Below are 172,306 nucleotides of genomic sequence, written 5' to 3' on the forward strand. Positions count from 1 at the left end.
TAAATTCTCCTACATATTCAGATGAGGATTTTCAGAAACAGGCAGCAGGTTTTGCTTACGCATGGAAAAAGATAAATGCATTAGAAGGCATAGACGGAATACAATGGCATAATTGGTTCGATCATCCAGGTGATGGGGCTTGCTTGGGGTTGCGTAAGTATCTGGATGAAACTTATAATGGAGAGGCAAAGCCAGTCTGGTATGTCTATCAAAAAGCAAACACAGAGGAAGAGGATGAATATTTTGAACAGTTTCTATCCGTAATTGTGATTTCTGATTGGAATATTATTGAAAAATTTTAAATTATCTGCATTATTAACTAAAACTGAAATTATGAAAATGTTAAGATTTTCTTGTGTTAAAAGGCTGGAATACGTTGTGAGGCGTTGTATTATGCCGTTTTTAATACCATTTTTAATTGTGAATGTGATTTCTTGTGGTGATGATTTTGTGGAAGACACTGGAGGAGGTTCTATACCTCCTGAAGAGATCATAATTCCTCCTGTTTATATGCTATTAGATGGTCCATATAAATCAGGGGTAGTTTTAACTCGAAATGAGGATGATAGTTATATTATAGAAACTATTGATGGAGATCCGTGGGTTACGGGTGGCCGATTTAAAGAAGACATTCCAGAGGAATGTAATGTGCTTGAGTTTGAATACCAGACAATGCTGGGTATAAGTAATCTAGAACTCTTTTTCGCAGATGCTAAAACTAATATTGATGCTTCTCATAGCATGAGTGCAGGGGAAGTTCCGAGTGCTGAAACATGGAAATCTTTTAGCGTGCGTTTAAAACAATATCGTAAAGATTTTGATTGGGGGGAAATGGGTGATTATTTGCGGATAGATTTGGGTAATGTTCCTGATAATACGATACAAATACGTAATATATGTCTGCGTGTAATGAATGAGGAGGAAAGGAAGGAAGAGGAGGAAGAAAATAATGAAGTTCTCAATAAGGAAAAATATGAGCAAAATATAAAAGATTATCTAAATAAGGATTATAATTGCCATGTGACCGATATCGCCGTCGGAAAGGAGACAATTAGTGTCCGAGGAAACTATCAGGGGGATGGAGTTTTCTTTTTAGGGGAAATACCACCTTTTGTTGATATGTTTAAAGCAGAAAAGATAGAGTCTATATATAAAACTGTTTTGTCACAGAATTCTTTTGAAATTCATTTGGATCGTTATGTGGCTATTGGTGGTTATCAGTATGACCGTTTGTTATCTAAGTGGGCGATATTTAAGGGAGGAGTAGAAAAAGATGAGCAAGTATCTCATGCTCGTTATGTGGGGGCAGATGGAGTTTATGTAAAACAAAAAGTTGGAGCTATTTCATTAAAATCTAAAAAAGGATTGGGGGGGCTTATAAATCATGAGTTTCTTGCATCAGATTTAGATGGATTAGGAATCAGCAGTGCAACAATAAATATTCCTATTACCAATTTTATGCACCTTTCTCAACAGTCGGGAGATATTCCATATGTGTATGGGGGAGTAACTTATTATTTTAATGAGGAGTATCTTAGAAGTGCATTTGATGTGGTATTGGAACAAACTAGCCAGCGCAATATTTCTGTTGCTGGTATTTTGTTGGTTTCTCCTGAAGGAGATGCCGGAGAACTTCTGAAACATCCGGATTTTAATGGCATAGCTCCTTATACTATGCCTAATATGACTACTATAGAGTCTACACAATGTTATGCTGCTGCACTTGATTTTCTGGCACAAAGATATAGCAAACCTGGTATGCGTATTGCGCATTGGATTATTCATAATGAGGTAGATGGAGGTAGCCATTGGACGAATATGGGGGATAAACCAATTGCTACATTTATGGATACGTATCTTCGTTCAATGCGTATGTGTTATAATATTGTACATCAATATGACCAGAATTCAGAGGTCTTTATTTCTTTCTCTCATGGATGGAATATTGCTGCTGGGGGCGGTTGGTATAAGGTAAGAGATATGCTTGATTTTATGAATCTGTTTAGTAAAGCAGAAGGAGACTTCTTTTGGTCATTAGCATGCCATAGTTACCCGGCTCAATTGGGGAATCCTTGTACTTGGGATGATGCTCAAGCTACTTTTTCTATGGATACAGAATATGTGACATTGAAGAACCTTGAAGTATTGGATAAATGGGTTAGTATCCCACAAAACCAATATAAGGGAGGCATCAGGCGTTCTGTGTGGCTTTCAGAGGCTGGAACATGTTCTCTAAGTTATGCGGATAAGGATTTGCAGAATCAAGCTGCAGGGTTTGCTTTTGGGTGGAAGAAGATCAATGCCTTGGAAGGTATTAATGGAATCCAATGGCATAGTTGGTTCGATCATCTGGGTGATGGTGCTCGTTTAGGATTACGTAAATACAATGATGAGGAATATCAGGGGGAAGCTAAACCGATATGGATGACTTATCAAAAAGCTGGTACTGATACAGAAAATGAGTACTTTGAGCAATATTTGCAGCGGATTGGTATTGATAGTTGGGAAGGTATCATTCAGAAGATTCCATAATGTTTATTATTGGGGACTATATTGCTAGATATTGTAGTGTAAGTAGTTGGCTATTTCTGTTCTTATTTTTTTATATCTCTGATGTTCTCTTATAAATTATGAGGTTTATATGGGAGCAAGGATATGATAGATATAGAGATATTGCTGAATGAAACCTGCAGCTTTTCTAAAAAATGCTAGTTTTATTCGGCAATTTACTCTATATTTGTCTGTATAACCCCAAAACAAGAAATGATGGATACACTTTATAGGTCATACCGGATGTTGCTTAGCAACATATCTACTGATTTTATCCGTTATCTCCATGATGAGATAGAGTGGAGTAGTAGGCTTATTGCTATTTTAGGTTCACGTGGTGTTGGCAAAACAACTATGCTCTTGCAACATATCAAGTTGTATGATAATATTGACGAGACCCTGTTTGTGACGGCTGATGATTTATATTTTGCAGAACATAAACTGTTTGATCTGGCGATGGACTTCTATCAGCATGGAGGAAAAAAACTCTATATTGACGAAATACATAAGTATGCTGGTTGGGCTCGGGAGATAAAGAATATATATGATCTGATTCCCAAACTGCAAGTCGTGTATACTGGTTCCTCTATATTGGATTTGGAAGTCGGAGAGGCTGATTTGAGTCGTAGAAAGCTGGAATATCGTATGGTGGGGTTGTCTTTCCGTGAATACCTTGCCATTTCGTATGGTTATCATTTACCAGTTTATTCTTTAGAAGATATACTGAAACATAAAGTAGATTTTCCTTATGTCGAGGCGCGTCCTATTTTGTTGTTTAAGGAGTATCTACAACATGGCTATTACCCTTTCTTTCAGGAAAAGGGATATTTGCTTCGTTTACAAAGTATCATTAAGCAGACTTTGGAAAATGATATACCGACTTTTGCGAATATGAATATAGCAACAGCATTGAAATTGAAAAGACTGTTGTATATCATAGCGAAAAGTGTTCCGTTTAAACCTAATTTTACCAAGTTGGCGACTTTGCTTGATATGAATAGAAATACGGTTTCTGATTTGATGTGTTATCTGGAAAAGGCTGGAATAATTAATCAGCTTCGGGCAGAGACGGAAGGTGTCAGACTTTTAGGCAAAGTGGACAAGGTGTATCTGAATAATACGAATTTGGCTTATGCGCTTTCTGACAATACACCGGATATTGGTAACGTGCGTGAAACATTTTTCTTTTCTACTTTGCGAGTTGTTTGTCCGGTAACCACATCAGAAGTTGCTGATTTTACGGTGGGTGGTTATACCTTTGAAGTAGGTGGAAAGAATAAGTCGCAGAAGCAGGTGCATGATGTGGAGAATGCGTATGTTGTGAAAGATGATATTGAGTACGGAATGCGTAATGTGGTTCCTCTCTGGGCATTTGGTTTTTTATATTGAGATAATATGTATATTTGTACGATGTGAACTTAAACAGATTGAAATATGAGTGGCAAGATTTACCCTATCGGTATACAGAATTTTGAAAAAATTCGTAAAGGTGGCTATTTTTATATAGATAAAACAGCATTGGTTTATCAACTGGTGAAAACCGGAAGCTACTATTTTTTGAGTCGTCCGCGCCGTTTTGGCAAAAGTCTGCTTATTTCTACGCTTGAAGCTTACTTTCAAGGAAAGCGGGAACTCTTTGAAGGACTGGCTATGGAGAAGCTGGAAAAAGATTGGGTAAAATATCCTGTATTACATCTTGATCTTAATACGGAAAAATACGATACTCCGGAAAGTTTGGAGAATAAACTGAATGGGGCGTTGGTGGAATGGGAGAAGATATATGGCGAAGAGCCCTCGGAGAAATCTTTAGCGATGCGTTTTGAGGGGATTATTAAGCGTGCCTGTCAGCAAGAGGGGCAAAGTGTGGTGATCCTAGTGGATGAGTATGATAAGCCGATGCTGCAGGCTATTGGTGATGATGTTTTGCAAAAGAGTTTCCGCAATACATTGAAAGCCTTCTACGGCGCATTGAAAAGTCAGGACGGCTGTATCAAGTTTGCTTTGTTGACGGGAGTTACCAAGTTTGGTAAAGTCAGTGTATTCAGTGATTTGAATAACCTGAATGACATTTCAATGTGGAATAAGTATATAGACATTTGTGGTGTGAGCGAACAGGAACTATACGATAATCTGGATGCCGAACTTCATGAATTTGCCAATGTGCAGGGAGTGACGTATGAAGAGATATGTGTCCGGTTGAAAGAAATGTATGATGGTTATCATTTCACGCACAATTCCAAAGGAATGTACAATCCCTTCAGTCTGCTTTTGGCTTTTGATAGGAATGAGTTTAAAAGCTACTGGTTTGAAACAGGTACTCCCACTTATTTGGTGGAATTGCTGAAGAAACACCATTACGACCTTCATCGGATGGCTCATGAAGAAACCGATGAACAGGTACTGAACAGTATAGATTCTGAATCTACCAATCCTATTCCGGTAATCTATCAGAGCGGGTACCTTACCATTAAAGGGTATGATGAGCGTTTTGGAATATATCGTTTAGGTTTTCCTAATCGTGAAGTGGAAGAAGGGTTTGTCCGTTTTCTGCTTCCTTATTATGCGAACGTAGATAAAGTGGAATCTCCCTTTGAAATTCAGAAATTTGTTCGTGAAGTGGAGGCTGGTGATTACGAATCTTTTTTCCGTCGTCTGCAAAGTTTCTTTTCTGATATTCCATACGAGCTTGCCCGCGAACTGGAGTTACATTATCAGAATGTACTTTATATTGTATGTAAACTGGTCGGTTTTTATGTAAAAGCGGAATATCATACGAGTGAAGGCCGTGTGGATATGGTATTGCAAACTGATAAGTTCATTTACATCATGGAATTTAAACTGAATGGAACGGCAGAAGAAGCTTTGCAGCAGATAGAGGATAAACATTATGCCCGACCATTTGAAACGGATTCACGAAAACTTTTTAAGATTGGTGTGAATTTCAGTGCTCAAACAAGAAATATAGAGAAGTGGTTGGTCGAAAATTGAACTGCCTGCGCCGGAAATAAGATATTCATTTCTCATATTCTCATAGATTTGATTTAAATAGCAGATAATTAATAAAGTAAGCTATGAGAAATACTTTTAAAATTGGTATTTCTCATAGTTTTATTCGCAAATAGACCTTGATTTGGCTTATTTCTCATACCTGTTGAACTCATTTCTCATAATGTCCCGGTGTTGGTATATAAATAGGCTGTGTGGGCTTACCTATATTCTGTAAGTTGCCTTTTGCTTTTAGACGACGGATTTGCCTACTGGCCATACTTTGAGTGAAACTGCAGAGCGACTGCATATTACTACGGGTTAATACAGGATGAGTTGCAAAATAGGCAGTAAGTTTCTTGTCGATCTCTTCTTCTGAAAGAGAAGCCGAATGTGGCTTGTATTTTGAACGTCGTAGATGAGTGCTCATGCACAAACCTTTTAAATCTCTATCAGCTTGGAAGTTAATGGACTTAAGTTTCACTTTGTCAGCACGAGTGGTAAGCGAGTGCACGGGCTCGGTAGCTTGCAATGTAATCTGGAAATAGCCGATTCCATCCAGATGTACTCGTTCTCCCTCGCACAGATGGTTGCCCATGCATCTGCTCAATTCCATTAACATGGCTTCTACCTCTGCTTTCCCGAAAGTAGTTGCCATGTGGATTTCTCTTGCCAGCTTTTGAGTGGTCACATGTTGAAAATTAACCACCCGTGGGTGGTAACTAGGTTCTTCCCCTTCTTTTTCCGGTTGGGGATTCTTATAAAACTCGAATTGTATTGCCATCTTTGTTTTAATTTAATGGTTATTTATATGTTATGTACTGATGCTCTTAGTGTATCTTGCTTTTATTCTTTTATTATTCAACCGCCATCCTGATTGTTCCACTACAGTGAACGGTTCTTTTCACTCTAGTAGACAGAACTTTTTACTGTAGTGAACAGGCCTGTGCACTCCAGTGGAACGATTGGGATGCTCTTTCAAAGATACGACATTATTAGGTGAAAAACAAGTAATTAACTAGTTGTTTTCATGAAAGAAATAGCTAGCTGTTTTCTAAGATAAGCTTGGCGGATAAACAGGAGAATAGTTGTGTCTGACTATGAGAAATACCCTGATAGAGTATGAGAAATAGCGGCTTTTTGAAGAAAATCGATGAGGATAGTATGAGAAACACCTGTTTTAAAAACGTTTCTCATAATGTACTTCTTTGATTATATGTGCTTTATCTGAAATCTATGAGAACATGAGAAATAGAATTGAAAAATCTTTGGTTCTTAATCAAATTCCGTGCTACTTATTTATGTTCAATAACCTTATTCATGGCTATTCCGGGGTACTTTAAGATGCATATAGCTTGGATAATTTATTTGCTATTTCTAATATGCCGATATCCCTTTATCCATCAACCTTTCAATGAGCTTTACTAGCACGGAATTTGAAGAAGAACCAAATCTTTTCTAGTAGAAAGATGAAATAAGTATTCTCTGAAAAGTTGTTTGTGTGGAATATTTACAGTATATTTGTGTCGTAATAATCGCCCTACAAAACACATGCAGGACAAATAAATAAAGTAATGAGAATAACACTGGTAAGAGACGATGGCAAGGTGAACACTATGCGTACGTTGAGAATTGAACAGCTCGTGGAGCAAATGAAAGTGGAAACTAAAACACAGCCTGTCTCAAAAATGAGAGAAGTCCTGCCTTTTATGCTTCCGGGTGATAAAAATGACTATGTACAGAAAGTGCCGAAGCTGATACCTGCAGCCGCCTTTTTTCGCAAAGGCGGCATAACGACGATGAGTGAATACAACGGAATTGTGATGATTCAGGTCAACAACTTGTCCGGACGTATGGAAGCGGATGAAGTGAAAGAACGGGTAAAGGAGCTTCCGCAGACTTACTTAGCTTTCACCGGTTCTTCCGGAAAGTCTGTGAAAGTATGGGTACGCTTTACTTATCCCAATGATCGTTTGCCGACAACTAGTGAAGAAGCGGAGCTTTTTCATGCGCATGCCTATCGGTTGGCAGTGAAATTTTATCAGCCACAACTTCCTTATGATATCGAGCTGAAAGTACCTTCGTTGGAGCAATATTGTCGTTTAACTTTTGACCCGCACTTGTATTTTAATCCCGAAGCAATGCCTATTTATATGAAGCAGCCTGCCGCTATGCCGGGTGAGGTGACTTATCGCGAACGGGTGCAAACGGAAACTTCACCGTTGCAACGGCTTGCACCGGGATATGAAAAGTGTAATGCGCTTTCTGTCCTTTTCGAAGCTGCTTTTGCACGTGCGTTGGATGAAGAGACTGATTATCAACCGGAAGGAGACAAACAATCGCTGTTGATTAACCTCGCAGGACATTGTTTCCGTGCCGGTATTCCTGAGGAAGATACAGTACGCTGGTCTCGTGCCCATTATCGTTTGCCAAAGGACGATACATTGGTTCGGGGAACCGTACGAAATGTATACCGCACTTGTGAGGGATTTGCGAGTAAGAGTAGCCTGTTGCCGGAACAATTATTTGTCATGCAGATGGATGAGTTTATGAAACGGCGTTATGATTTTCGTTTCAACCAGTTGACATCACAAGTGGAATGTCGCGAACGGAACAGTTTTAATTTTTATTTTCATCCGGTGGATAAACGGTTGATGGCAAGTATTGCAATGAATGCACATTATGAAGGGCTTAAGCTGTGGGATAAAGACGTGGTACGTTACCTGAATTCGGATCATGTGCCGGTTTATCAGCCTATCGAGGAATTCCTTTATGACCTTCCTCATTGGGATGGTAAGGATCATATTGGCGATCTTGCCAAACGAGTTCCTTGTGATCATCCTCATTGGGCGCAATTGTTTCGTCGTTGGTTTCTTAGTATGATAGCGCATTGGCGTGGAATGGGAAAGAATCATGCAAATAGCACTTCTCCTATATTGATAGGCCCACAGGCTTATCGTAAGTCTACATTTTGCCGGTTGATTTTGCCTCCATGCTTGCAGGCTTATTATACGGATAGCATTGATTTCAGTAGGAAACGGGATGCTGAGCTATATTTGAATCGTTTTTTACTGATTAATATGGATGAGTTCGATCAGATTGGCATCAATCAGCAGTCTTTCCTCAAGCATATTCTGCAAAAGCCTGTTGTCAACACACGACGTCCGAATGCTTCGGCTGTGGAGGAACTCCGTCGGTATGCCTCTTTTATAGGAACGAGTAATCATAAAGATTTGCTGACAGATACTTCCGGCAGTCGCCGTTTTATCGGTGTTGAGGTGACTGGAGTGATTGATGTGGTCCGCCCTATTGATTATGAGCAATTGTATGCGCAGGCAATGGCACTGCTGCGTAGTAATGAACGCTACTGGTTTGATGAGAAGGAAGAGGCTATTATGACGGAGGCGAACCGGGAGTTTGAGCAGTCGCCGGCAATCGAGCAGTTGTTCCAGGTGTATTACCGGGTAGCGGAAGAGGAAGAAGAGGGAGAATGGTTACTTGCTGCAGATATACTTCAGCGGATACAAAAGGCAAGTAAAATGAAGATTTCTTCCGGACAGGTTAATTATTTCGGGCGTATTTTGCAGAAGCTGGGAGTAAAGTCATTCAGGAAAACACGCGGAGTTTATTATCATGTGGTGGCTGTTGGGCAAGGGTGATGATGAAATAATGCACGAGATGTGCATTTTATTATTTTATAATAATTATCTTTGCGTAATAACGTGAGATATACGAAGACTATGATAAGAAATCCTTTTATAACAAGTGGATATGTGTCTGCTGATTATTTTTGTGACCGTCAGCAAGAAAGCGAACAGTTGGTACGCGAAGTGATGAATGGGAATAATCTGGCTCTTGTCTCTACCCGACGAATGGGAAAGACGGGGCTGATCCGTCATTGTTTTCAGTTTCCTGAAATTAAGCAGGGCTATTACACCTTCTTTATTGATATATATGATAGCCGGTCATTGCGCGACTTGGTATTTGCACTTAGTAAAGAGATTTTGGAAGTACTGAAACCTGTGGGGAAGAAAGCTTTGCATGGTTTTTGGGAATGTGTGAAATCTTTGCAGGCCAGTATCTCTTTTGATGTGAATGGTATGCCTTCTTTGAATTTGGGATTAGGAGATATACAAGCTCCGGCTACTACGCTCGATGAAATCTTCCGGTATTTAGAGCAAGCGGATAAGCCTTGTTTGATTGCCATTGATGAATTTCAGCAGATTACCGGGTATGCAGAGAAAAATGTAGAGGCTACTCTCCGGACTTATGTGCAGCATTGTAATAATGCGCGTTTCATTTTTGCCGGGAGCCAGCGACATGTGATGGGGAATATGTTTTTGACGCCTTCCAGACCTTTTTATCAAAGTGTGTCAATGATGCATTTGGAACGTATTCCTTTAGAAGAATACGTTCGTTTTGCATGTATGCATTTCAAACGTGCAGGCAAAGAAATGGAAGAAAGTGCTGTTACCACAGTTTATCAACAGTTTGAAGGAATCACATGGTATATACAAAAAGTATTGAATACACTTTATGATATGACCCCGGAGCACGGAGTCTGTAAAGTGGAAATGGTGTCAGAGGCTATTCGGCAGATTATTGATTCATTTAGATATACTTATTCGGAAATTCTTTTTCGTTTGCCGGAGAAACAAAAGGAACTGCTAATTGCTATCACTAAAGAAGGAAGGGCTAAAGCTCTCACTTCCGGCACTTTTATTAAAAAATACAAACTGGCTTCTGCTAGTTCAGTTCAGGCAGCACTAAAAGGGTTGCTGGAAAAGGATTTTGTGACTCAGGAAATGGGTATTTGTCAAATATATGATCGTTTCTTGGGTATTTGGCTGAAAGAGAATTATTAAGTCATATTTCATTTATTGAAGAGGGCTTTTCGATAAATCGCGTTAATAATTAATAGAAACTGCTGCCTGTTAATCTGTTTTATTGTATCTTTGCGGTCTTAACTTTTTTAATGGTAAATAATGAAGGAATTTCTACAACTAATGCGACGTTTTGTGTCGCCTTATAAGAAGTATATCGGCTGGGCTATTTTGCTGAATATTTTGTCTGCTGTATTCAATGTGTTCTCATTTACTTTTTTGATTCCTATCTTGAGTATTCTGTTTAAAACAGAAGGAGCAGATAAGGTGTACCATTTTATGGAATGGGGTAGTGGCGATTTAGCAGATGTTGCCAAGAATAACTTCTATTATTACATCTCTCAGATGATTGTGGATAATGGTCCCACTGTAGCTCTTATTTTCTTGGGACTATTCCTGATGGTGATGACATTGTTTAAAACCGGTTGTTACTTTGCTTCTTCAGCCGTGATGATTCCATTACGTACAGGAGTGGTACGTGATATTCGTATTATGGTGTATGCTAAGGTAATGCGTCTGCCGATGTCTTTCTTTTCGGAAGAAAGAAAGGGAGATATTATAGCTCGTATGAGTGGTGATGTGGGGGAAGTGGAAAATTCCATTACCAGTTCATTGGATATGTTGATGAAAAGCCCGATTCTGATTATTATATATTTTGTGACATTGGTTACGGTTAGTTGGCAGTTGACTCTTTTTACTATCATTGTATTACCGGGAATGGGTTGGTTGATGGGAGTCGTCGGAAGAAAACTGAAACGTCAATCACTGGAAGCACAGGCTAAGTGGAGTGATACGATGTCACAATTAGAAGAAACACTGGGAGGCTTGCGCATCATCAAGGCTTTTATTGCGGAAGATAAAATGATTAACCGCTTCACCAAATGTAGCAACGAGCTCCGGGATGCGACAAACAAGGTTGCTATACGTCAGGCTATGGCTCATCCGATGAGTGAGTTCTTAGGAACGATTCTGATTGTAGCTGTATTGTGGTTTGGGGGTACATTGATTTTGGGGAAGAATGCAACTATCGATGCTCCCACATTCATCTTCTATATGGTTATCTTATATAGTGTAATCAATCCATTGAAAGACTTTGCTAAAGCGGGATACAACATTCCGAAAGGGTTGGCTTCCATGGAACGTGTGGACAAAATCCTGAAGGCAGAGAATAAGATTAAGGAAATTCCGAATCCGAAACCGTTGAAAGGTTTGAATGATAGAATCGAATTTAAAGATATCTCTTTCAGCTATGATGGTAAAAGAGAGGTGTTGAAGCATGTAAACCTGACAGTTCCCAAAGGAAAAACAATTGCACTGGTTGGGCAATCGGGATCCGGTAAATCTACATTAGTCGATTTGTTGCCGCGTTATCACGATGTACAGGAAGGTGATATTACCATTGACGGAACGAGTATTCGTGATGTACGTATTGCGGATTTGCGCAGTTTGATTGGTAATGTAAACCAGGAGGCTATTCTGTTTAATGATACATTCTTCAATAACATTGCTTTTGGCGTGGAGAATGCGACAATGGAACAAGTTATAGAGGCGGCGAAGATTGCCAATGCGCATGATTTCATTATGGAGAAACCGGAAGGATATAATATGAATATCGGCGACCGTGGTGGAAAATTGTCCGGTGGCCAGCGCCAGCGTATCAGTATCGCGCGTGCTATTCTGAAAAATCCTCCGATTCTGATTCTTGATGAGGCTACTTCTGCTTTGGATACCGAATCAGAACGTCTTGTGCAGGAAGCATTGGAACGTTTGATGAAAACACGTACGACGATAGCTATTGCCCACCGTCTTTCTACGATTAAGAATGCAGATGAAATCTGTGTACTGTATGAGGGTGAGATTGTGGAACGTGGTAAGCATGAAGAACTCATAGAGTTAAACGGTTACTATAAACGTCTGCATGATATGCAGCAGTTGTAATTCTTGATATTGTAATGATATTATTAAGTTTTGATACAGAAGAATTTGATGTACCTCGTGAGCATGGTGTAGACTTTCCGTTGGATGAAGCAATGAAAGTGTCAGTCTATGGTACAAATCGGATACTGGACTGCCTGAAAAACAACGGGGTGAAAGCTACTTTCTTTTGTACAAGCAATTTTGCAGAAAATGCGCCGGAAGTGATGCGGCGCATTATGGACGAAGGACATGAAGTTGCTGCGCATGGATGTGACCATTGGCAGCCACAGGCTTCGGATGTCAGTCGTTCAAAAGAAATTCTGGAACGTCTTACCGGCAGGACGATACAAGGTTATCGCCAGCCGCGTATGTTCCCCGTATCAGATACGGAACTTGAACGGATGGGGTATGTATATAACTCCTCATTGAATCCCGCATTTATCCCCGGAAGATATATGCATTTGTCGGAGCCCCGTACCTGCTTTATGACGGGTAAGTTACTTCAAATCCCGGCTTCTGTAACTCCGTGGATTCGCTTCCCGCTATTCTGGTTGTCTTGTCATAATCTGCCGATGTGGCTGTATCAACTCCTGGTAAACCGGGTATTGAAGCATGACGGATATTTTGTGACTTATTTCCACCCGTGGGAATTCTACCCGTTGGGTGAACATCCTGAATTTAAGATGCCTTTTATTATCCGCAATCATTCCGGTAAAGGAATGGAGGAACGTTTGGATGTGCTTATCCGCAAACTGAAAGAAAAAGGATATGCTTTTATGACTTACTCGGAATTTGCACAGATAAAACTGGCTGAACTAAATAAACCGGACGAAAAATGATAAAATTGGCTATTGTATCCCCCTGCTATAATGAGGAGGAAGTGTTGGAAGATTCGGCCGCCCGTTTGACAGCCTTGTTTGATGAGTTGGTGGCGAAAGAAAAGATCAGTGCCGACAGCTTTGTGCTCTTTGTGAATGATGGCAGCAAAGATCGTACATGGAGCATCATTAAGAAACTGCACGGGACGAATCCTTATATAAAAGGAATGAATCTGGCACGGAACGTGGGACATCAGTATGCGATCATGGCCGGTATGATGACCGCTAAAGACTGGAGTGATGCCGTTATTACCATTGATGCCGATTTGCAGGATGATCTGAATGCGATTGAGGAGATGATCGATGCTTATACGCAAGGATATGATGTTGTATATGGAGTGAAAGTATCTCGTCAGGCAGACCCCGTATTGAAACGTCTTTCTGCAACAGCCTTTTATAAATTACAGCACCGGATGGGAGTGGAGACTATCTACAATCATGCGGATTTTCGTTTTCTAAGCCGGAGAGTGCTGGAACAGTTGTCTCATTATCAGGAACGCAATGTCTATCTGCGTGGTATTATCCCGTTGCTGGGTTTCCCTTCTACTACGGTAGATGATGTGATTCGGGAACGGACAGCCGGAACTTCCAAATATACAGTGAGAAAGATGTTCAGTCTGGCTTTGGACGGGATAACCTCTTTCTCGGTAAAGCCCATTTACGGAATTGTTTATCTGGGAGGTATCTTTGTTTTTATCAGTATTTTGATTGGAATCTATGTTCTTTACGCATTGATTTCGGGTACTGCGGAACATGGCTGGGCCTCTTTGATGTTGTCTATCTGGTTTGTTGGCGGGGTTGTTTTATTATCCATAGGAGCTGTCGGACTGTATATTGGCAAGATTTATAAAGAGGTAAAACGTCGTCCGCTCTATAATGTGGAAGAAGTGTTGTACGATGATCAGAATAAGTAAGGCTATACTTGAGAAGCACCCGGATTGGCGGGATAAGTTCTGGCAGTTTGTTCGTTTTGGAGTTGTCGGCACTATATCTTCAGCCATTCACTACGGCGTATATTGCCTGGTCTTGTTGGTTGCGAATGCCAATATCTCCTTTACGGCCGGCTATGCTGTAGGATTTGTCTGCAACTACTTCCTGACTACTTTCTTCACCTTTCGTTCCAAACCATCCTCGCATAATGCGATCGGCTTTGGTTTTAGTCATCTGATTAATTACCTGCTTGAGATCGGCTTACTGAATCTCTTCCTCTGGATAGGGGCGGGTGAACTGCTTGCACCGATACTGGTAATGATTATCGTGGTGCCTATCAATTTCCTGATTCTTCATTTCGTTTATATCTATAAAGGGAGGAAATAACACTATTCAATCCCTTTCATTTAATTCATAAAAAGAAAAGGCTATTATGAAACGTTTTCTAAATCTTGTTGTATATATTCTTACCATACATGTTTCGGCTTTACTGATCGCAGGACTGTTTCGCCTGGTGCTTTTTATCTCATCTTATCATCAGTTGACCTCTGAAGCCTTGTCGGATAAGACACTTCCGATGCTTGCTTTTGTGCATGGTGTCTGGTTTGACAATGTGATAGGCTGTTACATCCTTCTGTTGCCTCTGGTGGTTGCGGTAGTGTGTGGAGTTTGCAACTATTATGGGAAAGCGTTGTTTCGTTTCTTTACGATCTTTTTCAGTGTCTTTTATGGATTGGTTTATTTAATCAGTGCGTCGGACATTCCTTATTTTGCCTATTTCTTTAAACATATCAACTCTTCCATATTCGAATGGTTCGGTTATGCGGGAACTACCGCCGGAATGATATTGGGGGAAAGTGCCTATTATCTGTCCATCGGATTATTCCTTCTCTTTCTGGCCGGATTCGTAGTTTGGCTTATCTATCTGGCACGTTATTTCCATCATCGTAGCCTTACCATTTCCGCTCCGTTTCCTTATTGGAAGCGAGGAGGGGCGGTTCTGATCGGTGCTTGCTTAATCGGACTCTGCATCTTTGGAATCCGGGGGCGTACAGGCTATAACCCGATCAAAGTAAGTGCGGCATATTTCTGTCAGGATGCTTTTCTCAATCAACTGGGAGTAAGTCCTACTTTTAACCTGCTGACGAGTGTGATGGATGATATGAGGCCTGAAAATAAATACTTGCATCTGATGGATGAACAGGAAGCCATCACCAAGGCGCAAGCTCTGCTCAACCGTCCGGGAGATGCGAATGTTTCCCCGTTGGCTGTTTACAGGCGTGCTGCAAAAGCGGATAGCGTGCAACAACGCCGTCCTAATGTCGTCTTGATTATGATGGAGTCTATGTCCGCCAAGTTTATGAAGCATTTCGGGCAATCGGAGACTTTGACTCCTTTCCTGGATAGCCTGTATACCCGTTCTATCAGTTTCCGCAATTTCTATTCGGCAGGAATCCATACGAACCATGGTTTGTATGCCACCTTGTATTCTTTTCCGGCTATGATGAAACGGAACCTGATGAAAGGCTCTGTCATTCCCCGCTATTCGGGACTGCCTACCGTACTGAAAGAAAACGGCTATTACAACCTTTTCTTTATGACGCATGAAGGGCAGTATGATAATATGAACGCTTTCTTCCGGACGAACGGCTATGATGAAGTGTTTTCACAAGAAGACTATCCGGCTGATAAGGTTGTGAATAGCTTTGGAGTGCAGGATGATTTCTTGTATGACTATGCAATTCCGGTATTGAATCAGCGGGCTGCCACCGGACAACCGTTTTTTGCTACTTTACTGTCCATCAGTAATCATCCGCCGTATGTGATACCTCCTTTCTTCCATCCGAAAACAAGTGAACCGGAGATGCAGATCGTTGAGTATGCGGATTGGGCTTTGCGTCAGTTCTTTGAAGAGGCGCGTAAACAACCCTGGTTTGATAATACGATATTCGTATTGGAAGGAGATCATGGCAAACTGGTGGGAGACGCCGAATGTGAACTACCGGAATCTTATAATCATATTCCACTGATGATTTACTCCAGCCGTATTCAGCCGGAAGAGAAAACAGCATTTGGCGGTCAGGTAGATATACAGCCAACGATATTAGGGTTGTTGAATATTGATTATTTACAGAATAATTTTGGAGTGGACTTGCTGAAGGAAGAACGTCCCTGTATGTTCTATACTGCTGACAATATGGTGGCGGGACGCAATGATACGTTACTCTATCTTTATAATTACGAGACTCAGCAGGAACTTACTTATCATATCGGTAACGGCAAATTGAATGCTGTTCCGATGGATGATAGCTTTTTGCCTTTGAAAGAATATAGTTTTTCCATGCTCCAATCGGCGGAGTTCCTTGTGAAGCATGGAAAAACGCTTAATTCTATACCTTTTACTCAACAATAGGAGTCGTTTCGGTATTTTCAGGCTGTTGGTTTTTAACGAACTTGTATATCTTGGCTATTTGCCGGAGTACTCGTTTAGGGGATTCATATACCTCCTCAAACTGATACCCTTCTTTCTCGAATTCGGGAAGATATTTCTCTGCATCATTCGTGCCGATTAACAAGAAACCTTCCGAAGGACGTTTCTCATAGAAGTTGTCGAGACGATTGTGCAGATAGAAATTGAGTTCGAAATAATGTACGGGGTCACCTGCTGCATGCAGACTTTCTTCAATGAATTCGTACATCGTTCCTTCGCTTTCCGGCGCAACCTTTTCTATTTCTGTAGCGATGAATTTGACCGACTTCGAATTTAATGCTGCCGGCTGATAAGCACCGTCCAATGCAAGGTATAATCCCATTGTAAGCACAACGAGAGCGTATAGGAAACGGTTGTTCAATGCATTTTTCCGTTGATAGAACCACCAGTAGATACCGAGAATGGTAGGAATGGCAATCAGGAATAAGGCCCCTGCTCCGCTGATATTCTGTATTGCACGCATGAAATTAATATTGTCCTGCGCGTGACGACCCTGGAAAATAGTTTCAGGGATGAGTCCGCATTTTAATACGATGAAGCAGGTGAACAGTAGCAGGCTGATTACTGCAAGAATACTTCCGTATACCTTGATGACTTTAGATTGCTTCTTGACCAGATAGAATAGATATTTGGCAAGGAAATAAGCAATGAAAGGATAGATCGGCATCAGATATACACTACGTTTGCTCTGCGGAATACAGTAGAAGACGAAGATTACAACGATACTGGTGAAAGAGAATAAATCCACCGGGTCCATATTCTTTATCCACGTGGTGAAGCGTTTCCACCAGGCTGCCGGTTGGATGCTGAATTTATGGTAAGTCAGGCTGAACAGGGAGAGCACGACTAACAGTGTCCAGGGAACGTATCCGGCAAATAGGGTCACAAAATTATAATGCCAGGGGTTCACGCATGAATTGTAACTCATGGTATTAGTCATACGACCGAAGTTTTCTTCCATAACTAATGCCAGGAACTCTTCTCCACCTTGTTGGTAAGCAGCGACATACCAGCAGAAAGGCAGGATGAGTGAAAGAATGGCCCAGGCGGAAAGTAACAAGAATGCTTTGAAGAAGTTGACACCCCGGAGTAACAAGAAGATGCCTACCACTAAACATGGAATGATAGTACCTACCGGTCCTTTAGTCAGTGTGCCGCAGCTCATCAGGAGAATGGCCAGCCAGGGAATACCTTTGAGTCCCTTCTCATACCATTTGTAGAGACAATACAGAGCGCCAACGGTGAGCGCTGTCAATACCATATCCACCCGGCAGTTTGCTCCGGCCCGGTGCAGTTCAAAATTAGTCAGGGTAATAAAGGCGGCTAACAGCGCCAATTCCACTCCTTTTCTTTTGGCAAAGAACAGAAAACCGCAGAGAGTCATGGCGATCAGGGCGATGGCAGACGGCAAGCGGGAGGTCATTTCTGTGACTTGCCCTCCGTTTACTGCTGCCGAAACAGCGGCTATGCTCCAGTGGAAGAAAGGCGGTTTGTAAGCCATTTCTCCTCCGTTGTTTCTGGGTAAAATCCAGTTTCCGCTATCCAGCATGGAGTAGGAGACAATAGATTCGCGAGGCTCCCCTTTGGTGTGGTACTCCGATAAACCGAGGAAAGGCAGGATAGTAACTACGCAAATGACTAGTAACAGCCAGAAAGCTTTGCTTGAAGTCAATGTTTTCATCTTTTTCTTATATTGAAATTTATGTTCTTTTATTTTCTGCCGAAGTCGGCCGGAATTTCTCCCCATTCTTTGGTTTCCCATTTCAGGATACGGGTGGTATAGGTGTTTCCCTGCAACCATTTTTCTGCCCGTTCAATCAACAGGAAGAGTTCTTCTGTTTCCGGGGTTCGGGGGAGTTTGGTCTTGCACTTCTTCTGTCGCACCCAGCTGATGGCATTCGCGCTGTCACTGTAAATGGGCATATCGAAACCTTTCTTTTTCAGCAACGCCAACCCGTGTACGATGGCTAGAAACTCGCCGATATTATTCGTGCCTTTCATCGGGCCGAAATGAAAAATCTCCTGACGGCTGGCAATGTGTACGCCGCGATATTCCATCGGTCCCGGATTACCGCTACAGGCTGCATCGACAGCCAGGCTATTGTCGATCACACAAGAAGGTAAAGTATCCGAAGAAGGTTTAGGACCTCCTGATTTAGCCTTTGCATTCTTGCCGATATAAGCATAGGGAGACATTGTCAACGCGCGTTCCGCTTCTTCGCGCGTATCAAATGATTTGTATTTGGCAGCTTCATATCCTTTGATTTGAAGTTGGCAGTCTGTCCAGGAAGTATAAACTCCGGGGGTGACACCTTCCCATACTACATAAAATTTCTGTTTAGCCATTTTTTCTGACGATAATTTTAGATAGTCAATGAATTGACGCTGCGAAGGTACAAATATATTCTCTAACTGAACAAGTTAGGGGGCTACTTGTTATAAAAAAAAGAGAGTTTTAAGAATATAAAATAAGAAAGGAACTATTATGGAAAGATCTTTTAGTGAAGCTTTGAAACAACGTCGAACTTACTATTCAATTACTAATCAGTCACCTATATCCGATCAGGAGATCGAATGTATCGTTAATATGACCGTGCGCCACGTACCGTCGGCATTCAATTCGCAATCTACCCGTGTGGTACTTCTATTGGGAGAATCGCATAAGAAATTGTGGCAGATTGTGAAGGACGCATTAAAGAAGATTGTACCGGCTGAAGCGTTTGTCAAGACAGAGGAGAAGATAGATCATTCGTTTGCCTGTGGGTATGGCACTGTATTGTTTTTTGAGGATCAGAAGGTTGTGAAAGGGCTTCAGGAGGCTTTCCCGGCTTATCAGGAGAATTTCCCGGGATGGTCATTGCAGACTTCTGCCATGCACCAGTTAGCTATCTGGGTAATGCTCGAAGATGTAGGTTTCGGAGCATCGCTGCAACACTATAACCCGTTGATTGATGAAGAAGTGCGCCGTGCATGGGATTTGCCGGAACATTGGCATTTGATTGCGGAAATGCCGTTCGGACTTCCTCTCGGCAAACCGGGTGAAAAAGAATTCCAGCCGCTTGAAGAACGGGTGAGAATCTTTAAATAAATCGGGAATGAAGAATGAATAATGAAGAATTGGATGGCATAATGGCTAAAATTCTTTATTCTTCATTCTTCATTCTTCATTAAATGATTAATTTTGCTCACAAAATTAATCATTTATGGTTCGTATCTTCCTTACCGGCTATATGGGTGCCGGAAAAACGACGTTGGGTAAGGCTTTTGCCCGGCAAATGAATATACCGTTCATCGATCTGGACTGGTATATTGAAGAGCGTTTTCACAAAACCGTTGGAGAATTATTCATTGAACGAGGCGAAACAGGATTCAGGGAGCTGGAGAGAAATATGCTCCATGAAGTAGCTGAGTTTGAGAATGTGGTAATTTCGACGGGGGGTGGAGCGCCTTGTTTTTATGATAATATGGATTTTATGAACCGGACCGGAAAGACTGTTTTTCTGGAGGTGCATCCGGATGTGTTGTTCAGGCGCTTGCGTGTGGCTAAACAACAACGTCCTATTCTTCAGGGTAAAGAGGATGAAGAACTGAAAGCGTTCATTGTTCAGGCACTCGAGAAGCGTGCTCCTTTTTATCATCAGGCACAATATATCTTTAATGCAGACGAATTGGAAGATCGTTGGCAGATTGAAACATCGGTGCAATGTTTGCGACAACTTTTGGGATTGTAGAAGTAACAGTCGTTATATTTTGTGTAATCGTCATTTGGAAAGCTGTGGAATGTGTGTAATTTGTGCCTGATAATGAATGATTATTGGGAGGAATTTTACTGTATTCAGAAATCAGGTAGTTGTAATGTTCTCTTTTTGTTGGAACTTCGTTTTTTTTGAGACTCTTGTTTGTGCATTCGGTCAATATTTGTACCTTGCACTCGTTATGAGATTTTTTATTGACTAGTAACACAAAATTAAGGTAAAGTTCTATATCATGAAAACTTTAAAAGAGAAATTTGGGGAGTTATCCGCTAAAATTAAAGCATCCGGACAGCCTGCAAGGGTATGGTTTCCGCAGTATACACCGGCTTCATTGTTAAGTGCGGAAAACTGGTGGGAAGCATTGGCTGTATGTGAATATGCTTTGGACACAAAAGAAGACGAGAAATTAACAGAAGATTTTTTTGAACTGATATTCAGTGCTTTTGACTGTAACGTAGAGGTGGAACTCAACGCGGAAGAATATGAATTCTGGTGGGAAAAGGTGATGCAGGTATGCGACCGTGTGGCAGAGTTTAGCGGTGCGGGATGGGCGCAGAAGGGGGCACAATATTCCGAAGCCCGTTATGGAAAGCGGGACATGAGTTATTTGTTTCCATACTACGAGAAGGCCGCCGATATGGGTTGGGCTGAAGCGGAAGCAACTGTTGCCTATTGGCGATACATGGGATTCTATTGCGAACAAGATAAAGAAGAGGGTGAACGGCGTTTTGCAGCTCTCACTTCTCCCGAAGCTATTTTATGGGGAAAGCATTATCGTGCTTTTGCCGAAGAATTTGCAGGGGATAAAGCAAAGGCATTACAGATACGGAATGAACTGCTTGCCGAACTGCCTGAAGGTGAACGTTTGCGTGCTCATGTATATGCAGCGTTGGGGGATGCGCTCGACAGGGCGGAAGGTAACGTGGCAGAGGAAGCTGCTTATTACGAAAAAGCCCTGGAAATAGTTCCCAATCTTTATAGTCTTAAAAATCTGGCTACGCTTTATTTCCGTTACCCGGAACTGAATAAACCGAAAGAACTGAGCTTTGAACTTTGGGAAAAGGCTTGGTATGCCGGTGTGTGGTCTGCCGCCAATTTCCTGGGATATAACTATCAGGAGGAGGAATGGCTGGATATGCCTAAGGCGATTGAATGGCTGGAAAAGGGCATGCTTTATTGTGAACCCTACAGTGCGTATGAACTGGCATTGATCTACCTGTATAATGATGAATATAAGAACGTGGAACGTGGACTGATGTGTCTGAACCGTTGCGTGGAGGATGATTATATACAAGGTATCGAAGGACTGGCCAATATTTATTTCAACGGTGATTTGGTGCCGGAAGACATGAATCGCGCGAAAGAGTTGTTGGAGAAAGCCATTGAATTGGGTTCGGGAAGTGCAGCTTATCGTTTGGGCTGGATGTATGAACGTGGCTTCTTGTCTGAAGAACCGGATTATGTGAAGGCTTTAGAGTTTTATGAAAAAGCGGCTTCACTGAATAATGCCGATGGGTATTGCCGTGTGGCTCTTTATCTGGCTAATGGATATAGCGGTGTGAAGGACCCTGTAAAATCAAGGGAATATTATGAAAAAGCGGCCGAACTGGGTGCTTGCTTTGCCCTTGTGGAACTGGCATTCTTATATGAGAATGGCGATGGAGTGGAGAAGAATTATGAAAAGTCATTTGAACTGATTAGCAAGGCTGCCGAACAGGGTTATCCTTATGCAATGTTCCGTGTAGGTCTTTATATGGAAAAGGGTGTTCTTGGTGAAGTGAAACCGGAAGAGGCCTTTGCCTGGTATACAAAGGCAGCTGAAGCGGACGATAATGATGCGATCTTTGCTTTGGGACGTTGCTATAGAGAAGGTATCGGAACGGAAGAAAACTGGGATAGGGCACTCGAATGGTTTAGTAAAGGGGCGGAAAAGAATGAAGCCCGTTGTCTGACGGAACTGGGGATGGCTTATGAGAATGGTAATGGCGTGGAAGAGAATCCACAGAAGGCAGTGGAATATATGATGAAGGCTGCTGAACAGGATTATGGCTATGCTCAGTTTAAGATGGGAGATTATTATTTCTTCGGTTGCGGTCCCTGTCTGGAAGATAATAAAACGGCAGTGGAATGGTATGAAAAGGCAGTGGCTAATGAGATTCCGATGGCTATGCTGCGTGTGGGTGAATATTATCTGTATGACTATGATAGCCTGAATGAGTCGGAAAAGGCTTTTGCTTATTTCAAGAAAGCTGCCGAATATGAATGGTATAGTGAAGGACTGGGTATCTGTTATGAAATGGGTATCGGAGTGGAAGAGAATGAAACGGAAGCCTTTAAATATTATACACTGGCTGCGGATAATGGAAATACGACAAGTATGTATCGTACCGGACTTTGCTATTATAACGGAGTAGGTGTGAAACAGAATTATGCCGAGGCCTATCGCTGGTTCACGGATGCGGCGGGGAATGAGAATGTCGCTGCAATTTATTATCTGGGCAAGATGATGATGTATGGCGAAGGTTGTAACCCTGATCCGGAAGCTGCAGTGCAATGGTTGCTGAAAGCTGCCGAGAAAAATAACGATAAAGCACAATTTGAACTTGGAAATGCCTATCTGACAGGAAATGGCGTGGAAGAAAACGATGAAATTGCAATGGAGTGGTTCGAAAAGGCCGCAGAGAATGGCAATGAGAAAGCTCTTAAAATCACCGGAAGGAGGAGGAAGTAAAAGAGGAATATGGAAAAAGAAGGGAATAATCTGTTTCAGGTCAATCTTAAAGGTATGATTGCCCTGTTATCAGAGCACATTTATAGTAACCCGAATACTTTTGTTCGCGAACTGTTGCAGAATTGCGTAGATGCCATCACGGCACTACGCAATATTGACGAGAATTATAAAGGTCGCATCGATGTCTTTCTGAATGAGGACAAGACAGTGGTATTTCGGGATAATGGTATCGGACTGAAAGAGGAGGAAGTTTATCGCTTTCTGACTGTTATCGGGGAGAGCTCAAAGCGGGATACTCCCGATGCGGACGATTTTATCGGAAGGTTCGGTATCGGATTGTTATCTTGTTTTGTGGTGACCAATGAAATCACTGTAGAGAGTCGTTCTGCAATGGGCGGACAGCCTGTTTGCTGGTGTGGAAAAGTGGATGGGACGTATCAGCTGACTTTATCAGACGAAGAACGGCCCATCGGCTCACAAGTGGTATTGCACCCGAAAGGAGACTGGATGCATCTTTTTGAATATGAAACATTTAAGAAGATACTGGTCGGTTACGGAGAAGTGCTGCCGTATCCTATCTATCTGCATTATCAGGGGGAAGAGGAGTTGGTAAATACGCCTTCGCCTGTATGGCTTGACCCGAAGGCGACTCGTAAGGAGTTGCTGGATTATGGGGCGAAAGTGTTTCAGTCGTCTGCTCTCGATGCTTTCCGGATCTATACTGAAAGCGGCAAGGTGGAAGGGGTGCTTTATGTCCTGCCTTTCCGTACACAATTTTCAGTGCGCAACTCTCATAAGGTCTATCTCAAACGTATGCTGTTGAGTGAGGATGATTGCAATCTGTTGCCGTCGTGGGCTTTCTTTATCCGTTGTCTGGTGAATGCGGACGGGTTGCTGTCTACCGCTTCCCGGGAGTCTTTGGTGAGTAATGACCAACTGAAAGATGCCCGGAAAGAGATCGGGGTGGCTATCAAGGATTATCTGCGGGGATTGGTGCAGAATGACCGTGCCATGTTCAATCGGATTCTGGATGTTCATCACTTTCATATCAAGGCGATTGCTTCGGAGGATAATGAATTGCTTCGTTTGTTTATGGATTATCTTCCTTTTGAAACCAATAAGGGTTTGCGTAGCTTTGGAAGTATTCGTTCGACAAGCAATGTGATATGTTATACCAAGAATCTGGAGGATTTCCGGCAAGTGCGGCGTATAGCCGGAGCACAGGGTTGGCTGGTCGTGAATGCTGCTTATACGTTTGATGAAACGTTGTTGAAAAAGTATGTCCGCCTGAATCCGGAACTTACTTTGGATGAAATATCTCCTTCACGGTTGCTGGAGCAGTTTGGTGAAGTGGAGGCGAACCAGGAGTTTCAGGCTTTTGAGGTGAAAGCGAACGAGTTGTTGAAGCGGTTTGGCTGTATCTGTCGTCTGAAGCATTTTACTCCGGTGGATATTCCGGTTATTTTTGTGGCGGAGGAAAAGGAGAATGCCGCTAAAAGTGCTAATAATCCGTTGGCGGCTGTACTGGGAGCTGTGAATACTACAAAGCAGATTCCGCCGACACTCACTTTCAATGCGGATAATGAAATGGTGCAGACCTTATTGCAAATACAAGGAGACAATAAACTGTTTCAGCATGTGGTGCATATATTGTATGTACAATCGCTTCTGCAAGGTAAATATCCGGTAAACAGCGAAGAAATGGAGCTTTTCAACCATTCGCTAAGTGAACTGATGACTTCGAAAATGAATGATTTTATAAATTTCCTGAATTAAAAAAGAGTATGAGATACACACTTGAAATACAAAAATTGCTGTTGCAGACACAGAATAACAACCTGCATCCCCGCGAAAAAGCCAATCTATTGAAAGAAGCTATCCGCATCGCCGATGAGAACGAAGATGTGGAATGGGCTACGGAGTTGAGACTGGATCTTATTTATGAACTGAATCTTCTTTCGGCGGATGCTGAAGAGATTACCGTGTTCTCTAAAATTCTGGATGATTACGAGAACCACAAGGATGTGATTAAGGAAGATGACTTGTTGTGGAAATATAAGTGGATATGGGCTTGTACGTTCGATCTTCCGGAGATCCCGATGGAGCAGGTACAGGCAATTGGGGAGGATTATAAAACCCGTATCCTCCGGAACGGATATTCTTTGCGGAGTTATTATCACCGCTGGTCTGTGGAATGTGTCTGGATGTGGCAGTATGACAAGGCGAAAGAATACATTGATAAAATGTTGAATGAGAAGATAGACGATCAGTCGTGTGAGGCTTGTGAATTGAACTTTATGCTGGATTATTATCTGGAAACGGGACAGTTTGATGAGGCTTACAGCCGCGCGCAACCGTTGATTAATAAGCAGATCACTTGTTATGAAGCCAATTTGCGGGCCTATTTGAAGCTTGCTTATTATGCGCAGAAAGCAGGTAAACCGGAGATTGCCGCCGATATGTGTGCACGTGCCGAAGAAGCATTGGTGGGAAGAGAGAAGGATGAATATCTTTTGCTCTATCTGGGATTGTTTATTGCCTATAATATGATGACGAAGCCGGAAAGAGCTTGGGAATATGCTGAACGCTGTATTGGTTGGAGTTTGCGTACTAATACGCTGAAGAGTTATCGTTTCTCCTGTGATATGGTAGAGGCTCTGAAATATGAAACCCGTCCGGAAGTCTCGTTGTCTTTGCCGGAAGAGTTCCCGCTTTATCGTCCGGATGGAATTTATCAGGTAAACGAACTTCGCAATTATTTCTATCAACAGGCAGAAGAGCTGGCACGTCGCTATGACGCCCGTAACGGAAATAGTGGTTATATGGACCGTTTGAAAGATTTAATGTCTAATTAATTGCCAACATGTAGATTAATCCGTATTTTTGCCGTCCAATTATTTACTAAAAACACTGAATAACAGAAAATGAGAAAGTGGCGTATTGAAGATTCTGAGGAACTCTACAACATCACAGGTTGGGGTACCTCGTACTTTGGTATTAATGACAAAGGTCATGTAGTTGTTACACCTCGTAGAGACGGAGTGACTGTCGATCTGAAAGAACTGGTCGATGAGTTGCAATTGCGTGATGTGGCTTCTCCCATGTTGATACGTTTTCCGGATATTTTGGACAACCGTATTGAAAAAATGTCTTCCTGCTTTAAACAAGCGGCCGAAGAGTATGGTTATAAAGCCGAGAACTTTATAATTTATCCGATTAAGGTCAACCAAATGCGCCCGGTGGTGGAAGAGATTATCAGCCACGGAAAGAAGTTCAATCTCGGACTGGAAGCCGGTTCCAAACCGGAACTCCATGCAGTGATTGCGGTCAATACGGATTCTGACTCATTGATTGTCTGTAACGGATATAAAGACGAAAGTTACATCGAACTGGCTTTGCTTGCCCAGAAAATGGGTAAACGTATCTTCCTCGTTGTAGAGAAGATGAACGAACTGAAGCTGATTGCAAAGATGGCAAAACAGCTGAATGTGCAGCCTAACATCGGTATACGTATCAAACTCGCTTCTTCCGGTAGCGGAAAGTGGGAAGAGTCTGGAGGTGATGCCAGCAAATTCGGCTTGACTTCCAGTGAACTTCTCGAAGCGCTCGACTTCCTGGAGAGCAAAGGGATGAAGGATTGTTTGAAATTGATTCATTTCCATATCGGCAGTCAGGTGACAAAGATACGTCGTATCAAAACGGCTTTGCGTGAGGCTTCACAGTTCTACGTGCAGTTGCACTCGATGGGATTCAATGTGGAATTTGTAGATATTGGCGGTGGACTCGGAGTGGATTATGACGGAACCCGTTCGTCCAATAGCGAAGGCAGCGTGAATTATTCCATCCAGGAATATGTAAACGACTCTATTTCTACTTTGGTGGACGTGAGCGATAAAAATGGTATCCCACACCCGAATATCATAACGGAGAGTGGACGCGCATTGACGGCACATCATTCTGTTCTTATCTTTGAGGTACTTGAAACCGCTACATTGCCCGAATGGGATGATGAGGAAGAGATAGCTCCGGATGCGCACGAATTGGTGCAGGAGTTATATGGAATCTGGGATTCGCTGAATCAGAACAAGATGTTGGAGGCGTGGCATGATGCGCAGCAGATCAGGGAGGAAGCGCTGGACTTGTTCAGTCATGGAATCGTAGATCTGAAAACCCGTGCACAAATCGAGCGTCTGTATTGGTCTATTACACGTGAGATTAATCAGATTGCCGGCGGTTTGAAGCATGCGCCTGATGAATTCCGCGGACTGTCTAAGTTGCTTGCCGATAAATATTTCTGTAATTTCTCGCTCTTCCAGTCGCTTCCCGACTCTTGGGCGATTGACCAGATATTCCCGATCATGCCTATCCAGCGATTGGATGAGAAACCGGAACGTTCGGCTACTTTGCAGGATATTACTTGTGACTCGGACGGTAAGATTGCTAATTTTATTTCTACCCGTAACGTGGCTCATTATCTGCCTGTGCATACACTGAAGAAAACGGAACCTTACTATGTGGCTGTGTTCCTGGTCGGTGCTTATCAGGAGATTCTGGGAGATATGCATAATTTGTTCGGTGATACGAATGCCGTGCATGTTTCGGTGAACGAGAAAGGATATAATATCGAACAGATTATTGATGGAGAAACGGTAGCGGAGGTGTTGGACTATGTACAGTACAATCCGAAGAAGCTGGTACGTACACTCGAAACCTGGGTGACGAAGTCGGTGAAAGAAGGAAAGATCTCTTTGGAAGAAGGAAAAGAATTTCTTTCCAACTATCGTTCAGGGCTTTACGGATATACTTATTTGGAATAACCGGCAAGGTGCCGGAGCCGGATTCTCCATTCGGTGAACTTATTAGAAATCAAGAAATGAGAGAAAAACTAACAGTAATTAAGGTGGGTGGCAAAATCGTAGAAGAGGAAGCCACCCTTCGTCAGTTGTTAAATGACTTTGCCGCTATCGCCGGACATAAAGTTTTGGTTCACGGCGGCGGCCGTTCGGCTACAAAGATTGCCGCACAACTGGGTATTGAAAGCAAAATGGTAAATGGTCGTCGGATTACCGATGCTGAAACTTTGAAGGTCGTAACGATGGTATACGGCGGATTAGTGAATAAAAATATTGTGGCAGGTCTGCAGGCACGCGGAGTCAATGCACTCGGATTAACCGGGGCGGATATGAACGTGATTCGTTCGGTGAAACGCCCGGTGAAAGAGGTAGACTACGGTTTTGTAGGTGACGTGGAAAAGGTGGACGCTACTTTGTTATCCGATTTGATACATAAGGGAGTGGTTCCGGTAATGGCTCCATTGACGCATGACGGACACGGCAATATGCTGAACACGAATGCAGATACCATTGCCGGAGAAACGGCGAAAGCGTTGTCGGCCCTGTTTGATGTGACATTGGTATATTGTTTTGAGAAGAAAGGCGTGTTGCGTGACGAGAATGATGACGACAGTGTGATTCCCCAAATCACCCGTGCCGAATTTGAACAATATGTAGCTGATGGCGTTATTCAGGGAGGTATGATTCCCAAGTTGGAGAATTCTTTTGAAGCAATAAATGCAGGAGTATCTGAAGTGGTAATCGCCTTAGCATCAGCGATTAATAACTCTGGTGGAACAAGAATAAAAAAATAATTCAAAAAAAAGTAGTGGGCGACTGTAACTTTTCATATCCTAGCCCGTCATTATTATAGAGATGCAAGAAATCAGCTTCCGAAACGATATTTTGCCGTTGAAGGATAAACTCTTTCGATTGGCTCTCAGAATCACTCTGGATAGGGCCGAAGCCGAGGATGTCGTTCAGGACACCATGATAAGAGTGTGGAATAAGCGTGATGAGTGGTCTCAATTTGAATCGGTCGAAGCCTATTGCCTGACAGTGGCAAAGAATCTGGCGATAGATAGAAGTCAAAAGAAAGAAGCTCAAAACGTGGAACTCACCCCCGAGATGGAGGAAGAACCTGATGCAAACAGTCCGTATGACCAGATGATTCATGATGAAAGAATGAACATTATTAATAGACTGGTAAACGAACTTCCCGAAAAACAGCGGCTTATCATGCAACTGAGGGACATTGAAGGTGAAAGCTATAAGAAAATTGCAGGGTTGCTGAATCTGACAGAGGAACAAGTTAAAGTGAACCTCTTCAGAGCCAGACAAAAAGTAAAACAAAGGTATTTAGAAATTGACGAATATGGATTATAAGGATATAGAACAGCTCCTGGAGCGATACTGGCAATGCGAAACTTCCGTTGAGGAGGAAGCAACATTGCGCGACTTCTTCGCAAAGGAGGAAGTTCCTGCTCATTTGCTTCGCTATAAAAACCTGTTTGTTTATCAACAGGTTCAGCAGGAAGTAGGACTGGGCGAAGACTTTGATACACGTATTCTGGCAGAGGTGGAGCCTACGGTCGTAAAAGCGAAACGCTTGACACTGACCGGTCGTTTTATTCCTCTGTTCAAAGCCGCTGCCGTGATTGCAATCATCCTTTCTTTGGGGAATGTGGCACAACATTCTTTCTCCGGAGATGACGGAAGTGTATTGGCAACGGATACCATTGGTAAACAAGTAACAGCACCATCGGTCGCTATCTCAAATGATGTGAAAGCGGAACAGGTTCTGGCCGATAGTTTGGCGAGGGTTAACCACAAGGTGCAAGTTATAAACGAATAGACATTTTCATTTGCTTTAAACATATAATATAGTTAGTGTGCTTAATTAAAACAACAACGAAGGCGAAACTGTGAAGTTTTCAATTCTCTCAAATTTTTAGATTAAAACTAACTAAATAAATGGGCTACCGCGCGATGCAGTAGCCCTTTTATGCTTTTAGACTGTATTTGTTCAAATTGTCTTTATTTGATCTGCCGTATGTTTTTCCGTGGAGCATCCACTTCTTGTGGATTGCCTTTATAGGCAATATCGCCACTTCCTTTCACGCGGGCAACCAGTTTTTGACTTGCATAACAACTGATGTTTCCGGATCCACTGATACTTGCATCCGTATTCTCTGCTTCTAAATCTGCAGCCTGAATGTTTCCCGATCCGGCAATAGCATATTTTGCTTGAATGGCTTTACCTTTAAGATTAATATTACCCGAACCTGAAATTCCTGCCTGACATTCCTGGCTCTCTATTTGTTGCAGTCTAACATCTCCCGATCCGTTAATTGAAACAGCCATTCTTCGGCAATTAAGCCCTTCTCCCTGAATGTTCCCCGAACCATTTATATGGAACTCGATATCTTTAGAGGTTTGTATTCCATTGATTAATTTTATATTTCCCGATCCGTTGATTGACAGCTTATTCAGTTCCGGAGCAAAAACTTTTATTTCCAGTTTTCCTTTCCATATACTGACATTCTTCTTGAATTTTATCATTAATGTATTACCGTCTACATACGTTTCTACAAGTGGTATAATGTTGTCGGAACCATGTATCTCCACGTGACTGCGTGTGTCTTGGTGATAACTGATATTGGCACTTCCCAATAGTTTGATTTCATTGAAATGATCGGCTTTTACTTCTTGGGAGATGTAGTTTTTGCTGCCTACTACGTGTTTTCCCTGCAAGCAAGAGCCGGCAGTAAGTACTAGAGACAATCCGGTGACTAATACGAGCAATAAACTTGTTTTCATAATTATGTTTTTCTATGATTGATATGACAGTTAGACGGAAGAAACTGATATAAAGTTGCATCTTCCGCGAAGTTTTTCATTGGAATCTTCTTTTTTATTACTTTTGTGGCTGTTGATAGGAGGATTATAATGGATAAGATCGTAGAAGATGACGAATTAGGACGTCTGATAGTGCGTGTCAATTCACGTGCGAGGAGTCTTGTGTTTCGTACAAAGAGTGATGCTGTTTATGTTTCAGTTCCTCCCGGCACTACATTGAAAGAAGTGAAGCAGGCAATCGAGAATCTGCGTGGTAAACTTCTGGCCTCCCGTCAAAAATTAGCCCGGCCATTGATTGATTTGGGCTATAAAATTGATGCGGAACACTTTAAGTTGTCCTTGGTGTCCGGTGAAAAGGATCAGTTTTTGGCTAATTCCCGGTTGGGGGTTATGGAAATTGTTTGTCCGCCTCATGCGGATTTTACGGACGAGAAACTGCAAAGCTGGTTGCATAAGGTGATTGAAGAATCGTTGAGGCGGAATGCGAAAAGTATCCTTCCTTCACGTTTGGCTTCCTTGTCCAAGCAATGCGGACTTCCTTATTCGAGTGTGAAAATAAACTCCAGTCAGGGCAGATGGGGCAGTTGCTCGGCTCGAAAGGATATTAATTTGTCCTATTACCTGGTTCTGTTACCTTCTCATTTGATAGACTACGTGTTGCTGCACGAATTATGTCATACTCGCGAGATGAATCATAGCGAACGATTTTGGGTATTGCTCAATCAATTTACAGAAGGAAAAGCATTGGCTTTGCGGGGGGAATTGAGAAAGTATCGTACGGAGATTTAGAATACTTTATTGCCAGGATAGTGCTATCGTGTTGGCACACTTGTGTCAACACGCTGGCACAGTCGTGACAATGCGATGGCATGGTTGTGCCAATATGGTGGCACAGACTTAGTTAATACTTTTATTACTTGGCTAATTGTTTAATCCCGTCTGATTCTTTTTCGAACTGATAAGTTCCTCCTTTTTCACTAAGATCAAACGTAGACACTAATTCTGTGTTATTATCTACAATCAACAAGGCGCTCTGTTCGGCAAAACGTCCTATTTCTACAGTGTAAGGTTCTTCCGACATGGTTTTGTTGGAGATCAGACTGTCGTTGACAAATAAAGAGATAGAATCTCCGGCAAAACCTTTTACCAGACTGATCGTATAGCTTTCGATGAAATGACGTTCTTCCTGCTTTTCCCGTTGTAGCCGCATGCTCATATAGACAAAAATAACCACGACAAAAATGACGGCAAAAGCAAGAATTCCGTTACCTACCATAAACTGTTTATTTGTGTTGAGACGATGTGCCATAGTCGTTATTTTTTGAATTACGGCGTAAAGATACGAATATAGCACTGTTAATTCATACTTTTTTTCTTTAATGTTTTGTAGTCGAACAGATTATTTATATCTTTGCAACCGAAAACGGATGAAAGGTGGAGGGGCAATTAAGCTCCTTTTTTTGTTCTTATATAGCTAATAAATGATAGAAAAGAAAACTGTTTGTCAGATTGTAGAAGAGTGGCTGGAAGGAAAAGACTACTTTTTAGTAGAGGTAACCGTGAGCCCGGATGACAAGATTGTGGTTGAAATAGACCATGCAGAAGGTGTTTGGATTGAAGATTGCGTGGAGCTTAGCCGCTTCATAGAGTCGAAACTGAACCGCGAAGAGGAAGATTATGAACTGGAAGTAGGGTCGGCTGGGATCGGACAACCCTTTAAAGTTCTGCAACAGTATTATATCCACATCGGACAAGAGGTGGAAGTGCTGACCGGAGACGGACGGAAGCTGGCCGGTATACTGAAAGATGCCGATGAAGAGAAGTTTACGGTAGGCGTACAAAAGAAAGTAAAAACCGAAGGATCAAAGCGCCCGAAATTGGTAGAAGAGGACGAAACCTTCACTTATGAGCAAATAAAATATACTAAATACTTAATTAGCTTTAAATAGTTATGGCCAAAAAAGAAGAAACAATCAGCTTGATTGATACATTTTCGGAATTTAAGGAACTGAAGAATATCGATAGAACGACGATGGTTAGCGTACTCGAAGAGTCGTTCCGTAGCGTAATCGCGAAAATGTTTGGCACCGATGAAAATTACGACGTAATCGTGAACCCGGACAAGGGTGACTTCGAGATATGGCGTAACCGTGAAGTTGTGGCCGATGAAGATTTGACTAACCCGAATATGCAGATTTCGTTGAGCGAAGCACAGAAAATTGATGCTTCTTACGAAGAAGGTGAAGAGGTGACTGACGAGGTTATCTTTGCCAAGTTCGGACGTCGTGCGATCCTGAATCTTCGCCAGACACTGGCTTCCAAGATTCTGGAACTCGAAAAAGACAGTATTTATAATAAATATATAGATAAGGTAGGTACTATCATCAATGCAGAAGTATATCAGATCTGGAAAAAAGAGATGTTGCTTTTAGACGATGAAGGAAACGAATTGCTGTTACCTAAGACCGAACAAATCCCGAGCGACTTTTATCGTAAAGGTGAAACGGCTCGTGCAGTAGTTGCCCGCGTGGATAACAAGAATAATAATCCTAAGATTATCTTGTCACGTACTTCTCCCGTTTTCCTGCAACGCCTGTTCGAGATGGAAGTACCCGAAATTAATGATGGTTTGATTACCATCAAGAAGATTGCCCGTATCCCCGGCGAACGTGCCAAGATCGCGGTGGAATCTTACGATGACAGAATCGACCCTGTAGGAGCCTGTGTAGGTGTAAAGGGAAGTCGTATTCATGGCATTGTTCGTGAACTTCGCAATGAGAACATCGACGTAATCAATTATACATCGAACATCTCATTGTTTATACAGCGCGCTTTAAGCCCGGCTAAGATTTCTTCTATTCGTCTGAACGAGGAAGAGAAGAAAGCAGAGGTATTCCTCAAACCGGAAGAAGTTTCGCTGGCTATCGGTAAAGGCGGTTTGAATATCAAACTGGCCAGTATGTTAACTGAGTACACTATCGACGTGTTCCGTGAGTTGGATGAGAATGTAGCTGACGAAGATATCTATCTCGACGAGTTTAGAGACGAAATTGACGGATGGGTGATCGACGCTATCAAAGCTATCGGCATCGATACAGCGAAGGCTGTGTTGAATGCTCCTCGTGAGATGTTGATTGAAAAGACGGACTTGGAAGAAGAGACAGTGGACGAGGTAATACGCATTTTGAAATCGGAGTTTGAAGAAGAAGATCCTTCAATTGAAAATAAAGATGAAATTAAAGATTAAAAGTTGCGATACAATATAATGCAGCAGACTTTTATTTCTTAATTCTCAATTTTCAATTAAACAAGCTCCATTTATTCATTAATTTTAAAATATGACGATAAGGTTAAACAAAGTTACAAGAGATTTGAACGTAGGAATCGCGACGGTAGTTGAGTTCCTGCAAAAGAAAGGGCATACCGTTGAGGCTAATCCTAATACTAAAATTAGCGAGGAGCAATACGCTATACTCGTAAAGGAGTTTAGTACAGATAAGAACCTTAGACTTGAATCGGAGCGTTTCATACAGGAACGTCAGAATAAGGAACGTAATAAGGCGTCGGTATCGATTGAGGGCTTCGAAAAGCAGCCCGAAAAACCGAAGTCGGAAGATGTGATTAAGACAGTCGTACCTGAGGATGCACGTCCGAAGTTTAAACCTGTCGGAAAAATAGATTTGGATAAATTGAACGGTCGTAAACCTGAAAAGGTAGAGAAAGAACCGGAACAGAAACAGGAAGAACCGGTTGTGGAACGGCCTGTCGTTAAACCCGAAGTGAAAAAGGAGCCCGAGAAGAGAGAACCCGAGGTGAAGGAGGAAGAGGTGGTGACACCTCCTGTTTCTGTAGTAGAGCCTACTCCAGTGGTGGTTGAACCCGTAGTAGTGCCGGAACCTGTAGTGGAGACGAAGCCGGTAGAAGTTGAAAAAGTAGTAGAAGAAGTGAAAAAAGAAGAGCCGAAGGTAGTAGTAGCTGCACCTGTGAAGGCGGAAGAACATAAAGAAGAAGAAAAGGTGGAAACTGCACAGGCTGAAGTAACCCCGGTAGCGGAAAAGGCTCCGGAGGATGATGGTGTTTTCAAAATCCGTCAACCGGAATTAGGCGCAAAGATTAATGTGATCGGTCAGATCGACTTGGCTGCATTGAATCAGTCTACTCGTCCCAAGAAGAAATCGAAGGAAGAGAAACGTCGCGAACGTGAAGAAAAGGAAAAAATCCGTCAGGATCAGAAGAAGTTGATGAAGGAAGCTATCATCAAGGAAATCCGTAAGGATGATTCTAAATTGGCGAAGAGCGGACCTAAGGACAGTGCGGAAGCGGCTGCTAACAAGAAGAAACGTAACCGTATCAATAAAGAGAAGGTGGACGTTAACAATGTTGCAACTTCCAACTTTGCTGCTCCAAGACCTAATGTACAGGGTAAAGGCGGCAATAGTAACGGTCAGGGTGGCCAGGCCAACGGACAGGGAAATAACAACAGAAGAAATAACAACAATAAAGATCGCTTCAAGAAACCGGTTATCAAACAGGAAGTGAGCGAGGAAGACGTAGCAAAACAGGTAAAAGAAACCCTTGCACGTCTGACAACCAAAGGTAAGAATAAAACGTCCAAATACCGTAAAGAGAAACGTGAAATGGCTTCCAACCGTATGCAGGAACTGGAAGATCAGGAAATGGCAGACAGCAAGGTATTGAAGTTGACCGAGTTCGTTACGGCTAACGAATTGGCAACGATGATGGATGTTTCTGTTAACCAGGTTATCGCTACTTGTATGAGTATTGGTATCATGGTTTCCATCAACCAGCGTTTGGATGCTGAAACCATCAATCTGGTGGCTGAAGAATTCGGATTCAAGACTGAATATGTAAGTGCGGAAGTGGCACAAGCTATCGTTGAAGAAGAAGATGCTCCGGAAGATTTGCAACCGCGCGCTCCGATTGTAACGGTGATGGGACACGTTGACCACGGTAAGACTTCTTTGCTTGACTATATCCGTAAGGCGAATGTAATTGCCGGTGAGGCCGGAGGTATTACCCAGCATATCGGTGCTTATAACGTGCAATTGGAAGACGGTCGTCGTATTACATTCCTCGATACTCCGGGTCACGAAGCGTTTACCGCTATGCGTGCACGTGGTGCCAAAGTAACGGATATTGCTATCATTATTGTGGCTGCCGATGATAACGTGATGCCACAGACGAAAGAAGCGATCAATCACGCGATGGCTGCCGGTGTACCTATTGTATTTGCAATCAATAAGGTAGATAAACCGACTGCAAATCCGGATAAGATTAAAGAAGAACTGGCTGCAATGAATTACCTTGTTGAAGAATGGGGTGGTAAATATCAGTCACAAGATATCTCTGCCAAGAAAGGTATGGGTGTGGAAGACTTGCTGGAAAAAGTATTGCTCGAAGCGGAAATGCTCGACCTGAAGGCAAATCCGAACCGTAATGCTACGGGTTCCATCATCGAATCTTCACTGGATAAGGGACGCGGATATGTAGCTACTGTATTGGTATCTAACGGTACTTTGAAAGTAGGAGACATCGTATTGGCGGGAACCAGCTACGGACGTGTGAAGGCTATGTTCAACGAACGTAACCAACGCGTCAAGGAAGCAGGACCTTCCGAACCGGCATTGATTCTGGGATTGAATGGTGCTCCTGCCGCAGGTGACACATTCCATGTAGTCGAAAGCGATCAGGAAGCTCGTGAGATCACTAATAAACGTGAGCAGCTGGCTCGTGAACAAGGTTTGCGTACGCAGAAGATCCTTACATTGGATGAATTGGGTCGTCGTATTGCTTTGGGTAACTTCCAGGAATTGAACATCATCGTTAAGGGTGACGTGGATGGTTCTGTGGAAGCGTTGAGCGATTCGTTGATTAAGTTGTCTACGGAACAAATTCAGGTAAATGTTATCCATAAGGGTGTGGGAGCAATTTCTGAATCTGATGTTTCTCTGGCTGCTGCTTCGGATGCGATTATTGTCGGATTCCAGGTACGTCCTTCGGGTGCTGCCGGTAAGATGGCCGACCAAGAGGGTGTTGACATCCGTAAGTATTCTGTCATCTACGATGCAATCGAAGAGGTAAAGGCTGCTATGGAAGGTATGTTGGCTCCGGAAGTAAAGGAACAGATTACTGCAACCATCGAAATCCGCGAAGTATTCAATATTACGAAAGTCGGTCTTGTAGCCGGAGCAATGGTGAAGACCGGAAAGGTGAAACGCAGCGACAAGGCTCGTTTGATCCGCGATGGTATCGTAATCTTTACCGGAAACATCAACGCATTGAAACGCTTCAAGGACGATGTGAAGGAAGTAGGTACAAACTTCGAGTGTGGTATCAGTCTGGTGAACTGCAACGACATGAAGGTAGGCGATATGATCGAGACATTCGAAGAAATAGAAGTGAAACAGACGCTGTAAATATATATAGTAAGGTTATAAGTGTATTATAATGTTATAATATAGCAGAGGTCATGATTGATAAAGAGGTGGTAATGTGGTACTGTTTGCAGAACACCACCTTACCACCTTATTTTTTATCATTCGGCACCTTCTCATTATAATCAGCTTATATACGACTTATTGGTTTATAGCTTATAACATAATAAATGTGGCAACGATTGATATAATTATCCTTATTGTAATAGGCGCCGGAGCGATTGTAGGTTTTGTAAAAGGCTTCATTCGTCAGTTGGCTTCTATTTTGGGGTTAATAGTCGGTCTGTTGGCAGCGAAAGCTCTGTATGCTTCTTTGGCGGAAAAGCTTTGCCCGACAGTGACGGATTCAATGACAGTTGCGCAAGTGTTGGCTTTTATCATGATCTGGATTGCCGTACCATTGATCTTTGTATTGATTGCCTCGCTATTGACAAAAGCAATGCAGGCTATTTCGTTGAACTGGTTGAATCGCTGGTTAGGAAGTGGGCTGGGAGCACTTAAGTTTCTGTTGTTAACGAGTGTAGTGATTGGTGCGATAGAGTTTGTGGACAGCGATAATAAGTTAATTAGTGCAACAAAAAAGGAAGAGTCTTTGTTATATTATCCGATGGAAACGTTTGCGGGGATCTTTTTCCCTGCTGCGAAGAATATGACGCAACAATATATATTAGAGAATAAAGATAAAGATGCAACAAGAACCCAATAAAATGAAACCCAATCAGAAAGACGAACTTGAAAAGAAGACTGATAATGAGTTTGTCCGGAAATTTGCGGAGGAGAAATATAAATACGGTTTCACCACAGAGGTGCATACGGACATCATTGAGCGTGGACTTAATGAAGATGTCATTCGTCTGATTTCATCGAAAAAGGACGAACCGGAGTGGTTGCTGGAGTTTCGACTGAAAGCGTATCGCCATTGGCTGACGCTGGAAATGCCTACCTGGGCACATCTCCGTATCCCTGAAATTGATTATCAGGCGATTTCTTATTATGCCGATCCGACAAAGAAGAAAGAAGGACCGAAGAGCATAGAGGAAGTCGATCCTGAACTGATAAAGACGTTTAATAAACTGGGAATTCCTTTGGAAGAGCAAATGGCTCTTAGTGGAATGGCAGTGGATGCCGTTATGGACTCTGTTTCCGTAAAGACTACCTTCAAGGAAACGCTGATGGAGAAAGGAATTATATTCTGCTCGTTCAGTGAAGCCGTGCGGGAGCATCCGGATTTGGTGAAGAAATATATGGGCTCGGTAGTAGGTTATCGGGACAATTTCTTTGCAGCGTTGAATTCCGCAGTGTTCTCTGACGGCTCTTTCGTGTATATTCCGAAAGGAGTACGTTGCCCGATGGAGCTTTCCACTTATTTCCGTATCAATGCCCGTAATACGGGACAGTTTGAGCGTACGCTGATTGTAGCGGATGATGATTCGTATGTTTCTTATCTGGAAGGATGTACGGCTCCGATGCGGGATGAAAATCAGCTGCATGCCGCTATCGTTGAGATCATTGTGCACGACCGTGCAGAAGTAAAATACAGTACCGTTCAGAACTGGTATCCGGGAGATGCAGAAGGCAAGGGCGGTGTATACAACTTTGTGACTAAACGCGGTAACTGTAAAGGAGTGGACAGTAAATTATCCTGGACACAAGTGGAAACCGGTTCGGCAATCACCTGGAAATATCCTTCCTGTATCCTGACGGGCGATAACTCGACCGCTGAATTCTATTCCGTAGCTGTAACGAACAACTATCAGCAGGCAGATACCGGAACGAAGATGATTCATCTGGGTAAGAACACTCGTAGTACGATTGTAAGTAAAGGCATTTCTGCCGGACATAGTGAGAACTCCTATCGTGGGTTGGTACGCGTGGCCGAGAAAGCGGATAATGCCCGTAATTATAGCCAGTGTGACTCTCTGTTGCTGGGAGATAAGTGTGGTGCACATACCTTCCCGTATATGGATATTCACAATGAGACGGCAGTGGTAGAACATGAAGCTACGACAAGCAAGATTAGTGAAGACCAGATATTTTATTGCAACCAGCGCGGTATTCCGACAGAAGATGCTATCGGACTTATTGTGAACGGATATGCAAAGGAAGTGTTGAATAAACTTCCGATGGAGTTTGCGGTAGAAGCACAGAAGCTGCTTACCATCTCATTGGAAGGAAGCGTGGGGTGATGTTGACTTTTTAATAGTAAATCGTAAAATCGTAAATATATCATGTTAGAAATAAAAGACCTGCATGCCAGCATTAATGGCAAAGAGATATTGAAAGGTATTAACCTGACGGTGAATCCCGGTGAGGTGCACGCTATTATGGGACCGAATGGTTCCGGTAAAAGTACGCTTTCCTCCGTATTGGTGGGTAATCCGGCTTTTGAGGTAACAAAAGGTTCGGTCACTTTTTATGGAAAGGATCTGTTGGAGTTGAGCCCCGAAGATCGTAGCCATGAAGGAATCTTCCTTAGTTTCCAGTATCCGGTGGAAATCCCGGGTGTGAGCATGGTGAACTTTATGCGTGCTGCTGTGAATGAGCAACGTAAATATAAAGGTCTGCCTGCACTGACCGCCAGTGAGTTTCTGAAGCTGATGCGTGAGAAACGTGCGGTGGTAGAGTTGGATAATAAACTGGCTAACCGTTCGGTGAATGAAGGCTTTTCCGGTGGTGAGAAGAAACGGAACGAGATTTTCCAGATGGCTATGCTGGAACCGCGTTTGAGCATCCTCGACGAGACAGACTCCGGTTTGGATATTGATGCGCTCCGTATTGTTGCGGAAGGAGTGAACAAGCTGAAAACTCCTGAAACAAGTACAATCGTTATTACCCACTACCAACGTTTGCTCGATTATATCAAGCCTGATATTGTGCATGTCCTTTATAAAGGTCGTATCGTAAAAACTGCCGGACCGGAACTTGCTCTGGAACTGGAAGAAAAAGGATACGATTGGATCAAGAAAGAAGTAGGAGAATGACAAATATAAAACGATGATGGTTGAACAACAATATATAGAACTTTTCTCACAGACGGAAGCGATGATCTGTAAGCATAGTGCCGAAGTGCTGAATGCGCCTCGTGCGTCAGCATTTGCCGATTTTGAGCGACTCGGATTTCCGACCCGTAAGATGGAGAAGTACAAATATACGGATGTGAGCAAGTACTTTGAACCGGATTTCGGTTTGAACTTGAATCGTTTGGCTATTCCGGTCAATCCGTATGAAGTGTTTAAGTGTGATGTGCCGAATATGAGTACCTCCTTGTATTTTGTGGTAAATGACACATTTTATAATAGAGCGCTTCCCACAGGAAATCTGCCGGAAGGTGTGATTTTCGGTAGTCTGAAAGAAGTGGCCGAGCAACACCCGGAATTGGTGAAGGAATATTACGGTCAACTGGCAGATACCTCCAAAGATGGTGTGACTGCTTTTAATACCGCTTTTGCACAAGATGGCGTTGTCTTTTATGTGCCGAAGAATGTGGTGGTGGAAAAAACAATCCAGTTGGTAAATATCCTGCGTGCAGATGTTAACTTTATGGTGAACCGTCGCGTACTGATTATCCTGGAGGATGGCGCGCAAGCCCGTTTGCTGATTTGTGACCATGCAATGGATAATGTGAACTTCCTGGCGACACAAGTTATTGAAGTATTTGCCGGTGAGAATGCGGTATTCGATATGTATGAGCTGGAAGAAACACATACAAGCACAGTTCGTATCAGTAACCTGTATGTAAAGCAAGAGGCCAACAGTAATGTATTGCTCAACGGAATGACTTTGCATAATGGTACTACCCGCAACACAACCGAAGTGTTGCTGGCAGGAGAAGGAGCCGAAATAAACCTTTGTGGTATGGCGATTGCCGATAAAAACCAGCATGTAGACAATCATACAAGTATTGACCATGCCGTACCGAACTGTACCAGCAATGAGCTGTTCAAGTATGTGCTCGACGACCAGTCGGTAGGTGCGTTTGCCGGATTGGTACTCGTGCGCCCCGATGCACAACATACGAATTCCCAACAGACTAACCGGAATCTTTGTGCTACGCGTGATGCAAGAATGTATACACAACCTCAATTGGAGATTTATGCGGATGATGTGAAATGTTCGCATGGAGCAACAGTAGGCCAGTTGGATGAAGGCGCATTATTCTACATGCGTTCGCGCGGTATTGCAGAGAAAGAAGCCCGTCTGCTGTTGATGTTCGCATTTGTCAACGAAGTGATCGATACCATTCGTTTGGAAGCGCTGAAAGATCGTTTGCATCTATTGGTAGAGAAACGTTTCCGTGGCGAGTTGAATAGATGTCAGGGTTGTGCCATTTGTAAGTAACCACTAAAAAATAATGAACGTGGATATTCAAAAGATACGTGAAGATTTTCCGATATTGAGCCGTACGGTTTACGGTAAACCTTTGGTTTATTTCGACAACGGTGCGACAACACAGAAACCCCGTCTGGTGGTTGATGCGTTGGTGGATGAATATTATTCCGTCAATGCCAATGTGCATCGCGGCGTACATTATCTTTCCCAGCAAGCTACGGAACTGCATGAAGCTTCCCGTGAAACGGTACGTGAGTTTATCAATGCCCATAGCACGAATGAAGTTGTCTTTACACGCGGAACAACAGAAAGTATCAACCTGCTTGTTTCCAGCTTCGGCGACGAGTTTATGGAAGAAGGGGATGAAGTGATTGTTTCCGTGATGGAACATCATAGCAACATCGTTCCCTGGCAACTGTTGGCTGCCCGTAAAGGAATTGCCATAAAAGTCATCCCGATGAATGATAAAGGCGAACTTCTGCTGGATGAATATGAAAAACTATTTTCCGAACGCACGAAGATAGTCAGCGTAGTTCATGTATCGAACGTACTGGGTACAGTGAATCCGGTGAAGGAGATGATCGCAACAGCTCATGCGCATGGTGTACCTTGCCTGATAGATGCTGCACAGTCTATTCCTCACATGAAAGTGGATGTACAGGAGTTGGATGCCGATTTTCTGGTATTCTCCGCCCATAAGATATATGGTCCGACAGGTGTCGGAGTACTTTATGGAAAAGAAGAATGGTTAGATCGCCTTCCACCTTATCAGGGAGGAGGAGAGATGATTCAGCATGTCTCTTTCGAGAAGACCACTTTTAATGAACTTCCTTTCAAGTTTGAAGCCGGTACGCCCGACTATATCGGAACTACCGGACTGGCAAAAGCCCTTGATTATGTGAACGGACATGGCATTGAACAGATAGCCGCCCATGAGCATGAACTGACAACTTACGCTTTGCAACGTCTGAAAGAAATCCCCCATATACGTATATTCGGTGAAGCAGCCGAACGGGGAGCGGTCATTTCTTTCCTGGTGGGAGATATCCATCATTTCGACCTCGGCACGTTGCTGGATCGTCTAGGTATTGCCGTGAGAACAGGGCATCATTGTGCACAACCTCTCATGCAACGTCTTGGCATAGAAGGAACTGTACGTGCTTCGTTTGCCATGTACAATACCAAATCGGAAATAGACACTTTGGTGGCAGGAATTGAACGTGTCAGCAAGATGTTTTAAAGATATGAGCTGCTATTCCTGTGGAGTAGCGGCTTTTTTTATTCTTTAACTAAAAAAAGAGGGCCTCGAGTGCAGTGATTTGAGCTTTCGTGCGTCTAATAGGTAAAGAAACAAAATGTTCATTGAATATCAGGAGGGTCGTGAGACCATGCTTATATTATATAAATTCTCTCTCTTTAACATTAATGCAGCTATATCGTAAAAAGTTACGGTGTAGCTGCAACTTTTTTAGAGACTTCCTCCGTCTAATAGAATAGTTGTAACCATTGAAACAGCTGTTGCGATTGAAGATGAATTGAATATTATTGTATGTAAAAAGAAAGGGGAAACGCTGATAACAGCGAATCCCCCTTTTTTATCGATTATTTCCTTCCTTTTTATTCAGCAGTCAGCTCAATTACGCGGCTGAAAGCCTGATTTGTTGTGAAAGCATTGATTCCCACTTTCATCAGATAATCTCCTGAATAAGTTTTCTCATTGGCAGCCAGATTCGATTTGGAATTCGGCATCAGGTTGATTTCTTTCACCTTATACATTTTCTTCGCATCCAGTCCCTGAAGTTTTACCGGGAGCAGTTTCTCACCGAAACGTGGGTGGATATCGTAGGTATAAAGCACAGCTTTGTTCTTATCCGGTGAGGCATACATGAGAGACATGTGATTGCCATCGTAGGGAGAAACCAATCTGTATTGATCGCCGTCCAGAATCACTTTTTTCAGACGCGTCCAGTTGGCAACTGCATTCTGGCAGTAAGTCTGTTCGTCTGCATTCAGTTCCTTCAGTCCAAGGTCAAAGCCCAGTTTGCACATACTTGCCACATCCGTACGGAACTTCACGCTTGTGTTCTTGTTCCAGCTGGTTACGTGTGCACACATGGCTTTTGCCGGGAAGATTTGTGAGAATCCCCACTGGATAAACAGACGTTCTATCGGGTCTGTGTTGTCGCTGCACCAGAATTCTGTGTAATATTTCAGAGCTTCGTAGTCGCAACGGGCGCCACCGCCGGAGCAGAGCATCATTGGCACGTTTGGATATTTGTCTTTGATACGTTTCAATACATTGTATATACCACGTACATGGTCGATATAAAGCTGTCCCTGTTTATTTTTTAAATATGGAGAATAAACATTTGTAATTGGAGAGTTACAGTCCCATTTAAAGAAAGCCACTTCCGGATTCTCTGTCAGGATCTTATCCACTACACCATATACAAAGTCCTGTACTTTCGGATTGCTAAGATCGAGTACCAGCTGATTACGGTAATAATATGTTTCGCGGTTAGGCAGTTGGATAGCCCAGTCGGGATGTTTTTCGAACAACTCACTTTTAGGGTTAACCATTTCCGGTTCAATCCAGATACCAAATTTCACTCCGGCTTCTTTGGCAGACTGTACAAGGGCAGGAATACCGCCCGGCAGTTTGGATCTCATCACTTCCCAGTCACCCAGTCCGGCATTGTCACTGTTGCGTGGGTGCTTGTTGCCAAACCAGCCGTCATCCAGCAGGAACATATCTACACCAAGATGTTTAGCTTCCTTCATCAGTTCGGCAAGCAGTTCCTCATTGAATTTGAAGTAAGTATTTTCCCAGTTGTTTAATAAAGTCATACGGTCGCCTTGTCCGTCTTTCAGCTGATAGTTGCGTGCCCATGCGTGAAGGTTGCGGCTGGCTTCGCCCGTACCGTTGTTGCTGAAAGTAAAGATGAATTCAGGAGTTGTAAACACTTCATTCGGCTTCAGTTCATAATCAGATGCATAAGGATTGATGGCGGGGATTACACGGAGGTTACCTACGTTGTCCACTTCGAAAGTGAACTGGAAGTTTCCTGTCCATCCGATAGTACCTAGCATGGCACGTCCCTGCGCTTCCTGTGCCGGTTGTTCAAAACCAAGCTCAAAGAACGGGTGGGTGTGCATGGCAGCACGGCTTCCCAGTTTGGTGTCGATCACCTTTTTACCGAACAACAGAGGTTGTGTGCTCATTTGTGCTTCTTTTGCCCAATCGCTACTGAATTCTGTCAGGTAATATTCGTTTCCGGAGAAATAAAGCATGGTGGAAGCATAACGCCATAAGGTCACAGGCTTCTTTTCAGCATGTTTGATTTCGCTCCACGTCTTGATGACGTTTTCTTTCGGATAAGCGATGTAATGCAGTGTGACTTCTACCGGATACTGATTATCTTTTAGTTGAATAATCGTTTCCGTTCCGCCCGCTACTGCCTTCTGCTCGGAGGATATATAGCGGAGAATCGTACTCGGGTTCCCGTCATTGTGCGTGATAGCTACAGCCGGTTCAAAATAATCTTCGGCGCCGGAGCCCGGATATACTTCCCATCCGCGGGTGGATACGCTACCGTCACTTCCTCCTTTTACGTAAGGAGAAAAGTTGTTGATGTCTTTCTCGTTCAGTAACTTATCGCCCAGATAAGCCTGATAGAGTCGTCCGTTAGGAGCTACTTGGAGAATTAAGTCTGTGTTGTCCGTTGCGATGCGGATAACGTTCTTTTCCTGGGCGTCCACTTGCGCCAGGGTAAACAATGCCATAAGTAATACGAAAAGTTTCTTCATGGTTTTTTAATAATTAATTAGGTATTAGTTAGTTTGTGGGCATAGAATGCCGCAAAGATAATTATAATTCGTCAGGAATGAACTAGAATTTAATGCTTGCGCTAAATTCTACGGTAAATGGGCGTAAATAATTTCCACTCATATAGTTGCCTGCATACTGGGCAGCTTCTTCTTTGGTAATCAGTTCCGAACCGTTGATGGTTCCGCTGGCCCCCTTCTGATTCAGGAAGTTGATGACTGTTGCCCCTAAAGAAAGATGCTTGTTTACATTCCAGTTGATCCCCCCGAAAGTTTCCCAGCGACCGTTGAAATAGAGGGCTTCCTGGAGATTGGCGTAAGTCTTGCCGAAATAGCGGAAACTAAGCCAAAGGCGTAAGTCCTTCGTGATATTATAGCTTGGGTCGAGTTCGACAAGAATCTGCGGAATCTCTTTTACAATCATCCCATTGGCGTTGACAGACATTTCCGAACCATCGTTGAATGTGACGCTTGCGTTATAGTTCTTGTAAACAGGTTTCTGATACGTGAACAGAGCGTGCAGGTGAAAACCTTTGAACGGGTCGATTTCGGCAGATGTGGTCCATCCCAGTGTTTTGATATTATAAATAAGCAATACGGTCTTTCCTTCTTCCGTTCCCGGTTTCGTCAGGTTTTGCTGGTCAATATTATTAGATTTAGAGATATAGGTAACCATAGAGGTGAGGTTGATCCACTTGTTCTTGTAGAACAAACCGCCACGGATTAACGGTATGGTGACACGTTTGTATTGCTCTTCCGTAGGACCTGTTCCGGCATATTCGTTGATACGTGGGAAGCGGGTGGCTACTGTTCCGTCGGCAGTCAGGCCGAATTGCCCGGTTACGTTGTAAGCGGCGCGGAGCGTGGCGGCATAGTTCAGTTTATCCTTTACCACTTTGGCGGGATGAATGCTGCGTTGTGTGGCAATGATATTTCCTGTTTCTTCCTCTTTGCTATAAGTGGTAAAGTCGCCGATGCGGAAACCCGGGAAACGGGAAGCGGATATTTGATCGGCACTCATCCGGTAATATTCCAGGCGTCCGCCATAATAGATATTGAATTGGGGAGTTACTTGCCAGTTGTCTGTAAAGTAAAGGGCGAGTTTATTTTCATATCCCTTTGTATATTCGGGACTAAGTTCGTTGTACCCGTATGTCTGTACGCGCTGACCGGTCAGGGTGGGGTCCAGGGAACTTGTAGTTGTGGAAGTCAGCAACTGTGGATAGTTCTGTACGGTGGCCATCCATTGCAGAGAAGAGGAATAATAATCAAGATGGTAATACCATTCGTTCACTCCCAGACGCAGATCATGGTTGCCAAAGGTCTTGTTTAGCTCGGAAGTGATTAGGAAGTTTTTCACTTTGCCTACGTGCAACCAGGTGCGGTGACCTTCTGCCAGTCCCTCATACGGATCACCGTTTGATAACGTAAAACCATCGTTGGCGGTTACTTCGCTGATGGTGCTGCCTCCGAAGTCGACATAGTTGGCACGTGGAGCATCCATATATTTCAGATTGAATTTCCATAGCAGATCGTTCCTGAAACGATAATCGGAGATCAATGCAATCTCATTGGCACGGTTTTCAGAACCATTGCCCAAGTTCCATGTTTTCATCTTTCCGTCTCTTACGTCCATGTATGGGAAAGAACCGTTCTGCGGAACATAAGAATTTGTTCCCAGTTTGAAACCGTCTATCTCTTTAACCGAGCCGTCGCCGACATAGATAAAAGGAGCTGCATTGGCATAGCTGGCCGGATTTTCACTGCGGGAGTGTTTGTAGAGCAAAGATATTTTGCCGCGTCCGTTGTTGAAGAGACGGGTCAGGCCGGCATGATAAATCTCTGTGCGGTCTGCATAGTTCGTAAATTCCAGGTCGAAACTTCCCGGGTCGAAGTTCTGGTAAATGCTTGCCGTGTAAAGCCATTGGTCATTGATGGCTCCTGAAACATTGAAGTCGAAGTTCTGCATACCGAAATGATTGGTGCGGTAGTTTAATATACCTTGGAAATCCTTTTGTCCCAGTTTGCTGAATGAGTTGACGGAGTAAGCAATATTACCGGTCGTGATGGCCGATTCGGAAGGAGATAAAAGTCCTACTTCTCCCAGGCTGCTGTCGCTACGCCAATGAGCGGCAAGTTTGTGAACGGTAGAGGAATATACGGCAGGAAGTCCATTCTCATAGACATTAACGTCCTCGCTGGGAAGTCCGATTTGAATTTCGCGGGGTTTGTTGGCGTCAGAAGCATTCAGCATCACATTGCGTTCGCCTTCTTCTGATTCTTTTTTAGTAGAGTTGGCAGGAATCGTATCCTGCTTCATTTCGGTTCGGTTCGTCTTTTTCTTGTTCACCTGAATGTTCGCTGCATTCCCGTTGGAAGGAATCAGTTGCAACAGGGTTGCTAGAGTAAGGCAACTAAAGGTTACTTTTTTCATCACTTGTATTCATTTAAAGATTTGGAAGTTCACATCGGTTGTGTCATTTTGACGAAGGCAAAGATAGGAGGAGGAGAAACAAGTGGCTATACTCTTTTTTGTCAAGATGTGCAAGAGATGTTTCAAGTGTGCGATAGCCCTTTGCAGTGCGACATTTATTGCCATCCGTGCAACAAATGTTTCATCCTTCCTATGCATTTAGCGTAAAAAAAACTATATTTGTCGCTATCTAATATCTGTGTATGAAAAGGAAATTGCTGCTTTTTCTCCTTTCTATTTGTTTTTTCCTTCCGGATTTTGCCGCGACGGGACAGTATAACTTTATCCGTGTAGATGGAGGAAGCGGTCTTTCGAACAGTCATGTCAAGTCCATTATTCAAGATAGTTACGGTTTTATCTGGCTGGGTACGCGCAACGGTCTTAATCGTTATGACGGCGTGTCGATGAAGCTTTATAACTGCTATGACGAAACTTTGCAGCATGGCAATCAGGTCATATCCGCTCTTTTTGAGGATAATCACCGTCAATTATGGGTAGGTACGGATGATGGTGTTTATATTCAGGAGCTTGCTACCGGGAAGTTTTCGTTCTTTGATGCCCGCACAGAGAGCGGAGAGCAAATCAGATACAACTGGATTGAAGATATTCTGGCAGATCATTCAGGAAATATCTGGGTGAATGCACCGAATCAGGGAGTTTTCCGCTATCAGGTGGAGACGGGTAAACTGTTCCGCTATATTCCCTGTCCCAGTAAGGATAAAAGCAAGGACTTTCCGCAGTCTATCTGTGTAGATAAAGAAGGTACGGTCTGGGTGGGTACGTATGGAGCGGGAATTTACCGTTACAGTCCGGAGCAGGATAAGTTTGTGCCCTATGCAACAGAAGCCCTTAAAGGGGATTTCATCTTTACTCTGTGCGATTATGGCGATGAACTGATTGTCGGAGTGCATGAAGAGGAACTGAAACGGTTCAATAAAAAGACTGGAGAAGTGAGTATATTCCCTGCGCCCAAAGTACATCGAAAAATTATCCGCTACGCTGTTTGCTTCGGAGACGAGCTGTGGGTGGGTACGCAGAATGGCGTTTATGTGATTAATGAGAAATACAACAGTGTGCAACATATTCCTGCCGATGCCGGAGGGAAGTATGGGCTTGGAGATGCTATCGTCGATAAGATTTATCGTGATCGTGAAGGGGGAACCTGGATCTGTACGCAATTTGGAGGAGCCAGCTATCTGCCTGTACGTACGCTCGATTTTTCGGTTTATCTTCCGGGAGCGCCCGGTACAGTCAGCGGACGACGCATCAGTGAATTGGCGGAAGGAAAAGACGGAGTGGTGTGGGTTAGTACACAGGATGGCGGTGTTTGCTACTGGAATCCGGGAACACAGACTTTCACTAAAATTCCCCAGTCGCCTGACCGTCAGAATGTATTAAGCCTGTTCGCTTCGGATGATTTGGTTGGCGCAGGTTACTTTAAAGGGGGCATCGACCTGATTGTTCCTCAAGATCAGGTTCAGACGTTCTATCCCGCACAACTTGGTATCAGTGAAGGTTCCGTGTTTGCCCTTTACCGCGATCGTGGGGGAGCAATCTGGTTGGGTGATGGCTGGAACATCTTCCGTTCGGCCGACAAAGGACAGACTTTTGAGAAAATGGAGCAATTCGGGTATGCTTATATGCGTGATATTCTCGAAGATAAATCCGGCAATATATGGGTGGCAACGATGGGTAGTGGAATATTCCGGTATCATCCGCAGACAGATCAGATGGTCAGCTATAAATGTATACCGGGGGACAGCACTTCTATCGGAACGAATGAAGTGACAGGTATTTCGGAGGATAGTAAAGGCTTTATCTGGTTTTCTACAGACCGGGGTGGATTGTTGCGTTTTAACCCCGAAACCGGAAGATTCAGGACATACACCAAAGCGGACGGGCTTCCGGACAACGTAACATATAAAGTCGTGGAAGACTGGCAACATCGTATCTGGTTCGGAACAGACCGTGGACTGGTTTGTCTTTATCCGGAAACAGACAGCCTGCAAGTTTTCAACCGAAATGACGGGTTACCTGATAACCAGTTTAACTATAAATCGGCCTTGGCTGCCTCTGATGGTACTATTTGGATGGGAACTATCAATGGGCTGGTCTCTTTTAATCCGCAAATTGTCCATCCGAATACTTTTGTGCCTCCAGTCTATATCACCGAAATGTACGTGCAGGGACGTGAAACTCCTTTCACGGCAGATGGTGTGCAACTGCCTTACCGTTCTAACGTCAGCTTTGATTTTGTAGCTTTAAGTTATACCTCACCGGGTGCAAATCGCTATGCCTACAAAATGGAAGGGATAGATAATGACTGGAATTATACATCTGATGTGCATACAGCGTCTTATGCCCAGCTCCCGCCGGGAGACTACCTGTTCCGTGTGCGGGGCAGTAATAATAATGGTGTCTGGAATCAGGAAGAAGCTACTTTATCAGTGCGTATTCTTCCACCTTGGTGGCGTACAGTGTGGGCTTACCTTATCTATATCATTGTAGTGTCCGGCAGCTTTGTCTTGACTCTTCGCGCCTATCGCCGCCGGGAAGTACAAAAGATCCGTGAGCAGCAATTATTGGCAGAACTGGCGCGTGAGCGTGAATCCCATCGTACGCATGAGATGTTTATTAATCAGATCACTTACGGAGCTTGTACTCCGCAAGGGGGTGCGATGTCACGGGCTGATGAACAACTGATGTCCCAACTGATAGCCAAAGTGCGTGAGAATCTTTCCGACGCCAATTATAATGTAGAAGCATTGGCTGCAGCCATGAATATGTCCCGCTCCAGCCTGCATCGTAAGATTAAGGCGCTGACCGATCTTTCTTCACTCGACTTTATCCGTATCATCCGATTAAAACGTGCGGCAGAACTATTGCAGGAGGGAGAATTGCGCATCAACGAAATCTCTGACAGAGTAGGTTTCCAGTCGCCTTCTTACTTCGCAAAGATATTTCAGAAGCAATTCGGAGTTACTCCTACAGAGTTTGCCCAACAAAATAAGCAGAGAATGGCAGAGGGTTAGTAACTATGGGCTATTATTCGTTATTTTATCATGGGGTGGTGAACAGGTTTTAGCTCCTTTCGGTACTGGAATGAACTAATCTTAGTTCTTCTAAGATTTAATTGGTAATATGCGATGATTTAATATTCATCATATATAGATTTATTCGTCTGACAGTTGTTGAACTTTCGTCTGGCAATTGTTGTTCTTTCGTCTGACAATTGTCAGACGAAAAAGAAACAGCTGTCAGACGAATAAATTCATGTATCATTAGCCATAACCCCATTAGGTATCAAAAATAAATCTGCACAAGCTCGAAATTAGTTCATTTCCGTATAGAAATGAGGGAATGAAGTAAATAACTACAGTGTGCCCATTTTGTTTAAAGAGATTAAAAGATAGAATAATTCAGCTTTATAAATTCTTTCTTTTTTACTTGCTTATTTCATTTGATTTCCATACTTTTAGCCTCCGTAAACCCTTTAAAAATTGATCCTATGGACAACATTCTTTTCTGGCTGGTTCCAGTCGCTTCCGTGTTAGCCCTCTGCTTTGCTTATTACTTTCATAAGCAAATGATGAAAGAGAGCGAAGGTACACCCCAAATGATAAAGATAGCTGCTGCTGTGCGCAAAGGAGCTATGTCTTATCTGAAACAGCAATACAAAATAGTAGGTTGGGTATTCTTGGGATTGGTTATTTTGTTTTCAATTATGGCCTATGGCTTTCATGTACAGAACGCATGGGTTCCCATTGCTTTTCTTACAGGCGGATTTTTCTCCGGGCTTTCCGGATTTTTAGGGATGAAGACGGCGACTTATGCGTCGGCTCGTACCGCTAATGCCGCCCGTAATTCTCTGAATGCAGGGTTGAGGATTGCTTTCCGAAGCGGCGCGGTGATGGGATTAGTTGTAGTTGGCCTGGGATTGCTCGATATATCTTTCTGGTATCTGTTGTTGAATGCAGTGATTCCTGCTGATGCGCTGACACCTACTCATAAACTCTGTGTGATTACTACTACCATGCTGACTTTCGGTATGGGTGCTTCTACGCAAGCACTCTTTGCCCGTGTAGGTGGTGGTATCTATACGAAGGCAGCCGATGTTGGAGCCGACTTGGTAGGTAAAGTAGAAGCCGGAATTCCGGAAGATGACCCTCGTAATCCTGCTACTATTGCTGATAATGTAGGTGACAATGTAGGTGACGTGGCCGGTATGGGAGCCGATTTATATGAATCTTACTGTGGCTCGATTCTGGCAACAGCTGCACTGGGTGCTGCTGCTTTTATCCATTCGGCAGATACAGTGATGCAATTCAAGGCAGTTATTGCTCCGATGTTGATTGCAGCTGTTGGTATTATCCTTTCTATTATAGGGATATTCGCTGTCCGTACTAAAGAGAATGCGACCATGAAAGACTTGCTCGGTTCATTGGCTTTCGGTACGAACCTTAGTTCCGTGCTTATTGTTGCAGCTACATTCTTAATCCTGTGGCTCTTGCAACTAGATAACTGGATTTGGATTTCTTGTGCCGTAGTAGTCGGACTGGTAGTAGGTATTATCATCGGACGTTCTACGGAATATTATACTTCTCAATCTTATCGTCCTACCCAGAAACTAAGTGAAAGCGGTAAGACTGGTCCTGCTACCGTCATTATTTCCGGTATTGGTTTGGGTATGCTTTCTACAGCTATTCCTGTAGTTGCAGTAGTGATTGGTATCATTGCCTCCTATCTGTTGGCTTCCGCAGGTGATTTCGGTAATGTAGGCATGGGATTGTATGGCATCGGTATTGCAGCTGTTGGTATGCTTTCTACCTTAGGTATCACATTGGCAACGGATGCTTACGGTCCGATTGCGGATAATGCGGGAGGTAATGCGGAAATGTCCGGTCTGGGTGCTGAAGTTCGCAAACGTACTGATGCGCTCGATTCATTGGGTAACACAACTGCCGCCACGGGAAAAGGTTTTGCAATCGGTTCCGCTGCGCTGACAGGTCTGGCTTTGCTGGCTTCTTATATTGAAGAAATCCGAATCGGTCTGACACGTCTTGGTAATGTAGATCTGACTTTTGCAGATGGAAGTTCTATCAACGTAGCAAATGCCACTTTTATCGACTTCATGGATTATTACGAAGTACACTTGATGAATCCAAAAGTACTTTCGGGCATGTTCCTCGGTTCAATGATGGCTTTCCTGTTTTGTGGTTTGACAATGAATGCAGTAGGACGTGCGGCAGGTCACATGGTTGACGAAGTGCGTCGCCAGTTCCGTGACATAAAGGGTATTCTGACTGGAGAAGCCGAGCCGGATTACGAACGTTGTGTTGAAATATCGACAAAGGGTGCGCAGCGTGAGATGGTTATTCCTTCCTTGATTGCTATTATTGCTCCGATTCTTACAGGATTTATCTTTGGCGTTCCCGGCGTACTCGGCCTACTGATTGGTGGTTTGAGCAGTGGTTTCGTATTAGCTATCTTTATGGCTAACGCCGGAGGTGCATGGGATAACGCAAAGAAATATGTGGAAGAAGGTAACTTTGGTGGAAAAGGCGGTGAAGTGCATAAAGCAACCGTAGTAGGAGATACAGTAGGTGATCCGTTTAAAGATACCTCCGGTCCGAGTTTGAATATTTTGATAAAACTTATGAGTATGGTGGCCATTGTGATGGCAGGACTTACTGTGGCCTGGAGTTTATTCTAAAAAAGCAGAAGGGAAAGTAAGAAAAAGGAGACAATACAAGTCTCCTTTTTTAATTTGAATTACCTTTGTATCAAAATAGAAGCGATAAATATGTTATTACCTTATTTGAACGAGAATCTGATTGAAGCCGGATGTGATGAGGCCGGTCGTGGATGTTTGGCGGGAGCGGTTTATGCTGCTGCAGTTATTCTTCCGAAAGATTTTAAAAATGAACTGTTGAATGATTCCAAACAACTGACGGAAAAGCAACGTTATGCATTACGCGAGGTAATAGAGAAAGAAGCGATTGCTTGGGCGGTTGGCATTGTGTCACCGGAAGAAATTGATGAAATAAATATCCTGCGGGCTTCTTTTCTGGCGATGCATCGTGCAGTGGATCAGTTGACCACCCGTCCCCAACATTTACTGATCGATGGTAATCGTTTCACTAAATACCCCGGTGTTCCCCATACTACAGTAGTGAAAGGAGACGGGAAATATCTTTCGATAGCAGCAGCTTCAATTTTAGCCAAAACATATCGAGACGATTATATGAACCGTCTTCACGAAGAATTTCCATATTATGACTGGGACCACAATAAAGGTTATCCAACTAAAAAACATCGTGCCGCCATTGCCGAACGTGGCACTACTCCTTACCATCGCATGACGTTCAATCTGTTGGGAGATGGCCAGTTGACTTTGAGCTTCTAAAGTCGCTTTGTTTCATTTTACACACATTTTCTACATTTTTTTGCAGAATAAGCACGATTTTGTTACGGATAACCGTGAAATTGTTCCGTTTAGGCTAAAAAAGTGTTGCCTAGTGCTTTTATTTGTTATTGAAATGCTATATCTTTGCGAACAATAATAAGAATTAAAAAGTTTAAAATCATGGCAACGAACAAGCTATTATGGTCTTCTAAGCTCATTGGGGTATTTTTTATTATGTTGGTTTGCACTCTTTCTGCAAATGCACAGTTTTTACGTACTTCCTATTTCATGGAAGGTACTCACTATCGTCAACAACTGAATCCGGCTTTAACACCGACTAAAGGTTACTTTAACCTTCCAGTGATCGGTGCTGTTAATGCAACGGTTGGTTCTACTTCGTTAGGCTATCAGGATATCATTGATATTATTGATGATGGCGATGATTTCTACACCAAACCGGATTTCATGAATCGTCTGAAAGATAATAATAAATTGAATGTGAACTTCAGTACAGAAATTCTTTCTGCAGGATGGTATAAAGGAAAAAACTTTTGGTCATTCAATATCGGTCTTCGTACAGATATCGGTGCTAACCTGACAAAGAATATGTTTACCTTCTTGAATGAGATGGAAACAGTTGAAGAAAACTGGAGAAATAGTAACTATGATATTAGTGGTCAGCAATTGAACATTAATGCTTATACTGAAATTGGTTTAGGACTTTCACGTCAGATTAATAGCCGTTTGACAGTTGGTGCTAGAGTGAAAGCTTTATTGGGTATTGGTAACATGGAGTTGAAACTTAATAGAGTTGCAATGAGCGCTAATTTACCTAGTGATCAACAAATAAATCAGTGGTCAAGTGAGAGCTATTGGAATTCTATGACCCCTTCACAGGCAGCACAGGCAGCACAAGAATTAAAGGATAAGTTTAATAACTATCATGCAAACTTGACTGTTGGTGCCGAACTGAAAAGTTCTTTCAAAGGCTTGGAATTGCAAGAAGAAGAGGGTAAAGATTATGTAACTGACTTTGATTTCGATAGCGGTAAATTGGGTATAGCTGGGTACGGTTTTGGTATCGATTTAGGAGCTTCTTATAAAATATTGGATAATCTGACTGTATCTGCTTCTGTTCTTGACTTAGGTTTTATCTCTTGGTCAAAATCAAGTACAAAGATTGCATCTGCTAATCCGGATCCGATTGATATTAAAGGAAGTACCTATGCAAATATGGTTGATCCGAATAATCCGAATACTGTTATGAACGCTGTAAATCAGTTGCAGAATGACGCTCAAGGATATATGGACCGTGTAACAAATGGTGATGTACTTGACTATGACATGTTGCAACTCGAAGTAAGCGATGCTAAAGAATCTCGTAAATCTCGTCTTGCTTCTACCCTAGTATTAGGTGCAGAATATGGATTCTTCAATAACAAATTAGCAGTGGGTGTATTGTCAACCACTCGTTTTGTACAGCCTGATGCTCTTACAGAATTAACATTCTCTGCAAACTACCGTCCGAAAAGCTGGTTCAATGTAGCACTTAGTTACTCAGCTATCCAGTCAGCCGGTAAATCTTTCGGTCTGGGTCTGAAATTAGGTCCTCTGTTTGTCGGAACTGACTATATGTTCTTAGGCAAGAACTCTAACTCTGTGAATGGATTCGTTGGAGTTTCTATTCCGTTGGGCGGAAGAAAAGCAAGTAAAGAAGGATAAGATATTTTAATTTCTCTCTCTAAACATTCTCTTTTAATTAATTCTCTATAGAATAAAAAACGTATAATTTACAGCTTACCGTCTTAGAATCCTCTAAAGGATCACAGATGGTAAGCTGTTTTTTGTATTAGAACCATTTTATCTTCCGGAATATCACAAACGCAAGAGTTGACAATCCGATGGAAAATAGTACGATCAAAGAGAAAGCAAAGGGTACCTCTTCCAGATGAATATCCACATTCATACCATAGAAACTGGCAATCAATGTCGGGAGCATCAGGACGATGGACAGACTTGTCATGCGTTTCATGATTGTATTCACGTTATTGGAGATAATGGAGGCAAAAGCATCCATCGTTCCCGTGAGAATGTCACTGTAAATATTCACCGTGTTAAGTGCCTGTTTCAATTCGATAATCACATCTTCCACTAGTTCAGTGTCCAGATAATCCGTATCCTGGAAAATAGTCCTTAATTTTCCTATCATTACTTCATTTCCACGGATGGAAGTATTGAAGTAGACCAATGTTTTCTGCAGTCTCATCAGCCGGAGCAGGTCCTCGTTGCGGATGCTTCGTTCCAGTTCCTTTTCTGCGGCGCTGATGTCTATGTTTATCTGCTTTAGGTATTTCAGGAACCATACGGCAGAAGAATAGATGATCCGAAAAATCAGATCCAGCTTGTTGCGTACAACAATCCCTTTTCGACGGGTATGCTCTATGAAATCCGGTAGCAAATCGGTGTTGTGATAACAGACGGACACAATAATCTCGTTATTGGTGATTATTCCAATCGGTACAGTGTCGAAGGGCAGGCTGCCGTTCTGCTTGTTCTGCACAGGGATACGAAGAATGGTCAATAACCAGTTACCTTCCGTATCCGTACGCGGACGTTCGTCCGTATCGGCTATGTCATTAAGAAATGATTCGGGTACGTTGAGAGTTTGAGTTAGAAATTCAAAGTCATCATTATTTGGGCATACTACATTTACCCAGCTGTTAGGAAGCCATTGAGCTTTTTCCACAAAGCCGGCTTCACAATAAAGATACGTTCTCATCTTATTGCCTCCTTTCGTTTGTTTTACACGAGCAGAGGCATCAGGTTTCAATGACTCTGTTCGCTTTAATTAATACTAGTTGTGCACGTTCGCGGGTTTGAATCGTCCATATTTCTATGATTTTAATTTAAAAGCGATGCAAAGGTACGGAAAAATGAAGAGGGTTCCGCCCTTTGTATCGCTTTTTTTGATATTCTTTTATTTGTGCCCTTTATTTAGAGGCTCCGATCCTATTCTGCTTTTCCTTCGAAATGATTATCCAGATATTTCCTGATATTGTAACTGCTTAAACGCTCTTTGGATATGCTGCCATCTTTTTCAACAAGTTCATAGTGTGGAATACCATTGAACTGGAATAGTTGACGCAGATAATTGAACTCTGCCTCCGAAACATAATAACAGGCTTCTCCTTTTAGATTCTTCTCTATATATTTTTTGTAGTCTTTCTCGGGCGAATCTTTCTGACTTGTGATATAGATGAATTGAAACTCCGGATGATCTTTATATTTTTTGCGTAAATCGGCAGTTGCCTCTATTCCTGCACGACAAGGGCCACAAGTCGTTGCCCAGAAATCGACAAACAGAACCTTACCTGAATGATTCTTTATGATGTTGCGGAATACTTCAGTCGCTTTTCCATCAGGCAACTGATAAGATCTTGCCCTATCTTTCGGGTGTGTCTTTTCCAGCACTCGTTCAGCTTCTGATGCGAGAAACGGTTCGGTGAATATTTGTTTGATGCTATCCACATATTCATGAGCTATTTGGCTGTCTTTGATATTTCCTAAATTAAAATTAAGGCTCCGCACTTTGGCTATTTGCCAGAGCAAAGGGTTGGGAGTAGGATATAATTGTGCAATGATGGAATCTTTCTTGAAATCATATTTCTGGTTCATTTTTATAAAGATTTTATCCTTATCCTGCTGGGATTCTTCCTTTTTCTCGGAATATAATGCCACATATTCTTGTATGAGTTTTTGTTCTTTTTCATAGAGCGATGCCATCTTCTCGTTCTCTGCAATTAACTGCCTCATTATAATTTTGGCAGTAGTTCCGGCCAACTTCTCCTGTCTAAGTCTTATTGCTTCCTGCTCCTTATTTAGTTTCACACCTTTTTCTTTAAGGAAAGTCAATAGAGGTTTCTTCGGATAAGTATAATCAATGCTGTCTGATGGAGAAAAAGACTGGTCGGAATATGCTTTCCGGAACAGGTCCATATATTCGAAACGGTTGATAAATGTACTTGCGTTTGTGTTTGCAAGTACGGTTACATCATTGAGTGGCATATCTTTCAAGAAACTGTAATAGGAATCGTCTTCCTTTACTTTCAGCGCCTGATTGGTGCTATCTTGCTTTGCGTAATAATCTCTGCTCATCAAGAAATCAAAAAGCATACTTCCGGCTTGCAAATCTACCTTGTTCTTTATCAGATGAACTGCCTTGAGAGAGGGCTGATAGATTTGGCTTACAGAGTCTGCAACCTGTTTCCATTGTGCAATGATAGGCTTCATGTGCTCCTTGTATTGGTCGGGAGTTAATGTCTTTTGTGATTTCGATAAGTCCTCATAGCGATAGGTTATCAGGTTATCAAAGTCTTTCAGCAGGTAGGAGAGAGAGGCGGATGGACCCATATATGCTGTGTTCCTGATAGGGAAGTAATGATCGCGTGCACGGCTGCGTGCCATTACAGCTTCCCAGTCGATATACATGGTGAGAGTTTGTCCGGGTTCAATATAGAATGGAATCCAGTTGTGTCCTAGTACTACCGATGATTCTATCGGATGATTAATGATAAATCGACAGCTAAAACTACCGTTCGGGGCTATCTGGATGACGGTCGGATAATCTTCACGGGTCAGTTCATTTGACAGATAAATAAGACCGGTGTCAAATCCTAAACGAGGATCGTATCCGTTTATATACCCTTGCAGATAAGTTGAATCCTGGCGGAAGAATTGCTTAAAATCAGGTTCTGCAGCAACCTGTGTAATCGGAGTTCTCTCCTTGCTGTACACTAATTCTTCCGCTCCTTTCTGCTGAATCTTACACGTGCCGTCTTTTTGCGGGGTGAATGATAAAGTCATTTCCTCCTGACTCTCTCTATCTTTTAAAGTCATTTCAATCCGCTTTCCCTTTTTTCGGATATTTTCATTGATGTATATCCGGTTATTCAGAATGCTGATGGAGTCGTAAACTCCATATTCCCATGAACCGGAACCGTCTGTCTTGAACCAATTGCATTTGATGGTGGCTAGTGGAGAAGAATCTTTCTTCTTTTGCAGGACTAGCGATATGTCATAAATATTGCCTTCGGGATCAGTAGGATTGAGAAAATGAATGGTCTGTGTTTCTGACGGTAACGGCTCGAAAACCAGCACATAATCCATTGTTCCTGAATCCGGCATATAGACTTCTTTTTTGAGTTCGATACCTTCAGCACTTTTGAACAGATATTTCTTGCCGGTTGCGGCATCTTCCAGATAGGTATCTCCATCCTCCATGATCCACCAGTGCGGGCGGAAGATAGCATGAATATATACTCTTGTGTTCTCGGGAGTGCGCTCTATGCGGGTGATGTTGGAAATACTTCCTGATCGGGCTTTGAAAGGAGGATGGTCGATTGTTTGTGCGGATACTATACCCGATAACAAAAGTAAGATACAAAATAAAGTTGTTTTCATAATAATAGTTTTTCGATCAACATATTGAAAGTAATTTTACAAAGTAAGAAAAATATTCATAGCCTGGTGCACTTCTGCCCTGTAACTTAACATAGATTAAACGTTTACGTAACCATCTTTTTTGTACCTTTGCGCCCGAAAATCAGAGTGATAATTTAAATATTGAAATATTATGAGTAAGAAAGCCCTTTTAATGATCCTCGATGGTTGGGGATTAGGTGACCAAAAGAAAGATGACGTAATCTTCAACACTCCCACTCCTTACTGGGATTATCTGATGACTACTTATCCTCACTCTCAACTTCAGGCAAGCGGTGAAAACGTAGGTTTGCCCGACGGGCAGATGGGTAACTCGGAAGTAGGTCACTTGAATATCGGTGCCGGACGCGTAGTTTATCAGGATTTGGTAAAAATCAATCGTGCATGTGCTGACAATAGCATCCTGAAAAATCCTGAAGTCGTTTCTGCTTTCTCTTATGCAAAAGAAAACGGAAAGAGTGTTCACTTTATGGGGCTGACTTCTAACGGTGGCGTACACAGCTCACTCGTTCATCTCTTCAAACTTTGCGATATCGCTAAAGAATATAATATTGACAATACATTTATCCATTGCTTCATGGATGGTCGTGACACTGACCCGAAGAGTGGTAAAGGCTTTATCGAAGAACTTTCTGCACACTGTGAGAAATCAGCAGGCAAGATTGCTTCTATCATCGGCCGTTATTACGCTATGGACCGTGACAAACGTTGGGAACGTGTAAAAGAAGCTTATGACCTGCTTGTAAACGGCATAGGTGAGAAAGCTACCGATATGGTTCAGGCTATGCAGGAGTCTTATAATGCAGGTGTTACAGATGAATTCATCAAACCGATTGTGAATGCCAACTGCGACGGAACAATCAAAGAAGGTGATGTAGTTATCTTCTTCAATTACCGTAATGACCGTGCCAAAGAGTTGACTGTTGTATTGACTCAACAAGATATGCCGGAAGCAGGTATGCACACCATCCCAGGGCTGCAATATTACTGTATGACTCCGTACGATGCTTCTTTCAAGGGCGTTCATATCCTGTTCGACAAAGATAATGTATCTAATACATTAGGCGAATATCTTGCTTCTAAAGGCTTGAGCCAACTTCATATCGCTGAAACAGAAAAGTATGCGCACGTAACATTCTTCTTCAATGGTGGACGTGAAACTCCGTTTGATAAAGAAGATCGTATCCTTGTTCCTTCTCCCAAAGTGGCTACTTACGACTTGAAGCCGGAAATGAGTGCTTTCGAAGTAAAAGACAAATTGGTGGCTGCCATCAACGAGAACAAATATGATTTCATCGTAGTGAACTTCGCTAATGGTGACATGGTAGGTCATACCGGTATTTATGAAGCAATCGAGAAAGCTGTTATTGCTGTAGATGCTTGCGTGAAAGATGTAATCGAAGCTGCCAAAGCACAGGATTACGAAGCAATTATCATTGCCGATCATGGTAATGCTGACCACGCTTTGAACGAAGACGGTACTCCGAACACTGCTCACTCTTTGAACCCTGTTCCTTGTGTTTATGTAACAGAGAACAAAACTGCGAAAGTAGAAAACGGTCGTCTGGCAGATGTTGCTCCGACTATTCTCAAGATTATGGGTCTGGCTGCTCCGGCTGAAATGGACGGAAACGTTTTGATTAAGTAATTTAAATTTCTATAATTGGGAGGGCGGAGTAGAACTCCGCCCTTTTTGTCTCACATAAGGTTTAAAATGATACAAATAGGTGATGTAGTAGTGTCTCTTGATGTATTTCAGGAGAAGTTTCTTTGCGATCTGGGTGCCTGCAAGGGCGCTTGTTGCATTGAAGGTGATGCCGGTGCTCCGGTAGAGCTGGATGAGGTGATGGAGCTGGAAGAGGTTTTGCCGGTTATCTGGGACGAACTGGCTTCGGAAGCACGTGCGGTGATTGAAAAGCAAGGGGTGGTATATACGGATCAGGAAGGTGATTTGGTGACTTCTATTGTCAATAATAAGGACTGTGTGTTTACTTGTTATGATGAGAATGGTTGCTGCTATTGCGCGATCGAAAAGGCCTATCGAGAGGGAAAGACTGCCTTCTATAAACCGGTGTCCTGCCATCTTTATCCTATCCGGATTGGAGATTACGGACCTTATAAAGCGGTGAATTATAATCGTTGGGACGTATGCAAAGCAGCGGTTTTGCTGGGAAAAAAAGAGAATCTTCCCGTATATCAGTTTTTGAAAGAGCCTTTAATCCGTAAGTTCGGTGAAGAATGGTACAAAGAGCTGGTCACTGTTGCCGAAGAACTGAAAAAGCAACAGTACATTTAAATTCTCTTCCGGTTCTTGCGTATGCAATATACCTGATATAGTAAAATACACAATGCGATAATAATTCCGCATGCCGGTATCATCCATACTTCCGGATGAATAATAATCAAGAAAATACAAGTGGCGATTACGCAGGAAGTCAATACAATAAGAAACAACCTGATCTTTGCAAATAACGGATTAGGAACAGTAGTTTTCATTTTCATAGTTATGTTTTCTTTGCTTTTTATGCAAGATAGTGATTTTGTATGGAAAACGTTTCTGCTGTTAGGTTTTATTAAGAGATGGACGGTTGATCGATTTGAATATGAAAGCCCCTTTGGGCAAAAGAAAAACACCGATCGAAGGATGTTCCTTCGCCATCGGCGTTTCCTCGTTGTAAGATGTGAGGTTGGTTTATAAAACGTAATTATTTAATTATGTATCGATATTTGCATACGTTGCATTCTCTTCAATAAACTCGCGGCGTGGCCCTACATCTTCACCCATCAACATAGAGAAGATATAATCAGCTTCTGCGGCGTTGTCAATATTTACTTGTTTCAGCATACGGTTTTCGGGGTCCATGGTTGTTTCCCACAATTGCTGGGCGTTCATTTCACCCAAACCTTTGTAGCGCTGTGTATGAATTGCATTTTCCGAACCGCCACCGTAAGTGTCAATAAACTTCTGGCGCTGTGCATCTGTCCAGCAATACTCTTCTACTTTACCTTTTTTGCAGAGGTAGAGCGGGGGAGTAGCGATGTACAAATAGCCATTCTGGATAATCTGTGGCATATAGCGGAAGAAGAATGTCATAATCAGTGTGTCGATGTGAGAACCATCGACGTCGGCATCGGTCATGATGATAATCTTATGATAGCGCAGCTTCTGTATGTTGGCTTCCTTGCTGTCTTCGTCAGTTCCGATAGTTACACCGAGAGCTGTGTAGATATTGCGGATTTCATCACTTTCCAAAGCCTTGTGATACATGGCTTTTTCCACATTCAGAATCTTACCGCGTAATGGGAGGATAGCCTGGAACATACGGTTACGTCCCTGCTTGGCAGTACCACCTGCCGAATCTCCCTCGACAAGGAATAATTCACATTTTGAAGGATCCTTATCCGAACAGTCGGCTAATTTACCCGGCAGACCACCACCCGACATCGGCGATTTGCGTTGTACCATTTCACGGGCTTTTCTTGCTGCGTGACGTGCGGTAGCCGCGAGAATCACCTTGTCTACAATCGTTTTTGCTTCCTTCGGATGTTCTTCCAGATAATATGCCAATACTTCACCCACTGCTTGGTCAACAGCACCCATCACTTCGTTGTTACCCAACTTCGTTTTAGTCTGTCCTTCAAACTGTGGTTCAGCTACTTTTACAGAAATAACGGCAGTCAAACCTTCACGGAAGTCATCTCCCGAGATTTCAACCTTCACCTTTTCCAGCATCTTGCTGTCTTCGGCGTATTTCTTCAACGTACGGGTCAGCGCACGGCGGAAACCTGCCAAGTGTGTACCACCTTCGATAGTGTTGATATTGTTAACGTATGAGTGAACGTTTTCGGAGAATCCGGTATTGTACATGATAGCCACTTCAATAGGAATTCCCTGTTTTTCCGAGTTCAGATAGATAACGTCGTTAATCAAGTGCTCGCGTGAAGACTCGATAAAACGTACAAACTCTCTCAAACCTTCTTCTGAATAAAACTGCTCACCCTTGAAGCTTCCGTCCTCGTTCACAACCCGACGGTCCGTCAGGGTGATGCGGAGACCAGCGTTCAGATAAGCCAATTCGCGCAGACGTGAAGCCAGAATCTTGTAATCGTATACCGTTTCTGTAAAGATGGTATTATCCGGCCAGAATTGTTGGCGGGTTCCAGTGATGTCGGCTGTACCGACTTCTTTTACAGAGTAAAGCGGTTTACCGATCTCATACTCCTGCTGATAGATTTTACCATCGCGGAATACTTGCGTAGTCATGTGGGTAGACAGCGCGTTTACGCAAGACATACCTACACCGTGCAAACCTCCGGATACCTTGTAAGAACCCTTGTCGAATTTACCTCCGGCATGCAGTACGGTCATGGCAACTTCCAGTGCCGACTTCTTTTCTTTCTCGTGATAGTCCACCGGAATACCGCGTCCGTTGTCCTGTACTGTGATTGAATTGTCTTCGTTGATTGTTACTTCGATGTGGTCGCAATAACCGGCCAATGCTTCGTCGATAGAGTTGTCAACGATTTCGTATACCAAATGGTGAAGTCCCTTGACGCTGATGTCACCAATGTACATCGCAGGGCGTTTTCTTACTGCTTCAAGACCTTCCAATACCTGGATGCTATCCGCAGAATAAGACCCGTTATTGGGAGTGATTTGTTCTTCGCTCATAATTGCCTTTCTAACTTTAATAACAGAGCAAATATAGTGAAAATTGTCGACTTGGCGAAGAATAATCAGTGAAAAATAAAGAATGCGGGTTGATTCTCCACTTTCTTGATAAGTTTGATATTCAGTTGGTTATAAACAAGAAAGGCCGAACTTAAAAGTTCAGCCCGGATGCTATATAGAATTGTTAAATTCTTATTATTAAGCGAGCTTGTTGATGTAAAGAGCCAACTTAGATTTCAGATTGCTAGCTTTGTTTTTGTGAATGATGTTCACTTTAGCCAACTTATCCAACATCTTTGTAATGCCTGGGTACATTGCAACTGCTTCTGCTTTATCAGTAGTTGCACGAAGCTTTCTAACAGCATTTCTCATGGTTTTGCCATAATATCTGTTGTGAAGTCTTCTTGTCTCTTCTTGTCTGATTCTTTTCAGTGATGATTTATGATTTGCCATCTCGACTAATCTATTTTTTTAGTTCTTTATTCTTTTAACTTGTAGCCCGTGGGGGAATCGAACCCCCCTTTCAAGAATGAAAATCTTGCGTCCTAACCGATAGACGAACGGGCCATCCTTTGTTGCATTTCTGCATTTTGCTTTCTCGAATCTGTGTTTGTTTCTCGATTGCGGATGCAAAGGTAGGAACTTTTTTGAAACTGGCAAATGATTTATAGGAATTTTTTCATTGAATATGTGTTTTTTTTCAAAGTGACCATTCTTTTATGCTGATATTCAATAAAATAGACGGTTTCAGTTTTTATAAAAAAAATCTTATCAGTGAAAAAAAACTGGAAGGTGTTCTCTTCCATATACCTTATTATATTATAGTGGAATAAAAAGGCTGCTTATTTTTGTGATTTCTCTTGTAACAAAAAAAGTGCATTCTCTCCTCGCTTGGACAGAATGCACTAAACACAAACAAAACAAACAATTTTAATAAAACGATATTTTCTTTGAAAAACCGTTTTATTAAGACGCTACATGTAGTGGGAAACATTACATGAGCAGAGGGCAAAAGAGCCCACTAGGGTACTTCGCAGTAGCCTTTGTAAATACATCTCACCTAAATATTGTTCACATACTATTTCGTCACACGTTTTTAAGACTCCAGTTCGGAGTTGTTCAGGCGTATAATCCATCCGTTAACTTGCATTCTTGGGCATATATGCGGAATTCCGGTATCTGATGGCTGGATAAAGAACAAAAGCGTATATGAGTCCTGACGGTCGAGATACTCCTGGTCACTCATTTCACCTATATCATTGTAGATTTTGGATAACAACAGATATTGAGTGAGTGGGAGACGAAGAATGTTCTGGCCGCTTGGTATATGTTTGATCGATAAGGTTGTCTGATCTCCTTTCATGATACGTAATGTATTTAATCTCGCATGGATGACCGGAGTTTGCTCGGACATTACAGCCACTTCCTTCTGGTATGGAAGATAGTAGACTGGAGTTGTACCGACCGGTGTGTTTGTGTAGTCTATTATTCCGTTGGCAGATTCCAGAGTAAAGGAAAAGTCCTCTTGGCTTAGAGGGGCATTTGCTTCATCTTGAAGAATGCATGAGAAATAATTAGTATCTTTCACTAAATTGGCGGTAATAACCTGATATTTTTGACTAATAGTAATATTTTCAAGGCTACTGTAAAAGAGTGCATTCAGTTTCTTGTTCGACTGATTCTTATTATCGCATGCCAATGATATATTCAGGGACCTTCGTTCCGTTTGTCCAGCTTTGAGATTAGGGAGCTGGTACATGTGGTTGGATGTCCCTCCCCATATAAGCAAACGATAAGTTCCTTCGGGAAACGGTACTCTTACCATACAGTAGCCTTGATGTAATGTAATGCTGTCTACGTCCACTCGATCCACATATTTATCATCCTTGTCGAAAGCAAGGATGGTAATGTCGCTTACTTGTGTGGAGGCAGCGTCCACATCTAGTATATTATAGGTATACGAGATTTTCAGCCAAGTCCCGGAAGGGCAGTCTGACAAGTCGTCGTTCACCCAGTTGCAGGATGAGAACAAGGCGATGGCACTGATAATATAGAGTAAAAATGGACGCATTTATAATAAATTTAGTTCGGGTGGCCAATACTTATTCAAGTTCTACATCTTGATTACGTACGGCCCACGGAAAAACATTGAAATTGATGTCTAGTTCGGCTTTATATTCATCCGGCTGATCCGGGTCGATGAAAGGTTCGCCGCTACCGAGTCCTGCAATTTTGTTGACTGACAATCTGTATATATTGTTGCGTACGATACCGAATTCCATGACACCCATTTCCGGAGAATTATTATCAAGGTGTTTGATCCAGTAATTGTAATAACAAGAGTAGTTTTCCGTTTTCTTGAAACGTTTGATACTATATCGAGCTAGCTCTTCTGTTGTCGAGTTGTCAGTGACATCGTCCGGCAAATTATTAAGGACTAGTTTACGGATTGCATCTACGCTGGTATAAAAGTTGTAATTGAAGTAGAACATATTAGTCGGCCAGTTGGACTGATTGCTAACTACATCGCCATTTTCATTGAAAACGTGGTCGGGGGCAATATCCATGTTGGCTTTGAACATAACTCCCGTGCTGTATGCATTCAGTTGGGCGTCAAGGAACATACAGTTTTCCAGGCAGTAGATATGTGACCAGCTGTTAGCTTGAGCCATGCCTGCCCAGTTGCCGTCGTTGATATCCAACTGTACTAGAGCTTGTGCAAAGAAACCGTCGGCGTTTGTAAAGTCCCCGGCGTTCTCCACTGTTTTCTTGAAGAAATAAGGATCGATAACATAACCATTGTTGTCGTTGATATCACCGAAGTTTTCATCAGTATATGAGTCTGGTTCCTGAAAACTGTTCAGTACTGCTGTATGGCGGAAAGTATAAAACTGGGTTGCCAAGTTCAACATTCTAAAATTGTTCAGTTTGATTGTACAGTAGGTCTTTCCGGATGGGTCTGTTAGTGGGAAAGTTTCTTGTGTTTGAGTCAGTTCAACTTTGGCAACCACGCGTTCAAGACCGATGGATACACTAGTCACTTTATCGGAGTCTGTAGGTTTTTTCACTTCAACGTTCAGATTGGCAGCTCCACGATTGGTCATAACGAAACCGTTTTCGGGTACGCTTGGAATTTTTCCTGCACTGTAAGTTACGGCATCAACTGCATTCAGAAAAGCCTCTTGTGTGCTGATATTTCCTGTGATTGCTTTTCCGTTAGCTATGGCAAAGATGTTATAAGTTCCCGGATTTACAGTGATTTTGTCGGCGGTGTACTGTATGTTTTGACCGCTCGTAACTGTCCGGTTGATGTTCTTCAGTTCCTGTTGATCTTTGAGCGTTTTTGTGGTCGAGTCAAATAGATAAACAGTGAGACTCTTTACTGCATATTCTTCTTTAGAACCTTCGGTGGTAACGCCGGACGATTCGGCACTTCGACTGGTAGCAACGTTTGGAATCTCGAAGAACAAGGCGAGATTGCCATTTGACTCTGAATGAGTATCATCGGCGATGACAACATCTGCATCATTGATGCAACTGTACTGTGTGACTGCTGCGAATAAAAGCAGTGACATTAATTTACTGAATCTTTTCATTTTACATTTGGTTTTAATGAGTGTTTATTTTAGTGCACGGACTAATTGCAGATTATTATCCGCTTGTGATAGTCCTGCTTTTTGAGCTTGTCTGAATAAGTACTCTGCTTCTTCATAGTTGTTTTTAAGAAAGCATAGAACTCCTTTTGCTAATATTGTTTCCGGTACTTTCGGAGCTTTTTCCAAATAAGTGGCAGCTGTTTGGACGTCTCTTTGCATCAAGGCTATGCAGGCGGCATTCAGGTTGGCTGTGGGATTATCGGGAAATAGTTGTACGGCAGTCATGAAAATCTGATTATAAGTTTCGCTTCCAGGTGTACTGGCAAGTGCGAGACGAAACATTTCTTCAAGACTCAAATTTTTAGGGTTTGTAGTAAAGACTTTCCGGGATTCTGCAAGAGTAAACGGGCGTACACGATACTCAATAGTGTAGTCGGAATGTCTAAGTAGAGTAAACCAATGCTTCAGGACAAAATCGTAGAATGCAGGGAAGTGCTTTTTTAGCTTTCTCTCCTTGCTATCGGGGTGAATGTCGCTTGTTATGGTTTTTATTATCGCTTCTTTCTCTTGAAAAGTCGTATCACAGAGAAGAGCTTCAAATCCTTCCCAATCTTCAGGAGTATAGTCTGTCTGGATATGCGCTCCGTCGAATGCATATAGCTGATTTACATACTCTTTCACAGATTGAGTACGTTCACGGGCCAACTTCTCATTGAGTCGGTAAGGTCCGTCGGGTGAAGCGTAGCCGTGAATGCTGATGTGTGTGATGGTAACGTTGGTGTCATTTTTAATGGTGTTGATTGTTTCAATAATTTTATTCAGTTCTACTGTATTGTTGCTGTACGTTTCGTATATAGCAGTCACATTGACAGGAAAATCAATAAACGCGCACCCTTTTTCTTCTCTGATTTTCGAGGTTTCCACTTGGGGAGTCAAGAATACGAGTTGTGGAATAGGGGTTGGCTGTGGGTGTAAACGGGCGATACAAGTGAGATTTTCTTCACCCGGAATCCCACAGCCACAGCTTTTCTCAACGAGTGAGAGAGTGGCATGATTCATCCAACTTTCGAAAGGTACAGATTGCAGATAATGCATTGTCTGCCGACTTCCGTTTTTTCTTTGCAATGCTTCGGCTTCTTTTTCCTTCTTGCCAGCTTCGCGCAAAAATATGATGTGTTGTTTTCGGCTGTTGATATAGATAGCTGGTAATTCCAACCGGTGTTCCAAACTGTCACTGACAACAGGTACCAATGTCATTGATTCATTGGGCAGGAAGTCACGGGTGATTTCTATTTCAATAGAAACCAGTAATTCTTTCCCGGCCTTGTGCAGGCTGGAGGAAGTGGCTCGAACAGTGCCATCATCTCCTGTTACAGGTGTCTGTGCCTGAAGAGAAAGAAATAAGATGGCTGCAATGATAAAAGTTCCTCCTGTTTTCATAATTTTATAACTAAATGACTTCTTATCTGTAACAAAAGCAATCATAACTCACCATGGATAAATTCGTGAGATGATTCCTTGCTGTTGCAATGCTTTCAATATCTTTATGTCCTTTATTGATCTGCTGATGCCTCCATGCCCTAGATAATATACTCTCCATGGGGTAGAATGGCATTGACGTGCTATTCGTATGTAGATACTTCTTCTTCTGGAGAACCAGACTTTCCATAAACTTTTCATCCTGTTTTATTTTAAAATAGATAAACTAAACTTATTGAAGCCTTACTAGACCCTATGTAATGATAATCACCTTTGTCTCGTAATCCGGCGCATTCCTTGACGCAGTTGTACTGCTTGTAGCGGATAAAATCGTATCCTACTCCCAGACTTGTTTCTATATTCCAATGATTATCCAGCATCCAGTGATATCCGGCACTGATACCTCCACCTGCCAGCCATCCTTCATATCTGTATTTTTTCAACCCGGCGAATATACCGAAAGGCGGTTTTTTCCCTCCGATATTGAATTGTGCCCCATTGAGGTAAGCACCCCAGAAAAAGCCGTTAAACTTCTGGCAAGTCCAATATTTATATTCTGGCTGTATCAGCCAATAGCGGTTCACATATTTCTCTTCCCGTTTCCATGGTCGCAGACTGCCGGTCAGTTCAACTGTACTTTTATTTCCTATGGCATAGGAGACTCCGGCTTCGAAAGCCCCATCTATTGCCGGAAGCGCATTCACGCTGACTGCTACTCTCTGTGAGCGACAGTGGAGCCAACCAACTGATAAGAATAGGAATAAGAGTAAGAAATATTTCATTGTGTCTGTTTGTTAAGGACGTTTATTATTTTCAAAAAATACATTCAGATTGTAAGAAGCTTCTTCGGAACCTTCTGTCTTAGCAGCCTTTAACATGCGAATACCTTCGTATGTGTTTCCAGTCATCAGCTCATATACACCCCGACAATTCTTGTAAGCAAGGCTGTCATGAGGAGCCATCGATAAAAACTTGCTTATTGATTGAGTGTCTCCTTGTTCGATGGCAGCAGCGGCAGCGTTTAGGTTGGCGATGGGGTGTACAGGATACAGTTTGACACTGATGTTAATAATTTGGTAAAACTTAGCTTTGTTATCTGCATACGACAGAGCTACGGTATAGAGTTCGCGGAGCGACAACATTTGTGGATTGACATCAGCCATAATCTTAGCTTCTTCAAGATTAAAATTCAACTCTTTCTGGTTTCGTATATCTACATCATCCGTAGCCGGGGAAACATACGAACCTTTATATTTCATTTTTGTGGTTGTCATATCAGCTGGAGACGTGTTTTCTGCTGTTGACGTAACCTCGTCCGGATTCTTTTGGGAGGATGGGAGTGCAGCAGGTTGAGATGTAATGAGTAAAGTATCTTTCAACGCTTGTTCACCTTCAGGACGGATGATTGTTCTCCGAAGGAGGAGAGTTGCGTGGTTCATCCAATCTTCTGCGGGCAACGAAGTTCGGTAAGCGATGGTGCGGGAATGACTTTCGTCGATACCGGCAACGAGGTAGGTTGCGTTCTCTTCCTTATGCTCGCTTTTTTTTCGTAATATCTGGTTACGCAGATATAATTTTTGTTTTTGTTTGCCGTTTAATAAGATGGAAGGTAGTAAGATTTTTCTTTCCTGTCCGGTTAAGACGGGCGTTAGTCTGACGGCATTTTTAGACTCCATATTTTCTATCTCTACCGATACATCCATGGAGAGAAGTAATGAATCTGCCCGCACTCCGAGAAAGTGTGGAGTAATATCCAGTTTAATGTTTTGTGCCGGGAGTAGATTGCATATCAATAAGCTGAAAAATATGAATGCTTTCGTTTTCATTTTATGTGGTTATTATTAGGTTGATTTATCGGATGAAATATATGATTGATATCCCTGCTTGTGTAGGTCCCCAGTAGTTGCAGCTTGATTTTTCCAATAGGGCTGCACCTTCAGACTGTCCGTAGCGTTTATAATTAAGGTGTGCATATCCGAGTGAGATTCCTGCTTCCAGATTCCATTGAGGGCTGATTATCCATTGATAACCGTAGGAAATGCCGAAACCCGCCAGATTGCCTTGATATCTGTTGTGAGCAATCTGCCTGTTCTCAATACCCAGCATTTTCCCATTGTTGAATCCCCAGGGGAGCATTCCTCCAAAATTGAACAAAGCATAGTGTAGCTGAAAGCCGATAAAACTTCCTGTGAATACTTCATTAAACCATTTACGGTATTCTGGCTGCAACAGGAAATGCTTCATCTTTTTGTTCCCTCCGAAGTTCCAGGGGTTGTAATTGAGGGAAAGGCTGATGGTATGCGTATCGTCACATCGCACTTCTCCTCCCATATTGAGAGTAGTGGTTAGATCGTAAAGCAGATTGCTTTTAATGGCTATATTTTGTCCGCAAAGGTTCGAAGCAGGCAGAATACATGCAACAAAGGCAATGATGGCTAGCCCATGTTTAATGTTTGCTGCATGTCTCCACCTGTTGCTGGCAGCAGACTTTTCATTTTTGCTGATATTGGGTTTGTGTGTCATAATTATTTGTTTATGTGTATCTGTTACTTCTTAGGTAACGGAACTCCTGTTTAATGACAGGAACACATGAGGGAAAAGTAAAAAAGACGGTGGTCTTTTATTGATATATGTCTCTGGAAGCTTTCGGACAGAAAAAAGTGGTCCGATGATTGGCAATAGATAGTTGGAACATGAACTAAAAGTGATTCGTGTTCTCATATCTTATTTTATTCTTCGAAAGAAGTTGAATAAAATAATGTATAATTAATTTGGAATGTAATACTCTTTTTATATATCTTTGTACAGTATTTATATCCGTTACCTAAGAAGTAATGGATAAGGCAGATTGCTGATAGATAGTTGTTTATGTGTTATTGATGACTTGCGTTGTAAGATTCTACGTAAAAACAATTCAATTGATTGGCTTCTGTTCTTTTCTTCAAACCAAAACCTTTCAGATAAGTTTGTGTGGTTTTTATAGATTTATGTCCTAGTGATTCACTGATCATTTCAATAGGGATTCCCTGGTATTTGGCATTTGTTGCCCAAGAATGCCGGATGGTATATGAACTGACAGGTGATTTTAGGTTTAGTTCTCTTGACAGGCTTTTTAATTGATTGTTGAATCGGCGGAGGGCTGACTGATATTCCTTATATATGCCTTCTTCTTTTCGTCTCTTATCTCCTCTCATTATATTAAATAGGTAGTCTGGGCAATCTTCTCTCGGTGGATTGCTGTTACGCAGCTTGTTTATCTCTTTCTTGGAGGTGTCCAGGATTTCAAGACTTATTGGTGTGCCTGTTTTTATACGATTGTATCTAAGGATTCCGTCTTCCAATGCCGATTTCTCTAAATGTGCGAAATCAGAGAACGGCATACCGCAGAATTGGAACATCAACCGTGCGATAGCTTGCGTACGGATTAAGTGTTGGGATTGAGGGGCTTTGTAGAGAAGTGTATGCAGTTCGCTGACCGGGAGCGCCTTTTTCTGTCGTACATCTACGCCAGTGTATACGTCACGAAACAGCCGGGGGATAAAGCGGGCTACCCCTGCTTCTACACCACGATTATAGATGCTGCGCAACATACGCATATAGGTTGAAACTGTGTTTGGCTTCAACCCATGTTCGTGTAGGTGCTGCCCGTATCGTCTCAAACTATCGCGAGTGATCTGCCCGAAAGTTATGCTGGGAGTACCACAGAACCTTGTGAATGACAGAATTGCATTCTTATACACATGTGCTGTCGAATAACGACCTTCTTCCTGTAAATTCCGGATGTATGCTTTGGCGCATCCTGTAAATCCGTTTTTATTACTTTTTCGTTTCATAAGCTTGTTTATCTTTACTTGTTATTCAGGGACTATAACAAAAGTAGTTATCTTTTTTGTTGTTAATGCCTTTAAAATCTCTCCGATTACCTTGTATTTTTTGTAGCTTTGCTTCGGATTTGGAAATGAGGTTATTCAGTTATGCTGCAGAAAACGAAAGGAATAGTTCTTCATACGTTGAAATACAATGATACTTCTATCATTGTAGATATGTATACGGAGTTGTCCGGCAGAGCTTCTTTCCTTGTAACAGTGCCTCGTTCGCGAAAAGCGGCTGTGAAATCCGTACTTTTCCAACCGTTATCTTTTATTGAGTTCGAGGCTGACTATCGGCCTAATGCAACACTTTATCGTGTGAAGGAAGCGAAATCTTTTTATCCATTTTCTTCCATACCTTATGATCCGTATAAGTCTTCGATGGCACTTTTCCTGTCGGAGTTTCTTTACAGGGCTATCCGGGAGGAGGCAGAGAACCGTCCGTTGTTTGCCTATCTGCAACATTCTATCATTTGGCTGGACGAGTGTGGAGAGGGATTTGCCAATTTTCATCTGGTTTTTCTGATGCGTCTTTCGCGTTTTCTGGGGCTTTACCCGAACCTGGAAGATTATCATACCGGCGATTACTTCGATTTATTGAATGCCTGTTTCACTTCCATTCGTCCCCAATTACATTCTTCTTATATCAATCCTGAAGAGGCCGTCCGTCTCCGTCAGTTGATGCGCATGAACTATGAGACCATGCATCTTTTTGGTATGAGCCGTGCGGAGCGTACTCGTTGCCTGACGATTATGAATGATTATTATCGTTTGCATCTGCCTGACTTCCCGGCATTGAAATCACTGGAGGTATTGAAAGAACTGTTTGATTAATTAGTAACTTTTCTCCATTCAACTGTTCTAGCTAGTTTTCATTCTTGAAACACGAGTGCGGTGCTTTTCAATTCTGTCGTTCCCTTGTCGTGTCGAGTCCATTTACTTGCCATATATTGTTTTAGCAGTGTTTTAGCGTCCGCCACTGTATGCGGCAATTAATCAGGTGATAATAACACTTCTTAATGCGGGTTTGTATGCTGTTCCTGAAAATATATGTTACTTTTGTCCGTAGAGAACAAAAGAGAATGAACAAGAGAGAAAACAATATGAAAAGATTCCTATACCTGACGGTCTGTCTTCTCATCCTGGGGGAGTTTTATGGTTGTAACGGAGACGTATTTGTCGACGACTTCCGTCCTTCCGATTCCGAACTGGCGCTGGACGGGAACGGGGATGTTGCCACTATTCAATTTGCAGCTGCCAATTGGGATTGGTTAGCAATGTATACAGCTTCTAGTCTTCCCGTTCAATATAAAGTATATGATGCGGACAATCGCTTGGTAACAAATGACCAAGGTCCATCGCTGAACGGATTGGGAAAGATTGTGTACACCGGAGAGATGATTGATTTCACCATCGAACGTGTTCATCCCGAAGAAGTGAAGATAACGGTGGGCGAGAATGCCCTTTCCGCTCCTTTTCAATTCCTGCTCACGGCAAGCAACGAATATGAGTGGCAGGAGATACACGTCGAGATTTCTCCGGGAGACAGATATGTGATGGATAGTATCATTTATTCTTTGAATGCATATTCTTACGATCCGGAAAACAAGATAGAGAAAAAAGAAGGCGTCTCCTTTCATAACTTAACAGATGTTTCGTCTACATACACGTTTTTTCCTTTCGAGTCTTTTTACCATTTTATGAGGTTCAAAAGCGATGTGCCCGAAGCTTTTCAATTACTGGGCGAAGCCGGTCTGACAGTGGAAATACCAAGTATGAAAGACGGATATTTAGTGATGAACGGCAAACGCGCGCCATTCATTTCTGAGCAACAAATGTTGCCTTGCCCTAGTACGGAACAGAACAAAGACATAATTCCTCCTCGGACTTCTCGATACTACACCTTATCGATGATGTATGATTGGTTGGAAACGAGATATACCCTCTATGTTTCTCACTCCAAAACCAAGAAACAACGAATCGTAACCGGCACGTTGCATAGCGAAATGCCTGTAAAATATTATATAACACACAAGGATATACCTTTCAACAACTAGCATATCAATGATTAGAAATAGGAACGCCATACGGTTGCTGTGCCTCTTTTGCCTTCTGGTATATCCGGCAATCAACGCAAATCTGGAAGCCCAGACAATCATCGGACAACGGAACGACAGCGTCAGCCATTCCCTGATCCGCCATCAGCTTGGCTTTGACATTCGTCCGGGCTATATCGTCTCCACCCATAGTTTTCTGCAAGGAGACAATATGCAGCAAAAGAAAATCGACCAATCGCTTTCTTTCCATCTCAAGTACGCTTTCAGATTTAGCAAAGAATCCAATCTCGGCAGGCTCTTTCCTCATACCTATCAGGGCATTGGCGTTTCCTACCAGACCTTCTTTAGTCCCGTTGAATTGGGAAATCCGGTGTCGGTATACGCTTTTCAGGGGTCACGTATCGCGCAACTGTCGCCCCGTCTATCGCTCGATTACGAATGGAACTTCGGAGCTTCTTTTGGCTGGAGGAAATATGACGAACTATCCAATCCGCAAAACGTGTTGATTGGCTCCAAGATCAATGCGTACATCAATCTCGGCTTTTTGCTGAACTGGCAAGTTCACAAGTACTGGAAATTGGCGGCAGGTGTAGATCTCACCCATTTTTCCAATGGAAACACGCATTATCCTAATGGCGGTCTTAATGTTATTGGAGGAAGAATCGGCATCGTACGCACTTTGGACGCGGATGAGGCGCCCGGTTCCATCACTCCTAGACGGCTCTTTATAAAGCCTCACGTCAGCTATGACTTGGTGATCTACGAAGCCACCCGCAAAAGAGGACTGATTGGAGACGATGTGTCGAGTATGATTCCCGGTTCGTTCGGTGTGGCGGGTATCAATTTCGCCCCGATGTATAATTTCAACAACTATTTTCGGGCAGGGCTTTCTGCGGATGCGCAATATGATGAAAGTGCCAATCTTAAGGAGTATAGAGTGGGCAAGTTTTACTCGGGCGATTTGAAGTTTCATCGTCCTCCTTTCCGTAAGCAATTTGCCATGGGGTTATCTCTTCGGGCAGAACTGGTGATGCCTGTTTTCTCTATCAATGTCGGCGTCGGTCGGAACCTGATATACAGCGGTGGTGATATGAAAGGGTTCTACCAAATTCTGGCTCTCAAGACTTACGTCACACGCCATTTGTTTTTGCACGTGGGGTATCAGTTGAGCAAATTTAAAGACCCCAACAATCTAATGCTGGGGCTTGGATATAGATTTCATGATAAACGATGAAAGGGCAATCTTCGTTTGTTAATAACCTCCTTTTCTCAATTTAATTAAAATGTAAGTCCTCCTAATTGGATTATTCCATTATCTTTCCAAATATAATTAACTTTTACTTCTGTGATACCGGCGTCAGGATATCGTTGCTGATATTCTGCTGTTTTATCACTCTGTAGGATATATCCGTATCCCAATGATATTCCTGTAGCAAATTTAAAACCGAACTTCTCTGCTTTATCGTCATACATTAAGGTTAAAAAGGTAATATTCCATTCGTATGTGCCTTCTCTGAATATTCCCGAATCAGTTTTCATTGTAAACTTTTTGGTTTCCTGATTGAATGTATAAGTAGCACCAATGAATGGTTTATCTTTTTCTCGTAACTCAATTTCTATTTCTGGGGGGATTCTTAGATCCACTGCTTTTATTATTACTCCCGGATAATCAGGGTTACCTTTTAGCGGAATTCCCCAATTGACAATTTCCGGACTGTTGAAGTATTTGACATATACGGAGATTTCACATGCTATCTTATTATTGTCAGTATCGATAAGTCGTATCATGGTGCTTCCACTTTTGTAGGTAGTGATGCATACGCTCATTTCGTCAAGAATAGCAGTCGCAATTTCTTGATTTTCTGATTCTAACCTATAGTTGTACTCTGTTAAGTCTGTTTCTATAATGACATGCCATGTGTCTCCTGCCCATATAGAAACTGATTTCTTTTCAACTTCGTATGGTTCCTCTTCAGAGCAACCATACGAAGATGCCAGTAATAATACAATTAGCAAAAGTCTACTGATTCTCATACTTTTAAATGTTTTTTACAAATATATGGTAATATGGGAGATAATCCCTTTGTTTTACCGGATAATAAAGTCTTTATTGCTTATTCCACGTAGACTTCTACGACCGTAAAGATATTGTTTGAACGGATATAAAGGTCAAATGTTCCATAAGGTCCGTTGACTATGTCAGGTGCTTTAGTTAGGGTTATTCTTAATTTGTTATTGGCAGATGTTACATTTAATCCTTTTTTCCCTGCGCTATGTTCTTTCAAGAAAAACTCAATATTTTGGGGTAATGCTAATTCAACCGTTTCACCTATACGGTGAAGACTTCCAATACCATACCTATATGCAGGCAACCCATTATTGTTAGGGAAAACAGATATATATTTTACAATTGCACCGATAGTCATGTCACTATTTACTATTTTAGATACAACATAGGCTTGATAATAACTTGCTTCTACTTGAATAGCGTGATTGCCTGACGGGAAATCTATAAGTGTATTTTTATCAAAAATCTGATAAATATGTCCGGGCGTAACCGCTACTTCGTGTGTGAGGTTGGTTAATGAGGGTAGAATATCTGCTCCAACTCCTGCGCCATTTCCTACGTCAGAAATAAAATTAGAAGATGTGACGAAGTTATTAGCTTCATTGATATAAGTTTTTGATTCACCTAAATAGGTTTTTCCATTATGCTCATTAAGCATATTGAGTGTGATGGTATCTGCCGGATCATCTGGCGTGTCATCATCACTACAATTAACGAAACACATAGTACAAAGGGATAACAAGAAAATCCCAACTATTTTTTTTGTATTCATTTCTTTTTAATTTTTTGATTTATCAGGAACTTAGTTTGACTTGGTGCTTACAAATATTTTATCGATATAATAGTCAATACTCTTTGAAGCATTGCGGAATAATAGTTGAAGCTTGTATTTCCCTTTAGGATATTCTTCTTGAGAAGGTAAAAAGAATCTTATTTTGACGCTTTCATGAGGAGGTATTAAATATCCTAGATCATTTTTTACATAATTATCCGGATAAACTAAAGGAATCCATGAATTATTACTTTCTCTATAGCGCAAGAAAGTATTACTAATATAGGTAATTGTATCGTTTGTATTATTAGTAATTTCTGTTTTCAAGAATCCGTCTTTTGAGCAGGGGGCTTTTAATAAAAAGCACACTTTTATATGCTCATTTTCTCTTGTAATAAATTCTTTCCCTTGCATTTGTTTTTCTTCTACAATCGTTTCTCCTGGCTCGATGGAATTAATGAAATGTGATATATCCATTTTATATGAATTAAGAGAGTCGATACTATTCTCATAATCAAGGTTCACAGTATTTCTTGAATTACTTGTTTTATTATGACAACTGATTAACATGAATAAAACGATTCCATTGGTTATCAAAATAGATATTAATTTGAGCATAAGTTAAATATGAAATGGATTAGATAGGTTGCTTGTCCAATCCATTGGTAAATATTATTTAAAATTAGCATTTAGTCGTGAGGCTATATTATCAACCTTAACAAATATAGATGTAAAAGTTATACTTCCTTTAGATCTATACTCTGATAGATTGTAAGCTTTCATTGTCATGAATGAAATACTAATTAATAATAGTGTAATACTTAGTTTTCTCATATCTTTAATTGTTTTTTGCAAATTTACGGAGAGATGAGGGGGGAAGCAAGTAAAGTACGTTTTTGAACGTGGACAAACAGACTTTGATAATCAGTTGTTTATGGCTTTTTACGTGGACATTATCTTATGCTATAGATTGTTTCTACTGAAAACATGATTATTAATGTATATTTTCGATTAAGTATTCATATAATGTAGCATTATTATCCGGTAATGTGATATCTAGTTTTCTTCTAAGTCTAAGGCGTCTTTTTCTTACTGAATCAACTGTTATATTTAATAATTTTGCTTCAGTGTTAGTGTCGAACCCATACATGTAAAGACAGCAATATTGAAAGTCTTGTTCTGATAAATCCGGACATAGACTATATATGTATTTATAAAGACTTGGATAGATCTGTGTTATTTCATCTGTGATAAGTTTCCATTGTTTTTCTGTTATTAATGGCTTATCATTTCTTGGTTTATTTTTATTTGCCAGGTATGTTAGCTCCTTGAATAGTGGTGAGTTCTCTAGAGATTTATTTTGTAATTCCTTGTAATTGGCACTTAGAAGATTTATTTCTTCCTGCATTTTATTATAGTTCTCATTTTTCTCTTTGAGTGTGTTTGACAATCTTTTTTTCTTTTCCAATTCTAATGACACATAGAGCAAATTTTCTTTTATCTGGTTTAATTCATCCCGTTGTCTTTGAATTTTTTCTTTTGCTTTTTTGCGATATAATAGGTATCCTACCGTTATAAACAGTAACGTTACAATGCTGATAATTGAAATTATAATGTAGCTTTGTTGTTTAATCTTTAACCTGTCTACTTCTTTGCTGATTTTTAGGTGGTTATATTTAGACTCTATATTTAGTATTTTGGATTGGTTGTCCGCATATATGATAGAATCTAACATGTTAACATATTCTTCTAAATTAGCAAGAGCTTCTTTATAGTTTTTTTCTGCGTTATAAATTTGATAATATAGATATTTAATGCTACATGTATATTGGGGGGTATCCTGTGGTATCTTGGATAATAACTCTTTAGCTTTATTAATGGAATTTGATGCCGTATATAAGTCAATCAATGCTACATAATCGGGCATTTTTTCTCTTCCCGTCAACAATGCTTTGAGGAGGTATTCTTCAGCTTTATCGTATTTGTTCTGCATAGAATAGATATTGCCTAAGGCGTTATTTATTGATGCAGTAACATTAATATTACTAGTATTGGCTGCTACAGAATCGGCTATAATTAGAATATTTAAAGCATGTGATAATGAATCCATTTGTGCATATTCACGTCCAATATCTCTTAATGCACAAGCATAACTATCTGTATTCTTTTCTTTTTTGAAGTATTCGGCAGCAATCTCATATCTTTTGATAGCCTCTGTTCGCATGAATTTTTCTCGATATAGATCGCCTATATAGTCATAGGTATATCCAATGAGGTTATTGAGCTTGTTTTTTCCTGCAATGTCCAGCGCATTAGTATAAATAGACATTGCTTTATCATAATCTCCATCAGCAAAATAGGAACGACCTAAATAAATCAAAATTTGCACTTGCTCGTCAGGGCTACCATGTGAGGAATACCAGTCATAAGCTCTTTCTAATTGGTAAGTTGGTAGGATGCTATTAAAAATTTCGTCTGTAATCTTACCTGATAACATACACCAGCGTGCAAAAGCTTTGTCGTCTAGTTTTTCAGGAGATGATATACTTTTTAGTAGGTTGGATGCGCTGTCAGGATTTATGGCAATGGCTTTTTCTACTTCATTTAGCAGTCTGTCAGATACGGATTGTTGTTTGTTGCATCCTGATAGCACTAATATAGATGTTATAATTATAGCAATACTCTTTCTCATTTGTCTGTCGTGGTTTAGTTTCGTTGTAAAAGTAATCTTTATTTTCTATATTATGCTCTTTTATAGGGAGATTATTTTAGTTCGGAAAATAATATTAGTACTGTCTATATCATACATCATATTAATTTCAAATGTGCTTTTATTTTATTAAGTTCATGTGATCTAATTTGATTATTTCCCAGCTATTAATAGACTCTTTCTTATTTATAGTGAGAAAAGTTCCTTTCTATTAATACCTAAATTACTTTACTATAATTCTAAACTTGTTTTTCATTAATCGTAATCTATAATTGCAAGTTGTAATTATATAAATGAAGCTTTTGATTTTATAAATGAAAGCTTTGTTTATAAAAACAAAAGCTTCATTTATAGATTACCTTTAATGTAAGTAATCTTTTCCATTAGTGAAAAGGAAGTTTGGCATTAATAGAGAATAAGTTTATATCTAATAGATTGGAATCAGTCTATTAATCAAAATTCGGCAGAAAGGTATAGTGAATCGGGTGAAACCTATGTGAAAGGTAGCTCTTCACCCGAAATCCCTTTATTCATCGATGTTTCAGAGTGGTGAAGGAGGTGAATGTTATGTTTAAAGAAAAGTTGCAGATGTGTGTAAGATAAAACATCTTGCACGCATCTGCAACGGTATCTTGCACAGGTTTATACTGCTATTAATCAAATAGATAAACTCTGGTTAGTGTAGGGTGCAAGATAAAATCGAAATAAAACTTCTGTGGAAGTCCCGGAGGATTATCCCAAAAGTTCTTTCACTTTTGCAGAAATGGCACGTCCTTCTGCAAGTCCTGCTAATTTCTTGGAGGCAACTCCCATTACTTTACCCATATCTTTACCGCTTGTAGCACCTGTTTCAGTGATAATTTCCTTCAATGCAGCTTCCAGTTCTTCGGCGGTCATTTGTTTCGGCAGGTATTTCTCCATAACGGCTACCTGGCCTAATTCTACGTCAGCCAAATCCTGACGACCCTGTCCGATATAGATTTCAGCAGAATCTTTTCCTTGTTTCACAAGTTTCTGGATAATCTTCAGAGCAGCATCATCTGTCAATATATCGTTAGCTCCCGGGGCAGTCTTAGCTTCCAGGAAGAACTTCTTTATATTTCTCAAAGTTTCAAGGGCTACTTTGTCTTTCGCCTTCATTGCGGTTTTAATGTCTTCGCTGACTTGATCGAATAAATCCATACTATTATAGTTAAAAATTAAAGATTAAAAATTAGATCTGAAGCCTGATTTTGCGAGTTTATAATTTTCGTTCTTAGTTCTTTGTTTAGAACGTAATCACGCCGTTGTCATCTGTAGCTTCTTCCGTGGCTACTTCCTCTTCCAGAGCGGCTTTCGTCCGGATTTTGGTAAGAGTAGTCTTATCACGCATATAAGTGGGAGAATCTTCTACCATGGCGATGATGTCGTCGTTGTCCAGATCTTCCGTATTGAAAAGATAGATGTGGCGGCGTTTGCGGAGGCTCTTGCTTCCGATATTGCTGGCGCTTTCGCCGTATGCCTTGCGGATACGTTCTTTGTTCTTCTCTTTCTCTTCTTCCAGTTGCAGTTGACGTTCTTCCTCTTCTTGGCTGCGTGCAGCATGCAAGCTGTCCATTCCGGGAACGTCTTCCACACCGAATCCGGTTGCCAATACGGTGATTTTTACTCTTGTTTCCAGTGAGTTGTCGATGGCAACACCCCAAATCACTTCCACCCCTTCGCGGAATTTGCTCATGAACTCGTGTATCTCGTTCATTTCCTCCATCATCAGTTCCGACGACGGGCAGAAAGATACGTTCAACATTACTTTCTTGGCATTGAAGATATCATTGTTGTTGAGCAACGGAGAATGCAGGGCATCGTCGATTGCTTTCGTCACACGATTTTCTCCTTCGCCGAATCCGGTACTCATGATTGCTACTCCACCATCTTTCAGGATGGTTTTCACATCGGCAAAGTCAAGATTGACTGTACCCCGCATGGTAATAATCTCGGCAATGCTCTTGGCAGCAATGGAAAGAGTATCATCGGCTTTGCCGAAGGCGTTCATAAAAGTAAGGTCGGCGTATATTTCGCGCAGGCGTTCGTTGTTGATAACCAGCAAGGCATCAACATGCTGGGCGATACGCTCTACGCCGTCCAGTGCCTGGATAATTTTCTTTTCTCCTTCGAAGATAAAGGGGATGGTGACGATACCGACAGTCAGAATATCCATTTCCTTCGCAATGCGGGCGATGACCGGTGCAGCTCCTGTTCCGGTTCCTCCTCCCATTCCGGCGGTGATGAATACCATCTTGGTGCCGTCGTTCAGCTGGTTTCTGATATCTTCTATACTTTCTTCGGCGGCGTCGCGTGCCCGTTCGGGACGGTTGCCGGCTCCAAGCCCTTGCGTGATGCTACGGCCCAGTTGCAGTTTCACCGGGACAGGTGATTCGGCTAATGCCTGGTTGTCCGTGTTACAAAGAACGAACGTTACATCATGGATGCCTTCCCGGTACATGTGGTTTACAGCGTTACCACCACCACCACCTACACCAATCACTTTGATGATCTTCGGTGAATCTGTCGGGAAATCGAATTGTACTATCTCGTCCATATCTTGATTGAATTATGAATTACGAATTATGAATATTGATTAACAAGCTGCTGAAGGTTACTTCATATCGTCGTCGGAAAAGATTTCTTTCGTCAACGAATCGATCTTGCGTTGAATCCAACTCGGACCTGCTTCTCTTTTCCGTCTTTCTTTCTCTTCCTTTTCCTTTTGCTTGCGAAGTTTTTCCGCTTCTTTGGCGGCTAGCTTGGCTTCCCGCTCTTCTTCTTCTTTCTTGAGACGGGCGATGCGGGCCTGTTCTTTCAGTTCCTGATCGTCCTCAAACATATCCACTGTCTTATGCACTTCCGGCTCCGGTTTGGAGACTGATGGTGCAGGAGCAGCTTGCGGAGCAGTTTCCGTCAGGCAGCAGTTCTGGTTACCTTCAAACAGGAGCCCGAACAAAGTGTTCTGCGAACCGTCTTTCTTCAGTATGTTGTTGGGCGCATGAACCGTATTGCGTGGGAGTTTCGCCATCCGTATCTTTTCTATCTTGCTGCGTTTGCGCAAGGTTTCGTCCAGATTCTTCAGGTTGGCGGCCCCTCCTGTCAAGATGATTCCTGCCAGCAATTTGTCCTCGTAGCTCGATAGTTGTATCTGGTTCCATACGTTGGCAACGATTTCCTCGGCACGGGCTTCGATGATATTGTTAAGATCCGCCACTTTGATGATACGGTTGTCATCATCCAGTTTGCAGGTTGCTTCTTCCTGTTCGGGGTCCTCTTCATAGAGGGCGTCACCGTAGGCTTTTTTCAGGCGTTCGGCTTCTTCCTCCTCCATTTGCAGGGTGGTGATGTCACGCGTGATGCTGTTGCCTCCCAAAGGCAATACAGTCAGGAAACGGAGAATGTTATTCTTATATACAGAGATGGTAGTTGTGTCTGCTCCGAAGTCGATCAGTGCACAACCCGAACGGCGTTCGCTTTCTGTCAGTACGGCATTTGCGGTTACTAACGGAGCGATCAGTTGGTCGGCAATATCAATTTTAGCCTGTTGGAAACAGTGCTCCAAGTTCTTACGTACGGAAGCACGGGCAACGATATTGAGGAAACGTCCTTCGATGTGGCTTCCTACCAGACCTACCGGATTGGCTTGCAGGTTATTACCTACCTTATATTCTTGTGGAGCTACGTCCAATATATCCATATCGACCACCGGGATGGCAATGTTCTCATCACCGATAGCGCTTACAAGCTCTTCGGATATGATAGCTTCTTCCTCCAGGTCGCGGCTTACTACATTGCGGACGGTGCGGAGTGATTGTCCGCCGATGCCTACATATACCTTGGCAATTGAGTTTTTCAACTCACCTTCCAGTCTGTTGATGATTGAAGTCAGGCTTTGCGCTGTCTTGTCCAGGTTAAAGATCACTCCTTTACGAATGAACGTAGAAGAGTCTTCCTGGGCATACGCTAATACCTGCATGCTTCCGTCACTGTTCTTTTTTCCGGCCACACCGGTTATCTTCGATGAACCAAGTTCAATAGCGGCGATAAATTCTGTTGTTGCCATAGGGTTATTTTATTTACTATTTTACTATTTACAATTTACTATATAGAGAGACTGTTTACTTATCATCTATCACTTATCAACTACTCTCGTTTTGTACAGATAATCTGGTTGCTGAATTCGAGATTGATACGTGAATATTTGTTCCAGCCTACCCGGTTGAGTCCTTTTTTGTAGAACTCCTTCAAACGTGCCAGTTTATCTTCAAAGTTCTCCAGTTTTCCGAGATAGACCAGATGGTCTCCCACACGCGGCACCAATTCGATGTTCTGGTCGGGCAACACATGGATCTGCTCTATCTGGGCGTCCCAGAATTTATTATTATGCAAAAATACACCAAACTTATATAAATCCTTCATTGCAAACGACTTTTCTACGTTTCCGGTGACAATTACCCGGTGAGCGACGCATTTTGCTTCCGGTGGCATGACGGTTCCTTTGTTGTCAAGGTAGTAGTTTTGACCGTTGGCGCTCATGACCCGGAGGATAGGAATACGCTGTGTCACTTCCACGCACACTTTGCCGCTGGGTGTTTTGTAGCATTCGGCTTCGTCAATCAACGGATGTTTGCTTAGTTCCCGTTCCAGTGACTTGGTGGAGATGCGTTCCATTTTCTTCCCGATGGGGTAGATCCCTTTCTGCTGAAGGATACCTTTCAGCTCTTCTTTGGTGATGAAGCCGGCGTATGCGGTATCCTTGATAACCAATTCCATGTCACGGCAGGTCTGGTCGGTAGGCTTGCGGTTGAATGCGGTGATAGCTACGGTGAGGTAGGCTATAAGCACCAGCATGACGATGGATAGAAGGATTCTTTTAATCATAATCAAAAATTAAAGATTAAAAATTAAAAAGCTTGCACTGTTTCGGACAGGCTGCCGGATGATTATTCATTTATCTTTTTTCTAATAGTTCCTTTATTTCGGGGACATAGTTGTCGATGTCTCCGGCTCCCAAAGTAATTAATACTTCAATGTTTTTATCTTTCAGAATGTTCAGTATCTCTTCCTTTTTGCACATACTTTTTTCGATACCCGGACGGAGATTATCATAAATCAGTTTGCTGGTAACGCCCGGAATTGGTGCTTCACGTGCCGGGTAGATGTCTACCAGAATCACTTCGTCGAGTAGCGACAGGCTATCGGCAAAATCCTGATAGAAGTCGCGGGTGCGGGTATAGAGATGAGGCTGGAAGATGGCTGTGATCTTCTTGTCCTTGTAAAGTTCGCGCATAGACAACACGCTCTGTTTGATTTCAGAGGGGTGGTGTGCGTAGTCACTTAGAAAGACAATCCGGTCGTTCTTGAGTTTGAAGTCGAACCGGCGGTCTACTCCTCGGAAACTTGCCATACCTCTTTTAATTTCTTCATCGGTCACCCCGTTGAGGTGTGCCAATGCCATGGCGGCTACGCCGTTCTCTATGTTGATGCTTACCGGAATTCCCAGTTGGATGTCGTTGATACGGGTGTCCGGAGCAACAAAGTCGATGAATATCTCCCCGTTTCCGATACGGATGTTTTCTGCATGGAAGTCGCCTTCGTCACGTGAGTAAGTGTAGACACGAACGTCCGGCTGCACTTTGGGTTGCAGAGAGATGCCTTTACGGATAATCAGTGCGCCACCCGGTTGGATTAGCGTGGTGTAATGTTCGAAACTTTCCAGGTAGGCTTGCTCTGTTCCGTAGATGTCCAGATGATCGGGGTCGGTAGACGTGATTACGGTCATATAGGGTGACAGCCAGTGGAAAGAACGGTCGAATTCATCCGCTTCAATCACAGTGTAAGGGCTTGCTTGAGAGAGTAGCAGGTTGGTGCCGTAGTTCTTTGAGATTCCTCCGAGAAAAGCGGTACATTCCACGTGCGACTGGTGGAACAGATGAGCTGTCATCGTCGATGTGGTTGTTTTCCCGTGAGTACCTGCTACGCACAGACCTTTGCTCGAATGGGTAATCGTTCCCAATACTTGGGCGCGTTTCTGTATTTCGAATCCGTTGTTGCGGAAATAAACGAGTTCTTCGTGTTCCTGCGGAACGGCCGGAGTGTATATGACTAACGTACTTTCCTTGTCTTTGCAGGCTTCGGGAATCAGGTCGACGTTTTCTTCATAATGTATTTGTGCGCCTTCGGAGATTAGCGTTTCAGTCAATGGAGTAGGAGTACGGTCATATCCTGCCACTACCTTTCCTTTGAAAAGGAAGTAGCGTACAAGTGCGCTCATGCCGATGCCGCCGGCACCTACGAAATAGACTGATTTTATCGTTTCTATATTCATTTCTTCTGTCTTTTTATTTTAGTGCAGATTACGTTGTTTGATACGGGCATTGTGCCGTTACTTCAATCTGCGTAATCCGATCGTCCATTTATCTGTTCTTTGCTTCCGCCAGCTTAATGACCTCTTGTGCGATGATTCTCGCTGAATCGGGTAAAGCCAGTTTGGCGATATTCTCTGTTAGTTCTTTCAGTTTCTGCTCGTCGTTGACAGTGGACAGGGCTACGTCCATCAAAGTGGTTTCCGCTTCACTGTCTTTGACGTAGATAGCTGCCTGTTTGTTCACCAACGCTAAGGCGTTCTTCGTCTGGTGATCTTCTGCCACGTTGGGCGAGGGCACTAAGATAACAGGTTTGTGCAGCAGGCAGAATTCAGAAATGGAACCTGCTCCCGCACGGGAGATAACCAGATCGGCTGCTGCATAAGCGGCTGCCATATCTTTGATGAAATCCGTTACATATAAATTCGGAAGTGCTCCTGCCGCTTTTACGGCTTCTGTTACTTGCGGGTAATAGTATTTGCCCGTTTGCCAGATAAACTGCACGTCCGTGTTTTCCTTGATGGTTGTCAGACTGGCTGTCAGCGTGTTGTTGATGGTGCGTGCACCCAAGCTGCCACCTACAATCAGGATTGTCTTTTTGCCGGGCTGTAAGTGGAAAGAACCTAGCGCTTCTTCTTTTGACGGCATATCCTTTGTCAGGTTCTGGCGGACGGGATTACCCGTCATGATGATCTTGTCGGCGGGGAAGAACTTTTCCATTCCGTCATAAGCTACACAAATCTTACGAGCTTTCTGTGCCAGGAGTTTATTAGTTACTCCGGCATACGAGTTTTGCTCCTGGATTAATGTGGGGACTCCCATCATTCCGGCAGTCTTTAGTGTTGGCCCGCTTGCATATCCGCCTACACCTACCGCCACTTGCGGGCGGAAGTTTTTGATTACTTTGCGCGCTTTCCATTGGCTGCGCATCAGTTTAATCAATACGGATACATTTTTCCATAAATGTTTGCGGTCGAATCCGGCTATCGGAAGTCCGATAATCCGGTAGCCTGCATCGGGAACCCGTTGCATTTCCATACGTCCTTCAGCGCCTACAAAGAGAATTTCTGCGTCGGGGCGTAGCTCTATTATAGCGTTTGCGATAGAGACGGCAGGAAAGATATGTCCTCCTGTTCCTCCACCGCTGATGATAATTCTAAGTTCTTTTTCCATCATTCTGTTTTCTTCTGTCCTTTCTCAACATTTACCGTTCATTGTTTCTGCTATCATGCTCATCTTCAAATTTGGCGTCGCTGTTCAGAATCTGCGCTGTCGGTTCGGCTGCGGCCTGTGCTTCCGAATTGGCTGCGGCATCCGCCTCTATTTGCAGTTGGATCTGTGCATCGTGCGCTTTCTGTTCTTCCAGATGAGCGGTATATCGGCTTACGCTTAATATCATTCCGATATAAGCGCAGTTGATTAACGTACTTGTACCTCCTTTGCTGACCAGAGGCAGGGGCTGTCCTGTGACGGGGAATAACCCGACGGCAACCATCATATTCAGTATTGCCTGTGATACCAACAACAGCGCAATACCCATGACGAGAAAGGCGGGGAAGGTTCGCTCGCACTTTTGGGCGATTCGTCCGGCTCGCATCAGCAACCATAAATAGAGGAACACCACAAATATTCCTCCTACCAGTCCCATTTCTTCAATCACAATCGCGAAGATAAAATCGGAGAATGCCTGGCTAAGGAAGTCGCGTTGTATCGAGTTTCCCGGACCTTTGCCTACTACATGGCTGGTAGCAATAGCGATTCGCGCGTGTGCAATCTGTGCGTCTTTGTCAATATCAAATTTGGCTGCCGGCACTTCTTCTTTCTCAAAGAAACCGGAAACACGATTCTGCCACGTTTCGAAACGGTGAAGTCCCGGAGTGTTGTGCAGTGTTTTGGCGGGAATAGCCATCAGTATGCCTACGGCAACACCGCCTACAAGCCCCAATATCCCCAACATCCCGAACAGTTTCTTGGAAGATATCCGTCCGATGAACATCATCATACATACCACTCCGAACAGCAGCATTGCTGTCGAAAGGTTTTCCGGTGCGATGAGCAGGAATACCAGTCCGGTGAGGATCATGATATATTTAAAGGCATTCGGATTGGCCCCATATTCGTCCTGCCTTTTGGACAGGATGAATGAGACGGCAATGATTACCGCCATCTTTGCCAATTCCGATGGCTGGAATTGCAATCCCATAAAAGTCATCCAACGGGCGGCCCCGTTGACACGGTCGCCTGTGATAATGCCCATCAGCGTGACAAATGCCAGTAGAACCAGAGATACCGGATATAGAAAGACCGGAAATACCTGGAACCATTTGTAGGGAACATTATGCAGAAATACGACTACCACAGCTCCCACCATCAGGATGATGGAGTGTTGCGTAATCGGCCCCCAATGGTCGCCACTTTTGTAAGTCAGCGTCGACGCTGCCGAAAACACCTCGATGATCGAGATGAGGCAGAGACAGAGGAAGATAATCCAGATTACCTTGTCACCTTTGAATATGTTCTTTAATAAATCCAATCTTGCAGAATTTAAAAATAAATAATTAGAAATTAAAGGGTACGGACACATTCTTTAAATTGGTCGCCACGGTCTTCGTAACTCTTGAAGAGGTCGAAAGAAGCGCAGCAAGGACTTAATAATACCGTTTCACCTTTCTTTGCCAGTTTATATGCTGCTTCTACGGCATCTTTCATGCCGGTTTGCACATCGGCTACCGGCAGACCGAAACGGTCGAAGAATTCGTGAAGCTTTTCGTTATGAAGTCCCAGATATACCAGTGCTGAACACTTTTCGCGTACCAGGTCTTCAATTTCAGTATAGTCGTTTCCTTTATCTTTACCACCGAGAATCAATACCGTTTTGGTAGTCATGCTTTGCAGGGCATACCAGCAGGAGTTGACATTCGTGGCTTTAGAGTCGTTAATAAAATCAATTCCGCGCACACGTGCCACCTTTTCCAACCGATGTTCCACTCCCTTGAAATCGGAGAGGGCTTTCCGGATGTTTTCTTTGGCGATGCCGGCAAGGTTTGCCGAGATACCGGCGGCTAAAGAGTTGTACAGGTTGTGTTGTCCTGTCAGGGCCAGTTCCTCTTGCTCCATGTTGAAGGCAATCGGTTCGGTGATTTTCACTTCGTGATCTTCTACGTATGCAATCGCTCCATCCTCTTTTACAGCGGCAAAAGGATACAAGTGAGCTTTCAGACCATGTTTTGCCAGTTCCTGTCTGATGATAGGGTCATCGTTCCAGAAGATGAAAGCATCGTCCGGTGTTTGGTTTTGGGTGATGCGGAATTTAGCGTCGATGTAATTCTGCATACAATGGTCGTAGCGATCAAGATGGTCCGGAGTGATGTTCATCAATACGGCGATGTTCGCACGGAAGTTATACATATTATCCAGCTGGAAAGAGCTAAGTTCGATAATATAGTAATCGTGGTAATCTTCGGCTACCTGCAAAGCAAGGCTTTTGCCGATGTTGCCTGCCAAACCTACGTTCAGACCTGCGCTTTTGAAAATATGGTAGATCAGGGAAGTCGTTGTGGTCTTCCCGTTAGAACCTGTAATACAGATCATTTTGGCATCAGTATAGCGTCCGGCAAACTCAATCTCGGAGATCACCGGTGTGCCTTGAGCTTTCAGTTTCAGGATGATCGGGGCATCATTCGGGATACCGGGGCTTTTGATTACCTCGTCGGCATTCAGAATGAGTTCTTCGGTATGGTGTCCTTCTTCCCAGGCAATCTGATGGCTGTCGAGAAGTTCCTTATACTTGTCCTTGATAGCGGACATGTCCGAAACAAACGTCTCAAATCCTTTGACTTTAGCGAGTACGGCTGCACCTGCGCCGCTTTCGCCAGCTCCTAAAATTACTATTCTTTTCATCTACAATAATGTGCCCTTATTTTCTAATTGATTGATTTATCTATTAGCTGTGCACATCTTTAAAAGTTAATAATCGGGTTAATACTCTCTATCTATAAAACTTGTTTCCCGTATGGAAACTTGGCTCCGGCACCTTGCCGGTTATCTTATTTTAAGCGTTATAATCGTTATTGCTGCCAATACAATCGTTACAATCCAGAACCGGACGGTAATCTTTGATTCATGAAACAGTTGGTCGGGTTTGGTGAATTTCACCGTGCATCCCGGTTCAATCAGGCTCATCGAAGTGCGGAAGTGATCGTGAATCGGTGTACGCTTGAACAATCGCTGTTTCACACCTTTTCGTTTTCCCGCCTTATAATAAGCCCGTTGCAGGATTACCGACAGGTTTTCTACCAGGAATACACCGCAAAGAATCGGTATCAGCAACTCTTTGTGGATGATGATGGCAAACACTGCGATAATACCGCCAATAGTAAGACTGCCTGTATCTCCCATAAATACTTGTGCCGGATAGGCGTTGTACCATAAGAAACCTATCAGTGCACCGATAAAGGCGCAGATATAGATTACGAGTTCTTCCGAGCCCGGAATATACATGATGTTCAGGTAGCCTGCAAATTCGATATGCGATGATACATAGGCCAGTACCCCCAACGTTGCACCGATAATTGCCGAGTTCCCGGCTGCCATTCCGTCCATACCGTCATTCAGATTGGCGCCGTTTGATACGGCGGTAACCACAATGATTGTGACAATGACGAACAATATCCATCCGGCTGTTTGCGCATGTTCTCCCATGAACGAAACCAGATCAGCATAATCAAGGTTGTTGCTCTTGAAAAAAGGAATCGTTGTCTGGGTAGATTTCAGGTCATTCGTTCCGTGTATCACTTCCATCTCCCGTCCCGGATTATGAACTTCGATATTCTCACGGATCACTACGTCCGGACTTAAATACAAGGTCATTCCGACAATTAAACCTAAACCGACCTGACCGATAATCTTGAACTTGCCATGCAAACCCTCTTTGTCTCTTTTGAAGATTTTGATATAGTCGTCTGCGAATCCGAGCGATCCCAACCATACGGTAGTGATCAGCATCAGTATCATGTATATGTTATGCAGTTTACCTAACAATAAACAAGGGATCAGGATGGCTACAATGATGATGACACCTCCCATGCTCGGCACGCCTACTTTATTGACGCCAAACGGGTCGGTTTTAGCATCACGCTGCGTTTCTGTGATTTGTTTCCTTTTGAGTAGGTTGATGAACTTATCTCCCCAGATACTTGAAATAAGTAATGCGAGGATAACCGCCATCAAAGCACGGAATGAAGTATATCCGAACATTCCCGCTCCTGGAAAATTGAGCTTATGTAGCCATTCAAATAGATAGTATAACATAAATAATTTGCCAATTTATTGATGTGTTGTTATGCCGGTTGCTGTCGGATAGATAACGAAGCCGGTCGGCATATTAGCACAGTCTATTCATTATTTAAAAATTTCTTTGAGTACTTCTTTGTCATCAAAATGATGTTTCACTCCTTTTATCTCCTGGTAATTCTCATGTCCTTTTCCGGCAACGAGAATTACATCTCCTTTCTCTGCCAGCATGCAAGCCGTGCGAATTGCTTCTTTACGGTCGGCAATGCTTAGTGTTTTCTTCATATCTTCCGCATCCAGTCCGGCAAGCATGCCATTGATGATGTCTTGCGGCTCTTCAAAGCGCGGATTGTCGGAAGTGATGATGACGCGGTCACTCGCTTTGGCAGCTTCCTTTGCCATGATGGGGCGTTTGCCCTTGTCGCGGTTACCGCCGGCGCCTACCACGGTAATCACTTTTCCTTTTCCTTCAAGCACTCCATGAATAGCGTTCAGTACATTAATGAGAGCATCCGGGGTATGTGCATAATCAACAATCGCCGTAATTCCCTGCGGTGAGCGGACCGCATCGAAGCGTCCGGCTACCGGATGAAGTGTGCTAAGAGCTACAAGCACCTCTTCCTCTTTCTTGCCTAACAGAACTGCCGCCCCGAATACCGCCAATAAATTGGAAGCATTGAACTTTCCGATAAACTGAACTGCCAGTTCATGATTGTTGAAGTCGAGCAGCATCCCTTCGAAATGAGACTCTAATACCCGTCCTTTAAAGTCGCTAAGACTTCTCAATGAATAAGTATAGACCTTCGAACGTGTGTTCTGCGTCATTACCAGTCCGTTTTTATCGTCCAGATTGGTCAGGCTGAATGCATTTTTCGGCAGATCGTCAAAGAATTTCTTCTTCGCTTTCAGATAGTTCTCTACTGTTTTATGATAGTCGAGATGGTCGCGGGTCAGATTGGTAAAGATCCCTCCTGCAAACTTTAGTCCACTGATACGTTTCTGTGCAATCGAGTGGGAGCTGACTTCCATGAAAACATATTTGCATCCTTCATCTGCCATCCGTCCCAACAAACAGTTCAACGTGATTGGATCAGGAGTAGTATGTTCTGTCGGAATCGATTCATCATCGATGTAATTGCAAACGGTAGAAATCAATCCCACCTTATAGCCGAAATAACGGAATGTATTATATAATAAGGTAGCGATCGTTGTTTTTCCGTTCGTCCCGGTAACGCCGACCAGTTTCAACTTGGAAGTCGGGTCTCCGTAGAAGGTAGTGGCAATCTTTCCTACCGCATCTTCGCTGTCTTTTACTCGTACATAGGTGATCCCCGCTACAGGTTCTTCCGGCATATCCTCGCAAAGGATGGCGATTGCTCCTTTTGCGATGGCAGCAGGTATATAAGCATGGCCGTCGGCTTGTGTGCCACGCATTGCCATGAATAGCTGTCCGGCTTCCACTAGACGGGAGTCTATGTTGACACCGGTGATTTCTATGTTTGAATCTCCGGCTACCTCTACCGGTTGGATTGCTTTCAGTAACTCATTTAATAACATCACTCTATTCAATTTTTAATCTTTAATTTTTAATTAAGCGTAAGCGTCACTGTCTGTCCCTTCTTAACAATCGTTCCGTTGGCTATCGACTGGCTTTTTACTTTGCCTACGCCGACCAGATTGACTTTCAATCCTTTGCTTTCCAACAAGTACACAGCGTCTTTCGCTCCCATACCTATCACACTCGGTACAAAATTCTGCATATTGCTCCGGCTCTCAAGAACCACAGCTTGTGGGGCAGAATGGGTATTTCCCCAAACCTCTTTGCCCGAATCAGCGATTTTGCCTTGTACGTTAATCTGCAGCTCTTCCAATACTCGTTGCGCTTCGCGCATCTCTCCGGCTTTTACATTCGGAATGACTACGGAATTAGTATCAATCGCATTGGTCAGCGGTAACCGCAAGTCTTTGGCATACACCCTTTCTGCAATCTTGCTGAACACACTACCTGCCATTAAACCTCCCGAAGCCGGTAATCCTGGTTTCTGGATAGAGACAATCATGCTATATTTAGGTGCTTCTGACGGGAAATACCCGCAGAAACTAACCAGATAATTTGTTCTTCCCGTTTTGTATCCGGCTGCTCCCTGTGAAATCTGCGCCGTTCCTGTTTTTCCTGAAACGTGGAACTGCTTGCTTCCCGCAGGTTTGGCAAGTCCTTCACCAACCACTTTCCGGAGAATCTCACGGATCTGTGCCAAAGTCTTATCCGAACAAATCTTGGGATTGATTACCTCTGTCGGATATTCTTTCACTACTTCCCCGTCCTTCATGGCAGCTTTGACAAACTTCGGACGCACGGTGACTCCGTTGTTGGCTATCCCATTATAGAATGTGAGAATATTGATCGGTGGAACCTGTGTCTCGTAGCCGATACTCATCCACGGCAATGTTGTCTTTGCAAAATAACGTTCTTTCGGGCCGCGTATATTCGGTTTTCCTTCTCCCGCAATCTGCAGGTGTAACGGCTGGTCGATGCTCATCCGTTTCAACCCGTCTACAAATTTCTGCGGGTTGCTGCCGTAGAAATGGTCTATAATATAAGAGGTACCCACATTGGACGAAACCCCTAGAATTTCCGTAACAGTCAGCTTTCCATATCCTCCGCGATGCCAGTTATGGTCTTTCATGACACGTCCATACATCGGCATCTGGCCGTTGCCGGTATCTACCACATAGTCCGGCGTGATCTTTCCGTCTTCAAGAGCTACCATGATAGAGGCCGTTTTGAAAGTAGACCCCGGCTCGAGCATATCACTAATGGCATTGTTGCGCATTTCGTAGTACTCACCGTCTTTGCCTTGCATCATGTTGACGATGGCTTTCACTTCTCCGGTACTTACCTCCATCAATACCACCACACCCACGCTCGCATTCAGCTCTTTCAGCTTATCCACCAACGCCTTCTCGCAAATATCCTGCATACCTACATCGATAGTACTAATCAGATCGCAACCATCAACTGGTGGCACATCGACAATGTTCAGGTATTTGTTCATCACCTTCTGACGGTGTGTCAATCCGTCCCGCCCTTTCAGGATGGTGTCGAAAGCAAGTTCGATACCATTTCTCGCTCCTTTGGCTGTGTCTGCATACACATCTCCCAGTGTACGGGCAGCCAGTGAACCGAACGGTTTCTTACGCTGATTGTAAGCTTGTTCCTTGAATCCGCCTTTATACCGGTTCAAGCAGAATACAGGCAGTCTCTTTACCTCTTTATATTGTATATAGGAGATACGTTTCGGATAAATCAGATAATTGCGGCTTTTTGCCTGGCGTCCTTTCTTGAGGTGTGCCTTGAATTGAGCCGCACTCTTGTCCGGGAATATCTTGTGAAGTCCGATACAGATTGAATCCATATTGGCATTGAGGATGGAATCCCGGCGTGCCTGATCTTTCTGCCTGCGTTTTTCATCCTTTTCACCGGACATAAAGTCCATATATATTCTGTACTCGGGCAGAGAGCTGGCCATCAGTTTACCGTCAGAAGAAATAATGTTTCCACGATTAGGTTTTACCGTCACATTCTCTTTTACGAAACGGTCAGCCACATCCTGCCAGTATTGTCGTTCGGCAAACATGGTGATGCCTGCTTTTACAACAATAGCTACTCCTATCAACGCCATCAATAGGATGACGAAGAAGTAACGGGTCATTATGTTCTTTTTATTAACTGCCACAGTATTTGTCTTTTAAACGCTTAACTATCATTTATCAACTATCCACTATCATCTATTTAATAAGGTAAGGAGGATTGGTTGATGTTTGCAAATCGCTTTCCTTACTCGATATATAATCTTCAATGCGTGACTGGCGGCTCTTTTCCATCAGCTCTGAGCTGCGAGTCAGTGCATCGTATTTAATGTCTGTCAATTCCTTTTTCAGCCGGTCTATTTCGATCTGTTGCTGTTGACTGGCATAACGATTGTGAATGTAGAAGATGATGAATACCATGATAAGTACCAGCAACTTCGTTTGACGGCGGAAAAAATCGGTAGCCAGAATGTCTCCACCCAGAATACTCTTCAGAGAGGTGCGTTTTTTCTTCTTGTCCTCTTCTGCTTTCTTGTTTACTACTTCTTCTTCCATATCTTTTTATTTCTTTTCTGCAATTCGTAATTTGGCGCTTCTCGACCGCGGGTTTCGTTCTATTTCTGCCTCGTCGGGAACGATTACCTTATTGTTGACAAGGCGGAAAGGCGTTTGCAGATTGCCGAAGAAGTCGGTTTCCGCTTTTCCTTCTACATTGCCTGTCTTCATGATGTTTTTCACCATTCGGTCTTCCAGCGAATGATAGGTGATAACTACCAGTCTGCCGCCCGGCTTTAATGCCTCCGTAGCAGCCAGCAACATCTCCTTCAACGCCTCCATCTCTTGGTTTACTTCAATTCGTAGTGCCTGGAACACCTTTGCCAGCTCTTTCTTTTCGCGTTCACGACCGAAAAGCGGTTTGATGATTTCCAAAAACTCACCGATGGTCCGGATATTCTGTCCGCTTCTGGCTTTAACGATGACAGAAGCCAGTTTGCGGCTATTCTTTAGTTCCCCGTACAGGTAGAGGATGTTTGCAAGACGTTCTTCATCATAAGTATTCACGATATCTGCTGCTGTCATACCGGCACGCTTGTTCATACGCATATCCAGTGCCCCGTCAAAACGGAAGGAGAAGCCACGTTCGCTATCATCGAAATGATGGGAAGATACGCCGAGGTCGGCCAGGATCGCGTCTACCTGTTCGATGTCGTGATAACGCAGGAAGTTGTGCAGATAGCGGAAGTTACTGCGCACGAAGATGAAATGAGTATCGTTGACAATGTTCCGTTCAGCGTCCTCGTCCTGGTCGAATCCTAGCAAACGTCCGCCTTCTCCGAGCCGTGAAAGGATCTCGCGCGAATGTCCCGCTCCTCCGAATGTAACGTCTACATACGTTCCATCCGGTTGGATATTCATACCGTCAACGCTTTCTTTCAGCAATACAGGTACGTGATATGTCAATTCATCTTTCTCCATCTTGTCTATTATCATCGTTCATAATTTCTTCTAATGCTGCACCGAACTCTTCGGGTGACATGAAAGGCTGTTCTGCCCGTTCTTTCGCCCAGATCTCTATCTTGTTATCGATGCCGATAAAGCGAATATCCCCATGGATACTGCAAATCTGTAAATACCGTTTCGGAATTAATATGCGCCCGTTGCTATCAGGTGTCACTATTTCAACGTCGCTCACGAATTGCCTGAAAATAAGTTGGTGTTTGCTATTCCATTTGTTAAGTCTACTACGTAGCTCGTTCAACTCCTCGTTCCACACGCTCTCGGGGTATAGGGTTAAACAGTCTTGAAATACGTCTTTACGCATAATAAGCCTCTCTTCGGAAGCGGCTTGTAATTGCTTCCTGAAGGTGGCGGGTATGAACACCCTTCCTTTGGCGTCCGCCCTGGCTTCAATATTTCCTAAAAAACGTATCATTACCTTATTATAATAAGCGACCGTAAAAGTATGAAATTCCCCACAATTCCCCACAACTTTCCATAAAAAACTTTCAGAGAAGTTTTCAACAGAATGTTAAATGTCTATTTGCTTGAAAATGATGTGCCTCCGAGAATGCTTTACTGGTGGGGAGCCCGTGGGCGTAGAACGAAAAAAATGTCTGTATAGGTAAAATTTAAATAATGTGGTGGGGGAGATTCTTTTTCATGCAATAGAGGTTTATCTGACACCCGGGTGTCGGACAACTAATCTTCGCAATAAAAGAAAAGGCAGAATATACCGGAGTATTTCTGCCTTTTAATCATTATCAAAACTAAAAATCTGCATTAAAGAAATATGTGATTCAAAATCACTAAGTTTTATATAGTTAAGGTTTAGCGGAAGTCTTTCAACTCTTCCTGTAATTTCTGGCGCGTGAAGAAAATACGGCTTTTCACTGTACCCAACGGGAGGTTCAGTTTTTCCGCAATTTCACGGTATTTGAATCCTGAAACGTGCATCGCAAACGGAACTCTGTATTCTTTGGGGAGTTTGTTAACTACACGGTGCATCTCTTTCAGGTCGTATGCTCTTTCTGTATTTTCAGAACTTCCATCCTGTGGCAAATTCAGATGATAAAGATTATCAGTCTGGTCGATGAATGTCTGGTCGCGGACTACCTTGCGGTAGTTGTTTATGAATATATTGCGCATGATGGTATACATCCATCCTTTGAAATTTGTATCAGGGGTATATTTATCTTCATTATCTAATGCTTTTAATGATGTCTCCTGCAACAAATCGTTTGCTTCTTCACGGTCAGTTGTCAGTTTATAAGCGAAGCGTAGTAATTCATCTTGTACTCCTACTAAGTCTTTTCTGAAGCTTAAACTTTTCATAATGTGTTGCTTTTTAAAGGTGAATATTCGTTTGTTATTTTCGATGTTGCAAGTTTACATGAATTTTTGAAACCCGGTAGGGGAAAAACTGACGTTTTTTTACCCGAAAACTATCCGCGGATAGTTTTTAGGTCATTTTTGATAGTTTTTGGGTGGTGTTTTTTTATGTTCTGAACTTAAATCCTGCATTTTCTACCAAATTATTGCGATTAATAAAAAAGAACCGTTAATTTTGTGCCATCATTTTTATTTGAAAAGAATGACTGATGACTCTTTATTTTTGATCGATGTCGATAAGATACTTCGGACGAAGGCTCCGAAGCATTACAAGTACATCCCTAAGTTCGTGATTTCTTATCTGAAGAAAATTGTTCATCAGGATGAAATTAATGTATTCCTGAATGAGTCGAAGGATAAACTGGGAGTGGACTTTCTGGAGGCGTGTATGGATTTTCTGGATGCGAAAGTGGACGTGAAAGGCATTGAAAATTTGCCAAAGGATGGTCTGTACACTTTTGTTTCCAATCATCCGTTGGGCGGACAGGATGGTGTTGCGCTTGGTTATGTGTTAGGTAAGCACTATGAGGGGAAGGTGAAATACCTGGTGAATGATTTATTGATGAATCTACGCGGGTTGGCTCCCCTTTGCATACCTATTAATAAAACCGGCAAGCAGGCAAAGGACTTCCCGAAGATGGTGGAAGCCGGATTCCAGTCCGACGATCAGCTGATTATGTTTCCTGCCGGACTGTGCTCGCGCCGTCAGAATGGAGTGATTCGCGACCTGGAATGGAAAAAGACATTTGTAGTAAAGAGCATACAAGCAAAACGTGATGTAATACCCGTGCATTTTGGGGGCAGGAATTCTGACTTCTTTTACAATCTGGCAAATGTTTGCAAGGCACTGGGCATTAAGTTTAACATTGCTATGTTGTATCTTGCGGATGAAATGTTTAAGAATCGCCACAAAACTTTTACTGTCACTTTTGGCAAACCTATACCCTGGCAGACTTTTGATAAATCGAAAACTCCTGCGCAGTGGGCTGAATACGTAAAGGATATTGTTTATAAACTGTAACTGATAGAACAACTATAACAAGGAATATGGAAGAGATTATTAAACCGGTAAGCAAAGAACTGCTAAAGGCAGAATTGACGGAAGACAGACGCTTACGAATGACGAATAAGAGTAATAATCAGATTTATATTATTACTCATCAGAATGCTCCTAATGTAATGAGAGAGATTGGTCGTTTGCGTGAAATAGCTTTCCGTGCTGCTGGTGGAGGTACAGGTCTGTCAATGGATATTGATGAATACGACACAATGGAACACCCCTACAAGCAGTTGATCGTATGGAATCCGGAAGCGGAAGAAATTCTGGGCGGTTACCGGTATCTGCTTGGTACGGACGTGCGTTTTGATGAAAAAGGCGCGCCAATTCTGGCTACTTCCCACATGTTTCATTTTTCTGATGCTTTTATTAAAGAATACCTGCCGCAGACAATTGAGCTGGGGCGTTCGTTTGTTACGCTTGAATATCAGTCTACCCGTGCCGGAAGCAAAGGATTGTTCGCTTTGGATAATCTGTGGGATGGGTTGGGAGCGTTGACCGTGGTTATGCCGAATGTGAAGTATTTCTTTGGCAAGGTGACCATGTATCCTAGCTACCATCGTCGTGGCCGTGATATGATTCTTCATTTCCTCAAGAAACATTTTTATGACCAAGAGAAGCTTGTTACTCCGATTGAACCTCTGCAACTTGAGACTTCCGAAGAAGAGTTGAACGCATTGTTCTGCAAGAATACTTTTAAAGAGGACTATAAGATATTGAATTGTGAAATCCGTAAGTTGGGCTATAATATTCCTCCGTTGGTAAATGCGTATATGAGCTTAAGCCCTACGATGCGTATGTTCGGAACAGCTGTCAATTACGAGTTCGGTGATGTGGAAGAAACCGGTATCCTGATTGCTGTAGACGAAATTCTTGAAGATAAACGAATTCGACACATCCAGACGTTTATTGAAAGCCATCCGGATGCGTTGAGATTGTCTTCTTGTGAAGGGGAAGAAGTGTTTACTCCTAAAGTGGTTACACCGCAGGCAGACTGTTCCCGTTAATTTTACGATAAAGATCAAGAGCAAAGACGTCGGTCATTCCCGATATATAGTCAAGTACCGCCTGTATTCTTTCATAGAGTACGGGCGCTTTTATATTGTATTGACTGGAAACCCGGTCGATCAGGAGTTTGGAATAAGTCTTTTCGGGTGAGGTTACGGCATCTATCATCAATTCGAGCAGGGTGCTGATGATGCGGAATCCCGCCAGTTCAACATCCAGTACGTCCCGTGAACGGTAGATTTTATTGATAGATACTTCGACGCTGTGTTTATAGGCTGCTGCCGGACGCTCGGCTATGCGCTTGATTAGTGATCCTTCGAACGTGCCGGACAGTATTTCTTGTTCATGATCTAAAAAGACACGGGTACACTCCCGGATCAATAAACCGATGACGGAAGAACGCAGGTAGGCGATTTGCTCGTTGACATCATTGACAATCAGGAATGTTTTCCGGAGATGTTCTTGTCGCTCTTCGCTGAAATAGGTCATTAATAGTTCTTTGGTTTCTTCAGTGGTGAGAATCTTCAGTTTATATGCATCCTCAATATCCATCATCTGATAGCAAATATCGTCTGCCGCTTCCACTAAATAGACTAGTGGGTGGCGTGCATACTTCAAAGGATGCTCGTTGAGCAAGGTCAGTCCTAATTCAGTTGCTATTTTTTGGAAACTTTCTTCTTCGCTGACGAAGAATCCAAACTTCGATTTGGTTCTTGCAAGGCTCGATGAAAAGGGATATTTTACGATAGAAGCCAGAGTGGTGTATGTCAGGACGAATCCGCCTTTGCGACGTCCTTCAAACTGATGTGTCAGTATTCGGAACGCATTTGCATTTCCTTCAAAATGTGTCAAATCTTCCCATTCCATCGGAGACAGTTGCTCGCCGTTCGGCTGCTTTTCTTTCAGACGAACTCCTTTTCCTTCAGAGAAAAAGGTAGAAATAGCCTTTTCACCTGAATGACCGAAGGGCGGATTACCCAAATCGTGTGCCAGGCAAGCGGCCGAGACGATAGAACCAATCTCCGGCAGAAAAGAATCTTGAAGTTCCGGATGACGTTCCAGAAGTGCTTTGGCAACATCGTCCCCGAGTGAACGGCCAACGCTGGCTACTTCGAGACTGTGCGTAAGTCGGTTGTGTACAAAAACGCTGCCCGGAAGAGGGAATACTTGCGTCTTGTTCTGTAATCTGCGGAAAGGAGCCGAAAAAATGAGACGGTCATAGTCCCGCTGGAATTCGGATCGGTTTTCCTGTCGTTCTTCATGGAATTCTTCCATCCCGAAACGTTTCGCTGATATTAGTTGTTTCCAATTCATCATTTTTATTTACGATTTAACGATTTGCGATTTGATGATTGATGAATGTGTCAATTGACAGTTGGTACATTAGCACCTCGCCTTATTAGCACATTATTTATTATTTAACTGCAAACTTAACTATTTTTCAGTTCAAAATGTGTATTTTCGCTTGTTAAATCTGCTGTCCGAGATATTTGTCGTTAAAGATAAAATAGGTTCGGGGTTTTGACTGAATCGGCGGTAGACTTGATCTGGATTAATCTTTTTACTTCTTATTTATATGAAAAAACAGGTTACAGCCTTTATCTGTATAATCGTTTTCAATTTTGAAGCCATATTCGCTTCTACTGATTTCTCTTTTAAAAGGTATCAGGTGGAAGACGGACTTTCGCACAATACGACTTGGTGTTCGATTCAAGATAGCTATGGCTTTTTGTGGATTGGCACAAGTGATGGAATGAATTGTTATGATGGTTGTGGCAACAGGGTGTATCGGAATGCTTTGAATAATAAATATTCTTTGGGTAATAATTTCGTCAGTTCCCTTTTGGAAGAAGGGGAAAATATCTGGGTAGGAACAAATTCGGGACTTTATATCTATGACCGTTCTACTGACCGCTTTTCTTATTTTAATGAAACAACACGGTATGGCGTATTTGTCAGTAGTGAGGTGAAGAAAATCATAAAAACTCAAAGCGGTTTGATTTGGATTGCTACGTTGGGGCAAGGTGTGTTTATTTATGAACCAGTGACAGGTGTGCTGACACAGAATAGTATTCATACTTCTTTTGTTTGGGATATCTGTCAGAGTGCAGATTCCCGTATTTATGTTTCTTCAATGCAGGAAGGACTATTTTGTTTTGATGAGAAGGGAACCTTTCTGCAAAATTATCCGGTTCTGTCAGATTCAAACATAGGCAGTCAGAGAATCAATTGTCTCTATAGTATTAAGAATGAAATATGGTTTGGCGTAGGTACTAATTTATTAGGTTGTTATCAGGAAGGAAGCCCGGATTTGAAAATTTATGATGCGTCTGCACAGAATTTCGGTGCTATTCTCTGTTTGCTGGATTATAACGAAAAAGAATTGTTAGTTGGTACGGATAATGGACTGTATCTGTTCAATCGCGACCTTAAAACATTTCGTAGAGGCGATTCTCCCTTTGGCTTGCGGGCATTGGGCGATCCAACTGTTAATGCAATGATGTGGGATGCCGAAGGTACACTTTGGGTGATGACTAACTCCGGCGGAGTGAGTTACATGACTAAGCAATTGAAGCGTTTTGATTACTATTCCCTTATCTCATTATCAGGTACATTAGAGCTTGGCAGGGAGATCGGCCCTCTTTGTGAAGACCAGAATGGAAATATCTGGGTGGGAACCCGGAACGGGTTATGTTTTTTCAATACACAAATTCATTCACTTTCGGAGTATACTTTAAAGAATGTGGATGCGAGATATAACATTCGTAGCTTGCTGCTAGATGGCGACCGCCTTTGGATAGGAACCTATGCGGAAGGGTTGCATGTGCTAAACCTGAAAACTGGAGCAGTAAAGAGTTATGTCCATTCTCGCGATATTCCCTATACAATTTGTAGTAATGATGTCTTGAGTCTCTTTAAAGACCGAAAAGGAGATGTTTTTGTAGGAACAAGTTGGGGCTTATGTCGTTACAATTCGCAATTGGATAATTTTGTGACAATCATTCATGTCGGCTCTATGGCTTCTGTAACTGATATTTATGAGGATATGTACAATAATCTTTGGGTTGCGACCTCAAATAGTGGTGTCTTTCGTTATAATACAGTGAACGATCGTTGGGAACATTTTGAACATATACGTGAAGATACAACAACTATTACCAGTAATTCTGTGATTACATTGTTTGAAGATATGAAAGGAACAATGTGGTTTGGAACCAATGGAGGAGGATTATGCTCATTCTCCAAAGATACGGAGACTTTCATTGACTTCGACCCGGAAAATACATTGTTGCCTAATAAGGTAATTTTCTCTATAGAACAGGATCGGACCGGTGATTTTTGGATTTCCTGTAATGCCGGATTATGCCGCATTAATCCCGTGTCTCAAAAGAACTTTCATTTATTTACCGTAAATGATGGTTTGCAAGGTAATCAGTTTACTGCACAGTCTTCATTGAGATCGTCCACAGGGAAGTTCTATTTTGGAGGAATCAATGGTTTCAATGTATTTGAACCGGGGCAGTTTACGGATAATACCTATCTTCCCCCTGTTTATGTTACTGATATTAGTTTCCCTTATTTGGCAGATGAACAAGAAGTGAAACGGCTGCTTCGTTTAGATAAGCCCTTCTATAAAGCGGATAAGATCCAATTACCCTATACAAATAATAGTTTTACAGTACGTTTTGTAGCACTTAGTTATGAAGATCCACACAGAAATCGTTATACTTATATGTTGAAAGGTATTGATAAGGAGTGGATACATTCATCTAATAATACGGCCTCATACACTAATCTTCCAGCTGGGGAATATGAGTTTTTAGTTTGTGGCTCTAACAATGACCATCACTGGAATGAGAAAGCGGCTTCCTTATGGATTGTGATAACTCCGCCCTGGTGGCGGACTAGTGTCGCTTATTTTATGTATATACTATTATTTCTGTGTACAGCTTGCTATATTGGTTGGCGTTGGAATCTCTATGTCAAGCGTAAATATAAACGTCGTATGGAGGATTATCAGGTTGCCAAGGAAAAAGAGATGTATAAATCGAAAATCAATTTTTTTATCAATCTGGTACATGAAATACGTACTCCTCTTAGTCTGATTCGGCTCCCTCTGGAAAAGTTGAGGGAAGAGGAAAAAGAAGAAAGAAAAGAAAAATACCTTTCGGTGATGGATAAGAATGTAAATTATCTGTTGGGAATAACGAATCAGTTACTTGATTTTCAGAAGATGGAGAGTGGAGCATTGCAACTTAGCATGAAGGAGTGTAGTATTAATGCGTTGGTGAGTGATATATTCAATCTGTTCAATGGTTCTGTAGATTTGCAAGGGTTAACAATCTGTCTTAGTTTACCTCCTGAAGAAATTAGTGTGATGATTGATTCGGAGAAAGTTAGTAAAATTTTGGTAAACTTGGTAGGAAATGCTATTAAATATGCAAAATCTCAAGTCGAGATGCGGCTAATATTATTGGGCGATAGGGTAAATATAATAGTGAGTGATGATGGCCCCGGAGTCCCTGAAGGTCAGCAAAATAAGATATTTCAGGCTTTCTATCAATTGCCGGATGATCCGGTGGCAACGTCTACAGGTACAGGGATTGGTTTGGTATTTGCCAAATCTTTGGCAGAAGCTCATCATGGAACTTTATCATTAGAAAATAGGATGGAAGGTGGTTCCTCATTTATATTGTCTTTGCCGTTGGAAACAGTAGTAATGGAAAGTATTCCGAATGAATTTGCTGAAATGCAGATGATAGATGTGGAAGGAAAAAAAATGCCGGATTCGGAGTTTGGAAATAAGAGATTCATTGTTTTATTGGTGGAAGATAATGTCGAGTTATTAAATTTGACCAGAGAATCTCTAAGTGATTGGTTTAAAGTTTTTTCTGCCTGCAATGGAAAAGAAGCACTGGAAATACTTTCACGTGAGAGTATTGATGTCATTGTAAGTGATATTATGATGCCCGAAATGAATGGTCTTGAACTATGCAACTATATAAAATCAGATCTAGTTTACTCTCATATTCCCGTTATCTTGTTGACAGCGAAGACAACGTTAGACTCAAAAGCGGAAGGTTTTGAAAATGGTGCTGATGCATATATTGAGAAACCATTCTCTATTAAGCAGCTCCATAAACAAATCGAAAACTTATTAAAACTGCGACTGGCCTTCCATAAGTTGATGATTAATCTTTCTGGAAGTCCGACTTCTTCATTGGCGGATTTTGCTCTTTCACAAAAAGATGTAGAATTTATAGAGAGGGTAAATACGATTTTGTCGGAACTGCTTGCTGATGAGAGTTGCTCGATAGATTTGTTAGCAGAGCAGATGAATATGAGTCGTTCTAATTTTTCCCGGAAGATAAAGGCTCTGTCTGGTATGCCGCCTCATGATTATATAAAGAACTTTCGGTTGAATAAGTCGACTGAACTAATCATGAGTGGTATACGAATAGCTGAAGTTGCCGAACAGTTAGGGTTTACTACTTCTTCGTATTTTGCAAAGTGTTTTAAAGAAAAGTTTGGGGTATTACCGAAAGATTATAAAGGATAACAGCTAGTTCCTATCACTCGTGGGGGTGCCAGACGGCTTTTGAAGCAGGGTGCTTTCCTTTTGGGGGATTCCTAAAATGGGAATTCCATTTTCATCCCATTCTATCTTTTGTATGCGTGTTGTCCGACCGTCCAAAACGAACATGTCACGAAGGGCATTTCGAGCGTGGTAAAGTATATACCATTCTTTCTTGTCGGGTGAAGGTATGAAACACAGGCTACCGGGGCCATACACATGATTCTCTGGTGCTTGTTTGAATACAGGTTCCAGAGATTTCTTCCATGAATTCGGGTTGAGAAGATCGCTGTTAGCATCAGCTGTTAATAACCCTACACAATAATAAGGTGTCCAGTTACCGCTTGCAGAGTAATATATTAATAATTTGTCTTTGTTTTTGGAACGGAAAAATTGTGGAGCTTCATTCACATGAATAGGATAACCGGTTTTATTGCCATCTACACTGATCCATTGACATTCCCATTCGTATTCAGGTTTGGATATTAATATACGGTCTGAGGCTAGTGTCCATGGATTTTTCATTTCAGCGATATAGATACATTGGGTTTCTTGATAAATTCTTCTGGTTTCCCATCCGCACCAGATTAGATAACGTTTGCCATTATGCTCGAAAGGATTAGCATGAATAGCCAAGTTATTATTTTTATCGGTCGATATTCTTCCTTTCATGACAAACTCTCCTTTCATGGGATCGGGAGATTCATTTTCTAGCACATATATCTGACGATTGTCTATATTACCATCATCAGCAGCGCAATAGATATACCATTTATTGTCCATATAGTGTATCTCTGGTCCCCAAAGATGAGATATACCCGAGGCATTTTGGGGCGAATATACGTTTTTTTTTGCTGCTTCTGCCAGTTGTGTAATATCGTCAGTTTCCCATAATATGATACAGTCTGCTAAACTTTGAGTATAGTAATATTTTCCTTCATGAAAGATGGCCCATGGCTCGGATCCTCCACCTATGACAGGATTTGTGTAGAAAAGTGTAGAGTCAATGCCTGTTTGTTTATCAGTCTTTTTGCTTTGGCATGATAGACAAACGATAAGCAATATTAAAAATAAGCAATTTTGAAATTTCATAGTGCTTTCTTTGCTAAGATACTTGCAAAGAAAGCACAAATTATTTAATTCTGGAGCTGTTTGATTAGTTTTTATTGTTTGTTAGTTAGGAATTAGCCTATAATTAATACCCTCCTTTCTATATTTGCAATTAATAAACCTTTGGATCCATTGGCTATTAAATCTTATATTAACTAAATTTATTATTATGATGAACAGGAAAGGAAAAAGAATGAATGTTGTTAAGGCATTTTGTTTATTTACTTTGCTTGGGTGCTTCATTGGCTGTAAAGACGATGAAAAGAAGAAAGAGCAATCTTTTAATAACGATTTGCCTATTGAAATTGTGGGTTTTGAACCTCAAGAAGTTACTTCGCGCACGCAACTCCTTATCTATGGAAAAAATTTCGGAGATGACCCCTCTTTGATTCACTTGAAATTAGGAGGTGTGGATACAAAAGTGGTGGGTTGTAACAATGAATGTCTATATTGTATGGTTCCTCGTAATTCGAATAAGGGAACTATCGAGATTTCTATTGGTGATCAGACCGCTATGGCTAACGATCGATTTACTTATATCTCGAATACACAGGTTACTACATTGTGTGGCTATGTAGACGAGACTGGACGTTATGAAGTAAAAGACGGTTCGTTCGACGAATGTGGCTTGAATTGCCCGGCTTGGTTAAGTATTGATCCTCAAAATCCGAACCATATTTATATGATTGAAGAGGCGAATAGTATCCGTTTGATAGATGTGGAAGCGAAAAAAATGTCTACTGTTATAACGGTGGGGCAGATGAATATAACGAGTCCGCGTACTTTGAGTTGGAGTCTGACCGGTGATACTCTATTTGTGAATAACTGGGCAGATTGGGAAGCAGCTCCGATTTCTATTGTTATGCTTTTGAGAAAAGAAGAATTTAAGAAGCCACATGTACTTCTTTCTGGTCGTAATCATATTATTGCGGCAATTACCCATCCAAAAACTGGTGATATATACTTTACTCAAGAATCTGGTGGTGGCGTTTATCAGTATAGTATATCAACGGGAGAGGTGGAACAAATGTTTACGATAGGAGGATCTTGGATATGGGTATATCCTTATTTTCATCCGTCGGGCGACTTTGCCTATATCCTTCGGCCGCGTGAAGGTACTATTTTAAAATCTAAGTTTGATAAAGAAACCAATCAGTTGGAAGCTCCCTCTGTTTTTGCGGGAAACTGGAATTGGGGGCATAGAGAAGGGGTAGGAACCAATGCTAATATGGGAGTTTTGTGGCAAGGAGCTTTTGTGAAAAATGAGGAATATGCGAATCAACATAAGGAGGACATATATGACTTTTATGTAGCTGACGGAGAGTTATGGGGCACACATCCGGGTGATTTGATATGGCGGGTCACTCCTACAGCTGAAGTTATCCGCTATGCCGGTCGTGGAAGCACGGCCATGGATGGTAACCATTGGGGCTATGTGGACGGTGATTTGCTTAAGGAAGTTCGGTTCAATGGTCCGCACAGTATTGCATTCGATGAAGAAAATAAAATCTTTTATATAGGTGATCAGTATAACCACCGTATTCGTCAGATTATTGTTGAATAATAAAATATCCTGTAAATTATGAAACAAAAACTATGGGCTATCATAGCTTTTCTATATTGTTTTATGTTAGGAATAACTGCCCAGCAGAATAACCAAAAACAAATTGTGGTGTCCGGTGTAGTGACCGATGCCAATAATGAACCGTTGATTGGTGCTAATGTGACGGTGAAGAATGTGCCGGGATTAGGTGCTATCACTAATATTGATGGAAAATATACCATTAAGATGCAACCCTACAACCGCTTGGTGTTCTCCTACATCGGTTATGAGACTCAAGAGATTTTAGTGAAAGAGGAACATACTGTCAATGTGGTGATGAAAGAGAATAAGGAGACAGCCTTGGATGAGGTAGTCATCACTGCTACCGGTGCGCAGAAGAAGTTGACAGTGACGGGTGCAGTTACTACCGTCAATGTAGACCGGTTGAAGGCGTCACCTTCGGGTAGCATTTCCAACTCACTGGCAGGAAACGTAGCGGGTGTGATAGCCCGTCAGACTACTGGCCAGCCGGGAAAGAATGTTTCTGAATTTTGGATTCGCGGTATCTCTACCTTTGGGGCCGGGGCAGGTGCATTAGTTTTGGTGGACGGATTTGAACGTGACATGAATGAACTGAACTACGAAGATATTGAATCGTTCACCGTGTTGAAAGATGCTTCCGAAACTGCCATTTACGGTTCGCGCGGTGCTAACGGTGTGGTATTGATTACCACTCGCCGTGGTAAGGTAGACAAGATTACCATTGATGCCAAGGTAGAGACCATGTACAACACCCGTACTTTTACGCCTGACTTTGTGGATGGCATTACCTACGCCTATATGGCGAACGAGGCACGCCGTACGCGCAATCTCGATCCTATCTACACCGGCAACGAGCTGAAAATCTTGAAACAGGGTCTCGACCCCGACTTGCTACCCAATGTAGACTGGATGGACGAATTGCTGAAGAAAGGTGCTATGAGTTATCGTGCCTCGTTGAATTTGAGTGGTGGTGGAGAGAATGCACGCTATTTCGTTTCTGCCAGTTATCTCGATGAAGGCGGTATGTATAAGGTGGACAAGTCTTTGAAAGACTATAACACCAACAGTAACGCCAAACGTTGGAACTATCGTATGAATGCGGATATCAATATTACCAAGACTACCCTTTTGCAGGTGGGTATCGGTGGTGCGTTGAAGAAGATGAACGAATCGGGCTTGACTTCGGATCAAATTTGGACCAGTCTGTTGTTTCAGACTCCCACTAGTATGCCCAAAATGTATTCCAACGGTTACGTGCCAACTAATGCGGATGGTAACCTTAATCCTTGGGTGGCATCTACTCAATGTGGATACAACGAACAGTGGTGGAACAATATTCAGACCAACGTCACTTTGAATCAAAAATTGGACTTCATCACCAAAGGATTGAATTTTGTGGGACGTTTCGGCTTTGATACAGATAACTACAATTATATCCGCCGTTTCAAATGTCCTGAGTTATGGAGTGCTGACCGTTATAGAAAGGATGACGGTTCCATCAACTTCACCCGCCAAAAGAAAGAGCAGGTGATGGATCAGACTTCAGGCAATAGTGGAGAGCGCAAAGAATATTTTGAAGCGGAACTTCAGTATGCCCGCAATTTCAAGGGACATATGCTGAACGGAACATTGAAATACTCGCAAGACTCCAAAGTGAGAACACAGGAAATCGGTAAAGAAATCGTCAATTCGCTTCCTTTCCGTCATCAAGGGTTGGCCGGTCGTATTGCCTACAACTGGAACTATCGTTATTTCTTGAACTTTAACTTTGGCTATACTGGTTCAGAAAACTTTGCTTCTGGTCATCAGTTTGGTTTCTTTCCCGCCTATTCGACTGCCTGGAACATCGCCGAAGAACCCTTTGTCAAGAAGAACCTGAAGTGGATGAATATGTTTAAAGTGCGCTATTCGTGGGGTAAAGTAGGCAACGATAAAATGTATGAGCCCAATGGTGTACAGATACGTTTCCCTTATCTCTACACAATAGGTTATGGCGGTGCCCCTGCTAATATTTGGGGAGATAATAACGGATATTATTCTGCGTTTGGAGGATATAACTGGGCGGATTATGGCTATGGAAGTCTTGGTACTACTCTTTTTCAAGGTTTGCGCTATACATCGTATGCTAACCCGGGTGTGACTTGGGAGATCGCCACCAAACATGATGTAGGTTTGGACATGAGCATCTTTGATGACAAATTCATGCTGACTGTGGATTATTTCCAGGAAAAGCGTAAAGGCATCTTTATGTATCGTAATTTCTTGCCTGCTACCGCCGGTATTGAGGGCGGGATGACCAATCCGAGAGCTAATGTGGGCGCAGTATTCTCTAAAGGTGTCGACGGTAACATGACCTACAAGCAACAGATTGGCAAAGTGCTTTTGACTGCACGTGCTAATGCCACGCTCTCAAAGAACGAAGTGAAGGAAAAAGATGAACAAGAGAACATTTATCCTTATAGGATGGAGCGTGGCTACCGTGTCAACCAGGCTAAGGGACTTATTGCATTGGGCTTGTTCAAGGATTACGATGACATCCGTAATAGCCCCAAACAGACTTTTGGCAATTATATGCCGGGCGACATCAAGTATAAGGATGTCAATGGCGATGGTATCATCGACGACCAAGATCAAGTGGCTGTGGGGGCTACTACCGTACCCAACTTGGTATATGGTATAGGTGTCTCCGCACAGTGGAAAGGTTTGGATGTGAATGTCCATTTCCAAGGAGCCGGGAAGTCTTCTTTCTTTATTGATGGAGAGGGGGTGCGTCCTTTTGCTAGTGGCAACCGGGGTAATTTCTATCAGGAAGTAATAGACGGACGTTGGATTTCAAAAGAAGAATCGGGCACAATAGCTACGGAAAATCCGCATGCCAAATATCCTCGCTTGAGCTATGGCTACAACGACAACAACAACCGCAACTCATCTTACTGGTTGCGCAATGGGTCTTATCTGCGTTTGAAAACGCTGGAAGTGGGCTACACACTGCCCAAAAAGATCGTAAATAGAATCCACTTCAACAACATTCGTATCTACATGATTGGCACCAACCTGATTACGTGGTCGAAGTTCAAGATGTGGGATCCGGAAATGAACAGCAGTAATGGTGCAACCTATCCGTTGGCCAAGTCTGTCACTGTGGGATTAAATGTTAACTTATAACAAAATGAAAGATATGAAATGGTTATATAATATGGTTATCACGTTTTTTGCTGCTGGCTGTTTGACGGCATGTAGTGATTATTTGGAGGTAGATTCCAATTTCAAAGACCGCTTGACAATTGAAAAAGTATTTACTGATAAGGATTATACGGATGCGTGGCTTTCCAATACTTATTCTTATCTGCGAGGCCAAAATCAAGATGTGGGTGGAAAAGAGAGCGTGCCTACGAATTTTGCCGATGACATTTATTGGGCGGATTGGAATAATGAGGGAAATGGTAAATATACCAATGGTAGTTATTATTCTTTTTTCAGAAATGTGGAATACAATGAAAATTGGTATCAGGATTCTTATAAAGCGAGTTATTTAGGAATCAACAAGGCCTGTGTTTTCTTGAATAATATCCACATGAACCAACAACTCACAGACGAAGAACGGGCTGATTATGCGGCACAGGCACGTTTTGTCCGCGCTTATTACTATTGGTTGCTGTTACGCAAATACGGTCCAATCCCTTTGATTCCTGATGAAGGTGAAGACTATATGCAGGACTATGATGGCTTGGCTCGTCCGCGCAACACCTACGATGAGTGTGTGGAATACATCACTTCCGAATTGGTGAAAGCGGCACAAGATCTTCCGTTGGAACGTGGAACCAACAACATCGCACGTCCCACCCGGGGCGCTGCTTTGGCTGCTCGTGCTAAAGTCCTCTTGTATGCCGCCAGTCCGCTAATGAATGGCAATACTGACTCTTATGCGCAGCAAATGGTAGACGACAAAGGTAACAGACTTCTTGCTGCTGAATACGATGAATCGAAATGGGCTAAAGCTGCCGCTGCCGCCCGAGACGTAATGGAATTACCGGGAAATAATGATGGTCATCGCTACCAATTGTATGTAAAGAGCCGCATTACAAGCGGAACCGAAGATTATCCGGAAACAATAGAACCGTTTAAGGATAGAAATTTCTCGGAAAACAACTGGCCATACGGATATGCGGACATTGATCCGTTTGAGTCATATCGTTCCGTCTTCAATGGCGAACTCTCTGCTTATGAAAATCCGGAGTTGATTTTTTCGCGTGTGGATAATATAACTGTTGATAATTCATCAGGAGGAATCACTTCACCGGATGCTATTGCAAATATGGTGCTTCACCAATTGCCTACACTGGCCGGAGGTTGGGGTGTTCACGGAATGACTCAAAAGCAGTGTGACGCGTATTATATGAATGATGGTACGGATTGTCCGGGTAAGGATAAAGAGATTGGAAGAGGAGATGGAAGCAGCCGGCTAACCGGTTACGTGACTTCTGATGATGTGGATGCCGGTCGTTACAAACCGCTGCGTGCAGGTGTGTCTTTGCAATATGCTAACCGTGAGCCTCGTTTCTATGCGTCAGTTGGTTTTAATGGCAGTGTATGGAATATGACTTCATTAGGTAACAAGCAAGGAGCTACCCAGCCTAATCAGCAAGTTTGGTACTATCGAGGGACTTCAGAAGGATATAATGGTGGTAATCGTATATTTACAGGTATCGGCATCAAGAAATATGTGAATCCTTATGATGCCAAATATCAGAATGAGCTTTTGTACAGACAAAAAGCAGAACCGGCTATTCGTTATGCAGAAATTTTATTGATTTATGCCGAAGCGTTGAATGAATTGGGAGAGGGAGCAAGCTACGACATCCCTTCTTGGGATGGAAGTATCACCTATACAGTTAGACGTGATGTGGAAGAGATGAAGAAAGGTATTCAGCCTGTTCGTATTCGGGCCGGTGTTCCTGATTATTCACCTACAGAATATCAGAATCAGGATGTTTTCCGAAAGAAGCTGAAACGCGAACGTCAGATTGAGTTGATGGGCGAGAATCATCGTTATTATGATTTGAGACGCTGGAAGATAGACGCTCCTTTAGAGGAAGAAACGTTGATTTACGGATGTAATATGCTGATGGATGACGGTCATAAAGCTCTATTCCATACACCTGTGGCTATTATGTCATTGCCTGTTCGCTTTGTGGAGAAAAGCTATTTCTGGCCATTTAGTCATGAACAGTTGCAACGTAACAAGCGTCTGACGCAAAACCCGGGATGGACTTATTATGATTAATCTTTATATGACAATGAATATGAAAGAAAAAATATATTATCTGTTATTTGCCGTGTTGATGGCTTTGTTTTGCACGGCTTGTAATGAAGAATGGACCGATGAACAATATGAGCATTATGTTTCGTTTAAGGCACCGATGGATTATGCGAGAGGTGTAACTGATATTTATGTGAAATACAAGCTGAATGGTGCGGTGACTTATCAACTGCCGGTTATTATGAGTGGCTCTACATTGCCCGGGCACGATACAGAAGTGCAGATAGCGATAGACTCGGACACGTTGAAAAGTATCAATTGGGAGTATTTTCACAATCGGACAGATCTATATTATAAGGAGCTTACCTCCGATTATTATGAGGTGGAGAACATGAATGTGGTAATTCCGGCAGATGATTGTGTGGGATTGTTGAATGTCAATTTTAAATTAGGTGGGATAGACTTGGTAGATAAGTGGGTATTGCCGCTTACGATTAGAGAAAGTCCTATCGGCAGTTATACTCCTCATCCTAGAAAGAACTACAAGAAAGCATTGTTGCGTGTTGTTCCTTTTAATGATTATTCCGGTATTTATTCAACAACCACAATGGAAGTCGGTTTTACTGATTCGGGGACTAAAATGACTACTAATACGCGTACGGCATTTGTAGTGGACGAACATTCTGTTTTCTTCTATGCAGGCTTGATGAATGAAGAAGAACTGGAACGTGGAAAGTATAAGATAATCTTCAGGTTTAACGATGACGGGACGGTTACGCTTTCTGCACCTGATCCGGACATTCATTTCAATCCGATAAAAAATCCAACTTGGAAATTGGCGGAAAAAATGGACGTTTCGTTGCCATATCTAAAACATAAAACGATTACTATAGAAGGATTTAAATATGAATTTGATGATGTCACATCTGTTCCTGGTACTCCTATAAGATATGTAGTTGAAGGGACTGTGAATATGGAACGTAAAATTAATATTCAGATTCCGGATGAAGATCAAGCAATCGAATGGTAATAATTTGTAAGTCGGAGTGATATGTATAAATGGATTATATTAATGTCGGGATTATTTGCGTCACTGACCGCTTGTGCCAAAGTTAAGTTGTCTCCTTTATTTTCCGATAATATGGTACTTCAGCAAGAGGCTGAAGTACCTGTTTGGGGAAAAGCATCTCCAGAAATGCGAGTTATAGTGATTCCTTCATGGAGTGGGGAGAAATATGAGAATATAGCTGACAGGACGGGTAATTGGAAAGTAAACATCAAAACCCCAAAAGCCGGGGGACCTTATCATTTAGAAATAACGGATGGAGAAAAAGTAAGATTGGAGAATGTAATGATTGGTGAAGTATGGCTTTGTTCCGGTCAGTCGAATATGCAAATGCCAGTAGAAGGATGGGGCAAAGTGAAAAACTATCAACAAGAGGTGGCACAGGCCAATTACCCGGATATACGCTTGATGACTGTGAGTAATACTATTAGTCTAAGTCCGTCGCAGGAGTTTACTGCTGTCGGAGGAGGATGGCAAGTGTGTTCATCGGTTACTATCCGGGAGTTTTCAGCAACAGCCTATTTTTTCGGTAGGGAAATAGCACGCACGCAGCAGGTACCGGTAGGACTTATCTGTGCTCATTGGGGCGGTACTAATATAGAGCCGTGGATAAGTGCTCAAGCATTGGGCGAAGTTCCCGATTTTGTTGAGCAATTGAAGCTTATCCGAAGGTTGGGAAACAAGGATTGTGATTTACAGGCGGAGGAAGAACAAAGGCAGGCAAAGATTTTGTCGTTAGATAAAGGAATGAGAAATGGAAAGCCTTTTTGGAATACTCTTTCTTATAATGATGAAGGATGGATATCTCATTCTTTCCCCGGAAATATCGAAAAGACTTTTCCTGATTTTGATGGTATTGTTTGGGGGCGAAAGACGGTGGATATTCCAGAACAATGGGAGGGAAAAACGTTGAGTTTACACATGGGGTATGTGGATGACGAGGATATTACTTATTTTAACGGAATCGAGATAGGGAGCACGAAAGGATATACTCGTTCCCGTACTTATGAAATACCGGGTAATTTAGTAAAAGCGGGCAAAGCTGTAATTACTGTTCGTATCGTGGATACTGGAGGAGGGTGTGGCATCGGAGGTGAAATGAAGTTAAGCAAAGATGTCGGAGACTGGATTCTTATATCTGGTGAATGGAAGTGTAAAGTTGCCGCTCAATCTCATATTGACCCAGTGTTTGAGATGAATCCGAATGTGCAAACTGTGCTTTATAATGGGATGATTCATCCATTGGCACCTTACAAATTTCGTGGGGTTATTTGGTATCAGGGAGAGAATAATGTAGGGCGTGCTACACAATATAGGATATTGCTTCCATTACTTATTCAGAGCTGGCGTGAGGAATGGGGGAATGATTTTCCTTTCTACCTTGTGCAATTGGCTAATTATTTAGAGAGAGCAGATGAACCGGGAGACTCACAGTGGGCTGAATTACGAGAAGCGCAGCGCCAGACAGCTTTGTATTATGACAATGTGGGTATGGCCGTTACCATAGACATCGGCGATATGAATGATATTCATCCCAAAAACAAACAGGAAGTAGGGCGTAGACTTGCCTTATTAGCACGTGCCGATACCTATGGTGAGCGGATTGTTTGTAGTGGTCCGGTTTATCAGACTTACCGTGTGAAAGGAGACAGGGTTATTCTCTCTTTTGAGTGTGCAGACGGAGGATTAAAAACGTCTGATGGAAAAAAAATGACAGGGTTTGCCATAGCAGGGATAGACGGAAAATATCATTGGGCGGAAGCTGAAATCTGTGGAAATGAAATCATTGTATCATCGGAAATGGTAAAACATCCTTTGACTGTTCGCTATGGATGGGGAGATAATCCTACATGTAACTTAATTAACGGTGCAGGATTACCGGCCTCTTCATTTCAAACTTTACGTTAAACTTAAAAAAACAAGAAAAATGAAGAAACTTAACTTTTTATTTTTAGGCTTATTATCTTTTATGCCAATCTGGGGATGTAACGATGATGATTCATTACCGGAGGCTGTTGTTGAAGTCAAGGAAGGGCATAATGAAGATATTGTATCAGTCATTGATTATGATATTAAGAATGATGGAACACTGATTGGTTCTCAACTTAATAATTTGGTCGGTCAGTCTTATGGGAAAACGCTTTATTTTCCTGCCGGAACTTATAACTTGACGGAGCCTATCGTTCTGCCATTGGAATATACCAAAAATGTAAACCTTATTTTTGATAAGAATGCAACGGTTAAAAGTGATGTCCATTTGGAAGCATTGATTAAAGTAGGTTATTCAGAAACCTATTTTACCGATGTTTCACATCGGCGATTCTCTTATATCGAAGGAGGAATACTAGACTGTTATAATGCAGATAATGGAATTCTAGTAAACGGAAGGAAGCAGTTGGTGCAGATACGTACGATGAGTCTGGTGCGAGGACGTAATACACATATCCGCATACACGTTCCTGAAGGTATTGGAACTGGTGGAACGGGTAGCTCGGATACAAAGATAGATAATGTAACAATTCAAGGCATCTCTTCGAATGATAATGTATACGGTATCTATATAGATGAATCTTGTTGTGATTGTAAGATATCTGACACTTTTATTTATTGTACAAAGGAAGCTTTAGTTACGAAATCTGCCGGTCATATATTGAACAATGTACATATTCTTTCTTGGGATACTACCGGAGGGACCCATCTTGAGGATGGTAAGAATTACCGTTCAACAGTCGGAATACGTATAGCTAGTGGCGGATTTTTTGTTTTCAATCAAGTCTATTATGATACGATTGATAGAGGAATCGTCGTGAATGAGGGTTATAGTCCGGATTTGATGCTGGACCAACAGATTTCTTTTTCATATTTGAATAATTTTGGAACCAGCTTTATTCAGGCAGAAGGGAATAACCCCAATTTGAAAGTGAAGTTGTCCAATTCTACTTTTACTGTATTAAATGATAATTTTAAGATTCTAGATTGTCCTGTTGATTTGGTGGGATGGGATATTGCGGATAAGTTTTCTTTCCTGAATTGTGTAGTTGCTAATTCACAGCGTTTGTATCCTTACGAAACGACTTTGATGCAGAAGCTTAGAGGGGTAAGTTCTGACGGGATAATATGGACAACTTTAGCTAATTATGATATGAATTGGAATGTATTAGGGGCTGTCATTTCTTCTCCAATGCGGAATACCCTTGAGATAGATTTAGCCGATAATTTGACTGTAAAACTTAATTTTATGTTTAAAGGTGTTGAACCTCTCTTGCAAGGTTATGAAGTGCTGGGAGAGGGAGTAGAGGATATTGAATTTGGATATGCTGTTTCCGGTCAGTTCTGTGTGTTGCTGTTCAGGGCAAAAAGGAATGCTTCTTTCAATCCGATCATTTACGATACATTAGGTTCCGGGCGGTTTATGCCGACTCCGTATAAAGGCAAAAAATATACACTTGTTGATTATGGGTTAAGTGATTCGGATATTAAGATTTTATCTCATTAATGTAAGTATCTAAATAATGAAGTGATTATATAATAAGTAATAAACATGAAATATCAATACTTGTTATTAGGCGTTCTATATGGGTTGTTATTGTCTTCCTGTTCATTGTCGGCTGAAGAAGGAGATAAAGAGATGGATCGATATATTGCCAATCTGATGGGAAAGATGACACTGCACGAGAAGTTGGGCCAATTGAATCTTCCTTCCGGGGGTGATTTGGTTACTGGTAATGTAAATAGTGCCGAACTTACGAAAATGGTTCGTAACCAGGAGATTGGAGGTTTTTTTAATGTGAAAGGAATAAGAAAAATTGTTGATTTGCAGCGTATAGCCATTGATTCTACCCGTTTGGGAATTCCTTTGCTGGTAGGAGCTGATGTTATCCACGGTTATGAAACCATTTTCCCGATTCCTTTAGCGCTTTCTTGTAGCTGGGACACACTAGCTGTTGAACGTATGGCACGCATTTCTGCTGTAGAAGCCAGTGCGGATGGTATTTGCTGGACATTCAGCCCGATGGTTGACATTTGTCGTGACAGTCGTTGGGGGCGTATTGCAGAAGGTAGTGGTGAAGACCCTTATTTGGGTTCCCTGTTAGCAAAAGCCTATGTACGCGGTTATCAGGGAAATAATATGCAGGGAAAAAACGAAATTCTTTCCTGTGTAAAACACTTTGCATTATATGGCGCATCCGAATCAGGGAAGGACTATAATGTGGTTGATATGAGTCGCCAACGTATGTATAATGAATATCTTGCCCCATACAAGGCAGCTGTTGAGGCAGGTGTGGGTAGTGTGATGAGTTCTTTCAATTTGGTGGACGGCATTCCGGCTACGGCTAATAAATGGTTACTGACCGATTTGCTCCGGAATGAATGGGGCTTTTGTGGGTTGTTAGTGACGGATTATAATTCTATCGCCGAAATGTCCTCACATGGGGTTGCTCCTTTGAAAGAGGCTTCTGTACGTGCTTTACAGGCGGGTACGGATATGGATATGGTTTCTTGCGGTTTTCTGAATACATTGGAAGAATCTCTGAAAGAAGGGAAAGTTACGGAAGAACAGATTAATGCCGCTTGTCGCCGTGTATTGGAAGCAAAATATAAATTGGGCTTGTTCTCTGACCCGTATAAATACTGTGATACCCTGCGTGTGGAAAAAGAACTTTATACGACTGCTCATCGCGCGGTGGCGCGTGAAATCGCAGCTGAAACATTTGTTCTGTTGAAGAATGAGGATCATCTGCTTCCGCTCGAACGGAAAGGTAAGATTGCTTTAATTGGTCCTATGGCTGATGCCCGTAATAATATGTGTGGGATGTGGAGTATGACGTGTACTCCTTCCTGTCACGGGACATTATTGGAGGGAATTCGTTCGGCAGCAGGTGATAAGGCTGAAATACTGTATGCGAGAGGTAGTAATATATATCATGATGCGGAACTTGAAAAAGGAGGAGCTGGTATCCGTCCGTTAGAACGCGGCAATGAACTGCAATTGTTGGATGAAGCTTTGCATACGGCTGCCCGTGCAGATGTGATTGTTGCGGCTTTGGGAGAATGTGCTGAAATGAGTGGTGAATCGGCTTCACGTACGGAACTAGGGATTCCTGATGCTCAACAGGATTTGTTGAAGGCGCTGGTAAAGACGGGTAAACCCGTAGTGTTGCTTCTTTTTACAGGGCGTCCGTTAGTTCTGAACTGGGAGGATGCCAATGTTCATTCTATCTTGAATGTCTGGTTCGGTGGAAGTGAAACAGGCGATGCTATTGCTGATGTATTGTTCGGTAAAGTGACTCCGGGCGGCAAGCTGACTACGACTTTTCCCCGTTCAGTGGGACAGCTTCCTCTGTACTATAATCATTTGAATACAGGTCGTCCCGATCCTGACAGTCATTCTTTTAACCGTTACTCCAGTAACTATCTGGATATGAGTAACGAACCTCTTTATCCTTTTGGGTACGGTTTGAGTTATACAAATTTCTCTTATGGGAATTTACAACTTAGTTCGGATGTACTGTCCAGAAATGGGGAGTTGACAGTGTCTGTGACTGTAACCAATGACGGAGATTTTGACGGATATGAGATCGTACAAATGTATCTGCATGATATTTACGCTGAAATATCTCGTCCAGTGAAAGAGCTGAAAGGCTTTGAACGTATCTTCTTGAAAAAAGGAGAGAGTCGTGAAGTTAAGTTTGTTATCACGGAAGACGATTTGAGATTTTATAATTCAGGATTACAATACGTTTATGAACCGGGAGAATTTGATGTCATGGTAGGAGCAAACTCTCGTGATGTGCAGACTGAACGTTTTAGGGCAGATTGATCGTATATAAACTTTCTTTTTCTAAGATGTAAATATTCTTTTGATTATAACTAAATTATGGTTGCCGCTTTGGACTACAAAACAGAAACTTTCGGTTGTAGCTAAAGGCGGCAACGTTGTGATTGGAAGTTCCGTTTATCATTTGAACTTAAAGATGCTTGACTTATCTTTTTATTTAGGATTTAGTTGTTTACCATTCGCAATTTGGTTGCAGGTACATTATTTAACTGCAAACTTAACTATTTTTCAGTTCAAAATGTGTATTTTCGCCCGTTAAATAGTAAACATGCATTTATGAATATTCAAGTTATCAATAAATCGAAGCATCCGCTTCCGGCTTATGCCACCGAATTGTCCGCAGGAATGGATATCCGTGCTAATCTTTCTGAACCTATCACATTGGAACCGTTGCAACGTTGTCTGGTGCCGACAGGATTGTATATCGCTCTGCCGAAGGGATTTGAGGCGCAAGTTCGTCCACGTAGCGGGCTGGCGATAAAGAAAGGTATCACGGTACTTAATTCTCCGGGTACGATTGATGCGGATTATCGTGGAGAAGTTTGTGTCATTTTGGTTAATCTCTCGTCCGAGGCTTTTGTTATTGAAGATGGCGAACGTATCGCGCAGATGGTGATAGCAAAGCACGAACAGCCTGTATGGCAGGAAGTGGAGGTGCTGGATGAAACAGAACGGGGAGCCGGTGGTTTCGGACATACCGGAGTATGATGAATGCTTAATGGAGAAAATAGAATGAAGATAAAAATAGGATGGCTGTTCGTGACGGTATTGATGCTCACTTCATGTGGGGGAATCCGGTCTGTGCGTACAGCAAAAACAACAGCGAAAGCAGATGGAGCTTCTTTGATGAAGGAAACATTGCTTTCTGCTGAACAACAGCGTAAATATGACTACTTCTTTTTAGAAGCCATGCGGATGAAAGGAAAGAATGAGTATGATGCGGCATTTGGATTGCTACAGCATTGTCTGGATATCAACCCCACTGCTTCTTCTGCGCTTTATGAAATATCGCAATATTATATGTTCCTTCGCCAGGTGCCGCAAGGTCAGGTTGCTTTGGAGCAGGCAGTGGCTTTTGCGCCTGATAACTATTGGTATAGTCAGGGATTGGTCAGTTTGTACCAGCAACAAAATGAATTGGATAAGGCTGCGGCTTTGCTTGAGAAGATGGTGACCCGTTTCCCGTCGAAACAGGACCCTTTGTTCAGCCTTCTTGATATTTACAGTCGCCAGGAGAAGTATAATGATGTCATTTCTACATTGAATCGTTTAGAGAAACGTTTGGGTAAGAATGAGCAGCTGTCTATGGAGAAATTCCGGATTTATCTTCAGATGAAAGATGATAAGAAGGCATTTCAGGAAATAGAAAGTCTGGTACAGGAATATCCGATGGATATGCGTTATCAGGTGATACTGGGAGATGTATATCTTCAGAACGGGAAAAAGCAGGAAGCTTATGATGCATACCAGAAGGTACTGGCTGTAGAGCCTGATAATCCGATGGCTCTCTTCTCGATGGCTTCTTACTATGAACAGACCGGGCAGAAAGAATTGTATCAACAGCAACTGGATACGTTGTTATTGAACAAAAAGGTGACTTCTGATACTAAAATCAGTGTCATGAGACAGGTGATTGCGGAAAATGAACAGTCGTCCGCTAAAGATAGCACTCAGGTGATTGCCTTATTTGACCGGATGATGAAGCAGGATATGGATGATCCGCAGATACCGATGCTTTATTCTCAATACCTGTTGTCGAAGAATATGGAACAGGAGGCTGTGCCGGTATTGGAGCAGGTGGTTGATCTGGATCCTACCAATAAGGCTGCCCGTCTGATGCTGGTTAGCGCGGCGGTGAAAAAGGAAGATTACAAGCAAATTATCAAGGTCTGCGAACCGGGCATTGAAGCTACTCCGGATGCGTTGGAACTTTATTATTATCTGGCTATCGCTTATCATCAGGCAGAACAGGGAGATAGTGTATTGAGTGTTTGTAATAGAGCATTGGAACATATAACTCCCGATACCAGAAAAGAAGTCATTTCAGATTTTTATTCTATCATGGGGGATATTTATCATACCAAGAAACAAATGACGGAGGCTTATGCTGCTTACGATTCGGCTTTGGTATATAATCCTTCCAATATTGGCGCATTAAATAATTATGCTTATTATCTGTCTGTGGAACGTCGTGACTTGGACAAGGCGGAGGAGATGAGTTACAAAACGGTGAAAGCCGAACCTAATAATTCGACCTATCTCGATACTTATGCATGGATTCTTTTTGAAAAGGGAAACTATGCCGAAGCCCGTATCTATATTGATAATGCAATGAAGAACGACGGCGAGAAGAGTGATGTGATTGTGGAGCATTGCGGAGATATTTATTTTATGACCGGCGATGTGGAAGGTGCGTTGAAATATTGGAAGAAGGCACTGGAAATGGGTAGCGAGTCGAAAACGTTGAAACAGAAAATAGAGAAGAAGAAATATATTGCGGAATGAAAAGAATCATTTATCTACTGTTGTTGGTGGTAGTGGTGTTGGCCGGCTGTAAGAGTTCGAAACACTTGGCAACTTCGGAAACTAAGACTTCGACAAAGGCTCCGACATCCAGTTACCTGGCTTCCAAGCTTCAGTTGACTATTCCCGGCAAGAAGGGAAGCATGTCTGTAGGGGGAACCATGAAGATGAAAACTCATGAGCGGGTACAAATCTCCTTATTGATGCCTATTCTGCGTACAGAAGTGGCACGTATAGAAGTTACTCCCGACGAAGTTTTATTGGTAGACAGGATGAATAAACGCTTTGTTCGTGCCACTAAAGCTGAATTGAAAAATGTATTGTCGAAGAATGTGGAGTTTTCCCGTTTGGAAAAGATATTGATGGATGCCTCTCTTCCTGGTGGAAAGACAGAGCTGACAGGAAAAGATATAGGAATTCCTTCATTAGAAAAGGCAAAAGTCCAACTTTATGAGTTCTCCACACAAGAGTTTTCGATAACTCCGACGGAACTGACGTCCAAATACAACCAGATTCCCTTGGAAGAATTAGTAAAAATGCTGGTAGCTTTATTATGATGAAACGTTTCTTTGTTATTCTAATCAGTTGCCTTTGGTTGGCAGTTCCTCTTTTCGCTCAATCGAACAAGTTGATTCGTGAGCTGGAAAGTAAACGCGGTGCGCTGCAAAAACAGATTGCCGAATCGGAATCTATATTGAAGGATACAAAGAAAGATGTGGGAAGCCAGTTGAATAGTCTGGCTGTGTTGACCGGACAGATTGAAGAGCGGAAACGCTATATCATGGCTATCAACAATGATGTGGAGGCTATCCAGCGTGAGTTGGCTTCATTGGAGCGCCAGTTGCACGGGCTGGAGAAGGATTTGAAAGATAAAAAGAAGAAATATGAAGCTTCTGTCCAGTACTTGTATAAGAATAAGTCGATAGAGGAGAAGCTCATGTTTATTTTTTCGGCAAAGAATCTGGGGCAGACTTATCGGCGTATGCGATATGTTCGTGAATATGCCACTTATCAACGTCTGCAAGGGGAAGAAATCCTAAAGAAACAGGAGCAGATACGCAAGAAGAAAGCGGAACGTCAGCAAGTGAAAGCCGCCAAAGAGAACCTGCTGCAAGAACGTGAGAGCGAAAAGGTGAAGTTGGAAGAGCAGGAAAAAGAGAAACGTACGTTAGTGACTAATCTGCAAAAGAAGCAGAAAGGATTGCAGAATGAGATAAATAAAAAACGCAGGGAAGCCAATCTGCTGAATGCCCGCATCGATAAATTAATTGCGGAAGAAATAGAGCGTGCCCGTAAGCGTGCGCAGGAAGAAGCTCGTCGTGAAGCGGCTGCCCGTAAGAAAGAGGAAAGCAAGGAGGGAAAATCTGCTGCAACGGAAACGGCCGCTAAATCGAAACCTCTTGAGGCTTATACCATGAGTAAGGCGGATCGGGAATTATCAGGTAACTTTGCCGCGAATCGCGGGAAATTGCCAATGCCTATATCCGGTGCTTATATTATCACCAGCCGTTACGGACAATATGCCGTAGAGGGGTTGCGCAACGTGAAACTGGATAACAAGGGTATTGATATTCAGGGAAAACCGGGTGCACAGGCGCGTGCCATTTTTGATGGGAAGGTGGCGGCTGTGTTCCAATTGAACGGATTATTTAATGTCCTCATTCGTCATGGCAATTATATTTCTGTTTATTGCAATCTTTCTTCTGCATCCGTCAAAGCCGGTGATACGGTGAAGACGAAGCAATCTATCGGTCAGGTTTTTTCTGACGGCACGGATAATGGACGGACGGTATTGCACTTCCAGTTGCGTAGGGAGAAAGAAAAGTTGAATCCTGAACCTTGGCTGAACCGATAATTGAATAAAAAACACGTAGAATGAAGTTAACTAAAATACTAATATGCTTGCTGATCTTCTGGACCGGAACACTATCCGCGTCTCCTTATTTTTCGTTCAAGAAATATCAGGTAGAAGATGGATTGTCTCATAATACCGTGTGGTGCGCCCTTCAAGATAGTTATGGTTTTATCTGGCTGGGTACGAGTGACGGATTGAACCGTTATGACGGGCGGGGCAATAAAGTGTACCGGAATGTTCTCAACGACAAATTTTCATTAGAAAATAATTTCGTAGAAGCCTTGATAGAGGTGGACAAGAATATTTGGGTTGGAACAAACTCCGGACTTTATATTTATGACCGGGATACCGATCGTTTCTCTTGCTTTGATAAAACGACGCAGTATAATGTGTATATCAGCAGTGAGATAAAAAAGATTATTAAGACGGAAAATGGTCTTATCTGGATTGCGACTTTGGGACAGGGATTTTTTATTTATGATCCGAAAACAGAGGTGCTGACTCAAAATAGTGTTCAGACATCTTTTGTATGGGACCTCTGTCAGAGTGCTGATCGGAAGAGGGTCTATATATCTTCCTTACAGGAAGGACTTTTGTGCTTTGACGAAAACGGCAAGTTTCTCCGGACGTATGAAATTTCATTAGATATAAATGCTTCTGATAGTTATAAAGTAAACTGTATTCAGAATATCGATGGAGATATTTGGATTGGTGCGGGAAACAATCTGCTGAGTCGTTTGGACGAACGAACCGATGCTATGGATAATTACAGTGGTTCGGCGTTTAATTTCGGAGCTGTTCATTGTTTGCTGAAGTATACGGATAAAGAGCTGTTGGTAGGTACGGATAACGGGCTTTATCTGTTCAATCAAAATACAAATACATTCCAGCGGACGGATAATCCGACCGATCCGAGAAGCTTGAGCGATCAGACTATCAATGGCATGATGTGGGATGCAGAAGGAGCTCTCTGGGTGTTGACCAATTTGGGGGGAGTCAACTATATGTCCAAGCAGACCAAACATTTTGATTATTATTCGCCTGCCTATCTGGCCGGAGTGTCCGGAGCGGGAAAGGTTGTTGCTCCTTTCTGTGAGAATAAAGATGGGAATATCTGGATTGGAACTCAAAGCGGTTTATATTTCTTCCATGCTGCTACCCGCGAACTTTCTCCTTATCCAATCGGAGGACATGATAATCAAAAGTATGACATTCGTTCCTTATTGTTGGATGGAGACCATTTATGGATCGGTACTTATGCGAAAGGGATACGGGTTGTCAATTTGCGTACCGGAGCTGTGAAAGTTTATACTCATTCTCGCGGGATTCCCTATACGATTTGTAGTAACGACGTATTATGCTTTTATAGAGGGAGGAACGGAGAAATTTACGTAGGAACGAGCTGGGGTTTATGTCGTTATGATGCCGCTAAAGATAACTTTATGCCCATCATAAATATTGGTTCTATGATCTCTATTACCGATATGCATGAAGATATGTACAATCATCTCTGGATCGCTACTTCCAGTAGTGGCGTGTTCACTTACAACACGATAAATGGTCATTATAAAAATTATCAGCACGAACGGGAAGACTCAACTACGATCACCAGTAATTCGATCATTACTTTATTTGAAGATGTGAAAGGAACCATGTGGTTTGGAACGAATGGGGGAGGACTGTGTTCTTTTGATGCTAAGGAGAAAAGATTCATTGAATTTGACCCGCATAATACTTTATTACCTAACAAGGTTATTTATGCGATTGAGCAAGATCAGGGAGGTGATTTCTGGGTATCCAGCAATGCCGGAATTTTTAAGATTAATCCTGTTACCAAAGATCATTTCCGCCAGTTTACGATTAATGACGGCTTGCAAGGAAATCAGTTTATAGCTCGATCTTCATTGAAATCATCCGAAGGAAAATTGTATTTTGGTGGGATCAATGGCTTTAATGTATTCCAGCCGGAACAGTTTGTAGATAACAAATATATTCCTCCGGTTTATGTGACCGATATCCGGTTGCCTTATCAAACCGATGAGCAGGAGGTGAAGAAACTGCTTCAGTTGGATAAGCCGCTTTATATGGCTGATAAGGTGACTTTATCTTACGAAAACAATAGCTTCTCTATTCGTTTTGTCGCTCTTAGTTTTGAAGATCCGGGGAAGAACCGGTATTCTTACATACTTCGGGGAGTGGACAAGGAATGGATTCTGAATACCGATAACAATATGGCTTCTTACACCAATTTGCCTCCCGGTGAGTATTTGTTCGAAGTCAGAGGCTCTAATAATGATCGCCAGTGGAATGAGAATACTACCACTTTAAAGGTGGTGATTACTCCTCCCTGGTGGCGTAGTACCTTTGCTTACTTCGTTTATGTCCTCATGCTGTTGGGATGGATCGGTTGGATGGCTTGGCGATGGAATCTCCGTGTTAAACGCAAATATAAGCGGCGGATGGAAAAATATCAGATTACCAAGGAACAGGAAGTTTACAAGTCGAAGATTAGCTTTTTCATCAATCTGGTGCATGAAATACGTACTCCGCTTAGTTTGATACGGCTTCCTTTGGAGAAATTATTAGAGAAAGAGCGTGAAGGAAAAGATCTCAAGTATTTGTCTGTGATAGATAAGAATGTAAATTATCTGTTGGGGATTACTAATGAATTGCTTGATTTTCAGAAAATGGAGAGTGGTACGCTGCATCTGAATCTGAAAAAGAGTGATATTAAAGAACTTGTCAGTGACGTTTATAATCAGTTTACAAGTCCTGCTGAATTAAAAGGTATTGATTTGCAACTGATCGTGCCCGAACAAGAGCTGGTGTCTACGGTGGATAGGGACAAATTAAGTAAGATTCTTGTCAATCTGATGGGAAATGCCATCAAATATGCGCATGCGCGTATTGACTTGAAGCTGCTTGTCACTGATGGGGGATATGAGATACAAGTGAACGATGATGGTCCCGGAATACCAAATGAACAGAAACAAAAGATATTTGAGGCTTTCTATCAACTGCCTGACGATAAGGTGGCCACAGCAGTAGGCACTGGCATCGGATTGGCTTTTGCAAAGTCTTTGGCAGAGGCTCATCAGGGAGATTTGCGTCTGGAAGATAATATTGGAGGTGGTTCTTCGTTTATACTGTCTCTTCCGGTCAAAGAGTGGGAGACGGAAAAAACGGGCGATATTGTAGAAATATCCCCAGAACATGCGGATGCTTCTGAAACGACCTCTTCGGAGTATTCAGGGAAGAAGTTTACAGTTCTGTTGGTTGAGGATAATGTTGATTTGCTGAATCTGACTCGTGAGTCATTGGCAGAGTGGTTCCGTGTGTTGAGGGCTTCCAACGGTCGTGAAGCGCTTGAAGTGCTTGCGCAGGAAAACGTGGATGTAATAGTGAGTGACGTTATGATGCCGGAGATGGATGGGCTGGAACTTTGCAGCAAGGTGAAGTCTGAAATCTCTTATTCACATATTCCGGTTATTTTGTTGACGGCGAAAACCACTTTGGAGTCTAAAGTCGAAGGACTTGAATGTGGGGCGGATGTATATGTTGAGAAACCATTCTCTGTTAAACAGCTCCATATGCAGATCGAGAATCTGTTGAAGTTGAGACAGTCTTTCCATAAACTGATGGTGAGCTTGGCAGGAGATACGGTTGCTGTTTCGACAACGGATTTTGCGATGTCTCAAAAGGATTGTGAGTTTATAGCTAAGATACAGGGAGTAATAGCCGAACAGTTGGCGGATGAGAACTTCTCGATAGATACCCTGTCTGAACAGATGAATATGAGTCGTTCTAATTTCTATCGGAAGATAAAGGCTTTGTCCGGAATGTCTCCTAATGATTATTTGAAGACACTTCGTATGAATAGAGCTGCTGAACTGATAATGAGCGGTACCCGGATTTCTGAAGTGGCAGCGCAGGTAGGATTTACTTCTTCTTCTTATTTTGCGAAATGTTTTAAAGCGCAATATGGTGTACTGCCTAAGGAATATACAGGTCAGCCTCCGATTTCAGGTGAGGCCTGATAAAGAATAGATAAAAGCATATAAAAAAACTCCTGTCGTGCAATATCATTGGATATTTTCCGACAGGAGTCAAATATAAAATAATTAATCGAGTACTCTTTCTAATTAATTGAGTAGGCTTTATTTCTTTTTTTGTCCCGGGTAAGGCTCTACCATGCAACGTTTAGCCCATGCTTCATAAGCCTTTGTCATTTCAGCTACTTTTTCAGGGTATTGTGCTGCCAGATTATGCATTTCGCTCCGGTCCTCATTCAGGTTGTATAATTCCCATTTAGCGTTTTCTCCCGGACGAACCAGTTTCCAACCGTCATTAGAGAGGAATGCACGTTCATTGTAATGTTCGAATCCAAGGTAGTTATGTCCTTCACGATGTCCGGTCTTGAAGATAGGAACCAGACTCTTACCCTCCAATGGGATGATGTCATTTCCTTTATATTTGGTAGGATAAGTAGCTCCTGCCATATCGATGCAGGTAGCCATGATGTCCATCACATGTCCGATTTCGGGAGTCGTTTTGCCGACATTCTTCTTGATACCTTTCGGCCAGTGAGCAATCATCGGAGTACAGATTCCTCCTTCATAAGATTTGGCTTTCCAAAAGCGGAATGGTGTGTTGGCTACGTTTGCCCAGCGTGCTCCCAGTGAAGCGTATGTGGTTTGTGGACCAGGCATTACTTCCTTGTTGTGTGGATAGATTATTTTCTTCCCATCACGAGTCATGTCAGGACGGTCATTTTCTCCTGGAGAGTAATTTTGGCAATTTTCATTACTGCATCCGTTGTCAGAGAGGAATAAGATCAGCGTATTATCAAGTTGTCCGGTCTTTTCCAATGCATCGATAACTTGTCCTATACCTTGGTCCATACGATCGATCATAGCGGCATGAACGGCCATGGCGCGTGCATCCCATTCTGCATGCACATTGTCTTCCCATTTGTCATTGAATTGTCTTTCAGAAAGGAAATTATCCATTCCCGGGAAAATACCCAGTTGCTTTTGGCGCTCATAACGGGCGTTACGGATAGCTTCCCAACCTACTTTATAGGTATCTTCGTATTTTTTTATGTCTTCTGGGAGTGCCTGTAGTGGCCAATGCGGTGCTGTATAGGCCAGGTACATAAAGAATGGTTTATCCTCCTTTGCATACTCTTCCACTTCTTTTGCTGCACGATCCGAAAGTGCCTGTGTAATATAATATCCTTCCGGTACTTCTTTTACGGGTACTTCTCCTTCTACCAGACTGAATGGATCAAAATAATCTACCACTCCGTAAATGATTCCATAGTGAGAATCAAATCCGCGATTAACAGGATAGTGACATAAGTCGGAGAATGTGTCATGAAAAACATGATGTGCCAGCCATTCGCGTTGATCCTTGCGTAGGGGAGTTTCAGCGACGTGCCATTTACCTACCATGCTGGTAGCATATCCTGATTCTTTCAATACTTCAGCGATGGTAACAGCATTGCGTGAAAGCGTACCACGATAACCCGGAAGGTGATCATCAAAGGTCATGCGTCCGATTCCTGCTTGATGTTGATAAAGTCCTGTCAATAAGGAAGCACGCGTCGGACAACTACGGCTGGTGTTATAGAAATGATTGAAGCGTACTCCTTGTTTTGCCAGTTTGTCCAGATTAGGTGTGTGAATTTCACTACCGTAGCATCCCAGGTCAGAATAGCCTAGGTCATCTGCAAGAATTACCAGGATATTGGGTCTTTGATCGGACTTTTTTCCTTTGGCCTCTGCTGCAGAATGTCCAGCAACCATCAAAGCGGTTGGTAATAGTAAAAATTTAGAATTCATAAGTTTAATGTTGGTTTATAATTTGTTTTTCACTGTATTACTCTTTTCCTTTGTCTTTGTTTTCCTCAAACCATTTACATACTTTCTTGCTCAACTTTGCAACCAAATCAGGATGCTCATTTGCGATATTATTCTTTTCGAACTTATCCTTTTCCATATCATATAGTTGCGCATCGCTTCTGTCACCGTTCACTAATAATTTCCACTTTCCACTGCGTATAGCTAAATGGGGGCTTCTGTCATAAGGGTTCCCAGGAAAGCCAAAATGTTTGTTTCGTCCGAAATCCCACATTAAATCGGTTTTACGTTTGGCTTCCGATTTACCGAGAAGAACTTTTGAATAGTTCTGCCCATCGCCTTTGTAACCTTTTTCTGTTTTGATTCCGGCTATAGAACACAAAGTCGGATATAAATCTACTGCGCATAATACAGACTCGTTATTTACCTGTCCGGCTTTAATTTTCTTTGGNATTCCGGCTATAGAACACAAAGTCGGATATAAATCTACTGCGCATAATACAGACTCGTTATTTACCTGTCCGGCTTTAATTTTCTTTGGATATCTAACGATAAACGGCATACGGATTCCCCCTTCATAAAGACTATTTTTAGTTCCTCTCAAATAAGCGGAACGTACAGATTTAAAGCTGGGTGCAGGACCATTGTCGCTAGTGAAAATAATGATTGTATTTTCTCCCACTCCCAGCTCATCCAGGGTTTTGATGAAACGTCCGAGTTGTTTGTCCATTTCTGCAAGTACAGGAGCAAATGCTTCTTGTGTTTCCCAGCTTTTTCTTTCCTTTTGTTTGAATTCCGGTACCCAAGGGGTATGCATATCATCCGGCCATAGNGGAGCAAATGCTTCTTGTGTTTCCCAGCTTTTTCTTTCCTTTTGTTTGAATTCCGGTACCCAAGGGGTATGCATATCATCCGGCCATAGATTCAGGAAAAAAGGTTCGTCTTTATGCTTTTTTACAAACTCAATACTTTTGTCTACAAAGTATTCGGTACGTCTCCAACGTTTTACACTGTCTTTATCCGACCAGATCCATTTGGTTGCAGTGATTGTTGGATCCGGATCCGGGCTTTCGTAGGTTGATATGTATTCGTCAAAACCGTAATTTTTAATAGAAGGAGCATTGTGCACGTCACGTCCGCCTCCCATGTGCCATTTTCCGATGTGTCCTGTTGAGTAACCTGCATTTTGGAAGGCACGCGCCATGGAAGGCAACTTATCATCCAGGAAATTACGTTGTTCGCATCTCTTGTTCGCAGCTTTGTCGTTCAGGAAAGTGTTGATTCCCACTTCAAGAGGAAAGAGACCTGTGGTTAATCCACAGCGGGATGGAGAGCTAACCGGCGCAGAAGAGTAATATTGGTTGAATAATAGTCCGTCCTGTGCCAGCTTGTCAATATTGGGAGTAGGAACGAATTTACCTCCATAACAACCTATGTCACCGATACCCATATCATCGATATAGATAATTACTACATTAGGTTTTGTTTCTGCTTGTGTGTTAGCAATGGGGAGTAGGGCTCCCAGCCAGGGTAAATGTTTTTTCAGATTCATAATTATTGTGATTTAATTAACTTCAGTTTTTCATGATGACTTTTCGCAAAAGTAGGGAAGATATCAGAGAAGGAAGGAAAAATACTAATCAATAAAGGAAAAAAAATGGTAGAATGATAGATTTTTTCTTTCTTCTATTGGGAAAACAGGAATAGAGAAGCTCGTAGAAAACGAGAACTTCTCTATTCTTCTAATTATTCTATGATACGATCATTGGAGAAGGTATCTTGAATGGGAGCTTTACTTCGCCACGGTTTTAGTCAGTAATTGTACCCATGAGTATTTAGTGTTTTCTACCCAATTATCCGGTGAGACTTCGATAGTACCAGTTTTTGCTGTTATTTTTTGTATGCAAATCAATCCTTTCTTTCCATTGGCAGTTTTGAACAGGTAAACTTTATCTGCCTGAATAGCTAAGACTTCGGAGGTTGGATTTGCTAGATTTTCTATCGGAGTTGCATCTACTTGGGAGATTGCATTAAATTCTGCTTGTGATAAAGAGGTTTCAGCAAATAATGTGTGTTGTAAACCATTAATTGTCATCAAGCCATAATCACTTCTTTTAGCAGGTGAAACAAGAGCTGGTACAGCTTCGCTTCCTGAAGGCAAGATAATATCTCCGAGTGAGAAATCGACTTCGTTTGTATATTTCATGGCATCAGCAGCCATATAAGTGCGTCCAAGAAGCCATGTTGCATAATAACAACCATAATAAGCTGAAGCTGTCTCTACTATTTCTCCATCTTTTCCGTAATCCGGATCGGAGAATAAAACAGAAGGAGTAATCTCTACCAATAAGTTACGTTGGTACGTATGGCCGTCGGTACCTAGAACGACTACTGTAATACAGGCATTCTCTTTTAAAGAAGTAAACTTGTAAGTTGTTTCGTAATTAGTCGTTCCGTCTGCAAATGACTGGGCAGTTTCTTCTATCAGACTTCCCTGCATTCCGGTTTTGGAGTCTGCCTGATAAATTTCAAAACTCATGATTTCTCCTTGTACTTTGACGGTTGCCGTGTATTCAGCAATCCCTTTCGTTAATGATACTCTATTATTCTGATCGACACCCGCAAATTCGATTTTGACAGGTGCTTCATAATCAACTTCATATTTATCTGCACAACCGAATAATCCAAATAAACTGATTGACAGAATTAATGCAATTATACTATTTGTTTTCATGACTTTATTTTTTTAAGTAAACATTCTATTTAGATTAGTATCCTGGATTCTGGTAGATATTCGGGCAGTTATTAACTTCATCCTGTGGTATTGGAGCCAAGTTCATGCGCTCGTTATAGTTTCGCGTATCTAAAGTTACCCGTTGATATTCACCGTTAATTTTCTTTATTCCGACAGCCGGTAATCTCATTACATTTTTTGCTATCAGCCATCTTCTTATATCAAAGAATCGATGATCTTCAAAACAAAGTTCTACACGGCGTTCTTTACGTATGCGTTCCCGAAGGGTTGCCTGATTATAATCTGCGGCCAGTAAGTCTGTCGTGATACCGGCACGACGACGTATCCTGTTAAGCTGGGCTATTGCTTTTTCTCTGGCTGTGTTCGTATCTTCAGCTTCATTCTCGGCTTCTGCATAATCGAGCAGGATTTCTGCATATCTCATCATTGGAAAGTCCATGTAAGTGGTACCACCTTTTCGATGATCGATACGGTCATCCAGAAACTTTGTCAGGAAGTATCCGCTTCCCCATCTATATGATTTTGACAGGTCTATTGTAGCTGGCTTACCGTTGACCAAAGGCCAGGTAGCACCATCACATAGAATGCTCTGTGCCAAACGGGGATCTCTGTTAGCATAAGGAGAATTTTCATTGTAACCGGAGTTCGGGTTAATAATAGCTTTCGTATTTGATTCGTAACCGAGAATGGGCTGTGAGCCGTCGAGCATATCATAACAGTCTACCAGCCATTGGTTCGGACAAGTCAGTAGCTCTTTATTTACATTCCAGGGATCAAAGGCAGGCATCATTCCGTAGAGGTCATTTGCCGGTGCACGGAGAAATCCCATGATTACCTCACCATTGGCACGGGTATTGAATAATCGTGTGTAGCTCTTTTCGGGAGTGGTCGGATCTTCATATAAACGATAGAAATCTCCATTGTCAGCATATTCAATCATATCGTAGGCAGCATCAGCCGCTTCTCTCCAAGTTACTCCGGACGCATTGTGTAAGGGACTTGCTGCATAAAGTAATGTGCGTGCCAGATAGCCTAGGGCTGCTCCCCGGGTAGCTCTTCCGTAATCTGCTGCATCGTATTTGTCGGGCAATACTCCCGGCTCTGCAAGTTCTTTGAATTCATTAGCAATCCAGCGGACTGTGGTTTCTAACGATTCACGTTTGATTTCGTCATAAAGTAACGGATCGAGTTCTTTGTCTCCGATTACTAATGCTCCGTAGAAACGAAACAGTTCGTGGTGATACAATGCACGCAGAAAGCGTACTTGGTTTTTCAGGGAAATCTTCTCTGCATCCTCCAATGGTGAACGGTCTACGTTGTTCAGGAATGTGTTTGCAGAGCGGATGGCCTTATAGTAGAATATCCATGGATGGTCACCGCCAATCAAACCTTTGGAAGCATCAATTCCCCCTTTGATAAATTTCTCGAGTTCGGGAATAACTGCCCCTCCGGCACGGGTTGTATTTCCGGCTCCATCGTCTGTTGCGTTGTCAAGCATACAAGGCGAACCACCAATGTTTGCCAAAAAACCAAAACTGCCAAGGCGGTCTCTCCCCATGCGCATACGTGCATACAAGTCGTATGCAACTTTGCGGGTCAATGTAATGTCCGAATAAACTTTCTCTGTATCCGTAAGATCCAGTTCGGTTTCTTTCATCAGGCTATCTGCACTACAACTGGTAAGCAGGACAGCCGTTACAAAGGATATAAATAGTTTTCTCATAAATTATTCATTTCAAACATTAGAAATTCAGGTTGATACCAAAATTTATTACTTTTTGTTGTGGATAGAATTGTCCATTACTATTGTTCGATGATTCAGGGTCTACCTTCTTTACGTTGTCCCATGTAAAGAGATTGTAGGCATTCGCATATACTCTAAGTGAACGTACTCCGAATTTTTTCAATAGTTTGCGAGGTATAGTGTAACCTAACTGAATGTTTTTCAGACGCAAGTATTTGGAATCTTTCAACCAATAGTCAGATTTATAATAATTAGGATGCGCGGCAGTGGCTGCTTTAGTGAAACGTGGGTACGTTGCTGTTGCTGCTGTTTCCGGTGTCCATCTTCCGATATGCTCTTCGTAATAATTACCCCAGAAATTATCCCATGCAATATCCTGTTGCAGATAGATGGATGAACGGGCAGCTCCCTGAAGCAATATACTAAAATCAATTCCTTTCCAGTTCAAACCGGCAGCAAGAGAGAAAGTCATTTCGGGTACCGGATTATAGCCGATAGGAGCTTGGTCGTTAGAATCGATCACTCCATCATGATTCAAGTCTTTATATTTAATATCTCCAGGTCGGCTTACTTGTCCGAATTGAACGGGAGAACTTGCTACATCTTCATAAGAGCTAAAGAAACCGTCGGAAATATAGCCGATAAACTGTCCGATAGGATTTCCCGTTTGTGACATATAGGCATAGGGCTTTACAGATTCACTTTTCTCTACAATTTCATTGTGTGCATATCCATAAATCCCTTTTATGGAATATCCGAAATCTCCTTTTTGATCTTGATAGCCTATTTCCAAATCATATCCCTGATTTGTTACGACACCATAGTTTATGGGAGCCAATCCGTTTGAACCGGCTGCTTGAGAATATCTTTCCGGTTCACATAGGATATTACTACGACGCTCTTTAAAAAAGTCGATACTGGCAGATATTTTATCTTTCAACCATTTGGTCTCAAGTCCTAAGTTATATTTCCGTGCAACTTCCCATGTGATATTTTCATTGGCGCTTTTTCCTTGAATCAGACCTTTAATCGCAGGATTATGTGTCTCTCCAAAAGTGTAGCCTAGTCCTTCATCGTATCCTGAACGATAATAGTAAGAGAAACCTCCCAGCTTGTCATTACCAACTTCACCATAAGAGAAGCGTAGTTTAGTAAAACTTAAGATAGGGTTTTCTTTAAAGAAAGGTTCGTTAGTCAGTACCCATCCCACTGATGCTGCAGGAAAGAGCTGATAACGGTGTCCTTCCGCAAAACGGTTTGAGCCGTTATAGCCTGCGTTAACTTCGAATAGATAGCGATTCTCATAATCATAGTTCACACGTCCTACTAAAGCCTGATAGATATGAGGTACATAAGAATAGCGTCCACCGGGAGTGGAAGTGTAACTCATATTATAAAGTACCAGTCCGGATATATTATGCCCGGAGAAAGATTGTTTATAACGAACTGCCGCTTCAGCATACTTGCGATGTGTAGCTGCCGTTTTATTGGTGGCTTTTGTTGGCAACACCATTTCAAGCCCTTGTTTATAAGTTCCGTTTACAGGATTATATTGATAGATATTGGGACGCTGCTGTATGCTTCGGTTATTGCTCCAGCCTGCATCGTAAGAGAATTTTCCGTCTATACTTAATCCTTTTAACAGTTTTCTTAGGTTATATTTAAAAGCAAAATCTGTCTCAAGTTTGTTATTGAAATTAAGAAAAAATCCTGAATAGCATAATGTCACGAGTGGATTCTGTCTCCATATACCATCGGCGGCGGCATAAGTTCCATTCGCGTTTAAGATTGGGAATGCTTGAGGAGAATTGCAATAGAACATGCCGAACAGACGCAGTGCTTCCTGTCCGTCAGCATCATAGCCATAGGGGCGGTTCTGACTTCCGAAACGATAAGCAAGATTCACGGATACCTTGAAATCTTCAGTTAGGTTGATATCGATATTCGAACGAGTGGTGAGCCTACTGTACTTATATTCCGAATTATAACCTTCTTTGTATAAGCCTTTTGCTACATCGGGTGAGGCTGCTAAAAGAGCTTGTATTGTCTCATGTTCTTTAATTTTGTCTACGTCTGTCTCAAACATACCGGTTTGAGTGAAGTATCCCACAGAGACGAAGTAACGTACTGTTTTATTTCCGCCCGATAGGTTTACATTGTATTTCTGTTGGAGACCATTTTTCGTAAACATATCTACAAAGTCATTGTCCGGGTGTGTAAACGGACTTTTCTGGGTACGATATAGATAGTTGTCATATTCTGACAGGAAAAGGCCGCGAGTATTACCGGTATCGGAAGGGTCAAAGCCATCATTGATAGCACCCTCACGCATGAATCTTGAAACGGATTCTGAATTTAGGGTTTGGGATATGCGATTGAAGGAAGTAACACCAAATTCAGATGAGAAAGAAATTTGAGTTTCTCCTTCACGACCTCTCCGGGTAGTTACCAATATCACACCATTTGCTCCTCGTACACCGTATACGGCTGTTGCAGAAGCATCCTTTAACACGGAGATAGTTTCAATATCATCAGGGTCGATTTGCGCCATAGGCCGTTCTACCCCGTCAATCAGTACTAAGGGGCTAGAGTCGTTCAATGAAGCACGACCACGAACAAACATCGTAGCCTGATCACCGCCGGGACGTCCGCTCTCTTGTCGGGTTACTAGTCCCGGGATGCGGCCACCTAAAGCGTTTGTGACACTTGATACAGGCATGCTTTTCAAATCTTCGGTCCCGACATTAGAAATAGAACCGGTCAGAGATACTTTTTTCTGTGTCCCGTATCCTACTACCACAACTTCATCTAATTGTGCAATGTCTTCTTCCAAGGTGACATTGATAAAAGGATGATTCTTTTTTATGGCAATAGATTGTTCTATAAAGCCGATCATTGAGATAAGAAGTGTTTGCTCTGCTTCGTTGGACAATGTAAGAGTAAATTTGCCATCCAAACCAGTCACTATTCCATTATTAGTCCCTTTCTGAAGGACAGTAGCGCCAATCATCTCCATTCCTTGGGCATCTTTAACAATTCCGCTAACTTTGGTTTGTGCACAGACATGCCAGATGGAGCTGGTTAAGCATATGAATAATATTATTATCTTTTTCATGTTTTCTATCTATTAAATAGTTTTGATGCCCGTTACCAACCTGGATTCTGTTGGATGGAAGGGCTTTCCTTGATTACTTTCAGAGGAATAGGATGATAATACATGTAATCTTTAAAATTGCGTGCTTCATCTACTGTAATGCGTGTATAATGAAGCCCGGAAGCATTTTCTTCTACTTTCATTCCGATAATAGGTTCTCTAAGTTGATTGCCATCCATCCAACGTCGCAAATCGAAGTAACGATGTTCTTCAAAACAGAGTTCGATACGGCGTTCTTGCTTCACTTTTTCCATAAAGTTGTTATCTGTCACCCCATTAAGAAATTTATCATTTGTTCCGAATCCTGCTCTGGTACGTATTTTTTGTACGGCTTCTATTGCTGTCAAACCATAGCCTTCTGGATCCGCATTCATGCCGTAAGCGTGGTGCATGGCTTCTGCGTAGGAAAGTAGGATATCAGATAAGCGAATCATCGGGAATAAGTGGAAAACGGTACCCACATTGGCCTGTCCGAAGTTCAGTGTTTTGTCCAGGAATTTAGCTAAATAATATCCCGTATTGGTCGAACGGTTCTTCACTTGGTTGAGTCCGTCTATGGTTGTGTTATCACTAATTCGCGTATAAATGGTATTCTTTCCATAAACCGAACCGTCATATCCGATAATTGCTGTCAAACGCGGGTCTCTGTTAGTATACATGCTTGCACCGTCAGAAGAATGGGTATAATCGCTTCCATCTTTCATGGTAAATGCATCGATCAATTGCTGTGAAGGTACTGTACCTCCTCCCTGATCTTTTGAGATTGTAGGGGGATAATGTCTGTTTTCCAGACCATTGTCCTTAGCAGCCGTATAGAATAGGATATATTCCGGATTAGGATTGGCATTGATAAAGATCTTGTCGTACGTTTTAGCAGCAGTAAGAGCTATCAGACTATATTTTTTATTTCCATTCGGAGATATTGTTCCGTCTGCATTTAGATTGATTACATCTGCACAAGCTTTGGCTGCAAGTTTCCAACGTTCCGTCACATCCGAGCCGTCAGTATAGCCTAGTAGTGGATCGTTATTATCCGTTCTGTTGTAGAGTGGGCTTGCGGCATAGAGTAATGTCTTGGCTTTAATAGCAAGTGCCATTCCTTTAGTCATACGGCCATAAGAACCATTCCCACCTTCCGGATCAACTTTCAATACAGCGGCAGCACTCTCACATAACTGTACGATGTGATTGACGCAGTCTTTGAAAGAGTCTCTTGCCTTTGTCTGCAGTTCAGGATCGTCGACTTCGTAAATACGATCGACAATAGGAAAGCCTCCGTAGTGTCTTAACAGGTTAAACTCAAATAAGGCTTGTAAACATTCAGTTTCCGCACAATAGGTATCTTTAAATGTCTGGATGTCTTCTTCTGTCTTATTTTGTAACACCAAGTCAGCCTCACGCAAATATTTGCGGGCAAAAATGGCCTGTTGAATTCCCTTGTATGACTTATTCCAACATTCTTCAATCGGATTTGAAGAAGTGACATACCCACGAGACAACTTATGAATATCCGAATCTATGATTGTACTTATTCCATCATTGGTGGCTGCATCTAAAAAGGCATTTCCTACGTGGTTGAAGCCTTCGGGAATATATGCATACACCTGATTAATCGGTTTCAGATAGTTCTGTTCATTCGTAAAAATATCATCAGGCTGGGCCCAGTCATAGGGCATGTCATCCAGATAATCACAACCGGAAAATGTTAGTGTTGCGCTTATTGCCAAATAAATTATCGATTTTTTCATGCTATCAGAATTTTAAGGAACAACCTATACTCATGTTTCTCGTCAAAGGAGCTGCCAGTGAAGGAGCTTCAGGATCAACCCATTTATATTTTGTCCAGGTAATCAGATTCGTTCCACTAAGGAAAAGCCTCAATCCCTTAAGATGGATTTTCTGTATCATTTTTGTAGGAAAGTCATAGGCAACTTCCAGTGTTTTTAATCTTAAGAAATCAGCATCTTTCACATTTAATGTACTTATCTGCCTGTTATTAAGATTGGCATTGTCCAGTGTTGTTAAACGTGGGAATGTTGCATTCTGGTGTTCGGGTGTCCAGTAATCAAGTTGATGTTCAAATATGGTTCCGTTATCTGTGAAAGGATTCATCACAATGTCCGAATATTGATGAGAGACTTTTGCGGCTCCCTGAAATAATGCGGTGATCGAAAATCCTTTGTAGCCGACTCCTAAGTTAATACCATACATGATTCTGGGAATGTCTCCGTAACCGATAGGTACCATATCGTTTACATCAATCTGTCCGTCTTTGTTTATATCTTCATAACGTACATCACCTGGTTGGACATCAGAGAATGTTTGTACAGGAGAGGCTGCTATTTCTTCCCAAGAATTGAAAAAGCCTTTTGCAATGTATCCTCGATTTTCTCCTAAAGGCCGTCCCTGATTCTTCAACCATTCGTATGGCTGATCTACTTCACCGTTTGCAATCAGTTCATTCGTAGAATAAGAGAATGTACCACCTATGAAATAGCTCCAGTCTGCAATATTTGAATTCCACATGGCAGATAAGTCTACTCCATGGCTATTGATTTTGCCTATATTCTGCTTAAATTCCTTTACATTGCCGACAAGAGAACTGATTTTGTTATTTACTACATACATATCATGACGGTTGTCTTTAAAAAATTCTGCTGTAACAGATAACCGGTCTGAAAATAGTCGGGTATCTATTCCGATATTCAGAATTCTAGCTTTCTCCCAAGTCAATCCGGGATTTGGAAGTATATCCTGAATGTATCCTCCAAGCTTTGTTCCCATGTTTACCCCTGTGATATAGACTTCGTTTTGCGGCCACATACGTCCCCTGTAATAAAAGGCATCTACGCCGGATGAGTTGCCGACTTGTCCATAAGATGCTTTTAGCTTCAGGTAGGGCACTATTTTTTTTGCATCTTTCCAGAAAGATTCGTTAGAAACAGTCCATCCGGCAGATATTGTAGGGAAGAAACCGAATTTGTGTCCCGGACCAAATTTGTGAGATCCCTGATAAGCTCCGATAACATCGATGCCATATCTTTTATCATAATTATAGCCGAACCAACTATTTACGCTTTGGAAGCGGGTTGGCAATACCATTTCATCATTGCTTTCATATTGTTCATAGAAAGCTAAAGCCGAAACTCCATGTTTTCCAAAGGTACGGTTATAATCTAATTGAGCCACGATACCGGTCCGGCGGAAAGAACTGGTATTATCTACCTTGTTTATCATCGAGTCATCTTCGCGGGTCCGGCGGAGAACATTCTCATTCGTCGCATCCTTTTCGTAATATGCGAAAGTTATTGTACGTCTGATAGAAGAAATTGTGCGTGAATCCATGGATAGAGCAACAGAAGCTTTTAATCCCTCTGTTATGAAGGAAAGATCCTGTGAGAGTTTTGTACGGAAAGAACCATACAATTGTTTGTCCTGGAAGTAGCCGGAGCGATTTAGCATTGCCCATGGATTTTCACGGAATGCATTTCCTGCTACAATTTTCCCATCTTCTGCATTGATAACATTGCCGTATTGATCTGTATATCCTTGGTCATTGTACCATTCTGGGAAGATTCCTTGCGGTAATGTGACTAGATTATTATAGATATTTTCGGCTCCGCTGCCAGGGCCATTCTGACTTTGATACCAGCCATACAGATTTACATCCAGTTGGGTAGTTCGAGTTACAGCAAAATCGATATTGGAACGGATATTAAACCGTTCAGCAGAGTGATTGGTATTATAATCATGTGAATCATCTGTATTGAAGTAGCCATTGTTACGAGTATACATTGCATTCACGAAATATGTACTTTTTTCTGTTCCTCCTTGAATATTAAGATTATAGCGTTGACTCCATCGGATATCCTTCAAATATTTATCAGCCCAATCTACATTGGGATATAAAATGGAATTAGGATCATTCTTAGCATAATTCATTATATCATAGTTCGAATACAAGGGATCCAGATTGTCATTATGGCGGGCTATGTTGTGCTGTCTTGCATAATCGGCTGCGTTTAATGACTTTAATTCTTTAAGTGGTTGTTGAGCTATAATTTGAGCTGTCAATTCAACCTGCGGTTTCCCCTTTGCTCCCTTACGAGTTGTAACCAGAATAGCTCCACTGCCTGCACGCATTCCATATAAGGCTGTTGCTGCAGCATCTTTCAATACGGTAATTGATTCTACTTCGTGTGATGACAAAACAGCAAAATCCCGTTCCTGTCCATCAACCAATACTAATACATCGGGCGAATTACTCCTTTGCCCTCTTATCCAGAATGAATTCTGTTCATTCACTAATCCACCACCTTGCACTTGTCGGGCAAAATAACCAGGTACCAGTCCGGCTAATACTGCCGAAAGATTTGTAACAGGTAGATTGCGTAACTGTTTACCCGAGATTGTGTAGGCTGAACCGTTATAATCTCCCATAGGGAGTACACGATATCCTAAATCCAAGGGTACATCTTCTTTGTTTTGGACATTTTGTGCCTGGCATATCAAATAGCCAGGAAGTAGCCCAACCAACAACATTTTTTTTAAGAACTTCATATGTACAATTTTTAAGTTAACGTCATAGTAATTTTATTGATTATTTTGAATTTTGTCTATTAATACCTTCATCCAGTATCCTCCGATCACCGAACGAGCTCTAAAGCCAACCCATCGTCCGCTGTCTGTATGGTGCCAGTCGCTGATAGGTACACGTGATACTGTTTCATTGATATATTTATAGACAGGATCAGAGAATTTCTGGAAGGTTTCCTTATCTGAAGACATAGCCGCCGTCCACATGATCCAGTCGGATTTTGTGTATTCTTTACGAGAGTCCAGAGGAAGCCCGTAAGGATTCTGCTTTGTCAAGTAATAGTTAATCTCTTTTCTGATAACATTATTAGGGAATAAATTCAGGTTCCACAACTTATCCCAAACCATGTTATATTTTTGACTCCAGGTATCTTTACGGTCAAAAGCCAGACGGTAATGATCTCCCTCATTCGCCATTTCTTCCCATTTCACTGCCATTTTCTTAGCTATAACAGCATATTTTTCAGCTACATCATTCAATCCGAGCATCCGAGCCATTTCGCTGTATCCGGCCACTCCCATGATAGCTTTTACAGAAAGATTGGCATTGTGTGCCCAATGTCCGGCGAAGTCATCCGTGCAAAGTTGGTTTTCCGGGTCCTGTCCAGACTAAGTTTTTTTTAGTTATTTAGTTTATTATCAGATATGTATAGCTAACATGTCTTGTTTCTGTGTTGTAATTAGTTGGTTTTTCGAGTGTTTTTGTAGTCTATAAAAATGATTTATTTCTAGGATTTGGGGTATCCCAGATTGTTTCAACAAATTCTAATTCTAGAATAAAATATCAACAGTTCATGCATGATAAAGAAATAATATATCCCCAAATGTAGTTTCAGGGATCAAATAAGATGGAATAAAGACATGATATATTAGTGGCAGTTTAAAACAGACTAAAATGATTCCATCCATTCACTTGACCGACAGATGTTTTTATATCCTTATCTCCATTATAAATCGCGAAACATTGTTCCGTTGGAGTATTAGATAGTTTAGCCCATTTTGAAATACCTTTAAAGAAATCCGGTGAATAAGTTGCTCCTGATTTGATTTCATAGGCATACTGTTTCCCGCCAACCATTCTTAATAAGTCAACCTCATTGCCAGTACTATCACGCCAAAATGATAATCCCGGTTCAACACCTCTATTATAGGATTCTTTTACAAATTCATTGATGACAAGATTTTCAAACAATCCTCCACGTAAAAAATGAGTAGTTATTTGTTCTGCATTTTGTATGTCAAGTAAAGAACAGGCTAGCCCTGTATCATAAAAATATAACTTAGGAGTTTTTACCAATCGTTTGGCATAATTGTTATAATCAGGTTTCAGTAAATAACAGATATAACTTGCTTCTAATATAGATAACCAGTTAGTAGCTGCTGTGACAGAAATTCCACATTCATTTGCTAATGATGAAAGATTTAATAATTGCCCTATGCGACCTGCACATAATTTGAGGTATTTAATAAATTTACTTAGATCCCCAATATTACGTAATAATCTCACATCTCTCTCTACATATGTTTGTATATAGAAAGGATAATAATCATTCGGATTTATAGCTTTATCATAAATACGTGGATAAGCTCCCTTAAAAACTTCTTCATTTACACTGGATGGCAATATTTCTCCTTTTTCCATTTCATAATGCGAAAACGGTAGTAGCTTGAGTACTGCCGTACGTCCAGCTAATGATTGATTCACACTTTCCATTAATAAGAAGTTATGAGATCCAGCCAGCATATACATACCTTCTTTATTCTCTTTATCGGTATGCGTTTGAATATAAGAGAAAAGTGACGGAACTCTTTGAACTTCGTCGATAATTGTTTTATCCGGATAGGTGGAAAGAAATCCTCTCGGATCATCTGTAGCAAATAATCTCATATCAGGATCTTCCAAAGATACATACTCATAGTCCTGAAAGGAATTCCTCAATAATGTTGATTTTCCAGATTGTCTAGGTCCTGTCAATGTGACAATCGGATATTTATTTGCCATTTCAATTAGCTTGGATTTCAATATTCGTTCTATCATTGCTGCTTTTATTTTATTATTTGCAAATTTAATCTTTAAAAGTGAATTTGCAAAACTACTCTGTTTTTTAATTTAAAGTTCTCTATTTATATTAGATCTTTTATAATCATATCTGCAGCATACTATAAGTAATTATAATTTAAGCAGCCTGTCATTGAGCTGGATTTAAACAATGGCAAGCTGCTTATTATTTATCTTATATTCAATAATATACCTTCTATCTGTTCTACGGAGCGTATCAAAGCTATTTTAGCATCAAAGAATTTCTTAAAAACAAGAACTTACATTCAACAACTGATTCGCATGAATAATTAAGGTTGCATTGCTTCATTTTAAACAGTGATGCTTATGACTAATTATTTCCTAGTGCTGTATTCAGTCGGAGAACACCTTCCAAAAGAGAAGCTCCACTTGCTTGTGCGCCCATAGAAGCAATATTTCCAGTAAATATGGATCCCCAATAATAGTTACAATACATTTCCGGATAAGTTCCACGAATCAAGTTTGCGCTCAATGTTTCTGCATTTTTTCGCAGGAAAAGAATCAGATTCTGCCTAAGTGTACTATTAGCAGCTTCATCCAATGCCAAATTGACTATATAAGGAATCAAAACAGCTTTAAAGATGCTTTGGTCCATAGACTGACCTTCATTACGCAAAATGCCATTAGTTAAGCACCTATCACTGGTTGTGACATAGCTAATTACTTTTTCTGCACATGTCAGATAATATTTTTCATTTGTAATATGATACAATTGCCTACTTGCTTCTCCATACGTACCTTGCGTATAGGTTAAAGGAGGTTCCTCTATTCTACCATCTCCCAATGTTAAGTAATTATTGTCGTAGGCAAATTTATGAAGTATTTTAGCATCTGATAAATACTTATCTTCATTGTATTTTTTATACAATTTGGCAGCCATCAAAGCACCGGGAGCATTGGTACATATATTCCGGCTTCGCCCATTAGAATTATTTTCATTATTCCAAGGAAGTCCAGTTCCTTTATCATCTGTCCATTTTCGTGTAATAATGTAAGTGTCATACAACCTCTTGGCTGTATCGGCAAACTTATTATCGTCTAACACTTCTGACATTCGTAACAAAGTCAGACCAATCCAACACATATCATCAGTATATGGGTTTGAAAAGCCTGTAGGATCGTTGTTGTCGTGATGATAATTATTTCCATGATTTTGAAACCATCTTTCAAAATATTCTTTATATGTCGCAGCCAATATAGGATTATTATCTTTGATACGTTCATAAGAATACAATACCACATCAATAGCATGAGCCTGTTGCCAATAAATATAAGTATTAGCCGAATTTCCAGATATATTTTGGGGTGATACCCAAAACGTTCCTTTCGTTTTATCCATAAACTGTTCAATAAGCACATACGTACAACTATTTGCCAAAGGCACTCCCTTATTCGATGGAATAGCAGTAATGGTGACTCTTTCTGATTTTCTTCCGTAGTTATCCACCACAACAACAGATATGAAATAAGGCTCTGCGGATGTCAACCGGAGTACATACCCTTCTCCTTTCTGGATCGTATTCACTCTTTTTTCGTCATTGGAACCTTTCTGTTTATAATAGATTTCTACCCCTAGCATATTGGTCACAGTAATCGGATTCGTCCATGTTAGATAAAGTTCATTGGGATTTTGTGTAATCTTAGCCTTCAAATTCGTCACTGGTGCAATTGTTATTTGCGAAGTATCGGTGTTACCTTCTATTGTATTGGCATCCTGTTCATTTGTTTCTCCACAGCCAATACATGAAAATATAAAAATTAAAAACAATACATATTTATTCATTGCGATTAGTAATAAACGATTGAAATGCTGTGGATATTTACAAATATCCACAGCATTTACAATCCCCATTTATAGTTTATTTATTTTTCGGTCAACCTTTAGTTTCCTTCTTCCCATTCGATAGCTTGGTCCTCATCCGGAATTTGAGTATTGATTTGACGTTCTAATGTCAACGAACCCATTACATGAAATTCAGTTTCTACACCGGGAATCGTTGTATAGTCTTTGAACGTATAGTTGATATTATTGATAATAATGGTTCGATGCATTAAGTAAGGACGGATAGCATCCATTGACTCAGTGATACTGTAAGAAGCAGTGATCTCATTATTAAAATCATCTTTACCGAGCGCAAACTGCATTTTATTATTGGGGTCTGCCGGAGAAAGCGTAACCATTCCATTATTGTTGAATTTTGCTTTAATCCGATATCCTTTCCTGTCTTGACGAGTTTCATCAAATAAACCTGCATAGAAGAATAACGTTTCATCGTCAACTACATACATCATAACATAATTCTTCACGTATGGTGCATCTGTTTCTGAACCATTCAAATATGTTTTGTAATTTACAGCACTATAGTTTCCTGAATAATCATTGAATGGCATCACACGAAGCAATGCCTTCCGATAGTGCTTTCGATAGTTTGGGGTATAGTTTCCATCAGGTGATTCTTCGATAGTCAATGGTAATACCCATTTGTCTGATAAGTCAATGCCCTCCATTGAAAAGTCGATAGGCATTAATGCTACATCTTGCCCGGCATTGATCTGCACCGTTTCTGAATGAGAGTAGAATTTCTTTGGCAATACTTGATAGTATAAATCGGTACGATTATTGAAGCGTTCTTGGTTCAGTACTTCCAAGGTATCCGTATCCAAACCAACATGTACTGTAATGTTACGTTCATTGGTAGTAGATCCGCTCACAATGACTGGTAACTGAAATGTCGTCTTTTCATCACCAGATCTATAGCGTACATTGATTCGAGATACACCATCACTGTTAATGGGAGCTTTAAATGATATATAATGTGTAAACTGTTCATTTTCCCATTCATCATTGCACGAACTACATAAGCCGGCTATGGGTAACAGATATAATAAGATATTTTTCAGTTTCATATTCTAGTTTTTTTTAGATTAATCATTGTAGGTCCATCCCGGGTTTTGGGTCAGAAGTTTATTTCGTTTCAGTTCACTGTGTTTGATGGGCCAAAAATACATTTTCGGTGAGAAAGTAGCAGAAAGATTTGATATAGGAACCGGTGTGTGGAACAGGCCTTTATTGGCATTACTCATAAATGTATAACAACCGTAAACCGGCATTGCTTCCTCTACTTCCGCATCTTTCCAGCGTCGAAGATCATAGTAGCGTTTTCCTTCAGCAAAGAGCTCAATCTGACGTTCGCGTTTTAGTTTGATGCGAAATTTAATCGGGTTACTATATGTATCTGCATCATAATCGGGGACCCCGGCACGCATGCGTATTGGTTTTATACCTGTACGCATATCTTCTACGTTGCGGCTGATTGTGTAAGTGATGGAGCCATCCCAAGAAGGAACTTCATAACTAGTAGTCAATTCATTCAAAGCTTCTGCATACATCAGCAGGATATCAGCATATCGAATAGCTGGTTCATCTTTATCTTTTACCTTGGCTGCATCGCTATTATAATAGGTGTCATCAGGATGCACATACTTAGCTACCCCAATGCCGGTGCGCAACCAGAACATACTATTTGCATAACCATTTCCATCTCCGCGATAATAGAATACTTGTTGATCTTGATTCTGAACTTCTGGTTCATTACCTAGATGCCAGTACATACCGTTATAAGCAATGGACGCATAGAAACGTGGTTCACGTTCAGCATATTGCAAAGATACTCCATTTGGAAGCGGTTTGTGATCTGTATTATTTGTTGTATAACCAGTTGTGCGAGGGCGAGTATCTATGCGTCCTTGATAAGCTGGAGTGCCTGCATATTCAGAGTTCATTCCCGGACAGTCAGTACCATCGCTCATATAATAGGCATCTACCTGTTTCATGGTGGCACCGTGCGTATTCCATCCTTTAGCTACAGTAGGCAATTGATGAATGACCATATCTTTGATGCGTTCACCGGAAATATTCTTTCCACGAGTAAAAATCAATTCCGGATTGTCCATAGCAGTTACCTGTCCGTTGAATAGAGAACGATAAGATTCGAACGGATCAATATTCTGCCAACCTTCGGGAAAATGTTTATAACTATATTCCGGGTGAATCGGAGGAGCGATGGTAGCAGGAAAAGCAATAGAATGAGTCGACCGGAAATCGGCTGTATAAATATGGTAAACGCCTAGTCCCATTACATCTTTGCAAGCAGCTGCTGCTTTAGCCCATTTACTGTTGTCGTATACAGGATTTAATAAACGTTTCCCGTCACGGTTGGCCATTTGCTGTGCATACGCATCATCGTTGCCATTCATTAGCGGACTCGCAGCATAAAGCATTGCCAAAGCACGGGTAGCTAAGGCAGCACCGCGAGTAGGACGGGTAATGGAAAGCTGGTCTCTTTTCAAAGGTAAACCCTGTGCTGCCAAGACCATCTCTTTAGCGATATAATCTACACATTCATCGTATGTATTGCGGGGAAGTTCCAAATCTTCGTATGACTGATTGTAATCAAAACCCTCATCCGGAACCAGTGGAATAGGACCATACTTCCGGAGTAACAACCAATAGTAATAGGCACGAACAAAGCGGGCTTGTGCTTTGAGGTCAATGATTTCCTCCGCACTATGCTCAATGCTCATATCTGCATACTGGATGAAAATAGAAGCCTGTCGAATACCATTATAACAACGGTTCCAAGTATCTTGGAAAGTGTTTTCATCGTATGCTCCTTCACGGAATTTATTATAAGATAAAGCACCGCCTTTGGTTGCATCCACTGTAACATCATCATCGCCATAATACATGCAATCATCAAACACAAAAGGTGTATTACGTTTACTTGCAACATCACAACATTGTCCCAACAAATAGGTATACGCCTGTGCCAACCATTGTTCTGTTTTTTTATAGTCGGTAAAAACTTTATCAATTGTTTCTCTATCCTCAAAAATGTAATCAGAATCCAAATAATCGGAACAAGAAGTGGAACTGATCGCAAAAATTGCGATTAATAGTATATATATTTTTTTCATATCATTAATCATTTATAAGTTAACGCTCAAACCTAACGTTACGGATTTGGACAATGGATATTTCTCTCCATTATTGCTACCCATTTCCGGGTCCCAGAGTTTGAAACTAGACCATGTAAGTAAATTGGTTCCAGTCAAGAAAATACGTACATTATTAAAATGTATTTTGTTAACCAGTGCTTTGGGAAGTGTGTAGCCGATATCAACCGTTTTCAGACGTACGTAGGAACCGTCACGCAACCAGTAAGTAGAGTTGCGGTAGTTATTAGTATAAGCATAAATCGTTGTATTTCCATTTCCTTGGTCCGTGTAACTTAGGCGGGGGAAAGTAGCATTGGGATCCTCGTTGGCTGCAATACCTAATTTCTCGGCAGTATCCGCATCTACCCAGCGATTATCCAAAGTTCCTTTAATAATATTACCCCATTGCCCTTCGCTGAAAGCTCTGATACATTTCCCGGACAAGAAAAACTGCGACTTGCCCGCGCCTTGAAAATGCAAATTGACATCAAGTCCTTTCCATTTAACAGAAAGCCCAAGACCATAAATCAGATTCGGACGATTAGTAGCTCCTACTGCTACAATATCGTTGTCATCCACTACACCATCACCATTTACATCTTTGTATTTAATATCACCGGGCATTACAGGACCATACTTTTGAGTAGGACTATTGCGAATATCATCGTAATCCTTGAACAGTCCTAATGCAATCAATCCTTTATTCTGGTTCACTCGATAGCCCTTTTGCATTTGATAGGGATATACATTGTTAGCTTCGTCTCTTTCAATAATCTCATTTTTGCTGTAAGTCATATTACCACGTACTGTCAAACTTACCTGATTGAACTTCTGTTTGAAAGAGAAATTGCCATCGAATCCCTTGGAATTTACTTTACCGACATTTGCAAAAGGACTCTTTCCTTGCAGGCCAATCATACCTGGCAAATACTGGCGTTGCATGAAAATTCCGCTACGGCTTTCATCAAAGTAATCAACTGTCAATTTGAATTTGTCATCAAACAAAGCCAAATCTACTCCCAAATCTTTCTTCGTTGCCACCTCCCAAGTAACTTGGTCGGAAGCTAGTCCTGTGTAAGTTAATCCTGTGAATCCATAAGAACTACCGTAGTTTGCCCAATCATAACTATTGCCCTCGCCAATTGCGTACAGATAAGGGAAACGTACATCTGCATTGTTATGACGAATCTTATCATTACCTACTTTACCATAAGAGAAACGCACTTTGAACATACCCATCCATTTCCAATTCTTTTTGATAAATGATTCTTCTGCAATGTTCCATGCTAAAGAGTATGCCGGGAAGAAACCGAAGCGATGCCCTTTTGCGAAATTCTCCGAACCATTATAGCCGAAGTTGAAATCTACGAAATATCGATAGTTCCAGTTATACGCAATTCGCCCTGCCAATCCTTGATTACGTCTGTTGACACCATTTTTCAGATCATCACCTAAGTCTTGTGTTTTGATGTACGAGTCCTGTGTGTATTTCAACGTAGCATTGAGATGATGTGCCTTAAAACCGCGTTCCCAATTAAGCATCATATCTAAAAATTCACGACGGTTACCGCTAGAACCACTTTCTTGATGCATATTGCTACTATCCGAAATTTTCTTGAATACCAAATTTCCATTTTCATCGCGTGAACGTTCGGCACTCCATTGCTCAGGCCATTTACGACGATTGATGTGATTGTTATTATAGGTATCATAGCCGAAGCGTCCAACAAATTTCAGACCTTTGGTGATAAACTTCAAATTCTGTTCCAACGTAATATTTGTCTGAATCACATTTTCCCAGTTTTCATTGAATCCAGTCTGTGTAGCTGCTACCCATGGGTTTGTTTTGTTGCCTGTACCTACTGCCGGAACACGACCGTTGGAATAAAGTAAAGGAGTACGAATGGCGGTATAGCCAAAAAGTTCACCCCATACATCTGCATCACCCAGTCCCGGACTGTTTCTCTTAGATAACCAACCGGATACACCTAACTTTAATAGTGTAGTTTTCGTGATATCAATATCTGTATTCAGACGATAGTTGTAACGACGATAGTTTGCATTAGTGTTGTAATCGTCTTTCAACGCTTTATCAGTGTTGTACATGCCTTCTTCATCAAGGTAACTAATAGAGGCGTAATACCGTGCAGTAGAACCACCACCGCTTAAATTCAGGTTAACGCGGTGTTGCCATGAGCCTTTCCTCAACAATAAATCCATCCAATCCACATTCGGATAGAGATCTGGGTCTAATCCGTTTTTTAGAATCTCCAGTTCCTCCGGTTGATATACAGGTTCATAATTGCGTGTAATTCGTGACTCATTCAATAAGTTTGCATACGAAATCCCGTCTTCAAATTCAGGTGTAATAGTGCGCATGTTGTAGGTGGTTTGTGCCTTTATGTCAATCTTGATTTTTCCGGATTTACCATGCTTAGTGTTAATCAATACAACGCCATTAGCTCCTTTAGAACCGTATATTGCAGTAGCGGAAGCATCTTTCAAGATAGAAAAGTCTTGAATATCCTCAATGTTGATTTCATCCATGCTACGTTCGAATCCATCTACCAAAATATAAGCACCGGTTCCAGCCCCAAATGTGGAAATACCGCGAATCCAGAATTCTGAAACATTTTGTCCTGGTTGACCGGAAGTCTGGCGGGCTAATACACCTGCAACGTTACCTGCCAAAGCATTAACAACACTAGACGACGGATTAGCCATCAGATGTTCCATGTCTACTGTAGTGATGGCACCGGTTTGTACCAATTTACGTTGTGCACCGGTACCTGTGATTACAACCTCATCAATAGTAGTAGCTACATCTTCTTCCATTTTTATATTGACCGAACGCTGTTCCTTAATCAATACTTCTTGTGTCTTATATCCAATATATGAGAAGACCAGTCGGTTATAAGGTTCTACTTTAATGGTATATTTCCCGTTGATATCAGTAATGGCTCCTAATCCGGGAACATCCTTGACGATAATATTCACACCAATAAGCGGTTCCTTATTACTGTCAGAAACAATACCCGATACAGTAACAGTTTTCTGAGCCATTGTGCCGGTTACTACACATAGCAACAGTATACATAAAATTGTTATTTTTTTCATTTTTATACGGTGTTTATTCATTAATATCTTCTTCAAGGCCAATCTTTCTGATTCGATAGTTGTTGGCGTCTCCCACATATATCGTATTATCACGCTCATCCCACGCAATTCCTTTAGGCCGATTAAAACGTGCATCTTCTCGTAAGCGGCCATTTGCATACCCCCATGGGTTTGAATTCAAACTAGCGCTACCACGTCCGGCATAGGTAGTCACTTGACCCAAAGGAGACAAGATACGAATGGCATGATTATGTCTGTCTGTCAAATAGAAGTCATATTCATCCGAATTTCCGGCATATTCCGGGTTCTTTACAAATACACCAGAGTAGGGATTACCGAATCGAGCCTGATTACCGACCCCATCCTGATAAATATAAGTGTCTTTGTTACTATTAACACCTGCAATGACATAGGGAGCGGTAAAGGTTTCCCCATTGAAATCTGAGCGAAGAATATAATTGCGATTGATGACCATGAAATAAGCATATTTACCAGTTGGATGAATCATAATATTGAACTCCCATTCTTTGTCTTGCACTTTTAATATTGTCTGAGCGGCATCATCTGCTGTACCAGGTCTGACAGGGGTTGTTCTCTTTCCTGTTGCAAATTCCTCTATAACATATTTCTTTACCCGATAAAGCAGACTGTTCTGGTAATTGGAGAAGTAGAGGTCGCCAGTAGTAGGATGTATTGCAGCAGCTTGGCATCCTTGGTTCTGTACGATCACCCTTCCATTGCCCCACGTGAACCCACACGGCTTCGTTCCTCCTTCAATTCGATCGAACATCATAACAGCCGTACTATTAACATTTCCTTGCGCTAATCCTACAATCATGTGATATTTTCCATTGTCATCTTTATAGAAATCAATGGTTCGGCAACGCTGTGAGCCTACAAATGAGTTCTTGGGAATCATTGTATAGACCTGCTTGTTTGTGAAGTCAAAACAACGAATACCTTGTCCTACACCTTCAGCGTCTCCTGCGTCTTCTGCATCATATAGCAAATTATGGTCCTCCGGGTCCCAAGTCATAAAACAGGGATTCGTAATGGAGCCACAATCATTAAACGGACCATCTTTTGCTGAATTGGAACCTTGCTCACTAGTTGCACCACACAAGGAACTTACCACCACTTGGCGTTGATATTCAAACTTAACTTCGGCTACCTCGGCTGAATAGATTTCTTCTCCTTGTTTGATAGTTACCTGGATTTCACCCGAATAAGCCTTCGTTGGTACAATACAATATATGACAGTTGATTGTACGTTGACCACAGGCGCCTTCTGTCCGCCGATAGTGACTTCTATCAGAGACGGGTCATTGCCGAAGTTTTCTCCATAAATAAGAACCTTCTGACCTGCAGCACCATTAGTCGGACTGATTTCCTTGACACTAATAGGAAGCTGCGGATTAAAGGGACTGCCACCACTTCCTTGAGCCGGAGTGACTTCTTTTCCATTATCGCAACTCTGTAATAGAAAAGTGGTCAATGTAAACATTCCCCATAAAATGCCCAAACAGGCTTTCATTACTTTTTGTTTCATAATAAATTAGATTAAATATGTTAATAAAATCGCATAAGCAATAAGTATTACTTGTTTTTCTGTATAGGATATTTATTTCTGAAAGTAGGGCGCCACTTCCAAGATGGAAGGTGCGTTACTCTTGACGGAAGGCCATCCATCGTTACTCCAAATCAGTTTATCCATTAAAACATATCTTCCGTTTTCGGCTTCTTTCTTCTTGTAACCGTGGTAGATGATCCAGTCAGTTCCTACATCATCCTGAATCAGAATGGAGTTATGTCCAGGTCCTGCCCAAGTTTCATTGCCACTCATAATGATTTCACAATAATCATACAACATATCCCTTCCTGTCTTATCTAAATAAGGTCCAAGCACATTCTTTGAACGCCCTACCACAGTTTGATATGTACTGGTTGCTCCATTACAACAAGTTCCTATGGAAGCAAACAAGTAATAATATTCTCCACGTTTGTATATGTTGGTCCCTTCAAAACGATTTCCACAAATACGCTTCTTCAGGACTGGGGTTCCATCCGTGTTTTTCTTTATTTCCAGACCATTATCCGTGAGTTCTGTAGCATAGATACCCCGAAAACTTCCCCAAAACATATATTTTTTGCCATTGTCTTCATAAAAGAACTGGTCAATGGAATTTTGTACCCCAATCACTTTCGAGTCGATCAAACACCCTTTGTCTATAAATGGTCCTAGAGGGGAGTCTGACACAGCAACTCCTACATTACTTCTCCACTCATCTCCCCATATAGCCCATGAATAATAAAGCACATAATGATTATTGAAATAACGTATCTCTGGTGCCCAAATATTGTGGTCGCCACCCCAAGTGGGGCGAGTAGCATCCGTGAAAGCTGTACCCTTATACTCCCAATTCACCAAATTTTTGGAACGATAAATAGGAACATTTCGAGTATTCTCTGTTCCATAGAGATAGAAATAACCATCTTGGGCACGAATTACTGTAGGATCTGGTGCGCTAAAAGCAATAATCGGATTGCAATAACCACGCACTAATGTCAATATCCGGACAGACTTATCTATTAACACTGTTTCGCTATCGGCATTCGTTAGACACAGAGGAAGTAGATAGTACGTAGGATGTAGTTTAGTTGATTGAATAGTTAATTTCGTAGAAGCTTGATTATTCCCTGCAGAATAAGTCAACCCACCAAGAGTATACGAGTCATCAGGTAGCAACTCATAAGATGTTCCATGAGCTGCATTATAATCATTTACCAACTGTACAGCCTCTGGTGCAACACTTAACGTACAATGAAATGTACTCTGGTTTGTGCCACTAAAATCATAATAAGATTTAATGTCTACTTCTACTTTTTCTTGGTTTAATAGTATTTCTCCGCTAATACTCTCCAACTTGACAATAGCTGCTTGGACATCTATCGTAAGAAGTAAATTTCTTTTGTTTTCTTGAGCGCTAACCGATGCACTTTCTAACCGAAGAGGGAGTACATAATTAGTTTTTTCCCTCTTCCATCTTGAGAAGATTTCAGAGGAATGAAATTGAATTTCTATACTTTTTTGTTTCTCATTCGCTTTCAGTGTTAACATTTCCTCTAGCTGATAAAGATCTTCTGGAAGCAGTTGAAAGTTTGTTCCATTGTTAGAATTATAAGCTTTCAATTCACTGTCACTCCAAGTTTTCAATCGAACAGATATCTCTCCATTCAAAAGGGTACTCTTGCAAACAAGCACATTGTATGAAACGAAATTCTGGTCGGGCACTAGATTCAAATTCTGGAATCCATTCTGTTGTAAATACACAGATACATTAGTCTCATCTCCTTCTTTTCCATTCGACTCTTCATTATTATCGCTTGTCGAACAGGAAAACCAGAATAGTGTGCTCAATAGCATTACTAGATTCCATCGAAGAATTGATACAGTAGATAAGTTACACATAATATCACTCCCTAATAGAAAATTACTTGCTACCACTCAATTTATTCATTAACACTTGCATCCAGTATCCTCCAATCACGGAACGTGCTCTGAAGCCAACCCACTTACCACTATCAGTATGATGCCAGTCACTGATAGGTACACGAGATACTGTCTCGTTAATATATTTATAAACAGGATCAGAGAATTTCTGGAAAGTTTCCTTGTCTGATGACATAGCTGCCGTCCACATGATCCAATCGGATTTGGTGTATTCTTTGCGGGAATCCAAAGGAAGTCCGTAAAGATTCTGTTTAGTCAGGTAATAATTGAGCTCTTTTTCGATTACATTGTTAGGGAATAGGTTCAAATTCCACAACTTATCCCACACCATATTATACTTTTGGCTCCAAGTGTTCTTACGTTCAAAAGCCAAACGATAGTGATCGCCTTCGTTTGCCATTTTTTCCCATTTCATCGCCATTTCTTGGGCTATTAAAGCATATTTGTCTGCTACATCATTCAATCCGAGCATACGAGCCATTTCGCTGTATCCGGCCACTCCCATGATCGCTTTCACGGAAAGATTGGCATTATGAGCCCAATGTCCGGCGAAGTCATCCGTNCCATGATCGCTTTCACGGAAAGATTGGCATTATGAGCCCAATGTCCGGCGAAGTCATCCGTGCAAAGTTGGTTTTCCGGGTCCTGTCCAGACTAAATTGTTATTTGTTAACTAATTGAAATACAATAGAATACATTCATGCTGTATTGTCTTTGTGTTGTTGTGGCTATTAAATGAAATACAAAATTCTAATTTATGAGCAGACTTTTAATAAATAAAAAGTTAATGGATAAATGTAGTGGTAGTCTAAGATGAGAAATGGACTAATCTGAAAAAATGAATATTTTTCCTCTCTCTCTTTCCATTTATCTATGTAATTTCTTTTATGACATAAAAACTAGCAGCATTTTAAGATATTAAGAATCAAATAGATTGAATAATTACTCTTGTTGAATGAATTCGACGTAAATAAAGCTTTCTGGAATGATTTATCTATCTTTTTATGCTATTTTGCAGAGAAATGTTATTGTGTGATAGCTTAAGGTAATAAGGAAAGTAGATGTTAGAACCCCATTCAGGAGTCCATAGTGTGGTTTATTTTAAACCAATAAGTAGTTTCTTTTAAAGGTAAGAGATGTTCCTTTTAAACCAACGACTTGTTTCATTATATCAAAACATCTTTTCGATAGTAGGAAAAAGTACATATTTATAAAGAATTATGCTATATATTCAATAAAAAGAATATATATGATGTAAATGTGACTTTCTTTTTTCTATTTAGCAACTCAATAGAATCTTAATTCTTCTGCATATATGAAAAATAGAACATAATTTGAAATAACTAAGATGAAATATTTCAATCTTTACCTGGCAAGTTTAGCTCGAAGTTCTTTTAGTCTTTTTGCAGCCTGTAGATTATCCACCTTTATATATCTCATGAATGCAGATGGACTTTTATGCCCGGATATGCGCATAAGTTCTCCGGCAGGAAAGCCGGATAAATACATATTTGTGCAAAACGATCGTCGGCAAGTATGAGAAGAGATCATCTCCCATTTTTCATAGACTCTCTTTTCCCGTTCCTTTCCTTTTTTGCGAACAACTTCAATTTTTTGTTTTAATTTTGCTCTTCGCCCCAATTCTTTAACTCTTTCGTTGAATATATATCTAGGGATTTTAGGTAAATCATAGTTGTATTTCTTGAGTATTTCCGGTACATAATCAATCATAGGGATTATGACAGCTTTATGCACTTTTCTCTGTTTAAGATTTATAATCTCATTATCTAAGTCAATATGTTCGGGACTTAATGTTGAGAGATCACTATATCGTAGTCCTGTAAAACACCCAGTAATAAAAACATCTCTAATCTCTTCCAATTGCTTATCATCTGACAAGTCTAACTCGTGTATTGTTGAAAGCTCCTTTTCACTTAAATAAATAGCATCAGTTTCTTCTTCTACGACCTTAAAATGCTTCAAGTCAATTGGAGGAATAACTCCTTTATCTATTTGATAATTAACAAATCCCTTTAACAAACGTATAATTTTTCCTGCAGAATTAGTGAGCAAGCCAACACTCCCATCGGGCTTTATAACCTTATAAAATAAATAATCCATGAATTCATTATAAAATATAAGATTCAGGTTATGAAAAGTAATTGGTTGCGATGAATGTTCTTTGAAAGCGATCAGATGTTTACGAAGTGTTCGGTAGTCTTTTATTTGATCTGCAGAAACAACTGGAGCTTTTTCTGTAATATATCTTTCTAATGCGTCAAATATATCTACCCGATTAGGACGTAATTCATATTCTCTATTTTTTTTTAATTCAAGTAAAACAAAATCTACGGTTGGACTTATTCCGTTTATCTTAGCATATGTAAGAATTTCTCCAAGCTTGGACGTTATTCTAATCAGGCAGGCATCAATTTCATCATAGTTTGGACAAGCGCGCTTAATCCATCTCTTTTTAGAATCCCAGTGTTCCGGTTTAATACTGTATCCAGTAGAGATGAGCGTACGCTTAGTTCGATTGTAGTTATATCGAACATAGAGGACAGTAGTCCCCTCTCGAGTGACGTACTTTGGTTTAATATATGGAGTATATTTTGCGATAGTAAATCTGTATTGCTTTCGTATTGCAAAATTACAAAAGCTATTCGATATGAGCAATATCTCATCGTTAAAAGCTAGAACCTCCAAAAACATTGTACTATCTTAATAAAAGTGGATAAATATTGCTCAAAAAGGAAAAAAACTACTCAAAGCACACTGTAAGAGACTTATTTTGCACTTTAAAAACACTCAAAATTTGAAAAAAGAATAGATTTTGTCCTTTCTTGAACACAGATTTTCCTAATATTTAGCATTAATTCCATTATTTTGTAGCGTTACAAATAAAATGCTATGGAAAAACAAATGGATTTGTATGACTCCTGGGTCCTACCTGAAACACACAATTCTATATAAACTTTTCCTCTAGCATTTATAAATATTCGACAGTACTGATTTTAATATATTATTTAGGTATAGCGATAAGAAAGGTAAGATTGCATTTAAAAGGTAATAGTAAGAAGGTAAAAAGAGAAATAAAAGAAAACGTAGGGTTTGTTTTTCTTTTATAGGTAAACAAGATTGTAGATGGGTAACCTTAAAATTGTAGATTAATTAGAAAATATTTATGAAGAAACTACTAACAGTAATGGCCTTTTCGGTCGGTTTATTCGCAAATGCTCAAACCGGCAACTTATTTAAACCAGTAAAAGAGGTAGCGTTACGTACTCCATCGGTACCTATCGTTGTTTCAGATCCTCACTTCTCTATCTGGTCTCCCTATGATAAATTAATGGAAGGAAGTACAGAACACTGGACTACAGCTAAGAAACCATTAGTAGGGGCTTTACGCGTAGATGGTAAAGTGTATCGTTTCCTGGGTAAAGATCAAGTAGCTTTAATACCTATTGCTCCCATGACAAATGTGGAACGTTGGGAGGCTGCATATACTAATAGTCAACCAGCAAATGGATGGCAAGAATTCCAGTTTGATGATAGTAGTTGGAAAAAAGGTAAAGCAGCTTTCGGTAGCCGTGATATGCCACGTGTTCGCACAGAATGGAAAGGAGATAATACAGATATTTATATCCGCCGTACATTTGAAATAAATGATTTGGATTTAACAGAGAATATTTTTCTTATTTATTCTCATGACGATGTATTCGAATTATATTTAAATGGAGAAAAACTGGTTGCTACAGATCTCGTATGGAAGAATAATGTAAACCTAAAACTTTCAGATGAAGCCAAGAAAAAACTTCGTAATGGCAAAAATGTGATTGCAGCGCATTGTCATAACACAACTGGAGGATCTTATGTGGATTTTGGTTTATATCGTGAAAAGAAAAATGCAGTAACATTTGAAAATGAGGCTGTACAGAAATCGGTAGATGTACTAGCCACTTCCAGTTACTATACATTCACCTGCGGACCTGTCGAATTAGATGTTGTATTTACAGCGCCTCAATTGATAGATGACTTGGATTTGTTGTCAACTCCGATTAACTACATCTCCTATCGCGTGTGTCCTCTTGATAAAAAAGAGCATGATGTACAATTCTATATAGAAACGACTCCGGTATTAGCAGTGAATGAGACTACTCAGCCTACTATTGCACGTACATTATCGAAAAATGGTATTAGTTATGTAGAAGCTGGCACCATCAACCAGCCGATATGTGATCGTAAAGGTGATTTGATTTGTGCTGACTGGGGATATGTATATCTTGGTAGTGTAAATGGAGCAGGAAAATCTATAAGTTTGGGTGACTATAGCGGAATGAAGGAAGCTTTTGTTAAAAATGGGACTTTAGCTTCAAGTAAGACCAAATGGATTACTCGTCGGGAAGAAAATACTCCTGCAATGGCTTATGTACATAATTTTGGAACTGTTACCAAAGATGGTAAAGATGGTTTCTTGATGATCGGTTATGATGACATTTATTCCATTGAATATATGTATGAGAAACGTATGGGATATTGGAAGCATGATGGTAAAGTAACGATTTTTGAAGCTTTCGAAAAACTAAGAGATAACTATCAATCCATCATGGAGCGTTGTCGTGCACTTGATGAGCTTATTTATAACGATGCAGAAAAAGCAGGTGGTAAAAAATATGCAGAAATATGCTCTGCAGCCTATCGTCAAGTTATTTCTGCTCACAAACTATTTACAGACAAAGAAGGCAATCTGATGTGGTTCTCTAAAGAGAATAACAGTAATGGTTGTATCAATACAGTCGACCTGACCTATCCGTCTGCTCCCCTGTTTTTGGTCTATAATCCTGATTTACAAAAGGCAATGATGACTAGTATCTTTGAATATAGTGCTAGCGGTCGCTGGGATAAACCTTTCGCAGCACATGACCTTGGCACTTATCCAATAGCTAATGGACAAGTTTATGGTGGTGACATGCCGATTGAAGAAAGTGGTAATATGGTGATTCTAACTGCAGCTATTTCGAAAATTGAAGGTAATGCAGATTATGCTAAGAAATATTGGGACATTCTAACGACATGGACCAATTATTTAGTAGAGTATGGACAGGACCCGGAAAACCAACTTTGCACGGATGACTTCGCCGGACATTGGGCTCATAATGCCAATCTTTCCGTGAAAGCGATCATGGNACGGATGACTTCGCCGGACATTGGGCTCATAATGCCAATCTTTCCGTGAAAGCGATCATGGGAGTGGCCGGATACAGCGAAATGGCTCGGATGCTCGGATTAAATGATGTAGCAGACAAATATGCGGCTATAGCCAAGAAAATGGCGGTGAAATGGGAAGAAATGGCGAATGAGGGTGATCATTACCGTCTGGCTTTTGACCGTAAAGATACCTGGAGTCAAAAATATAACATGGTTTGGGATAAGTTATGGAACCTGAATTTATTTCCTAACAATGTAATCGGAAAAGAAATAAACTATTATTTGACCAAACAGAATCCTTATGGACTTCCTCTGGATTCGCGTAAAGAATACACAAAATCTGACTGGATCATGTGGACAGCGGCTATGTCCCCGGATAAGGATACTTTCCAACGATTCTCTGATCCAGTCTATAAATATATCAATGAAACAGTATCTCGTGTACCTATCAGTGACTGGCACCATACAGACAGCGGACGATGGGTTGGCTTTAGAGCTCGTTCGGTGATTGGAGGATACTGGATGAAGGTATTAATGGATAAAGTTCAGAATAATCAATAATTTAAATCTAGTGTATTATGAAATGTAAAACTATGAAACATGGGAGCATAGGGTTACAGTGTATGATGTTGGCATTCGTTTTTGCAGTCTGTTTTACTGGCTGCAAAGATAGCAAAGACGAGACATCAGCACCTTATGATCCGAATCAGCCAGTAGAGGTAACTGATTTCACACCCAAGTCGGGAGGTGGAAAGAAGAAGATGATTATCTATGGCAGTAATTTTGGCACAGATCCTTCTCTTGTTTCCGTTAAGGTAGGTGGAAAAGAAGCTATTGTTATTAGTGCTAAAGGTACTAGTATTTACTGTTCTACGCCGGAAAGCTGTTTCGAAGGAACTATTGAAGTAAAAGTGGGTGAGCAAACTGTGATAGCATCTGAAAAATATCAGTACGAACCGCAAATGGTAGTAACAGACTTATGCGGTGATGTAGATGAATTGGGTGAGGGAAATATTGTAGAAACAGGTCCGTTTGACGATTGTGGAAAGATAGATTATCCTTTTTGGTTTTCTTTCGATCCTCAACATTCTAATATCCTTTATTTGTCTCAAAATAATGGGCTTTTGAGGGTGCTGGATCTGGAACAAGAAATGATCTATACCAAGAAGCTAGATAATATTAACCGCGCAACTACTATTACATGGACTAATGATGATGATATGATATTGGCGGCTCCCCAAAATGGTGGTGCTAAGAATAGAAACAATATTATTTTAAAGCGTGAAAGCAGTACAGACGGGCAGGATTTCAAAGAGTCCAGTTGGGTAGCTTTGGCGCGTGGTAATGCTTGCAATGGGTCTATGGTACTTCCACAAACGGGAGAGCTTTACTTCAATCATCGTGCAACAGGCAATGTGTACAGATATAATTTTGAAGAAAACGGCTATAATAACAATCCGGAAGTTCCTGGTGGAGCAGGGTTGAATGAACTTTTGGCATTTAGTGTACCTAATCAGACGGTTGACTTTAGTATGGTTCCTCATCCAACAGGTAAATATGTTTATATCATCATGCATGAATCGCATTATATACTTCGTTCCAATTACGATGAAGAAACTAAAAAGTTGGTAACTCCGTATATTGTATGTGGGCAATCCGGCCAGGCAGATTATAAGGATCTTGTAGGTATCAATGCGCGTATCAATAAGCCTGGCCAAGGTGTCTTTGTGCTCAATGAAGAGTATAAGGCAGCCAACAAAGATGATTGGTATGACTTCTATTTTGCAGATAAAGAAAATCATTGTATTCGAATCTTGACTCCGGATGGGGTGGTTTCTACGTTTGCCGGACGCGGTTCTGCTTCTGCAAGTAGCTATAAATGGGGTAAGCAAAATGGAGAAGTACGTGAGAGAGCACGCTTTAATCAACCGGTGGCTTTGGCTTACAATGAGGCAACAAAGACTTTCTATGTAGGTGATTCGGGAAATTATAAGATTCGGAAGATTGCCAAAGAACAGGCCCCTGATGATTTAGGCGGAGAAGAATCCAATGACAATCAAAACCAAGAAAATCAATAAAAAGAAGAACACATGAGAATAAAAGAATTTATTACGATTTGTCTGTTATTAGTCTCTGTTTCCCTTTTTGCTCAAGAGAAGACAATTGAGGTAACAGGAGTCGTGACGGACACGAATAAAGAACCATTGGTTGGTGTCAATGTGACAGTGAAGGATAAACCTGGTTTAGGAGCGATAACGGATATCAACGGACGTTACAAAATAAATATTGAGGAATTTTCTCGTTTGGTATTTTCATATATTGGTTTTGATACGCAAGAGATATTAGTGAAACGTCAGAGTTTGGTTAATGTATCGATGAAAGAATCGGATGCTAGGGAAATTGATGAAGTTGTAATCACTGGTACAGGAGCACAGAAGAAATTAACAGTGACTGGTGCGGTGACGAATGTAGATGTAGAAGTATTAAAGTCAAATCCTTCAGCAAATCTTTCTAATGCATTGGCTGGAAATGTGTCAGGTGTTCTTGCCATGCAGACTTCCGGACAACCGGGTGTAAATACTTCTGAATTCTGGATTCGAGGTATTTCCACTTTTGGAGCCAATAGCTCTGCATTAGTGCTGGTTGATGGTTTTGAACGCGATTTGGATGAGATCAATATTGAAGATATCGAATCCTTTTCTGTATTGAAAGATGCTTCTACGACGGCGATTTATGGTCCTCGTGGTGCAAATGGTGTAGTACTGATCACCACTAAACATGGTAAGGAAGGCAAGATCAAGATTAATGCCAAAGTAGAGACTTCTTATAATGCCCGCACTATTACTCCGGAATTTGCGGATGGTTACAGTTATGCCATGTTGATGAATGAAGCGCGAATTACTCGTAACCAAGAGAGAATTTATCAAGAGGATGAAATGGAAATTCTGCGATTGGGGCTTGATCCGGATTTATATCCGAATGTTGACTGGATGGATGTGTTGTTAAAAGATGGAGCCATGACCTATCGTGCCAATCTGAATATGAGTGGTGGTGGTAGTACGGCACGTTATTTTGTATCGCTTAGTTATGTGAATGAAGAGGGAATGTACAAAACAGACGAGTCCATGCGTAAGGATTACAATACCAATCCTAGCAGTCAGCGTTGGAATTACCGTTTGAATACGGATATTGATGTAACAAAGACTACTCTTGTAAAAGTTGGTGTATCCGGTTCGCTAAAGAAGCGTAATGCACCGGGACAGGGCTCTAATGTCTGGACTTCATTAATGGGGCAGAATCCGGTCAGTATTCCTGTTATGTACTCTAATGGTTACATTCCTGCACATGGAGTAGAAGATAATCGCAAAAATCCTTGGGTACTTGCTACACAGACTGGATATAAAGAAATCTGGAATAATAAGATTCAGACAAATATTTCTCTGGAGCAAAAGCTGGACTTCATTACCAAAGGCTTACGCTTTGAAGGCCGTTTCGGATTTGATACGAATAATCAGAGTGAAATAAACCGGATAAGAATGCCGGAGACATGGCGCGCCCAAAGAGAACGTGACGATGACGGGAACCTGATTTTCAAGCAACAAAGTGCCGAGAGACCAATGGAACAGACGAGTTCTTCCACTGGTGAGCGCCGTGAATTTTTAGAGGCCTATTTGCAATATAATCGTGCATTCAAAGCACATCACGTAGGTGGTACTTTAAAATATAGCCAGGATGCTTATCGGACCACAGTAGATATTGGAACAGATGTAAAAAATGGTATTGCCAAACGTCACATGGGATTGGCGGGGCGTGCCAGTTATAACTGGAATTATCGCTACTTTGCCGATTTTAATTTTGGTTATAATGGTTCGGAGAATTTTGCTGACGGGCATCGTTTCGGTTTTTTTCCAGCCTTTTCTTTAGCTTGGAATATAGCAGAAGAGAAATTTGTTAAAAAACATCTGAAATGGATGAATATGTTCAAGTTACGTTACTCTTATGGTAAGGTTGGTAATGATAAGATGGATGTACGTTTCCCTTATTTGTATACTATCAAGGATGATGGAAGTGGTTGGACTTGGAGTGATTATGGTTCTACGGATAATGTATATACAGGAATGCAGTATACACAGTTGGCCTCTAACAATGTCACCTGGGAAATTGCAACCAAGCATGATGCGGGTGTAGACTTATCTTTATTCAATGATAAGTTTACGGCTACTGTAGATTATTTTCATGAACAGCGTGATGGCATCTATATGGAACGTAAATATCTACCAGGTATTGTGGGGGTGAATAGTAATCCAAAAGCGAATGTGGGAAGTGTCCGGTCGAAAGGTTTCGACGGCAATTTTGCCTACAAGCAGAAGATAGGAAAAGTCAATTTGACTGTTCGTGGTAATTTTACTTACAGCAAAAATGAAATTCTGGAAAAAGATGAGATGAACGCAGTTTATCCTTATCAAAAAGAGGCTGGCTACAGGGTTAATCAGGCAAAGGGATTAATAGCTTTAGGATTGTTTAAGGATTACGATGATATACGAAATAGTCCGCAGCAGACTAATTGGGGAAAGGTACAACCGGGTGACATCAAATATAAAGACGTCAATGGGGATGGAATCATTAATGCTAGTGATGAAGTGGCCATTGGTGCGACAACAAAGCCTAACTTGATATATGGTTTTGGTATTTCTGCACAGTGGAAAGGTTTTGATTTTAATGCTCACTTCCAGGGAGCAGGCAAGTCTTCATTCTTCATTAATGGTTCTACTGTATATGCCTTTAAGGATAGTCAGTGGGGAAATATTCTGACGAATTTAGTGAAAGATCGCTATGTCGATGCGGAGACAGCTGCCACATTGGGTATTCCGGCTAATGAGAATCCTAATGCTTCGTATCCTCGGCTTAGTTATGGAGGGAATGATAATAATTATAGAGCTTCTACCTATTGGCTCAGAGATGGATCTTATTTACGCTTGAAAACATTGGAAGTAGGTTATACATTGCCGAAATCAATTGTGAACAAGATGCGGTTTAACAAGATACGTGTATTTTTCATTGGTACCAATATCTTGACGTTTGCTAAATTTAAAGAATGGGATCCGGAAATGGGAGTCTCTAACGGTGAGAAATATCCGCTTGCTAAGACGTTTACTTTGGGATTAACTGTGAATATCTAATTAAATGCATGAAAAATGAGAAAGATATATAAACTGTATATTGGTATTATGTTGAGTGCGATTGCCGTCGCTTGTTCGGATAAACTCGACTCTGACAAATATTTCAAAGACCGCCGGTCTTTGGAGGATGTTTTTACTGACAAGGAATCTACGGAAGAATGGTTGGCGAATGCCTATTCCTATTTAGGTGGATACAATCTGGAAGTATCTAACATGCTTAATACAATCACTAATTTCGCCGATGATATTTATTTCGGTGGGAATAGTCTTGATGCGTACAAGACATTCAAGACTGGTACTTATGATGAAGGTTACCGGCATTCGTGGGGGGATAGTTATAAAGGTATTCGTCAAGCGTCTATCTTCATTCAGAATATTGACATGAATACGAAATATACGGAAGAAGAGAGAGCCGATCTGAAAGCGCAAGCCCGTTTCGTGCGTGCGTATTATTATTGGTTATTACTACGTAAATACGGTCCTGTACCCTTATTGCCAGATGATGGACTTGACTATACTGCCGATTATGATGATTTGGAAATTCAGCGTAATTCGTATGATGAATGTGTGGAATACATCGAATCGGAGATGTGCCTGGCAGCCAAAGACCTGCCTCTGGCCCGGGCCATTAATCAGGTGGCACGTCCCACGCGAGGAGCAGCATTGGCAGCTCGTGCCAGAGCATTGGTATATTCGGCAAGCCCTATCAATAATCCACGTCCGGGAGATCCTGATAAATTTTCGGATTTGGTAGATTATGAAGGAAGATGTCTGATGTCTCAGGAATATAATGAATACAAATGGGCTAGAGCTGCAGCTGCGGCAAGAGATGTGATGGAACTTCCCGGAGAAAATAACGGGCGTCGTTATGAACTTTACCATAAGAAAGCAACTAATATTGCTGAACCCGGATATCCTGCTACCATTGCTCCTTATCAGGATAAGGACTTTTCAACAAAGACATGGAATGAAGGTGGATATAGTGATATAGACCCTTATGAGTCTTATCGTGCTGTTTTTAATGGTTCATTAGCGATGTACCAAAATCCGGAGTTGATTTTCAGCCGTGGGCGTAATCAGGGAGCCAATAGTATTGCTGAAATGGTGAAACTTCAAATGCCGAAAACTTTGGGTGGAGGAAGTAATGCGTATGGCATGACACAGAAGATGTGTGACGCTTATTATATGGCAAATGGAGACGAATTTAGCAGAGAACATTTTAAAGAAGAGTACCCTTACGGCACACGTTTTGTCACTAAAGAGGAGGTTGAGGCAGGTACATACCCTCAACTAAAAGAAGGGGTGTATAAGGAATATGCCAACCGAGAACCACGTTTTTATGCTTCGGTTTCTTATAATGGCTGTGTGTGGGCTTTACTGAAAAATGCAGAGACAACGGACTATAAGAATGACGTTGAGAAACAAGTCAACTATTATTACGGTATCAATACGGACGGTTTCTCCGGTACTGGTGTTTATTTACGATCTGGCATCGGTATCATGAAGTATGTACACCCGGATGATACGAATCGTAAGGAAATAAAAGCAAAAGCAGAACCTGCCATTCGTTTTGCCGAAATTTTATTGATCTATGCCGAAGCCTTGAATGAGTTGGAGGATGGATCTTCATATGACATAGCATCATGGGATGGTTCTACCAGTTATTCCGTCAAACGTGATATTGATGAAATGAAAAAAGGTATCAGACAGATACGTCGCCGTGCGGGTGTACCCGATTATACCATGTCGGAGTACCAAGATCGGGATGTATTCCGCAAGAAGCTGAAACGTGAACGTCAAATTGAACTCATGGCCGAAGGGCAGCGTTATTTTGATTTACGTAGATGGAAAGATGCAGAAGTGGAAGAGTCCAAGAAAAACTACGGATGTAATTTCTATATGTCGGATACGGAGGAGCAGAGAGAACAATTCTATACTCCGATTGAAATTGCAGACTTACCTACTGCCTTCTCGCGTAAGCTCTATTTCTGGCCTATCAGCCACGATGAGCTGAAACGTAATAAACGGTTGACGCAGAACCCGGGATGGACATACAATGATTAATCTCCTAATAAGAATATGATATGAAGAATATATATATTTATTTAAGTTTATTGGCTGTCATCGTCTTGGGAACCGCTTGTAATAATGAGTGGGAAGATGAGCAGTATGAACAATACGTATCTTTCAAAGCACCTATCGCTTCAGGAGGCGATGGTGTTACTACCATCTACGTCAGATATAAGGATAATGGAAAAGTGACTTATCAGCTGCCTGTCATTATCAGTGGCTCTACAGTGAATGGACAAGACCGAGATATACATATAGCAGTGGATAAGGACACATTGAAAACGTTGAATATCGAGCGCTTTAGTCTTTATCGTCCGGAATTGTGGTATACGGAAATGGAGGAAGATAAATATGAATTTCCCGAAACGGTACATATTCCTGCCGGTTCGTGCGTAGAACAATTAAATATTGATTTTAATCTACAAGGCATTGATATGTTGGAGAAATGGGTTTTACCGTTAACTATTGTTGATGATGGAGCCTATGATTATCAAAGTCATCCACGTAAGAACTATGCAAAAGCTTTGTTGAAGGTAGTACCTTTTAATGATTATTCCGGTTCGTACACGGCTTCTTCCATGAAAGTGTACACTTATATAAATGGTAAGCCTGATACGAATGCAAGAACGACGAACAAGCGTACAGGATATGTGATAGATAACAATTCCGTATTCTTTTATGCCGGTCTGATTAATGAGGATATGGATAAAGACATACGTAAGAAGTACAAAATCAATGTACACTTCAGAGAAGATGGAACATTGGATATGAAGCCGGACGATCCCAATAATGAAATGGAATTTGAATTAATAGGAACACCTATCTATAGTAGTACATCGATTATGGATGCTACACGCCCTTATTTGGAACGTCGTTATGTTCAAATCATGTTTGAATATGATTTCCAGGATTTTACCTATGGTGGAAGTGATACGGAAGTTATCCCTATCAAATATAGAGTGGAAGGAAGCATGACGCTACAACGGAATATCAATACACAGATTCCGGACGAAGACCAGCAAATAGAATGGTAATCTTATAAATGAGTGGAGATAGGGAAGATATAGGAATAATATCTTCCCTATTTTGTTTATATATGGGTTTAGATTAGCTGTTCCTCATCTTTGTTTACCTGTTTTTTTCCTTTATTGATTTGTATTTTTCCCTTTCTCTTAAAAAACCTCCCTACTTTTGTTCTGTAAGTCAGTCACACGAAACCGACAAAAAGTACAGTTAATTAAATCAGAATAATTATGAACATCAAAAAACATTTGCCTTGGTTGGGAGCTTTATTACCCGTAGCCAGTATGCAGGCAGAGACAAAACCTAATGTAGTCGTCATTTATATAGATGACATGGGAATCGGGGATATCGGTTGTTATGGGGGTAAGTTTGTTCCTACTCCGAATATTGATAAGATAGCGCAGGACGGATTGTTATTCAATCAGTATTACTCGTCCGCACCAGTCAGCTCACCTTCACGTTGCGGATTGACAACAGGCAAATTTCCCATAGAAGTAGGAATTAATACCTTTTTAAATAATAAAGCCAGCAACAAAAAGTGTGAACAACGTAACTTTTTGAGTGACAAGAATCCTTCCATGGCACGCGCTTTTCAAAATGCAGGTTATGCTACCGGACATATAGGTAAATGGCATATGGGAGGTGGACGCGACGTGCACAATGCACCTTCTATTAAGAATTATGGTTTTGACGAATATATATCAACGTATGAAAGTCCGGATCCGGAACCGGCAATTACTGCTACGAACTGGATATGGTCGGCTAAAGACAGTGTAAAACGCTGGAGACGTACCGAATACTTTGTAGATAAAAGTATTGAGTTTGTAAAAAAGCATAAAGGCGAACCTTTCTTCCTAAACCTATGGCCGGATGATATGCATACCCCTTGGGTACCGGAATTCAAACAAAAGGAAAGAAAAAGCTGGGAAACACAAGAAGCATTTGCTCC

At 41.6% G+C, this 172,306-nt stretch carries 113 protein-coding genes, 1 tRNA gene and 3 pseudogenes (1 of these 117 running past the window's edge); 59 read left to right on the forward strand and 58 right to left on the reverse strand.

Annotation, left to right across the window (positions count from 1 at the left end; all coding sequences use genetic code 11):
* From KQP79_RS05725 to KQP79_RS05740, 4 genes are all read left to right on the forward strand, one after another.
* On the forward strand, window positions 1–302 hold the end of the coding sequence (locus tag KQP79_RS05725) for a DUF5722 domain-containing protein (RefSeq protein ID WP_229093020.1). Its footprint begins 1,420 nt before the window's first position; the window shows 302 of its 1,722 coding nt (coding positions 1,421–1,722); the start codon falls outside the window, past its left edge; it ends in the stop codon at window positions 300–302.
* Window positions 303–393: 91 nt separating this feature from the next.
* The gene (locus KQP79_RS05730) at window positions 394–2,532 is read left to right on the forward strand and encodes a DUF5722 domain-containing protein (protein WP_373167162.1); all 2,139 of its coding nucleotides are present in this window, start codon (window positions 394–396) and stop codon (window positions 2,530–2,532) included.
* A gap of 234 nt (window positions 2,533–2,766) precedes the next feature.
* A complete protein-coding gene (locus tag KQP79_RS05735) occupies window positions 2,767–3,939 on the forward strand; it encodes an ATP-binding protein (RefSeq protein WP_061448423.1) in 1,173 nt (390 codons plus the stop codon).
* A gap of 45 nt (window positions 3,940–3,984) precedes the next feature.
* Window positions 3,985–5,538, forward strand: a complete 1,554-nt coding sequence (locus tag KQP79_RS05740; RefSeq protein WP_061448394.1) for an ATP-binding protein — start codon at window positions 3,985–3,987, stop codon at window positions 5,536–5,538.
* A 169-nt stretch (window positions 5,539–5,707) separates the two neighbouring features.
* Here KQP79_RS05740 and KQP79_RS05745 read toward each other — a convergent pair whose 3' ends face one another.
* Complete coding sequence (locus tag KQP79_RS05745; protein ID WP_061448393.1) at window positions 5,708–6,319, reverse strand: HU family DNA-binding protein; 612 nt, start codon at window positions 6,317–6,319, stop codon at window positions 5,708–5,710.
* Window positions 6,320–7,109: 790 nt separating this feature from the next.
* Between KQP79_RS05745 and KQP79_RS05750 the strand changes: the two genes are divergently transcribed.
* The 7 genes from KQP79_RS05750 (at window position 7,110) to KQP79_RS05780 (ending at window position 16,556) form a co-directional block, all read left to right on the forward strand.
* Window positions 7,110–9,194, forward strand: coding sequence for a BT4734/BF3469 family protein (locus tag KQP79_RS05750; RefSeq protein WP_004314475.1), 2,085 nt, complete (start codon window positions 7,110–7,112; stop codon window positions 9,192–9,194).
* A gap of 81 nt (window positions 9,195–9,275) precedes the next feature.
* Complete coding sequence (locus tag KQP79_RS05755; protein ID WP_061448392.1) at window positions 9,276–10,400, forward strand: AAA family ATPase; 1,125 nt, start codon at window positions 9,276–9,278, stop codon at window positions 10,398–10,400.
* Between the two features lie 120 nt (window positions 10,401–10,520).
* A complete protein-coding gene (locus tag KQP79_RS05760; protein ID WP_004307414.1) occupies window positions 10,521–12,356 on the forward strand; it encodes an ABC transporter ATP-binding protein in 1,836 nt (611 codons plus the stop codon).
* Between the two features lie 14 nt (window positions 12,357–12,370).
* On the forward strand, window positions 12,371–13,174 hold the full coding sequence (locus KQP79_RS05765) for a polysaccharide deacetylase family protein (RefSeq protein WP_004298274.1): 804 nt from the start codon (window positions 12,371–12,373) through the stop codon (window positions 13,172–13,174).
* Window positions 13,171–14,127, forward strand: a complete 957-nt coding sequence (locus KQP79_RS05770; RefSeq protein ID WP_004309442.1) for a glycosyltransferase family 2 protein — start codon at window positions 13,171–13,173, stop codon at window positions 14,125–14,127. Before KQP79_RS05765 ends, KQP79_RS05770 begins: the two co-directional genes overlap by 4 nt.
* Window positions 14,111–14,530 carry a GtrA family protein gene (locus KQP79_RS05775; protein ID WP_004298272.1) on the forward strand — a complete coding sequence of 140 codons (420 nt, stop codon included), beginning with the start codon at window positions 14,111–14,113 and terminating at the stop codon, window positions 14,528–14,530. Before KQP79_RS05770 ends, KQP79_RS05775 begins: the two co-directional genes overlap by 17 nt.
* 46 nt (window positions 14,531–14,576) lie before the next feature.
* The gene (locus KQP79_RS05780; protein ID WP_061448391.1) at window positions 14,577–16,556 is read left to right on the forward strand and encodes an LTA synthase family protein; all 1,980 of its coding nucleotides are present in this window, start codon (window positions 14,577–14,579) and stop codon (window positions 16,554–16,556) included.
* On the opposite strand, the gene KQP79_RS05785 is transcribed toward KQP79_RS05780, so the two are convergent.
* Both KQP79_RS05785 and KQP79_RS05790 read right to left on the reverse strand, forming a co-directional pair.
* Window positions 16,543–18,315, reverse strand: a complete 1,773-nt coding sequence (locus tag KQP79_RS05785) for an ArnT family glycosyltransferase (RefSeq protein WP_061448390.1) — start codon at window positions 18,313–18,315, stop codon at window positions 16,543–16,545. The two genes, KQP79_RS05780 and KQP79_RS05785, sit on opposite strands and share 14 nt — an antisense overlap.
* A 29-nt stretch (window positions 18,316–18,344) precedes the next feature.
* Entirely contained in the window at window positions 18,345–18,980 is a 636-nt protein-coding gene (locus tag KQP79_RS05790; protein WP_004298269.1) for a viroplasmin family protein, read from the reverse strand.
* Between the two features lie 139 nt (window positions 18,981–19,119).
* Here KQP79_RS05790 and KQP79_RS05795 point away from each other — a divergent pair, with 139 nt between their 5' ends.
* The 9 genes from KQP79_RS05795 (at window position 19,120) to KQP79_RS05835 (ending at window position 29,807) form a co-directional block, all read left to right on the forward strand.
* A complete protein-coding gene (locus KQP79_RS05795) occupies window positions 19,120–19,722 on the forward strand; it encodes a nitroreductase family protein (protein WP_004298268.1) in 603 nt (200 codons plus the stop codon).
* A gap of 115 nt (window positions 19,723–19,837) precedes the next feature.
* A complete protein-coding gene (locus KQP79_RS05800) occupies window positions 19,838–20,365 on the forward strand; it encodes a shikimate kinase (RefSeq protein ID WP_004309445.1) in 528 nt (175 codons plus the stop codon).
* A 256-nt stretch (window positions 20,366–20,621) separates the two neighbouring features.
* Window positions 20,622–23,120, forward strand: a complete 2,499-nt coding sequence (locus KQP79_RS05805; protein ID WP_061448389.1) for a tetratricopeptide repeat protein — start codon at window positions 20,622–20,624, stop codon at window positions 23,118–23,120.
* A 9-nt stretch (window positions 23,121–23,129) separates the two neighbouring features.
* Entirely contained in the window at window positions 23,130–24,896 is a 1,767-nt protein-coding gene (locus KQP79_RS05810) for an HSP90 family protein (RefSeq protein ID WP_008649170.1), read from the forward strand.
* Window positions 24,897–24,904: 8 nt separating this feature from the next.
* Window positions 24,905–25,975, forward strand: coding sequence for a tetratricopeptide repeat protein (locus KQP79_RS05815; protein WP_234120598.1), 1,071 nt, complete (start codon window positions 24,905–24,907; stop codon window positions 25,973–25,975).
* A gap of 69 nt (window positions 25,976–26,044) precedes the next feature.
* Window positions 26,045–27,937 (forward strand): biosynthetic arginine decarboxylase, encoded by a 1,893-nt coding sequence (gene speA / locus KQP79_RS05820; protein ID WP_004307404.1) that lies wholly within the window; start codon window positions 26,045–26,047, stop codon window positions 27,935–27,937.
* Window positions 27,938–27,993: 56 nt separating this feature from the next.
* Window positions 27,994–28,767 (forward strand): acetylglutamate kinase, encoded by a 774-nt coding sequence (gene argB, locus KQP79_RS05825; protein WP_061448422.1) that lies wholly within the window; start codon window positions 27,994–27,996, stop codon window positions 28,765–28,767.
* A gap of 61 nt (window positions 28,768–28,828) precedes the next feature.
* Window positions 28,829–29,338: an RNA polymerase sigma factor gene (locus KQP79_RS05830; protein ID WP_004298261.1), complete on the forward strand. Its 510-nt coding sequence runs from the start codon at window positions 28,829–28,831 to the stop codon at window positions 29,336–29,338.
* On the forward strand, window positions 29,328–29,807 hold the full coding sequence (locus tag KQP79_RS05835) for a hypothetical protein (RefSeq protein ID WP_004298260.1): 480 nt from the start codon (window positions 29,328–29,330) through the stop codon (window positions 29,805–29,807). Before KQP79_RS05830 ends, KQP79_RS05835 begins: the two co-directional genes overlap by 11 nt.
* 182 nt (window positions 29,808–29,989) lie before the next feature.
* Here the strand turns inward: KQP79_RS05835 and KQP79_RS05840 are convergent, their stop codons facing one another.
* Window positions 29,990–30,772 (reverse strand): head GIN domain-containing protein, encoded by a 783-nt coding sequence (locus KQP79_RS05840; protein ID WP_004298259.1) that lies wholly within the window; start codon window positions 30,770–30,772, stop codon window positions 29,990–29,992.
* Between the two features lie 129 nt (window positions 30,773–30,901).
* Between KQP79_RS05840 and KQP79_RS05845 the strand changes: the two genes are divergently transcribed.
* Window positions 30,902–31,600, forward strand: coding sequence for a SprT family zinc-dependent metalloprotease (locus KQP79_RS05845; RefSeq protein WP_008649174.1), 699 nt, complete (start codon window positions 30,902–30,904; stop codon window positions 31,598–31,600).
* Between the two features lie 124 nt (window positions 31,601–31,724).
* Here KQP79_RS05845 and KQP79_RS05850 read toward each other — a convergent pair whose 3' ends face one another.
* Window positions 31,725–32,120 carry a hypothetical protein gene (locus KQP79_RS05850; protein ID WP_004298257.1) on the reverse strand — a complete coding sequence of 132 codons (396 nt, stop codon included), beginning with the start codon at window positions 32,118–32,120 and terminating at the stop codon, window positions 31,725–31,727.
* A 172-nt stretch (window positions 32,121–32,292) separates the two neighbouring features.
* On the opposite strand from KQP79_RS05850, the gene rimP reads away from it, so the two are divergent.
* The 8 genes from rimP (at window position 32,293) to KQP79_RS05890 (ending at window position 42,835) form a co-directional block, all read left to right on the forward strand.
* Window positions 32,293–32,760: a ribosome assembly cofactor RimP gene (gene rimP, locus KQP79_RS05855; RefSeq protein ID WP_004298256.1), complete on the forward strand. Its 468-nt coding sequence runs from the start codon at window positions 32,293–32,295 to the stop codon at window positions 32,758–32,760.
* Window positions 32,761–32,762: 2 nt separating this feature from the next.
* Window positions 32,763–34,058: a transcription termination factor NusA gene (gene nusA / locus KQP79_RS05860; protein WP_004298255.1), complete on the forward strand. Its 1,296-nt coding sequence runs from the start codon at window positions 32,763–32,765 to the stop codon at window positions 34,056–34,058.
* A gap of 91 nt (window positions 34,059–34,149) precedes the next feature.
* Window positions 34,150–37,248: a translation initiation factor IF-2 gene (gene infB / locus KQP79_RS05865; protein WP_008776069.1), complete on the forward strand. Its 3,099-nt coding sequence runs from the start codon at window positions 34,150–34,152 to the stop codon at window positions 37,246–37,248.
* 190 nt (window positions 37,249–37,438) lie between these two features.
* On the forward strand, window positions 37,439–37,972 hold the full coding sequence (locus KQP79_RS05870; RefSeq protein WP_008776068.1) for a CvpA family protein: 534 nt from the start codon (window positions 37,439–37,441) through the stop codon (window positions 37,970–37,972).
* Window position 37,973: 1 nt separating this feature from the next.
* Window positions 37,974–39,452 carry a Fe-S cluster assembly protein SufB gene (gene sufB / locus KQP79_RS05875; protein ID WP_008776067.1) on the forward strand — a complete coding sequence of 493 codons (1,479 nt, stop codon included), beginning with the start codon at window positions 37,974–37,976 and terminating at the stop codon, window positions 39,450–39,452.
* 42 nt (window positions 39,453–39,494) lie between these two features.
* Window positions 39,495–40,247, forward strand: a complete 753-nt coding sequence (sufC, locus tag KQP79_RS05880; RefSeq protein WP_004298251.1) for a Fe-S cluster assembly ATPase SufC — start codon at window positions 39,495–39,497, stop codon at window positions 40,245–40,247.
* Window positions 40,248–40,260: 13 nt separating this feature from the next.
* Window positions 40,261–41,604, forward strand: a complete 1,344-nt coding sequence (gene sufD / locus KQP79_RS05885) for a Fe-S cluster assembly protein SufD (RefSeq protein ID WP_008776066.1) — start codon at window positions 40,261–40,263, stop codon at window positions 41,602–41,604.
* A 19-nt stretch (window positions 41,605–41,623) separates the two neighbouring features.
* Window positions 41,624–42,835 carry an aminotransferase class V-fold PLP-dependent enzyme gene (locus KQP79_RS05890; protein WP_008776065.1) on the forward strand — a complete coding sequence of 404 codons (1,212 nt, stop codon included), beginning with the start codon at window positions 41,624–41,626 and terminating at the stop codon, window positions 42,833–42,835.
* A 377-nt stretch (window positions 42,836–43,212) separates the two neighbouring features.
* Here KQP79_RS05890 and KQP79_RS05895 read toward each other — a convergent pair whose 3' ends face one another.
* Complete coding sequence (locus KQP79_RS05895; RefSeq protein ID WP_008776064.1) at window positions 43,213–45,402, reverse strand: alpha-galactosidase; 2,190 nt, start codon at window positions 45,400–45,402, stop codon at window positions 43,213–43,215.
* Window positions 45,403–45,484: 82 nt separating this feature from the next.
* Complete coding sequence (locus KQP79_RS05900; protein WP_032849529.1) at window positions 45,485–47,854, reverse strand: TonB-dependent receptor; 2,370 nt, start codon at window positions 47,852–47,854, stop codon at window positions 45,485–45,487.
* 242 nt (window positions 47,855–48,096) lie between these two features.
* On the opposite strand from KQP79_RS05900, the gene KQP79_RS05905 reads away from it, so the two are divergent.
* The 4 genes from KQP79_RS05905 (at window position 48,097) to KQP79_RS05920 (ending at window position 56,021) form a co-directional block, all read left to right on the forward strand.
* Entirely contained in the window at window positions 48,097–50,925 is a 2,829-nt protein-coding gene (locus KQP79_RS05905; protein WP_061448388.1) for a two-component regulator propeller domain-containing protein, read from the forward strand.
* Between the two features lie 476 nt (window positions 50,926–51,401).
* Window positions 51,402–53,606, forward strand: a complete 2,205-nt coding sequence (locus KQP79_RS05910) for a sodium-translocating pyrophosphatase (protein ID WP_008776060.1) — start codon at window positions 51,402–51,404, stop codon at window positions 53,604–53,606.
* Between the two features lie 90 nt (window positions 53,607–53,696).
* Complete coding sequence (locus KQP79_RS05915) at window positions 53,697–54,299, forward strand: ribonuclease HII (protein ID WP_004298244.1); 603 nt, start codon at window positions 53,697–53,699, stop codon at window positions 54,297–54,299.
* Window positions 54,300–54,479: 180 nt separating this feature from the next.
* Window positions 54,480–56,021, forward strand: coding sequence for a DUF5723 family protein (locus KQP79_RS05920; protein WP_061448386.1), 1,542 nt, complete (start codon window positions 54,480–54,482; stop codon window positions 56,019–56,021).
* Window positions 56,022–56,148: 127 nt separating this feature from the next.
* Here the strand turns inward: KQP79_RS05920 and KQP79_RS05925 are convergent, their stop codons facing one another.
* Window positions 56,149–57,078, reverse strand: a complete 930-nt coding sequence (locus KQP79_RS05925; RefSeq protein WP_008776058.1) for a magnesium transporter CorA family protein — start codon at window positions 57,076–57,078, stop codon at window positions 56,149–56,151.
* A 230-nt stretch (window positions 57,079–57,308) separates the two neighbouring features.
* Window positions 57,309–59,759, reverse strand: a complete 2,451-nt coding sequence (locus tag KQP79_RS05930; RefSeq protein WP_008776057.1) for a TlpA family protein disulfide reductase — start codon at window positions 59,757–59,759, stop codon at window positions 57,309–57,311.
* A 172-nt stretch (window positions 59,760–59,931) separates the two neighbouring features.
* Here KQP79_RS05930 and gpmI point away from each other — a divergent pair, with 172 nt between their 5' ends.
* The gene (gpmI, locus tag KQP79_RS05935) at window positions 59,932–61,446 is read left to right on the forward strand and encodes a 2,3-bisphosphoglycerate-independent phosphoglycerate mutase (RefSeq protein WP_032842877.1); all 1,515 of its coding nucleotides are present in this window, start codon (window positions 59,932–59,934) and stop codon (window positions 61,444–61,446) included.
* Window positions 61,447–61,512: 66 nt separating this feature from the next.
* On the forward strand, window positions 61,513–62,094 hold the full coding sequence (locus KQP79_RS05940) for a DUF3109 family protein (RefSeq protein ID WP_004298239.1): 582 nt from the start codon (window positions 61,513–61,515) through the stop codon (window positions 62,092–62,094).
* Here KQP79_RS05940 and KQP79_RS05945 read toward each other — a convergent pair.
* The 11 genes from KQP79_RS05945 to KQP79_RS05995 form a co-directional block, all read right to left on the reverse strand.
* Complete coding sequence (locus KQP79_RS05945) at window positions 62,091–62,300, reverse strand: hypothetical protein (RefSeq protein WP_061448385.1); 210 nt, start codon at window positions 62,298–62,300, stop codon at window positions 62,091–62,093. The genes KQP79_RS05940 and KQP79_RS05945 overlap by 4 nt on opposite strands.
* Before the next feature lie 211 nt (window positions 62,301–62,511).
* Entirely contained in the window at window positions 62,512–64,470 is a 1,959-nt protein-coding gene (gene gyrB, locus KQP79_RS05950) for a DNA topoisomerase (ATP-hydrolyzing) subunit B (RefSeq protein ID WP_004298236.1), read from the reverse strand.
* 198 nt (window positions 64,471–64,668) lie between these two features.
* Window positions 64,669–64,923 (reverse strand): 30S ribosomal protein S20, encoded by a 255-nt coding sequence (gene rpsT / locus KQP79_RS05955; protein WP_004298235.1) that lies wholly within the window; start codon window positions 64,921–64,923, stop codon window positions 64,669–64,671.
* Window positions 64,924–64,965: 42 nt separating this feature from the next.
* Window positions 64,966–65,037: transfer RNA gene (locus KQP79_RS05960), tRNA-Glu, on the reverse strand.
* A 529-nt stretch (window positions 65,038–65,566) separates the two neighbouring features.
* Window positions 65,567–66,541 (reverse strand): FimB/Mfa2 family fimbrial subunit, encoded by a 975-nt coding sequence (locus KQP79_RS05965; RefSeq protein WP_004298233.1) that lies wholly within the window; start codon window positions 66,539–66,541, stop codon window positions 65,567–65,569.
* A gap of 31 nt (window positions 66,542–66,572) precedes the next feature.
* Window positions 66,573–68,066 (reverse strand): Mfa1 family fimbria major subunit, encoded by a 1,494-nt coding sequence (locus tag KQP79_RS05970; protein ID WP_061448383.1) that lies wholly within the window; start codon window positions 68,064–68,066, stop codon window positions 66,573–66,575.
* Window positions 68,067–68,090: 24 nt separating this feature from the next.
* Window positions 68,091–69,506: a DUF3868 domain-containing protein gene (locus KQP79_RS05975; RefSeq protein WP_004322478.1), complete on the reverse strand. Its 1,416-nt coding sequence runs from the start codon at window positions 69,504–69,506 to the stop codon at window positions 68,091–68,093.
* A 251-nt stretch (window positions 69,507–69,757) separates the two neighbouring features.
* Window positions 69,758–70,327: a DUF3575 domain-containing protein gene (locus tag KQP79_RS05980; protein ID WP_061448382.1), complete on the reverse strand. Its 570-nt coding sequence runs from the start codon at window positions 70,325–70,327 to the stop codon at window positions 69,758–69,760.
* Between the two features lie 12 nt (window positions 70,328–70,339).
* A complete protein-coding gene (locus KQP79_RS05985) occupies window positions 70,340–71,371 on the reverse strand; it encodes a DUF3868 domain-containing protein (RefSeq protein ID WP_004298229.1) in 1,032 nt (343 codons plus the stop codon).
* Between the two features lie 25 nt (window positions 71,372–71,396).
* A complete protein-coding gene (locus KQP79_RS05990) occupies window positions 71,397–72,068 on the reverse strand; it encodes a DUF3575 domain-containing protein (protein WP_022200137.1) in 672 nt (223 codons plus the stop codon).
* 350 nt (window positions 72,069–72,418) lie between these two features.
* Window positions 72,419–73,378 carry a tyrosine-type DNA invertase cluster 3b gene (locus KQP79_RS05995; RefSeq protein ID WP_022200136.1) on the reverse strand — a complete coding sequence of 320 codons (960 nt, stop codon included), beginning with the start codon at window positions 73,376–73,378 and terminating at the stop codon, window positions 72,419–72,421.
* A 141-nt stretch (window positions 73,379–73,519) separates the two neighbouring features.
* Between KQP79_RS05995 and recO the strand changes: the two genes are divergently transcribed.
* The 3 genes from recO (at window position 73,520) to KQP79_RS06010 (ending at window position 76,705) form a co-directional block, all read left to right on the forward strand.
* Window positions 73,520–74,248 carry a DNA repair protein RecO gene (recO, locus tag KQP79_RS06000; protein ID WP_022200135.1) on the forward strand — a complete coding sequence of 243 codons (729 nt, stop codon included), beginning with the start codon at window positions 73,520–73,522 and terminating at the stop codon, window positions 74,246–74,248.
* Between the two features lie 269 nt (window positions 74,249–74,517).
* Window positions 74,518–75,471 (forward strand): hypothetical protein, encoded by a 954-nt coding sequence (locus tag KQP79_RS06005; RefSeq protein ID WP_061448421.1) that lies wholly within the window; start codon window positions 74,518–74,520, stop codon window positions 75,469–75,471.
* A 7-nt stretch (window positions 75,472–75,478) separates the two neighbouring features.
* Complete coding sequence (locus KQP79_RS06010) at window positions 75,479–76,705, forward strand: acyloxyacyl hydrolase (RefSeq protein WP_138343110.1); 1,227 nt, start codon at window positions 75,479–75,481, stop codon at window positions 76,703–76,705.
* A gap of 44 nt (window positions 76,706–76,749) precedes the next feature.
* On the opposite strand, the gene KQP79_RS06015 is transcribed toward KQP79_RS06010, so the two are convergent.
* From KQP79_RS06015 to KQP79_RS06105, 19 genes are all read right to left on the reverse strand, one after another.
* Complete coding sequence (locus KQP79_RS06015) at window positions 76,750–77,505, reverse strand: hypothetical protein (RefSeq protein WP_022200132.1); 756 nt, start codon at window positions 77,503–77,505, stop codon at window positions 76,750–76,752.
* Window positions 77,506–77,585: 80 nt separating this feature from the next.
* Complete coding sequence (locus KQP79_RS06020) at window positions 77,586–78,311, reverse strand: DUF5036 family protein (protein ID WP_022200131.1); 726 nt, start codon at window positions 78,309–78,311, stop codon at window positions 77,586–77,588.
* A 30-nt stretch (window positions 78,312–78,341) separates the two neighbouring features.
* Window positions 78,342–78,929 (reverse strand): hypothetical protein, encoded by a 588-nt coding sequence (locus KQP79_RS06025; RefSeq protein ID WP_004307363.1) that lies wholly within the window; start codon window positions 78,927–78,929, stop codon window positions 78,342–78,344.
* Window positions 78,930–79,305: 376 nt separating this feature from the next.
* Complete coding sequence (locus KQP79_RS06030) at window positions 79,306–81,003, reverse strand: tetratricopeptide repeat protein (protein WP_004307361.1); 1,698 nt, start codon at window positions 81,001–81,003, stop codon at window positions 79,306–79,308.
* A 750-nt stretch (window positions 81,004–81,753) separates the two neighbouring features.
* The gene (locus KQP79_RS06035; protein ID WP_022200130.1) at window positions 81,754–82,203 is read right to left on the reverse strand and encodes a GatB/YqeY domain-containing protein; all 450 of its coding nucleotides are present in this window, start codon (window positions 82,201–82,203) and stop codon (window positions 81,754–81,756) included.
* An 85-nt stretch (window positions 82,204–82,288) separates the two neighbouring features.
* Window positions 82,289–83,599: a cell division protein FtsZ gene (gene ftsZ, locus KQP79_RS06040; protein WP_004307359.1), complete on the reverse strand. Its 1,311-nt coding sequence runs from the start codon at window positions 83,597–83,599 to the stop codon at window positions 82,289–82,291.
* Window positions 83,600–83,656: 57 nt separating this feature from the next.
* Complete coding sequence (ftsA, locus tag KQP79_RS06045) at window positions 83,657–85,108, reverse strand: cell division protein FtsA (RefSeq protein ID WP_004307356.1); 1,452 nt, start codon at window positions 85,106–85,108, stop codon at window positions 83,657–83,659.
* An 80-nt stretch (window positions 85,109–85,188) separates the two neighbouring features.
* Window positions 85,189–85,926: a cell division protein FtsQ/DivIB gene (locus KQP79_RS06050; protein WP_004309507.1), complete on the reverse strand. Its 738-nt coding sequence runs from the start codon at window positions 85,924–85,926 to the stop codon at window positions 85,189–85,191.
* A 70-nt stretch (window positions 85,927–85,996) separates the two neighbouring features.
* Window positions 85,997–87,373 carry a UDP-N-acetylmuramate--L-alanine ligase gene (gene murC / locus KQP79_RS06055; RefSeq protein ID WP_004307350.1) on the reverse strand — a complete coding sequence of 459 codons (1,377 nt, stop codon included), beginning with the start codon at window positions 87,371–87,373 and terminating at the stop codon, window positions 85,997–85,999.
* 88 nt (window positions 87,374–87,461) lie between these two features.
* On the reverse strand, window positions 87,462–88,583 hold the full coding sequence (murG, locus tag KQP79_RS06060; RefSeq protein ID WP_004307349.1) for an undecaprenyldiphospho-muramoylpentapeptide beta-N-acetylglucosaminyltransferase: 1,122 nt from the start codon (window positions 88,581–88,583) through the stop codon (window positions 87,462–87,464).
* 31 nt (window positions 88,584–88,614) lie between these two features.
* On the reverse strand, window positions 88,615–89,943 hold the full coding sequence (locus KQP79_RS06065) for an FtsW/RodA/SpoVE family cell cycle protein (RefSeq protein ID WP_004309510.1): 1,329 nt from the start codon (window positions 89,941–89,943) through the stop codon (window positions 88,615–88,617).
* Window positions 89,944–89,975: 32 nt separating this feature from the next.
* The gene (gene murD / locus KQP79_RS06070) at window positions 89,976–91,310 is read right to left on the reverse strand and encodes a UDP-N-acetylmuramoyl-L-alanine--D-glutamate ligase (protein ID WP_061448380.1); all 1,335 of its coding nucleotides are present in this window, start codon (window positions 91,308–91,310) and stop codon (window positions 89,976–89,978) included.
* Between the two features lie 141 nt (window positions 91,311–91,451).
* Window positions 91,452–92,720: a phospho-N-acetylmuramoyl-pentapeptide-transferase gene (locus KQP79_RS06075; RefSeq protein WP_004298207.1), complete on the reverse strand. Its 1,269-nt coding sequence runs from the start codon at window positions 92,718–92,720 to the stop codon at window positions 91,452–91,454.
* 90 nt (window positions 92,721–92,810) lie between these two features.
* The gene (locus KQP79_RS06080) at window positions 92,811–94,259 is read right to left on the reverse strand and encodes a UDP-N-acetylmuramoyl-L-alanyl-D-glutamate--2,6-diaminopimelate ligase (RefSeq protein ID WP_138343118.1); all 1,449 of its coding nucleotides are present in this window, start codon (window positions 94,257–94,259) and stop codon (window positions 92,811–92,813) included.
* A gap of 29 nt (window positions 94,260–94,288) precedes the next feature.
* A complete protein-coding gene (locus tag KQP79_RS06085; RefSeq protein ID WP_004307341.1) occupies window positions 94,289–96,415 on the reverse strand; it encodes a penicillin-binding protein in 2,127 nt (708 codons plus the stop codon).
* A 76-nt stretch (window positions 96,416–96,491) separates the two neighbouring features.
* Complete coding sequence (locus KQP79_RS06090; protein WP_004298204.1) at window positions 96,492–96,848, reverse strand: FtsL-like putative cell division protein; 357 nt, start codon at window positions 96,846–96,848, stop codon at window positions 96,492–96,494.
* A gap of 6 nt (window positions 96,849–96,854) precedes the next feature.
* Window positions 96,855–97,769, reverse strand: coding sequence for a 16S rRNA (cytosine(1402)-N(4))-methyltransferase RsmH (gene rsmH / locus KQP79_RS06095; protein WP_004309512.1), 915 nt, complete (start codon window positions 97,767–97,769; stop codon window positions 96,855–96,857).
* Window positions 97,756–98,226 carry a division/cell wall cluster transcriptional repressor MraZ gene (mraZ, locus tag KQP79_RS06100; RefSeq protein ID WP_004307337.1) on the reverse strand — a complete coding sequence of 157 codons (471 nt, stop codon included), beginning with the start codon at window positions 98,224–98,226 and terminating at the stop codon, window positions 97,756–97,758. The genes rsmH and mraZ overlap by 14 nt, the downstream gene beginning before the upstream one ends.
* Window positions 98,227–98,621: 395 nt before the next feature.
* Window positions 98,622–99,125, reverse strand: coding sequence for an RNA polymerase sigma factor (locus KQP79_RS06105; protein ID WP_004298201.1), 504 nt, complete (start codon window positions 99,123–99,125; stop codon window positions 98,622–98,624).
* A 259-nt stretch (window positions 99,126–99,384) separates the two neighbouring features.
* On the opposite strand from KQP79_RS06105, the gene KQP79_RS06110 reads away from it, so the two are divergent.
* A complete protein-coding gene (locus KQP79_RS06110) occupies window positions 99,385–100,203 on the forward strand; it encodes a 1-acyl-sn-glycerol-3-phosphate acyltransferase (RefSeq protein ID WP_022200120.1) in 819 nt (272 codons plus the stop codon).
* Window positions 100,204–100,229: 26 nt separating this feature from the next.
* The gene (locus KQP79_RS06115; protein WP_004309515.1) at window positions 100,230–101,246 is read left to right on the forward strand and encodes a GNAT family N-acetyltransferase; all 1,017 of its coding nucleotides are present in this window, start codon (window positions 100,230–100,232) and stop codon (window positions 101,244–101,246) included.
* Here the strand turns inward: KQP79_RS06115 and KQP79_RS06120 are convergent.
* Window positions 101,218–102,564, reverse strand: a complete 1,347-nt coding sequence (locus KQP79_RS06120; protein ID WP_032846546.1) for a deoxyguanosinetriphosphate triphosphohydrolase — start codon at window positions 102,562–102,564, stop codon at window positions 101,218–101,220. The two genes, KQP79_RS06115 and KQP79_RS06120, sit on opposite strands and share 29 nt — an antisense overlap.
* A 259-nt stretch (window positions 102,565–102,823) precedes the next feature.
* Here KQP79_RS06120 and KQP79_RS06125 point away from each other — a divergent pair, with 259 nt between their 5' ends.
* Window positions 102,824–106,807: a two-component regulator propeller domain-containing protein gene (locus tag KQP79_RS06125; protein WP_138343113.1), complete on the forward strand. Its 3,984-nt coding sequence runs from the start codon at window positions 102,824–102,826 to the stop codon at window positions 106,805–106,807.
* 3 nt (window positions 106,808–106,810) lie between these two features.
* Here the strand turns inward: KQP79_RS06125 and KQP79_RS06130 are convergent, their stop codons facing one another.
* Window positions 106,811–107,914 (reverse strand): family 43 glycosylhydrolase, encoded by a 1,104-nt coding sequence (locus KQP79_RS06130; RefSeq protein ID WP_061448377.1) that lies wholly within the window; start codon window positions 107,912–107,914, stop codon window positions 106,811–106,813.
* Window positions 107,915–108,101: 187 nt separating this feature from the next.
* Between KQP79_RS06130 and KQP79_RS06135 the strand changes: the two genes are divergently transcribed.
* The 12 genes from KQP79_RS06135 (at window position 108,102) to KQP79_RS06190 (ending at window position 130,097) form a co-directional block, all read left to right on the forward strand.
* Entirely contained in the window at window positions 108,102–109,496 is a 1,395-nt protein-coding gene (locus tag KQP79_RS06135) for an IPT/TIG domain-containing protein (RefSeq protein ID WP_004309519.1), read from the forward strand.
* 18 nt (window positions 109,497–109,514) lie between these two features.
* Window positions 109,515–112,682 carry a SusC/RagA family TonB-linked outer membrane protein gene (locus KQP79_RS06140; protein ID WP_138343114.1) on the forward strand — a complete coding sequence of 1,056 codons (3,168 nt, stop codon included), beginning with the start codon at window positions 109,515–109,517 and terminating at the stop codon, window positions 112,680–112,682.
* Between the two features lie 13 nt (window positions 112,683–112,695).
* On the forward strand, window positions 112,696–114,801 hold the full coding sequence (locus KQP79_RS06145) for a RagB/SusD family nutrient uptake outer membrane protein (RefSeq protein WP_004309521.1): 2,106 nt from the start codon (window positions 112,696–112,698) through the stop codon (window positions 114,799–114,801).
* Between the two features lie 19 nt (window positions 114,802–114,820).
* Complete coding sequence (locus KQP79_RS06150; RefSeq protein ID WP_032855924.1) at window positions 114,821–115,807, forward strand: DUF4973 domain-containing protein; 987 nt, start codon at window positions 114,821–114,823, stop codon at window positions 115,805–115,807.
* Window positions 115,808–115,849: 42 nt separating this feature from the next.
* Entirely contained in the window at window positions 115,850–117,751 is a 1,902-nt protein-coding gene (locus KQP79_RS06155) for a sialate O-acetylesterase (RefSeq protein WP_224262802.1), read from the forward strand.
* 19 nt (window positions 117,752–117,770) lie between these two features.
* A complete protein-coding gene (locus tag KQP79_RS06160; protein ID WP_032845068.1) occupies window positions 117,771–119,339 on the forward strand; it encodes a hypothetical protein in 1,569 nt (522 codons plus the stop codon).
* A 45-nt stretch (window positions 119,340–119,384) separates the two neighbouring features.
* Window positions 119,385–121,664: a beta-glucosidase BglX gene (gene bglX, locus KQP79_RS06165; RefSeq protein ID WP_004309526.1), complete on the forward strand. Its 2,280-nt coding sequence runs from the start codon at window positions 119,385–119,387 to the stop codon at window positions 121,662–121,664.
* A 294-nt stretch (window positions 121,665–121,958) separates the two neighbouring features.
* Window positions 121,959–122,390 carry a dUTP diphosphatase gene (gene dut / locus KQP79_RS06170; RefSeq protein WP_004309527.1) on the forward strand — a complete coding sequence of 144 codons (432 nt, stop codon included), beginning with the start codon at window positions 121,959–121,961 and terminating at the stop codon, window positions 122,388–122,390.
* Between the two features lie 24 nt (window positions 122,391–122,414).
* The gene (locus KQP79_RS06175; protein WP_022200118.1) at window positions 122,415–124,187 is read left to right on the forward strand and encodes a tetratricopeptide repeat protein; all 1,773 of its coding nucleotides are present in this window, start codon (window positions 122,415–122,417) and stop codon (window positions 124,185–124,187) included.
* Complete coding sequence (locus tag KQP79_RS06180; RefSeq protein WP_004298193.1) at window positions 124,184–124,762, forward strand: DUF4292 domain-containing protein; 579 nt, start codon at window positions 124,184–124,186, stop codon at window positions 124,760–124,762. Before KQP79_RS06175 ends, KQP79_RS06180 begins: the two co-directional genes overlap by 4 nt.
* Entirely contained in the window at window positions 124,759–126,060 is a 1,302-nt protein-coding gene (locus tag KQP79_RS06185; RefSeq protein WP_004309528.1) for a murein hydrolase activator EnvC family protein, read from the forward strand. Before KQP79_RS06180 ends, KQP79_RS06185 begins: the two co-directional genes overlap by 4 nt.
* A gap of 20 nt (window positions 126,061–126,080) precedes the next feature.
* Window positions 126,081–130,097, forward strand: coding sequence for a two-component regulator propeller domain-containing protein (locus KQP79_RS06190; RefSeq protein ID WP_061448375.1), 4,017 nt, complete (start codon window positions 126,081–126,083; stop codon window positions 130,095–130,097).
* 120 nt (window positions 130,098–130,217) lie between these two features.
* Here KQP79_RS06190 and KQP79_RS06195 read toward each other — a convergent pair whose 3' ends face one another.
* The 17 genes and pseudogenes from KQP79_RS06195 to KQP79_RS06275 all read right to left on the reverse strand — a co-directional run bounded on the left by KQP79_RS06195 (window position 130,218) and on the right by KQP79_RS06275 (window position 160,588).
* On the reverse strand, window positions 130,218–131,903 hold the full coding sequence (locus KQP79_RS06195; protein WP_061448374.1) for an arylsulfatase: 1,686 nt from the start codon (window positions 131,901–131,903) through the stop codon (window positions 130,218–130,220).
* A 37-nt stretch (window positions 131,904–131,940) separates the two neighbouring features.
* Window positions 131,941–133,473: a sulfatase gene (locus tag KQP79_RS06200; RefSeq protein ID WP_264386622.1), complete on the reverse strand. Its 1,533-nt coding sequence runs from the start codon at window positions 133,471–133,473 to the stop codon at window positions 131,941–131,943.
* 240 nt (window positions 133,474–133,713) lie between these two features.
* On the reverse strand, window positions 133,714–134,655 hold the full coding sequence (locus KQP79_RS06205) for a hypothetical protein (RefSeq protein ID WP_061447802.1): 942 nt from the start codon (window positions 134,653–134,655) through the stop codon (window positions 133,714–133,716).
* 34 nt (window positions 134,656–134,689) lie between these two features.
* A complete protein-coding gene (locus tag KQP79_RS06210) occupies window positions 134,690–136,399 on the reverse strand; it encodes a RagB/SusD family nutrient uptake outer membrane protein (protein ID WP_061447801.1) in 1,710 nt (569 codons plus the stop codon).
* A 19-nt stretch (window positions 136,400–136,418) separates the two neighbouring features.
* On the reverse strand, window positions 136,419–139,535 hold the full coding sequence (locus tag KQP79_RS06215) for a SusC/RagA family TonB-linked outer membrane protein (RefSeq protein WP_234120975.1): 3,117 nt from the start codon (window positions 139,533–139,535) through the stop codon (window positions 136,419–136,421).
* Window positions 139,536–139,567: 32 nt separating this feature from the next.
* Window positions 139,568–141,322: a RagB/SusD family nutrient uptake outer membrane protein gene (locus KQP79_RS06220; RefSeq protein ID WP_061447799.1), complete on the reverse strand. Its 1,755-nt coding sequence runs from the start codon at window positions 141,320–141,322 to the stop codon at window positions 139,568–139,570.
* A 4-nt stretch (window positions 141,323–141,326) separates the two neighbouring features.
* Window positions 141,327–144,134 (reverse strand): SusC/RagA family TonB-linked outer membrane protein, encoded by a 2,808-nt coding sequence (locus KQP79_RS06225; protein ID WP_061447798.1) that lies wholly within the window; start codon window positions 144,132–144,134, stop codon window positions 141,327–141,329.
* Between the two features lie 33 nt (window positions 144,135–144,167).
* Window positions 144,168–144,776, reverse strand: a pseudogene (locus KQP79_RS06230) (glutaminase domain-containing protein); the annotation flags it as partial.
* Window positions 144,777–145,050: 274 nt separating this feature from the next.
* On the reverse strand, window positions 145,051–146,208 hold the full coding sequence (locus KQP79_RS06235; RefSeq protein WP_004312317.1) for an ATP-binding protein: 1,158 nt from the start codon (window positions 146,206–146,208) through the stop codon (window positions 145,051–145,053).
* 352 nt (window positions 146,209–146,560) lie between these two features.
* On the reverse strand, window positions 146,561–148,102 hold the full coding sequence (locus KQP79_RS06240) for a glycoside hydrolase family 76 protein (RefSeq protein WP_004312318.1): 1,542 nt from the start codon (window positions 148,100–148,102) through the stop codon (window positions 146,561–146,563).
* Window positions 148,103–148,131: 29 nt separating this feature from the next.
* Window positions 148,132–149,157, reverse strand: coding sequence for a DUF4973 domain-containing protein (locus KQP79_RS06245; protein ID WP_004312319.1), 1,026 nt, complete (start codon window positions 149,155–149,157; stop codon window positions 148,132–148,134).
* 18 nt (window positions 149,158–149,175) lie between these two features.
* Window positions 149,176–151,227, reverse strand: coding sequence for a RagB/SusD family nutrient uptake outer membrane protein (locus KQP79_RS06250; protein ID WP_061447803.1), 2,052 nt, complete (start codon window positions 151,225–151,227; stop codon window positions 149,176–149,178).
* 12 nt (window positions 151,228–151,239) lie between these two features.
* Window positions 151,240–154,365: a SusC/RagA family TonB-linked outer membrane protein gene (locus tag KQP79_RS06255; protein ID WP_022200107.1), complete on the reverse strand. Its 3,126-nt coding sequence runs from the start codon at window positions 154,363–154,365 to the stop codon at window positions 151,240–151,242.
* Window positions 154,366–154,378: 13 nt separating this feature from the next.
* Window positions 154,379–155,914, reverse strand: a complete 1,536-nt coding sequence (locus tag KQP79_RS06260) for an IPT/TIG domain-containing protein (protein WP_022200106.1) — start codon at window positions 155,912–155,914, stop codon at window positions 154,379–154,381.
* A 72-nt stretch (window positions 155,915–155,986) separates the two neighbouring features.
* A complete protein-coding gene (locus KQP79_RS06265; RefSeq protein WP_224262801.1) occupies window positions 155,987–157,789 on the reverse strand; it encodes a family 43 glycosylhydrolase in 1,803 nt (600 codons plus the stop codon).
* A gap of 67 nt (window positions 157,790–157,856) precedes the next feature.
* Window positions 157,857–158,453, reverse strand: a pseudogene (locus tag KQP79_RS06270) (glutaminase domain-containing protein); the annotation flags it as partial.
* A 788-nt stretch (window positions 158,454–159,241) separates the two neighbouring features.
* A complete protein-coding gene (locus KQP79_RS06275; protein WP_022200104.1) occupies window positions 159,242–160,588 on the reverse strand; it encodes a site-specific integrase in 1,347 nt (448 codons plus the stop codon).
* A 472-nt stretch (window positions 160,589–161,060) separates the two neighbouring features.
* Here KQP79_RS06275 and KQP79_RS06280 point away from each other — a divergent pair.
* The 6 genes and pseudogenes from KQP79_RS06280 to KQP79_RS06310 form a co-directional block, all read left to right on the forward strand.
* Window positions 161,061–163,645: pseudogene (locus tag KQP79_RS06280) on the forward strand (glutaminase domain-containing protein).
* Window positions 163,646–163,662: 17 nt separating this feature from the next.
* Entirely contained in the window at window positions 163,663–165,162 is a 1,500-nt protein-coding gene (locus KQP79_RS06290) for an IPT/TIG domain-containing protein (RefSeq protein ID WP_022200102.1), read from the forward strand.
* A gap of 12 nt (window positions 165,163–165,174) precedes the next feature.
* On the forward strand, window positions 165,175–168,264 hold the full coding sequence (locus KQP79_RS06295; RefSeq protein ID WP_138344024.1) for a SusC/RagA family TonB-linked outer membrane protein: 3,090 nt from the start codon (window positions 165,175–165,177) through the stop codon (window positions 168,262–168,264).
* Between the two features lie 15 nt (window positions 168,265–168,279).
* Window positions 168,280–170,328 (forward strand): RagB/SusD family nutrient uptake outer membrane protein, encoded by a 2,049-nt coding sequence (locus KQP79_RS06300; protein WP_004310848.1) that lies wholly within the window; start codon window positions 168,280–168,282, stop codon window positions 170,326–170,328.
* 20 nt (window positions 170,329–170,348) lie between these two features.
* Entirely contained in the window at window positions 170,349–171,368 is a 1,020-nt protein-coding gene (locus KQP79_RS06305; RefSeq protein ID WP_004310847.1) for a DUF4973 domain-containing protein, read from the forward strand.
* A 219-nt stretch (window positions 171,369–171,587) separates the two neighbouring features.
* On the forward strand, window positions 171,588–172,306 hold a 719-nt coding region (locus KQP79_RS06310; protein WP_264386624.1), incomplete at its 3' end, for a sulfatase-like hydrolase/transferase.

The sequence above is a fragment of the Bacteroides sp. DH3716P genome (assembly GCF_025914115.1).
GTDB classification, from domain to species: domain Bacteria; phylum Bacteroidota; class Bacteroidia; order Bacteroidales; family Bacteroidaceae; genus Bacteroides; species Bacteroides ovatus.

Bases quoted from the DNA above. Each gene is read 5' to 3' on its own strand.
- KQP79_RS05730 (WP_373167162.1), top strand. From the start codon at position 394: ATGCCGTTTTTAATACCATTTTTAATTGTGAATGTGATTTCTTGTGGT.
- KQP79_RS05735 (WP_061448423.1), top strand. From the start codon at position 2,767: ATGGATACACTTTATAGGTCATACCGGATGTTGCTTAGCAACATATCT.
- KQP79_RS05740 (WP_061448394.1), top strand. From the start codon at position 3,985: ATGAGTGGCAAGATTTACCCTATCGGTATACAGAATTTTGAAAAAATT.
- KQP79_RS05745 (WP_061448393.1), bottom strand. From the start codon at position 6,319: ATGGCAATACAATTCGAGTTTTATAAGAATCCCCAACCGGAAAAAGAA.
- KQP79_RS05750 (WP_004314475.1), top strand. From the start codon at position 7,110: ATGAGAATAACACTGGTAAGAGACGATGGCAAGGTGAACACTATGCGT.
- KQP79_RS05755 (WP_061448392.1), top strand. From the start codon at position 9,276: ATGATAAGAAATCCTTTTATAACAAGTGGATATGTGTCTGCTGATTAT.
- KQP79_RS05760 (WP_004307414.1), top strand. From the start codon at position 10,521: ATGAAGGAATTTCTACAACTAATGCGACGTTTTGTGTCGCCTTATAAG.
- KQP79_RS05765 (WP_004298274.1), top strand. From the start codon at position 12,371: ATGATATTATTAAGTTTTGATACAGAAGAATTTGATGTACCTCGTGAG.
- KQP79_RS05770 (WP_004309442.1), top strand. From the start codon at position 13,171: ATGATAAAATTGGCTATTGTATCCCCCTGCTATAATGAGGAGGAAGTG.
- KQP79_RS05775 (WP_004298272.1), top strand. From the start codon at position 14,111: ATGATCAGAATAAGTAAGGCTATACTTGAGAAGCACCCGGATTGGCGG.
- KQP79_RS05780 (WP_061448391.1), top strand. From the start codon at position 14,577: ATGAAACGTTTTCTAAATCTTGTTGTATATATTCTTACCATACATGTT.
- KQP79_RS05785 (WP_061448390.1), bottom strand. From the start codon at position 18,315: ATGAAAACATTGACTTCAAGCAAAGCTTTCTGGCTGTTACTAGTCATT.
- KQP79_RS05790 (WP_004298269.1), bottom strand. From the start codon at position 18,980: ATGGCTAAACAGAAATTTTATGTAGTATGGGAAGGTGTCACCCCCGGA.
- KQP79_RS05795 (WP_004298268.1), top strand. From the start codon at position 19,120: ATGGAAAGATCTTTTAGTGAAGCTTTGAAACAACGTCGAACTTACTAT.
- KQP79_RS05800 (WP_004309445.1), top strand. From the start codon at position 19,838: ATGGTTCGTATCTTCCTTACCGGCTATATGGGTGCCGGAAAAACGACG.
- KQP79_RS05805 (WP_061448389.1), top strand. From the start codon at position 20,622: ATGAAAACTTTAAAAGAGAAATTTGGGGAGTTATCCGCTAAAATTAAA.
- KQP79_RS05810 (WP_008649170.1), top strand. From the start codon at position 23,130: ATGGAAAAAGAAGGGAATAATCTGTTTCAGGTCAATCTTAAAGGTATG.
- KQP79_RS05815 (WP_234120598.1), top strand. From the start codon at position 24,905: ATGAGATACACACTTGAAATACAAAAATTGCTGTTGCAGACACAGAAT.
- speA (WP_004307404.1), top strand. From the start codon at position 26,045: ATGAGAAAGTGGCGTATTGAAGATTCTGAGGAACTCTACAACATCACA.
- argB (WP_061448422.1), top strand. From the start codon at position 27,994: ATGAGAGAAAAACTAACAGTAATTAAGGTGGGTGGCAAAATCGTAGAA.
- KQP79_RS05830 (WP_004298261.1), top strand. From the start codon at position 28,829: ATGCAAGAAATCAGCTTCCGAAACGATATTTTGCCGTTGAAGGATAAA.
- KQP79_RS05835 (WP_004298260.1), top strand. From the start codon at position 29,328: ATGGATTATAAGGATATAGAACAGCTCCTGGAGCGATACTGGCAATGC.
- KQP79_RS05840 (WP_004298259.1), bottom strand. From the start codon at position 30,772: ATGAAAACAAGTTTATTGCTCGTATTAGTCACCGGATTGTCTCTAGTA.
- KQP79_RS05845 (WP_008649174.1), top strand. From the start codon at position 30,902: ATGGATAAGATCGTAGAAGATGACGAATTAGGACGTCTGATAGTGCGT.
- KQP79_RS05850 (WP_004298257.1), bottom strand. From the start codon at position 32,120: ATGGCACATCGTCTCAACACAAATAAACAGTTTATGGTAGGTAACGGA.
- rimP (WP_004298256.1), top strand. From the start codon at position 32,293: ATGATAGAAAAGAAAACTGTTTGTCAGATTGTAGAAGAGTGGCTGGAA.
- nusA (WP_004298255.1), top strand. From the start codon at position 32,763: ATGGCCAAAAAAGAAGAAACAATCAGCTTGATTGATACATTTTCGGAA.
- infB (WP_008776069.1), top strand. From the start codon at position 34,150: ATGACGATAAGGTTAAACAAAGTTACAAGAGATTTGAACGTAGGAATC.
- sufB (WP_008776067.1), top strand. From the start codon at position 37,974: ATGAAACCCAATCAGAAAGACGAACTTGAAAAGAAGACTGATAATGAG.
- sufC (WP_004298251.1), top strand. From the start codon at position 39,495: ATGTTAGAAATAAAAGACCTGCATGCCAGCATTAATGGCAAAGAGATA.
- sufD (WP_008776066.1), top strand. From the start codon at position 40,261: ATGATGGTTGAACAACAATATATAGAACTTTTCTCACAGACGGAAGCG.
- KQP79_RS05895 (WP_008776064.1), bottom strand. From the start codon at position 45,402: ATGAAGAAACTTTTCGTATTACTTATGGCATTGTTTACCCTGGCGCAA.
- KQP79_RS05900 (WP_032849529.1), bottom strand. From the start codon at position 47,854: ATGAAAAAAGTAACCTTTAGTTGCCTTACTCTAGCAACCCTGTTGCAA.
- KQP79_RS05905 (WP_061448388.1), top strand. From the start codon at position 48,097: ATGAAAAGGAAATTGCTGCTTTTTCTCCTTTCTATTTGTTTTTTCCTT.
- KQP79_RS05910 (WP_008776060.1), top strand. From the start codon at position 51,402: ATGGACAACATTCTTTTCTGGCTGGTTCCAGTCGCTTCCGTGTTAGCC.
- KQP79_RS05915 (WP_004298244.1), top strand. From the start codon at position 53,697: ATGTTATTACCTTATTTGAACGAGAATCTGATTGAAGCCGGATGTGAT.
- KQP79_RS05920 (WP_061448386.1), top strand. From the start codon at position 54,480: ATGGCAACGAACAAGCTATTATGGTCTTCTAAGCTCATTGGGGTATTT.
- KQP79_RS05925 (WP_008776058.1), bottom strand. From the start codon at position 57,078: ATGAGAACGTATCTTTATTGTGAAGCCGGCTTTGTGGAAAAAGCTCAA.
- KQP79_RS05930 (WP_008776057.1), bottom strand. From the start codon at position 59,759: ATGAAAACAACTTTATTTTGTATCTTACTTTTGTTATCGGGTATAGTA.
- gpmI (WP_032842877.1), top strand. From the start codon at position 59,932: ATGAGTAAGAAAGCCCTTTTAATGATCCTCGATGGTTGGGGATTAGGT.
- KQP79_RS05940 (WP_004298239.1), top strand. From the start codon at position 61,513: ATGATACAAATAGGTGATGTAGTAGTGTCTCTTGATGTATTTCAGGAG.
- KQP79_RS05945 (WP_061448385.1), bottom strand. From the start codon at position 62,300: ATGAAAATGAAAACTACTGTTCCTAATCCGTTATTTGCAAAGATCAGG.
- gyrB (WP_004298236.1), bottom strand. From the start codon at position 64,470: ATGAGCGAAGAACAAATCACTCCCAATAACGGGTCTTATTCTGCGGAT.
- rpsT (WP_004298235.1), bottom strand. From the start codon at position 64,923: ATGGCAAATCATAAATCATCACTGAAAAGAATCAGACAAGAAGAGACA.
- KQP79_RS05965 (WP_004298233.1), bottom strand. From the start codon at position 66,541: ATGCGTCCATTTTTACTCTATATTATCAGTGCCATCGCCTTGTTCTCA.
- KQP79_RS05970 (WP_061448383.1), bottom strand. From the start codon at position 68,066: ATGAAAAGATTCAGTAAATTAATGTCACTGCTTTTATTCGCAGCAGTC.
- KQP79_RS05975 (WP_004322478.1), bottom strand. From the start codon at position 69,506: ATGAAAACAGGAGGAACTTTTATCATTGCAGCCATCTTATTTCTTTCT.
- KQP79_RS05980 (WP_061448382.1), bottom strand. From the start codon at position 70,327: ATGAAATATTTCTTACTCTTATTCCTATTCTTATCAGTTGGTTGGCTC.
- KQP79_RS05985 (WP_004298229.1), bottom strand. From the start codon at position 71,371: ATGAAAACGAAAGCATTCATATTTTTCAGCTTATTGATATGCAATCTA.
- KQP79_RS05990 (WP_022200137.1), bottom strand. From the start codon at position 72,068: ATGACACACAAACCCAATATCAGCAAAAATGAAAAGTCTGCTGCCAGC.
- KQP79_RS05995 (WP_022200136.1), bottom strand. From the start codon at position 73,378: ATGAAACGAAAAAGTAATAAAAACGGATTTACAGGATGCGCCAAAGCA.
- recO (WP_022200135.1), top strand. From the start codon at position 73,520: ATGCTGCAGAAAACGAAAGGAATAGTTCTTCATACGTTGAAATACAAT.
- KQP79_RS06005 (WP_061448421.1), top strand. From the start codon at position 74,518: ATGAAAAGATTCCTATACCTGACGGTCTGTCTTCTCATCCTGGGGGAG.
- KQP79_RS06010 (WP_138343110.1), top strand. From the start codon at position 75,479: ATGATTAGAAATAGGAACGCCATACGGTTGCTGTGCCTCTTTTGCCTT.
- KQP79_RS06015 (WP_022200132.1), bottom strand. From the start codon at position 77,505: ATGAGAATCAGTAGACTTTTGCTAATTGTATTATTACTGGCATCTTCG.
- KQP79_RS06020 (WP_022200131.1), bottom strand. From the start codon at position 78,311: ATGAATACAAAAAAAATAGTTGGGATTTTCTTGTTATCCCTTTGTACT.
- KQP79_RS06025 (WP_004307363.1), bottom strand. From the start codon at position 78,929: ATGCTCAAATTAATATCTATTTTGATAACCAATGGAATCGTTTTATTC.
- KQP79_RS06030 (WP_004307361.1), bottom strand. From the start codon at position 81,003: ATGAGAAAGAGTATTGCTATAATTATAACATCTATATTAGTGCTATCA.
- KQP79_RS06035 (WP_022200130.1), bottom strand. From the start codon at position 82,203: ATGGATTTATTCGATCAAGTCAGCGAAGACATTAAAACCGCAATGAAG.
- ftsZ (WP_004307359.1), bottom strand. From the start codon at position 83,599: ATGGACGAGATAGTACAATTCGATTTCCCGACAGATTCACCGAAGATC.
- ftsA (WP_004307356.1), bottom strand. From the start codon at position 85,108: ATGGCAACAACAGAATTTATCGCCGCTATTGAACTTGGTTCATCGAAG.
- KQP79_RS06050 (WP_004309507.1), bottom strand. From the start codon at position 85,926: ATGATTAAAAGAATCCTTCTATCCATCGTCATGCTGGTGCTTATAGCC.
- murC (WP_004307350.1), bottom strand. From the start codon at position 87,373: ATGAATATAGAAACGATAAAATCAGTCTATTTCGTAGGTGCCGGCGGC.
- murG (WP_004307349.1), bottom strand. From the start codon at position 88,583: ATGGAAAAAGAACTTAGAATTATCATCAGCGGTGGAGGAACAGGAGGA.
- murD (WP_061448380.1), bottom strand. From the start codon at position 91,310: ATGAAAAGAATAGTAATTTTAGGAGCTGGCGAAAGCGGCGCAGGTGCA.
- KQP79_RS06075 (WP_004298207.1), bottom strand. From the start codon at position 92,720: ATGTTATACTATCTATTTGAATGGCTACATAAGCTCAATTTTCCAGGA.
- KQP79_RS06080 (WP_138343118.1), bottom strand. From the start codon at position 94,259: ATGTTATTAAATGAGTTACTGAAAGCAATCCAACCGGTAGAGGTAGCC.
- KQP79_RS06085 (WP_004307341.1), bottom strand. From the start codon at position 96,415: ATGACCCGTTACTTCTTCGTCATCCTATTGATGGCGTTGATAGGAGTA.
- KQP79_RS06090 (WP_004298204.1), bottom strand. From the start codon at position 96,848: ATGGAAGAAGAAGTAGTAAACAAGAAAGCAGAAGAGGACAAGAAGAAA.
- rsmH (WP_004309512.1), bottom strand. From the start codon at position 97,769: ATGGAGAAAGATGAATTGACATATCACGTACCTGTATTGCTGAAAGAA.
- mraZ (WP_004307337.1), bottom strand. From the start codon at position 98,226: ATGATACGTTTTTTAGGAAATATTGAAGCCAGGGCGGACGCCAAAGGA.
- KQP79_RS06105 (WP_004298201.1), bottom strand. From the start codon at position 99,125: ATGAAAAGTTTAAGCTTCAGAAAAGACTTAGTAGGAGTACAAGATGAA.
- KQP79_RS06110 (WP_022200120.1), top strand. From the start codon at position 99,385: ATGACTGATGACTCTTTATTTTTGATCGATGTCGATAAGATACTTCGG.
- KQP79_RS06115 (WP_004309515.1), top strand. From the start codon at position 100,230: ATGGAAGAGATTATTAAACCGGTAAGCAAAGAACTGCTAAAGGCAGAA.
- KQP79_RS06120 (WP_032846546.1), bottom strand. From the start codon at position 102,564: ATGATGAATTGGAAACAACTAATATCAGCGAAACGTTTCGGGATGGAA.
- KQP79_RS06125 (WP_138343113.1), top strand. From the start codon at position 102,824: ATGAAAAAACAGGTTACAGCCTTTATCTGTATAATCGTTTTCAATTTT.
- KQP79_RS06130 (WP_061448377.1), bottom strand. From the start codon at position 107,914: ATGAAATTTCAAAATTGCTTATTTTTAATATTGCTTATCGTTTGTCTA.
- KQP79_RS06135 (WP_004309519.1), top strand. From the start codon at position 108,102: ATGATGAACAGGAAAGGAAAAAGAATGAATGTTGTTAAGGCATTTTGT.
- KQP79_RS06140 (WP_138343114.1), top strand. From the start codon at position 109,515: ATGAAACAAAAACTATGGGCTATCATAGCTTTTCTATATTGTTTTATG.
- KQP79_RS06145 (WP_004309521.1), top strand. From the start codon at position 112,696: ATGAAATGGTTATATAATATGGTTATCACGTTTTTTGCTGCTGGCTGT.
- KQP79_RS06150 (WP_032855924.1), top strand. From the start codon at position 114,821: ATGAAAGAAAAAATATATTATCTGTTATTTGCCGTGTTGATGGCTTTG.
- KQP79_RS06155 (WP_224262802.1), top strand. From the start codon at position 115,850: ATGTCGGGATTATTTGCGTCACTGACCGCTTGTGCCAAAGTTAAGTTG.
- KQP79_RS06160 (WP_032845068.1), top strand. From the start codon at position 117,771: ATGAAGAAACTTAACTTTTTATTTTTAGGCTTATTATCTTTTATGCCA.
- bglX (WP_004309526.1), top strand. From the start codon at position 119,385: ATGAAATATCAATACTTGTTATTAGGCGTTCTATATGGGTTGTTATTG.
- dut (WP_004309527.1), top strand. From the start codon at position 121,959: ATGAATATTCAAGTTATCAATAAATCGAAGCATCCGCTTCCGGCTTAT.
- KQP79_RS06175 (WP_022200118.1), top strand. From the start codon at position 122,415: ATGAAGATAAAAATAGGATGGCTGTTCGTGACGGTATTGATGCTCACT.
- KQP79_RS06180 (WP_004298193.1), top strand. From the start codon at position 124,184: ATGAAAAGAATCATTTATCTACTGTTGTTGGTGGTAGTGGTGTTGGCC.
- KQP79_RS06185 (WP_004309528.1), top strand. From the start codon at position 124,759: ATGATGAAACGTTTCTTTGTTATTCTAATCAGTTGCCTTTGGTTGGCA.
- KQP79_RS06190 (WP_061448375.1), top strand. From the start codon at position 126,081: ATGAAGTTAACTAAAATACTAATATGCTTGCTGATCTTCTGGACCGGA.
- KQP79_RS06195 (WP_061448374.1), bottom strand. From the start codon at position 131,903: ATGAATTCTAAATTTTTACTATTACCAACCGCTTTGATGGTTGCTGGA.
- KQP79_RS06205 (WP_061447802.1), bottom strand. From the start codon at position 134,655: ATGAAAACAAATAGTATAATTGCATTAATTCTGTCAATCAGTTTATTT.
- KQP79_RS06210 (WP_061447801.1), bottom strand. From the start codon at position 136,399: ATGAGAAAACTATTTATATCCTTTGTAACGGCTGTCCTGCTTACCAGT.
- KQP79_RS06215 (WP_234120975.1), bottom strand. From the start codon at position 139,535: ATGAAAAAGATAATAATATTATTCATATGCTTAACCAGCTCCATCTGG.
- KQP79_RS06220 (WP_061447799.1), bottom strand. From the start codon at position 141,322: ATGAAAAAATCGATAATTTATTTGGCAATAAGCGCAACACTAACATTT.
- KQP79_RS06225 (WP_061447798.1), bottom strand. From the start codon at position 144,134: ATGAAGTTCTTAAAAAAAATGTTGTTGGTTGGGCTACTTCCTGGCTAT.
- KQP79_RS06235 (WP_004312317.1), bottom strand. From the start codon at position 146,208: ATGATAGAACGAATATTGAAATCCAAGCTAATTGAAATGGCAAATAAA.
- KQP79_RS06240 (WP_004312318.1), bottom strand. From the start codon at position 148,102: ATGGGGATTGTAAATGCTGTGGATATTTGTAAATATCCACAGCATTTC.
- KQP79_RS06245 (WP_004312319.1), bottom strand. From the start codon at position 149,157: ATGAAACTGAAAAATATCTTATTATATCTGTTACCCATAGCCGGCTTA.
- KQP79_RS06250 (WP_061447803.1), bottom strand. From the start codon at position 151,227: ATGAAAAAAATATATATACTATTAATCGCAATTTTTGCGATCAGTTCC.
- KQP79_RS06255 (WP_022200107.1), bottom strand. From the start codon at position 154,365: ATGAAAAAAATAACAATTTTATGTATACTGTTGCTATGTGTAGTAACC.
- KQP79_RS06260 (WP_022200106.1), bottom strand. From the start codon at position 155,914: ATGAAACAAAAAGTAATGAAAGCCTGTTTGGGCATTTTATGGGGAATG.
- KQP79_RS06265 (WP_224262801.1), bottom strand. From the start codon at position 157,789: ATGCTATTGAGCACACTATTCTGGTTTTCCTGTTCGACAAGCGATAAT.
- KQP79_RS06275 (WP_022200104.1), bottom strand. From the start codon at position 160,588: ATGTTTTTGGAGGTTCTAGCTTTTAACGATGAGATATTGCTCATATCG.
- KQP79_RS06290 (WP_022200102.1), top strand. From the start codon at position 163,663: ATGAAATGTAAAACTATGAAACATGGGAGCATAGGGTTACAGTGTATG.
- KQP79_RS06295 (WP_138344024.1), top strand. From the start codon at position 165,175: ATGAGAATAAAAGAATTTATTACGATTTGTCTGTTATTAGTCTCTGTT.
- KQP79_RS06300 (WP_004310848.1), top strand. From the start codon at position 168,280: ATGAGAAAGATATATAAACTGTATATTGGTATTATGTTGAGTGCGATT.
- KQP79_RS06305 (WP_004310847.1), top strand. From the start codon at position 170,349: ATGAAGAATATATATATTTATTTAAGTTTATTGGCTGTCATCGTCTTG.